Below are 223,481 nucleotides of genomic sequence, written 5' to 3'. Positions count from 1 at the left end.
CCTGCAGGTGGAGATCCAGGCCGAACGCAGCGCGGACCCGAATTACGAGGTCAACAAGCTGGACCACCGGCGCAGCGTGGGCCTGGCGAATTTTGTCGATCAGGTGCTGGCCGGCGGCACCACCAACGACTACTACCTGACCGCCAACAACGAGATGCTGGCGCGGCCCGAATTCGCGCCCATCCTGGCCGACATCGGCAGCCTGCCGGCCTTCTGCGACCCCTCGCAGCTGGCGCGCCGCGCCTCGTTCTGGTTCGGCCCGGCGGGCACGGTCACGCCGCTGCACCACGACACGCTCATGCTGTGCCACACGCAGATCGTGGGGCGCAAGCGCTGGCGCTTCATCTCACCCTTGCAGACGCCGCTGCTCTACAACCACTTCGAGGTCTACAGCCCGATCGATCTGGACCGGCCGGACCTCGCGCGTTATCCGCTGTTCAGCCAGGCCACGGTGCTCGAGGTGATCGTCGAGCCGGGCGAGACGGTGTTCCTGCCCCTGGGCTGGTGGCACCAGGTGACGGCGCTGGACGTGAGCCTGTCGTTCTCGTTCTCCAACCTGGCCCTGCCCAACCATTACAGCTTCCAGAACCCCACCATCACCAACTGGTGAGGGGTGGGGCTGCCGCCGTTCAGGACAGCACCAGCATGCCCGCGGTCGGGTTCTGCAGCAGGGCGTCGAGCGCCTCGATGGGCAGGGGCTTGGCGAACAGGTGGCCCTGGAACTGGTCGCAGCCCTGGTAGGCCAGGAAGTCGCGCTGTTCCTGCGTTTCCACGCCTTCGGCCACCACCTGCAGGCTCAGGCTTTGTGCCAGCGCGATGATGGCGCGCGAGATCGCGGCGTCGTTCGGGTCGGTGAGCACGTCGGCCACGAAGCCCTTGTCGATCTTGAGCTGGTCCAGCGGCAGGCGCTTGAGCACCGAGAGCGAGGAATAGCCGACGCCGAAGTCGTCGAGCGAGAGCGTCACGCCCAAGGCCTTGAGCATGCCCATCTTGTCGATGGTGATCTCCATGCGGTCGGCCAGCAGGCTTTCGGTGAGCTCGAGCTTGAGCTTGTGCGGTCGGATGCCGGTGCGTGTGATCGCGGCCATCACCATGTCCACGAAATCGGGATGGCGGAACTGGCGCACGCTCACGTTGACCGCGATGCTCAGGTTGGCGGTCTGCGCCCGGTCGGCCCAGGCCGCGAGCTGCTCGCAGGCCTTCTCCAGCACCCACTGGCCCAGCGGCAGGATCAGGCCGGTGTCTTCGGCCACGGGAATGAAATCGGCCGGGAACATCAGGCCGCGCTGCGGGTGCTGCCAGCGCACCAGGGCCTCCACGCCGGTGATCACGCCCACGCGGTCCACCTGCGGCTGGTAGTGCACGACGAATTGCTGCTCGCTCAGCGCCACGCGCAGGTCGGAGCTCACGGTGGCGTTGGCGCTCACCGTGGCCTGCATGTTGGGGTCGAAGAAGCACAGCGTGTTGCGGCCCAGCGACTTGGCCTGGTACATCGCCAGGTCGGCCTGCTTGAGCAGCTCGCCCACGTCGCTCTGCTGGCCGTTGAACGAGGTCACGCCGATGCTGGGGGTGGCGAAATGCTGGTGGCCGGTGAGCTGGAAGGGCTCTCGCAGCGTGTTGAGCACCTTCTCGGCCAGGGCGGTGGCCTTGAAGGCGGCGGCGTCCGGGTCGGTGCTCAGGTCGTCGACCATCACCACGAACTCGTCGCCGCCCAGGCGCGCGACCATGTCGGTCTTGCGCACGCTCTTGGTCAGGCGCGCGGCCACCTTCTGCAACAGCTGGTCGCCCATGTGGTGGCCCAGCGTGTCGTTGAGGATCTTGAAGTTGTCCAGGTCGATGAACATCAGCGCACCGTGCTGGCCCGAGCGCGCGCTCGCCGCCAGGGCCTGCTGCAGCCGGTCCAGCAGCAGCTGGCGGTTGGGCAGGTCGGTCAACGCGTCGTAGAACGCCAGGTGGCGGATCATGTCCTCGGCGGTCTTGCGCTGCGTGATGTCGCGGCCCACCGCCACCCAGTGCGTCACCTCTTCGGCGGTGGCCTGCACCGACACCACCTCGAGCTCCACCCAGAACATGGCGCCGTTCTTGCGGCGCACCATCAGTTCGGTGCGCGCCTGTTGCGTCTGCTGCAGGCCTTGCGCGAGTTCGCGCAGCTTGGGGATGGCCGGGTCGAGTTCGAGCAACATGCGCGGCGTCTGCCCCAGCACCTCGGCGCGGCTGTAGCCGGTGTGCTGCTCGAAGGCGTCGTTCACGAACACGATGCGCGGCTCCTGGTCGTCGCTGCCCGCGCCGGTCTCGGCGATCACCACGATGTCGTTGAGCCGGGACACGCTGGTCTCCAGCAGCATCAGCTGTTCCTGCGAGCGCCGCCGTTCGGTGACGTCGCGGAAGTAGACCGCCAGGCCTTCGGCGAACGGGTAGGCCCGAACCTCCAGCCATTTGCCCAGCGTGGGGAAGAAGTCTTCCAGCTCCACGCGGCGGTTGGTGTTGAGCGATTTCGTGAGCTGGTCTTTCAGGCGCTGCGAGAGGCCGGCGCTGAAACCTTGCCAGACCTCCAGCCCCAGCAGATCGGCGGTGGTCTTCTGCAGCAGCCGTTCGCTCTCCTGGTTGAGGTAGGTGAAGCAGCACTGCCGGTCCAGCGTGACGAAGGCTTCCGTGATGCTGGCCAGGGTGGTGGTCAGGCGCATCGCCAGGCGCAGCGTGTCCTGCTGGGCCTGCTTCTGCGCCGAGATGTCCTGGATCGCGCCCTGGATGCGCACGATCTGGCCGTTGGCGCGCCGCACGGCGGTGCCCACGGTGCGCACCCACTTGGGCGCGCCGCCTTCGACCATCACCTGGATCTCCTCGTCGAAGCCTTCGCCGTACTGCGCGCAGCGCTCCAGGCGCTGGCGGATGCCGTTGCGCCACTCGGGGGAGTAGCGCTGCACCATGTCCTCGAGGTTGCGCACCTGCCGGTGATCGGCCAGTCCGAGGATGGTGGCGAACTCGTCCGAGTGCACGACCTCGCGCGTGGAGAGCTGCAACGACCAGCTGCCCGCGCCGGCCGTGTGCTCGGTCAGGTTGAGCCGGCTTTCGCTTTCGCGCAGCACGTTGGCGTTGTACTGCTCGCTTTGTTCGCAGCGGCGCGCCAGCGCCAGCACATCGGCGGCGTGTTGCGACAGCAACTGCAGCAGGGGCGTGCCGATCGCCGGCTGTTCGCGCGGGCCGTGGTCGAGCAGCAGCAGGCCGGACTGTCCCACCGCATCGAACACCGGCAGCCAATGTCCGTGGCGCCAAGGGCTGGCGGTCTCGGGCAGCCAGCGCTCCACATCGGCGCGCTCGCGCAGCAGCGCGGTGCAGGCCTCCAGGGCCCTGGCCGCCTGATCCGGGTCGAGCCCGTGCGAGCCCAGAACTTCGGGCGGCGCATGGGACAGGTCCACCAGCAGCGCCGCGCCCGTGCCCGCGAGCTGCGTGGCGATCTGGGCCAGGCGATCGAGCTCACCGCGCTGGTGAGGCACGGTCCAGGCGCCGGTGCGCTCCATCGCGGTGTCGGCGACCAAAGGGGGGCGGTTGTCGGATCCAGGGCGCATGGCAAGGGGTTTCGGTGGTCGAGGGTGCAGCATACAGACCGTCTGTCATCTGCCGCACACATGGCGGGCGTAAGGTCGCCCCAGGCGTGTGAACTTCCGCACGACCTCCCCAAATGTGGGGAATTTTTGTAACATAAATGTTAGATTTTGTTGCTTATGTTCTAACATGGCCCCCATCGCCGATGCCAAGCCTCCGTTTTCACAACACTTTCGCGCCACCGCATCGCCACCACCGCCGATTTGAACTTTGAGGGAGTTGATTGTGAGCACACTCGCAGAACTCAGGCAATACAGCGACGTCTCCAGCCTGAAATCCGCACTGCACCAGCTGTGCAGTGAGTTCGGGCGCATCACGCGGCTCGACATCCTGACCGCCATGCACGAAGGCACCAAGCAGGCCATCTGCTTCCTGCGCATGGAGCGCCCCGAGCAGGAGCAGGTGCTGATGAAAAGCCTGGGCGTGGGCCGCTTCGGGGGTGAAGTCGTCTTCGTGCTGAACCTCAACGTGCCCGTGACGGCCGAGGACGGTCCTTCGTCCCAGTGGGCCGACTCCGACATCTATTGAAAGCACCCCCCGCGTCGCCTGCGGCGCCACCCCCCTGAAGGGGGGCGACACTTCGGGCCGGCACAGCCGGACCCTCGGTGTCTCTGGAAAGGGAGCTCCTCGCTCCGGCTCTTTTCCTGTCTCCCGATTGACCTCTGCGCGCCCTGGCGCCGCGCAGAATCGGCGCATGAATGCCTTGCGCTCTCCCCTGGCCGCTCAGATCGTTCAATGGCTGGTCGCCCCTGGTGACCCGGTGCGCCAGGGCGACGTGCTGGTGATCCTCGAAGCCATGAAGATGGAGCACGAGCTGCGTGCCGAAGCGCCTGGCCGTGTGCTGGAGCTGTTGTTCGCCCCGGGCGAGTCGGTGCAGCAGGGCGACGTCCTGTTGCGCACCGAGCCGGTCGCCCGCGCCGCCACCCCGCCCACCACCGCACCGCAGGAGACCGCCCAGGCCGGGCCGGCCGCGCTCAGGCCCGACCTGCAGCGCCTGCTCGACCGCCAGGCCCGCACGCTCGACGCGGCCCGGCCCGAGGCGGTGGCGCGCCGCCACGCCCTCGGCCAGCGCACCGCGCGCGAGAACATCGCCGACCTCTGCGACGAGGGCGGCTTCATCGAGTACGGCGCGCTGGCGGTGGCCGCGCAGCGCCAGCGCCGCAGCGAAGACGACCTGATCGCCCACACCCCGGCCGACGGCATGGTGACCGGCATCGGTTCCGTCAATGCCGCCCAACACGGCGCCGAGCGGTCGCGCACCGCGGTGATGGCCTACGACGCCACGGTGCTGGCGGGCACGCAGGGCATGCGCAACCACCAGAAGACCGATCGGCTGCTGGGCCTTGCGCTGGCGCAGCGCCTGCCGGTGGTGCTGTTCGCGGAAGGCGGTGGTGGCCGACCGGGCGACACCGACATGCCCATCGTCGCCGGCCTGCATGTGGGCACCTTCGCCGCGTTCGCGCGCCTCTCGGGCCAGGTGCCGGTGCTGGGCGTCGTCAGTGGCCGCTGTTTTGCGGGCAACGCCGCCTTGCTGGGCTGCTGCGACGTGGTGATCGCCACCCGGGGCAGCAACATCGGCATGGGTGGCCCGGCCATGGTGGAGGGGGCGGGCTGGGCGTGTTCCGGCCCGAGCAGATCGGCCCGAGCCCGGTGCAGCACGCCAATGGCGTGATCGACGTGCTGGTGGACGACGAAGCGCAGGCGGTGGCGGTGGCCCGCCAATACCTGTCGTTCTTCCAGGGCCCGGTCGACGGCGGACGCGCACCCGATGCCCGGGCCCTGCGCGACGTGGTGCCGGAGAACCGGCTGCGTGTGTACGACACCCAGGCGGCGATGGCAGGGCTGGTCGATGTCGGCAGCCTGCTGCCGCTGCGCACCGGCTTCGGCGTGGGCATCCACACCGCGCTGGCGCGCATCGAAGGGCGCGCGGTGGGCCTGATGGCCAACAACCCGCTGCATCTGGGCGGTGCGATCGACGCCGACGCCGCCGACAAGGCCGCGCGGTTCATGCAGCTGTGCAACGCACACGGCCTGCCCATCGTGAGCCTAGTCGATACGCCCGGCTTCATGGTCGGGCCGGACATCGAAGCGAGGGCGCAGGTGCGGCACGTCAGCCGCCTGTTCGTGATGGCGGCGGACCTGCGTGTGCCCTTCTTCAGCGTCGTGCTGCGCAAGGGCTACGGCCTGGGCGCCATGGGCATGACGGCCGGTGGGTTCCATTCGCCGGCCTTCACCGTGGCCTGGCCCACGGCCGAATTCGGCGCCATGGGGCTGGAAGGCGCCGTGCGCCTGGGCTATCGCAAGGAGCTCGAAGCGGAGCCGGAGGGGCCGCGGCGCGATGCCTTGTTCGACCGGCTGCTGGCGCAGCAGGTCGCCAATGGCTCGGCGGTGCAGATGGCGACCACGCTCGAGATCGATGCCGTGATCGACCCGGCGCTCACGCGCGACTGGCTGGTCAGGGGACTGGCGGGGGCGAAGGTGTCAGAGCCCCGCCCGGGGCGATTCATCGACACCTGGTGAGGCCCGAGGAGGGCCCCGGGTTCATCAGATCAGGTCGCCGAAACCGGTGGTGCGCACGCCCGCGCTGGGCAGTTGCGGCGCGGTCTGGTTGATGTTGATCCAGAACTCGCATACGTGCTTCATCGCGCTGAGGAACTGCGAGAACTCGGTGGGCTTGGCGATGTAGGCGTTGGTGCCCGCATCGTAGGCGCGCAGCAGGTCGCTCGGCTCGGTGGAGGAGGTCAGCACCACCACGGGGATGTGATGCAGGTTGTCCGAGCCCTTGATTTCCCGGAGCACGCCGATGCCATCCAGCAGGGGCATCTTCAGGTCCAGCAGCACCAGCATGGGGTTGCTGCCCGAGCGGTTGGTGAAACCGTTGCGGCGGTGCAGGTAGTCCAGGGCCTGCATGCCATCCGAGACGTGCGTCACCCGCCCGTCCAGCCCATGGCGCGCCAAGGCCAGCTTGGTCAGCTCGGCATCGTCGGGATTGTCTTCAACGAGAAGGATGGCGTCGGCGTTTTTGCTCATGGTTCCAGGGCGGCCGGCATGGAGTCGGGAGGAGACTCGAACCCATGGGCGCCTTCAAAAGGTAGCGAAAAATAGAACACACTGCCCTCTCCGAGCTGGCTTTCAGCCCAGATGGTGCCGCCGTGTCGCTCAATGATGCGCCGCGTCAGTGCCAGGCCGATGCCAGTGCCTTCAAACTCCGAGGCGCGATGCAGGCGTTGGAAAACGCCAAACAGCTTCTGGGCGTATTTTGTGTCAAAACCCACGCCATTGTCACGAACAAAGAAGGTATAGCCGACAACAGGGTCCATGCTCCAACCCACCTCGATGCGCGTTCTTTCACGCGGACGGGTGTATTTGTAGGCGTTGCCCAACAGGTTGGCCCAGACCTCGCGCAGCAGCAGGGCGTCGCCCTGCACCACGGGCAGGTCGGGCGCCACCACCCAGTCGACCACCCGGCCTTCGGTGTCGTGCCCGATCTGGCCGACCACCGCATCCACCAGCAGGGTGAAGTCCACCGCCGTGAGGTTCACGGCCGAACGCCCCAGGCGCGAGAACGCGAGCAGGCCGTCGATGAGCTGGCTCATGTGCCGGGCTGAATTGCCGATCGTGCTCAGGTAGCGGGCGCTCACCTCGTCGCATTGGCCACCGAGGTGTTCCTCCAGCAGGCTGACGAAACTGGAGATGTGGCGCAGGGGCGACCGCAGGTCGTGCGAGACCGAGTACGAGAACGACTCCAGGTCCTTGTTGGCGGCGAGCAGCTGCTCGGTGCGCTCGACCACCCGGTTCTCCAGCTCGTCGTTGATGTTGCGCATCAGGTCGTCGAGCCGCTTGGCGTCGGTCATGTCCCGGTTGACCTTGGCGAAGCCCTTGAGTTCGCCGCTGTCGTCGCGCAGGGCAATGAGCACCGAGTGCGACCAGTACTGCGAGCCGTCCTTGCGGGTGTGCCAGTTGTGCAGCTCGTGCTGCCCACGTGAGGCCGCCAGGCGCAGCATCTGCATGGCGCTGACCTTGCCATGGTCCGGGTTGACCGGATCGAACAGCACGCCGTAATGGCGGCCCAGCATCTGCGTGGGCGAATAGCCGTCCATGCGCTGGGCGCTGTCGGTCCAATCGGTGATGATGCCGTCGGCATCCATGAAGAAGATGCAGTAGTCGCGCAGGTTGTCCACCATGAGGCGGAAACGCTGTTCGCTCTCCAGCAGTTCCAGCGAGCGCTCGCTGATGCGTTGCTCCAGTTCCTCGTTGAGGTGGACGACGCGCTCTTCGATGCGTTTGCGGTCGGTGATGTCGATGATCTGCACGAACAGGCCCTGCACCTTGCCTTCGTCATTGAAGTCGGGCAGGTAGCTCGCGCTCACGAAGATCTGCTGGCCATCGATGGTGGGGCGCCAGGTCTCGAAGTGGTGGGGCTGGCCGGCCAGCGCCATCCGCATGCGAGGCTCGATGTCGGCCCAGACGTCGGGTTTCACGCATTCACCGATGTGCCGCCCGATGATGTACTGGGGGTCCATGCCATAGACGCGCAGGTGCTCGGCATTGGCGAACCGGAAATGCAGGCCCGCATCGAGGTAGGCGATCAGGCCAGGCACGTGGTCGGTGATGGTCTGAAGGAAGCGCTGGTTGTCGCGCAGCGCCATCTCGGCTGCCTTGCGCAGCGTGATGTCCACCACCGTGGTGTTGCTGCGCAGGAAGCGGCCGTCGGCATCGCGCACGGCGGACGACGAGAGCAGGGCGTGGAAGGTGCTGCCGTCGCGGCGGCGCATCTCGTACTCCACGGCCTCCAAGGCATCGTCCTTCAGGATCTTCTGCATGCGGTGCTCCAGCAGATCCGTGTGCCGCGGCGCCATCATGTCGCGGAAGGCCATCTTGCCCACCACCTCGTCGCGGCGGTAGCCCAGCCAGTCGAGCTCGGTGTCGTTGATGGACACGTAGATGCCGTTGACGTCGAGCGAGTGGTAGCCGCAGGGCGCGTTGTTGTAGAGGTCCTGCGATTGCCGCAGTGCGCTGTTGAGCTGGCCGTTGGCCTGGCGCACCAGGTCTTCCGACGCCTTGCGCTGGGAGAGGTCGATCATCTGGATGATGATCCCCTGCACCTGACCCGCATGCCAGTACGGCGTGTATTCGATGCCGGCGTAGAAGCTGCTGGCCATCGGGGAAAGCGCGCTTGCCCTCGAAGCGCTGGATTTCGCCGGACAGCGCGGCGGCCAGGTTCAGGCGCGAGGCCTCGAAATCCTGGGGCCGCGCGATCTGGCTCAGGTGCATGCCGATCAGCTGCTCGGTATCGCCCTGCACCCAGCGCGCGTAGCTGGCGTTGGCGAAGCGGCAGATCAGGTCGCGGTCGAAGAACGCCAGCTGCACCGGCACGCTGTTGGTGATGGCCTGCAGGAAATTGCGCTGTCCCGCGAGGGCGTTCTCGGCGCCCTTGCGTTCGGTGATGTCCACCAGGGTGTTGTTGGTGCGGACGAAACGGCCGTTTTCGTCGACGACCGCGGTGCTGCTGAGCAGGGCCAGGAAGGTGCTGCCGTCGCGGCGGCGGATCGGGAACTCGGCGGCCTCCAGTTTTTCGCCGCGCGTCATGCGCGCCAGGCGCTCGCCGACCAGGTGCTGGTGCTCGGGCGGCACGATGTCGTGGAAGCGCAGCTTGCCGACCACCTCGTCGCGCTCGTAGCCCAGCCAGTCCAGCGCGGTGCGGTTGATCAGCACGAACACGCCGTCGGCGTCCACCGAGTGGTAGCCGCAGGGCGCCTGGTTGTAGAGGGCCTGGGCATCGCGCAGGGCCTGGTGGATGCGCTCCTTGGCTTCGGCCAGTTCGTCGGTGCGTTGCCGCACGCGGGCTTCCAGCTCGACGTTGAAGCGCTGGATCTCTTCCTGCTGCTGGTGCAGCGCGGTGATGTCGCGCGAGACGGCCAGCACCATCACGGGCCGGTTCTGCGCATCGCAGATGGGGGTGACCACCGTGTCCCACCACTTGGGTGTGCCCTTGAAGGTGTTGCCGAACGCCACGAAGCGCGCGCTCTTGCCCTGGCGCGCGCTCTCCAGGGCTTCGCGCGAGAGCAAGGCCCCGTCGTCCGGCCACCAGGTGACCCATTCGCTGTTGCGCACCTGTTCGAAATCGTCCACCTCGACCAGGCGGCAGCCCTGGGCCGTCATCTGCACCACGCGGCCTTGCAGATCGAGCACCTTGGTGCAGTCGGGGCTGCTGGAGATGATCTGGCGGTTCAGCTCGTCCTTGATGCGCGCGTCGGCTTCCAGCGTGCGCATGGGCGTGATGTCCTGCATGAAACCGAGCTGGTTGACGACGGCGCCGTTGGCATCGCGCAAGGGTGCGTTGCGCACCAGCACATGGACCACCTCGTTGCCCGGGCGCACCAGGCGGAACTCCACGCTGAGCGTTTCGGCCTCGGAGATCGCCCGAAACCAGTGCTGCTGCACGCGTTCCAGGTCGTCGGGGTGCACGCGGCTGAACCAGCCGAAGTTGGGGAAGTCCTGCTTCTTCAGCGCGAAGATCGCCTGCAGCTGCTCGTCCACGTGGGTGAGCACGCCCGCGTGGTCGGTGCGAAAGACGCCGATGGGAAAGACGCTCGCCAGGGCCGAGAACAGCGCTTCGTATTCGATCTGCGCGGTGTGCGGAGCCCGGTCCAAGGCGGCCGCTTCCAGCGCGGTTTCCAGAGGCAGTGGCAGGTTGGCCTGGCGCTTCAGGTCGGTGCTGTCGGGCTGGCCGCTGAGCCGCTGCGCGTAGCTGCGGCGCAGGTGCTCGTTCTCCGCTCGCAGGGTTTCCAGCTCCAGAAGCAACGCACGCTCACGCTCCACAGCCGAGCGTTCGGTTCTGTGGCTGTCAACGCGTTTGTCCTCCGAGGGAAAAAGGGTGCTCATCCGGCACAACTGTACCCCAGGGCCCTCTTTCTCCAGCGTGATATTTGACAGCTAGAAACGCGGTAGCTCAGGGTGCGCCAAAGCCCCCGCGCGCACCAGCATCCGACCGTATTCAGCACAACGTTGCAGGGTCGGGATGACCTTGCCCGGATTCAGTAGCCCATTGGTATCAAAGGCCCGTTTGACGGCGAACATCTGGGCGTTTTCCTCGGCGGAGAACTGGACGCACATGCTGTTGAGCTTTTCCACGCCCACGCCATGTTCGCCGGTGACCGTGCCGCCCATGGCGACGCTGGTCTCCAGGATCTCGGCACCGAACAGTTCGCAGCGGTGCAACTGGTCGGCGTCGTTGGCGTCGAACAGGATCAGCGGGTGCAGGTTGCCGTCGCCCGCATGGAACACGTTGGCGCAGCGCAGCCCGTGCTTCTTCTCCATCTCGGCGATGGCCAGCAGGATGTCGGCCAGGCGCTTGCGCGGAATGGTCGAGTCCATGCACATGTAGTCCGGGCTGATGCGCCCGCTCGCCGGGAACGCGTTCTTGCGCCCGCTCCAGAAACGCAGGCGCTCGGCTTCGTCGCGGCTGACCGCGATGGCGGTGGCGCCGCATTGGCGCAGCACCGCGCTCATGCGGCCGATCTCTTCTTCCACCTCCTCCGGCGTGCCGTCGCTCTCGCACAGCAGGATGGCTTCAGCGCTCAGGTCGTAGCCCGCGTGCACGAAGTCCTCCACCGCCGCGGTCATGGGCTTGTCCATCATTTCGAGGCCGGCCGGGATGATGCCGGCCGCGATCACCGAGGCCACCGCGTCGCCGGCCTTTCGGATGTCGTCGAAGCTGGCCATGATGCAGCGCGCCAGCAGCGGCTTGGGCACCAGCCTGACCGTGACCTCGGTGGTGACGGCCAACATGCCTTCGCTGCCGATCACCAGGGGCAGCAGGTCCAGGCCGGGTGCGTCGAGCGCGTCGCCCCCGAAAGTGACGGGCTCACCCTCGACGGTGAAGCCGCGCACGGCCAGCACGTTGTGCAAGGTCAGGCCGTACTTGAGGCAGTGCACACCACCCGAGTTCTCCGCCACGTTGCCGCCGATGGTGCAGGCGATCTGGCTGCTGGGGTCGGGCGCGTAGTACAGGCCCTGCGGGGCGGCGGCTTCGGAGATCGCGAGGTTGCGCACGCCCGCCTGCACGACCGCGGTGCGCGAGCGCGGATCGATGCGCAGGATGCGGTTGAACTTGGCCAGCGACAGCGTGACGCCCAGCGCGTGCGGCATGGCACCGCCCGAGAGCCCCGTGCCCGCGCCGCGCGCCACCACCGGCACGCCCAGGCCGTGGCAGGCCTTGAGCACGGCAGCGACCTGGCCCTCGGTCTCGGGCAGCACCACCACCAGCGGGCGCTCGCGGTACGCGGTCAGGCCATCGCATTCGTAGGGCACCGTGTCCTCGGCCTGCCAGAGCAGTGCGTGCGCCGGCACCACGGCCTGCAGCGCGCGCACCACGTCGGCCTGCCGTTGCGCGCGTTGCAGGGAGGTGTTTTCGGCGGGGCGGGCGGGTGCGTTCATGTGGGGCCGGTGCGGGTCGGATCAAGGGCCGCTCCAGTCTAGGCCAAAGCTTGCGTGCCGGATTGAAGAAACTTGCAGCGCTTTGTGAACGCTTCGGCGGGCGGTGACGAAGGGCCCTTGAAATCGGCGGGCGGTGGCATCAAGTTGTGTTCACCGCAGGACGCCTGTCGCGCCCTGGAACCTCATCATCCATCAGGAGTTTCTTGCCATGAACAGCCTCATTGCCCGCCGTGGTTTTCTCGACGACTTCTTCAACGACGTCGCTCCCGCCTTCTACGTCAAGCCGCTGCACGGCGACGGCCTGCCGGCGCAGATCCGCGTCGATGTGAAAGAGACGCCCGAGGCCTACACCTTGCAGGCCGAAGTGCCCGGCGTGTCCAAGGACGACATCCACGTCAACGTCGACGGCAAGCTGGTGACCCTGCGCGCCGAGATCAAGCAGCAGGACAGCCAGACCGAGGGTGGCAAGCTGCTGCGCAGCGAACGCTACTACGGCGCCGTCTCGCGCAGCTTCCAGCTGCCGGTCGACGTGGACAACAGCGCCGCGAAAGCGAAGTACGAGAACGGTGTGCTGCAGCTCACGCTGCCGAAGAAGACCGCCGCCGCGGCCCAGCGCCTGGCGATCGAATAAACCCGCGATCCGCCGCCGGGCTCGTCAGTTCACGCTCTTCTTGAGCCACTCGGCGAACGCCGCGCATTCCCACCGCTCCATCGCACCGGCCTGCCAGCACAGGTAGTGCGCATGGGGCGATGGGATGTTGCGTGCCGAGATGCGTTCCAGCGAGCCGTTCTCGATCCAGGGCGCGCCCAGCTTGAGGCGCACCAGGGCGACGCCCAGGCCTTGAGCCGCGGCATCGCACATCAGCCCGATGTCGTTGAACGACGAACCCTCGACCGGCTCGGGCCAGTCGAGTTCGTGCGCCGCGAACCAGGTGCGCCAGGGTTCGAGCGGGCTGCGCAACAGGGCGGCGCGCTGCAGGTCTTCCACCGTGTCGAACGGGCCGTTCTCGCGGATGTAGGCGGGAGACGCCAGCGGCGTCACTTCGTCTTTGAGCAGGCAGATGTGCTCCACGTCGGCGTAGCGGCCGGTGCCGTAGCGCACCGTGAGGTCGGCGTCCTCGGCGACCACGTCCAGCAGCGGGATCGAGACCTGCAGCGTCAGGTCGATCTCCGGATAGGCCTCGGTGAACTGGCGCAGGCGCGGCATCAGGATCGAGCGCGCGAAAGTCGGTGTGACGGCCAGCTTGAGCTTGCGTTTTCCCGGCGCCGTGTTGCCGCCCGGAAAACGCTGCAGGATGCCCAGGCCTTCGCGCACGTGGGCCAGGTATTCGCTGCCCTCGGTGGTGAGCGAGAAATCGGCGCGGCCGAACAGCTTGGTGCCCAGGATCTGCTCCAGCTGGCGCACGCGGTGGCTCACCGCGCTGGGCGTCACGTTCAGTTCCTCCCCCGTCTGCGTCACGCTGCGCAGGCGCGCCAGCGCCTCGAAGGTCAGCAGGCACTGGATGGGAGGAATCCGGATGGTCATGGCGCCCCCACGCTCCACCGCTGACGCGTGGTCGCTGCCCCCCGAGGGGGCTGAGCGGCCTTGGGGCGGCCCTGCGGCATCGCGTTCACTTGAACACCACGGTCTTGTGGCCGTTGAGCAGCACGCGGTGTTCGCTGTGCCATTTCACGGCGCGCGCCAGCACCTGGCTTTCGGTGTCGCGGCCGCGCGCGGTGAGGTCTTCCACCGCGTCGGTGTGGTCCACCCGGGCCACGTCCTGCTCGATGATGGGGCCTTCGTCGAGGTCGGCCGTCACGTAGTGGGCGGTGGCCCCGATCAGCTTCACGCCCCGGTCGTGCGCCTGGTAGTAGGGCTTGGCGCCCTTGAAGCTGGGCAGGAAGCTGTGGTGGATGTTGATCGCCTTGCCCGAGAGTTCGCGGCACAGGTTGTTGCTGAGCACCTGCATGTAGCGCGCCAGCACCACCAGCTCGGCGCCTTCGTTCTGGATGATCTCCAGCTGCTTGGCCTCGGCCTGCGGCTTGGTGGCGGCGGTCACCGGGATGTGGTGGAAGGGCACGTTGTAGCTGGCCGCGAGCTGGTAGAAGTCGCGGTGGTTGCTGATGATGGCGCGGATGTCCAGCGGCAGCAGGCCGCTCTTCCAGCGGAACATCAGGTCGTTGAGGCAGTGGCCTTCCTTGCTGACGAAGATGACGGTGCGCACCGGCTCGGCCAGCGGGTGCAGGCTCCACTGCATGGCGAACGGTTCGGCGAACAGCTTCAGGTGCAGGCGCAGGTCGTCCTGGGTGAGCTGGCCGCAGGCGAACTGCACGCGCATGAAGAACAGGCCTGTGGCGTGGTCGTTGTACTGCGCGGCTTCTTCGATGTTGCCCCCGTGCTCCAGCAGGAAGCCGGAAACGGCGTGCACGATGCCCGGGCGGTCCGAGCAGGACAGGGTAAGAACGTAGGTGTGATTCATGGCGTGCGAATTGTCGCAGCAAGGCGCGGTGGGCCTGGCCGAACCCGGCGCAATGGAGCCCCTGGAGGCGGGAGGCGGTGACAAAATGCCGCTTCCCCGTCCTTTTGCCGCAGGAGACGCCCGCATGGCCTACAACGATTTCCGCATGGACAACCAGTGGTTGCCCTTCACGCCCAACCGCAGTTTCCAGAAAGACCCCCGGGTCTTCGTGGCGGCCGACGGCATGTATTTCACGACGCACGACGGCCGCCAGGTCATCGACGGCATTTCCAGCCTGTGGTGCGTGGGCGCCGGCCACAACCGCAAGCCGATCAACGAAGCCATCAAGCAGCAGCTGGACACGCTGGACTACAGCACCGCCTTCAGCGTCAGCAACGACAAGGCCTTTCGCGCCGCCGAGATGATCGCCGCCATGGCGCCGGGCGACCTGAACAAGGTGCTGTTCTGCAACTCCGGCAGCGAGGCCGCCGACACCTCGATGAAGGTGGCGCTGGCCTACCACCGCGCGCGCGGCGAAGGCCACCGCAACATCTTCATCGGCCGCGAGCGCGGTTACCACGGCGTGGGCTTTGGCGGCATGAGCGTGGGCGGCATCCCGGCCAACCGCAAGGTCTACGGCGCCGCCCTGCTGCCGCGCGTGGACCACCTGCGCTTCATCCACGACCCGGTCAAGCACGCCTACGTGCACAACACCGAACCGGTGTGGGACGAAGACCTGCTGCTGGAGCTGGAGAACCGCATCCTGCCGTTGCACGACCCCAGCAACGTGGCGGCCGTGATCGTCGAGCCCGTCGCCGGCAGCGCGGGCTGGTACGTGCCGCCGCAGGGGTACCTCAAGCGCCTGCGGGAGATCTGCGACAAGCACGGCATCCTGCTGATCTTCGACGAGGTGATCACCGGTTTCGGCCGCCTGGGCACGGCTTTCGCGTCGGACTACTACGGCGTGCAGCCCGACATGCTGAATTTCGCCAAGGCCGTGACCAACGGCGTGTTCCCGCTGGGCGGCGTGGTCTGCACCGACCGCATCTACGGCGCCATGATGGGCGCGCACGGCAGCGCGCCGGACCACGCCATCGAGTTCTTCCATGGCTACACCTACTCGGGCCATCCGGTGGCCTGCGCGGCGGCCATCGCCACGCTGGACCTGTTCCGCGAGGAAAACCTGTTCGCCCGCGCGGGCGAGATGGGGCCGGTGCTGGGCGACGCGATGCACAGCGCGCTCAAGGGCTTGCCCCACGTGATCGGCATCCGCAGCCTCGGGCTGGCGGCCGCCGTGGAGCTCACGCCGCAGCCGGGCCTGCCCGGCAAGCGCGCGTTCGACGTGTTCATGGACTGCTACCACCGGGGCGTGCTGGTGCGCAACGCGGGCGACAACCTGGTGTTCGCGCCGCCCTACATCGTCGATCGCGCGCAGATCGAGACCATGGTGGGCACGCTGGCCGACGCGATCAAAAGGCTGGGGTAACCCCCCTGCGCCGCTGGCGCGGCTTCCCCCCGGTGGGGGACGGCACCTGGGGCCGGCGGAGCCGGACCCTTGGTGCCCCTGGATTCAGCGCTTCATCTGTTGGCGCAGTTCGGCGCAGTGGTCGCGCGGGGGCAGCGCGGGGGTCTGCCACACCGCGTCGGCCGGCGGTGCGCTGGCGTCCTTGGAGGTGCCGGCCTGCGCCATCACCACCTTGTGGCCCACGGACGCGGGCAGGTGCAGGGGCACGCCGAGGTCTTCGCGCACATGGCCGTTGCCGGCCACCAGCAGCACCGTCTTGCCCGGGATGAGGGCCTGCGTGGCCGTCTGCGCCATCGACCGGTCGCGCGCGAGCTGGATGCGGGTCATGGGCGCGATCTGGCTCTCGGGCAGCAGGCCGCAATGGCTCTCGCGGATGCCGTCGCGCTGGCGCTGCAGCACGCTCTCGCTCACCAGGCCGTCCAGCTCGGCCTGGCCCATGGTGCCGCGCATCTGCGCGCGCGGCAGGTTGCCGCCGATCACGGGCACGCCGCTGCGCACGGCGGCCATCACCACCGGGCCGTACACCGGCCAGGGCCAGCCGCTCTGCTCGGTCCAGCCCAGGGCCTCGCGCACGCGCGCCTCGTCGGCGTCGCTGGGCAGGCCTTGCGTGCTGCGCCCCTGTTCGATCATTTCCATCACGACCGCGCCCAGCTGGTCGCGCCGGGCCAGGGCCAGCACCACGTCGCGCTGCAGGGCCTGGTGTTCGGCGGCGTCGTGTTGCTCGCCGAGCAGCAACACCGGCGCGGGCAGCACGCGGTCGAGCAGGGCCGGCACGGTGGTGGGTGGGCGGTGCGCGCAGGCCGCGAGCAAGGACAGGCCCAGGGCAATGGCGACAGCGGTTCGACAGGTCATGCGTGGATACTAAGCGCACCCGAGGCCCCTTCACCTTCCCTTTCCGCGTGTCCTTTCTGCCTGTCTGGCGGCCCGATTCGTGGCCGCGCGTCTGCCTCACCCTGACGATCGCCCTGGCCGCCGCCCTGCTGTGCCGCTGGCTGCGCACGCCCATCCCCTGGATGATCGGCCCGCTGCTGGCGACGGCGCTGGTGTCGGTGCTGGGCATGCGCACCGAGAGCTGGACGCCTTTGCGCAACAGCGGGCAGTGGGTGATCGGCACCGCGCTGGGCCTGTACTTCACGCCGGCCGTGGGCGCGCTCGTGGCCAGCCTCTGGTGGGCCATCGCGCTCGGCATCGCGTGGGCATTGGCCCTGGGTCTGGGTTTTGCAGCCTGGCTGCGCTGGCTGCACGCGGGGCATCTGGTGGCCTTGACGCCGGCGGAGCTGCGCTGCACCACCTATTTCGCTGGCGCGATCGGCGGCGCGTCCGAGATGACGCTGATCGCCGAGCGCCAGGGCGCGCGCACCGATCTGGTGGCGGCCGCGCACAGCCTGCGGGTGCTGCTGGTGACGGTCACCATCCCGTTTGCCCTGCAGTTCGGGGGCGTGAGCGGGCTCGACACCGGGGCGCAGGGCGTGCGGGACGTGCAAGCCCTGGGGCTGCTGGCGCTGGCCGGGCTCACGTTGCTGGGCGCGCTGGCGATGCAGCGCCTGGGCCGCGCCAACCCCTGGTTCATGGGCGCGCTGGTGGTCACCATGGTGGTGACCTTGAGCGGACACACCCTGTCGGCCATCCCGCAGAGCCTGTCGAACGCGGCGCAGCTGGTGATCGGTGTGAGCCTGGGCGTGCGTTTCACGCCCACTTTCGTGCACACGGCGCCGCGCTGGCTGGCGTCGGTGGCTTTCGCCACACTGGTGATGATGGGCCTGTGCGCCGGCTTCGGCTGGGTGCTGGCGCAGCTGACGGGTTTGCACCCGGTCACGCTGTTGCTGGGCACCGCGCCCGGCGGCATTGCCGAGATGGCCATCACCGCCAAGGTGCTGCAGCTGGGCGTGCCGGTGGTGACGGCGTTCCAGGTCTGCCGGCTGGTGGCGGTGCTGGTGCTGGCCGAGCCGCTGTACCGCTGGCGCCACGGCCCGACATGAAAAAGGCCGCTGGGGTGCAGCGGCCTTTTTTCAGAGGAAGCGCGTTCGTTCAGTGCATGACCACGGGCATCTGGGCCAGCGTGGCATAGCCCTCGAGCGTGTCTTCCACCTCTTCCTGGGACGGTGTGCTCTGCTGCCAGGCGGTGATCTGGAGCTGGAACATCTCGGCCCAGGAGCCGTCGAGGTACACCTCTTTGCCCGAGCGCTTGTCCACGATCTCGAAACCGTGGCGGGGAATCTGCGGGCCGTCGGCCACTTCGTTGTCGCCCTCGACGGGCGCATTGGCCAGGATGTGGACCACAGCGAAGGCATCCGAGTCGTAAAGCATGTGCATGACTGAAATCCTTGAATAGAAAAAATCTGCGTTCCTGACAACCTTATATCGGCAAATACGCGCCGATTTATAGGTCAGATGCAGCTTTACGTGGCGACGTTCCCCCGGACTTCAAGATGCGTGTCTTTTTTGGCACAGATGGGTGTTTGTCCTACAGGTGTTTGCCTTACGGCATCTGGCTGAGTTGCTGATCGGCCACATCGCCGTTCGACTGTTTCACCCGCAGGCGCACGGGCAGGTGGTGCAGGCTGGGCGCGAGCCACATTTCGACCGTGCTGTCGAATTCCTTGCGCGGCTGGCGCACCAGGTGGCGCACCTTGAATTCGCCCGCTGGCAGCGAAATCGTCGATTCTTCGCCCACGTCGAAGCGCCAGACGGGGGCGTCGCCCGTGCCGGCCACCTGCATGTCCACCGTCTGCCCGGTGGTGTAGGCCTGCGGGCGTGCCTGCAGCAGGCTGGCGAGCTGCAGGAACAGGCTCAGGCGGTCCTGCGCCCCCGGCTGCAGCGGTGCTTCGGGCGCGTTGCTGCTGAAGCGGATGCGCTGTTGCGCCGCATCGAAATGGGCGGCTTTCTCGCTGCGGCTCTTGTCGGCGAAGCGCTCGGGCATCAGGCCTTCGGGGCCGATGCGGCCGATGCTGGTCTGCGAGCGGCTGCCCAGCAGCAGCACGCGCATCTCCATGCGGGCCTCGTAGCGGCCGTCGGCCACGGCCCAGTCCAGCGTGCCCTGGGCCTTGTAGCCGATGCCCTTGACGTTGCCGGTCACGTCGTAGTGCAGGCGGGTGCTGGGCGGCGGCGTGGCGGGTGGCAGGGCGACGGGGGCGCTGGGTTTGCCGTCGGTTGCTGCCGACGGCGTGGTGCCGGTGGGCTCGCTGATTGGGGGTGTTTCGGGCGTGGCAGCAGGCGCCGCCACGGCTTCTGCCGGCGCTTCGGGTGCCGGCGCCGGAGGCTCGCTCACGGCCACTTCCTGCGAAGCGATGGCCGGCGTCTCAGCCGGCGCGAGGGCGACGGCCTCGGCGGGTTCGGGCGCTGCCTGGGCCACGGCGACGGGTTCGGGAACCGGGGCGGGGCGGGCCGTGGGCGCCGCCTTCGGAACGGGCTTGGGCCGGGGCGCGGGTTCGGGGCGCGGCGCGGGCGCCGGGGCGGCGGGCACGATCCAGCGCACGGTGCTCACTTGCACCGGCTGCGGGCGCGCTGCCGGGGTGGAGGCGGTGGCGGGCGGTTCGGCGTTCGCGGCGGATGCACTGGCGCCGGTGGCCGGGGGCGCTGGCGCCCGGGCGGTGTCGGGCAGTTGAAGCGTGATGCCGCCGGCGAGCAGGACCAGGTGCAGGCCCAGCACCAGCGCCACCAGCGCGGTGAGCACCGACCCGCGTGGCGAGGCAGAAGGTGACAAGGGCGTTTGGGTCACGGGCTGGAAGGGGCGGGGCGGTGCCCCAGGTCGGCGCTGAGCTGGCGAGCGCAGCGCAGCAGGGCGGTGGCGGTGGCGCCCTGCCAGTCGGTGTCCAGCGTTGCGCACGGAGCCGAGCACCACCAGGCCCAGCGCGAGCCGGCCCTGGGCGTCGAACACCGGGGCGCAGAAGCCGCCCACGCCGGGCAGCAGGCTGTGCACCACGCGCGCCAAGCCCCGGCGCCGGGTGTCTTCGAGCAGGGCCTGCACCTCCTGCGGCGACTGGGGCACGTCCACCAGGGGCAGATCGCCATGTTGCGGCAGCTTCTTCAGGCGCGCGAGTTCGTCGCGCACCATGGGGGCGATGCGCTGGGCGTCGCGGCCTTCACTGCCCATGAAGGCGGCAAAGCAGCGGCCGGTGGCCGAGGTCAGCAGCGGCATGACGTCGCCCAGGCGCAGGGTGACGGGCACCGTCTGAGGCGCCTCGATCCAGTGCACCATGGTGGGGCCCTGGTTGCCCCACACCGCGATGGCCAGGGTGTGGCCGGTCTCGGCCAGCAGGCCATCGATGCGTTCGCGCGCGAACTTCACGGCGTCGAGGCGCGCGAGGCTGGCCAGCCCGATGCGCAGCGCGGCGGGGCCGAGGTCGTAGCGCGTGCTCACCGGGTCCTGCACCACCAGGCCCATGCGCTGGAAGCTCACCAGGTAGCGATGGGCCTTGGCCGCGCTCATGCCAGCCGCGGCGGCCAGGTCGCGCAGCATCAGGGCACCGTCGGCCTGCGACAGGGCATCGAGCAGCTCGAAGCCCACTTCCACCGACTGGATGCCCGCGCGCAACGGTTCCGCGTCGTCACGGGTTTCGGTGTCGATGGCGGGGCGTTGGGCAACAGGCATGTGAATCAGGGTCACGAAGGTTGGACGGTCGGTCGGGCGGTGGGTTCCCCGGGCCGGTGGCGGGTCTTGCAGCGGTTCACGGGGCTTTCGTCTAGAATCCCGTATTTACGAATAGGTGAATCAATTTCACTATCCGTAATTCAAAGACATCCACCGAGTGTGCCACCGATCCGCCCCCAGGCGGACAATGTGCCCGCTTTGACCCCAACCTGACAGCAGGAGACTTGCATGAAACTCGCCACTTACAAAGACGGCTCGCGCGACGGACAACTGGTGGTGGTCTCCCGCGACCTGAGCACGGCGCATTATGCGACCGGCATCGCCCACAAGCTCCAGCAGGCGCTGGACGACTGGAACTTCATCAGCCCCCAGTTGCACGACCTGTACGTCACGCTCAACCAGGGCAAGGCGCGCCACGCCTTCCCGTTCGACCCCGCCCAGTGCATGGCCCCGCTGCCGCGCGCCTACCAGTGGGCCGACGGCTCGGCCTACATCAACCATGTGGAACTGGTGCGCGCCGCGCGCAACAGCGAAGTGCCGGCGTCGTTCTACACCGACCCGCTGATGTACCAGGGCGGCAGCGACGACTTCATCGGCCCCTGCGAAGACGTGGTGGTGGCCAGTGAAGACTTCGGCATCGACTTCGAGGCCGAGATCGCCGTCATCACCGGCGACGTGCCCATGAGCGCCACGCCCGAGCAGGCCTTGGAGGGCGTGCGCCTGCTGATGCTGGCCGAACGACGTGTCGCTGCGCAACCTGATCCCGGCCGAACTGGCCAAGGGCTTCGGTTTCTTCCAGAGCAAGCCGGCCACCGCGTTCAGCCCGGTGGCGGTCACGCCCGACGAGCTCGGCGACGCCTGGCAGGGTGGCCGCGTGCACCTGACCATGCAGTCGACCTGGAACGGCCGCAAGGTCGGCATGTGCGAGGCCGGCCCGGAGATGACCTTCCACTTCGGCCAGCTCGTGGCCCACATCACCAAGACGCGCAACGTGCGCGCCGGCTCCATCGTGGGCAGCGGCACGGTGAGCAACAAGGGCACGGACGTGGACGGCCGCAAGGACTGGCCCAAGGGCTACAGCTGCATCGCCGAGAAGCGCGCGATCGAGACCATCCTGGACGGCCAGCCCTCGACCGCCTTCATGAAGTTCGGCGACACCATCCGCATCGAGATGAAGGGCAAGGATGCCAGTCCGTGTTCGGCGCGATCGACCAGAAAATCGCGCCGCTGGCCTGAGGCCAGCGTTCAAACAGCGTAGACCTGCTCGATCGACGCGAAGCCCTTGACCTCGATCGGGTTGCCGAAGGGGTCGCAGAAGAACATCGTCCACTGCTCCCCGGGCTGCCCCTCGAAGCGCACCTGGGGTGGCAGCACGAAGTCCACGTCCGCGGCCTGCAGCCGCGCGGCCAGCGCTTGCCACTCCGGCAGCAGCAGCACCAGGCCGAAGTGCGGCATGGGCACCAGGTGCTCGCCCACGCGGCCGGTGCGCTGCGTCTTCAGCGGCTCGCCCAGGTGCAGCGAGATCTGGTGGCTGAAGAAATCGAAGTCCACCCAGGTGTCGGTGCTGCGGCCCTCGGCGCAGCCGAGCACGCCGCCGTAGAAGCGGCGCGCCGCGTCCAGGTCGGTGACGTTGAAGGCGAAATGGAACAGGCTGCGGGTGTGCAGCGCAGCGGTGGACGGGTTCATGGCCGCCAGCATAGACGCTGGCGCGCGGTCGAGCACAATGACCGACAGAACCCCAGCCCTTCAGGAGACCCGCATGAGCAGCCCCGTGGACTACAGCCGCTACCAGACCCTCGCCATCACCCGCCGCGGCCCCACCGTGGACGGCGTGCCTTCCGTGCTCGACATCCAGATGCGCGCCGACGGCCCGGGCGGCAACGGCAAGCTGCCCACCGCCGGCCACGATCGCCACTGGGAGCTCAGCGAGATCTGGCGCGACGTGGGGCGCGACGACAGCGTGCGCTGCGCCGTGTTGCGCGGCAGCGGCATGGGTTTTTCCGGCGGCGGCGACCTCGCGCTGGTGCAGGACATGGCGACCGACTTCGAGGTGCGCACGCGCGTTTGGAAGGAAGCGCGCGACCTGGTCTACAACGTCATCAACTGCGACAAGCCCATCGTCAGCGCCATGCACGGCCCGGCCGTGGGCGCGGGCCTGGTGGCCGGCCTGCTGGCCGACATCTCGATCGCGGCCAAGAGCGCCAAGATCGTCGACGGCCACACGCGCCTGGGCGTGGCGGCCGGTGACCACGCGGCCATCGTCTGGCCCCTGCTGTGCGGCCTGGCCAAGGCCAAGTACTACCTGATGTTGTGCGACCCCATCAGCGGCGAGGAGGCCGAGCGCATCGGCCTGGTCTCGCTCGCGGTGGAGGACGCGGCCCTGCTCGACAAGGCCTATGAAGTGGCCGACCGCCTTGCCAGTGGCAGCCAGACCGCGATCCGCTGGACCAAGTACTCGCTCAACAACTGGCTGCGCCAGGCCGGCCCCGCGTTCGACACCTCCCTGGCGCTCGAATTCATGGGTTTTGCCGGGCCCGATGTGCGCGAAGGTGTGGCATCCTTGCGTGAGCGCCGCGCACCCCGCTACGGCGTGGACGGCTGAGACAGACAAGACCTAGACGGCACGACAGGAGATCTCCATGAGCGACGCCCCCGGCAGCGGTTTCGGCAAATTCGTTCCCGGCTTCGAGTTCCTGCAGAACCTCGCGGGCCAGGCGGCCGGCGGGGTGGCGCAGGGCATCAGCCAGAACATCCCGCAGTTGCCCAACCTCGGCAGCTGGGTGGCGCCCACCTTCAACGTGGAAGACCTCGAGAAACGCATCGAGGAACTCAAGGCCGTGCACTTCTGGTTGGACCAGAACGCCAAGGCGCTGGGGGCCACCATCCAGGCGCTGGAGGTGCAGAAGATGACCTTGTCCACGCTCAAGACCATGAACTTCAGCATGGGCGATGTGCCAACGCGCTCAAGATCAAGGCCGCCGACACCCTGGCCGGCTTCACCGGTTCACCCGCCGCCGCGCCCACGCCGTTCGCCGGCCTGGAAGTGCCGCCGCGCACCTACGGCACCCCTGCCGAGCCCGAAGCCGCGCCTGCGCCGGCGCCGCGCAAGAAGAAGCCGGCCCGCAAGACGGCGGCCACCGCCGCGCCGGCCGCCGGTGGCGTGGTGGACCCGATGCAGTGGTGGGGCGCGCTGTCGCAGCAGTTCCAGCAGATCGCGAGCAACGCGATGAAAGACGCTGGCCAAGCAGACCGCGCTCGATACCACGCGGCAAGTCGCCAGCGGCCTGACCGACCAGGCCCTGAAGACCGCCACCGGCATGGCCGGCAAGGCCGCCCGGGGCGTGGGCCGCGCTGCCGCGCGGGCGGTGGCTCGGCCGGCCGCCAGCCCTTCTGCCCAGCGCCCTGCCGCGAAATCCGCCGCCAAGCCGGCCGCCAGGAAGGCCCCGGCCCGCAAGGCCGCCAGCCGACGTTGAACCTCCCACGCCGCCGTGTTCGCGGCGCGCCGCCTTTTTTCTCATGAAACTCTTTCCTTACGCCCACGCCACCCACCCGCAATGGCGGATGGCCGCCGCTCTCGTGCTCGCGCAACTGCGCGCGCAGATGGCGCTGCCCGAATACGCCAAGTCGCCCTGCCTGGGGCTGCTCTACATCACCGACCACTACGCCGACGAAGCCGAGGCCATCCTCAAGCACCTGAGTGCCGAGCTGTCGTCCGAGGCGATCGACTGGGCCGGCACCGTGGGCGTGGGCATCGCGGCCAACAACGTGGAGTATTTCGACGAGCCCGCGATGTGCGTGATGCTGTGCGATCTGCACCCGGGCCAGTACCGTGTGTTCAGCGGGGTGGCGCCACTCTCCACGAGTGGCCGGCCGGCGATCGCCGACCGTTTCGAGGCGCACACGGCGCTGGTGCATGCCGACGGCGGCACGCCCGAGCTGGCCGAACTCATTGCCGAAATGGCCGAGCGCACGCGCAGCGGCTACGTGTTCGGTGGGCTGGCGGCGAGCCGGCACCAGAGCGTGCAGTTTTCGCTCAGCAGCGCGGGCACCCTCGACGGCCAGGGCGCGGCCAGCGGGGTGTTCCATGGCGGCCTGAGCGGCGTGGCCTTCGGGGCGGACGTGGGCCTGGTCTCGCGCGTCACGCAGGGGGCGCAGCCGGTGGACCGCGAGCGCACGGTCACCGCGTCCGACGGCAACCTGGTGCTGATGCTCGACGACGAACCCGCGCTGGACGTGCTGCTGCGCGAGCGCGTGATCTCGCTGGAGCAACCCGAAGAAGCCATGCCGCGCCTGCGCGCCACGCTGGTGGGGCTCTCGCCGCCGCTGCCCGAGCACAGCGCGTCCTCAGCGCCCGCCCCGCGCGTGCGCGGCCAGTTCGGCACCGAGGTGCTGGTGCGCCACCTGATCGGCCTGGACCCGGGGCGGCGCGGCATCGCGATTGCCGACGTGGCGCCGGTGGGCACGCGCCTGGCCTTCTGCGAACGCAACGCCGAGGCCGCGCGCGCCGACCTCGTGCGCGTGTGCGCCGAGGTGCGTGAAGAGCTCGAACCCGAAGAGCTGGGCCTGTCGATGGCGACGGCGCTCTCGTCCACCGACGTGGAGGCCGGCCCGCATGCCGCGCGTCGCATCGCCGGGGCGGTGTACGTCAGCTGCTCGGGGCGCGGCGGGCCGCATTTCGGCAGCCCCAGCGCCGAGCTTCAGGTGGTGCGCCGCGCGCTCGGCGATGTGCCGCTGGTGGGTTTCTTCGCCGGTGGCGAGATCGCTCACCACAGCCTCTACGGTTACACCGGCGTGCTCACCGTGTTCACCATGCCCTGAGACGACCGGCCCAGGCCGATGCCGCGCGCCCGCGCGCGCCGCAGCAGGAAGAACACGATGCTGACGTTGAGCAGGTTGAAGCCGATGCCGTTGAGGAAGGCGGCCTGGTAGGAGCCGGTCAGGTCGAAGATCGCGCCCGACATCCAGCCGCCCAGCGCCATGCCCAGCAGCGTGGCCATCAGCACCGTGCCCACGCGCACGCCGGCCTGCATGGGCGCGAAGTGCTCGCGCACGATCAGGGCGTAGCTCGGCACGATGCCGCCCTGGAACAGGCCGAACAGGCCGGAGATCAGGTACAGCGGCACCAGGCCATCGAAGGGCAGGAACATCAGCAGCGCCACGCCCTGCAGCACCGAACCCAGCAGCAGCGTGCGCAGGCCGCCGATGCGGTCGGAGATCCAGCCGGAGATCAGCCGGCTCGCCACGCCCATGCCCAGCATCACCGAGAGCATCTCGGCGCCGCGCGCGGCGCCGAAACCCAGGTCGGTGCAGTAGGCCACGATGTGCACCTGCGGCATGGACATCGCCACGCAGCACGACACCCCGGCCACACACAGCAGGGCCTGCAGCGTGCCGGGCGACAGGCCGAGCGGCCGATCGCCTTGGGCGACGGTCGCGCTGGCGGGCGCAGCGACCGGCACCGGCGCTGCTTCAGGAGGCGGGCGCCGCCGCAGCACCAGGGCCAGCGGCAGCATGGTGAGCAGGCAGAACACGCCGATGAAGGTGTAGGCCTCGCGCCAGCCGCCGTGGTCGATGAAATGCTGCGTCACCGGCGGCCAGATCGCGCCAGCCACGTAGTTGCCGCTCATGCAGATCGCCAGCGCGATGCCGCGGCGCCGGTCGAACCAGCGTGAGGTGTCGGCCACCAGCGGCGCGAAGGTGGCCGAGGTGCCGAGCAGGCCGATGAGCAGGCCTTGCGCCAGGCTGAACTGCCAGAGCGTGGTGGCCGCACCGGCGGCGATGAAACCCAGGCCCAGGCCGACGGCGCCACCGAGCACCGGCACCATCACGCCGAAACGGTCGGACAGCTTGCCCATGAGGATGCCGCCGACGCCGAAGCCCACCATGGTGAGCGTGTAGGGCAGCGAGGCGGCGCCGCGATCCACCCCAAAGTCGGCCTGGATGCGAGGCAGCACCACGGTGACCGAGTACATGCCCACGCCGCCCAGCGTCATGAGCACGAGCGAGACGACCAGCCGCCACCACGCGTAGGGTGATTCGGTGGTCGTCGCGGGGCTCATGCGGCGCGGGGTGTCTGGCGGGCGCGGGCGCGCTCCAGCGTGCGCCGGGCTTCGTGCACCGGCATGCCGTACATGTCGGCGAAGGCCTCCACCGTCTGCCCGCTGGCGTCGAAGGCGCGCAGCAGGGCTTCGTCGCGCGCGGCGCGGCTGGCCGCTTCGGCCAGGGCGTCGGCGGTGATGGCGTTGACGGTCTCGTCGCGCCCCATCACCAACGTGGCGTAGGCCTCACGGCCCAGGCCCGAGGCCTCGAAGGCCTGCACGATGCGCTGGCGCAGCTTGGGGACCAGGTCTTCCGGCGAGCGGCCCTGGCGGCGGCGGAAGACCTCGATCAGCGCATGGTGCACGTGCTCGGGCGCCAGGGGCTCCACCGGCTGGCCGGCGAGGTCGTGGCGCGGCTGGCCCGAGGCCACCACGGTCAGGTAGCGCGACGAGCGGGTGTGCAGGGCCAGCGCGGCCTTGAGTCCTTCGGCGTCCAGCACGCCTGGGTGGGCGTCGAGCAGGTCCTGGTAGATGCCGCGCTTGAGCGGCTTGAGCACCTCGCCGAAGAGGCCGGGCGCGAGCTGGGCCAACTGGTCGAGCACCGGGTGCTGGCGGGGTGGGCGCGCATCGGTGCGTGGGGCCTTGTTGCGCGGGGCGCCGCGGCGCGCCCGGGCCGGTTGGGCGGTCGCGGGCGCGTCGGGCGGGATGGTGGCTGTGTTCATGGCTGGGAGTGGGGCCGGCAGCGGGGCTGCGAAGTCCGACATCATGCCAGTGCCTGGGATGCGGGCCACCTTCGTCCATGCATGGGGCGCCGGAACGGTCCATGGCACGCCGGCCTTTTTGGATTTCGATAACCTTTTTGTTCATTTCATGCCGGAAAAGCATGGGTTTTGTAGAAAAACAGTGTTATAAATTTCCGCGCGCGGGTGTCTTGAACGGTCCACCAGAGACGGGCTCCGCGCAGCAAGTGCCGATGGGCACCTCATGCCGGCGATGGTCGGATCGCGCCGGATGGTGATGCCCCTTGGTTTCAATCCAACTTGATTCGGGAAAGACCTCGGCATGTTCGATGCATTCGACGAGGGTGGGGGGCTTGGTGCCACCCACCACAGGGGAGAGGGGTGGGGGAGGCCTGGGCGGCACGAGGCAGGCGCGCCCGAGGCCATGGGCGGTGCGGCCGGGCGCGGCGTCACGGGCATGGCGTTTCGGGACGTGCTGCAGCACGTGTACGTGCGTGAAGCCGAACGCGATGCGCACGAGCCCGCCGATCTGCGGCGGCTCAACGGGCGGCTCCTGTGCGTGCTGACCGCGTGCCACGAGGTGGACACGGCCCGGCGGCGGCTGATGGGCAGCCTGAACACCCAGCAGACCTTGAAAAGCCTGGCCCACCTCCTCACGGCAAGGGGGGACGCTGGGTTGGGCCCAGGGACGGAGCAGCGCAAGCTCACGGAAATGCTGGCGGACTTGCGATGCACGGTGGAGATGGCCACGGCGATGTGGGAGGCGGCGGGCCGGCACTTCACGCGGGTGACGCGCCTGTTGCCGGCCCAGTTGGACACGAATGGGACCAACTTCATCCCGGCGGCGCCTGCCGAGATTGACCGGCTGGCGCTCGAAGCGCAACGGCAAGGGGATGAGGCCATTTCGAAGACGCCGGATGGGCATCGCACCTCGGCGAGCGATCGTTTTGCCCTAGCCAGGGAGACCTACCTGCAGGCGGTCATGGATTGGGAGCTGGCGCAAGCCCGATGGGCGCGCGCCGGTCGCGTGCGCCAACTGGCCGAGCCCGGGTGTCACACCGGATCTCAAGGCGCGATGGCGTTCGCTCAGGCCGTGGCCGGCCAGGAATGGCAACGCAGCAACCTGCTCATGCGGGAGGCACATGCCTGCATGACGCGCCATGCCCTCTACGCCGTGGCCCTGCAGTTGCCCGCGCACTTCGGGGTGGGCTGAGGGGCCAGCGAAAGGCCCGCAGCGCCGAGGCGCGTGCGGGCCTGATCGTGAAACCTGGCGGGGCGGCGTCAGAACGGGATGTCGTCGTCCATGTCGTCAAAGCCGCTGGACTGGCGCGCGGGCGCGGCCGCCGGGGCCTGGCGCGGCGCGGGTGCCGGGGCTCGGGGGGCCGCGGCGGGGCGCGAGTAGCCGCCGCCACCACCGCCTTCTTCACCGCCGCCACCGCCCATGCCTTCGCGGCCGCCGAGCAGCTGCAGTTCGGTGGCGATGATGTCCACCGTGTTCTTCTCCACGCCGGACTGGTCGGTGTACTTGCCGTACTTGAGGCGGCCTTCGACGTAGATCGGGCGGCCTTTCTTCACGTACTCGCCGGCGATTTCGGCCAGGCGGTCGTAGAAGGTGACGCGGTGCCACTGGGTGTCTTCGATCATCTCGCCGCTGTTCTTGTCCTTGCGGCGGCTGGAGGTCGCCACGCTGACGTTCGCCACGGCCTGGCCGGATGGCAGGTAGCGGATTTCGGGATCGCGGCCGCAGTTGCCGACGAGGATGACTTTGTTGACGGATGCCATGGTGGTGATGTCCTGAAGAGAGGGCGGGCCCGGGCGCGGCCGGGACGCGGCCTGACATTGTGCCGCAAGTGCCGGCGCGCCGGCCCGTATCGGTCGATACACTGGCCCCCCATGAAAGGCGAACCGGACTTCCTGCAGAACCTGCGCGACGAAATGGGCGGGGGGCGTCAATGGCTGGACCGCGCGGTGGTGATCGTCTATGCCGTGCTGGCGGGCCTCGCGGTGGTGGCGTTCACCTTGCTGGCCGAGGGGGCCTATGCCTTGTACAGCGGCTTGCGCAGCGGCTGGTGGTGGGCGCCGCTGGTGTGGACGCCCGCGCTCACGGCGCTGGTGGTCTGGGCCATCCGCCGCTGGGCCCCCGGGGCGGCCGGCTCCGGTGTGCCGCAGGTGCTGACCGCGCTGGACCCGGCCACCCCCTTGCGCGAGCGCTCGCGCTTCGTCTCGCTGCGGCTGAGCCTGGTCAAGATGGTGGCGGTGTCCGGCGGTGTGCTGGCCGGGCTGTCGATCGGCCGTCAGGGCCCGTCGGTGCAGGTCGCCGCCGGGGTCATGCTGCACGCGCGCCGCTGGCTGTCGCCGAATTCGGGCATCACCCACCGCGAACTGCTGGTGGCTGGCGGCGCGGCCGGCATCGCCGCGGCCTTCAACACGCCGCTGGGCGGCATCGTGTTCGCCATCGAAGAGCTGTCCCGGCGCCTGCAGGACCGCAACAGCGGCCTGATGCTGGCGGCCATCGTGATCGCCGGCCTGGTGGCGGTCTCGGCGTTCGGCAACCTGTCGTACTTCGGGCGGGTGCGGGCCGAGGCCCTGTCGTGGAGCCTGTTCCTGCCTGGCGCGCTGGTGGCCGTGGGCTGCGGGCTGCTGGGCGGGTTGATGTCGCGCCTGATGCTGGCCTCGTTCATCGGCCTGCCTGACCGCTTCTGCGCCTACCGGCGCAAGCGCCCGGTCACCTTCGCGGCGATCTGCGGCTTCGCGGTGGCGGTGATCGCCGTGATCAGCGACGGCACGGCCGTGGGCGGGGGCCACGAACACACCAAGGTGATGCTGGAACAGGTCGGCACACCGGGCGCGTCGCACCAGCCGCTGGTGTTCACGGGCCTGAAGTTCGTGGCCTCGTGGCTGTCGTCGTGGGCGGGTGTGCCCGGCGGGCTGTTCGGGCCCAGCCTGTCGATCGGCGCCGGTGTGGGCGCGGACGTGGCCTGGCTGCTCGATTCTCCGCACGGCGCGGCCCTGATCGCGCTGGGCATGTGCGGTTTCCTGGCGGCCGTGACGCAGACCCCGATCACCGCCATGATCATCGTGATGGAGATGACCGATGGCCACAGCATGGTGCTCAGCCTGATGGCTTGCGCGCTGCTGGCCAGCCTGATCTCGCGCATGATCAGCCGGCCGCTCTACAGCACCATGTCGCAGCTGATGATGCGCTCGATGCGCGATGGTGTGGCGGCTGCGCCGCCGCCGCCCGGCGAGGGTTCAGCGCCGGGCCGCTGAGGGCGGCGGCGCCTGCATCGGCCAGGCCACCACCAGCCACACCAGCATCGCCACGGCACAGACCGCGAACAGGCCTGGCGCGCCGTGCGCGCGCGCCAGCCAGCCGCCCACCGCGCCGCCGACGAAGAAGCCGACGGACTGCAGGGTGTTGTAGACGCCCAGCGCCGCCCCCCGGGCGTGCGCGGGCGCCAGTTTGGACACCAGACTGGGCTGGCTGGCTTCCAGCGTGTTGAAGCCGATGAAGAACACGAACAGCAGCCCGCCCAGGGTCCACAGGCCGGGTGAGGCGTCGGCCAGGGCCCACAACGCGAGCTGCACCGCGCCGATCAGGGCGATGGCGATCAGGAAGGCCGCGCGCAGCCGGCCCCGGCGCTCCATGGGAAAGAGCACGCCGCCCATCACCAGCAGGGACGCCACCACGGCGGGCAGGTAGACCTGGGCATGGTCCGCCTTGGGCAGGCCGGCGGCCACCAGCAGGGCCGGCACCGCCATCCACATCGCCAGCTGCACCGCGTGCAGCACGAACACGCCCAGGTTCAGGCGCAGCAGGCCCCGGTGGCGCAGCACCTCGGCCAGGCCGGCGCGCAACTGCTGCAGGTCGGAGGGCCGGTGTTCGCGCGGTTCGGGCGGTGCCACCCAGATCACCACGGCGATGGCCAGCAGCGCCAGCGCGCCGGTGAGGGCAAAGATGCCCGAGAGGCCGACCCAGGCCGCCAGCGCGGGCGCCAGCACCAGGGAGAGCGCGAACATCAGCGCGATGCTGGCCCCCACCATCGCCATGGCCTTGGTGCGCACGCTGTCGCGCGTGACGTCGGCCAGGAAGGCCGTCACGGCGGCGGAGATGGCGCCCGCGCCCTGCACCGCGCGGCCGATGGCCAGCCAGGTGAGGTCGGGCGCCCAGGCGGCGATGCCGCTGCCCAGGGCAAACAGCAGCAGGCCGGCCACGATCACGGGTTTGCGGCCGAAGCGGTCGGACGCCAGGCCCAGGGGAATCTGCAGAAAGGCCTGCGTCAGCCCGTACAGGCCCATGGCGAAGCCCACCCGGGCCGCGTCCTCGCCGCCGGGCAGGCGCGCGGCTTCCAGCGCGAACACCGGCAGCACGATGAACAGGCCCAACATGCGCAGCGCGAACACCAGGGCCAGGGAGGCGCTGGCGCGGCGCTCGGCGGGGGTCATGCGGGCGGCGTCGGGCGGCGTGGTGGCCGCGTTGGCGGGGGAGGGGCTCAGGGTGGACAAGGCAGCGGAGGCCGGCAGGGCGGGCAGGGGAGACAGGGGGACGGCGTATTGTCGGCGAAAGGCCGGCGCCCGCCGGGCGGAGGGGCGCAAAACCGCGTGGCGGCTTATCATGTCGGGTTGCCCTGAACCCCGCATCGCGCCTTGAACCAGAACCTTCCCCCGGACCTGAAATTGCCTGGATCGACCGGCGCCGACACCCCCGGGACGCCGCCGTCCGTGGGCGAGCCATCCCCCCGTTACCTGGGCGCCGCCCTGCGGCATGCCAGCGCGTTCCTGTCGGTGCGCGGTGCGCGCACGCACAACCTCAAGAACATCGACCTCGACATCCCCAAGCATGCTTTGGTGGTGATCACCGGGCTGTCGGGCTCGGGCAAGTCCAGCCTGGCGTTCGACACGCTCTATGCCGAGGGGCAGCGCCGCTACGTGGAGAGCCTGTCGGCCTATGCGCGGCAGTTCCTGCAACTGATGGACAAGCCCGACGTGGACCTGATCGAAGGCCTGTCGCCCGCCATCGCCATCGAGCAGAAGGCCACCAGCCACAACCCGCGCTCCACCGTGGGCACGGTGACCGAGATCCACGACTACCTGCGCCTGCTGTTCGCGCGCGCGGGCACGCCGCACTGCCCCGACCATGGCTTGCCGCTGACCTCGCAGAGCGTGGCGCAGATGGTGGACACGGTGCTCGCGCTGCCCGAGGGCACGCGCCTGATGATCCTGGCCCCGGTGGCGCGCGAGAAAAAAGGCGAGTTCACCGAGCTCTTCGCCGACATGCAGGCCCAGGGCTATGTGCGCTTCCGCGTCGACGGCGCGGTGCTGGAGGCCGAGGCGCTGCCGGCCTTGAAGAAAACCGAGAAGCACAACATCGACGTGGTGATCGACCGCATCAAGGTGCGCGTCGACGTTGAGGAAGAGGGCGTGAATCCCTTGCGCCAGCGCCTGGCCGAGAGTTTCGAGGCCGCGCTGCGCCTGGCCGACGGCCGGGCCATCGCGATGGAGATGGACGCGCCGGAAACCCCTGGCGCGGTGCCGCGCGAGCACGGTTTCTCGGCGCGCTTTGCCTGCCCGCTGTGCCACTACACCGTGGGCGAACTCGAGCCGCGCCTGTTCTCGTTCAACTCGCCCATGGGCGCCTGCCCGACCTGCGACGGCCTGGGCCACACCGAATTCTTCGACCCCGCGCGCGTGGTCGCCTTTCCCTCGCTGAGCCTGGCCAGCGGTGCCATCAAGGGTTGGGATCGGCGCAACGGTTATTACTTCGCCATGATCGAGAGCCTCGCGGCGCACTACAAGTTCGACGCCGAGGCGCCCTGGGAGAGCCTGCCCGACGCGGTGCAGCAGGTGCTGCTCTACGGCTCGGGCGAGGAAGAGGTGAAGTTCAGCTACGCGCTCGAATCCGGCGAGCGCGCGGGCAAGAAGATCAGCAAGAAGCACCCCTTCGAAGGCATCGTGCGCAACTTCGAGCGCCGCTACCGCGAGACCGACAGCGCCGCCGTGCGCGAGGAACTGGCGCGCTACCGCGCCGTGCAGCCCTGCCCGGAGTGCGGCGGTTCGCGCCTGCGCCGCGAGGCGCGCCACGTGTTCGTGGGCGAGGGTGAACAGAAGCAGCCCATCTACAAGATCAGCCACGTCACGCTGGGCGAGGCGCTGGCCTATTTCCAGCAACTGGAGCTGCACGGCGCCAAGGGCGACATCGCCGCGCGCGTGATCAACGAGATCCGCCAGCGCCTGAAATTCCTGAACGACGTGGGCCTGAACTACCTCAGCCTGGACCGCAGCGCCGACACGCTCTCGGGTGGCGAGGCCCAGCGCATCCGCCTGGCCAGCCAGATCGGCAGTGGCCTGACCGGCGTGATGTACGTGCTCGACGAGCCCAGCATCGGCCTGCACCAGCGCGACAACGACCGCCTCATCGCCACGCTGCAGCACCTGCGCGACCTCGGCAACACGGTGCTGGTGGTCGAGCACGACGAGGACATGATCCGCACCGCCGACCACGTGATCGACATGGGCCCGGGCGCGGGCGTGCACGGCGGGCGCGTGATGGCGCAAGGCACCTGCGAGCAGGTCATCGCCCGGCCGATTCGCTTACTGGTCAGTACCTCAGCGGCACGCGCCAGATCGCCGTGCCCGCGCGCCGCACCCCCTGGCTGCCGGTGGTGAAGAAGGGCGATGCCCCGAAGGCCGCGCCCGCCAAGCCGCGTTTCCCGCCCAGCCCGGCGGCCGAGCGCCGCGCCGCGCGCGAGGCCGCGCACCAGGCCACGCTGGGCGAGCTGCAGGAAATCCGCGTCGTCAACGCGCGCGGGCACAACCTCAAGGGCGCGAGCGTGGCGTTCCCGGTCGGCCTGCTGACCTGCGTCACCGGCGTCTCGGGCTCGGGCAAGTCCACCCTGGTCAACGACACGCTGTACGCGGCGGTGGCGCGCACGCTCTACCGATCGCACGACGAGCCGGCCGCGCACGACGCGATCGAAGGCATCGAACACTTCGACAAGGTCATCAACGTCGACCAGTCGCCCATCGGTCGCACGCCGCGCAGCAACCCGGCGACCTACACCGGCCTGTTCACCGGCATCCGCGAACTCATGGCCGAGATGCCCACCGCGCGCGAGCGCGGCTACGGCCCGGGCCGTTTCAGCTTCAACGTGGCCGGTGGGCGCTGCGAGGCCTGCCAGGGCGATGGCGTGGTCAAGGTGGAGATGCACTTCCTGCCCGACGTGTACGTGCCCTGCGAGGTCTGCCACGGCCAGCGCTACAACCGCGAGACGCTGGACGTGCAGTACAAGGGCCGCAACATCGCGCAGATCCTGGACATGACGGTGGAGCAGTCGCACGCCTTCTTCAGCGCCGTGCCCACGCTGCACCGCAAGCTGCAGACCCTGCTCGACGTGGGCCTGTCCTACATCCAGCTCGGTCAGAGCGCGACCACGCTCTCGGGAGGCGAGGCGCAGCGCGTCAAGCTCGCGCTGGAGCTCTCCAAGCGCGACACCGGCCGCACGCTCTACATCCTGGACGAACCCACCACCGGCCTGCACTTCGCCGACATCGAACTGCTGCTCAAGGTGCTGCACCAGCTGCGCGACGCGGGCAACACCATCGTGGTGATCGAACACAACCTCGACGTCATCAAGACCGCCGACTGGGTCATCGACATGGGGCCCGAAGGGGGCTCGGGCGGTGGCACGGTGGTGGCGCAGGGCACGCCCGAGACCATCGCGGCGCACCCCGACAGCCACACCGGGCGCTACCTGCGCCGCCTGCTGACGGTCTAGAGGCCTAGTTGTTGCGGTAGGCCAGGCCGACGGTGGCGCCGTAGGCGGTCTGGCGCCCCGCCAGCGGGCTGCGCGCGGCCGCGCCCTGCAGCTGCGACACGCCCACGCCGCCGTAGGCCACCCAGTGGCGGTTCAGCGCCGAGGTGATGCGCCAACCCAGCGAGACCGTGTCCCAGCCCGAGCCGATCGCGAACGCCGGCACACCCGTGGCGGCCGCCGGGGCCGGGTCCACGCCGTAGTGCGTCTGCCGGTAGGTGCCGTTGGCCAGCCCGCACCCAGCGACAGGTCCCAGTGGGTCTGCGAAGAAACGGGGTGGCGGTAGCTCAGGCCATGGTCCACACGCAGGCCGCCGGCGCGGCCCAGCAGGTCTTGCGAGGCCCGCACCGAGTAGGTCCAGCGCTGGCTCAGGGCCGCGTTGGCGCCGACGCGGCCGCGCAGCGTGGCGCGCACGTCGGGCAGGCCGCGGAAGACGGCGTCGTCGTCCCACGAGCGCCCCTCGTCGATCGACAGCGAGGTGCTCAGCGACCAGCGGTCGTTGCCGGCCAGCACCGTGCTCACGCCGGTGTCCACGCTCTGGCGGCCCTGGCTGAGCAGGGCGCTGGCGCCCGAGGTGGCGAAGCGGAAGCGCCCGAGTTGAAAGGCCCAGATCGGGCGCAGCCGCAGGCGCTGCTCGACATCGCTGCCGAGTTGCGGCGCGGACGACACCACGGCGGCGCCCACGAGGTAGTCGCGGCTGGCTTCCAGGGCCACGGTGTCGGTGGGAGGCGCTGCCGCGCCCGCCCCGGTGCGCAGCGCGGACAGCGTGGCCGCGGCAGCAAGGACAGGGCAGCGCATCGCGAGTTCAGAACCGGCCGAGGTCTTCGATCGCATCCACCACCATGCCCGTGCCCACGGCGATCATCAGGATGTCGGCCGCCACGCGCACGTACTTGTAGCCCGAGGGGGGCAGGCCGATCTGCACCGACACGCTGTTGGGCACGGGGTAGTACACGACGTCGCGCGGCAACGGATAGCCCATGCGCCACTTCTTCGCCTGGCCGGGGGGCATGCAGCCGTTGTGCTTCTTGGCCAGGCCCGGCGGGCATTTGCCGGCCTTGAACCGGGGCTCGTAGTAATCGTGGGCGATGCGGCGCTGGGGCTCACCGAAGTAGCCGCCGATCTGGATGTTCACCGACACGCTGGACGAGGGCGAGCGTGGCCCGTCGCGGCGGTCGTCCCGCCGGTCATCGCGGTGGTCGTCGCGGTGCTTCTCGTGCTTTTCATGCTTGTCGTGTTTGCCACCCTGCTTGCCGGCCCATTCGGGTTTTTCGGCCAGGGCCGGCAGGCTGCCCAGCAGCATCAGGCTCAGGAAGGCGATGGAGAGGCGCGTGCGCGGTGGGAGAGTCATGTCGTGGGCTTGTGGGGTGTTGTGTCGAACGACCGGGTCCGAGGGGGCGCGGCCTGTCGCGATTCTGGCGTGGCGCGTGGCCGTCGGCGTTACAAGGCGTAAGGCTGTGGCGGGCTCGCCGCGTGGCGCGGTAGATGAATTTCCCCGGTGCTGGCAGACTCGCCGCTCCCCCCGTGCCCCAACGACCCCATGCCCCAGGAAACCGAACTCAAGCTCGAACTGCACCCCGAGGACCTGCCGCGCCTGCTCGCGCACCCGCTGCTGAGCGGGCAGGCGCCGCGCCGCGAGCGCCTGTTCAACACCTATTTCGACACCTCCACCCTCACCCTGCGCGCGCAGCGCCTGGCGGTGCGCGAGCGCCGCGTGGGCCGCCGCACCCTGCTCACGGTGAAGACGGCGGGCACCTCGGTGGGGGGCCTGTCGCGCCGCGGCGAATGGGAGGCCGCTTGCCGCCCGGGCCGCTTCGACTTCGCGGCCCTGGTCGACGACGAGGCGCTGGCGCAGCAACTGCTGTGTGTGGCGTGGCAGCTGGTGCCGGTGTTCCGCACCGACTTCACGCGCCGCAGCTGGACCCTGTCGCACGGCGGCGCGGTGGTGGAGGTGGCGCTGGACCAGGGCGCCATCACCACCGGCAACGCCGAGGGCAACCACCGCCAGGCCATTCTGGAACTGGAGCTGGAGTTGCTCAGCGGCCCGGTCGATGCCTTGCTGGACCTGGCGCACACGCTGGCCCTGGGCCCGAGCGGGCAGGCCGCCCAGGGACTGCGCCTGCTGCCGGCCCAGCGCAGCAAGGCCGAGCGGGGCTATGCCCTCTTCACCGGCGAACGCCTGCGGCCCAGCAAGGCCGAGCCGCTCGCGCTGGATGCGCAGATGGCGCCGGTGCAGGCCTTCCAGGCCGCCGCGCTGAGCTGCCTGAGCCACCTGCAGGCCAACGAGGCCGGCGTGCGGCCGCCCGGGCCGGATGGCGCCGTGCCCGACCCCGAGTTCGTGCACCAGGCGCGGGTGGCCCTGCGGCGGCTGCGCACCGGCCTGCGCCTGTTCCGGGCCCACCTGCCACGCCGTTTCGTCGCGCACTGGGCGGCCGAGTGGAAAACCCTCGCGGGCCAGCTCGGCGACGCGCGCAACTGGGATGTGTTCGCCACCGAACGCCTGCCCGCGTGGCAACCCGAGGCCGTGCCGGGCGCCGCGATGGCGCCCGCCGAGCAGGCTTTGCTTGATTGGGTGCGGGACCAGCGCCAGGCGGCCCACCAGCGCGCGGCCGATGCTCTGGGTGGATGTGAGCACGCGCTTCGAATGCTGGCATTCACCCGGGCCGTGCTGGCTTTGCAGGCCCGTGGCGAAGCTCCGCAGAGCCTGCCCGACTGGGCGCGCGACACGCTGCGCCAGCGCCACATGGCGCTGCAAGCCGAAGCGCGCCGCGCGCGCCGGCTCGGACCGGAGGGGAGGCACGAACTGCGCATCGTCTTGAAGAAGCTGCGGTATGCGCAGGAATTCCTGGCCAGCGTGTTGCCGCCCAGGCGGCTGGAGCGCAGCACCGAGGCCCTGGCCGATGCGCAGGAGCTGCTGGGGCAGCTCAACGACCTGAGCACCGCGCAGGCCTTGCTGGCCACCGTGCCCGAAGGCCTGGCCGACGCCCTGGGTCGAGCGCTGGCAGGCGGCGCTGCGGGACCAGCTGGCATCGGGCCTGCAGGCCCTGCCGGCCATGGAGCGCGCGCTGGCGCGCACACCCACGCCCTGGGGTTGAGCCAGGGCTTCAGACCAGGGCGCTGGGGCGCGTTGCGCACGCGGTCGCGCCAGGCCTGCAGCGCGTGGAAGCCCTCGTCGGCGGGCTTGAAGCGCATCAGCCGCGCGAACTCGACGGTGCAGAACGCGGTGATGTCGGCGATGGTGAAGCGGTTGCCGGCCACCCAGGGCTGGCGCTGCAGCTCGGCGTTGAGCCAGGCGGCGGTCTCGCGGGCCTTGGCCACCTGCGAGTGGCCGAAATCGGGAAACTGCGGCTGCTCCAGCGGTGCCAGGCCCGGGTGCGTGTGGCGGATGGCGTTGGCCATGGGCAGCATGAAGTACCACTCCACGCGCCGGTCGGCCATCTCGATGAAGGCACGTTCCTCGGCGTTCTGCCCCATCAGGTTGGGCGTGGGGTAGCGGCCTTCCATCCAGGTGCAGATCGCGCGCGTCTCGGTGAGCACGCGCCCGTCGTCGAACTCCAGCGCGGGTACGCGCGCCAGCGGGCTCTTGGCGCGGTAGCCGCTGGTCTTGTGCTCCTGGGCGTTGAGGTCGATGTTGACCAGCTCCAGCCCGTTGATGTTCTTCTCGACCAGGAACATCAGCACCCGGCGCGGGTTGGGGGCGCGCGGCGACACGTACAGCTTCATGCACCACCCCCGCCCGCCTTCAGGCTCTGGCCGGTTTCCATCAGGCGCCGGGCGTCCTCGGCGAAGCGCTGCGCGCCCTGTTCCCCGTCGCGCTCCAGGTCCATGGTCGAGGCCGGCCGCTCGATGCCGCGCTGCACCGCCGGGCGCGCACGGATCGCGTCGCGCCAGCGCTTGAGGTGGGGCAGGTCGCCGATGTCCACCCCGGACCAGCGGTGGGTGCGCACCCAGGCCCAGTTGGCGATGTCGGCGATGGAGTAGTCGCCCGCGAGGTACTCGTGCTGCGCCAGGTGGCCGTCGAGCACGCGGAACAGGCGCTTGCATTCGCCCTGGTAGCGGTCGATCGCGGCCGGGATCTTCTCGGGAAAGTAGCGGAAGAACACATTGGCCTGGCCCATCATGGGTCCGATGCCGCCCATCTGGAACATCAGCCACTGCATCACGAGCGAGCGCCCCTTCATGTCCGACGGCATGAGTCGGCCGGTTTTTTCGGCCAGGTAGATCAGGCAGGCGCCGGACTCGAACACCGCGAAACCGCCGGCCTCGTGGTCCACGAGGGCCGGGATGCGGCCATTGGGGTTGATCTTCAGGTAGTCGGGCTGCCGCTGTTCGCCTTCGCTCAGCTTGAGCACCTTCAGCGTGTAGGGCAGGCCCAGCTCTTCGAGCGCGATGGACACCTTGTGCCCGTTGGGCGTGGCGGCGGTATAGAGGTCGATCATGCAGAGGCTCGCTGAAGAAGTCGGGCCATCTTAGGGGCACTTCACCGGAGGGCGGTGTCAGGTCGGGAACACCGCGGAACCGGCTTTGCCGGGCCGCAGGTGTTGCCCCTGAGGGGTGACGCGCCGCAGGCGCGGCGCGGGGGGAGCCCTCTAGAGCATAAAGCCCAGGTTGGTGGGGTAGTCGACGCTGTTGAAGTTGCCCAGGTTGGGCAGGATGCCGCTCATCTCGGCGCCCTGCACGCCGAACCAGGTGGCCAGGGTGCCGGCGTACTGGTCCACCGAGGTGCTGGGCAGCAGCCGGCCCTGGCCCACGTGCCACTGGTCGTTGGCGTCGGTGGTGGAGTTGCCCACGCTCACCGGTGGCGCCTTGCCGTAGAAGGCCTTGCCGCGCACCGCGCCGCCGACCAGGAAGTGGTGGCTGCCCCAGCCGTGGTCGGAGCCGTCGCCGTTGTAGCTGAGCGTGCGGCCGAAGTCGGACGCGGTGAAGGTGGTGACCTTGTCGGCCACGTTGAGCGCCGCCGTGGCGTTGTAGAACGCGGTGAGCGCCGAACTCACACGGTCCATCAGCGTGGCCTGGCCGCCGATGAGGTTGTCGTGCAGATCGAAGCCGCCGATGGAGACGAAGAACACCTGGCGCTGGTTGCCCAGCTGGGTGCGCGCGGCGATCAGGCGCGCCACCATCCTGAGCTGGTCGGCCAGGCCGTTGGCGGTGGGGAAGGCGTTGAACGGTGCGTCGGTGGCCGGGAAGGCGGCCAGCGCCGAGGTGAGCGCGCTTTCGGCGCCCACGGCGCGCGCGGTGACGAGGTTGTATTCGTTCTCCAGCACGTGGGTGCGGGTCTGCAGCGCCAGCGAGGTGATGGCCGCGCGCACCGCGGCCGAGTTGTAGACGTTGTTGTTGACCGCGCTGATCTTCACCGCGCCGTTGGTGCTGACCTGGTACGACAGCGCCTGGTCGCCGGAGAGGAACACCGTGTTGCCGGTGACCGAGACGCAGGTGAGCACGCGGTTGGTGTTGGCCGAGAGCGCCAGGTCGCCGATGTGGCCGCCCCAGCCGGTGGTGGCGCCTTCGGGCTGCGACGATTGCCAGACCGACTGCTGATCGTTGTGCGAGAACAGCTTGGGCGGCAGCGGGTAGGCCACGCGGTTGCTGCCGTGGTACTGCTGGCGCGTGACCGGCGCCACCAGCGGGCCGACGTTGAGCTGCACCGCCGCCACGCCGCTGTTGAACAGGCCGGCCAAGCCGGTCATGGCCGGGTGCAAGGCGTACTGCTTGCCACCGGGCAGGGCCACGGTGGGGTTGAGCACGGTGGGCGTGAGCGCGGCCTGCGCCAGGGCGATGCCGCCGGCCGTGCGGTTCGCGCCGCCGCCGCGGATGGCGCTGTACTGGTCGTAGCTGGCGGTGTCGTAGTTGACGACGGTGTTGGCGTAATCGTTGCCGCCGTTGAGGAACACGCAGACCAGGGCCTTGTAGTCGGTGGCGTTGAACGCCGCCGCGTCGGCCATGGCCGCGAGGTTGAGCGCGGTGGGCAGGGCCGCGCCGGTGAAGGCCAGCTGGCCGGCGCGGCGCAGGAAGGCGCGGCGGGTGTGCAGATCGGGCTGGATGAAGTGCATGTCGGGCCCCTTATTTCTGGATCAGGTATTCGGGACAGGCCATGACCATCAGGATGGCGGCCCAGATGCGACGGCGCTTGACGGTGTCGCTGCTGGCCGTGGTCACCGGCGTGGCGTTGAGCGCCGAGACCATGGTGGCGCGCGAGGCGCTGGAGACCTGGCCCGCGGCGAGCACCAGGCAGATGTGGTTCACCAGCGCCGTGGCATCGGCCACCAGCGCGAGTTCGCGGCTGTAGTTGGCCTGCACGTCGTAGGCGTAGTTGGTCCAGGCGGCCTGCGGCGCGCCGGGCTCGGGGCAGTTGATGCCGCGCTCGATCACGCCCTGCATGAAGTTCAGGTAACCGCCCACGGTGGACTCGTTGACCAGCTGGAACTCGGGCGCGGTGGCGCCCGCGGCCGAGAGCGCGGTGCCTGGTGGCACGTAGCCCGGCCGGAAGAAGTTGAACACCGAGGGCGAGCGCAGCGGGCTCTGGCCGAGCTGGGTGGCCGTGTTGTTCAGCTCGAAGATCTTCCAGCTGCCGGCCGCCGAGGTGACGCCGAAGGTGCGCGCCCACTGGATGAAGCGCAGCATGGGTTCGCGCAGCTTGCCGAAGGTGGTGCTTTGCAGCGAGGCCGGACCGCGCGCCTCGTCGTCGAGCAGGATCGCCACCCACACCGCCTTCAGGTCGCCACGCACGCCCGCACCGTTGTCGTTGAAGCGCGATGCGACGCGCGCCACGTAGGCCGGGCTGGGGTGGCTGGTCACCAGGCGCTGGATCATCTGGCGCGCGAAGAAGGGGCCGGCATTCGGGTGGTTGAACAGGGTGTCCAGCGCCATCCGCAGGGCGGTGGGTCCCGGTGTGTTGGCCGGCACCGTGGTGCCCAGGAAGCGGGCTTCCAGGTTGGAGTGCCGGTTGGCGTTGAACGACATGCGCTTGCCCGCGAAGGCCTTCGACTCGATGGTGTAGTTGTCCACCGGATGGCGCACGCCGTCGGAGGTGTCGAAGTTGTAGCCGGTGAACACGCGCGCCAGGCCGGTCACGTCGGCCTGGGTGTAGCTCTCCAGCGGCACGCCGCCGCTGGTCTTGGGCGTGCCGTCGAGGTTGAGTTCGACCACGCCGATGGTGAAGAGCTGCATCACCTCGCGCGCGTAGTTCTCGTCGGGCACGCGGCCGGTGCTGGCGTTCTCTTTCTGGTTGCCCTTGGTATTGAGGAAGTAGCCCATCGCAGGGTGCAGCGTGACGTCTTCCAGCAGCTCGCGGTAGTTGCCGAAGGCGTTGCGCGCCAGCGTGTCCCACCAGCTCGCGTAGGCGTGCGAGCGCCAGGTGAACTCGGCCGAGGCGAGCGAGGCCACGAAGAATTCCGAGAGCGCCAGCGCGGCGCGCTTGCGCATCATGTCCGGCCCGCTCAGGAGCTGGTTCCAGATCATGAAGTCGGCCGGGTAGTAGGTGAAGAAGTAGTTGTTGGCGTCCACCGCGCCATAGCCCCGGGCCTCCAGCCAGTTCCAGCCGGTGATGCCCTGGTAGCGCGCGAACTGGTTGGACAGCCATTGCGCGCAGCCCATGCCACGCAGCTCGGCCATCTCCGCCGGTGTGGAGGAAAACTGCGCCTGCTGAAGGAAACGCGCGGCCTCGGCGTCGTTCGTGGGGTTGATGTGGCTGTAGCCGGCGATGGGAAAGTCGATCACGCCCACCGCCGGTGCCGCGTCGGCGGTGCCGCCGCCACCACCACCGCCGCCACAAGCCGCGAGCAGCGCGGCCGCCGCCAGCGGCGTGAGCGCGTGCCGGGATGCTGGCGTGGGGTTCTCCGGCGAAGAACCTGGTTCTTGGTGTGCGTCGGCCGCGCTCGCATCGGCCGCTTGTTCAGGCGCTTCTTCGATGTCCATCATGACGATCCCTCCTCGGTTCGACGAGCGCGAGTGTAGGGAGGCGCCTTCAGCGGAAAAGGCCGAATTTCAAGTCGTTACAAGTGGGTGTGGCGCGTTCGCGGCACCCGCCCGACGGCGCTACCGCCGGGGTTTGCCCGGCGGCCATCCGTCGAAATTCAGGTGCGCGCGGCGCGCAGTTCGTCTCGTGTTTTCTGCGCCACCCGACGCGCCGCGTCCGCGAAGTCCGCACCGGCCGACGCATACAGAATGGCGCGCGACGAGTTCACGATGATGGGACCGGTGGTCTCATCGCCCTGGGTGCGCAGGCCAGCCTTCACGGTGCGCACGGCATCGCCGCCCTGCGCGCCCACGCCGGGAATCAGCAACGGCAGCGTGGGCGCGATCTCGCGCACGCGCTCGATCTCGGCGGGGTAGGTGGCGCCCACCACGAGGCCGAGCTGGCCGTTGAGGTTCCATGGTCCTTGCGCGAGGCGCGCCACGTGTTCGTACAGGCGCGGTTCGCCGTCGATGGAAGCGAAGCGCTGGTTCTGCAGGTCGTCGCCACCGGGGTTGGAGGTGCGGCAGAGCAGGAACGCGCCCTTGCCGTGGTACTGCAGGTAAGGCTGCACCGAGTCGAAGCCCATGAAGGGCGAGAGCGTGACCGCGTCGGCGCCGTAGCGCTCGAAGGCCTCGATGGCGTACTGCTCGGCGGTGCTGCCGATGTCGCCGCGCTTGGCGTCCAGGATCACCGGCACCTGCGGCGCCACGCGGCGCATGTGCGCCATCAGCCGCTCCAGCTGCTCTTCCGCGCGGTGCGCCGCGAAGTAGGCGATCTGCGGCTTGAAGGCGATCGCCGTGTCGGCCGTGGCCTCGACGATGGCGGCGCAGAAGTCGTAGATGCGGGAGGCGTCGTTCTTCAGGTGCGCGGGGAAACGGGCGGGATCGGGGTCCAGGCCCACGCACAGCAGGGAACGGTTCTGGCGCTCGGCGGTGCGCAGCATGTCGAGAAAGGTCATGGGCCGATTTTAGTTGGCCGCCTGCCGCGAGGTCTTGGCGGTCCCGCGACGGACACCGCCCCCCCGCGCCGCCTAAGATCACGCCCATGCACGCCCTGTCCCGACAACAACTCGTCCTGCTCGTCCTGCTCACCCTCGTCTGGGGCGTCAACTGGCCCATCATGAAGTTCGGTGTGACGGGTTTTCCACCCCTGACCTTCCGCACCATCTGCATGTGGATCGGGTTGCCGGTGCTGGGCCTGTTCCTGTGGTGGCGGCGCGTGCCCTTCCGCATCCCGCGCGAGCACTGGCGGGAGCTGGCGGTGCTCACGGTGTTCAACATGCTGTTCTGGCACACGCTGGCGATCCTGGCGATCCAGACGCTGTCGAGCGGGCGCGCCGCGATCCTGGGTTACACCATGCCGGTGTTCTCGGCGCTGGTGGGCAGCTGGTGGTTCGGCCAGCGGCTGGCGGGCCGGGCCTGGGGCGGCGTGGCGGCGGCGGCGCTGGGCGTGCTGCTGCTGCTGTGGCACGAACTCACGCAGCTCTCGGGCAAGCCGCTGGGTGTGGTGATGATGCTGGTGGCCGCCGCCACCTGGGCGGTGGGCACGCAGATGATGCGCCGCACGACGATTCCGACGCCCACGCTGACCATCTCGTTCTGGCTCACGGCGCTCACCACGGTGTGGATGACCGTGTTGTCGCTGACCTTCGAGCGCTCGGCCTGGGTCTGGCCCACGCCGGGCATCTGGTGGGCCATCGTCTTCAACGCGCTGGGCGTGTTCGCCTTCGCCCAGGTGGCCTGGCTCTCGCTCGCGCGCGACCTGCCGCCCATCGCCTCCACGCTGTCGGTGATGTTCATCCCCGTGCTGGGCGTCTTCACCGGCGCGTGGTGGCTTGGCGAGGTGCTGCATTGGCAGGACTGGGCCGCCGTCGCGCTGGTGATGGTGGCGATCGCGTCGGTGTTGTGGCCCTCACGCTCCGCCGCTGCGCGGGTCGCTGCCCCCCGAGGGGACTGATCCGGCTTGGGGCGGCCCGGCACCGGATCGCGTGGCCTTCCTCAGGCGTTGTCCAGCGTGTGCATCGCCAGGCACAGGTCGGCCCAGGCCTTGCCCTTGTCGCCGGGGGTGCGCAGCAGGTAGGCCGGGTGGTAGGTCACGATCACCGGCACGCCTTCGTAGCGGTGCACCCGGCCGCGCAGGCGGCCGATGGGTTCGGTGGTCTTGAGCAGCGACTGCACCGCGAAGCGCCCCACGGCCACGATGACCTTGGGCTTGACCAGCGTCACCTGGCGCACCAGATAGGGCTCGCAGCGCGCCACTTCCTCGGGCTGCGGGTTGCGGTTGGCGGGCGGTCGGCACTTGAGCACGTTGGCGATGTAGGCGCCTTGCACCCCCTCGCCCTGGCGGCTGCGGCCCACCGCGCGCAGCATGTTGTCGAGCAGCTGGCCGGCCGCGCCCACGAAGGGTTCACCCTGCAGGTCTTCGTTTTCACCGGGCGCTTCGCCCACGATCATCCAGTCGGTCTGCACGTCGCCGACGCCGAACACGGTGTTCTTTCGGCCCTTGCACAGGCCACAGGCCTGGCAGTTGGCCACGGTCTCGCGCAGCTCGGACCAGTCCATGCGGTCCACGTGGCTGGGGCGGGCGGGAGGGGCTTCGGCGGGCGCGAGCGGCGCGCTGCTCGGGGCTGGGGTTGGCACCGGGCGCGAAGGCGCGGTGACCGGTGGCGCCGCGACCTTGGGCGTCCCGGCGGCGGCCTGGGGTGCCTCCACCACGGGGGCCGCCACGGCCGGCGGCACCGGCCTGGGCGCCCAGACGCGCACGCCCATCTCGGCCAGCATGGCGCGCTGGCGCGCATCGAGCAGCGGAACAAAGGAGGTGTCGAGCACGTCGTCGCTCATCGGGTGCCCCGCGCCGCCATCAGGTTCAGGCTCATGACGATGGCGTCTTCCCGGCGCAGGTGGCCGTCCGGGTAGTAGCCCTTGCGCAGGCCGACCTGCGAGAAACCGTAGCGCTCGTACAGGCGGCGCGCCGCTTCGTTGCTCTGGCGCACCTCCAGCCAGAGCCACTGGGCCTGCTGGCCGCGCGACCACAGCACCAGCGCGTCGAGCATGAAGCGCGCCCAACCCTGGCGCTGGTGGGCCGGCGCCACGGTGATGTTGAGCAGGTGCACCTCGTCCACGCCCGGCATCGCCACGAGGTAACCCAGCAGCACGCGGCCGTCGGCGCGCACGGCCTGCGCCTGTTCACCTGGCAGCGCCTCGCCCAGCAGCAACACCGCCGGGTAGCCGGCCTGCAGCGAATCGTGGAAATGCTTGCGCGACCAGGGGTGGGCGTAGGCCGTGACTTCCACCGCCCGCACGGCGTCCAGGTCGGCCTCGGTCATGGGCTCGAAGGCGATGCGGCGTTCGCGGGTGGCCGGGGGGCGCACGGTGTCCGGCAGTGCGCAGCACCGCCTGCGGGGGCTGGGTGGCGCCGGGGGTCATGGCCCGCAGCAGGGCGTTCACGGTGGTGTCCATCGTGAGCCTCAGGGCGTGACGGCCGCCAAGGCCGCTCTCAGGCGTTCGCGCTCGTCGGTGGTCTGGGCCACCTTGTCGCGCACGTACAGCGGCAGGGCATCGCGCGCGGCCACCGCCGCGCCCGCGGCCAGCAGGCCGGGCGCCAGGCGCAGCAGCGCGGCGGCCGTGGGCAGGGACGGCAGGCGGGTGCCTGGCAGTTCGGCCAGGGCGCTGGCATAGCTGTCGAACACGTTGCCCGCGAGCAGGGTGGCGCCATCGGCCTGAAGGTGTGCGCCCAGGTCGGCCGGCGCGCACAGGCGGGCCGGCGCCAGCGGTGACAGCCCTGCCGGCGCGCAGGCGTAGGTGCGCACGTACAGCTCGCCCATGCGGGCGTCGAGCAGGGCGGCGATGCGCTTGGGCGGGGTCTGGCCGGCGTGCTGGTGGTTCCAGCGGGCCTCTTCGGCCAGGGCGAGGAGGGTGTCGACCGGCAGCACCGGCAGGCCCCGCGGGCGGGCCGCATCCTGCGCTCCGTAGGCCAGGCCCTGGGCCACAGCACAGGCGGTGCGCAGGCCGGTGAACGAGCCCGGCCCCCGGCCGAACACCACGGCGTCCAGGCTGTTCAGGGCCCAGCCCGAGGCATCGAGCAGCTGTTTCACCAGCGGCAGCAGGGTGGTGGACGCCATCGCGCCGCCCGGGCCGCTGTGCTGCCACAGCGGGCCGTCGGGCGCGCCGCTGCCCAGGGCGACCGAGAGGGTGTCGGTGCTGGTTTCAAGGGCGAGCAGGCGCGAGGCGGAAGGCATCCCGGGATTATCGGGCACCGGGTGCCCCCGCTTCCGGGGTGGGGGCGCGCCGCCGGCCATCCACCGCAACGGCCATTCACACAGCCGTGGCCGGTTCTTCCCCCGGTGCCGTTTCATAATGAAACACCATGTTCGATATCGACTTCCTCCGCCGTGTGACCGCCTTGCGCCCGGTGCGCGGGCTGGTGCTGAGCCTGCTGGCCGGCCTGGCGCTGCCCGCGTGCGCCCAGATGGCGGGCCGGAGCGACCCCCTGCCGCCCGCGGTGCTGGGGGCCATGAGCCGGGCCCAGGTGCCGGCCAGCGCGCTGTCGGCGCTGGTGATCTCGGTCGATCCCGACGCCCATGAGCGCCTGCGCCACCGCGCCAGCACCCCGGTGAACCCGGCCTCGGTGATGAAGCTGGTGACGACCTACGCCGCCATCGACCTGCTGGGCAGCGATTTCACCTGGAACACCCGCTTCTACACCGACGGCACGGTCGAGAACGGCGTGCTGCGCGGCAACCTGTACGTGCGCGGGGGCGGCGATCCCAAGTTCGTGCTCGAACGCATCCAGGAGGCCTACCTGGCCCTGCAGGCCAAGGGCGTGCGCGTGATCCTGGGCGACATGGTGCTCGATCACAGCGCGTTCGAGCTGCCCGCGATCGACCCCGGCGCCTTCGACGGCGAGGCCCTGCGGCCCTACAACGCCACGCCCGACGCGCTGCTGGTCAACTTCAAGTCGGTCATCCTGACCTTCCAGCCCGATCTGGCCAACGGCGTGGCCCGCGTGGTCAGCGAGCCGCCCATGGCCGGCCTGGCGGTCGACGCCTCCGTGCCGCTCTCGCGCGGCACCGCCTGCGGGGACTGGCGCGGCACCGTGCAGGCCCGCTTCGACGACCCGAACAGCATCCGCTTCGAGGGCCGCTACCCGCAGGTCTGCGGCGAACTCAAGTGGCCCGTGGCCTACCAGCAGCCCGCGAGCTACGCCGCGCGCGCGATGGAAGGTCTGTGGCGCGCCAGCGGCGGCTCCATCACCGGCCAGGTGCGCGACGGCACCATGCCGGCCGAGGTGCAGTTGCTGCACGAGGCGCGCTCGCTGCCCCTGTCCGAGGTCATCGTGGACGTGAACCAGTGGAGCAACAACGTGATGGCGCAGCAGGTGTTCCTCACGCTGGGCCAGCTGGCGCCGCCGCAGACGGCCACGCCCGTGCTGGCCATGGTGGCCCCGGGTTCGGCCGCCGCCCGGCTGGTGCCCTCACGCCCGGCGCGCTTCGAATACTCGCGCGAGGTCGTGACCGACTGGTGGAAACGCACCTTCGGCCCCCGCATGCCGGGGCCGGTGCTCGACAACGGCTCGGGCCTCTCGCGCGAGGAGCGCATCACGCCCGAGGCGCTGGCGGGCCTGCTGCGCCACGCCGCGCGCCACCCGCAGGGCGTGCAGTTCGTGCAGTCGCTTTCGATCGCAGGCGTCAGCGGCACCGCGGCGCGGCTGGCGCGCGGTGGCCAGAGCGCCGCGCGCGGCAACGCCTGGGTCAAGACCGGCACGCTGCGCGACGTCACCGGCATCGCCGGCTACGTCAACGCGGCCAATGGCGCGCGTTATGTGGTGGTCGGTTTCATCAACCACCCGAATGCACCGGCTGCGCGACCGGCGCTGGATGCCTTGCTGGAGTGGACGGCGTCGTTGCCGGACTGAACCCCGCGTTCACCGCGCCGGAGCGCGACCCGCATCGGATGAAGCAGCCCCGTCCAGGGGCATCAAGGGTCCGGCTCCGCCGGCCCGAGATGCCGTCCCCCCTCGAAGCGCCGAAGGCGCGCCACAGAGGGGGGAAGCCGCAAAGCGGCGCAGGGGGTTGTTCCTCCTCATGCCGCGGCGCGCCTCAGCCGGTCGCGCACGCCGTCCCAGGCTGGGTCTTCCGGTGGCGTTTCCACCCAGATGAGGCGCACGCCGGTGGCGTCCAGCTCGCGCAACACGGCAAAGAGTTCCTGGGCGGCGGCGGCCGCGTCGTCCGGCATGCGCCGGCGCGGCACGCTTCGCGCGGGCTCCACGGGGCTGCGCGCGTAGAGCGCGATGTGCTTCGCGTCGTTGCCCAGCACCTGGAAGGCCGAGCGCAGCTGATGCGCGTCCATCAGCCGCACCTTGGCGCGCGGCGCGTAGTGCGATTCCAGCGTGCCCGAGGCGCGCGGCGCGGCCTCGTCGCGCTCGCGCAGGGGCTGGCCGCAGGCCGCTTCAAGTTGCGCGACGGTGATCATGCCGGGGCGCAGCAGCACGGGGTGGCCGCGCGTGCAGTCGACGATGGTGGATTCGATGCCCACCGGGCAGGCGCCGCCGTCGAGGATCAGCAATTCGTCTTCCGCCAGGCTGGCGAACTCCTCGGCCACGTGCGCGGCGGTGGTGGGGCTCACGCGGCCGAAGCGGTTGGCGCTGGGCGCCGCCACGCCGCTCACGCCGCGCGCGGCGGCCGCGCTCAGCAGGGCCTGGGCCACGGGGTGGGCCGGGCAGCGCAGGCCGACCGAGTCCTGCCCGCCGGCGGCGACCGCAGCCACGCCCTCGCGGCGCGGCAGGATCAGCGTGAGCGGGCCGGGCCAGAAGGCGTGCATGAGCGCGGCGGCAAAGGCGGGGACTTCGCGCGCGTAGTGGTCCACGCCGGCGCGCCAGCCGTGCGCGCCCGGGCCGGGCGCGAGGTGCACGATCAGCGGGTGGTCGGCCGGGCGGCCCTTGGCCTCGAAGATGCGGTGCACCGCCGTGGCGTTGTCGGCATCGGCCGCGAGGCCGTAGACGGTTTCGGTGGGCATGCCCACCAGCGAGCCGTCGGCCAGGCGCTGCGCCGCGCGCTCGATGGCGGCGGGGTCTTGCGCGGACAGCAGCGGCGGTGGCATGGCGCGCCTCAGGCGCCGAGCGCGGGCAGGCCGAGCAGCGCCAGCACCTGCGCGGTGGTCTCGCGCACCTGGGCCACGCTGGCGCCGGTGATGTTGAGGTGGCCCATCTTGCGGCCCGGGCGGGCGCCCAGCTTGCCGTAGAGGTGCAGGTGGGTGCCGGGCAGGGCCAGCACCGCGCCCCAGGGCGGCGACACGGGTGTCCTGCTGGCTTGCGCGCGCACGGCATTGGGCGCGAACCAGAGATCGCCCAGCAGGTTGACCATGATGGCCGGGCTGTGCTGGCGCGGCGTGGGCAGCGGCAGGCCGGCAAGCGCGCGCACCTGGGCTTCGAACTGCGACAGGTCGCAGGCGTTCTGCGTGTAGTGGCCGCTGTTGTGCGGGCGCGGCGCCATTTCGTTGACCACAAGGTCGAGCGCGCCATCGGCGTTCTGCACCACGAAGTACTCGACGCACAGCACGCCCACGTACTGCAGGTGGTTCGCGATGGCCACCGTGCTGGCCTGCGCGCGCTGTGCCAGGGTGGGATCGAGCGCGCCGTCGAAGACCTCGGTGAGGGCGAGGATGCCGTCGTGGTGCGTGTTCTTCTGCACCGGGAAGCTCACGACCTGGCCGTCGGCGCCGCGCGCCACGATCACCGAGCATTCGGCGCGCAGCTGGAGCAGCTTCTCCAGCACGCAGGGCACCTTGTCCAGGTCGTCCCAGGCGGCGGCGAGTTCCTCGCGCGTGGACACGCGCACCTGGCCCTTGCCGTCGTAGCCCATGCGCGCGGTCTTCAGGATGCCGGGCAGCAGATCGGCCGGCACGGCCTTGAGCGAGGCGTCGGTGGTGATGACGGCGTGCGGCGCCGGTGCCACGCCGCTGATGGGCGCGCAGTGCTCGAAGTGGGCCTTCTCCTTCACGCGGTCCTGCGCCACGGCCACGCAGGCGGCGGACGGGGCGACCGGCCGCTGGGCCGCGAGCGTGAGCAGGGCGTGCGCCGGCACGTTCTCGAATTCGGTGGTGATGGCGTCGCAGCGCTGCATCAGCTGGGCCAGGCCCTGCTCGTCGTCGTAGGCGGTCTTGATGTGGTGGTGGCTGACCAGGCCGGCGGGGCTGGCCGGATCGGGGTCGAGCACCACGGTGAAATAGCCCATGGCCTGCGCCGCCTGCACGAACATGCGGCCGAGCTGGCCGCCACCCATCACGCCCAGCGTGGTCTGCTGGCCGCTGTGCACGGAAGGGTTGCCGGGGAGAAGGGTCTTGAGGCTCATGCGGGCAGGGTCATCGCGCGGGCGGCGGCGGTCTGTTGGGCGCGGAAGGTGTCGAGCTTGTGGCGCAGCTCGGGGTCGTGGCTGGCCAGCAGGGCCACGGCGAACAGCGCCGCGTTGGCCGCGCCGGCCGCGCCGATGGCGAAGGTTGCGCACGGGAATGCCCTTGGGCATCTGCACGATGCTGTGCAGCGAGTCCACGCCACTGAGGTGTTTGCTGGCCACCGGCACGCCGAGCACCGGCACCACGGTCTTGGCCGCCAGCATGCCCGGCAGGTGCGCCGCGCCGCCGGCCCCGGCGATGATCGCCTTGAGCCCGCGCCCGGCGGCCGCCTCGGCGTAGGTGAACATGTCGTCGGGCATGCGGTGCGCCGAGACCACGCGCGCCTCGTGCGCGATGCCGAAGTCCTGCAGGATCTGCACGGCGTGCTGCATGGTGTCCCAGTCGCTGCTGGAGCCCATGAGCACACCCACTTGGATGGAGTTCATGACGGTGCCTCTGGCCGGTGCGCCCCCCGCGGGGGGCTGGAGCGGTCGCGCGCATGGCAGGGCATGGCGTCTCCGGTAAAGTGTGGATTTTACGTTTGCCCAGGCCGCTCCCATGATCAACGTCACCGTCGCCAACTTTGAAGCCGAGGTCATCGAGGCTTCGATGCACACCCCCGTGCTGGTGGATTTCTGGGCCCCGTGGTGCGGCCCCTGCAAGGTGATCGGCCCGCTGCTGGAGAAGCTGGAGGCCGATTACGCCGGCCGCTTCAAGCTGGTCAAGATCGATTCCGACCAGGAGCAGCAGCTCGCCGCCGCCTTCGGCATCCGCAGCATTCCCACCTGCGTGCTGCTCATGAACGGTCAGCCGGTCGATGGTTTCATGGGCGCGATGCCCGAGGGCCAGATCAAGGCCTTCCTCGACAAGCACCTGCCCCCCGGCGGCGACGAAGCCGAGGCCGAGGCGGTGGAGCCCGATGCGCAGGACGCGCTCGCCCAGGGCGATCTGGACGGCGCGCTGGAGAAGATGCGCGAGGCGGTGCAGGCGGCACCGGACAACGACGACGCGCGCTTCGACCTCGTGAAGCTGCTGCTGGAGATGGGGCAGGACGACGACGCCAAGGTGGCGTTCGCCCCGGTGATCGCCAAGGCCGCGGGCGTGCGCCGGCTCGACTCGCTGCAGCGCTGGATGGCCGCGCGCGATGCGCAGGCCGAGGTGGCCGACCCCGATGCCCGCGCGGCGGAGCTGCAGGCCGCCATCGCCGCCAACAAGCGCGACTTCGAATCGCGCTTCGCGCTCGCGCAACTGCTCATGGCCTACGGCCAGTGGACGGCGGCCATGGACGAACTGCTGGAGATCCTGATGCGCGACAAGGCCTGGAAAGAGGAGCTGGCGCGCAAGACCTTCATCGCCATCCTCGACGTGATCGACCCACCCAAGCCCAAGGTGGCCGAAGGCCAGGTGCCGCCGGAAGACCCGACGGTGGCGACCTACCGCCGCCGCCTCTCCAGCGTGGTTCTCAGCTGATCAGTTCATGAGGCGCGTGAGCGCCTCCTGGTATTTGGCGGCGGTCTTCTCGATCACCTCGCGCGGCAGGCGCGGCGCGGGCGGGGTCTTGTCCCAGGGCTTGCCGCTGACCTGCGCGGTCTCCAGCCAGTCGCGCAGGAACTGCTTGTCGTAGCTGGGCGGGTTCTGGCCCACCACGTAGCTCTCGGCCGGCCAGTAGCGCGAGCTGTCGGGCGTGAGCACCTCGTCCATGAGCACCAGCTTGCCGGCCTTGTCCAGGCCGAACTCGAACTTGGTGTCGGCAATGATGATGCCCTTCTTCAGCGCGATCGCCGCGGCCGCCTTGTAGAGCGCGATCGACACGTCGCGAATCTGCGCGGCGAGTTCGGGGCCGATCATCTCGACCGTGCGCTCGAAGGTGATGTTCTCGTCGTGCTCGCCCATGGCCGCCTTGGCCGCGGGCGTGTAGATGGGCTCGGGCAATTGCGAGGCGTTCTGCAGGCCCTCGGGCAGCTTCACGCCGCAGACCGAGCGGCTTTCCTGGTACTCCTTCCAGCCGCTGCCGGCCAGGTAGCCGCGCACCACGGCTTCCACCGGGATCGGCTTGAGGCGCTGCACCAGCATCGAGCGGCCGGTGACCTGCGGCACCTCGGCGGGCGAGACCACGCTCTCGGGTGCGTCGCCGGTGAGGTGGATCGGGCAGATGTTCAAACCCTTGGGGCCGAGCTGGTCGAACCAGAACAGCGAGAGCCGGGTGAGCAGCTCGCCCTTGCCGGGGATCGGTTCGCCCATGATCACGTCGAACGCGCTGATGCGGTCGCTCGCCACCATCAGAATGCGGTCGTCGCCCACGGCGTAGTTGTCGCGCACCTTGCCGCGCGCCAGCAGGGGCAGGGAGGTCAGGGCCGAGGTGTGCAAGGCAGAGGTCATGATCGGATCGGAAAAAAGCAGGACAAGAAAAAAGCCCGTTGAACAGCCAACGGGCTTTGAACCATTCCGGGAGATTATCGCAAGTTGGCGGCGGGATGGGGCCGAAAGTCGAGTCCGCCGGTGCGGCGCCTATTTGGCGGCGAGCCCCAGGCGCTCGATCAGGGTCTTGTCCTTGGCGTAGGTCTCGGCCGCCCACTTGCGGTAGTCGTCGCCGCTGCGGTACCACATGGCCTGGTTGAGCTGGCCCAGCACCTCGATGTGCCTGGGGTCCTCCATGGCCTTCTTGAACGCATCGTGCAGCACCTTGGTGACGGCCGGGTCCATGCCCTTGGGGCCGGCCAGGCCATAGGGCGAGGTGGACACCACGCCGTAGCCGAGCTCCTGCGCGGTGGGCACCTCGGGCCAGCGCTGGGTGCGCTGTTCGCCGAAGGTGACCAGCAGGCGCATCTGGCCGCCGTCCACGTACTTGTCCCAGCCGCTGGCGTCGCTCTGCGCCATCACATGGCCGCCGAGCAGGGCGGCCTGCAGGTCGGCGTTGCCCTTGAAGGGCACGTGCGTGAGCTGCACCTTGGCGTTGCCGGCCAGCTCTTCCATCAGCAGGTGCGGGCTGCTGCCGGTGCCGGTGGAGCCGTAGTTGATGGCGCCGGGCTGCTTGCGCGCGGCCTCGATGTAGTCCTTGAAGGTCTTGTAGGGCGAGTCGGCCTTGACGGTGAGGCCGAAGGTGTAGCCCGAGACGCCGATGATGTAGGTGAAGTCGGTCAGCGGGTCCCAGTTGGTCTTCTGCATGTGCGGCATGCGCAGCAGGCCGAGCGGGAACTGGGCGATGGTGTAGCCATCGGGCTTGGCGGTTTGCGCCATGGTGCTGGGGCCCAGGGTGCCGCCGGCACCGGGGCGGTTCTCGATCACGATGGGCTGGCCCAGGTGTTTGCTGGCGATCTCGGCGAGCGCACGCAGGTGGCGGTCGGTCGAGCCGCCGGCGGGCCAGGGAATGATCATGGTCACGGGGCGGTTCGGGTACGCGGGCGATTGCGCCTGCGCGAGGCCGAACGGGGCCAGGCCCGCGCTGGCGGCGCTGGCCAGCAGCAGCGCGCGGCGGCGCTTCGAGGGGGGTGATGAGGGGTGTTGCATGCCTTGTCTCCTTCTGTGGTGATGCCGGGTGGGCGGTTGCTCAGGAGGGATGGGGTGTCTGTGCGTCGCGCGCGGCCTGCTGCGCCTGCAGTTCGCGCCACATCACCTTGCCGCTGCCCGAGCGGGGCAGCGTTTCCACGAATTCCACGATGCGCGGGCTCTTGTAGGCGGCCATGTGGCCGTGCGCCCAGTCGATCACGTCCTGTTCGCTGACCTGGCCCCGCTGTCCAGGCCGCAGCACCACCAGGGCCTTGACGGTCTCGCCGCGGCGCGCGTCGCGCACGCCGATCACGCAGGCTTCCTGGATCGCCGGGTGGTGGTACATGAGCGCCTCCACCTCGGCCGGCCAGACCTTGAAGCCGCTCGCGTTGATCATGCGTTTGAGCCGGTCGGTCATGAAAAAGTAGCCTTCTTCGTCGACGTGGCCGAGGTCGCCGGTGCGCAGGAAGCGCTGGCCGTCGATCTCGATGAAGGCCTCGCTGGTGGCCTGCGGGTTGCGCCAGTAGCCCTGCATGAGCTGCGGCCCGTGCACCACGATCTCGCCGGTCTCGCCGGCGGGGCGTTCGGTCAGGGTGTCGGGGTCGAGCACGCGCGCGTCCACGTCGAACACCGGCAGGCCCAGGCACTGGGGCTTGGGCCGGTGCGTGGGGTTGATGTGGGTGGCGGCCATGGTCTCGGACATGCCGTAGCCCTCGATGTAGTCCTGCCCGGTGAGCGCCTTGAGGCGCGCGGCCACCGCGTCGGGCATGGCCGCGCCGCCGCCGCGCACGCAGGCCAGGCTGGCCAGGTCGAACTGGTCGAGCTGCGGGTGCGCGAGGAAGTCGATCACCATGGTGGAGATCGCCTGCCACATCGTGACGCGGTAGCGCTGCATGCAGATCGCGGCGACCTCGCGGTCCCAGCGCGAGAGCACCACCAGGGTCGCGCCCGCGTACAGCGGGCCGTTCAGGCTGCCGGAGAGGCCGGTGACGTGGAAGAAGGGCAGCACCGAGAGACAGACCGCGTCCTGCGAGGTGCCGAACCAGCGCACGCCGCCGACCAGCGTGCTCATCACGCTGCGGTGGGTGTGCATGCAGCCCTTGGGCAGGCCGGTGGTGCCCGAGGTGTAGGGCATGGCGCAGAGGTCGTCGGGCCCGGTGGTCAGCGGCCCGGGCGCGCGGGCGGCGGCCACCATGTCGGCCCAGGCCACGAGGCCGGGGCCTTCGATGGGTGAGCGCGGCGCGACCACGAAGTCGGGCACGCGCAGTTCGGTGGGCACGCGCAGGTGGTCGCTGTAGGTGGCGACCACGAGGTGGCGCAGGCCTTCGCCCTCGGCCTCGGTGGTGAGCAGCGGTCGCAGCTGCGGCAACAGGTCCTGCGCCACGAAGGCCGCCTGCGCGCCGCTGTCGCTGAGGCAATGGCGCAGCTCTTCCTCGCGGTTCATCGGGTTCACCGGCACCACCACCGCGTTGGCGCGCAGGATGCCGTAGAAGGCCAGGGCCCATTGCGGGCTGTTCTGCATGCACAGCAGCACGCGGTCGCCCGGCTTCACGCCGCACACCTGTTGCAGGTGCCCGGCGATGTGCTCGGCCTCGCGCAGGAAGCGCGCGTAGCTCAGCGGCGTGTCGTAGAAGACGATGAAGGGCTTGTCGGGAAACCGCGTGGCCGAGACCTCGAGGTTGTAGAAGAGGTTGGTCTGCGGCAGCGTGAGTTGCCGGGGCAGGCCGGGCGGCCAGTGGGCCGTTTGCGAGGGCATGGTGTTTGATTCCGCTTGGCGGAAAACAAGAAGATGAAGATCAATATACGGTCCACGCCTTGGCCGTGTAAATGCCATTCAGGGAAACCGAGCATCCGGCATCCGACGAAAGAGCCTCAGAATTCCGATGCGCGGAATACGGGAGGTGCCGTATTCCGATCTGCAGAAAAAGGAGACATCCCATGGGGCGCCAGCGCCACACGCCAGCGACCCCGCTGGCCGACATCGATCCCGCCGAGGACCGCCGTTTCGTCACCGCCCTGGCGCGCGGGCTCACGGTGCTGCGCAGCTTCGGCCCGTCGGACCGCTGGCTCGCGCACCAGGAACTCGCGCGCCGCACCGGGTTGCCGCAGGCTACCGTCTCGCGCCTCACGTTCACGCTGACCAGCCTGGGCTACCTGCGGCACCGCGCGGCCACTGGCGAGTACGCGCTGAGCCCGGCGGTGCTCTCGCTGGGCTTCAGCGTGTTGTCCAACTTCCAGGTCGGGCGCATCGCGCGGCCGTTCATGGAGACGTTGGCCGAGCACACCCAGGCCGCGATCTCCTTGGGTGTGCGGCATGGCACCTCGGTGGTCTATGTAGCGCACTGCCGCAGCACGGCGCGCCTCATCCTCGGGCTGGACGTGGGCACGCGCCTGCCGTTCGCCGAGACCGCGATGGGGCGTGCGATCTGGTGCGCCACACCACCGGGCATGCGGGCGCTGATCGCCGGCCGGCTGCAGGCGGAAAACGCGGCGCTGTGGCCGGTGCGCGAAGCCGGGCTGCGGCGCGCCGAGGCCGACCACGCCGAGCGCGGCTGCGTGACGTCGGAATCCGAATGGGAGAGCGAGATCGCCGCGATCGGCGTGGGCATCGACCTGGGCGACGGCCGCGAGCCGCTGGCGCTCACCGTGGGCGGGCCGGCCTCGCGCCTGCAGGGGGCCTTGCTGCACGAGAACTTCGGGCCTGCGCTGGTGCGCTCGGGCCGCGAGATCGTGGCGGCCATCCAGGCCGCTGCATGGGAGGATTGAGCGCCATGAAAAACGCCACCGGCGGTGGTGGCGTTTTCGAGGGAGCGGTGGACGCTCAGTTCACGAGCTGGGCGAGTTCGCCCTTGGCGTACTTCGCCGCGACGACCTGCAGGCTCTCGCCCTTGATCTTGCTGCCCTGGCCTTCGCAGCCGAACTCCAGGTAACGGGCCTTGCAGACCTGCTTGGCGGCTTCGCGCGCGGGCTTGAGCCACTCGCGGGCGTCGAACTTGTCGGGGTTCTCGGCCAGGAACTTGCGCACCGCGCCGGTCATCGCCAGGCGGATGTCGGTGTCGATGTTGATCTTGCGCACGCCGTGCTTGATGGCTTCCTGGATCTCCTCGACCGGCACGCCGTAGGTCTCCTTCATCTTGCCGCCGTACTGGTTGATGATGGCCAGCAGCTCGGCCGGCACGGACGAGGAACCGTGCATCACCAGGTGGGTGTTGGGAATGCGCTTGTGGATTTCCTTCACGCGGCTGATCGCCAGGATGTCGCCGGTGGGCTTGCGGCTGAACTTGTAGGCGCCGTGGCTGGTGCCGATGGCGATGGCCAGGGCGTCGAGCTGGGTGGCCTTGACGAAGACGGCGGCTTCCTCGGGGTCGGTCAGCATCTGGCTGTGGTCCAGCTTGCCTTCGGCGCCGATGCCGTCTTCCTCGCCGGCTTCGCCGGTTTCCAGGTTGCCCAGGCAGCCGAGCTCACCTTCCACGGTGACGCCGACCTTGTGCGCCATGTCCACCACCTTGCGGGTCACGTCCACGTTGTAGTCGAACGAGGCCGGGGTCTTGCCGTCTTCCATCAGCGAACCGTCCATCATCACCGAGCCGAAGCCCAGGTTGATCGCGCCTTCGCAGATCTTGGGCGAGGTGCCGTGGTCCTGGTGCATCACCAGGGGGATGTGCGGGTAGGCCTCCATCGCGGCCTGGATCAGGTGCTTGATGAAGGGCTCGCCGGCGTATTTGCGGGCGCCGGCGCTGGCTTGCAGGATCACCGGCGCGCCGACTTCGTCGGCGGCGGCCATCACGGCCTGCACCTGTTCGAGGTTGTTGACGTTGAAAGCCGGAATGCCGTAGCCGTTGGCGGCGGCGTGGTCGAGCAGTTCGCGCATGGAAACGAGCGCCATGAGATTCCCCTTAATCAGTTGGTAACCGTGGTGTAACCCGGCATTTTAACTTTCGACCTGTTGGCCGGAGGTGACGGACTTGTGTCATTTCACACGCCCTTAATGTGCGCCGGCCAGACTGGGTCGAACTTTCCACCCTGCCATGACCCAACTCGACACCCTGCTTTTCCTCTGGATCAACGCCACGGCCGACACGCCGGCCTGGCTGCTCGCGCTGGCGCGCTGGGTGTCCACCGACCTGCCCGCCCTGGCGGTGCTGGGCCTGGTGCCCCTGCTGCTGTTCGGTCCAACCGGGCGCCGGCAGTTCCTCGGCATGTGCCTGGCGATGGTGCTGGCCTGGCTGGCGGTGCGCGGCATCCGCGAAACGGTGCACGTGGCCCGGCCCTTCGAACTGGGCCTGGGCGGGCAGTGGCTCGAACATGCGGCGACGGCGAGTTTTCCCAGCTTTCATGCGGCGGTGGCGGGCGCCTGGGCCCTGGCGCTCACGCTGTTCGCACCGTCGCGCCCACGCCGCTGGCTGGCCGTGGCGGGCGGGGTGGCGCTGGCCATCGCCTGGAGCCGGGTGTTCCTGGGCCTGCACTTCGTGTCGGACATCGCCGTGGGCCTGCTGCTGGGGGCGGCATGCGCGGTGACGGCCCGGCAGGGCTTCGCGTGGCTGGCGCGGTGCCGCGCCGCCTGGCCGGTCAGGCCGGTGGCCGGTTCAGGAAACCGCTGACGCGATCCAGCACCGGCGCCAGTCCGCGCAGCGGGCGTGCCATCGCACCGATCAACGTCGTGTGGTTGACGCGGTCCAACAGCTCGACGTCCACCGGCGTGCCTCGCCTTTCCAGCGCCCGAGCCATGGCGAGCGTGTTGCGCTGCGGGTTCACCAGGGTGTCTTTCCGGGCGGCCAGCAGGAGCACGCGCCGGGGCGTGGCATGGCCCGCGTTGGCGTGGAACAGGGGCTGCGAGTCGGCCGGCGTGTGGGGCCATTCGAAGGCCACCTGCACCTGGGGATTGCCGATGGGCAGGAAATCGTAGGGCCCGGCCAGGCCCACCCAGCCGGCCAACTGGCGCGGGGCCAGGTCCACGCGCGCCAGCCAGCGAGGGTCGAGCGCCAGCATGGCCGCGTTGTAGGCGCCCGCGCTGTGGCCCACCACGAAGACGTGTTCGCGCGAGGCGCCGAACGACGCCGCGTGGTCGGCGGCCCAGCGCACCGCGTCGGCGCCGTCCTCCAGGAACACCGGGTAGCGCACATCGGGGCTCAGACGGTAGTCGGCCACCACGGTGACGATGCCGCGCGAGGCCAGGGCCTCGCCGACGAACCGGTAGTCCGCCCGGTCGCCGCTGCTCCAACTGCCGCCATAGAAGAACACGGCGAGGGGCGCGGCGGTGATGGCAGGGGCGGGGATGTACACGTCGGCCCGTTGGCGCGCGTGGCTGCCGTAGGCCTGGTCGCGCAGCACCGTGTGCGTGTCGCTGCTGACGGTGGCATTGATGAGGCGCAGCGGCGAGCAAGCCTGCAGCCACGGCAGCAGCGCGAGCGTTGCCAGCAGGCGACGGCGTGGCGTGGGGATCGGTGAATGGGTGGTCATTCGGGTTTTACGCGGCCGGGCGGTGGGTGGATTCAAGGCGAATCGAAACCTTTCGTCACAAAACACGGGGAACTGCGGCCCCGCCAAGGCGAACCCTCTTAAGGATCACTTTGCCATTCCGGAACAACAAGAAAGGACTCGCCATGCCCTGCCGCCCCCTGATCGCGACACTGACCGCCGTCTCGGCCCTGCTCGCGCCAGCGCTCTCGCAGGCCCAGGTCACGCTCAAACCCGATCGCCAATGGCGCTACCTGCTGACCGCCGGCGCCAACATCTCCTCGGGCAACAACAACGCCGGCACGCTCAACCTCGCGGCCGAGGGCGCGCGCGAGACCGACGACGACAAGTGGACCTGGGCCGCCAAGGCCGACCGCGCGCGCAGTTCGGGCGTGGACACCACCGAGCGCTACGGCCTGCGCACCCAGTACAACCGCGACTTCTCGGTGGACTGGTTCGGCTTCGGTTCGGGCGAGCTGCTGCGCGACCGGCTGGCCAACATCTCCAGCCGGACCTCGGTTGCGCAGTGGTGTGGGCCGGCACGTGTGGCAGGAGGAGCGGGGCTTCTTCGACGTGTCGGTCGGTCTGGGCTACACCTACGACCGCTACATCCGGTCCACCGACATCGCTGGCGCCATGCGCGACCGGTACGGCCGCCTGGAGCTGGTGCTGGCGGAGGAGTCCAGCCACAAGCTCACCGAGACCACCAGCCTGCGCCAGAAGTTCTCGCTGTACCCGGACTTGCGGGATTCGGGCAAATACCGCGCCGTGCTGGACACGGGCCTCACGGTCGCGATGACACAGACGCTCAACCTGTCGGCGGGGCTGAGCTACCGCTACGACAGCGACCCCGGGACCAACCTCAAGAAGGCCGACACGATGTTCGTGACCGGCGTCTCGCTTCGGTTTGACTGAGTAGGCGCTGCCTTTGCGCAGGGCACACGAGGATCCGGCTTTGCCGGTCCCAGGGTGCGCCCCCCTTGAGGGGGACGCGCGCAGCGCGGCGGGGGGGCTCGCTTAAGCCGCGCGGCAGATCTTGAGCGTGTTGGTGCCGCCGGGCTGGCCCATGGGTTCGCCCACGGTGATGGCGTAGACATCGCCGGTCTGCACGATGCCGCGCTTCTTCAGGTGCGCCTCGGCGTCCAGCAGCGCGGAGTCGCGATCGGTGCTGTTGTCCATGAGCAGCGGTCGCACATTGCGATAGAGCGTCATGCGGCGTTGGGTCGAGAGGTTGGGCGTCATGGCGTAGATCGGCATGCGCACGTTGTGCCGGCTCATCCACAGCGCGGTGGAGCCCGAGTCGGTCAGCGCCACGATGGCCTTGGCACCCAGGTGGTGGGCGGTGAACAGCGCGCCCATGGCGATGGACTGGTCGATGCGCTTGAAGGTCTTGCCCTGGAAGTCGGCAGACAGTTCGCGGTACTCGGCCTTTTCGGCTTCCGAGCAGATGTCGGCCATCTCCATCACGGTTTCCAGCGGGAAGCGGCCGGCGGCGGTCTCGGCGCTGAGCATCACCGCATCGGTGCCGTCGAGCACCGCGTTGGCCACGTCGCTCACCTCGGCGCGCGTGGGCACCGGGTTGACGATCATGCTCTCCATCATCTGCGTGGCGGTGATGACCACCTTGTCCATTTCGCGCGCAAGGCGGATCATGTGCTTCTGCAGGCCGGGCACCGCCGCGTTGCCCACTTCCACCGCGAGGTCGCCGCGCGCGACCATGATGCCGTCGGACACCTTGAGGATCGCGGCCAGTTCGGGGATCGCCTCGGCGCGTTCGATCTTGGCGATCAGCGCCGGTTTGTGGGCCAGGGCGGCGCCAGCCACATTGCAGAGCTGGCGGGCCAGTTCCATGTCGGTCGCGTTCTTGGGGAAACTCACCGCCACGTAGTCGGCCTTCAGGCCCATGGCGGTCTTGATGTCGTCCATGTCCTTGGCGGTCAGCGCGGGGGCGGTCAGGCCGCCGCCCTGCTTGTTGATGCCCTTGTTGTTGGACAGCTCGCCGCCGAGCTTGACGGTGGTGTGCACCGCCGGGCCGACCACCTTGTTGATGGTGAGCACGATCAGGCCGTCGTTGAGCAGCAGGGTGTCGCCGGCCTTCACGTCGCGCGGCAGCTCCTTGTAGTCCAGGCCCACGCCCTCGATGTCGCCGGGTTCGGTGCGCGAGGCATCGAGCACGAAGGGCATGCCCGGCTCCAGCATGACCTTGCCCTGGGCGAACTTGCCGACGCGGATCTTGGGCCCCTGCAGGTCGGCCATGATGCCGACCTCGCGGCCCGCGCGCTGGGCCGCCGCGCGCACCAGTTCGGCGCGGTCGATGTGGTCCTGGGCGGTGCCGTGCGAGAAGTTGAGCCGGACCACGTTGACACCGGCGCGGATCATCCGCTCCAGCAGGTCGGGGTCGCTGGAGGCAGGACCCAGGGTGGCAACGATCTTGGTGGCGCGCATGGACATGATGGAAGCTGTCTCCAGAAGGGGCCGCGAGGCCGGTTTGTAATTTGGTTTCAATTATCCGTGAAACCAGTTACACGCTGGTTACAGGCCGCCGCCTGTCGCTTTTGTAGGACACGTCCGACACCCCAAGCCGCCGTTGTCCGGTGGGGCGGCGGGCCAGCCGTCCCTACAGTGGAACCACGCGCGAAGGATGCCCTCTGGAACGCCGAAGCCATTCACGGAGGACCTCATGCACATGCCCGCACCTGCCATCGTGGGTTACCTCGCGACCCTGGTGATCGCCGTGTCGGCGGCAGCGGTCCATCCCTGGTTCGACGTCGAGGCCCATTTCGTGCGGGCCGTGGCGGGCATGAACACCGCCGTCTCGGCCCTGGCCACCACGCTCACGCCTTGAGCCGGGCGGCTCTCAGCGCCCGGCGCTGGCGAACACGTTGACCGCCGTGGCGCAGCACGATCAGATTGAACGCGAACGACAGCAGGGCGTGCACCAGCGTGAGGTGCCGCATGCCGCGGCTGCGGATGCTCACGTCGGACACCTGAGAAGTCATGCCGATCACCGCGCTGTAGTACAGCAGGTCGAGGTAGTCCGGGTCCTTGCCGTCGGGAAAGCCGAGCCCCCGGTCCGGCGTGTCTGCACTGCCCTGGCTGCGGTAATACACCCGCGCGTAGTGCAGCGTGAACACGCCCTGGATCAGCAGCCAGGCCCCGGCCAGCGACAAGGCCATGAGCCCGAGGCTGGACGCGCGCTGCCAGCCTTGCAGCGCCTGTGTGGCCTGTACGTTCATCGCCACCGCCACGAGGCTCGCGCAAGCCGCGGCGGTGACCAGCACGAACAGCATCGCGGCACCCGGGTCTTCGCGTTGCGCGCGCTGCTGGGTGGCGGTTGCGTCCAGCCGCGCGGCGAGGTGCCAGACCAGACCCACGTAGGTGGCGCAGTACACGATCCAGGCCATGAGCCAGGGGGCGGGGCCGGGGAGGGAGGCCCAGGTGGCGCTGGCGGCGCCCACGAGCACCGCCGGCAGCAAGGCCACCGCCTGCCGCTCCCAGGCCGTGAGGTGGGTCAGCCGGTGCGGCAGCGGGTGGGTGGGCCGTGAGCGGGACATGGGCCGGCGGGCAGGGCGGCGCGTTCAGGCCGGATCTGCGGCGGGGGTGTCCACGGTCTTCGCCGGCAGCTCGGCCTCGACCAGGGTGCCCTGGCGCGGCTCGCTGTGGACGTGCAGCTGGCCGCTGTGCGACTCCACCCGCACCCGCATGCCCAGCAGGCCGTGGTGGCCCGCCGGCACGCTGTCGATGTCGAATCCCTGGCCGTCGTCGCGCACCGAGACGCGCACCGTGCTGTCCTCCTGGGCCAGTCCCACCCACACGCGGTGGGCCCGCGCGTACTTCTGGACGTTGGTCAGGGACTCCTGCACCAGCCGGTACACGGTGAGTTCCGCGTCCTTGCCGAGTTCGACCGGCGAGAGGTGCATCTCCACCTCGATGCCCATGCGGCCGGCCGCGTCCTGGCAGAGCATTTCCAGCGCGGGGATCAGGCCCAGCTGGTCCAGCGAGGACGGCCGCAGGTGTTCGATGATGCGCCGCTTCACGGCAATGCCCTCGGTCAGGCGCTGTTCGATGCTGGCCAGGCGCTCCAGCGCCGGGGGCGGCAGGGCGGGCACGCGGCGCAGGCGCGCGATGTCGAGCTTCATCGCGGTGAGCAGGCCGCCCATCTCGTCGTGCAGCTCGCGCGCCACCCGCCCGCGCTCGTCTTCCCGGGCGTTGACGTGGTGGCCGGCCAGGTTGCGCAGTGCGGTGGTGCGCAAGGCCACCTGCGTGCGCCAGCCGCTGGTGTTCCTCGGACTGGCGCCGGTCGTTGTCGCGCAACTGGCGCATGAACAGGATCAGCGCCACCCAGGCCACCAGCACCAGCAGGTGGATCGCCAGCCGGTTGATCATCATCGCGTCGTAGAGCGATACCCGCGCCGTCTTCTGGATCGCGGCGGCGCGTTCGAGCACGAATTCGAACTCCTGGCGCAGTTCGGCATAACGCAGGCGGCCCTGGTCGCTCACGGCGAGTGTCTGGGCATCCATGCGCCGGCCCTGCTCAGTCATGCTCACCCACTGGTTCAAGGTGGCCGTGCGCTCCTCGATCCGCTTGCGCACGTTCACCACCGACACGGTGCGCTTGGGGTCCAGCTCTTCCAGCCGCTTGAACGCATCCTGCTGAACCCCCTCCATCTCGTTGATGGCCTCGCGGTAGTTGCTCAGGTCGGCCTGCTGGGCGCTGAGCATGAAGGCGCGCACCGCGACCTCGGCGTCGGTGAGGGCCTGCAGGGTGCGGGCGGCCTGCTGGCGCGCATCGCTCAGCGTGATGCCCTGCATCAGCGTCGAACGCGAATGCTGGTAGCTGGCTTCGTTGACCACCAGCATGATCAGCGCCAGCGCCAGGATGATGGGCATCCCGAAGCGGTTGCGCGCCACACGTTCGATGGAGGACTTGATCATCATCCCGAGGTTGTAGCACGTGGGGCACCGGGCGGGGCCGGATCGCGCTGGCGCAAGGGCAGGCGCGCCATGACGCGGGTGCCCGAGCCCGGCACGGAGTGCACGCTGAACTGCCCGCCGAGCGACTCGATGCGGTGGCGCAGGTTCCTCAGTCCACTGGCCGAGGTGGTGCCCTGGCGGTCGGCAAAGCCCAGTCCGTTGTCCTGCACCTCCACCACCGCGTGGATGCCTTCCTGGGCCAGGCGCAGCGAAACGATCGTGGCGCTGGCGTGCCGCTCCACATTGGACAGCGCGCCCTGCACCACCGCGAACAGCGCCTGTTCGGACGGCACGTCCAGCGTCACGGGCATGAAGGCGAGGTCGATGGTCATGCCCGTCTGCTGCTCGAACTCGGTGGCGCGGTGCTCGATCGCGGCCTGCAGGCCCAGGTTGTGCAGGGCCGATGGCATCAGCTCTTCCATCATGCGCCGCTTCATCCCGATGCCTTCGTCCAGCGAGGAGCTCAGGTGCCGCAGCCGCTCGGTCACCTCCGGGTCGGTGGTGTGCAGCGAGTGGCGCAACCGCGTGAGGTCGAGCTTGGCGGTGGTGAGCAGGGCGCCCAGGTCGTCGTGCAGCGCGCGCGCCAGGCCGCTGCGCTCGCCGTCGCGCATCTCCTGCAGGCCGAGGTTGAGCTGCGCGAGTTCTTCCGTGCGCAGCCGCACCTGGCTCTCCAGCGAATCGCGCTCCATCTGCAGATGGCGGGCATGTTCGATCTGGCTGGTCTGCAGGGCGGCGTTCTTGCGCAGGAAGAACACGTAGGCCAGCAGACTCAACAGCGTCAGAACGTACACGCCGATGTGGCCCACCGCCAGCGTGCGGTAGATGGCCGCGCGCTCGATGCCCAGGCGGCGCTCTTCCGTGACCATCAGCACGTCGGCCACCCGGCGCACCCCTTCCATCTTCTCGCGGCCGATGTCGGTGAGCATCAGCCCGTGCCAGGCGGCGTGGGAGCCGGCGTTGTACAGGGCGATGGTCTCGGTGACCTCCGAGGTTTTTTCGCGCGCGCGCTCCTGCAGGCTGTCCACCAGGCGCAGCAGATCGGGGTCGCTGCGGTAGTGCTCGCGCAAGCGACTGATGGCATGCGCGATGTCGGTTTCGGCGGCCTGGTAGGGGTCGAGGTACTGGGGTCGGCCGGTGAGCAGGTAGCCGCGCTGGGCGGTTTCCATGTCCAGCAGGCGGCGCATCACGGTCTGGATGGCGTTGCGCGCGGTGTCGCGCGCGCCCAGGCTGGCCAGGGAGTCCAGGGCACGCTGGTAGGTCCACTCCGCCCCGGCCAACACCCCCAGCGCCAGCAACACCGCCAGCGCGATCGCCAGCGGGGTTCGCCAGGGTGCGCGGCGCCCAGGGATGGGAGGGGGGGAGGGCATTGGAGGGGCGGGCCGGACCTACTGAAGACCGCCGGGCGCGGTGGCCGAGCCGTCGGAAATGCGTTCGCAATAGGCGATCAAGTCGTCCAGTTCGCACGACTTGTCGAACACCCGGTCCGCCCCCAGCAGCGCGCAGCGCTTGCGGATATCGGGTGTGGCGTAGTTGGTGAGCACCACCCGGCGCGCCGGCACATTCGACTCCTGGGCGGCTTTCAGCACACCCAGGCCCGAGCCGGTGACCAGGAAGATGTCGATGATCATGAGGTCGAACCGATCACCCTGTTGCAGCCAGTGCACGGCCGTCTCTTCGTCGCTGGCGTGCCCGACCACTTCCACATTGGCCAGCTCTTCCAGCGTGGACACCAGGTTCTCATAGATGACCTTGTTGTCCTCGACGATGTAGGTTCTGAGCGGCGACATGGGGCAGGCGGGCGTGAGCGTTCCAAGGATATCCGGTGCGGGCGAATGGCATCCAGGATGCCTTCACGCACAAACGCGGCCATCTTGCCGCGCCTGTGCGTTCCCGCGCCTTCACGGCCGCTGATTTTCGTGTAGGCGGAATCCTACACGCGGCGGCCGTCGCTCGCGGTCAGCGGACCGCGATGTCGTTCTTGACGGATTTCACCCCGTTGACTTCACGCGCCAGGCGCTCGGCCGCGCTCTTTTCACCGGCGGACTTGGCAAAGCCCGAGAGCTGCACCGTGCCGTTGAGGGTCTCCACATGGATGGAGGTGGCGGCCACGACCGGATCCTTGGCGTAGGCGGCCTTCACCCGGGTGGTGATGGTGGCGTCGTCGACGTAGGCGCCGACGGTCTGTTGATCGCGGGCCACGGCACAGCCGGTGATCTGAACGACGGCGGTGGCGGCGGCAATGGCCAGCAGGGTGTGTGACAGTTTCATGGGATTCTCCTCGGGGTTGGGTTCTTGGAGCGACCGGCGAGCCCCTGTGGACGGGGCCCGCCGGTGGCGGTGGTGGTCATTTGAAATTCAGAGAGAGAGAGATGGGTCTGGGGGCTGGTCAGCCCTTGGCCTCGACGGTCAGGCGGTTTTCCACCTTCACCACGCCTTCGACGGCAGCGGCCAGGACGGTCGCGCGATCTCGGGCGGCGGGGTCGGGTGCGGTGCCCTTGAGTTCCACGTGGCCATTTGGTGGTGTCCACGTTGATCTTGAGCGCACTCAGTTGCGAGTCGCCGGCCAGGGCGGCATTCACCTTGGCGGTGATGGCCACGTCGGCGGCGCCCATGGCGATCTTGTCGGCGGCTTCGTTGCCGGCGGCCTTCACGTCCTGAGCGGCGTTGTTGGCATCGGCGCGCAGTTCAGCGCCCGCTGCCTGGGTTTGCTCCACCGTGCTGTCCATGCGCTGGCCCACGGTTTCGTCTTCCTTCTCGCCACAGGCCACGATCAGGCTGGTGCGCATGGCGGCGGCCGCGAGGGCCGCGAGTCGGGTGTTGCGTTTCATGATGTTGTCCTTTCAGATCGCCGGTCAGGCCGACGAAGGTGAATGAAGCAAATTCGCAGGTCAGTGCGGCTTGCGGTCGTTGGGGTTTTCGAACCAGTCGTCGCTGACGCGGCGTTCCCAGTCCGCCACCTGGCGTTCGGCTTCGTCCTTGCGCAGCGCCGTAGCGCTCCTGGATCTTGCCGGTGAGCTGTTCACGGCGGCCGGCCACGACGTCGAAATCGTCGTCGGTGAGCTTGCCCCACTGCTCGACCATCTTTCCCTTGACTTGTTTCCAGTTGCCTTCGATGCGATCCCAGTTCATGGCGACTCCTTGTGGTTGGGTTGCAGGTACCGGTCAGAAGACCGTGGAGTCACTGTAGGAAATCCGCCGGCTGCCGGATGTCGGGCGGCGGGCCGAGCGTGTGTAGGACATGGCCGATGCGCGGGGCGGGGTTGTAGGAGCCGTCTGACTGCCCCCGGGGAGCCGGCCTGTTAAATTGCTTGCGGCCCCCACAAAAGAGCATCAAGGACACCATGATCAAAGTCGGAATCGTTGACGACCACGCCATCGTGCGGTCGGGCCTGCGCCAGTTCCTGAGCGAACACGTGGACCTGAAAGTGACGGGCGAGGCCAACAACGGTCGTGAGGCCCTCGAACTCGTGCGCGGCGGCGAGGTGGACGTGCTGCTGATGGACATCTCCATGCCCGACCACAGCGGCGTGGACGCGCTGCAGGCCATCAAGGCGCGTTTTCCGGATCTGCCGGTGCTCATTCTCAGCGGCTTTCCCGAAGCGCAGTACGCGACCACGTTGCTGCGCTACGGCGCCAGCGGCTACCTGAACAAGGACTGCGCGCCCGACGACATCGTCACCGCCATCCGCACCGTGGCGCGCGGCCGGCGCTACATCAGCCCGGCCGTGGCCGAGCTGCTGGCCGACAACGCCGCGGGCGATGCCGAGCGCCCGCCGCACGAGCTGCTGTCCGAGCGCGAGCTGCAGGTGTTCCTGCGCCTGGCCAAGGGCGAGACCATCGGCAACATGGCCGAGTCCATGTTCCTGAGCATCAAGACCGTGAGCACCTACCGCACGCGGGTGCTCGAAAAGCTCAAGCTCACGAGCAACAGCGACCTCACCTACTACGCGCTGAAGAACGGCCTGATCCAGTAGGCGGCGTGCGCGCGAAGTGTCGGTGCCGTCCTACGAGACAACGGCGCTCGGGCTTGCAGCTTTCGAGCACCGGTGTCCCTACAGTGAAGGCATCACAACGGTGGTCGTTGTGAACCCACCAAAAGGCCGGACCACCGGCCTCACACAGGAGCCCACCATGCTGCACTACGCCGTGGTTTTCTTTGTCATCGCCCTGATTGCCGCTGTGCTGGGCTTCGGCGGCATCGCCGCCAGCGCGGCCGGCATCGCCAAGCTGCTTTTCGTGGTCTTCCTGGTCATGGCCCTGGTCTCGATCGTGGTCGGCCTGATCCGCAAGCGCTGACGAGCCATTCCGCTCGCTTCACCGCGACGAGGGCCCGACCGGTGTCTGCCGGTCGGGCCCTCGTTTTTTGGCGTCAGCGTTCGTTGCTCACCCGCCAGACCACATTGCCCGCGTCGTCGGCCACGAGCAAGCCGCCGCGCCGGTCGATCGCCACGCCCACCGGCCGGCCCTGGGCCTTGCCATCCGCATTCAGGAAGCCGGTCAGCACATCGACCGGCATGCCGGCGGGGCGGCCCGCCTGAAAGGGCACGAAGATCACCTTGTAGCCGCTGTGCGGCTGGCGGTTCCACGAGCCGTGCTGGCCGATGAACATGCCCTCGCCCACGAACGGCGCGGGCAAGGCGCTGCCACGGGACGAGGCCAGGCCGAGCGACGCGGTGTGCGGGCCCAGCGCATAGTCGGGTGCGATCGCCGTGCGCCACCAGCGCGGGTTGCGGCGGCTGCACGCGCGCGTCCACATGCTGGCCATGGTAGCTGTAGGGCCAGCCGTAGAAGCCGCCGTCGCGCACCGAGGTGAGGTAGTCGGGCACCAGGTCGCTGCCGAGCTCGTCGCGCTCGTTCACCACCGTCCACAGCGTGCGGCCCGAGGCGTCCCAGGCCATGCCCACGGGGTTGCGCAGGCCGGTGGCGAAGAGGCGGTGCGCGCCCGTGGCAGCATCCACCTGCCAGATCGCGGCGCGGCCTTCTTCGGCGGCCATGCCGCGCTCGCCCACGTTGCTGTTGGAGCCCACGCTCACGTAGAGCCGCTGCCCGTCGGGGCTGGCGATCAGGCCCTTGGTCCAGTGGTGGTTGATGCCGGCCGGCAGGGCCACCAGCGGGGTGCCGGGCGCGCCGATGGTGGTGTCGCCCGTGCGGTATGGAAAGCCGAGCACCGCGTCGGCGTTCGCCACGAACAGGCGCTCGCCCACCAGGGCCATGCCGAAGGGTGAGTGCAGTCCGCTGAGCAGCACCGAGCGGAACTCGGCCACGCCGTCGCCGTCGGCATCGCGCAGCAAGGTGATGCGGTTCGCGCTGGGCACGGCCGCGCCCGCGCGCTTCATGAACAGGCCGGTGACCCAGGCCTTGAAACCGCCCCCCGCTGCCTTCCGGCTTGGGGGGCGCGGCGGACTCGGCCACCAGCACGTCGCCGTTGGGCAGCACCAGCAGCCAGCGCGGGTGCGCCAGGTCGCGCGCGAAGGCCGTCACGCGCGTGCCCAGCGCGGGGGTGGGCGCCGCACCACTGGGCCAGCCGACGACGGGCGCCACGTTCACCGTGGGGATCAGGGTCTTGTTCGGTGCCGGCAGGACCGGGTTCGGGCCCGTGCCCTCGGCCACGCTGTGGCGGGCCGATTCGGCGCAGGCGCCGAGCGCCAGCAGCGCGGTCAGGCCCACGGCGGTGCGGGCGCGCCAGTTCGGCGGAGGAAGCAGGTGGGGCCGGGGCATGGGGTTCTTCGTGGCGGGTGGGTTTCCACGGTAGGACCTGTGCCCGGCCCGGTCTGTTCGCCAGCGCACGCGCCGTGCTCAGCGCGCGCGGGCGTCCTCCCGCCAGAGCGGGCGCAAGGCCCACAGCCCCAGCGCGGGCCCGACCGCCAGCCAGGGCAGCAGCGCGCCCAGCGGCACGTGTTCGGCCAGGGACACGAACAGCAGGATGCTCGCGATGGAGATCGCGAAGCCGATGCTGTTGGTGAGCGTGAGCACGCTGCCCACGGCCTGCGGTGGTGCATTGCGAGCGGTCAGCGTGGAGAACTGCGGCGAGTCGCCCGAAACGGTGATGCCCCAGAGCAGCAGCCAGCCGATGAACAGCGGGGTCGGCGCGCCCAGGGCCCAGGGCGCGGCGAGGCAGCAGGCGCCGCTGAGCGCGAGTTGCGTGCCCGCCACCCGCGCGCTGCCCCAGCGCGGCGCGAGCCAGCCCCCGCCCGCGCAGCCGATGGCGCCCGCGCCCAGCACGAGGAACGCGGTCCAGGAAAGCCCCGTGCCCTCGAAGCGCGTGCGCCAGCACCAGCGGCACCATCACCCACATGGTGTAGAGCTCCCACATGTGGCCGAAGTAACCGAGCACCGAGCTGCGCACGCGCGCATCCGTCCACAGCGTCGCCAGGGCGCGCCATTGCAGCGTGGTCACGCGCTGGGCTGCGCCGGGCGGGTCGCTGGTGCCGAAGAACAGCAGCAGGCCGCCCGCGGCGGCCAGCGCCGCCACGCCCAGCATGAGCGTGGGCCAGGGCAGGGCGCCGCTGAGCGCGCGCAGCGCGTGCGCGCTGGCCGAGCCCAGTACCAGCGCCCCGATGAGCAGGCCCAGCGCACCGCCCAGGCCGCGCGTGTACCACTGCGCCGCGATCTTCATGCCCACCGGGTAGATCCCGGCCAGGAAAAAACCGGTGGCGAAGCGCCAGGCCAGCAAGGCGGTGTGGTCGCGAACCATCCACCAGGCCCCCACGGTGCAGGCCGCACCGGCCAGCGAGCACACCAGGAACACGAGGCGCGGCGCGAACCGATCGGCGATGGCCAGCAGCGCGAACACCAGCGTGCCGGCGATGAAGCCGAACTGCAGCGCCGAGGTGAGTGTGCCCACCGCGCTGGTGGGCCAGCCCAGCTCGCGCTGCAGGTCGGGCATGACGGCGTTGACCGCGAACCAGAGCGAGGTGCCCAGGAACTGGGCCAGCACCAGCACGGGCAGGATGTGGCGGGGCACGGAGGTGTTCATGCCGGCCTCAGCGCCGCAGCTGTGTGAAAGCCTCGAACTCCCAGCTGCGCATCGCCAGCACCAGCGTGTAGCCCTCGCGGTCCTTCTCGCTGAGCTTCTGGTCGGTCTGGTGCTGTTGCGCGAAGTCCTGCGCGACGCGCTGCAGGCGCTCCAGGAAGGCCGGCGCCAGCGTGCGGCTGACCGAGCCGTGCACCAGCATCACGCCTTCGCCGCTGCCGTCGAAGCCGCCGGCGAAATAGTCCAGCAGCGCGTGCTCGCGGAAGTAGTTCATCACCGGGCCATGAGGGCGCCAGCGGAAGGTCTTGGCCAGCTTGAGGCGGTAGCGGTTGAGCGGGCGCAGCTCGATGATGCCGATGCGGTCGAGCTGCACCAGGTACTTCACGCACTCGGCCTCGCTCAGCCGGTACTGCGCGGTCATCTGCTCCAGCGTCCACTGGCTGAGCACGCAGATGGCGACGAGCAGCAGCTTCTTGTCGGCCACCACCGCGCGTTCCTGGTCCTGCGACATCTCGCGCAGCAGGGGCTGGGTGTCGGCCACGCGCCGCGACAGCTCCGCGAAATCCAGCTTCAGGGCGCGGCAGATCTCGTCCACGCGCGAGAGCGACATGTCGCCGCCGGCCAGCATGCGCTTGACGCTGGACTCCGCCATGCCGATGGCCTGCGCCAGGTCGGCGTAGGTCATCTGCGCGGCCTTCAGTTCCTTCTTGAGCGCGAGAACGAGGTCGGCGGTGGTGCTCATGGGGTGTCCGGTATCGAGATGCGGTACTTGGGGTTTGGTCTGGATCGACTGTATCGGAAGACGATGCCCGATGGGGTGGGGAGCATGACACTGCGCCGTGCGGCAGAATCCGCCGCACAAGCCCAACAGGAGGAGATGCACATGAGCCCATCCACCGCCACGTCCGCCGTGGCCCATCCGTCTCACGCCCCGGCCCACGAAGGCGGCCAGTTCGCGCTGCTGGGCCAGCGCCGCTTTGCGCCGTTTTTCTGGACGCAGTTCCTCGGCGCGGCGAACGACAACCTGTTCAAGTTCGCCTTCACCGTGCTGGTGACCTACCAGCTGCAGGTGGCCTGGCTGCCCCCCACCCTGGCCGGGCTGGTGATCGGCGCCCTGTTCATCCTGCCTTTCCTGCTGTTCTCGGCCACCAGCGGCCAGCTCGCCGACAAGTACGACAAGAAGACGCTGATCGTCTTCGTGAAGCGGCTGGAGGTGCTCATCATGGCCCTGGCCGCGTGGGCCTTCTTCAGCACGAACATCGTGCTGCTGCTGGCCTGCACCTTCCTCATGGGTCTGCATTCCACGCTGTTCGGCCCGGTGAAGTTCGCCTACCTGCCGCACCACCTGGGCGAGCGCGAGCTCACCGGCGGCAACGGCATGGTGGAGATGGGCACCTTCGTGGCGCATCCTGCTGGGCAACCTGGCCGGCGGCCTGATCATCGCCGTGCCCGAGATCGGCGCGCACCATGTGGGCTTCAGCTGCGTGGCGCTGGCCGTGCTCGGCCGGGTGACGGCGCATTACGTGCCCGCCACGCCCGCCACCGACCCGGGCCTGAAGATCAACTGGAACCCCTTCACCGAGACCTGGCGCAACCTGAAACTCGCGCACGGCAACACGGTGGTGTTCCGCTCGGTGCTGGGCATCAGCTGGATGTGGTTCTTCGGCGCGGTCTTCCTGAGCCAGTTCCCCAGCTTCGCCAAGGAGGTGCTGCACGGCAACGAGCAGGTGGCCTCGCTGCTGCTCATCGTGTTCTCGGTCGGCATCGGCACCGGCTCGCTGCTGTGCGAGGTGCTCTCGCGCCGGCACGTGGAAATCGGCCTCGTGCCGCTGGGCGCCATCGGCATGAGCGTGTTCGCCATCGACCTGTACTTCGCCTCGCGCGGCCTGCCGCCGGTGGCCAGCCAGGGCGTGGCCGAGTTCATGGCGGTGTCGGGCCACTGGCGCGTGCTGGCCGACCTGACCCTGCTCAGCCTGTTCGCCGGCTTGTACAGCGTGCCCATGTACGCGCTGATCCAGATGCGCAGCCAGCCCACGCACCGCGCGCGCATCATCGCGGCCAACAACATCCTCAACGCGCTCTTCATGATCGCCAGCGCGCTCATCGCGGGCGCCCTGCTCGGCGCGGGTTTCACGATCCCGCAGATGTTCCTGCTGGTGGGCCTGGCCAATGCGGTGGTGGCGTTCTACATCTTCATGCTGGTGCCCGAGTACCTGCTGCGTTTCGTGGCCTGGGTGGCCTCGCGCTGCGTGTACCGCTTCAAGGTCACGGGCGACGCGCACATCCCCACCGACGGCGCGGCCGTGATCGTCTGCAACCACGTGAGCTTTGTCGACGCGGTGCTGCTCATGGCCGCGAGCCCGCGCCCGATCCGCTTCCTGATGGACCACCGCATCTTCCGCGTGCCGGTGCTGGGCGCGCTGTTCCGGCTGGCCAAGGCGATTCCGATCGCGCCGCAGAAGGAAGACGCGGCGGCCTACGAGGCCGCGTTCGACGCCGCCGCCGCCGTGCTGCGCGAGGGCGAGCTGCTGGCCATCTTCCCCGAAGGCGGCATCACGGCCGACGGTCAGCTGCAGCCGTTCAAGGGTGGCGTGATGAAGATCCTCGAACGCGCCGAGGCCGATGGCCTGCAGGTGCCGGTGATCCCGATGGCGCTGACCAACCTCTGGGGTTCCTTCTTCAGTAGGGTCGAGGTGCGCCACGGCGAGAAGACCGCCATGGTCCGTCCGTTCCGGCGCGGCCTGTTCAACCGCGTCGGGCTGAACGTGGGCGAACCGATGCCGTCTTCGGCCGTGACGCCCGAGGCCTTGCAGGCGCGCGTCGCCCAGCTGCTGCACTGATGGCTGATCGGGTATCGCAAATCGATACCCGATCAGCCATTTTTCGATACAGGTCGAGTTTCCCGGGTCTTTCGAGGCGCGCCAGCGGCACCATCGCGGCTCCTCAACAACCCCAAGGGTTTTCACATGGCCTCGAACCGTTCTTCCCTCATCGTGATGCGCGACACCCGTGCCTGGCAACTGCAGGTGTGGGTCTCGTTCGGTGTCGCCGTCTTCCTGTGCGCCACCGGCCTGGCCTGGCTGCCGGGGCAGTCGCTGGACCGCGCGTTCATGGTGATGGGCTACGTGTTCTGTCTCTCGACCGTGTTCGTGTTGTCCAAGGCGGTGCGCGATGGCCAGAAGGCCGCGCTCAGTGGCGAGGCCGAAACGCCGATGTGGCGCATCGTGGTCTGGGGCGGTTTTGCCGTCGCCATGGGCCTGACCGGCTGGGGCCTGATGCGCATGGAGATCAACGACACCTACCGCGCCTACCTGGGCGTGAGCTGGCTCTACCTCGTCACCTCGGCGTTCACGCTGGCCAAGACCCTGCGCGACCGCCACGAGGCCGACCTGAGCGAGGCCCAGATTCGCGGCCGTCAGCAGGCGATGCAGGAACGCGCCGCCGGCACCGCCGAATGAACCGACCCACCCCTTCTTTTCTTTTTCAGCCGGAGTCTTCCATGAACACGTTCAAACTGAAATCGATGTCGCTGCTCGCCAGCGTCTGCCTGGCCTTGTCCCTGCGCCAGCGCCCCGGCCCGGGCGCAGAGCGAGGCCTCGGCCGCGTTGTCCCTGTTGCCCGTGGCGTCCGTCGTCGTCACCGCCTCGGCGGGCGCGGCGGCCGTCAGCGTGCTGCCGGTGGCCTTCTCCACCGCCGGTGCGGTGCTGGTGGTGAAAACGGTGGAGAGCACCGCGCGCGGCACGGTCTATGTGCTGGAACGCGCTTCCGACGGCGCCCGCGCCAGCGTGGAGGTCGCCGGGCGCGCGGCCTCGGGTGTGGTGGTCGGCGTGGGCACCGTCGTGGCGGTCAGCGTGATCGGCACCGGCGTGCTGCTCTCGGCGGCGGGCGAGGTGCTGGCCTTCATCCCCAACGAGCTGGGCCGCGCCCTGCTGCACAACGAACGGGTGACGCAATGAAGGCCGCGCTGCGTTTCGCTTGCGGATGCGCTGCCGCGTTGATGTTCACGGCGGTGGCCCACGCCGGCCGATCCTGCGAACAGAAGCCGCTCACCGCGCACACCATCGAGCAGGGCATGGCGCTGGCGCAGAGGACCGCGCAGGCGCTGGACGCCGAGCACGCCCGCAGCGGCGCGCGCGTGGTGGTGCTGGGCCGCGCCGGGCAGGACCTGAGCAAGTACCAGCTGCGCTACTCGCACCTGGGCTGGGCCTACAAGACGGCGCAAGGGCCCTGGCGCGTGCTGCACAAGCTCAACCAGTGCGGCACCGCCACCGGCGACCTGTACCGCCAGGGCCTGGGCGAGTTTTTCCTGGACGACCTGTGGCGCCAGGAAGCCGCGTGGGTGGTGCCGGCCCCGGCCCTGCAGGCGCCGCTGTTCGAGCTGTTGAACGACCCCCGGCGCTCGGTGGCCCTGCACGCGCGGCCCTACAACCTGGTGAGCTACGCCTGGGGCCAGCGTTACCAGCAGTCCAACCAGTGGGCGATCGAAACCCTCGCGATGGCGGCCGAAAGCGGTGTCGGCACGCGCGAACAGGCCCAGGCCTGGCTGCGTTTCAAGGGCTACCAGCCGACCACGCTCAAGCTGGGCGCGTTCACGCGGCTCGGCGCGCGCGCCGGCACGGCCAACGTGGCCTTCGACGACCACCCGAACGAGAAGCGGTTTGCCGACCGCATCGAGACCGTGACGGTGGATTCGGTGTTCGAATGGCTCTCTCGCAGCGGCATGGCGTCCGCGCCGCAGGCGCTGGCGTTGTAAAACGGTGCAACTTTCTGGAGGACTGAACATGGGCAAGGCATTGCGTTGGTCGGAGAAGTGGTTCCACCGAGGCCTCTGGCTGGTGGCCTTCGTGTTCGCGTGGTTCCTGGTGGGGCTGGGCAGCACCATCGTGGGCGACCTGCCGCAGGTCGAGCAGCAGCGCACGCTCGACGACTTTCTGGACCCGCAGCGTGCGCCGCAGGTTCGGCAGGTCATCGAGACCGCGCAACGCAGGGCGCGCGAGGCCCAGGACGCGCTCGATCAGGCGCAGCTTCAGCACCAGGCCGCGCAGGCCAACCACCGCGCGGCACGCGACACCTTCGGCAACTGGTTGAATACCCGCCAGGCCACGCAGCGGCCCGAGCAGGACCCGGAACTGATCGAGCGCACGCGGCAGCTCGACGGTTACCGCCAGGCCGAGCGCGAGGCGCTTGCGGCGGTGGAGTCACAACGTCAGGCAGCGCTTGACGCGCGGCAGGTGCAGCAGCGCGCCCAGGATGAACTGCAGCAGATGCAGGAAGACGCGCGCCAGTCCTACGAATCGGCCCAGCGCGCGCAGGAGCTGCGCGTGTTCCTCTACCGGCTGGCGCTCACGCTGCCCCTGCTGGTGGTGGCGGGCTGGCTGTTCGCGAAGCAGCGCAAGAGCACCTACTGGCCCTTCGTCTGGGGCTTCATCTTCTTCGCGCTGTTCGCGTTTTTCGTCGAGCTCGTGCCTTACCTGCCGAGCTACGGCGGTTATGTGCGCTACATCGTGGGCATCGTGCTCACGGTGATTGGGGGGGCGCTACGCGATCCAGGCGCTGCAGCGTTACCTCGAGCGCCAGCAGCAGACCGAGGCGCTGCCCGATCGGCAGCGCCGCCAGGAGCTGGACTACGACCTCGCGCAGACCCGCCTGGCCAAGGGCGTGTGCCCGGGCTGCGAGCGCGCGGTGGACCTGAAGGACCCGAAGAACGACTTCTGCCCGCACTGTGGCATGGGCCTGCACAACCACTGCACGGCCTGCCAGGCGCGCAAGAGCGCGTTCGCGCGGTACTGCTACTCGTGTGGTGAACCGGCGGCGAAGGTCGAGAGCTAGACCCCGCGCGCGCGATCGGTCTTGAACTTCGCCTGGAAGGCGCTGAAGGTGCCGGCGTCCAGCGCCTCGCGCACCTCGCGCATGAGGTTCAGGTAGTAGTGCAGGTTGTGGATGGTGGTCAGCATGGGGCCGAGCATTTCGCCGCAGCGGTCCAGGTGGTGCAGGTAGGCGCGGCTGAAGCCGTCGCGCCCGCCGTCGGCCCAGCTCACGCCGCTTTTCCCGGCGCAGGCGTGGCAGGTGCAGGTGGCGTCCAGCGGCTGGTGGTCGGTCTTGTGGCGCGCGTTGCGGATCTTCAGGTCGCCAAAGCGCGTGAACAGCGTGCCGTTGCGCGCGTTGCGCGTGGGCATGACGCAGTCGAACATGTCCACGCCGTCGGCCACGCCCTGCACCAGGTCTTCGGGCGTGCCCACGCCCATGAGGTAACGCGGCTTGTGCGCTGGCAGTCGGTGCGGCGTGTGCGCCATGATCTGCAGCATCTGTTCCTTGGGCTCGCCCACGCTCACGCCGCCGATGGCGTAACCAGGGAAGTCCATCTCGACCAGTGCGTCCAGCGACTCCTGGCGCAGGTGCTCGAACATGCCGCCCTGCACGATGCCGAACAGCGCGTTGGGGTTCTCCAGCCGCGCGAATTCGTCCTGCGAGCGCTTGGCCCAGCGCAGGCTCATCTCCATGCTCTTGCGCGCCTCGGCCTCGGTGGTGAGGTGGCCGTTGGTCTCGTAGGGCGTGCACTCGTCGAGCTGCATCACGATGTCGCTGTTCAGCCCGGTCTGGATCTGCATGCTGACCTCGGGCGACATGAACAGCTTGTCGCCGTTGACCGGCGAGGCGAAGGTCACGCCTTCTTCGGTGATCTTGCGCATCGCGCCGAGCGACCAGACCTGGAAGCCGCCCGAGTCGGTGAGGATGGGTTTGTGCCATTGCTCGAAGGCGTGCAGGCCGCCGAAGCTTTGCATCACCTCGCGGCCCGGGCGCATCCAGAGGTGGAAGGTGTTGCCCAGGATGATCTGCGCGCCCATGTCGTGCAGGCTTTGTGGCATCACGCCCTTGACGGTGCCGTAGGTGCCCACGGGCATGAAGATGGGGGTCTGCACCACGCCGTGGTTGAGCGTGAGGCGGCCGCGGCGCGCGTGGCTGTTCGGGTCGGTGGTGAGCAGGTCGAACTGGAGCATGGTGGGTCTCTTGGGGGACGGGTGTTCAGGGTGGGCTGGGCGCGATCACGATCACGCTGCGGTTGCGGTCTTCGACGATCCACAGGCGGCCCTCGGCGTCGAGGGTGATGCCGGCGGGGGTGCCCAGCGGGCGCACGCCCACCTGGGCGTGCCAGCCGCTCACCAGGTCTTCGCGCGCACCGCCGGGGCGGCCGTGTTCGTCGAGCCGCCAGGCCACGACGCGGTGGCCGCCCGTGCGGTAGCCATGCCAGACGGCGAGCAGGCGACCGGCGAACGGACCGGTGGTGAGGGTCTGGGGCGCGCTGAGCAGTTGCAGCGGGGCCACGTGCGCCGGCCAGGCCGCGTGGGCCGCCGTGTGCGTGGCGCAGCGTGCCCGGCCTTCGTAGCCGCGCGCCGGCACGGCCTTGCCGCGCGCATCGCTCACGCAGTAGGGCCAGCCGTAGGACGCGCCTTCTTTCAGTTCGTTGAGTTCCTCGGCGGGCAGTGCCGCGTCGGTGTAGTCCACCGAGTTCTCGGCCTGCCACAGGCGCACCGTGCCGTCGCGCGCGCTCGTGCTGGCCAGGCCGAGCGAGTTGCGCAGGCCGGTGGCCAGGGGCTGGAAGCTCTGCAGCGCGAAGTCCGCGCCGCCGAAGCGGGCCACGTAGACCGCGGCGCGCGGCTGCGGGCCGGTGAGTTCGGGGCAGGGTTGAGGCTGCTGCTGGTCGTCGCCCCGGCAGGCGTCGGTGACCGAGCCCAGGTTGACCAGCAGGCGGCCATCGGGCGTGAAGGCCAGTTCCTTGAGCGGGTGCGCGCCGCCGGTGGGCAGGCCGGTGATCACGTCCTGCCGCTGCAGCGCCTCGCCCACCGGCGTGCGCCACACGGTGCCGGCTTCGCCGATGTAGACGCGGCCGTCCGGCCCCAGGGCCAGGCCGTGCGGGCGGTCCAGGCCGCTGGCGAGCACGCGCACGCGCCCGGCCTCGCCGCGCGCGAGGTCGGTGCGCAGCTCCAGCAGGCGGCCTCGGCGCGGCTCCCAGTTGCCCATGTCGATGATCCAGAACCGGTGCGGCGCCACGGCCAGCAGGCGGCGCGGCATGCGCAGGCCATCGCGCGCATCGGCCACCAGGCCCGCGCACCAGCCATCGGGCACCTTCAACGCGATGCCCGGGTGGCCGTCGCAGCGGCCCTTGGCCGCGTACAGGGGCTGGGCGGCCGGCGCGGCGGGGGGCAGCAGCAGGGCGAGCAGGGCCAGGAGGAGGGGGCGCATGGTGGGTGCCTCAGGCGCGGCGCAGCAGCATGGCGTCGCCATAGCTGAAGAAGCGGTAGCGCCCGGCGATGGCGTGGTCGTACAGCGCGCGGATGCGGTCGTAGCCGGCGAAGGCGCTCACCAGCATCATCAGCGTGGACTGCGGCAGGTGGAAGTTGGTCACCATCAGGTCCACCACGCGGAAGCCGAAGCCCGGGGTGATGAAGATGTTGGTGTCGCCCTGGGTCTCGCCCGAGCGCGCCCAGCTCTCCAGCGTGCGCACGGTGGTGGTGCCGACCGCCACCACGCGGCCGCCGCGCGCGCGGCAGTCGGCGATGGCTTGCAGCGTCTCTGGGGGAATGGCGTAGCGCTCGTGGTGCATCACGTGGTCTTCGATGCGCCCGGCCTTCATGGGCGCGAAGGTGCCCGCGCCCACGTGCAGGGTGACGCTGGCGCGGCGCACACCGCGCGCGTCGAGCGCGGCCAGCACGGCCTCGTCGAAGTGCAGGGCGGCGGTGGGCGCGGCCACCGCGCCCGGCACGCGCGCGAACACCGTCTGGTAGCGGCGCTCGTCGTCGGCCTCGTCGGCGTGGGTGATGTAAGGCGGCAGGGGCACGTGGCCGTGGCGCGCCATCAGGTCGTAGGGCGTGTCACCGGCCAGGCCGTGCAGGCGGAAACGGAACAGCTGGCCCTGCTCGTCGGGCCAGCGACCGAGAAAGACCGCGTCGAACCCGCCGCCCTTCAGGCCGCCGGCCATGTGCAGGCGGCCGCCGGGCTGGGGCTTCTTGCTCACGCGCAGGTGGGCCACCACCTCGTGCGCCGTGCCGTCGCTGGCCTCGTGGGGCAGCAGCACGCGCTCGATCAGCATTTCCAGCTGGCCGCCGCTGGCCTTCTGGCCGAAAGAGGCGCGCCTTGACGACCTGGGTGTCGTTGAACACCAGCAGGTCGCCGTCGTTCAACAGGGCGGGCAGCTCGCGGAACACGCGGTCCACCGGCGCGGAGCCGGTGCCGTCGAGCAGGCGCGAGGCGCTGCGCTCGGGGGCGGGGTGCTGGGCGATCAGCTCGGGGGGGAGGTGGAAGTCGAAGTCGGCGACGGTGAAGGGGCGCGCGACGGTGTCGGGGAAAGAAGAAGCGGTCATGCTGCTTGAGGGCCGAACAAGGCCCGTGCCAAGTGAAAAGGAGGGGTTGGGAACCGGGCAGAATTGTCCCATGCCCGACGCCACCCCTGCCCGCAAGCCCCTGTCTGCCCCTCAGAAGGCCTTGCACAAGCTCGGGTTGGTGCGCGACATCGACCTGGCCCTGCACCTGCCCCTGCGCTACGAGGACGAGACCCGCATCGTGAGCCTGCGCGGCGCGCGCGACGGCCAGCTGGCGCAGATCGAGGGCACGGTGACGAACAGCGAGATCAGTTTTCGCCCGCGCCGCCAGCTGCTGGTGACGCTGGACGACGGCACCGACACCTGCACGCTGCGCTTCTTCACCTTCTACCCGGCGCACCAGAAGACGCTGGCGGTGGGTGAGCGGGTGCGCGTGCGCGGCGAACTGCGCGGCGGCTTCCTGGGCTGGACCATGGTGCACCCGGCGTTCCACGCGGCCGGTGGCGAGCTGCCCGACGCGCTCACCCCCGTCTACCCCACCAGCGCGCAGCTGCCGCAGGCCTACCTGCGCAAGGCCGTGGCCAGCGGCCTCAAGCGCGCCGACCTGAGCGAGACCTTGCCGCCCGCGCTGCTGGGCGGTCTGCAGGCCGTGGTGCGCGGCACCTGGACGCTGCGCGACGCGCTGCAGTACCTGCACCACCCGGGGCCGGACGTGTCGCTCGACGCGCTGGAAGACCGCAGCCACCCGGCCTGGCAGCGCCTCAAGGCCGAGGAATTGCTGGCGCAGCAGCTCTCGCAGTTCACGGCCAAGCAGGAGCGCGCCGCCTTGCGCGCGCCGGCCCTGCGTGCCGCGCCGGGCGGGCTGCACGAGCAGCTGCTGGGCGCGCTGCCGTTCGCGCTCACCGCCGCGCAGCGCCTCGTGGGCGAGGAGATCGCGCGCGACCTGCTGCGCCAGGTGCCCATGCACCGCCTGCTGCAGGGCGACGTGGGTTCGGGCAAGACGGTGGTGGCCGCGCTGGCCGCCGCCATCGCCATCGACGCGGGCTGGCAGTGCGCGCTGATGGCGCCGACCGAGATCCTGGCCGAGCAGCACTTCGCCAAGCTCATCGGCTGGCTGGAGCCCTTGCTCGCGCCGCAGGGCAAGCGCGTGGCCTGGCTCACCGGCAGCCAGAAGAAAAAGCAGCGCGGCGAGATGCTGGCCCTGATCGCCAGCGGCGAGGCCGCGCTGGTGGTGGGCACGCACGCCGTCATCCAGGACCAGGTGGTGTTCAAGCACCTCGCGCTGGCCATCATCGACGAGCAGCACCGCTTCGGCGTGGCGCAGCGACTGGCGCTGCGCAGCAAGGTGGGCGTGGCGGAAGACGGCACCGAGCAGGAGCCGCACCTGCTGATGATGACGGCCACACCGATTCCGCGCACGCTCGCGATGAGCTATTACGCCGACCTCGACGTGTCGACCATCGACGAACTGCCGCCCGGGCGCACGCCCATCGTCACCAAGGTGGTGGCCGACAGTCGCCGCGCCGAGGTGATCGAGCGCATCCGCGGCCAGCTCGGGCAGGGCCGGCAGGTCTACTGGGTCTGTCCGCTGATCGAGGAGAGCGAGGCGATCGACCTCTCGAACGCCACAGCCACGCACGCCGAGCTGTCGCAGGCCCTGCCCGGCGTGCTGGTCGGCCTGTTGCATTCGCGCATGCCGGTGGCCGAGAAGAAGGCCGTGATGTCGCTGTTCACCGGTGGGCAGATGGGCGTGCTGGTTTCCACCACCGTGATCGAAGTCGGGGTGGACGTGCCCAACGCCTCGCTGATGGTGATCGAACACGCCGAGCGCTTCGGCCTGTCGCAACTGCACCAGCTGCGTGGGCGCGTGGGGCGCGGCGCGGCGGCCTCGGCCTGTGTGCTGATGTACACGCCGCCCGATGGCGGGCGCCTGGGCGAGACCGCGCGCGAGCGCCTGAAGGCCATGGCCGACACCAGCGACGGCTTCGAGATCGCGCGCCGCGACCTGGAGATCCGGGGCCCGGGCGAGTTCCTCGGCGCGCGCCAGTCGGGTGCGCCGCTGTTGCGCTTTGCCGATCTGGCGACCGACACCCACCTGCTCGACTGGGCGCGCGAGGCCGCGCCGGTGATGCTCACCCAGTACCCGGCGGCGGCGGAAAAACACATCGCGCGCTGGCTCGGCGGCAAGGCCGAGTACCTGAAAGCCTGAGTGAATGGCTGAGGCGCCCTGCACGCCGCGGGCCACGGGCGCAAAATAGCACCCCATGACGCTCACCGAACTCAAGTACATCGTGGCCGTGGCGAGGGAGAAGCACTTTGGCAAGGCCGCCGAGGCCTGCTATGTGTCGCAGCCCACGCTGTCGGTGGCGCATCAAGAAGCTGGAAGAGGAACTCGAGCTCAAGATCTTCGAGCGCAACGCCACCGAGATCGCGGTGACGCCGCTGGGCGAGGAGATCGTGCGCCAGGCGCAGACCGTGCTGGAGCAGGCCGCCGCCATCAAGGAGATCGCCAAGCGCGGCAAGGACCCGCTGGCCGGGCCGCTGCGGCTGGGCGTGATCTACACCATCGGCCCCTACCTGCTGCCCGACCTGGTGCGCCACGTCATCGACCGCACGCCGCAGATGCCGCTGATGCTGCAGGAGAACTTCACCGTCAAGCTGCTGGAACAGCTGCGCCTGGGCGAGATCGACTGCGCCATCCTGGCCGAGCCCTTTCCCGACACCAACCTCGCCATCGCGCCGCTGTACGACGAGCCCTTCCTGGCCGCCGTGCCGCACACCCATCCGCTGGCGAAGCAGGAGCACATCACCAACGAAGAGCTCAAGCGCGAGACCATGCTGCTGCTGGGCACGGGCCACTGCTTCCGCGACCACGTGCTGGAGGTCTGCCCCGAGTTCGCGCGCTTCTCGAACGACGCCGAAGGCATCCGCAAGAGCTTCGAAGGTTCCTCGCTGGAGACGATCAAACACATGGTCGCCGCCGGCATGGGCGTGACGCTGGTGCCGCGCCTGTCGGTGCCGTCCTCGGCGCTGGACGGCGCGAGCGCGCCGGGCCAGGACTTCGGCGATTCGTCCTACGTGCGTTACCTGCCGTTCCAGGGCGAGGCGCCCACGCGGCGCGTGGTGCTGGCCTGGCGGCGCAGCTTCACGCGCTACGAGGCCATCGCCGAACTGCGCAACGCCATCTACGCCTGCGAGCTGCCGGGCGTCAAACGCCTGTCCTAGTTTTTCCTTTCCATTCACCATCCCAAGGAGCACACCATCGCCAAACCCCCGAGGCACCGTCACCGCCCCCGCGATCAACATCGGCATCGGCGAGAAGGACCGCGCCGCCATCGCCAAGGGCCTGTCGCAGCTGCTGGCCGACACCTACACGCTGTACCTGACCACGCACAACTTCCACTGGAACGTGACCGGTCCGATGTTCACGTCGTTGCACACCATGTTCATGACGCAGTACACCGAGCTGTGGAACGCGGTCGATCCGGTGGCCGAGCGCATCCGCTCGCTGGGTCACGCGGCGCCGGGCAGCTACGCGCAGTTCGGCAAGCTCAGTTCGGTGCCCGATGTGCCGGCCACGCCGCCCAAGGCGCTGGAGATGGTGCGCATCCTGGTGCAGGGCCACGAGGCGGTGGCGCGCACCGCGCGCCAGCTGTTCCCCGTGGTGGAAAAGGCGGGCGACGAGCCCACCGCCGACCTGCTGACGCAGCGCCTGACGGTGCACGAGCAGACCGCCTGGATGCTGCGTTCGCTGCTCGAGGAGTGATTCGCCTGCCATGGTTGCCGCCACCTCGCCCGCGCCGTCGCGCCTGTCGCTGTACCTCGACCTGATCCGCTGGAACCGGCCCGCGGGCTGGCTGCTGCTGCTCTGGCCTTCGCTGGCCGCGCTGTGGGTGGCCGCGGGCGGTTTCCCGGGCTGGCACCTGCTGGCGGTGTTCGTGCTGGGCACCATCCTCATGCGCAGTGCGGGCTGCTGTGTGAACGACGTGGCCGACCGCGACTTCGACAAGCACGTCAAGCGCACCGCGCAGCGCCCGGTCACCTCGGGCAAGGTCTCGACGCGTGAGGCGCTTGCGGTGGGCGCGGTGCTGGCGCTGGCGGCCTTCGGGCTGGTGCTCACGACCAACACGCTCACGGTGCTGATGTCGTTCGCCGCGCTGGCGATCACGTTGATCTACCCCTATGCCAAGCGCTATGTGTCCATGCCGCAGGCGGTGCTGGGTGTGGCTTTCAGCTTCGGCGTGCCGATGGCGTTCGCGGCGGTGCAGTCGCAGGTGCCGCTGCTGGCCTGGGTGCTGATGGTGGGCAACCTGTTCTGGGTGCTGGCCTACGACACCGAGTACGCGATGGTGGACCGCGACGACGACCTGCGCATCGGCATGAAGACCTCGGCGATCACGCTGGGCCGGGCGGACGTGCCCGCTGTCACGGGTTTCTACCTGATGTTCCTGGCGATCTGGACGGCCGCGCTCTGGGCGGTGGTGAATCCCTGGGTCTGGGGCGCCATGCTGGTGGTGGCGCTGGCCCAGGTGGTCTGGCACTTCACCTTGATCAAGGAGCGCACGCGCGAGGGCTGCTTCAAGGCCTTCCGGCTCAACCACTGGCTGGGCTTCACGGTGTTCGTGGGGGTGGTGCTCGGGTTGCTTTGAGTTTCGATCGTTGGACCTCGCGTGCCGGTGGGCGTGATGTGCTCTGCTCCGCGGCTGTCCCCCGGCGGCTGGTGCCGCCTCCTCCTTTACGCCGCTGCGCAGAACACATCACACCCACCGGCGCAGGAGCGGCTTTCTCGTTTGTGACACCCGCTCGCGGATGCGGCGTGCTCTGCGCAGCGGCGTAAAGGGGGAGGCCGGCGCAGCCGGCCGGAGGACAGCCGCGGAGCAGAGTGCGCCGCGTCCGCGAGCAGCGAGAGAAACAACGTAGCGTTTACTTCCCGAACTCGCGACCAAGCTCCTCGGCGCGTGTCTGTGCCGCGAACAGCGCCTCCTCGAACTTCGTCTTCACGCCGGCGGCATCCAGAGACGTGAGCGCGGCGTAGGTCGTGCCCCCCTTCGACGTCACGCGCTCGCGCAGCGTCTGCGGCGGGTCGTCCGAGCGCTGGGCCAGCGTGGCCGCGCCGACGAAGGTGCCCACCGCGAGCTGGTAGGCCACCTCGGGCGGCAGGCCCATGCGGGCACCCGCGTCGCGCATGGCTTCGAGGAAATAGAACACGTAGGCCGGACCCGAGCCCGAGAGCGCGGTCACGGCGTCCAGCTGGGCCTCCTCGGCCACCCACACCAGGTCGCCAGTGGTCTTCACCACGGCCTCCACCAGCGCGCGGTCGGCGTCGCTGGCGCCCGCGCGGGCGAACAGGCCGGTCATGCCCAGACCGACCAGGGCCGGGGTGTTGGGCATGGCGCGCACGATGCGCTGCGTCTGCAACCAGCCGGCCATGCTCTCGCTGGTGATGCCGGCGGCCACGCTCAGGTGCAACGCCTCCTTCAGGTGCGGCGCGCTGGCCAGCGCGGCTTCCTTGAAGGTCTGCGGCTTCACGGCCCAGACCACCAGGCCCGAGGGCTGGAGCGCGGGGCCGGCCGCCGGCAGCACGCTGACGCCGGGAAACTGCTGCGCCAGCTTCGCGCGCTGTTCGTCCCAAGGCTCGACGATCTGCAAGGCGCTGGCGGGATGGCCCTGGCGGACCAGGCCGCCGACGATGGCGCTGGCAATGTTGCCGCCGCCGATGAAGGTGATGGTGGGGTGGGTGGAGGTGTTGCTCATCGCGCCATTGTCGCGCGTCGCATCAGGGCGCGACGGTCTGGCGCACGGCGTGTTCCCACTGCGCCATCTTCTCGGCCGCGCGCTCGCGCGAGAGCGTGGGGTGGAAGGTGCGTTCGGCGCGCCATTGTTTCGAGAGTTCGTCCAGCCCACCGTAGATGCCGCTGTGCAGGCCGGCCAGGTAGGCCGCGCCGAGCGCGGTGGTTTCGATCACCGCCGGCCGCACCACCGGAATGCCTAGCAGGTCGGCCTGGATCTGCATCAGCAAATTGTTCGCGCAGGCGCCTCCGTCCACGCGCAGTTCGCTCACCGGCACACCGCCGGCGGCCAGCGCGTCGCGGCTCATGGCGTCGAGCAGGGCCGCGCTCTGGAAGGCGATGCTCTCCAGCGCGGCGCGCGCGATGTGGGCCATGGTGGTGCCGCGCGTGAGGCCGGTGATGCTGCCGCGCGCCTCGGGTTGCCAGTAGGGCGCGCCCAGGCCGGTGAAGGCGGGCACCAGCACCACGCCGCCCGCGTCGGGCACGCTCTCGGCGAGCGACTGCACTTCGCTGCTGGAGGGGATCGCCTTCAGGCCGTCGCGCAGCCACTGCACCACGGCGCCGCCGATGAACACGCTGCCCTCCAGCGCGTACTGCTGTGGCCCGGGTGGTTGGGCGGTGGCGGTGGTGATGAGACCGTTCTCGCTGACCTGGAAACGTTCGCCGGTGTGCATCAGCATGAAGCAGCCGGTGCCGTAGGTGTTCTTGGCGATGCCGGCGGTGAAGCAGGCCTGGCCGAAGAGCGCGCTCTGCTGGTCGCCGGCCACGCCGCCGATCTCCAGCGGCGCGCCCAGCCACTCGGCCTTCATGCGGCCGAAGTGCGCGCTGGAGGGCAGGGCCTCGGGCATCAGGCGCTTCGGGATGTCGAGCAGGGCCAGCAGCTCGTCGTCCCACTCGCGCGTATGCACGTTGAAGAGCATGGTGCGCGAGGCATTGCTCACGTCGGTCACGTGGCGTTCGCCGCCGGTGAGCTGCCAGATCAGCCAGCTGTCCACGGTGCCGAAGGCGAGCTCGCCGCGCTCGGCCTGCTCGCGCGCCCCGGGCACGTGGTCCAGGATCCACTTGAGCTTGGTGCCGGAGAAGTAGGCGTCGATGCGCAGGCCGGTCTTCTGCAGCACGGTGTCGCTCGCGCCGCGCTCGCGCAATTCGGCGCAGGTGTTCTCGGCGCGACGGTCCTGCCAGACGATGGCGTTGTACACCGGCTCGCCGGTCTGGCGGTTCCACACCAGTGTGGTCTCGCGCTGGTTGGTGATGCCCACGGCCTGGATCTGGTCGGCGCGCAGCTTCGCCTGCTTCAAGGCCTCGCGCGCGGTCTCCAGCTGCGTCTGCCAGAGGTCGCGCGGGTCGTGCTCCACCCAGCCCGGCTGCGGGTAGATCTGGCGGAACTCGCGCTGCGCCATGGTGACCACGCGGCCCTGGCGGTCGAACACGATGCTGCGCGAGCTGGAGGTGCCCTGGTCGAGGGCGAGCAGGTAGGTCATGGCGTCTTCCGGGAGAACAGTGTTGGTCAGGCGTTGTCGGTGCCGATGCCGGCGCGCACGCACTCGACGTTGGCCTGGGCGAGCAGCTCGTCGAACGGTGGCGGCGGCGCCACGTCGGTGAAGACCACGTCGATGTCGTCCAGCCGCGCGAGCTCGACCATGGCGGGGCGGTTGAACTTGCTGTGGTCGGCGGCCAGCCAGACCTCGCGCGACTGCTCGACGATGGCGCGCGCCACCTTCACTTCGCGGTAGTCGAAGTCGCGCAGCGTGCCGTCGGCCTCGATGCCGCTGATGCCGATCAAGCCGATGTCGACCCGGAACTGGCGCATGAAGTCCACCGTGGCCTCGCCCACGATGCCCTGATCGGCGCCGCGCACCAGGCCGCCGGCCACGATCACCTCGCAGTCGGGGTTGGTGCTCATGAGCGAGGCGATGTGCAGGTTGTTGGTGATCACGCGCAACCCCCGGTGGTGCTGCAGCTCGCGCGCCACGGCCTCGATGGTGGTGCCGATGTTCATGATCAGCGAGCAGCCGTTGGGCACGCGCCGGGCCACGGCGCGGGCGATGCGCGTCTTGGCGTCCGCCTGCATGGCCTGGCGCTGGCGGTAGGCGATGTTCTCGGTGGTCGAACCCGGTTGCCGCACCCCGCCGTGAAAACGCGACAGCAGGCCGGCCTCGGCCAGGCGCTGCACGTCGCGGCGCACGGTCTGCAGCGTGACGCCGAAGCGCTCGGCCAGGGCTTCGATGGTCTGGGGACCGTGGGCGCGCACTTCGTCGAGCAGCTGGGTGTGGCGGGGGTTGAGGTTCATCGGGGCGGGCGGTCGTGGGTGAAAAGGCCACCCGAACATAACGGAATTCTTTTGGGCCCTCCTCAGGGTAAGTACCGAATAAAAAGGAACATAAACGAACAACATAATCGGCAAAACGAATCGCCACCTGCTTTCGGGTGTGCGCTTTTTCACACTGGGACTCGAATGCAGCTGTCACTGGAGCACGTGGGCAAGACCGTCGGGCCAACGGCCCACCTCTATCCCCTGAGCCTGAACCTGGCCCCGCGGGAGGTGACGGTGTTGCTGGGCGCGACCCAGGCCGGCAAGACCAGCCTGATGCGCGTGATGGCCGGGCTGGACACGGCCACCATCGGCCGGGTGCTGGCCGACGGGGTGGACGTGACGCGGGTGCCGGTGCGCCAGCGCAACGTGGCCATGGTCTACCAGCAGTTCGTCAACTACCCCTCCATGACAGTGGCGCAGAACATCGCCTCGCCCATGCGCCTGCGCGGCGAGCGCGGCGTGGACCAGCGCGTGCGCGAGCTGGCCGCGCGCCTGCACATCGAACCCTTCCTCGACCGCCTGCCGGCCGAGCTCTCGGGCGGCCAGCAGCAGCGCGTGGCGCTGGCGCGGGCCCTGGCGAAGCAGGCGCCGCTGATGCTGTTCGACGAACCCCTGGTGAACCTGGACTACAAGCTGCGCGAGGAACTGCGCGAGGAGCTCACCCACCTGTTCGCCACCAGCGACTCCACCGTGGTCTACGCCACCACCGAGCCGGGCGAGGCCCTGCTGCTCGGGGGCCACACGGCGGTGATGGACGCGGGTGAGCTGCTGCAGTACGGCCCCACGGCCGAGGTGTTTCATGCGCCCAGGAGCATTCGCGTGGCGCGCGCCTTCAGCGACCCGCCGATGAACCTGATGGCCGCCGAGGCGGTCGCGGGCGGTGTGCGCGTGGCCGGTGGCGAGGTCTGGCCCCTGGCCTTGCCGGCCGACGCGCCCGCGCGGCTCACGCTCGGCCTGCGCGCCGGTGGCCTGCGGGTGGTGCAGCGGCCCGGCGACGTGGCGGTGCCCGGGCGCGTGGAGCTGGCCGAGATCGCGGGGTCGGACACGTTTGTGCACGTGCACACGGCCGTGGGCGAGCTGGTGGCCCAGCTCACCGGCGTGCATGACTGCCCGCTGGGCGATCCCATCACGCTGTACCTGCGGCCCGATCAGCTGTTCGTCTTCGATGCCGAGGGCCCGCTGGTGCAGGCCCCGGCGCGCGCGGGGAGGGCGGGCTGATGGCACGCATCGAACTCGACCTGGCGCACGCCTACCGGCCCCATCCCAAGGCGGACGAGGATTACGCGCTGCTGCCGCTGCAGATGACTTTCGAGGACGGCGGCGCCTACGCGCTGCTCGGCCCCTCCGGTTGTGGCAAGACCACCATGCTCAACATCATCTCGGGCCTGCTCGCGCCGTCGCAAGGCACGGTGCGCTTCAACGGCGTGGACGTGACGCGCCAGAGCCCGCAGCAACGCAACATCGCCCAGGTGTTCCAGTTCCCGGTGATCTACGACACCATGACCGTGGCGCAGAACCTCGCGTTCCCCTTGCGCAACCGCAAGGTGCCCGAGCCCGAGATCAAAGACCGCGTGGGCCGCATCGCGGAGATGCTGGAGATGAGCCACCAACTCGACCAGCGCGCGGCCGGCCTGTCCGCCGACCAGAAGCAGAAGATCTCGCTGGGCCGGGGCCTGGTGCGCTCGGACGTGTCGGCCGTGCTGTTCGACGAGCCGTTGACCGTGATCGACCCGCACCTGAAATGGCAGCTGCGGCGCAAGCTCAAGCAGATCCATCACGAACTCAAGCTCACGCTGATCTACGTGACGCACGACCAGGTGGAGGCGCTGACCTTCGCCGACGAGGTGGTGGTGATGACGCGCGGTCGGGCGGTGCAGGTGGGCGCGGCGGCGGCGCTGTTCGAGCGGCCGGCGCACACCTTCGTGGGCCACTTCATCGGCTCGCCCGGCATGAACTTCCTGCCCGCGACCAGCGTGCGCGGCGGTGTGGTGGTGCTGGAGCACCCGCTGGCGCTCACCAACGGCCAGGTGCTGCCCGAAGGGCCGGTCAAGCTTGGCATCCGCCCCGAGTACCTGGCGATCGGCCAAGCGGGCGAGCCCGACACGCTGCCCGCGACGGTGACGCGCGTGCAGGACATCGGCACCTACGTGATGGTGACCTGCGAGGCGGGCGAACACCGCCTCAAGTGCCGGCTGGCGCCCGAAGCCAGCGCGCCCGGGGTGGGCGAGACCGTGCACCTGCGCGTGCTCGGGCGGCATACCTGCTTTTACAAGGACGAGGTGCTGGTGGCATGAGCAATACAACCAAACCCGTGAACCAGAAGGCCTGGTGGCTGGTGCTGCCGGTGATCCTCTGCGTGGCCTTCTCGGCCGTGCTGCCGCTGATGACGGTGGTGAACTACTCGGTGCAGGACGTGCTTTCGCCCGACCGCCGCGTGTTCGTGGGCACCGAATGGTTCGCCGCCGTGATGCGCGATGAAGAGCTGCACCTGGCGCTGTGGCGGCAGATCCAGTTCTCGCTGGCGGTGCTGCTGGTGGAGATCCCGCTGGGCATCGCGCTGGCGCTGTCCATGCCGGCGCAGGGCTGGAAGTCCTCGGCCGTGCTGGTGCTGGTGGCGCTGTCGCTGCTGATCCCGTGGAACGTGGTCGGCACCATCTGGCAGATCTTCGGCCGCGCCGACATCGGCCTCATGGGCTACTTCCTGCAGTGGGCCGGCATGGACTACAGCTACACCGGCAACCCGGTGCACGCCTGGTGGACGGTGCTGATCATGGACGTGTGGCACTGGACACCGCTGGTCGCGCTGCTGGCCTTCGCGGGCCTGCGCAGCATCCCCGACGCCTACTACCAGGCCGCCAGCATCGACGGCGCGAGCAAGTGGGCCGTGTTCCGCTACATCCAGCTGCCCAAGATGCGCGGCGTGCTGATGATCGCGGTGCTGCTGCGCTTCATGGACAGCTTCATGATCTACACCGAGCCCTTCGTGCTCACCGGCGGCGGCCCCGGCAACGCCACCACCTTCCTCTCGCAGTACCTCACCACCAAGGCGGTCGGCCAGTTCGACCTCGGCCCGGCGGCGGCGTTCTCGCTGATCTATTTCCTCATCATCCTGCTGTTCTGCTTCGTGCTCTACAACTGGATGCAGAGCCTGGGCACGTCGGAGAAGGAGCAGGGTCATGGATAAGCGCCGTTTCAGGAAGAGGACGCTCTTCCTCATCGCCTACCTGGTCTTCGCGCTCCTGCCCATCTACTGGATGGTCAACATGAGCTTCAAGACCAACCAGGAAATCCTCTCGTCCTTCACCCTGTGGCCGGCCGAGTTCACCTGGGCCAACTACCGGACCATCTTCACCGACCCGTCCTGGTACTCGGGCTACATCAACAGCCTGATCTACGTCGGCATCAACACCGTGATCTCGCTCACCGTGGCGCTGCCGGCGGCCTACGCGTTCTCGCGCTACCGCTTCCTGGGCGACAAGCACGTGTTCTTCTGGCTGCTCACCAACCGCATGACGCCGCCGGCCGTGTTCCTGCTGCCCTTCTTCCAGCTCTACACCACGCTGGGCCTGATGGACACGCACATCGCCGTGGCCATGGCGCACCTGCTGTTCAACGTGCCGCTGGCGGTGTGGATCCTGGAAGGCTTCATGAGCGGCATCCCGCGCGAGATCGACGAGACGGCCTACATCGACGGCTACAGCTTCCCGCGCTTCTTCTTCACCATCTTCCTGCCGCTGATCAAGGCCGGCGTGGGGGTGGCGGCGTTCTTCTGCTTCATGTTCAGCTGGGTCGAGCTGCTGCTGGCGCGCACGCTCACCAGCGTGAACGCCAAGCCCATCGTGGCGACGATGACGCGCACCGTGAGCGCCAGCGGCATGGACTGGGCCACGCTGGCCGCGGCCGGCGTGCTCACCATCGTGCCGGGCGCCATCGTCATCTGGTTTGTGCGGCACTACATCGCGAAGGGCTTCGCGATGGGCCGCGTCTGAGGAGCTTCACCATGTTTCAGTGGATGGTCTGGACCACACCCGTGGCCGTGTTCTTCACCTGCATCGCGCTCATGCTCGCCGGCATGACGCTGTGGGAAGTCAAGGCGCCCACCGTCGAGCGCAAGGGCTTCCTGCCCATGGTCACCTCGCGCGGCGACCGCCTGTTCATCGGCCTGCTCGGCGCGGCCTACATCAACCTGGCCTTCATCGGCCTGGCGGGCTGGTTCGCCCAGTGGTTCTCGCTGGAGCAGGAGCCCAGCATCTGGATCGCCTTCGTGCTCTCCATGGGCTGGCTGCTGCTGGTGATGCGCAAGGGCTGAGCGAGCCGGTTTTCTTTGTGGATTCGGCCCAATGCTTCCCCGGGGCCGAGATCTCTCACACACCGGGGAAGCACACCGCTAGAGGAGACGACATGAAATTGCGACACACCACCCTGGCCCTGGCCGCGTTGCTGGCCGATGGGTGCCTTGCCCGCGTGGGCCGACGAGGCCGCCGCCAAGAAGTGGATCGACAGCGAGTTCCAGCCCTCCACCCTCACCAAGGCCCAGCAGGCGGCCGAGATGAAGTGGTTCATCGACGCGGCCGCCAAGCTCAAGGCCAAAGGCGTGAAAGAGATTTCGGTGGTGTCCGAGACCATCACCACGCACGAGTACGAGAGCAAGACGCTGGCCAAGGCCTTCGCCGAGATCACCGGCATCACCGTCAAGCACGACCTGATCCAGGAAGGCGACGTGGTCGAGAAGCTGCAGACCTCCATGCAGTCGGGCAAATCGATCTACGACGGCTGGATCAGCGACTCCGACCTGATCGGCACGCACTACCGCTACGGCAAGATGATGAACCTGACCGACTACATGGCCGGCAAGGGCAAGGAGTACACCAACCCCGGCCTGGACATCAAGGACTTCATCGGCACCAGCTTCACCACCGCGCCCGACAAGAAGCTCTACCAGCTGCCCGACCAGCAGTTCGCCAACCTCTACTGGTTCCGCGCCGACCTGTTCGCGCGCCAGGACCTGAAGGACAAGTTCAAGGCCAAGTACGGCTACGACCTGGGTGTGCCGCTGAACTGGAGCGCCTACGAAGACATCGCCGAGTTCTTCACCAACGACGTCAAGACCATCGACGGCAAGCCGATCTACGGCCACATGGACTACGGCAAGAAGGACCCGTCGCTGGGCTGGCGCTTCACCGACGCCTGGCTGTCCATGGCCGGCACCGCCGACATCGGCATCCCCAACGGCAAGCCGGTGGACGAATGGGGCATCCGCGCCTCGGCCGATGGCTGCAACCCGCAGGGCGCGAGCGTCTCGCGCGGTGGCGCCACCAACTCGCCGGCCGCTGTTTACGCCCTCACCAAGTACATCGACTGGATGAAGAAGTACGCGCCCAAGGAAGCCACCGGCATGACCTTCGGCGAAGCCGGGCCGGTGCCCGCGCAGGGCCAGATCGCGCAACAGATCTTCTGGTACACCGCCTTCACCGCCGACATGACCAAGCCCGGCCTGCCGGTGGTGAATGCCGACGGCACGCCCAAGTGGCGCATGGCGCCCGGCCCGAACGGCCCCTACTGGAAGCAGGGCATGCAGAACGGCTACCAGGACGTGGGCTCCTGGTCGTTCTTCAACGGCCACGACGAGAACAAGACCGCGGCGGCCTGGCTGTACGCGCAGTTCGTGACCGCCAAGACCACCTCGCTGAAGAAGACCATCGTGGGCCTGACCCCGATCCGCGAGAGCGACATCCAGAGCAAGGCCATGACCGACCTCGCGCCCAAGCTGGGCGGCCTGGTCGAGTTCTACCGCAGCCCGGCCCGCGTGGCCTGGACGCCCACCGGCACCAACGTGCCCGACTACCCCAAGCTCGCGCAGCTCTGGTGGCAGAACGTGGCCCAGGCCGTGACCGGCGAGAAGACGCCCCAGGCCGCGATGGACAACCTGGCCGAGCAGATGGACCAGGTCATGAGCCGCCTGGAGCGCGCCGGCATGGAGCGCTGCGCGCCCAAGCTCAACCCCAAGGGCGATCCCAACAAGTACCTGAGCGACAAGGCCGCGCCCTGGAAGAAGCTGGCCAATGAAAAGCCCAAGGGAGAGACCATCGCCTACGACCAGCTGCTCAACGCATGGAAGAATGGCAAGGTCCGCTGATGTGATGCATCGGCTTTTGTAGCAACCGTCCTCCGTGCCGCCTGGTGCGGAGGACCATTCACTCTCCCATGAAACGCGCAGAACTGCTTGAATCGCTGTCCCGCCATGGCGTGTACGACCTGGCCGTGATCGGTGGCGGGGCCACGGGCCTGGGGGTGGCGCTCGATGCGGCGCTGCGCGGTTTCTCCGTGGTGCTGCTGGAGTCGCACGACTTCGCGGGTGGCACCTCCTCGCGATCCACCAAGCTGCTGCACGGTGGTGTGCGTTACCTCGCGCAGGGCAACCTGGCCCTGGTGCGCGAAGCCCTGGCCGAGCGCGCCACGGTGCTGCGCATCGCGCCGCACCTGGCGCAGCCGTTGCCCTTTGTCATGCCGTCCTACCGCTGGTGGCAGACGCCTTTTTACGGCCTCGGCCTCAAGCTGTACGACCTGCTGGCCGGCGGCGCGGGCCTGGGGCGCACCGAATTCCTCAACCGGGAACAGGCGCTGCAGGCCCTGCCTGGCGTCAAGCCCAGCGGCCTGCGGGGTGGCGTGAAGTACTGGGACGGCCAGTTCGACGACGCCCGTCTGGCGCTCGCGCTGGCGCGCAGCGCCGAAGCCGCGGGCGCCCGTGTGCTGAACTACGCCGAGGTCACGGCGGTGCGCCAGGTCCAGGGCGCCGATCAGCCGATGTCGGTGCTGGACGTGACCGACCGGCGCGGCGGTGCCACTTTCCCGTTGCAGGCCCGCTGCGTGGTCAACGCCACGGGTGTCTGGGTCGACGCTCTGCGTGACCGCACCCAGCCGGCGGTGAACCAGGGCGGGGCGCCCTCGCACATGGTCAGTCCCAGCCAGGGCGTGCATGTGGTGGTGGACCGCGACTTCCTGCCCGGCGGCCACGCCCTGCTGGTGCCCAAGACCCGCGATGGCCGGGTGCTGTTCGCCGTGCCCTGGCTGGGCAAGCTGGTGCTGGGCACGACCGACACCCCCCGCCGCGACCTGCCGCGCGAACCGGACGCCTTCGCCGAAGAACTGGAATTCATCCTCAGCGAAGCCAGCCAGGCGCTGAGCCGGCCGGTGCGCCGCGCGGACATCCGAAGCCTCTGGGTCGGCCTGCGGCCCCTGGTGGCGGCGCCCGAGGCGGCCGCGGGCGGCACCAAGGTGTTGTCGCGCGAACACACCATCGTGGTGGATGCCAATGGCCTGGTCACCGTCACCGGCGGCAAATGGACCACCTACCGCGCCATGGCCGAGGACGTGCTGGAGCGCTGCTTCGCCAGCCGCCTGCTGCCGCACCGCGCCGGTGGTCAGAGCGCCGGCCACGTGCTGCTGGGCGCCGGGGCCACCGCCAGCCCGGTCACGCCGCTGTATGCGCCACCCGGTCTTCACTTATATGGGACCGAAGCCCCGCAGGTGGGGGCCTGCCCGGGGCAGGCGAACCTGCTGGGTGCCGGATTGACCGAGGCCATGGTGCGCTATGCCGCCCGCTTCGAGTACGCCCAGACCGTGGAGGATGTGCTGGCCCGGCGCTGGCGCGTCCTGTTCCTGGATGCCGCCGAGGCCGCCCGCCTGGCGCCCGCCGTGGCGGCGATCCTGGCCGAAGAGCTGTCCGGCGACCCGGAACTGGCGGCTTTCCAGGCCCTGTGCGCCCGGTATCTGCCGGTTTCTGCATCCCCAGTTGACGCGCCGGCCGCATCCATGCCATAATTCGCGGCTTCGCTTGAAAAGGCGAAGAGCTATCTGCCCACCGAAGGGGGTGAGCCGGGTGCAATGCCCGGCAAGCCTTCAACGACGGGCCCAAGACTGATCACTCCCGGCCGTGGTGGCTGGGGGGATTCAAGTTGGGACTTAAATCAAATGATTCAAACGCAATCTCGACTCGATGTTGCTGACAACACGGGCGCGAAGTCCGTGATGTGCATCAAGGTGCTCGGCGGCTCCAAGCGTCGTTACGCCAGTGTGGGCGACGTCATCAAAGTCAGCATCAAGGAAGCAGCGCCCCGTGGCCGCGTCAAAAAAGGCGAGGTTTACAACGCTGTGGTGGTCCGCACCGCCAAGGGCATCCGTCGTCAGGACGGCGCCCTGATCAAATTCGACGGCAACGCAGCAGTGTTGCTCAACGCCAAGCTGGAGCCCATCGGCACCCGCATCTTCGGACCGGTCACGCGCGAACTGCGCACCGAGAAGTTCATGAAGATCGTGTCGCTGGCGCCCGAGGTTCTCTGAGGACTCATCATGAACAAGATTCGTAGTGGCGATGAAGTCATCGTGATTGCCGGTCGCGACAAGGGCAAGCGCGGCAAGGTGCTGCAGCGCAGCGACGACAGCCGCCTGGTTGTCGAAGGCGTGAACCTCGTCAAGAAGCATGCCAAGCCGAACCCCATGAAGGGCATCACCGGCGGCATCATCGAAAAGACCATGCCCATCCACCAGTCCAACGTCGCCATCTTCAATGGCGCCACCGGCAAGGCGGATCGCGTGGGCATCAAGCTCCTGGCCGACGGCAAGAAAGTGCGCGTCTTCAAGTCCAGCGGCGAAGAAATCAAGGTGGCATGACCATGGCACGTTTGCAAGAAGTTTTCCGCGACACCATCGCCCCGGACCTCATGAAGAAGTTCGGCTACAAGTCGACGATGGAAGTGCCGCGCATCACCAAGATCACGCTCAACATGGGTGTGAGCGAGGCCGTGGCCGACAAGAAGGTCATGGACAACGCCGTCGGCGACCTGACCAAGATCGCTGGCCAGAAGCCGGTCGTGACCAAGGCCCGCAAGGCCATCGCGGGTTTCAAGATCCGTGAACAGCAGGCCATTGGCTGCATGGTCACCCTGCGTGGCGCGCGCATGTACGAATTCCTGGACCGTTTCGTCACCGTGGCGCTGCCCCGCGTGCGCGACTTCCGTGGCATCTCCGGCCGTTCGTTCGACGGCCGCGGCAACTACAACGTCGGCGTCAAGGAACAGATCATTTTCCCTGAGATCGAGTACGACAAGGTCGATGCCTTGCGCGGTCTCAACATCAGCATCACGACGACCGCCAAGAACGACGAAGAGTGCAAGGCTCTTCTGGCCGGTTTCCGTTTCCCGTTCAAGAACTGAGGTGGCGCGTGGCTAAACAAGCACTACTCCAACGTGAACTCAAGCGCGAGAAGCTCGCCGCCAAGTTCGCCAAGAAATACACCGAACTCAAGGCGACGTCCAACGACGCCAAGAAGAGCGAAGAAGAACGCGATGCAGCCCGCCTGGCGCTGCAGAAGCTGCCCCGCAACGCGAACCCGACCCGTCAGCGCAACCGCTGCGAGATCACCGGTCGTCCGCGTGGCACCTTCGCCCACTTCGGCCTGGCCCGTGCCAAGGTCCGTGAAATGGCGTTTGCCGGTGAAATCCCCGGCATCACCAAAGCCAGCTGGTAAGCATTAGGAGAACCACAAATGAGCATGAGTGATCCTATTGCTGACATGTTGACCCGCATCCGCAACGCACAGATGGTCGAGAAGGCCGTTGTGACGATGCCGGCTTCCAAGGTCAAGGCCGCGATCGCCCAGGTCCTGAAGGACGAGGGTTACATCGACGGGTTCCAGGTCAAGAGCACCGACGGCAAGAACGAACTTGAGATCGCTCTCAAGTACTACGCCGGTCGTCCCGTGATCGAGCGCATCGAGCGCGTGAGCCGTCCCGGCCTGCGCGTCTACCGTGGCCGCAACGCCATCCCCCAGGTTCAGAACGGTCTGGGCGTGGCGATCGTCACCACGCCGCAAGGCGTGATGACCGACCGCAAGGCACGCGCTACCGGTGTCGGTGGCGAAGTCCTGTGTTACGTCGCCTGATGCGGGCATTGAGGAGAAATTAATGTCACGTATTGGAAAACTGCCGGTCACCGTCCCAGCCGGGGTGGAAGTCGCCGTCAAGGACAACCAGATCAATGTCAAGGGTGCCCTGGGTGCCCTGGCGCTGACGCTGAACACGCTGGTCAAGGTTGAGAACAAGGCCGGCACGCTGACCTTCGTCCCCGTGGACGAATCGCGCGAAGCCAATGCCATGTCCGGCACCATGCGCCAGCTGGTCAACAACATGGTCAATGGTGTGAGCAAGGGCTTCGAGAAGAAGCTGACGCTGCTGGGCGTGGGCTACAAGGCCCAGGCACAGGGTGCCAAGCTCAACCTGACGGTTGGCTACTCCCACCCCGTGGTGATGGACATGCCCGCCGGCATCAAGGTGGAAACCCCGACGCCGACCGAAATCCTGATCAAGGGTTCCGACCGCCAGCGCGTGGGCCAGATCGCTTCCGAGGTGCGAGCCGTTCGCCCCCCCGAGCCTTACAAGGGCAAGGGCATCCGTTATGCGGATGAAAAGGTCGTGATCAAGGAAACCAAGAAGAAATAAGGACCAGGATCATGTTGACCAAAAAAGAGCAACGTCTCCGCCGCGCCCGCCAAACGCGCATCCGCATTGCGCAACAAGGCGCCGTGCGCCTGAGCGTGAACCGCACCAACCTGCACATCTACGCCAGCGTCATCTCCGACGACGGCGGCCGCGTGCTGGCTGCTGCATCGACCGCCGAAGCCGAAGTGCGTGCCCAGATCGGTGGCGCTGGCAAGGGTGGCAACACCGCTGCCGCTGCCTTGGTGGGCAAGCGCATCGCCGAAAAGGCGAAGGCCGCCGGCATCGAGAAGGTGGCGTTTGACCGTTCCGGTTTTGCTTACCACGGCCGGGTGAAAGCCCTGGCAGACGCGGCTCGTGAAGCCGGTCTGCAGTTCTGATCAAACGGAATACACAAAATGGCTAAATTTACGGCAAACATCAACAAAGAAGCGAACGAAGACGGTCTGCGCGAGAAGATGATCGCGATCAACCGCGTGACCAAGGTGGTCAAGGGCGGTCGCATTCTCGGTTTCGCAGCGCTGACCGTGGTCGGTGATGGCGATGGCCGCGTGGGCATGGGCAAGGGCAAGGCGCGTGAAGTGCCGGTGGCCGTGCAGAAGGCCATGGAACAGGCCCGTCGCAACATGATCAAGGTGTCGCTCAAGAACGGCTCGCTGCACCACAGCGTGCACGGCGAGCACGGCGCTTCCAACGTCATGATGCTGCCGGCTTCCAAGGGTACCGGCATCATCGCTGGCGGCCCGATGCGCGCGGTGTTCGAAGTGTTGGGCATCACCGATGTCGTGGCCAAGAGCCATGGCTCGAGCAACCCCTACAACCTGGTGCGCGCCACGCTGGACGCACTGAAGAATTCGACGACCCCTGCCGACGTGGCTGCCAAGCGTGGCAAGTCCGTCGAAGAGATCCTGGGTTGATTGGAGCGATCATGACCACTCAAAACACCGTCAAGGTTCAACTGGTGCGCAGCCCCATTGGAACCAAGCAATCCCACCGCGACACCGTCCGTGGCCTGGGCCTGCGCAAGCTCAACAGCGTCAGCGAGCTGCAGGACACGCCCGCCGTGCGCGGCATGATCAACAAGATCAGCTACCTGGTCAAAATCGTCTGATCGGAGTCACTGACATGCAACTCAATACCATCAAGCCTTCCGAAGGCGCCAAGCATGCCAAGCGCCGTGTCGGCCGCGGCATCGGTTCGGGCCTGGGCAAAACGGCAGGTCGTGCGCAGCAAGGGCCAGAAGTCCCGTTCGGGTGGCTACCACAAGGTCGGTTTCGAAGGCGGTCAGATGCCGCTGCAGCGCCGTCTGCCCAAGCGCGGCTTCAAGTCGGCGCAACTGCAGTTCAACGCTGAAGTCACGCTGGCCGACCTCAACGCCCTCGACGTGAGCGAGGTCGATGTGCTCGTGCTCAAGCAGGCTGGCCTGGTGCCTCACCTGGCCAAGCGCGTCAAGGTGATCAAGACCGGCGAGATCACGCGTGCCGTGACCCTCAAGGACATCGCCGCGACCGCGGGTGCCAAGCAGGCCATCGAAGCCGCTGGCGGCTCCCTGGCGGCCTGATCGGACTCGAACGGAAGATTCCTGTGGCAACTGGATCCACGTCCCTGGCCAAAACCGGAAAGTTCGGCGACCTGCGTCGCCGGCTGGTGTTCCTGTTGCTGGCGCTGGTGGTCTACCGCATCGGTGCACACATTCCTGTGCCCGGCATCGACCCCGCGCAACTGGCGCAATTGTTCCAGGGGCAGCAGGGCGGCATTCTGAGCCTGTTCAACATGTTCTCGGGCGGTGCGCTCTCGCGCTTCACCGTGTTCGCGTTGGGGATCATGCCGTACATCTCGGCCTCGATCATCATGCAGCTCATGACCTACGTGGTGCCCACGTTCGAGCAGCTGAAGAAAGAGGGCGAGGCCGGACGCCGCAAGATCACGCAGTACACGCGCTACGGCACGCTGGCCCTGGCCATTTTCCAAGCCATGGGCATTGCCCTGGCCCTGGAAGGTTCGCCTGGTCTGGTGATCGATCCTGGCATGGGCTTCCGCCTGACGGCCGTGGTCAGCCTGGTGGCCGGCACCATGTTCCTGATGTGGCTGGGTGAGCAGATCACCGAGCGCGGTCTGGGCAACGGCATCTCGATCCTGATCTTCGCGGGTATCGCGGCCGGTTTGCCGAGCGCCATTGGTGGTCTGCTGGAGCTGGTGCGCACCGGTGCCATGAACATCCTGGTGTCGATCTTCATCATCGCGCTGGTGATCCTGGTCACCTACTTCGTGGTGTTCGTGGAACGCGGCCAGCGCAAGATCCTGGTGAACTACGCACGCCGTCAGGTGGGCAACAAGGTGTACGGAGGCCAGTCCTCGCACCTGCCGCTCAAGCTGAACATGGCTGGCGTGATTCCGCCGATCTTCGCGTCGTCCATCATCCTGCTGCCCACCACGGTGGTGAGCTGGGTGAGCACCGGTGACTCGACCCGCTGGTTGCGCGACATCGCGGCGGCGCTGTCACCCGGTCAACCGATCTACGTGGCGCTGTACGCCGCGGCCATCGTTTTCTTCTGCTTCTTCTACACCGCACTGGTGTTCAACAGCCGCGAGACGGCCGACAACCTGAAGAAGAGTGGCGCGTTCATTCCAGGCATCCGCCCGGGTGACCAGACCGCCCGCTACATCGACAAAATTTTGTTGAGGCTGACACTGGCTGGCGCTGTGTACATCACCGCCGTGTGTCTGCTGCCCGAGTTCCTGATCCTGAAGTACAACGTGCCGTTCTATTTCGGCGGCACCTCCCTGTTGATCATCGTGGTGGTCACCATGGACTTCATGGCCCAGGTTCAGAATTACATGATGTCGCAGCAATACGAATCGCTGCTCAAGAAGGCCAGTTTCAAAACCTCCCCTTGAACTTCGCTTATGGCCAAGGACGATGTGATCGAGATGCAGGGTGAGGTGATTGAAAACCTCCCCAACGCGACCTTCAGGGTCAAGCTCGAAAACGGTCATGTGGTGCTGGGGCATATCAGCGGCAAGATGCGGATGCATTACATCCGGATCCTGCCGGGGGACAAGGTCAAGGTAGAGCTCACGCCCTACGACCTCACCCGAGCGCGAATCGTGTTCCGCTCGAAGTGAATGGTCAGTTGTTGAATGTTTTAGGAATATCTAGGAGAAGACTATGAGAGTTTCGGCTTCGGTCAAGAAAATGTGCCGCAACTGTAAGATCATCAAACGGCATGGCGTCGTGCGAGTCATTTGCACCGATCCGCGTCACAAGCAGCGTCAAGGCTGACCGGTTAGTTAAGAGGACCCAACATGGCTCGTATTGCAGGCATCAACATTCCGCCGCACAAGCACGCCGAAATCGGCTTGACGGCAATCTTCGGCATTGGCCGCACCCGCGCTCGCAAGATCTGCGAAGCCTGCGGCATCGACTACGCCAAGAAGATCAAGGATCTGAGCGACGCGGAACTCGAAAAAGTGCGCGACCAGGTCGGTACGTTCACGATCGAGGGTGACCTGCGTCGTGAAACCACGATGAACATCAAGCGTTTGATGGACATCGGTTGCTACCGTGGCTTCCGCCACCGCCGTGGTCTGCCGCTGCGTGGTCAGCGCACCAAGACCAACGCCCGTACGCGCAAGGGTCCCCGCAAGGCCGCCCAGTCGCTGAAAAAATAAACGGTTAGAAGGACCCTCATGGCAAGTCTCCCTCCAGCAGCGCATCCGCCCGCGTTCGCAAGAAAGTCCGCAAGAACGTTGCCGACGGCATTGCACACGTGCACGCCTCGTTCAACAACACGATCATCACCATCACCGACCGCCAGGGCAACGCACTGTCCTGGGCTTCGTCGGGGTCGCCAGGGCTTCAAGGGCTCGCGCAAATCCACGCCTTTCGCTGCCCAGGTGGCTTCGGAAGTGGCTGGCCGCGCCGCCATTGAACAAGGCATCAAGAACCTGGACGTCGAGATCAAGGGCCCCGGCCCTGGCCGCGAATCCTCGGTGCGCGCCCTCGGCGCCCTGGGCATCCGCATCAACTCGATCTCCGACGTGACCCCGGTGCCGCACAACGGCTGCCGCCCGCAGAAGCGCCGCCGCATCTGAGGCACGACCGCGCTGATCGCGGTATAATTGAAGGCTTTTTTCGAGCGCCACCGCAGTCGCCTGCGGTGGCATTTTTGCTAAGCCCACCGCCATCTCCCCTGAGGGATGGCTCCCGCAACAACCGGTTGCGGCAGTGAAACCAAGGAAACCAACGTGGCACGTTACCTCGGCCCCAAGGCCAAACTTTCCCGCCGTGAAGGCGCCGACCTGTTGCTCAAGAGCGCCCGCCGCTCGATCAGCGACAAGGCCAAGTTCGACTCCAAGCCCGGCCAGCACGGCCGCACCTCGGGCCAGCGCACCTCCGATTTCGGCGTGCAGCTGCGCGAGAAGCAGAAGGTCAAGCGCACCTATGGCGTGCTGGAGCGCCAGTTCCGCCGCTACTTCGCCGAAGCCGATCGCCGCCGTGGCAACACCGGCGCGAACCTGTTGTTCCTGCTCGAAGCGCGCCTGGACAACGTGGTGTTCCGCATGGGCTTTGCCTCCACCCGCGCCGAAGCCCGCCAGATCGTGTCGCACAAGGCGATCACGGTGAACGGCCAGTCGGTCAACATCCCGTCGTACTCGGTGAAGGCCGGTGACGTGATCGCGGTGCGCGAGAAGTCGAAGAAACAAGGCCGCGTCATCGAAGCCCTCGAGTTGCGCCAAGCAGATTGGCTTCCCGGCTTGGGTCGATGTGTCGACCGACAAGGTCGAAGGCGTGTTCAAGAAGTCGCCCGACCGCGATGAGTTCGGCTCTGACATCAACGAATCGCTGATCGTCGAACTGTATTCCCGTTAATTCCGTTCCCGGCCGGCATCCTCGTGGTGCGGTCGGGCCATGCTCCGTCTGCCTTATCGGTGTAACGAGCCGAGGGTCCTGAAGGAAGTTTGAATGCTGAACAATCTGCTGAAGCCCAAGACCATCAACGTCGAGCAAGTCTCGACCAATCGCGCCAAAGTCACGCTCGAGCCCTTCGAGCGTGGTTATGGCCAGCACGCTGGGCAACGCCCTGCGCCGGGTTCTGCTGTCGTCCATGACCGGCCACGCGCCGACCGAAGTCACCATCGCGGGTGTCGTGCACGAGTACTCGTCGATCGACGGCGTGCAGGAAGATGTTGTCAACATGCTCTTGAACCTCAAGGGCGTGGTGTTCAAGCTGCACAACCGCGACGAAGTCACGCTGAGTCTGCGCAAGGATGGTGAAGGTGTCGTGACGGCTGCCGACATCCAGACGCCGCACGACGTCGAGATTGTCAACCCCGGGCACGTGATTGCCACCCTGTCTGCCGGCGCCAAGCTGGACATGCAGATCAAGGTGGAAAAGGGCCGTGGCTATGTGCCGGGCAGCCTGCGCCGCAACGACGACCAGACGCGTTCGATCGGCCGCATCGTGCTCGACGCCTCGTTCTCGCCCGTCAAGCGCGTGAGCTACACGGTGGAAAGCGCCCGCGTCGAGCAGCGCACCGACCTGGACAAGCTGGTGCTCGAGATCGAGACCAATGGCTCCATCGGTCCGGAAGAAGCGGTTCGCGCCTCGGCCAAGATCCTGGTCGAACAGCTCGCGGTGTTCGCGCAGCTCGAAGGCGTGGAGCTCTCGGCGTTCGATGCCCCGGCACAGCGCAGCTCGCAGCAATTCGACCCGATCCTGCTGCGTCCTGTGGACGAGCTGGAACTGACCGTGCGCTCGGCCAACTGCCTCAAGGCCGAGAACATCTATTACATCGGTGATCTGATCCAGCGCACCGAGAACGAGCTGCTCAAGACCCCCAACCTGGGTCGCAAGTCGCTCAACGAAATCAAGGAAGTGCTTGCCTCGCGCGGCCTGACCTTGGGCATGAAGCTTGAAAACTGGCCGCCTGCCGGCCTGGACAAGCACTAAAGACCGCAGCGTCTGGCAAGGAGGCCAGACCCGGACCAACTCCCAGTACCTGATACGGCTGGGGGCAAAACACTGAAAGGATGAAAAAATGCGTCACGGACACGGACTTCGCAAACTCAACCGCACCAGCGAGCACCGCCTCGCCATGCTGCGCAACATGATGAATTCGCTGCTCACGCACGAAGCCATCAAGACCACGGTGCCCAAGGCCAAAGAGCTGCGCCGCGTGGTCGAGCCCATGATCACCCTGGCCAAGGAACCCACGCTGCGCCAACCGCCGCCTGGCGTTCGACCGCCTGCGCGACCGCGATGTGGTCGTGAAGCTGTTCAACGAACTGGGCCCGCGCTTCAAGGCCCGTCCCGGTGGCTACACCCGCATCCTGAAGATGGGTTTCCGCGTGGGCGACAACGCGCCGATGGCACTGGTCGAACTGGTGGATCGTGCAGAAGATGCCGCCCCGGCGGCCGACGCTGACAAAGCGTGATAGAATACAAGGCTTGACGCGGAGTGGAGCAGCCTGGTAGCTCGTTGGGCTCATAACCCAAAGGTCGCAAGTTCAAATCTTGCCTCCGCAACCAAAAAACCAAGCGTTTGCTTGTCATTGAAGCCCACGGTAACGTGGGCTTTTTTGTTTCTGTCGAGGCTTTGAGCGAAGTCGGTGGCACCGCACGGTGCGCCCCGACTTCCATGGTCAACGCACAGACGAAGCGTGATCGTTGCCCGCGCGCCAGCCTCGCAGCAGGAGCGCGTTGCTCACCACGCTCACGCTGCTGAGCGCCATGGCCGCACCCGCCACCACCGGATTGAGCAAACCCGCCGCGGCCAGCGGGATGCCGATGACGTTGTACGCGAAGGCCCAGAACAGGTTCTGGCGGATCTTGCGGTAGGTGCGGCGCGAGATGTCGATCGCATCGGCCACCAGCGCCGGGTCGCCGCGCATGAGCGTGATGCCGGCCGCGTGCATGCGCACGTCGGTGCCGGTGGACATGGCGATGCCCACATCGGCTGCCGCCAGGGCCGGCGCATCGTTGATGCCGTCGCCGACCATCGCACCGACCGGCCGCCGGCCTTGAGCCGGTTCACGATCGCTGCCTTGTCCGCCGGCAGCACCTCGGCCTCGATGTGGTCGATGCCCAGCGCACCGCCCACCGCCGCCGCGCTGCCCCGGTTGTCGCCCGTGAGCATCACCGTGCGCACGCCCATGGCCTGAAGGCTCTTCACCGCGGTGATGGCGCTGACCTTGGGGGCATCGCCAAACGCCAGCAGGCCCACCAGCACCGGCGACTCCGTCACGTCGGCCAGCCAGGACACCGTGCGGCCCTCTTCCTGGAGTTGCTGCGAGGGCCCGGCCAGCGCGGTGGTGTCCACGCCGAGCTCCTGCATGTAACGCGGGCTGCCCAGGCGCAGTGCGCGGCCCTGCACCTCGGCCGACATGCCGCGCCCGGGCACGGCACTCACCTTGGCGGCCGAGAGCGTGGGCACGCCGGCCGCTTTCGCGGCGTCCATCACGGCGCGCGCCAGCGGGTGTTCGCTGCCGGCCTGGATGGCCGCGCTCCACGACAGCAGCGCCGCCTCATGGCCGGCTGCCGGCAGGGCCGACACCAGCTGCGGCTTGCCTTCGGTCAGCGTGCCGGTCTTGTCGAAGGCCACCGTGTCGATGCGGTGCGCCACCTCCAGTGCCTCGGCGTCCTTGATCAGGATGCCGTGGCGCGCGGCCACCCCGGTGCCGGCCATGATGGCGGTGGGCGTGGCGCAGACCCAGCGCACAAGGACAGGCGATCACCAGCACCGCCACCGCGTTCAGGATGGCTTGCTCCCACTGGCCCGTCGCCAGGCCCCAGCCCAGCAGGGTGATCGTGGCGATCACCAGCACCACCGGCACGAAGACCGCGCTCACGCGGTCCACGATGCGCTGGATCGGGGCCTTCTTCGCCTGGGCCGATTCGACCATGCGCACGATCCGCGAGAGCGTGGACTCGGCGCCCACGGCCGTGGTCTCCACCAGCAACAGGCCCTCGGCATTGACCGCGCCACCGGTGACCTTGTCGCCCGCGTGTTTGGCGACCGGCAGGCTCTCGCCGGTGATCAGCGATTCGTCCACCTGGCTGGAACCAATGGTGACGATCCCGTCCACCGGGATGCGTTCACCCGGGCGGATGACCACGATGTCCCCGAGTTTCACGCGCGCCATGGGCACGTCCACATCGCCGTAAGGCATGCGCACCCGCGCCACGTCGGGCTTGAGGGCGTTGAGGGCCGCGATGGCGGCGGTGGTCTGGCGCTTGGCGCGGGCCTCTCAGCCACTTGCCCAGCAACACCAGCGTGATGATCACGGCCGAAGCTTCGAAGTACAGGTGTGGGGTGCCGTGCTCGGCGTGCTTGAACAGCAGGTACAGGCTCAAACCATAGCCCGCGCTGGTGCCCAGGGCGACCAGCAGGTCCATGTTGCCGGCACCGGCGCGCACGGCCTTCCAGCCCGCCTTGTAGAAGCGCGCGCCCAGCCAGAACTGCACGGGCGTGGCGCAGCGCGAGTTGCAGCCAGCCATTGATCATCCAGTCGGCGCCGAACAGCATGCCGACCATGGGCAGCACCAGGGGCAACGAGAGCGCGGCGGCCAGCGCCACGGGCCACCAGGGTTCGCCTGGGCGGGCCGCGGGTGGTGCGGCGGCGCCTTCCTCGAACGGTGTGGCGTGGTAGCCGGCCGCGTCCACCGCGGCGACCAGGGCATTGGGTGACGTCCCCACCGCTCTCACGGTGGCCCGTTCGGTGGCCAGGTTGACTTCGGCGGCCTGCACGCCGGGCACCGCCTTCAGGGCTTTTTCGACGCGGCCCACGCACGAAGCGCAGGTCATGCCTTCAATCGTCAATTCAAAGGTTTCAGCGCCCATGCTGTACCCGGCTTTTTGCACCGCAGCCGCCAGGCTGGCGCCCGTGGTGGTGGCGGTGGCGTTCACGGTGGCCCGTTCGGTGGCCAGGTTGACGCTGACTTCGCTGACGCCGGCAACGGCCTTCAAGGCCTTCTCCACGCGGGTCACGCACGAGGCGCAGGTCATGCCTTCGATGGGAAATTGGTGCTCGGTGAGCGCAAGGGTGGTGGTGTTCAAGGGGGTCTCCGGTAGGTTGAGACCTCGGATGCTCAGCCTTGACACGGTGGTCAGGTCAACCACCGGCGCCACTTGACCTTGCCTCCGTGGCAATGCCCAGAGTGCGGATTCCCTCAACTTTCACGGAGTCTTCCATGCACGAGTTCCACCTCCCCGAAATGACCTGCGGCCACTGCGCCTCCAAGGTGAGCATCGCCCTCAAGCGCCTCGACGCGGCCTGTGACATCCAGCTCGATCTGCCGCAGCGCAAGGTCCAGGTGCGCAGCGACGAAGACCGCGCCGCGCTGATCGACGCCCTCAGCGAAGCCGGCTACCCACCGGCCTGACGACCGTTCGTCAAGGCCCTCGGTGGGGGCCTTGACCTTCCCACGGTGTCAAGCTGCATCCTCCCTTCATTCCACATTCCATTCCCCACCCGACCTCACGGAACACACCATGACCCCCTTGATGAACATTGGCGAAGCGGCCGCCGCGGCCGGCGTGTCGGCCAAGATGGTCCGCCATTACGAACAGATCGGCCTGCTGCCCGCGGCCGAGCGCAGCGAATCGGGTTACCGCCTGTACGGTGAGCGCGAGGTCTCGGTGCTGCGGTTCATCCGGCAGTCGCGCCGGCTGGGTTTTTCGGTGGCGCAGATCGCCGAGCTCATCGGCCTGTGGAGCGATTCGCGGCGAAGCAGCCGCGAGGTCAAGGCCGTGGCCCAACGTCACCTGGCCGACCTGGAAGAAAAGCGGCACGAGATCGAGCAGATGATGGACGGGCTGTCGGTGCTGGTGCAGGCTTGCCATGGCAACGACCAGCCCCATTGCGCCATTCTCGACAAGCTCTCGCTGCACAGCCCGGCCCAGCACCAGCCAGAGCACAAGCCCCAACTCCGGAAGGGGCGCCTGCCGCGCGACGAGGCCGCCGGCGAACGTTCTTCCAGCCCCATCGACCTCATGGCCTGGATGCGCGGTGTCCAGGTGCACCAGGCCGGCCAGCCCGAGCGCTGAGCACAGGACCAACACCAGGGATTCGAATTTTCAGGAGGAACCGACATGGACCAGCACGCACATCACCACCATCACCACCACCCCGCGGCGCCCGCGCCCGCGCCGCAAGGCAAGCCGGGCACGGTCTACACCTGCCCCATGCACCCGGAGATCCGGCAGGACCACCCGGGCAACTGCCCTAAGTGCGGCATGTCGCTGGAACCCGTCCTGCCCGAACTGGACGACGACGAGAACCCGGAGCTGGTGGATTTCCAGCGGCGGTTCTGGTGGACCTTGCCCCTCACGGTGGTGGTCGCCGTGCTGGCGATGTTCGGCCACAACCTCGGCTGGTTCGACATCGCCGCGCAGAGCTGGATCGAACTGGTGCTGAGCATCCCGATCGTGCTGTGGGCCGGCTGGCCGTTCTTCGTGCGCGGCGCGCAGTCGGTGATGAACCGCAGCCCCAACATGTGGACGCTGATCGCGCTGGGCACCGGCGCGGCGTTCGTCTACAGCGTGGTGGCCACGGTGGCGCCGCAGGTGTTCCCCGACTCCTTTGTGTCGATGGGGCGCGTCGCGGTCTACTTTGAGGCGGCGGCGGTGATCATCTCGCTGACCCTGCTGGGCCAGCTGCTGGAACTCAAGGCGCGGTCACAGACCTCGGCCGCCATCCGCGCGCTGCTGGGCCTGGCGCCCAAGACCGCGCGGCGCATCACGGCCGAAGGGCAGGAGGAAGACGTGCCGCTGGCCCACGTGCACGTGGGCGACCTGTTGCGCGTGCGCCCCGGCGAGAAGGTGCCCACCGACGGCACCGTGGTCGAGGGCCGCAGCTCGGTCGATGAATCCATGCTCACCGGCGAGCCCTTGCCGGTGAGCAAGCAGGCCGGCGACAAGCTGATCGGCGCCACGCTCAACACCAGCGGTGCCCTGGTGATGCGCTCCGAGCACGTGGGCTCGGACACCGTGCTCTCGCAGATCGTGCAGATGGTCGCCCTGGCTCAGCGCTCGCGCGCGCCCATGCAGCGCATGGCGGACCAGGTGGCGGGCTACTTCGTGATGGGCGTCGTGGCGGCGGCGCTGCTCACCTTCTTCGGCTGGGGCCTGTTCGGCCCCGAGCCGAGCTGGGTCTATGCCCTCATCAATGCGGTGGCCGTGCTCATCATTGCCTGCCCCTGTGCGCTGGGCCTGGCCACGCCCATGTCCATCATGGTGGCGACCGGGCGCGGCGCCACCCACGGGGTGCTGTTCCGCGACGCCGCCGCCATCGAGAACCTGCGCAAGGTGGACACGTTGATCGTCGACAAGACCGGCACCCTCACGGAAGGCCGCCCGAGCTTCGAACGCGCCGTGGGCCATGGCGGCTTCTCCGAGGACGAGGTGCTGCGCCTCGCCGCCAGCCTGGACCAGGGCAGCGAACACCCGCTGGCCCACGCCATCGTGGCCGCCGCGAAACAACAGGGCCTGGTGCTGGACAAGCCCGAGCAGTTCGACTCCGAGTCCGGCATCGGGGTGCGGGGTGTGGTGGGCGGCAAGGGCCTGGCCCTGGGCAACACCGCGCTGATGCAACAGCTGGGCGTGGACGCCTCGCCCCTGGCCGCCGAGGCCGAAGCGCTGCGCGCGCAGGGCGCCAGCGTCATGCACCTGGCGGTGGACCAGGCGCTGGCTGGCCTGCTGGCCGTGTCCGACCCGGTCAAGGCCACCACGGCGGATGCGCTGAAGTCGCTGCGTCGGGCGAATGTGCGCGTGATCATGGCCACGGGCGACGGGCTGACCACCGCGCGCGCGGTGGGACAGCGCCTGGGCATCGATGAGATCCACGGCGAAGTGAAACCCGCCGACAAGCTCCAGCTGGTGGAGCAGCTCCAGGCGCAAGGCCGCGTGGTCGGCGATGGCCGGCGACGGCTTCAACGACGCGCCGGCCCTGGCCCGCGCCGATGTGGGCATCGCCATGGGCACGGGCACCGACGTGGCGATGAACAGCGCCCAGCTCACCCTGGTCAAGGGTGACCTGCGCGGCATCGCCACGGCCCGCTCGCTCTCGGTCGCGACCGTCGCCAACATGAAGCAGAACCTGGCGTTCGCCTTCCTCTACAACGCCCTGGGCATTCCGCTGGCCGCGGGCCTGCTGTACCCGTTCACGGGCTGGTTGCTGTCGCCCATGATCGCCGCGCTGGCCATGAGCCTGAGCTCGGCCTCGGTGATCGGCAACGCCTTGCGGCTGCGCGGCGCGGCGATCCGCGAGGAGTGACCTTGCTTCCGCACCCGGCCTCTTGAGCCCGCGGGTCTTCAGGAGGCCTTGCGCCTGGGCGCAGGTGGGGGCTCGAGCATGTCGCTGGCCAGCAGCTCCCAGCGCGAGAACAGGCGCGGGAAGTGCGCCGCTTCCCCGCTCATCAGCTTGCGCACGCTCAAGCCACGCGCCATGGCGAAAGTCAGGAAGATGACGTCCTCGGCCTGTGCGGCCGGATGCCCTGCCTCGACGAAAACCTCCAGCCAGGCCCGCTCCACCGAGATGCGGTACTGGCGCAGCAACCGTTTGACCTCCACGCCCAGCGGTTGATCGCCGCCGACCATCATCAGATCGAGCGCGACGTAAAAGTCCTCGCCCAGGAAGAAGTCCTCGCTGTCCTCGATCAGCGCCTGCATCAGCCGGGTCGGCTTGGTGCGCGCGCGCGCGATGCGTTCGAGCGCCTTGCGCTGGCTCTCGATCAGTGTCGCCTCCAGGGCCTGCAGCACCAGCGCATCCTTCGACGGAAAGTGATGCGTCTGCGCACCGCGCGAGACGCCGGACACCTTGGCGGCTTCGGCGATGCGAAAGCCCGCATAGCGCTTCTGCCTGAGCAGCGCGATGGCGCCCTTGACGAGCTTCTGCTGCGTCAGTTGCGTGCGCTCGGCCTGTGTGCGCCGGTGCCGCGGCGACGGGGTGGAGGAGGGCGTGTCGGGAGTGCTCATGGAAGGAAGAAATAAACACGTCTGTTTGGAAGGTGACCCCCGTCGGGCCCATTACCGCTTCCTGATCGAGGCATTCTATCGAGGTATTTCCGCGTTTTCCCTAGTCGGATCGGGGTGCTTCAGGCCGCTTGTCCACGTATGATACAAACCATCCTGACTGTTTCTTTGTTGTTATGACCAGCCCTTCGACATCGCCGGTCCTGTGGTCCGAGTCGGCGTTTTCCCTGCCGATGTGCAACCTCGCGCGCTTCGACCTCATCTCGGTCCGGCTCGCGGTGGACTGCGTCAACGGCGGCAGCCTGACCGCGGCGGCGCAGGGCGCGCACCTGGCGCTGGCCGCGGCCAGCCGGCGCATCCGCGAACTCGAAGGCGCGTTTGGCGAGCCGCTGTTCGAGCGACATGCCAAGGGCCTGTCGGCCACCGAAGCGGGCCGTGTGTTCGCGCGCCACGGCATGGCGCTGTTGCAGACGCTGGACCTGCTGCGCTCCGAGCTGGCCGATCGGCGTTCGGGCATCACGCGGCACATCCGCCTGTGCGCGAGCACCGCCGCCATCACCCAGTTCCTGCCCACACCGCTGGCGGCGTACGGCCGGCTGCGGCCGCACGTGCGCGTGGACCTGGAGGAGCAGGTTTCGGAGGCGGTGGTCGCCGCCCTGCGCCAGGGCCGGGCCGACGTGGGCATCCTGGTCGAGGGGCCGAACGTCGATGGCCTGCAGGTGCTGCCCTTCCGGCGGGACGAGCTGGTGCTGCTGCTGCCCGCCCACCACCGCCTGGCTCATGACGCGGGGCCCATCGCCTTCGCCGACGTGCTGGACGAGGACCTGATCGGCCTGAACACCGGTGCGGCCATCCTGCTCAAGCAGCAGCAGACCGCGCTCGGAGCGGGCAAGCCGCTGCGCCTGCGCATGCAGGTACGCAGCTTCGACGCCGCCTGCCACCTGGTGGCGTCGGGCCTGGGCATCGCGGTGCTGCCGCAGGGCGCGACCGAGCCCATGGTGCGCGCGATGCCGTTGCGCGTCCGACCGCTGGCCGATCCGTGGGCCCAGCGCCAGATGCTGATCGCCTGCGCGCCGCGCGAGGACGATGCCGACCTCGCGGATTTCGTCGAGCACCTGGCGGCCGCTTCGCGGAATGCGAAGACCGAAGGGGCCATTCGCAAATGGACAGTGTGAGGGTGCGCGGACACACTGCCGACGCCATGAACCACACAGCTTCTTTCCCCCACGGCGAGCCGATCGCCGACGCGGCCGATGCCCCTGCCGGCGGCGCGCTCGCCGGCCTCAAGGTGCTCGAGCTCGGGCAGATCATCGCCGGCCCCTTCGCCGCCAAGACCCTGGCCGACTTCGGCGCCGAGGTGGTGAAGGTCGAGCCCACCGGCGCGGGCGATCCGCTGCGCAAGTGGCGCCTGCTCAAGGACGGCACCTCGGTGTGGTGGCAGGTGCAGTCGCGCAACAAGCGCTCGCTCGCGCTGGACCTGCGCTCGCCCGAAGGCCAGGCCATCGTGCGCGAACTCGCGGCCGCGGCCGATGTGCTGATCGAGAACTTCCGCCCTGGCGTGCTGGAGGCCTGGGGCCTGGACCCGGTCCAGCTGCTGGCGCGCAACCCGCGCCTGATCGTGGCCCGCGTGAGCGGCTACGGCCAGAGCGGCCCGTACAAGGACAAGCCGGGCTTCGGTGTGATCGGCGAGGCCATGGGCGGCCTGCGCCACCTGACGGCCGAGCCGGGCCGCGTGCCGGTGCGCGTGGGCGTGAGCATCGGCGACACGCTGGCTGCCCTGCACGCGGTGGTGGGCGTCCTCATGGCCTTGCACGAACGCGCCCGCAGCGGCCAGGGCCAGGTGGTGGATGTGGCGCTCTACGAGGCGGTGTTCAACTGCATGGAAAGCCTGCTGCCCGAATACAGCCTGTTCAACGAAGTCCGCCAGCCGGCTGGCAGCGCTCTGCCGGGCATCGCGCCCAGCAACGCCTACCTCTGCGCCGATGGTGGTCATGTGCTGATCGCCGGCAATGGGGACAGCATCTTCCGCCGCCTGATGGCCGTCATCGGCCGCCCCGACCTGGCGGAGGACGCCACGCTGGCCGACAACGCCGGGCGCGTGGCCCGGGCGCCGGAACTCGACGCCGCCATCGGCACGTGGACCGCGCGACTGACCCGGGCCGAGGCGCTGGCCGCGCTGGACGCGGCGCAGGTACCGGCCGGCCACGTCTACACCGTGGCCGACATCACGGACGACCCGCACTACCGCGCGCGCGGCATGATCGAGACGCTGCGCATGGACGACGGCACCCGCATCGACGTGCCCGGCATCGTGCCCAAGCTCCTGCGCACGCCGGGCGGCCATCGCCGCAACGCGCCGCGCCACGGCCAGGACACCGAAGCAGTGCTGAGCGAATTGGGCATGAACGCGCAGCGCATCGAGGCCCTGTGCCGCGCCGGTGTGGTCCAGCGGGAGGAGGGCGCATGACTGCGTTGCCCTCGCGGGTGCATTTCAACGAGGTCGTCGCGCGCGATGGCCTGCAGAACGAAGCCCGCTTCGTGCCCACGGCCGACAAGATCGCGCTCGTCGATGCGCTGAGCGACTGCGGCTTCGCGCGCATCGAGGTGACCGCCTTCGTCTCGCCCAAGGCGATCCCGCCGCTGGCCGATGCGCAGGAGGTCATGCAAGGCATCCGCCGCCAGACTGGCGTGTGCTACGCCGTGCTGGTGCCCAACGCCAGGGGCGCGGCGCGCGCACTGGAAGCGCGCGCCGATGCGCTCAACTTCGTGATGTCGGCCTCGGAGTCGCACAACCAGAGCAACCTGCGCATGCCACGCGAACGCAGCCTGGCCGCGCTGGCCGAGGTGCTGGCGGTGACCGCCGGGCAGGCCGAGGTGCAGGTGTCGATCTCCACCGCCTTCGGCTGCCCCATGGAAGGCGCGGTCGATGCGCAGGAGGTGCTGCGCCTGGCCGCGCGCATCGCCGGGTTGGGTGCGGGCGCGGTGCGCGCGCTCACCCTGTGCGACACCACCGGCATGGCGCATCCCGCGCAGGTGACGCAGCTGGTGGCCCTGCTGCGCGCGCGGCTGCCGCAACTGGCGCTGACGCTGCATTTCCACGACACCCGTGGCATGGCGCTGGCGAACATGCTGGCCGGCCTGCAGGCCGGTGTGACGCGCTTCGACGCCGCGCTCGGCGGGCTGGGTGGCTGCCCCTACGCGCCCGGCGCCAGTGGCAACGCGTGCACGGAAGACGCGGTCCACATGTTCGCGGCCATGGGGCTGGACACCGGCGTGGACCTCGCGCGGCTGCTGCCCGTCTCGCGCCGCCTGCCCGAGCTGGTCGGCCACGCGATCCACAGTCAGGTGGCGCGTGCCGGCCCTCTCCACACCCGCCACCCCGCACCCGCCCATCTCGCATGACAAGGACTTTTCCATGAATTCCTCTCTCTTGGCACCGGCCGCCCCCCGCGAGCAGGCCGCGCCGTTCGACCTGTTCCAGCTCCCAACGGCGTATTACGAAGATCCCTACCCGTACTTCCGCGCCTTGCGCGACGAGACGCCGGTGCATGCCAACAGCGATGGTTCTGTGCTGGTGACGCGCTACGCCGACGTGAAGGCCGTCTGGCGCGACCTCTCGGGCGTGGTCAGCCGCGACGCGGCCTACCGCGAGAAGTTCGGCGAAGGCCCGCTGCTGGAGCACCACACCACCAGCATGCTGTTCCGCGATCCGCCCGACCACGACCGCCTGCGTGACATCGTCAATCCTTTTTTCACGCCCACGGGCATCGAGCGGCTGCGCCAGAGCGTGCGCGAGATCGTGGACCAGCTGCTCGACGAACTCGATGGGCGCGGCGAAATCGACTACGTGGCCGACTTCGCCTCGCAGATTCCGGTGCAGGTGATCTGCGACATCTTTGGCGTGCCGCGCTCGGACGGTCCGCGCATCCGCGACCTCGGGGCCCAGGTGCTGTTCCCGCTCAACCCGCGCGTGACACCACAGGCCATCGCCGACGGCCACCAGGCCGCCGCCGGCTTCAAGGCCTACCTGCTGGAGCACATCAACGCCTGGCGCGCGCGGCCGGTGGAAGAGACGCCGAGCAACGTCATCAGCGCGCTCGTCAAGGCCGAGAAGAGCGGGCAGTCCATCAGCGAAAACGAGATGGTGCACATGTGCATCCTGCTGCTCAACGGCGGCCACGAGACCACCACCAACCTGATTGGCCTGTCCACGTTGGCGCTGCTGCGCAACCGCGACCAGTTCGAACGCATGGCCGGCGACGAGGTCATCGTCGGCACCGGCATCGAAGAATGCCTGCGCTACACCAGCCCGCTGCAGCTGCAGGGCCGGCGCACCACGCGCGAGATCGAGCTGCCCTCGGGCGCGCGCATCGCCGCCGGTGTCGAAGTGGTCATCGCGCAGGCCTCCGCCAACCGGGACGAGCGCGTGTTCACCGAGCCGGAGCGCTTCGACCTCGGCCGCCGTCCCAACCCGCACCTGGCGTTCGGTGCCGGCATCCACGTCTGCCTGGGCCGGCCGCTGGCGCGGCTGGAAGCGGCGATCGCGTTGCCGGCGATCACGCGGCGCTTCCCGAAGATGGACCTGCGCGCCGGCCTGGCTTTCAACCCCAATGCGCGCTTTCGCGGCATCCGCCGCATGCCGGTGGCCCTGTCATGAGCGCTCCGGTGGTCGTGGTGGGGGCCGGGCAGGCGGCCTGCCAGTTCGTGGCATCGCTGCGGCAGGGCGGGCATCAAGGTCCCTTGGTGGTGCTGGGGCAGGAAGCGTCGCCGCCGTACCAGCGCCCGCCGCTGAGCAAGGCCTTCCTGCGCGATGGCGACGCATCGGCACTGTTGCTGCGCCCCCTGTCGTTCTTCGACACCGCGCGCTGCGAGCTGCGCCTGGACACACGCGTGCAAGGCATCGATGTCCAGGCGGCCGAGGTGTTGCTGGCCGACGGCGAACGCCTGCCCTATGCCGCGCTGGTGCTGGGCACCGGCGCGCGCGCGCGGCGCCTGCCAGGGCTGGCCGCGGATGCACCGCGCGTGCACGTGCTGCGCTCGCTGGCCCATGCGCAGGCGCTGCGCGCCGGCCTGGGCGGCTGCCGCCGGCTGGCCGTCGTGGGAGGTGGCTACGTCGGGTTGGAGGTTGCTGCCGCGGCCCGGGCACAAGGCATCGACGTGACGGTGTTCGAGGCCGCGCTGCGCGTGATGCAGCGTTCGGTGGGCGAGGCCACGTCGCGGCGTGTGCAGCGCGTCCACGAGGACCAGGGTGTGCGCTTGCGCCTGGGCGTGTCGCTCGACGGCGTGCGGGCTTCGGAGGAGGGCGTGTGGCTGGCATCCGGCGGCCAGACCGAGGCCTTCGACGCGCTGGTGGTGGGCATCGGGGCGTTGCCGCGCATCGAGTTGGCGCAGGCCGCGGGCATCGAGTGTGCTCGGGGCATCGTGGTGGACGAGCAGGGCCGGACCAGCGCGAGCGGTGTGTTCGCGATCGGCGACTGCACCGAGTCGCGCGACGGTGCGCGGCCACGGCTGGAGTCCGTGCAAGGCGCGATCGACCAGGCCAAGGCGGCGGCCGCCGCAATCGCCGGCCGCGCGCCGCCACCGCCCGCCGTGCCCTGGTTCTGGTCGGACCAGTACACGCACCGGCTCCAGGTCGCGGGCCTGCCCCAGGGGCACGACGCCGTGGTGCTGCGCCAGGGCGCGGGCGAGCGCGCGGTGGCGCAGTCCGTGTGGTACCTGCGTGGCGACCGCGTGCTGTGCGTCGAGGCGCTCGATGCGGCCGGCGATTTCATGGCCGGCCGCGCGCTCATCCGCACCGGCACGCCGGTGAACCCGGCGCAACTGGCCGATCCCTTGTTTCCGCTGCAACCCGCGTCCGCGTCCGCGTCGGCGCTCGTGGCGGCACCCGTGTGATGTTTTCAGGAACCGCTTTTCATGATCCACATTGAATTTCAGACCGCCGATGGCGAACAGCTGCGTTGCCAGGGCGACGAAGGCGCCTCGGTGATGGAGGTCGCCGTGGCGCACAACGTGCCCGGCATCGACGCCGACTGCGGCGGCGCCTGCGCCTGCGCCACCTGCCACGTGTACGTGGATGCCGAGGGCATGGCCCGGCTGCCTCCGCGCGGCGAGCAGGAGCTCAAGATGCTCGCCTTCGCCGTGGGCGTGGAGGACGGCAGCCGCCTGGCCTGCCAGCTGGCCGTCAGCCGGGCCATCGACGGGCTGGTGCTGCGCGTGCCGGCTTCGCAGTACTGAGCGAGTGCACTTCTTTTTTCGCAACGATTCAAGGTTCCCTCATGAAACTCTGTCGATACGACGACGACCGCCTGGGCGTGGTGCGCGAGCAGACGCTGTACGACGTGACGGCCGCACTCGATGTGCTGCCGCAGGTGCGCTACCCACTGCCGCGCGTGGACCCGCTGATCGCCCATCTCGCGCAGGTGCGCGAAGCGATCGAGCGCCTGCTCCCCACCGCGAAGGCGCGCCCGCTGGCGGGCGCGCGCCTGCTCAGCCCGGTGGCGCGACCCCGGCAAGATCGTGGCCGCACCCGTCAACTACGCCAGACACCTCGACGAGGCGCGCGCCCAGGCCGACATCCACCACCACCAGCAGGTGAAGGAGATCCGCCAGATCGGCCTGTTCCTCAAGGCCACCAGCTCCGTGGTCGGGCCCCATGAGGGCGTGGCGCTGCAGCACCTGGATCGGCGCAACGACCACGAGGCGGAGCTGGCGGTGGTCATCGGCAAGGCCGGGCGCAACATCACTCGCGCGCAGGCGCTGTCTCATGTGGCCGGTTACGCGGTGGGTCTGGACATGACAGCGCGTGGCCCCGAGGAGCGCAGCCTGCGCAAGTCGGTGGACAGCTTCACCGTGCTCGGGCCCTGGCTGGTCACCGCCGATGAAATCGCCGACCCGTCAAACATCGATTTCTGGCTCACCGTCAACGGCGAACCCCGCCAGTCGGCCAACACCCGCGACATGGTGCTGGACATCGGCACACTGATCGAGTTCGCGTCTTCGTTCTACACGCTGCACCCGGGCGACGTGCTGCTCACCGGCACGCCCGAGGGCGTCGGCCCGGTGCTGCCCGGCGACCGCATCGATTGTGCTTTCGACGGCGTGGGGCAGATCAGCGTGCAGGTGCGCGCCGCCCAGCCGCAGCCGGAGTGCGTGGCATGACGGCCGCCGTGGTGCGGGGCGTGGCCCCATCGGCCCAGGCCGACCGCGCGGCCTTCTACGGCCGCATCGATGCGGGGCATTGCGCGCCCCTGTGGGAGGTGCTGCACGGCGTGGTGACCCGCACGCCCAAGACGCCCTGCCTGCCCCACCTGTGGTCGTGGGACACGGTGTGGCCCTGGCTGCAGGAGAGCGGGCGCCTGATCACCGCGCGCGAAGCCGAGCGCCGCGTCATCGTGCTGGAAAACCCCGGCCTGCGCGGGCAGACGCGTGTCACGCACAGCCTCTATGCGGGCCTGCAACTGATCCTGCCCGGCGAAGTCGCGCCCTCGCACCGGCATTCGCAATCGGCGCTGCGCTTCATCCTGCAGGGCGATGGCGCCTACACCACGGTCGACGGCGAGCGCGTCACCATGCACGTGGGTGATTTCGTCATCACGCCCTCCTGGACCTTCCACGACCATGGCAACCTCTCCAGCGAGCCCATGGTCTGGCTCGACGGGCTGGACCTGCCCATCGTCGAGTTGCTCGACGCCCAGTTCCGCGAGGACGGGGCGCAGGAGACCCAGGTGCCGCACGCCCACGCGGGCAGCAACCTCGCGCGTTTCGGCCAGACGCTCAAGCCGGTCGAGCACGTGAGCCGCTCGCGCACCTCGCCGCTGTTCTGGTACCCCTACGACCGCACGCGCGAGGCGCTGCACACGCTCGCGCGCGCCGAAGACCCGCACGCCTGCTGGGGCCACAAGTTGCAGTACACCAACCCATTGACCGGCGGCTGGGCCATGCCCACCATCGGCACCTTCATGCAGCTGCTGCCCGGCGGTTTTCGCGGTGCCGCCTACCGCGCCACCGATTCCACGGTCTACGCGGTCGTCGATGGCCGGGGGCGTTGCACCGTGGGCGATCACGAGATGGCCTTCGGGCCGCGCGACGTGTTCGTGTGCCCTTCGTGGATGCCGTACCAGCTGGAGGCCGACGAAGACACCGTGCTGTTCAGCTATTCCGATCGGCCCGTCCAGCAGGCGCTGGACCTGTGGCGCGAATCCTTCCCCACCTAGGGCCCGCCCATGCAAGCCTCCACCTTTCCGAATCTCTCCGCCAACGTCGACGTGGTCGTCGTCGGCTCCGGCATCGCGGGCCTGACGGCCGCCGTCGTGGCGCGCGCGCTGGGCCGCCGTGTGCTGTTGCTGGAAAAAACCGCCCAGGTGGGCGGCACCAGCGCCACCTCCGGCGGCGCGGCCTGGCTGCCTGGCAACCGCCACGTGCCGGCCGAAACCGACCCCGAGGCGCCCATGACCTACCTCGCCCACCTCGTGGGCGAGCGCATGGATGCCGCGCAGGTGCGCGCCTGGCTGGAAGGCGGCATCGAGGCGGTCGACTTCCTCGAACAGCACAGCAGCGTGCGCTTTCGCCTCTACGGCGGCGCCGACTACCGCACCGACGTGCCCGGCGCCGGCATCAAGGGGCGCACGGTCTACCCCGAGCCCTTCGATGACCGCCAACTCGGCAAGGCCTACAAGCTCATCAAGAACCCGCTGCCCGCCATCACCGTGTTCCACGGCATGCAGACCGACAGCCGCGACCTCGCGCAGCTGAGCGCGGCGCTGCAGTCGCCCGGCGCCTTCCTCTACAGCGCCCGGCGGCTGTTCAAGCACTACTCGGACCTTTTGCTGTACGGCCGCTCCACGCGCCGCCAGCGCGGCAACGCGCTGATCGGCATGCTGCTGAAGTCGGCGCTGGACAGTGGCGTGGACCTGCGCGTGAACGCGCCGTTCATCCGGCTGATCCAGGACGCAGGCCGCGTGAGCGGCGTGGTCTTCGAGGAGAACGGTGTGCGTCAGGAAGTGCGCGCCGGCGCGGTGGTGCTGGCCTCGGGTGGGTTTTCGGGCGATCCGGTGATGCGCGCGGCACACACCGCCTACGCCGCCGAGCACATCGGCCTGCCGCCCGAGAGCAACGTGGGCGACGGCCTGCGCCGCGCCATGGACGTGGGTGGGCGCATGGCCCAGGGCAATGTGTCGGACTACTGCCGCGCACCGGTCTCCGTGCTGCGCCGCAAGAACGGCGAGGTGGTCAAGCACCCGCACTTCCGGCTGGACCGCTGCAAGCCGGGCGCCATCGTGGTGGACGCCCACGGCCGGCGCTTCGTCAACGAGGCTTGCTCGTACCACGACTTCGTGATGGCCATGCACGCGGCCGGCGCGGTGCCGGCCTACCTGATCGGCGACCAACGATTTCTGCGCAAGTACGGCATAGGCCTGGTGCGGCCGTTCCCGTTTCCCTACCGCTCCTTCGTCCGCGAGGGCTACCTCGTGCAGGCGCCCACGCTGGCCGCGCTGGCCGAAAAATTGGGCATCGACGCCGCCGGCCTGCAGGCCTCGGTCGAGCGGCTCAACGGCTATGCGCGCACTGGCGTCGACCTCGAGTTCCGCAAGGGTGCGGACATCTACAGCCGGGGCGACGGCGATCCGGCGCACGGCCCCAACCCCTGCCTGGGCGAGATCGCGCAGGGGCCGTTCTACGCGGTGCGCCTCTACCCGGGGGACAGCAGCACGACCTGCGGCCTGGTCACCGACACGCACGCCCGCGTGCTGGATGCCGACAACGCACCGATCCCTGGCCTGTACGCCTGCGGCGTGGACATGAACAACCCCAGCCTGGGCACGCACCCTGCCGCGGGCTGCAACCTCGGGCCGGCCATCGCCTTCGCCTACCGGGCCGCGCGCCACATCGTGGACTCGGCGGGCACACCGTCGGCTGCTTCGCAGAACGCGAAGCCCGCGCGGGCCAAAAGCGAATGGACCGGGGCAGGGGCCGCCGCCACACTCGATTGAACGCCATCCCCGCTGTTCACCCCACTTCCAGAACACGAACCATGCGCCTCCACCTGCCCACCCTCCTGCTGGCCGCCGTGCTGCCCCTGACGGCCCTGGCGAATGACTTTCCCACGCGTGTCATCAAATTCGTCGTGCCCCACGGCACCGGCGGCGGCACCGACCTGGTGGCGCGCGTGCTGGCCCAGAAGATGTCGCCTTCCCTGGGCCAGCCCATCGTGGTCGAGAACCGGCCCGGCGCGGGCACGCAGACCGGTGCCGAGTACGTGGCTTCCTCGCCGCCCGATGGGCACACCATCATGCTGTCGTCGTCCTCGGTGCTGACCATCCCCTACCTGCGCAAGACGCGCTTCGAGCTGCCGCGCGACTTCACGCCCATCGGCCAGGTGGGGCTGGGCACCTTCGCGCTGGTCGTCAACCCCAGGCTGCCGTTCCGCACCCTGGCCGAGTTCATCGAAGCCGCCAAGGCGAACCCGGGCAAGTACACCTACGGCTCCGCCGGCATGGGCTCGGCCGGGCACCTGGCGCTGGAACTGCTCAAGAGCAAGACCGGCATCGAGCTCGTGCACGTGCCCTACAAGAGCAGCGGCGACATCGCCCAGGCCCTGCTGAGCGGGCAGATCGACGTGTCGATCGACATCCTCACGATCCAGAAGGCGCTGATCGACACCCAGAAGGTGAGGGCGCTGGCGACCACCGGGCTCGCGCGCGACCCCAACCTGCCGCAGCTGCCCACCTTCAACGAGACCGGCGTGGTGCCCGGCGGTTACCACATGACCTACTGGTACGGGCTCTTCGTCCCGGTGCGCACACCCGCGGCCGTGGTGCAGCGCCTGCAGCGCGAGTTCACCACCGCGATGAAGGACCCCGAGATCCTGCAGCGCGTGAAGGACTTCGTGCTGCTGCCTTCCGAACTGGGCCCCGCGCAGTTCAAGGACAACGTGGCGACCGAGGCCGCCATGTGGAAGAAGCTGATCGAAAGCAACGACATCCGCGGCGACTGACACCCGCGGCGTCAGCGAACGGGCAGCCAGACCCGACCCGACGACCACCCCCCAGGAGACCGACATGAGAAGAACATTCCTTCGCGGCGTGATGCACGCCCTCGCCCTCGCCGGCATCGCGGCCGTCGCCCCCACGACCCTGGCCGCCGACTACCCGGAACGCGTGGTCCGCCTCGTGGTGCCGCAAGGCCCGGGCGGCGGCACCGACCTCGTGGCCCGGCTGATCGCGCAACGCCTGGCGACACCGCTGGGCCAGGCCGTGATCGTGGAAAACAAACCCGGCGGCGGCACGCAGCTGGGCACGGAATTCGTCGCCGCCGCGCCCGCCGACGGCCACACCGTGCTGCTCACCGCCTCGCCCGTGGTGCTGCTGCCCTACCTGCGCAAGACCCGCTTCGATTTCCTGCGCGACTTCGTGCCCATCGGCCAGGTGGGCGTGGGCAACTTCGCGCTGGTGGTCAACCCGAAGCTGCCGTTCCGTACCGCGCCCGAATTCCTGGCCGCCGTGCGGGCCAACCCCGGCAAGTACACCTTTGGGTCGGCCGGTGTGGGTTCGGCCGGCCACCTGGCGCTGGAGCTGCTCAAGGCCCGCGCCGGGCTGGAGATGGTGCACGTGCCCTACAAGAGCAGTGGCGAGGTTGCGCAGGGCGTGGCCAGCGGCCAGATCGACAGCTCGATCGACAACCTCACCACGCAGAAGGTGCAGATCGCTGCGCAGACCGTGCGTGGCCTGCGCCACCACCGGCCTGGCGCGCGATCCCGGCCTGCCCGAGCTGCCCACGCTGCAGGAACTCAACCTGATTCCCGGCGGCTACACCATGACCTACTGGTACGGCATGTTCGTGCCCACGCGCACGCCCGCGCCCGTGGTCGCGCGGCTGCGCAGCGAGTTCGCGGCCATGATGGCCGAGCCGAAGATGCAGGAGCAGATCCGCGGCATGAGCCTGGTGCCCTCCGCCTTCAAGGCCGAGGAATTCGGCACCCACCTCGCGGCGGAGGCGGCCATGTGGAAGGGCATCATCAGCGCAGCTCGGATTGAAATGCCTTGAGAGGCGGCGGGTGAGGTAGGCTTCATGGATGAATCAGTCCAGCTTCGAATTTGACCTGCCGGGCCCGTTGGAGCCCCTGCCCGTGCCCGCCGCCCCCTCTGTCTCGCGTGCCAGACGGGCCAAGCCGGCCCCCTGCGCCCCGCTCCCGCCCACACTTACCCTGGAGGAGATGGCGCAACGCCTGGAGCGGAACCCCGACTTCCGCGTCCTGCGCCGCCTCGTGCCCGTCACGGACTACGGCCCCGCGCAGGCCGGGCAGGCCGCGTCGGGCAGCCGGCGCGTGCTGGTGCTCGACACCGAGACCACCGGCCTGTCGCACCAGGCCGACAAGATCATCGAACTGGCGATGCTGCTGGTGGACGTGGACCTCGCCTCGGGCCTGCCGTTCGGGCCGGTGACGCTGTTCGAAGGCTTTGAAGACCCGGGCATGCCGATCCCGGCCGTGGCCCAGCAGGTGACCGGCATCAGCGACGACATGGTGGCCGGGCACCGGCTGGACGATGCGCAGGTCGAGGCCCTGGTGGCCCAAGCCGATCTCATCGTGGCGCACAACGCCGGCTTCGACCGCCCTTTCGTGGAAGCGCGCTTCCCCGGCTTCGCGGCCAAGGCCTGGGCCTGCTCCTTCGCGGACATCGACTGGAAGGCCGCGGGCGCCGAGTCGGCCAAGCTCAGCGCGCTGGCGCAGAACCACGGCTGGTTCTACGACGCCCACCGCGCCCAGGTGGATTGCCACGCCTTGCTGCAGGTGCTCTCGCGGCCCGTGGGCCCGCAGGGCCCGGCCACCGGCCTGAACCGGCTGATCTCGGTGGCGGCCCAGGCCAGCTTCAAGCTGCGCGCCACCGGCTCGCCGTTCGAGTCCAAGGACCTGCTCAAGGCCCGGGGCTACCGGTGGGACGGCGATGCCAAGGTCTGGTACTGCACCCTGGCCGACCAGGAACGCCTGGACGCCGAACTCGAATGGCTCAAGGCCGAGGTCTATGGCCGGCGCCAGGCGCGCGTGGAGATCGAGGCCCTGGACGGCCTGGTGCGCTACTCGGCCAGACCGGGCGTGGTGTCGCAAAGAGGGCTGTAAGAACCCCTTTCCCGGGCGCAGCGGCCCTGGCTTTGTCCTTTACAGTGGCCCCACCATGTCCCAAGCCGACGACGACAGCCTCTCGCCCATCGCTCCCCTGCGTCTGCCGGTGTTCCGCATGTTGTGGACCACCTGGCTCATGGCGAGACATCTGCATGTGGATGAGCGAGGTGGCGGCGGCCTGGATGATGACCTCGCTGACCACCAAGCCGCTGTGGGTGGCGCTGGTGCAGACGGCCGCCACCTTGCCCGTGTTCCTGCTCGGCCTGCCCAGCGGGGCGCTGGCCGACAACCTGGACCGCAAGCGCTACTTCCTCTTCACCCAGCTGTGGGTGGCGGCGGTGCGCACCCTGCTGAGCGTGGTCATCTTCCTCGACGTGATGACGCCCCCGCTGCTGCTGGTGCTGATCTTCGCCAACGGCATCGGCATGGCGATGCGCTGGCCGGTCTTCTCGGCCATCGTGCCCGAGCTCGTGCCCCGCTCGCAGCTGCCGGCGGCGCTCGGGCTCAATGGCGTGTCGATGAACGCCTCGCGCATCATCGGCCCGCTGGTCGCCGGCGCGCTGATCGCCAGCGCCGGCAGCGCCTGGGTCTTCCTGTTCAACGCGCTGCTGTCGATCGGGGCGGCCATCATCATCAGCCGCTGGAAGCGCGAGCACACCCCCAACCCGCTGGGCCGCGAGCGCCTGGGCTCGGCGATGCGCGTGGGCCTGCAGTACGTGGCGCAGTCCTACCTGCTCAAGGGCGTGCTGCTGCGCATCTCGATCTTCTTCTTCCACTCCACCGCGCTGATGGCCCTGCTGGCCCTGATCGCGCGCGGCATGCAGGACGGCGGCGCCGGCACCTTCACCCTGCTGCTGGCGGCCATGGGCGCGGGCGCCATCACCTCCACCGCTTTCCTGCCGCGCCTGCGCCGCCGCTACTCGCGCGACGGTCTGGTGCTGCGCGGCGCCGCGGTGCAGGCCACGGCGATGGCCGTCATGGCCGTGACCCACCAGCTCTGGATCGCCGTGCCCGCGATGTTCCTCGGCGGCGCGGCCTGGATCACCGTGGCCAACACGCTCAGCGTGTCGATCCAGATGGGCCTGCCCGACTGGGTGCGCGCGCGCGGCATGTCGATCTACCAGATGTCCATCATGGGCGGCAGCGCGGCGGGCGCGGCGCTCTGGGGCCAGGTCGCCACCTGGACCAGCGTGCCCGTCTGCCTGGGCATCGCCGCCGTCAGCGGCATCAGCGCCATGGCGGCCGTCAACCGCTGGATGCCCGACGCCGGGCTGGAAGACGACCTCACCCCCAAGCGCATCTTCCCCGCCCCGTCGACCCCCGAGCCGCCGGGGCATGGCCATGTGATGGTCAGCATCGAGTACCGCGTCGACCCCGCGCGCGCGGCGGAATTCCGGTTGCTGATGCTCAACGAAAGCCGGCGCGGCCGGCTGCGCCACGGCGCCCTGTCCTGGGAGCTGCTGCACGACATCAACGACCCGGGCCGCTTCGTCGAGGTCATCGTCGACGAGTCGTGGACGGACCACCTGCGCCGCTTCGACCGCGTCACCGCCGCCGATGTCGCGCTGCGCGACCGCAAGCTCGCCTTTCACCTTGGCGACGAACCGCCGCGCGTCACCCGCTGCCTGATGGAAACCACCGTCTGAACGGCGGCGCGCAGGCCGTTCAGCGCTCGATCGGCCGCTCGGCCTCGGTCAGTTCACGGCGCGCCTCGTCCAGCTTGGCCTGGCGCTCGGCCAGCTTCTTCGGGTCGCCTTTCTGCTGGGCCTCGCGCAGGCTCTTCTCGCGCTCGGCCACCTTCTTCTGCGCCTGTCTGATCTCGGCGCTGCGCTCTTTCTCCAGCGATGCGTCGGTGCAGTTGGCCTGGTTGGCGCGCAAGGCCTTCTTCAGCCCGGCCACTTCCTGCTTGCGGCCGTGCTCGGTGGCGTTGGCCAGCTGGGCCTCGATGTTGCGGCGCTTGGCCTGGCAGGCGGAAGAGGGCTCGTTGGCCAGCGTCGGCGCGGCGAACACCAGCAGGGCAGAGGCGCAGCACAGGGCGGCGATGGCTTTCATGGGCGGTTCCTTCCTGAGGGGATGAAGCGGCCATCATAGGCCCGCGCGCTATGGGCCGGCGCCGGCCTTCTGCGAGAGATCGCGCGCGGCCTCCAGCAGCCATTGCGCGATGCGCCTGACCTGCGCGTCGTCCACGCGCGCGCTCGGGCCGTACACCGCGAGCGAGCCCACCACCTTGGCGCCGGCCGAGAAAAACGGCGCGGCGATCGCCACCGCGCCCCGGATCAGCTCGTCGCGGCTGATCGCATAGCCGGCCTCGCGGATGCGCACCAGCTCGTCCAGGTAGGCCTTCTGGCGCGCCTTCGGGATGCGGCCCTCGATGTAGTGCAGCGCATCGGGCGCGAACGCGAGAATGGCGCGCCCGCTCGCGCCCAGGATCACCTTCTCGCTGTGGCCCACGCCGCGCTTGAAGCTCAGCGGCTGCGCGCTCGGCATCTCCGCCACACACACCCGCTCCTCGCCGTGGTGCACCAGCAGCGCCACCGTCTCGCCCGTCTGTTCCCACAGGCGCCGCATCATGGGCTGCGACAGCGTCGCCAGGTCCAGGCCCGAGGTCCACATGTGCGCCAGGTGCGCCACCGACGGGCCGAGCTGGAAACGCTGCGGCTCGCCCACGGACACGATGAAACCGCGCAGCTCCAGCGTGCGCAGCAGCCGGTACAGCGTGGGGCGGCTCAGGTCCACGCGCTTGAGCAGCTCGCTCGCGCTCAGCTGCCGGTCGCCCGCGCGAAAGGCCATCAGGATGTCCAGCGCGCGGTCCACGGCGCGCACGCCTTCGTTGCTCTTGTCGATGCTCATCGCCATCTCCCGGGTGTTGGAGCCCGCATTGTATGAAATGCGTCCGCCTGATGGACAGTCGGCTCATTTTCTTTGACATGGATCAAGTGGGATTTCTAGAATGGACACCTGTCTCACCTGACGTACAAGCAACCCACCCCACGGAGTCCCCCCAGTGAACAAGGAAATGTCTGAAACGCTCACCCGCGTCGGTCCCGGCACCCGCATGGGCAACCTCATGCGCCGCTACTGGGTGCCCGCGCTGGCATCGAGCGAAATCCCCGAGGCCGACGGGCCGCAGGTGCGCGTGCAGCTGCTCGGCGAGAAGCTGCTGGCCTTTCGCAACACCGACGGCAAGGCCTGCCTGATCGGCGAGTTCTGCTCGCACCGCGGCGTCTCGCTCTACTTCGGCCGCAACGAGGAAAACGGCATCCGCTGCGCGTACCACGGTGTGAAGTTCGACGGCGATGGACAGTGCGTGGACGTGCCTTCCGCGCCGCAGGCCTGCGCGCGCATGCACATCAAGGGCTATCCCTGCGTCGAGCGCGGCGGCATCGTCTGGACCTACATGGGCCCGGCCGACCAGCAGCCCGCGCCGCCCGAGCTGGAGTGGTGCACGCTGCCGCCCGAACACGTGTTCGTCTCCAAGCGCCTGCAATACAGCAACTGGCTGCAGGCCATGGAAGGCGGCATCGACACCGCCCACGTGTCCTACGTGCACCGCTTCGAGGTCGACACCGACCCCATGCACCAGGGCGTCAAGGCGCTGGACTACATCAAGGCCGACGGCAACGTGAAGTTCGAGATCGAGCAGACGCCCTTCGGCCTGAGCCTGTTCGGCCGCCGCAACGGCGAGCCCGATTCCTATTACTGGCGCATCACGCAGTGGCTGTTCCCCTGGTTCACGCTCATCGCGCCGTTCGGCGACCACGCGCTGGGTGCGCATGTGTGGGTGCCGATCGACGACCACAACTGCTGGGCCTGGAGCATCAACTGGCAACCCGGCCAGCCGCTCACCGAGGAAGAGCGCACCGCGATGCAGGAGGGCAAGGGCATCCACGTCGAGTACGAGGCGCCGGGCAGCTTCATCCCCAAGCAGAACCGCGACAACGACTACGGCATGGACCGCGTGGCCCAGCGCGAAGACCGCTCCTACAGCGGCGTCTTCGGCTTCTCCGCGCAGGACTACTCGCTGCAGGAAAGCATGGGCACCATCCAGGACCACGAGGCCGAGAAACTGCTGCCCACCGACAAGGCCATCGTGATGGCGCGCCGCATGCTGCACGAAGCCGCGCTCGGCCTGGAGCAGGGCCAGACGCCGCCCGCGCTCGACGCCAGCGCACAGCACGTGCGCCCCGCCGGCGTGCTGCTGCCCAAGGAGCAGGACCCGGTGGCCTGGGCGCGCGAGGAACTCGCCGACGCCACGAAGAAACCGGTCTTCAGCCTCTGAGCGGCTTCCCCTTTTCCCCCACGACAGACCAACACAGGAGACACCCATGAAGTCCCATCTCAAACTCGCGGCCGCCGTCGCGCTCGCGGCCTGCGCGGCCACCTCGGCCTGGGCGCAAGGCGCCGACTGGCGCCCGAGCAAGCCGGTGCGCATCATCGTGCCCATCGTCGGCAGCACCAACGACGTGCTCGCGCGCCTGATCGGCCCCGAGCTGCAGAAGGCGTTCGGCCAGCCCTTCGTGGTCGAGAACAAGCCCGGCGCGGGCGGCAACATCGGCGCCTATGAAGTGGCGCGCTCCGCGCCCGATGGGCACACGCTGCTGATCGGCTACAACGGTCCGCTGGCGATCAACGTCACGCTGTTCGACAAGATGCCCTACGACCCGGTGAAGGACCTGGCCCCGATCACGCTCGCGGTGAAGGCTCCGCAATACCTGGCGGTGAACCCCGCCTCCGGTTTCACCGACGTCAAGGACTTCATCGCCAAGGCCAAGGCCAACCCGACGAAATACACCTACGGCTCGATCGCCATGGGCAGCGCCTCGCACCTCACCATGGAAATGATGAAGTCGGCGGCGGGCTTCCACATGACGCACGTGCCCTACCGGGGCGCGGGCCCGGCCGTCACCGACCTGATCGCGGGCAACATCCAGGCCGGCTTCTTCGTGCCGGGCAACGTGCAGGGCTTCGTGAAGGAAGGCCGCCTCAAGCTGCTGGCCTCCACCGGCCCCAAGCGCTTTCCCAGCACGCCCGATGTGCCCACGCTCGCCGAGTCCGGCCTGAAGGACTTCGAGGCCACCTCGTGGATCGGCCTGCTCGCACCCGCCGGCACGCCACCGGCCATCATCAACCGCTACAACGAAGAGATGGTGCGCATCCTGAACTCGCCCGAGATCCAGAAGCGCCTGCACGAGATGGAGTTCGACATCATCGCGGGCTCGCCCAAGCAGTTCAGCGACTGGATCGGCACCGAGATCGTGCGCTGGGGCAAGGTCATCAAGGCCACCGGCGCCAAGGCGGAGTGAGCGACCCATGAGCGAACCCCAACGCGAACCCCGTCTGGCGGGCAAGACCGCGCTGATCACCGGCGGGGGCGCCGGCATCGGCGCCGCCGCGGCCCGGCTGTTCTGCCGCGAAGGCGCGGCCGTGCTGCTGGTGGACGCCGACGCCCAGGCCCTGGCGCGCACCCAGGAAAGCATCCTGCAGGCCATGCCGCAAGCGCGCGTGAGCACCGTTGCCGCCAACGTGGCCGACGAGGCCGCCGCGAAAGCGGCGGTGGCGCAGTGCACCGGGCAATGGGGTGGGCTCGACATCCTGGTCAACAACGCGGCCATGCGCAACTACACCGCCGCCGCCAACGCCACGGCCGCCGAATGGCAGGCCATGGTGGGCGTGAACCTGGTGGGCATGTCCAACTACTGCGGCGCGGCCCTGCCGGCCCTGCGGCACAGCGGCGCGGGCGCCATCGTCAACGTCTCGTCCTGCTACGCCGTGACCGGGCGCAAGGGCATGGCGCTGTACGACGCGACCAAGGCGGCCCAGCTCGCGTTCACGCGCAGCCTGGCCTTCGAGGAAGCGCCGCACGGCGTGCGCGCCAACGCGGTCTGCCCCGGTTCCACACTGACCGACTTCCACGTCGGCCGCGCGCAGGGCGCGGGCAAGAGCGTCGAGCAGCTCAAGACCGAGCGCAAGGACAGCTCGCTGATCGGCCGCTGGGCCTCGCCCGAAGAAATCGCCTGGCCCATCGTGTGGCTGGCCTCGGGCGAAGCGTCCTTCATCACCGGCACCACGTTGATGGTCGACGGTGGTCTGCACATCATGTGAGTGGTGACTGGCATGTCGTCTCCCACCTTGCAGGCCCTGGTCCACAACCTCCGGCACGAGGCCACGGGCATCGTCAGCGTCGAGCTGCGTCCCGTGGCGCCGTGCACCGCCTTCCCCGTGGTGGAGGCCGGTGCCCACATCGACCTGCACCTGGGCAATGGCCTGGTGCGCAGCTACTCGCTCACCAACCCGGGCGAGAGCCACCGCTGCGTGGTCGCCGTGCTCAACGACCGGCACAGCCGGGGCGGCTCGCGCTACGTGCACGAGCAGCTGCGCGTGGGCCAGGTCATCGCCATCGGTGCGCCGCGCAACCACTTCCGGCTGCAGGAAGACGCGCCGCGCAGCGTGCTGCTGGCCGGCGGCATCGGCGTCACACCGGTGTTCGCCATGCTCCAGCGCCTGGCCGAACTGCAGCGCCCGGCCTGGCTCATCTACTGCGCGCGCAGCCGCAAGGAAGCGGCCTTCGTGGCCGACATCGAGGCCCTGGTGCGGGCGCACCCCGCGCTGTCGCTGCGCTGCCACTTCGACGACGAACACGGCGGGCCACCCGACCTCGTGCAACTGCTCGACGGCCACGCCAAGGACACCCACTTCTACGCCTGCGGCCCCGCGCCCATGCTCGACGCCTACGAACGCGCCTGCGCGCAACTGGGCCAGGCGAACGTGCACCTGGAACGCTTCGCCGCCGGCGCGCCCGTGGCCGACACCACGGCCGCGGTGGGCTACAGCGTGGAACTGCGCAAGTCCGGCAAGACCGTGCAGGTCGCGCCCGGCGTGGTGCTGCTCGACGCCTTGCTCGACGCCGGCGTGACCCTGGACCACAGCTGCCGCGAAGGCGTGTGCGGCGCCTGCGAGACCAAGGTCATCTCGGGCGACGTGGAGCACCACGACCTCATCCTCACCCAGCAGGAGCGCGCGGCCAACAAGTCCATGATGGTCTGCGTCTCGCGCTGCCGCTCGGGCCGCCTCGTGCTCGACGCCTGAGCCCACCCCACCCGCCGCGCGGCCCTTGCGCGGCTCTTTTTTCGGCGGTAATATAACAACGTTACTGAAACGTACCGTTGATACATGAACCCTCCCCCATCGAGTTCCACCGGCCCCTGGGCGTCCAGCGTGCGCGACATGAAGCGCCTGGCGATCCTCGCCGCCGCGAGCGAGGTGTTTGGCGAAGAGGGCCTGCAGGGCGCCACCATGCGCCAGATCGCGCAGCGCGCCGGCTGCACCACCGGCGCCATCTACCCGCTGTTCGCGAGCAAGGAGCTGATCTACGCCGAGCTGCTCGCCACCTCGCTGGCCGACCTGCACGCCCACGTGTCCGCCGCCGCCAGCGGCGCGGGCGCGGGCCTGCCGCACGAGCGCGCCGCCAAGGCCTTTCTCGACCACTACCTCGCGCGCCCCTACGAGGTGAACCTCGGCCTCTACGCCTTCAACGGCCTGAAGAAACTCGGCGTCGGCAAGGAACACGACCTCGCGCTCAACAAGGCGCTGATGGACACCCTGGTGCTGCTCTCGCCGCACGCCCGGCGCAGCCGCCACAGCCCGCCCGACGCCGAGGCCATGGCCACCTTCGCGCAGCTCATCGGCACGCTGGTGCTGCACCAGGCCGGGCGCCTGCAATTCGCCAAGCTTTCCCCCAGGCAGCTCATCGAGCATTCATTGACCACCCGCCGGCGCGCCGCCGGACAGCAGGAGACATGACACATGGCAGTGCGAACCGAAAAGAACGGCCCGGTCTGGACCATCGTCCACAGCCGGTTTGACGAAGCGCGCAACGCGATGGACCCCGAGAGCGCCGATGCCCTCGTGGCCGCGCTGCAGGCCTTCGACAAGGACTCAAGCGCCTCCGTGGCCGTGCTCTGGGGCGAGGGCGGCGCCTTCTGCGCCGGCTGGGACCTGAAGTACGCCAGCACCCTGAACGACCGCGAGAAGTTCGACGCCGACATCTCGCGCGGCCTGGCCTTCCCCATGGGCGCCAACGACGCGCCGCGCGGCCCGCTCGGGCCCACGCGGCTCGAACTCTCCAAACCCGTCATCGCCGCCGTGGAAGGCCCGGCCGTCGCCGGCGGCATGGAGCTCGCGCTGTGGTGCGACATCCGCGTCATGGCCGACACCGCCTACTTCGGCGTCTACTGCCGGCGCTGGGGCATCCCCCTGCTGGACGGCGGCTCCGTGCGCCTGCCCCGGCTCGTGGGCCAGGGCCGCGCGATGGAAATCATCCTCACCGGCCGCAAGGTGCCGGCCACCGAAGCGCTGGCCATCGGCATGTGCGAGAAGGTGGTGGGCGAGGGCGGTGCGCGCGCGGCCGCCGAGGCCATGGCGCAGGAGATCGCGCGCTTCCCGCAGGCCGCTGTGCGCGCCGACCGCCGCACCGTGCACGAAACCTACGGCCTGCCCCTGCGCGAAGCCATGCGCCGTGAATGGCACAACGGCGTGGAGGCGCACTGGGAGCAGGGCGCCGACGGCGCGGGCCGCTTCGCCGCCGGCCTGGGCCGCAGCGGCGATTTCAAGACGATCTAGAAGCACCCCCCTGCGCCGCTGCGCGGCTTCCCCCTTCCGTGGCGCGCCTTCGGCGCTTCGAGGGGGGACGGCATCTTGGGCCGGCGAAGCCGGACCCTCGATGCCTCTGGTGGGCGTTGCTTCAGGCGCCCTGCGGCGCGGGCTGGGCCGAGGCCGGCAGGCCGAAGATCTTGTCGAACGCCAGGTTGAACACGAAGGTGTAGACCAGGAAGAACACGATCAGGCCCAGGTCCAGCACGAAGGCCTGCCAGAGCGAGATGTCCAGCCACCAGGCGAACAGCGGCACCAGCGTGATCACCAGGCCCCCTTCGAAACCGATGGCGTGCGCCACGCGGCGCAGCACACTGCGCCCGCGCCTGGCTTGGCGCGCCTCCCAGCGCTCGAACAAGGTGTTGTAGACCAGGTTCCAGATCACCGCGATGGCCGAGGCGGCAATGGCCGCCACGCTCGCGTGGCCCATGTTGGCGCCCGACAGCAGGGCCAGGCCCGTGGTGGACATGGTGATGGCGATGATCTCGTAGAGGGTGATGTAGACGACTTTGCGTTTGATGCCTTGCATGGCGGAACTCCGATTTCCCTGGCCTCCGGGCCGGTGTGGCTGAGGCAATGAGCGCATGGTAAGTCGGCTTGGCTGACGATAAAAGTCAGATACTTTCAGAAAATCTGATAAGTTAGCCGCCATGGCCTTTTCCAGCGACAACGTGCGCGTCTTCCTCGCGGTGCTCGACGCCGGCTCGTTTTCGGCCGCCGCGCGTCAGCTCGGGCGCGTGCCCTCGGCCGTGAGCATGACCATTGCCCACCTGGAAGCCGAGCTCGATCTCGTGTTGTTCGACCGCAGCGCGCGCGAACCCAGACCCACCGACGTGGCGCGCGCGCTGGAGCCGCAGGCCCGGCAGCTCGCCAGCCAGCTGCGCCAGCTGCAGGCGCACGCCGAAGGCCTGCACCAGGGGCTGGAGCGCCAGCTCACCATCGCCATCGCGCCCGAGCTGCTGTCCGCACCCTGGAGCCAGCCGCTGGCCGTGCTGGCGCACCGAGTTCCCCGCGCTCATCGTCGAAGTGCTGTCCGCCCCGCAGGCCGATGCGCTGCGCATGCTGCACGCGGGCGACGCGCAGCTCGCGCTCGTGTTCGAGCGCCCGGGCACCGATGAGCGCGAAGGCTTTCAGGAACTGGGTCAGGAAATCCTGGTGGCGGTGATTTCACCTTCTCACCCCGAGGTGCGGGCGCGCCAGGGCCAGCTGCAGCTGAACGACCTGATCGACATCCGCCAGATCGCCGTGGTCAGCCGCGACCCGCGCGGGCGCGACCCCCGCCTGCTGCTCTCGCGCCACATCTGGCGCACCGACAGCCACCTCGCCACGCTCAGCCTGGTGCAGGCCGGCCTGGGCTGGGCCTACCTGCCGCGCAGCCTCATCGCGCCCATGGTGGCGGCCGGCACGCTGACGGAAATCCGCTTCAACAACATCAGCAACCAGCTGCGCGTGTGGGTGGACGTGGTGTGGCACACCGACCGGCCCATGGGCCTCGGTGCCAAGCGCTTCATCGAGTTGATGCGGCAGGCCGCGACGAGCGGAGCGGCCTGAGCCGGGCGCTCAGACCAGCGCGTTGACCTGCGTGCCCAGCGAGCCGCCGCTGGCCAGCGGCAGGGCGGCCGGCAAGGCGTTGAGCATCGCCATGGCGCTGGACGACTGGATGTCCTGCGCCTTCTTCAGCACCTGGATCTGCACTTCGCTGGTGACCTGATCGCGCTTCATGTCGGCGACGGCGTGAACAAGGGCGGCGGGAGAAACGTCCATGGGGCTTCCAAGCGGGGAGAAAAGATGCCTCTTGTATCGGCCGCTCCCGGGTGAACTTGACCGGCCTGCGGGCCGTTCAGCCCGCGCGGAACTCCCCCGGCGCCACGCCATAGCGCTGCTTGAAGCGCCGGTAGAAGGTCGACACCTCGCCAAAGCCCGCCGCGAAACCGATCTCGGCCGTGCCCAGGTGGCGCGACGCCGGGTCGCGCAACAGCGCGTGCGCGCGCGTCAGCCGGGCGCGCGTGAGGTATTCGTGAAAACTGCCGTCCGACAGCGCGAACAGCTGGTGCAGCGTGCGCAGCGACACGCCGAACGCCCGCGCCACGCGCTCGGGCGTCAAGTCCATCTCGCTCGAGCGCTGCTCCACCTGCTGCTGCACGCGCAGCAACAGCGCGCGCCGCCGCGCCAGCCGCGTGGGCTCGTGCTGATCGGGACCCGCACCCACCGCACCCGCCACCAGCGCGCACAGCGTGCCCAGGGCCATGTCCCGGCTCGTGGCGGAAAGCCCCGCGTGGTGCCGCAACAGGCCGTCGAGCCAGTTCGCGATCAGCTCGCGCTCGGTGTGCGCGCGGTCGATGTGGTGCATGGGCAGCCGCTCACCCGAGCGCAGCGCCAGCAAGGGGTGCAGCCGCGCGCGCTCGATGCGCCAGAGGCGGAAATCGAACACCCCGTCGGTGCCGGTGCGAAAGGCCAGGTTGGGGTCGGCGATCACGATGTCGCCGGCCTCGGCCACACAGCGCTGGCCCTGCTGCTCGAACCACGCGCGGCCCTGCCGCTGCAGGTACACGTAGTAGGTGTCGCCCGGGCACTCATCGATGTCCTGTTCACGGCGCTGCACCAGGTGGCCGTCGCAGACGATGTCGGTCACGTCCAGCGCGCCCAGGTGGCGCCGCGCGATCGCGCCATGGAAGGGTGGGCGCGGGTGCACCGCCGGCTGGCGCTGCGGCGTCAGCGCGTACACGTGCTCGCAACACGCCTCGCGCCATTCGTCGAAGCGCGTGGCGGCCGGCACGCTGTCGGTGGACCACTCCGTGAGCATGGTGGAACTGCCTCCTGATTGGGACGGCTGCCAGTATCCAGCGTTTTGATCAAAACGAACAATATCGCGGGAATATGAACAGAAGCGAATCGATTGAGCGGCTTGTGCTCAGGAAGCCGGGCACGGCCCGGGCAGGCTATGCCAGCGGCGTGGCCTGCAGGCCGCCCACGACAAAGCGCACCAGGTACTTCGCGGCATCTTCAATCGGTGGGGCGGTGAACTCCGCACCCAGCAGCGTCAGGATCCGGTCGTGGGCGTTGTGGGCGTAGAAGAAGGCGCCAAAGAGAAACACCATGCGCCAGTAGAACTCCTTGTCGTCGAGGTGCGTGCAACGCCGATGCAGCTCCTGCATGAAGTCCTTGGCGAACCCGTCCACGATCGATCCCATCGCTTCCCGCACGTCGGGGGATGGGTCGGCCAGCATGCGGCCATAGAAGCTCCGGAACGCGTCGCGCTGCTCCGCGGCGGCGCCCGCCACACGCAGCGACGGCTCCATGGCGGCCAGCAGCAGGTCCTCGATGGGGGCGTTCGTCTCCACGGCGGACGAGAGCCGGGCCATGCGCTCCGCCATGATGGGCCCGAGGCGGCGCTCCAGCACGGCGCGACACAGCGCCTGCTTGGAACCCCAGTAGTAATGGAACATGCCTAGGTTGACCCCGGCGGCTTCCGCGATCTGGCGAATGCTCGTCCCGCCATAGCCCTGGGCCGCGAACAGCTGCTCCGCCGCGTCCAGGATCAGCGCCTGCGTGTTGGGGCGTTCTGATTCGCCCACGGCCTCGGCGCGTGGGCGCCTGCCAGTCGGACTCAACTTTTTCGTTGCGCAGTGTGCTCTCCCGCGCCCGCCGTCGAGCGCTCAAATCGGTTCGGCCATTGTGCCTGTTGACATGAAGTCATACGTGCGTATAAACTCAAATTACACGGACGTATAAACATGAAACTCATCGACCTCAGCACCTTGTTGGATCCCCAGGACCGAGACCTTCTGCCGCCCGCGCTCAGTGCAGCGGCCGGCGTTGTCGCTCCCCGGATCGAATACCAGCGCCCCCACGAAGCCGAAGGCAAGGACCGCTTCTGCGCGTTTTTCGGCTGCACCCACGAAGACCTCCCGGACGGGGAGGGCTGGGGATCGGAAGTCCTGACCGACATGTCCTCGCACTGTGGCACGCACGTGGACGCGCCGATGCACAGCGGCTCCCGCTGCGCGGGCCAACCGGCCCGGACGATCGATCAGATTGCCCTGGACGAGCTCTATTGCCCGGGCGTCGTGCTCGACTTGCGCGCCATGGTCGAGCCTTGTGGCGCGATCACCCCCGCCATGCTGAACGAGGCCCTGGGCGTGGCCGGCGTGGGCGACATCGCCGGCCACGCGGTGCTGCTGCGCACGGGGCAGGAGCGCTTCCGGATCGGGGAGCCGGGTTTTTTCCAGTACCCGGGCATGACGCGCGAAAGCACGCTCCATCTCACCGGCCTGGGCGCCAAGGTGCTGGGCACCGACGCCGTGGGTTGGGATCGGCCGTTTCCCACGATGGCGGCCGATTTCCACCGCACCGGCGACCGCCGGTATCTGTGGGACGCGCACAAGGCCATCACGGAGTGCGAAGCCTTCATCGTCCAGCAGCTCTGCAACCTGGAAGCGCTGCCGGCCAGCGGTTTCCACGTCGGCTTCTTTCCGATCAAGCTGGCGCGCACCAGCGCGGCACCGGCCCGCGCCGTCGCCTTCCTTCCCGACCTCCTGAAGACGCCATGAAACTCGTCACCTACCGATCCGCGCCCACGCAGCCGCCCCGGCTCGGCGTTCTCCAGGGCGATGGCGCCCTCCTGTGCCTGACCAGCCGGCATGCGGGCGACGCCCGCTTTTCGTCCATGGCCGCCCTGATCGCGGCAGGCGAAGACGCGCTCGCGCAGGCGCGCCGGGATGCCGAGGCCCACCGCCCCGGGCATCCGAACGAAGTGCCACCCGGTGGTTATGGGTTGTTGACCCCGCTCGAACGCCCACCCCTGATGCGCGACTGGGGCACGATGACGGCGCACCCGAAATTCTTCCTGGCAATGCGCGCGCGCCAACGCGCGCAGGCCAGCCCGGATCCCGCGGCGGCCCTGGAAGCGGCGCGCCAGGAAGGCCAGCTGGATCTGCCCGCCAACTGGTTCAGCGTGCCGCGCTTCTACACCGCCAACCCCTTGAACCTGGCCGGGCCCGGCCAGGCCATCGAATGGCCCGCCTTCGCGCAGAAACTCGACTACGAGCTGGAACTCGCCATCGTTCTGGGGCGCACGGGCAGGGACATTCCCCAGCACCGGGCGCGCGATTTCATCCTGGGCGTGACCCTGTTCAACGACTTCACGGCCCGCGACGTGCAGGCGGCCGAAGGCCAGCCCGCGGGCAAGAGCAAGGACTTCGATGGCGCCTACGCGCTGGGCCCTTGCATCGTCACGCTGGACGAGCTGCCCGACCTGTACCAGCTGCGCGTGACCTCGCGGCTCAACGGGGAGACGCAGACCGTGGACAGCACGGCCAGCATGGAAATCGGCTTCGAGGACCTGATCGCCTACGCCAGCCGGTCCTGCACCTTGCACGCCGGGGAGGTGTTCGCCTCGGGCACCTTCGCGCGGGGTTGTGGCGTGGAGACCGGCCGGCTGCTGCAGCCCGGGGACCGCATCGAGCTGGAGGCCGAGCACATCGGCATTCTGGAGAACACCATCGTCGCGTCCGGCGCTGCCCTGAAAGGCGGAGCATGAACTCTGCCGTCTACATCGTGGGCGTCGGCATGACACCGACCGGCAAGTTCGCCGATGCCACGCTGCACCAGCTCACCGCCACGGCGGTGCGCGCGGCGCTGGCGGATGCCGGGGCCACCGGGGCGCAGGTGCAGATGGCGTACTTTTCCAACGTGGCGGCCTCCTACCTGCAAGGCCAGCACATGGTGGCCGGCCAGGTCGTGCTGCGCGAACTCGGCATCGCCGGGGTGCCCATCGTCAACGTCGAGAACGCCTGTGCCAGCGCCTCGACGGCCTTCTGGCTGGCGTGCCAGAGCGTGTGCAGCGGCAGCGCCGACATGGCGCTCGCGGTGGGGGCCGAGAAGCTGTACGACGCGAACAAGTCCAAGTCCTTCGAGATCTTCGGCGGCGGCTTCGATGTGACCCGCCAGGGCGAGCTGCTGGCCTACCTGGAGCGCCTGAAAGGCGCGGCCGGCGCGCCGGCCGACCCGGCGGCTTCTTCGCCGCAGCGAAGTGTCTTCATGGACATCTACGCGGCGCTGGCCGTGAACCACATGCAGCGCCACGGCCTGACGCAACGCCAGCTGGCGGCCGTGGCGGCCAAGAACCACGCGCACTCGGTGCACAACCCGCTCGCGCAATACCGCGATGCGTGGTCCATCGACGAGGTGCTGGCCGCCCGTGCCATCGCCGACCCCCTGACGCTGCCGATGTGCGCGCCGATCGGGGACGGGGCCGCGGCCGTGCTCGTCTGCAACGCGGCGGGACTGCGGCGCCTGTCCGGCGTGGCACCCGTCGATGTGCTGGCTTGCCAACTGGTGAGCGGTCTTCCCCGCCACGACGACGACGTGGACCTCGCCATCACGCGCCGGGCCGCCCTGGCCGCCTACGAAGGCGCGGGCATCGGGCCCGAGGACGTGGACGTGGCCGAGGTCCACGATGCCACCGCGTTCGGCGAAATCCTCCAGACCGAGGCGCTGGGTTTCTGTGCCCGCGGCGAAGGGGGCGTGTTTGCCGAATCCGGCGCGACGGCGCTCGGCGGATCGCTGCCCATCAATGTCTCGGGTGGACTCGAATCCAAGGGCCATCCGATCGGCGCCACCGGTCTGATGCAGATCGCCGAGCTGACGCAGCAGCTGCGCGGGCAGGCGGGCCCGCGACAGGTCGCGGGTGCGCGCGTGGCCCTCGCGGAGAACGGTGGCGGATTCATCGAGAACGAGGAGGCCGTCGCTTGCGTCACCCTCCTTGGCGCCGGCCGCCAGAGACGAGCTTGAACACCCCAAGGAGCCCTGACATGAAACGAACCCCCATCCCCCGCCGCCACGCGCTGGCGTGCCTGGCCAGCCTCGCGGTGGCATCGCCCCTGTGGGCACAAACCCCCTGGCCCAGCAAACCCATCCGGCTGGTGGTGCCCGCCAGCCCGGGCAGCGGCCCGGACGTCATGGCGCGCCTGATCGGCGATCGGCTGGCACGGCGCCTGGGCCAACCCATCGTGGTCGAACCGACCCCGGGCGCCTCCGGCATCCTGGGGGCCGACAAGGCCCTGAACGCGCCACCGGACGGCTACACCTTTCTGTTCGGATTCAACCAGCTGATGACCATGAATCCGCACATCTACGCCAAGCTCCCCTACGACCCGGTGCGCGGCATCGCGCCGGTGAGCCTGATCTCCAAGGGGGGCTATGTGCTGCTCGCCAGCCCGTCGGTGCCTTTCGATGACGTGGCGGGCATGATCAAACATGCGCGGGCCCATCCCGGCGCCCTGGTCTATGCGTCCTTCGGCAATGGCAGCGCGCCCCACCTGGGCATGGAGCTGCTCAAGCAGCGCGCCGACATCGATCTGCTGCACGTGCCCTACCGCACCAGCGCGGCGGCCAACACCGACCTCATGGCCAACCAGATCCACGTCAAGATCGAAACGCAGTCCTCGGCCGTTCCGCTGGTGCGCAGTGGCAAGGTGAAGGCCCTGGCGGTCACCACGGGCACCCGCATGAGCGCGCTGCCGGAAGTTCCCACCCTGAAGGAGACGGTGCCCGGTTTTGAGCTCACCGGCTGGAACGCCGTCTGGGCCCCCGCGGGCACACCGGCGAATGCGGTGGACCAGATGTCCCGCGCCATCCAGGCCACGCTGCAGGAACCCGAACTGCGCAAGCGGCTCGGTGACATGGGCATCGATCCCCAGGGCTCGATGCCCGGCGAGCTCGACCAGTTGACCGTCCAGGAATCCGCGCAGTGGGGCAAGCTGATCCGGGAAAAAGGCATCAAGGCGGATTGAGCATGGCACCCGCGACCCCGCACACGATCGCCGATCTGGTGGAAGCCTTGGCGCGCGAGCGCGGCGACGATCTGGCCCTGACCTTCGTCGACCACGCCGCGGCGAAGGAGGAGGAAGGCACCCAGCGCCGAACCTATGCGCAGCTGTGGCGGGCCGCCACACGCCTTGCCACCGGCCTGAGCCAGCAAGGTTTTCGCCCCGGTGAACGGGTGGCCCTTCTCATCGCCAACCACCCGGAATTCGTGGAGATGCTGGTCGCCAGCGGCCTCACCGGGCTCACGCTGGTGCCCATGGACCCTCGCACGCCCCCCGAGCGGCTGGCCTACATGCTGACCAAGACGCGCTGTTCGCTGCTGATCGCGGAGCCCGAAGCGCTGCAGGGAGCGCTGGCGGTGCGTGGCGCCTGCCCCGACCTGCGTTTGATGGCGGTGCTCGGCCACCCCGGCGTGCCCCTGGTCGCGGGCGTGGTGCCTTACGACAGCCTGCCCGCCGCCACCGCGTCGCCCGCGCTTGCCGCCCTTCGGCGCCCCGCCGACGAGGACATGCAGATCCTCTTCACCTCGGGCACCACCGGGAACCCCAAGGGCATCGTGTACAGCCACCGCAAGTTCACCGACACGGCCCGCATGGCCGCCACGGCCTTCGGGTACGGCCCGGGCGACAGGCTGTACTCCGGACTCTCGCTGACCCACGCCAACGCTCAGCTGGTGACCCTGGGCGCGGCCCTGGTCCGCGGGCTGCCCGTGGTCTTCTCGCGGCGGTTCAGCAAGCGCCGGATGTGGCGCACGGTGCGTGAACACCGCTGCACCAGCCTGACCTTGCTCGGTGGCATGACCACCGCCATCTACTGCGACCCCGCGACGCCGGCCGATCGCGACCACCAGGTGCGCCTGGTGGTGTCCGCCGGCATGCCGGCGGCCATCTGGAACGACTTCGAACACCGCTTCGGCGTGAGCCTGCTGGAGTTCTACGGCACCGCCGAGGGCGGCCTGACGATGAAGCCCGCCGGGGTCGGGCCCATCGGCAGCATCGGCCAGCCGCCACCTTCACTGAGCACGCGCATCGTGGACGGCGCGGGGCAGGACGTGGCACCCGGCGAGCGGGGCCAACTGCTGATCCGCTCCTCGGACGGCACGCCTTTCCAGGTGTCCTATGTGGACGACCCCGACGCGTCCGAAGCCAAGTGCCGCGGTGGCTGGCTGTGGACGGGCGACGTGGTGCACGCCGATGCGCAGGGCTGGCTGTTCTTCGACTTTCGCCTGGGTCACGGCATCCGCCGCAATGGCGACTTCATCGACGCCGCGGCCATTGAAAAGGCGCTGGCCGAAACCGCGCTGGTGGACGACGTCTTCGTGTTCGGTGTGCCTGCCGCGTCCCGCGTTCCCGGCGAATCGGATGTGGTGGCGGCGGTCGTCTTCAAGCCGGGAGCGCCTGTCCAGCGGGAACCCGCTGTCGCGGCGCTCCACGCCGCCTTGACCCGGCCCGTGGTCCTGCAGCAGGTCCTGCCCTTGGATGCCATTCCCAAGACCGCCTCGGAGAAACCCCTGGCCCGCGTGCTGTGCCAGCTCCTGGTGGACCGACCGGATCAGGCCCTGGATTGGCCGGCATCGACGCCGTTGAACACATGAGCACGGCCTGAATGAGCTTTTCGCGCGCGCATTGCCAAGCCTTGGCGCGCGGTTTGCGAAGACAGCTGGCCTGAGTCTGCGCAAGATGGCGGTGTGTGCCTTGACGCTTCCTCCCCTTCGCGCTGCTGCGACACCCCGCCACCCACCACGGTCCTGATCGCCGACGACCACGCGCTGGTGCGCGACGGCATGCGCGGCCTCGTGGCCGGCCTGCTCGGCGAGGTGGTCTGCCTGGAGGTGGGCGATGGCGACGCGCTGATGCGCGCGGCCCAGGCGCACCCGGCGGCCGGGCTGGCCCTGGTGGACCTGAACATGCCCGGCATGGAGCGCGGTTTTCGCCTGGCCGAACTCGCGCACCGCCACCCGGGCCTGCCGCTGGTGGTGATCTCGGCGCTCACGTCGCCCGACGTGGTGCGGCGCACGCTGGAGATTCCCAGCGTTCACGCCTTCGTGCCCAAGAGCGCGCCCTCGGCGCAGATCATGGCCGCGATCGGCGCGGCGCTGCAGGGCCGAAAGCTGCCTTTCGCGCACCGCGCCCCCGAAGCGCGGCGGCCCGAGGTGGTGCTCACGCCGCGCATGGAAGAGGTGCGCCAGCTGCTGCGCCAGGGCATGAGCAACAAACTCATTGCGCGCACGCTGGGCATCAGCGAGGGCACGGTGAAGAACCACATGAGCGAGATCTTCAAGGCGCTGCAGGTGTCCAACCGCACGCAGGCGGCGCAGCTCGACGCCGACCGCCTGTGAAGCCCGCTCGGGCCGGGCTCAGCGCGCCGACAGGAAGTCGCCCGCTTCGAGCAGCACCAGCTCGTTGTCGTCTGCCTTGTTGGGGTCGCGGCTGCTGGAGAACGGCAGGTTGTTGTCGTTGCCCACCACGATGTGCCGCGCATCGACGATGTCCACGTTCTCGATGGTGAAGAACGGGAAGGTGAGCACGCCGTTGTTCAGCGGCTTGCGGGCCAGCTGGTTCGGGTCGGCGATGTTCATCAGGTCGATGTAGCCGATCTTGCGCAGGGGGCCGCCCACGTGGGCTTCGTTCAGCTCCACCTTGTAGACCCGCTTGAACTTGGCCAGGTCGTGGAAACAATCGGCGCGCTTCGTGGCTTCCGGGCAGGCCTTGTCGGCCGTGCCTTCGCCGTTGTCGCGCTCGATGATCAGGCCTTCGGTGGGGCTGATCATGTTGAAGTCGCCGATGGCGTGGTGGTTGGCCTCCAGCACGTACTTCCAGTGGCGACCGGTCCACTTCTCCGTCTTCACGTCGAACTCCAGCACGCGCAGGTACTGCCTGCCGTCGATGGCTTCCGGCGCCTTGGTGGCCTCGTCCCACACGGCACCCTCCAGCAGGGGGTAGAGCTTGCTGCCGTCGGGCGATGAGGCCATGCCCTCGAAGCCCTTGGAACGGCGCACCTGGAACTTGACCTCGCCGCCCTGCGCACCGGGCGTCTTCACCGCCGGGTGGTCGGGCGAAACCACGGTCTTGCCATCCACCTGGGTTTCGTACACCGCCTTCACGCGGCCCTTCATGTCGGCCTTGATCAGGTAGGGGCCGAATTCGTCGCCGATCCAGAAGTGGCCGTCCGCGATCTGGAAGCTCTCGGTGTCGAGGTCCGAGCCCGTCAGGTAACGTTGTGCCGTGCCCTCGTGCACGATGCGGAACGGCACCTTCTTGTCGGGGTCGTGCAGGAACACGGTGCCCAGGCGCTTGAACTGCCCGCTCTTGAAGTCCACCCGGTAGTGGTTGAGGAACAGCATGAAGTCGGGCGAGTTGGCCTTGGCGCCGGCGCCGTTGTCCGTCAGCAGCCAGTAGCTGCCGTCGGCCATGCGCTTGATGCCTGAGTGGCCCTGAACAGGCTGGCCCTTGAAGGGCAGCGACACCCCCGTGGGCCGGCCGGCGGACAGGCCTTCCACGCTGCCGATGGCCTCGACGCGGCGGTCGGTGGTGAACTTGCCGCTGACGCGCAGGTCGGCCGGCGCGTCCTTGGGCGCGGCGATCAGGGTCTGCGCTGGCAGCAAGGCGTGCCCGCGAGGGTGGCCGGGTAAGCGGTCTGGGCCTGGGCGGACAGGCTCAGGCTGGCGACGGCCAGGGCGAGCAGGGCAGGGGGGTGCAGCTTCATGAGAGGGTGCCTTCGTTGGGGTCAATGGACGCGGATCGGGGCCGAGCTTGCCGCCCTGCCATGACAGCGGTGCGACCTTTTGATGACGGGGCGTTGACGGCCTCGCACGCCATGCCAGGCGTTGGCGCGCGCATTGCGAAGACAGGCGGCCCGCCGGTGCGCAAGATGCCGGCATGCACCGGGACGCCCTTTCCCCCCGCGCGCGCCGGGACGATCAGCCCGACCCCGAGGACAGCGCCCACACGGTGGCCTCGCTCTGGGCCTTGCGCGCCTGCGAGCTGCTGTGCGCGCTCATGTTCGCCACCGCCCTGCCCTGGCAGCAGCCGGCCGCGTGGTTCTCCGTCATCGCGGGCATGGGCCTGCTGCGCTGGTGGCACGTCAACCGCCCGGCGTTCCGCGCCCTGCCCAAGGCGCGCCGCCAGCGCGCGTACCGCCTCTACATGTGGGTGCTGATGGCCTTCGTGGGCAGCGCCTGCTGGTTCCTCTACGTGCCCGACAACGTGCCCATGCTCGCGGTGCTCATGAGCTACCTGCTGGGCAATGCCACGCTGATCGCGGTGCGCCTCACCGGCGATGTCGTGCGCACCACCATCGCGCTGTGCCTGGCGGTGCTGCCGACCTCGGTGCGCCTGATCGTCGACGGCCTGGGCGGCCACACGCTGCTGGTTCTGATGGGCATCGGCGGCATCCTCATGACCATCACCATGGTGTTCCTCTCGCGCGCGCAGGAGATCGGCGTGATGCGCCAGGTGGAGCAGCGGCGCCGCGCCGAGGCGGCGGCCGACACGATCGCGGCGCTGGGGCTGGCGAAGTCGCGCTTCTTCGCGGCGGTGAGCCACGACCTGCGCCAGCCGGTGCACGCCATCGGCCTGTACCTCGCGCCGCTGGTGAGCCTGGCCGAGCGCGCGCAGGACCGCGCGGCCCTGCGCGCCATCGACGGCATCGGCCAGTCGTGGCGCGCGCTGGACGACCTGCTGTCGCAGGTGCTGGACCTCACGCGCATGGACTCGGGCGTGGTGCAGGCCGAGCTGCGGCCCACCGAACTCGCGCCGCTGGTGGCGAGCCTGGTGCGCCAGCACAGCGCCGTGGCCGAGGCGGCGGGCGTGCGCCTCGTCGCGCTGGTGCGCCCCGAGGCCTTCGCACTGGCCGATGGGCTGATGCTGGTGCGCGTGCTCTCCAACCTGATGGACAACGCCATCAAGTTCTCGCCCGCCGGCGCCACCGTGCTGGTGGCGCTGCGCCGGGGTGACGGTGGGTGTTGGCGGCTGCAGGTGCGCGACGCGGGCCTGGGCATCGCGCCCGAGGCGCAGGCGCGCATCTTCGAAGAGTTCGTGCAGATGCACAACGAGGCGCGCGACCGCCGCCAGGGCCTGGGCCTGGGGCTGGCGATCGCGCGGCGGCTCGCGCTGCTGATGAACGGCGACATCGCGGTGCGCTCGGCGCTGGGGCAAGGCAGCTGCATGACGGTGAGCCTGCCGCGCGCCGAACCACCACCCGAGGCCGCGCCGGCGCCGGCGCACGAAGCGCATTCGATGCCGGGCGCGCTGCTGCCCCTGCCCGAGCACGCCGTGCCCTCGCCCGCGTTCGCGGTGGAGCGCGTGCTGCTGGTGGAAGACGACTCGCTGGTGGCCGGCGCCACGCGCGACCAGCTCGTGGGCTGGGGCCTGCAGGTGCTGCACGTGGAGACGGCGGCCGAGGCGCTGGCGCAGGCGGCGTATGGCGACGTGCGCATCTGCGACGTGCGGCTGCCGCACGCGGCCTCGGGCCTGGACCTCGCGCTGACTCTGCGCGAGCGGGGCCAGCGCGTGCTGCTCATCAGCGGCGAGACGCACGCGGCCTTGCGCGAATCGGCCGCGCGGCACCGCCTGCCGCTGCTGATCAAACCGGTGTCGAGCGCGCAGCTGCTCGCGGCCTTGCAAGGGCTGTAGGCGCGTGCCCATGTCCTTCGGGGCATGACCAATTTCACGTGGTTGCGAACGGGGTGCGTCGGTAGATTCAAAACCCTGCCACGCCGCCCGTGTGGCGGGCCCGACCGAAGGAACCCCCATGAGACACCAGTTCTCGCCCGATCTCGAATCGCCCCACGCGGCCCCCGCCGTGGTGCCGAGCCCACGCCCGCCGCGTCTGGGCCGTTTTGCCGAAACGCGCGGCACGCCCTCGCTGCGCCGCGCCTACGGCTGGCTGTGCCGCTGCGCGCCCGCCGTGGCCGCGCGCCTGGCCTACCGCCAGCTCGCCACGCCGCCGCGCGCGGCGCTCGGCAAGTGGCCGCTGGCGGTGCGCGAGCAGACGCGCCCGCGCCGCCTGCCGTGCGGCGCGGGTGAGCTCGCGGTGTACGAGTGGGGGCAGGGGCCGGCGGTGCTGCTGGTGCATGGCTGGGGCTCGAACGCCATGCACCTGGGTCGCATGGTGGGCCCGCTGTTGAACGCGGGCTTTCGCGTGGTGGCCTTCGATGCGCCGGCGCATGGGCGCTCGTCGGGCCACCGCACCGACATGGTGGAGTTCGCCAACGCCGTGGCGGCCGTGGCGCGCCACGCCGGTCCGCTGCACGCCGTCATCGGCCATTCCTTCGGCGCCGCGATGGCGATGTTCGCCGCGCGCGACTGGGGCGTGCGCACCTCGCGGCTGGTGCTCATCAGCTCCTTCAACCACTGCAACTGGTTCGTCGAGATGTTCGCGCGGCACATCGGCCTCACGCCCGAGGTGCTGGGGCGCGTGCGCGAGCTCTTCGTGCAGCGCTACGGCGGCCGGCTCGACTGGGGCCGCATGTCGGTGCTGGAGATGGCGCGCCAGGCCGGCCTGCCCGCGCTGCTGGTGCACGACGAGACCGACGAAGAGATTCCGTTCGAGCACGGGCTCTCGCTCGCTGCCGCGATGCCCTGCACGCAGTTCAAGGCCACGCACGGCCTGGGGCACCACCGCGTGGCGCGCAACCCCGAGGTGATCCGCCGCGTGGTGGATTTCCTCGCGCACTGAGGAGGTGGCGATGCAGAACCCGTCTTTCTCCTCGTTCCCCCATCGGCTGGCCCTGGTGCTGGGCAGCGGCGGTGTGCGCAGCATCGCGGCGCTGGGCATCGCCGAGCGCCTGGCGCGCGAGGGCATCCGGCCCGATCTGGTGGTGGGCTGCAGCTCGGGCGCGCTGTTCGGCGCGCAGGTGGCACAGGGTATGCACGGCGAAGAGGCCGTGCGCCTGGCCACCACGCTGTGGTCGGCCGAGCTCACGCAGCAGCGCCGCTGGCGCGCCTACCTGCAGCTCATCGCGCCCAGGCTCGCGGGCTTTGGCGAGGGCTTCGCGCTGCGCGACGACCGCCTCATCGCCGAGCGCATCGGCAACGCCTTCGGCGACACGCGCCTGGAGCACCTGCCCACGCCGCTGCGCGTGGCCGCCACCGACGCCGCCACCGGCCAGGCCGTGGTGCTCACGCAAGGCCGCCTGGTGGACGCGCTGCGCGCCAGCATGGCGGTGCCCATCCTGTTCCCCAGTGTTGGCCATCGGCGGGCGGCGCCTGGTCGATGGCGTGCTCTCCGACCCGCTGCCCCTGGCGGCGGCGGCCGATGCGCGCGTCGTGCTCTCGCTCGGTTTCTTCGGCGGCCTGCCGCGCCGGGTGGACCGCGTCTCGCGCCTGGTGGCGCAGACCAGCACCACGCTCATCAACAACCTGATGCAGGCGCGCACCGAGGCCGCGCAGGCCCGGGGGCAGAAGCTGATCGGCCTGGAGCTGGACCTGGAGCGCCCGGTCAGCCTGTGGGAGACCGCCGCCATGCCGGCCCTGTTCGAGGCCGGCTGGCGCGCGGCCGAGGCGCGGCTGCTCGACATCGTGGCCGCGCTGGAGGCCGCGCAGGCACCCGAGCGCGAGCTGACCTTCATTGAATGAACCCCTCCCCATGGAACTCAGACGCATGACCCACACCACCGTCCACACCGAGCGCTACGCCCACTGCATCGCCGCCTCGCGCCGCGTGCGCTGGGACATCGAGCACGACGTGATCCGCGCCCGCCGGCTCGACTTCGGCAAACCCTTCCTGCCCGACGGGCTCTCGCGCATCAGCCGGCTCGATTTCCTGAAACCCGCCGAGCAGCTGCGGCTGAGCCAGGTGCAGGGCCGCACCTACGCCAACATGTTCGGCCTGGTCGAGCGCTTCATCGGCATCCAGATGCTCTCGTGCAGCCGCCACCACTGGTTCGGCGACCAGGTCGCGCTGGAGGCGCTGGTGCGCTTCACCGACGAGGAACTCAAGCACCAGGAGCTGTTCCGCCGCGTCGAGCGCCTGGCCGCGGCGGGCATGGCCGAAGGCTACGAGTTCCTGCCCACCGCGAACGCCGTGGCCTCGCAGGTGCTGGAGGCGTCCACCTGGGCGGTGCTCGCGCTCACCTGCCACATCGAACTGTTCACCCAGGTGCACTACCGCCAGAGCATCCAGCCCATGGAAGACATCGCCGGGCTCTACAAGGACGTGTTCCTCTTCCACTGGAAGGAGGAGTCGCAGCACGCCATCCTCGACGAGCTGGAGTGGGAGCGCGAACATGGGCGCCTCACGCCGCGCGAGCGCGACGTGGCGGTGGACGACCTGATCGGCCTGCTGGGCGCGATCGACGGCATCCTGCGGCAACAGGCCACCGCCGACGCGCGTTATTTCACCGACACCAACCCGCGCCGCTTCGCGCCGGGACAAGACGCCCGCCTCGCCGCCGGCCTGCTGGGCGCCTACCGCTGGCAGTACATCGGCTCGGGCCTGCAGTCGCCGCGCTTTCGGCAACTGCTGGTGGCCATGACCACGACGCCCCAGCAGCAGCGCATCCAGGCGGCGCTGGCGCCGCTGTTGTCCTGAACCGTTCACAAGGAGTCATTGATGTCACGCAGATTTCTTCTCCACGCCGCCCTCCTGCTGGCGGCGGCTGGTCCGGCCGTTGCGCAACCCATGGGTATCGAGCGGGCCCACCACGCCCACTACATCGCCGAGTACGAGCGCTCGCTCGCGCTCTACGAGCAACTGGCCGCGCTGGGCGATGCCGAAGCCGCCGAGCGCGCGGGCTTCATGCTGATGCAGGGACCGGCGGCCTACGGCCCGCGCGTGCCGCGCGACGTGGCGCGCGCCACGGCCTGGCTGGAGCAGGCCGCTCGCGCCGGGCGGCCGCACGCGGTCTTCCTGCTCGGGCTGAGCGCCGGCACGGACTGAGCGGCGCACCCGGCATGCGCTGGGTGGATGCGGCCCATGCGCCGCGCGCGCTTGTCGGGCACGCGGCCCGGTTCCGATACTCGGCGCATGAATCAGAACCTGTTGCTGGATGTGGTGGTCAGCGCCGTGTCGCGGGAGACCGACGAGGTCTCCTGTTTTGAACTGAGCCGGACGGACGGGCCTTTGCCCCCGTTCGAGGCCGGCGCGCACATCGACGTGCACACCGCCGTGGGCCCGCGACAGTACTCGCTGTGCAACCTGCATGAGGCGAACGGTCCCTATGTGGTGGGCGTGAAGCGCGAGGCGGGTGGCCGGGGCGGCTCGCGCTGGATGCACGACACGCTCAAGGTGGGCACCCGCCTGGTGATCGGCGCACCCCGCAACAACTTCCGGCTGGTGCCCGAGGCGGTCCACCATTGCCTGCTGGCGGGGGGCATCGGCATCACGCCCCTGGTGGCGATGGCGCACGAACTCGGCCGCCGGGGCCACTCTTTCAACCTGGTCTGTTTCGCGCGCAGCCGTGCCCACGCGGCCTTTCGGGGCCGACTGCAGGCGGCGCCCTGGGCCGCCCAGGTGCGCTTCCACTTCGATGACACGCCTTCGCATCGGGTGGATCTGTCGGCCTTCTGCGCGCACCAACCGGAGGGCACGCACTTCTACGTGTGCGGCCCGGCGGGCTTCATGGCCGCGACCCGGCAGGCCACCAGCCGATGCCCCGGCGCGCAGCTGCACGAAGAGCGCTTCGCGGCCGAACCGGCGGCGAACCCGACGGGGCTCGACCGCTACACCGTGGCGCTGGCGCGCAGCGGCCGCAGCGTGCGGGTGGAGGCGGGGCAGACCCTGCTGCAGGCGCTGCGGGGCGCGGGGCTGAACCCGCTCACCTCCTGCGAGGCCGGGGTGTGCGGCAGCTGCGTGACGCCCTACCTCGAAGGCCAGCCCGTGCATGGCGACGCCTTCCTCAGCGCGCACGAGCGGCAGCACCAGCTGGCGCTCTGCTGCGCCGGTTCGCTCGGCGAGCGCCTCGTGCTCGACCTCTAACCCGCGCCCTTGAGGTCGAGCATCACCTGTTCCTTGAACCAGATGTGGTCCCGGTGGTGGTGCGTGCGCTCGTGCCAGTAGAGGTAGACGTCGTAGGGCGGCAGCTCGATCGGCACCTCCACGGTGGCGAGCGCGAAGCGCTCGCAGAAGCGCTGGGCCAGTGACTCGGGCATCAGGGCCACCATGCCGGTCTTTTCGATCAGGTACGGCACGGAGAGGTAACTCGGTGTCGTGAGCCGGATGTGGCGCGCCAGCCCGAGTTGGGACAGGGCCTTGTCGACCGCATCGCCAAACGCGTGCACCGTGGGTTTGATCACGACGTGGTCGAGCGCGGCGAAGGCCTCGGGGCTGAGCGTCTGCCCGACGGCGGCATGCCCATTGGCCGCGATGCAGGCCACGCGGTCGCGGAAGATCACGCGGTGGCGCAGGTCCTCCACCGCGGGCGGCAGCATGCCCACGCAGAAGTCGGCTTCGCCGCTCTCCAGCACCTGGTTGAGGTTGCGCGGATGCACCGGGTGGCAGACCGAGACCGAGATGCCGGGGTAGTTCTGCGCCAGGCGCGTGACCAGGGGGTCCATGAACACGCATTCCAGGTAGTCCGTGGCGACCACCCGGAAGTTGCGGCGCGCCGTCTCGGGGTCGAACGCGATGGCCTGCCCGAGCAGCTGGTCCATCTCGTGGAGGATGCGCAGCGCGAACTCGCGCAGCTGCATGGCCTTGGCGGTCGGCACAAGCCCGACCTGGGCTTTCACCAGGATCGGGTCCGAGGTCAGTTGCCGCAACTGGCTCATGGCCCGGCTCATGGCCGGCTGGCTGATGTCCAGCGCATCGGCGGCGCGCGTCACCTGCGAGTGATCGACCAGCGCGACCAGGCACCGAAGCAGGTAGAAGTTCAGCGACAGATCATCTTTTTGGCGCATGGTTTTCATACACAGTCCGCATGGACTGGGGGTTGGCACATCGGGATACTAGTTCAACCTTGGCGCGGTGGCGCAAGGCACGAGAGTCCAGGGACATTCCAGGCAACACCGGTTCGAAGAGGCCGGTCACCCACGAGGAGCAACAGGTTTGGACACCGCAGTTTTGAACGCCTTGAACACCGCGAGGGCCGAGCTGCCCCGGTGCGATGGCAAGGGCCTCTACCACCGGGGCGCGCCGATCATCCAGGTCGACAACGTCAGCAAGCGCTATGCCAATGGCACGGTGGCCCTGGAACGGGCCCGGCTGGAGATCTGGAGCGGCGACTTCGTCACCCTGATCGGTCCCTCGGGATGCGGCAAGAGCACGCTGCTGCGCATCCTCTCGGGCCTGGGCGCGGTCACCGAGGGCTCGATCCAGTGGTGGGGCGAGACCACCCCGGTGCTGGAGCGGCCCGACCAGAAGCTGGCCTTCGTCTTCCAGGACCCCACGCTGATGCCCTGGGCCCGCGTGTTCGAGAACGTGGCCCTGCCGCTGGAACTCAAGGGCACGCTGGACCGCGCCACGATCCAGCGCAAGGTGGAAGAGGTGCTGAACTTGGTGGGCCTGGGCGCCTTCCAGCAGGCCTACCCGAGGGAGCTCTCAGGCGGCATGCAGATGCGCGTGTCGATCGCGCGCGCCCTGGTCACCGAGCCCAACCTGATGCTGATGGACGAACCCTTCGGCGCGCTGGACGAGATGACGCGCAACAAGCTCAACGACGACCTGATGCGCATCCAGCACGAGCGCAAGCTCACGGTGGTGTTCGTCACGCACAGCCTGCACGAGGCGGTTTACCTGTCGTCGCGCGTGGTGGTGATGGCGGCCCGGCCCGGGCGCGTGATCGCCGAGGTGGGCATCGACGCGCCCTTCCCCCGGGGCACGGCCTTCCGCCTGTCGGCGGAGTACCTGCAGTACATGACCCGCCTGAGCGCCGCGCTGGACGCGGCCAGCCGGGGCGAGGAGATCGCACCATGAAGAGCCCGGACATTTCCCGCAACGCCGCGCGCCAGGTGAATTGGGGCTCGAGCAAGCTGCCGGTGCTGCGCGGTCGGCGTGGGCCTGCTGGCCGTGTGGCAGCTGGTGGTGGTGGCCCTGTCGCTGCCGGTGTACGTGCTGCCGGGGCCGCTCGACGTGCTCAAGGCCCTGTACGCGGATTCGGACCTGCTCTTCACCGGCCTGCTGTTCACGCTCAAGGTCACGGTGCTGGCCTTCGCGGTGGCGGTGCTGCTGGGCGTGGCGATCTCGTTCCTGCTGTCGCAGAGCCGCCTGCTGGAACAGAGCGTCATGCCCTACATGGTGATCCTGCAGGTGACGCCCATCGTGGCGATCGCCCCGCTGATCATCATCTGGGTCAGCAACACCTTCGTGGCCCTGGTGACGATCGCCAGCATCACGGCGCTGTTTCCCATCGTGTCCAACATGACGCTGGGCCTGCGCTCGGTGGCGCCCAACCTGCAGAGCCTGTTCCGGATCTACCGCGCCTCGAACTGGCAGACCCTGACCCGGCTCAAGCTCAAGGCCGCGCTGCCGTACTTCTTTGCCGGCGCGCGCATCAGCAGCGGCCTGGCGCTGATCGGTGCCGTGGTGGCCGAGTTCGTGGCCGGCACCGGCGGCACGCAGTCGGGGCTGGCCTACATCATTCTCGAATCGGGCGTGCAGTTGAAGGTGCCGCGCATGTTCGCCTCGCTGTTCCTGATCTCGCTCACCGGCATCGTGCTGTTCGCGCTGATGGTTTTTATCTCGAACCGCGTGCTCGGCGCGTGGCACGAGAGCACCGTCAAGACCGAGCACTGAGTTTCACCCGTTCCGTTTTCGCCCCACCCCCCACAAGGAGTTCTCCCCATGAATGTCCGATCGGTTCTTGGTTCGGCGCGCGGCGCCCTGGCCGCCTGTCTCGTGTCGCTGACCGCCGTGGCGCTCCCCGCCCAGGCGCAGGCCCCGCGCGAGGTCAACGTGGCGCTGAGTTTCTACGCCTCCGCCGAACACGGCGGCTACTACGCGGCGCTGGCCGAAGGCATCTACGAAAAACACGGCCTGAACGTCAAGGTCACGCAGGTCGGCCCGCAGGGCAACAACATGCAGCTGATGGTCTCGGGCCGCATGGACTTCGTCAACGGCTGGAGCATGCGCGCCCTCAACGCGGTGCGCGAGGACATTCCCCTGGTGTCGGTGGCCGCCGTGTTCCAGCGCGACCCGCAGTGCCTGGTGCATCACCAGGGGGCGTACGCCAAGCTGGAGAACATGAAGGGCGCGCCGATCCGCGTAGCCCAGCTCGCGCGCGGCAGCTTCTGGCCCTGGCTGAAGGCCCGCTACGGTTTCGACGACAGCCAGCTGCGCCCCTTCGACATGAGCTACGCCGCCTTGCTGCAGGACCCCAAGATGGTGCAGCAGGGGTACATCACCAACGACGGCTTCCAGTTCAAGCGCCAGAACCTCGCCATGGACTGCATGCTGCTGGCGGACTACGGATGGTCCACCTACATGTACACCATCGACACCACCCAACGGCTCATCAAGGAAAACCCCAAGCTCGTGGGCGACTTCGTCAAAGCCACGGTGGAAGGATGGCGCGCCTTTTTCAAGGACCCCGCGCCGGCCTCTCGCCTGATCAAGGCGAACAACCCGCAGATGACCGACGAACAGATCGCCTACGCCATGGCGCAGATGAAGCAGTACGGCCTGGTCGAGTCGGGCGACGCCGCGGGCGGCCGGATCGGCGCCATGAGCGATGCCCGCTGGACGGCCTTCTACCAGGAGATGGTGGCCGCCAAGGCGCTGCCCCCCGGACTCGACCCGCGCAAGGCCTACGACCTGCAATTCGTCAAGCAGCTGTATCCCCAATAACCGAAAGAGACACGCCCATGCTGATCACCCAACAACCCATGTTCCGCCACTTCTGGTACCCCGTCATGCCCACGCACCTGCTGGACGCCGGCCACCCCAAGGCCTTCCGGCTGCTGGGCGAAGACATCGTGCTCTGGAAAGTCGGCGAAGGGCGCTACGCCTCGATGGAAGACCGCTGCTGCCACCGCACCGCCAAGCTCTCGATGGGTTGGCTGGAGGACGACCGCATCGTCTGCGGCTACCACGGCTGGGCCTACGACTGCACGGGGCAATGCGTGTCCATGCCGCAGAGCCCCGAGGCCCAGAAGATCCCCTACAAGGTGAAGAGCCACCTGACGGACGTGCGCTACGGCTACGTGTGGGTCTGCCTGGAGCCCGATCCGATCAACACCATCCCGGTGCTGGAAGAAGACGGCGCGCCGGGCTTCCGCCTGATCCACGAGTTCTACGAACCCTGCCGCGCCACCGGCCTGCGCCTGATGGAAAACTTCTTCGACTTCTCGCACACGAGCTTCGTGCACAAGGGCACCTTCGGCAACCTGGTGGACGCCAAGCCGCGCAAGACCGAGATCGAGGAAACCGAGCACGGTCTGGTGCTGCGTGGCGATGTGCCGGTGCTCAACGCCGACGAACACATCCAGCGCGTCGTGCGCGACAGCGGGCTGGAGTCGGTGCGGCACATGGTGAGCAAGTGGTACATGCCCTTCATGCGCAAGTCGCAGATCAACTACCCCAACGGCCTGATCCATTCGCTGGTGACCTCGGCCACGCCCATCGACGACGAGCGCTCCATGTTGTGCCAGTGGATCTACCGCAACGACACGGAGGCCGAAGTCAGCGCGGCCGACTGCATCGAGATGGACCGCCGCATCACCAACGAGGACATCCTGATCCTCGAAGGGCTGGACCCGGACGTGCCGCTGGCACCCGCCAACGCCGAGGAGGCCCACATGTACACCGACCGGCCGGGCCTGGCGATGCGCCGGCGCCTGCTGAAGATGATGGAGGCGCGCGGCGAGAAGGAAGTGCGCACGCCGCGCAACCTGGCGCGTTTCGGCATCCGTGTCGAAACCGCCTCGGCGTGAAGGGCGTTGCCATGGCCGACACCTTCGCCGCCACCGTGCCCTCCCGCTTCTGGGCCGACCTGACCAGCGAGGCCTTCTCGCGCCTGGACCGGGCCAGCGTGATCGCCGTGCTGCCCGTGGGCGCGATCGAGCAGCACGGCCCGCACCTGCCGATGTCGGTGGACACGGCCACCGTCAACGCCATGGTGGCGGCCACGCTGCCGCACCTGGGCGCGGAGCTGCCGGTGCTGTTCCTGCCCACGCAGCCCATCGGCAAGAGCAACGAGCACTCGCGCTACCCGGGCACGCTGACCCTGTCCGCGCAGACGCTGATCACCCTGTGGAGCGAGATCGGCGCCTGCGTGGCCGCTGCCGGCGTGCGCAAGCTGGTGCTGTTCAACAGCCATGGCGGGCAGGAGTCCATCATGGACATCGTGGCCCGCGACCTGCGCGAGCGCTTCGACATGCTGGTGGTGTGCGTGAACTGGTACCAGCTGGGTCTGCCCGATGGGCTGATCGGCGACGACGAGATGCGCCACGGCATTCACGCGGGTGAACTGGAGAGTTCCATCCTGCTGCAGATCCACCCCGAGTTCGTGCGCATGGACCGGGCCAAGGACTTCGCCAGCACCGACCGCGCCCTCAGTGGTGGCTCGCGCTACCTGTCCTATGTGGAGGGCAAGGCCCGCGTGGCCTGGCAGACGCAGGACCTGAACCCGCAGGGCGCCTGCGGCAATGCGATGCTGGCCACGGCCGAGAAGGGGCGCGCCACGTTGGACTTCGTGGGCGGCCAGTTCGCCCAGGTGCTCGAAGACGTGCACCGCGTGCCCCTGGCCTCGCTGGACAGCGCCACGGCGTGGTAGCCGGGGCGGCGGCCTTCCCGGCGGGCGACTGCTGGCTGGCGCGCGCGCGCGTGCCCGAGCCGCTGCTCGACGCCGCGGCGCGCGAGGCCTTCGCGCCGGCCGCACCGGGCCTGCGCACGGTCTGCCTGCGCCTGCGGGGCGGCCGCATCGATGCGCTGGCGCCGGCCGTGGCGGACGACGGCCTGCCGGTGGTGGACCTCGCCGACGGCATCGTGAACTCAGGCTGGGTGGACCTGCACACCCACCTGGACAAGAGCCACACCGCGACCCGCATTGGCGGCCACCACCACACGCTGCGCGAAGCCGTGGCCGCATCCGGTGAAGACCGAGCGCGCTGGACGGCCGGGGACATCCGGCGCCGCATGGAATTCTCCTTGCGCACCGCCCACGCGCACGGCACGCGAGCCATGCGCACGCACATCGACTGGGTGAGCGCGGCCACGCCACCGGCCTGGGCCGTGGGCCAGGCCTTGCGCGGGGCATGGTCGGACCGCATGGAACTGCAACTGGCCTCGCTCTCGCCGCTGGCCCTGTTCGCCGACACCGGCGCGGGCGCCGCCGTGGCGGCGGTGGTGGCCGAACAAGGCGGCGTGCTGGGCGCCTCGGTGCACCCCATGCCGGGCCAGCGCGGCCTGCTCGAACGCGTGTTCGACCTGGCCGTGGCGCACGGCCTGGACCTGGACTTCCACGCGGACGAACACCTGCAGAACGACATCGAAGGCCTGCGCGGCATCGCCCGCCTGACCGCGCGCCATGGCTGGCAGGGGCGGGTGACGGTGGGACATGCCTGCGCCCTTTCGGTGGCGCCGGCCGACGAAGGCCACGCCGTGCTGCGAGCGCTGGCCGAGGCCGGCGTCGGACTGATCGGCCTGCCGCTGGCCAACCTGCAGCTGCAGGACGGTGGCGAGGGCCGCACGCCGCGCCTGCGCGGCATCGCGCCGCTGCGGGAGGCGCGGGCCCTGGGCGTGGCGGTCAGCCTGGCCTCCGACAACGTGCAGGACGCCTTCGTGCCCTTCGCCGATTTCGACCTGCTGCAGGTGCTGGCACTGGGTTCGCTCGCGGCCCACCTGGACGACCCGCTCGCGAGCTGGATTCACAGTATCACCACCACGCCCGCCGCCGCGATGGGGCTGGCCTGGGATGGCCGGCTGCGCATGGGTGCCCCCGCCGACCTCGTGCTGCTGGCGGGCCGCAACAGCGCCGAAGCCTGCGGCCGGCCGCAGCGCCGCGTGCTGCACCGAGGCCGCCTGCTCGACGCTGGCCTGCCGGATTTCCGATCGCTCGACGCACCCGGGCCCACGAACTGAGCCGCTTGGTGCGAGGGCTTGGTCTTTTCTGAAGGGAGTTCGACGGCAGGAGTTTCTTCAGGTCGTGATGGGTGTACCAAAGCCCATTTCGCAAGCCTGCATCAACCACCAGCCCACCTGATCGTCTTCCATGGGCAAGCCCTGGGCGCTCAGGCTGGGCATGCGCTCACCCTGCGGCACGAAGGCCTGGCGCTTCCAGGTCTCGTTCAGCGTGGCTGTGCTCAGCACGCGGGCCATGGACTGCGCCTTGTCCAGTGCATAGGGTTGCCAGATGCCGCTGTGCGGGCACGGCTGGCCGCTGGCGCAGGTGGTGCGCGTGGCCGATGCGATGGCGCGCACGGTGCCGGCCTGGGCCAGCCAGTCTTTGGGCAGGACCTGGGGCACGGCCATGCCCATGAAGTTCCAGCGCACGAGGCGGTGCACCGCGTCCTCGTACGCCAGGGTGGTGCCCCGCAAGGCGATCTGAAGGCGCTCGTGCTCGCGAAAGCGCATGGGTGGCAGGTCGGCCAGCTCGCGGCGCAGATGGGTGGTGTAGGCATCGTCGTAGGCGTGGGCGGGCAGCACGCGGGGCTGCCAGTAGCCGGCCAACGGCGCGCGGGCCATGCCCGGGGGCCGGGTGTTGTCTTCCAGCGCGGTGGTGAAGCCGGCCAAGGATCTGCGGGCGAAACTGCTCAGGTGGGCGGGTACCTGCAGGGTGTGGCCGGGCGGGAGGTGGGCGCGGTCCTGGGGCGGGAGCCGGTGGGCCGAGGTGGTCACGGGCTGGGGCGCGAGGCGCACGCCCTTGGCCGCGTCGATCAGGCTCTCGGGATGGCCGTCCCACTGCGGCAACACGGCCGGGGGCAGGGGCAGAACCTTGTCGAGGTTGGGGAAACGCAGATCGGGGTTGTTCCACAACTCATCGGCGAGAACGCTGTACCGCTCGGACCTGGCTTTGTCGATGAAACGATTGACCAGCGGTTCGCCACTGGAAAACGCAACCGTCAAATGGATGGCCGCATCTTCACTTCCGAACTTGACAGCATCGTGCAGGATCTGGCGGGCTCGGGGGAAGTGAGCTGCGGATTCTTCACTTGGAGTGAGGTCGGGGTTTCGCCCATTCGCTGCTGCACGGTCCACCGTCGAACCCAACTCGAAAGCACCGACGCCATCGCCTTGGGCATACGCACATTCCAACATTTGAAGGGCGACTCGCTTGTTTCCCCACCATGCTCCACGAGGGTCATCTTTGGCTGCGTTCAAGGCTTTTCCAATCTTTGTCTGCGCCCTGGCGCTGCCCATGTCCGCGGCCAGTTCCCAGAACGCCCAGGCCCGGTCCACGCTGGACTTGACGCCGTAGCCCGTGTCGTGGAACACCCCCATCAGGTAAAAGCCCTCGGCCACGTTCTGGCGCATCAAAGCCTCCACCCGCTGCACCACTTCTTCGGGCTCCTGCGGTGGCACCGCGAAGCGCCCCTTCTCGCTGTCTTCCCCCTGCCCGGTCTGCGCGGTCTGAATCCACATGATGGCGGCCTTCCAGTGACCCTGGCTTGCTGCTTCATCCCACAGCTTCATGGCCCGAGGCCAGTTGCGTTCGTTGGGCCACAGGGCCGGGCTGGTCAAGCTCATGCCCTCTTCGAACCGCTCTTGTGCCTCGGCGCTCCAGACGGGAGCGCGGCGGGCCGCGTGCTCGCAGGCGAAGGCCTCGCGGTGCGGCTCAAAGGTCTTGAGGTTGATGTTGCGCGGCAGCACACCTTCTTCGCTCAACAGAGCAAGGTCAGACAACGCAGTGAAGGGCTCGCTGTAGGCTTTCATGGGGTGGCATCCGCTGAGGGCAAACAAAAGGAACAGGCAACTCTGAACCGCTAGGGTCCGAAGGATGGTGTGGGCTACGGTCATGTAGAGGTCTCAACCGACACGTTCAGTAGCGGTACGGTCGTCGTTGAACTCAACCAACAGACCCGAAAGCTCGACTCCATCTCTCAAGTTGCCAGCATTGGTCGATGCAAGCCGTTGCCACGTTTTGAAAGCCAACGCCATCTCTGCAGGACTTCCCTGTCCCCCGATCGCGTCTCTTTTTCCACCCGTCAACTGCCCCCAGACCCGCTGGCGCAGCGCGCGGTTGTGGGGGATGTGGTCGGTGGCGACATTGATCTCGCTGTCCGCGGCCATGCTGCGCTGGTTGAGGTTGGCGCTGCCCAGCGTCATGAAGCAGTCGTCGGCCAGCATGAGCTTGCTGTGGATGTAGATGTCGCGGTACTGGCCCAGACGGGCATTGCCACCCCGGTTCTGGCTCACCAGCCGCGCCACCAGCACCTTGAGCCCCAGGCTCTTGCCGTCCTGCATCAGCACGCCCTCCTTGTCCAGCGTGGGCTGGCGCACTTGCAACGCGCTGCGTGCGATGTCCGTGGCGCCGGGGGACACGCTGCGGTCGAACCAGCCGTCTTCGCTGCGCTCCTGCACCAGCCGGTGCTGGTGGGGCATGGATTGGGCCTGCCCCAGGCTCTTGAGCGTGTCGTAGGTGCGCGGCACCATGCCGTCGTTCTCGGGCGTGGGGATCACCACCATCAGGTGCAGGGGCGGCGCCTGCCGGCTCGTGGCCTTGGCCGCCTGCGTGCCCTGCATGAAGGCCTGGCGCTTGACCTTGAGGTGGCGCGCCCACTCTTCGTAGAAGAAGTACTGGTTCTCCAGGTAGAGGTAGTTGCGGGCCGAGGCGGTGGCCTGGAAGTAGGCCTGCTTGATGCTCTTGTCGAACGGCCACGCCCCTTGCACGTCGCGGCCACCTTCTTCGGGCTGGGTGCGCAGCACCTGCAGGCGCAGGCGCAGGCCCAACGGGGCGGCATCGGTCCTGGCGAGCGCGGCGGGCACCAGGGCGGGGTTCAGGTCCGCGCTGCGAACGGCCTGGTGACCCGCATTGCTGGCGCATCGCAGCTTGGGCAGCAGCGCCGCGCGGTTCCAGGCCTGGCTGAAGTTGCGGTACACATCGATCAATGCCGGGCCTTCGATGCGGCAGGCGTAGTCGCGCAAGGGCTTGCGGCTGATGGGCCGGGTTCGGGCCACCGCCTTGGACAGGGCGTCGCTGCGGCCTTCGTGGTCTTTTTCGCGCAAGGGGTCGTCGAAGCGGTGTTCGGCGCTGTCCCAGTAGTCGCTCACGCTGTTGAGGCCCATGATGAAACCCACGGCCTTGTGCCCGGGGCCCTGGCCCGCGCCTTTCCCGGCGTGGCCGTAGTCGATCAGGAGGGGTTTCTGGTGGTGCGTCGCCCAGTTCTCGATCAGTTCCTTTTCGTCGAAGTAGCCACCGAGCTGCCCACCGGCCGCGCTGGGCGGGTCGGCTTCGTTGCCGACGCTGGCCTTGACCTTGCCGGCCACACCGTCGCGGCAACGCACTTCGAGGTTCGGGATCATCCCTGCGGTGGCTTCGCGCCACCAGCGGGTGCAGTAGTCCTGCCGCTGCTCGGCCACGGACGGGGCCGGCTTGGGCGCAGGCGCGTGGGCGTAGCCCCCGATCCCGCTCGACATGCCGCTGGTCACGGCCCCCATTTCGTCGGAGGTGACGTTGATGACGCCACCTGACAGGGGTTCGTCGGGGTTGACGTAGCCGACCAGCGAGTTCTGCACGGCCGACCCGCTGGGGCTGTACCAGACGAGCAGGCGCACAAGCACGCCCTGCGCGGCCTTGCGCCGCAACAGTTCGCCGTAGGGTTCACCCATCGCCCAGGGGTGCATGGGGCGCGACTGCGCACGCACCAGGGCCATGCCAGGGTCGAACCCCCAGCACACGAGGTCGATGCTCTGGCGCGCCGCTTCGAGGTCGGCCGCGATCTGCCCAAAGCCTTCCTCTCCGCCGATGAAGGTCTGGAGGGTGTTGCCCGTGGTGATCGGGTGCGAAAGGCTTTTCTCCAGCAGCCATTGCTGCGTGCCCGTCGCCACCCGGCTATCCATCCCGATGTACACGGTTTGGGGACACGCGGTGTCCAGAAGGTCTGCGTCGGCCAACTGCTTCATGAGGCCCTCCTGATGTTGTCGTTGTGGATCGCGTCGCATGGTCCGCGACCCACAACGCTTCATCCAAGGCAGGACTTCACTGGATTGACACCCGCGGCGACTGGGTACCCTGTTTGAAGATGCATCTCATGGCTTCAAATTGGCAACTCGATGCAAACACTAGCTGGTTCGTTGAAAAAGCCAGTTTCTCCGCAGGGAGGCGCGCACCAACGCGCATGGCGACGGCGTGAGCGCGACGCAACACTCTGGTGCCTGGATGAGCCGGCGTTCAGTGCGTCGCCATCGCCAGCGCGAGCAGGTCGCCCTTGGCGATCTTGCCGGTGGGCGTCATGGGCAGCTCGTCGATGCCCACCACCTCCATCGGCGCGAGGTCGTAGGCCACCTCGGCCTGCACCGCCGCCTTGAGCCGCTGCAGGTCCGGTTCGGCGCCGGCCTGGCAGGTGATGAAGGCGCGTGGCCGCACGCCGCCATCACCGCCCTCGGCCGGCAGACCGATCAGCGCCGCCTGGCGAACGCCGGGCTGGCGGCAGAGGGCTTCTTCGACATCGCGCGGGAACCAGCTCACGCCGTTGACGTGCAGCAGCTCGGAACGCCGCCCGCGCATGGTGACGTGGCGATCGTGGTCGATCAGGCCGATGTCGCCGGTGCGCAGCAGGCCCTGGGCCGTCACCTCCTCCGTCTTGCCGGGCTTGCCCCAGTAGCCCCACATGAAGCCGCCACGCAGCACGATCTCGCCCAGCTGACCGGGCGGCAGGCGCTGGCGATCGGGGCCCATCATCCAGACCTCCTTGTCGGGCAGGGCAGGGCCCACGCGCATCAGCTTGCTGTCTTCCGGTTCGAGCTCGGGGTAGCCCAGCGCCATGAAGCCGCCGAGCTCGCTCTGGCCGAAGCTCTCCACCAGCGGCAGGCGCAGTTCGTCGCGCCAGGCGCGCTTGAGGGTCGGCGGCACCGGCCCGCCGCCCGACAGGCCCATGCGCAGGCGGCCGGGCGCGCGGCCGCGCAGGGCGCTTTCGGTGCGCAGCTCTTCCAGCAGCGTGGGGTTGCCCACCAGGATGCTGGCCTGCGCCTGTTCGAGCGCGTCCCAGCCGGCGGTCTGGGTCCAGAACCGCATGACGTGCACGGTCGCGCCGCGCGAGAGCGCGGGCAGCAGGTTGCCCACCAGCTGGTAGGAGCTGGACAGCGCGGTCGGGCCGAACGAGACGTCGTCCGCCCGCACGCGCAGGCGCTCGGCGATGCAGCGGCTGGCGCGCACCGTGGGTTCGTGGCTCAGGCAGGCGCCCTTGGGTTTGCCGGTGGTGCCCGAGGTGTAGGAGAGGTGGGCGATGGCGGTCTCGTCCTCGGGGTCGGGCGGCGCCGCGAAGGCCTGGGCCATCAGCTCGGGCAAAGCGTGGGCGCCCGGCTGCGCGCCGTCCATGCACACCAGGTGGTCGATGCCCGGCACCTGGGCCACGGCCGCGAGCACGGCGTCGCGCATGTCGTGCGTGTAGATGAGCACGCGCGGGCGGTGGTCGGCCAGGTAGTAGGCGAGGTCGTCCTTGAACTTGACGTTGACCAGCGCCGCGATCGCGCCGATGCGCCACGCGCCCAGCATCGGCCAGCAGGTAGTCCATGCCGTTGTGCGCGAACACCGTGACGCGGTCGCCTTGGCGCACGCCCAGGTGCGCGAGCGCGCCGGCCATGCGCTCCATCTGCGCGACGGCCTCGGCGTACGACAGGCGGGCCTGCCGATCCACCCAGACGAAGGCGGTCTTGTCGGGGTGGCGCATCGCGCCGTCGGTGATCAACTGATGCATCAGCATGGGGAAGGTCCTTTCTGTGGGGTGGAGGGGTGGGCGGTCTCTGCGGCGCTGGCTTCCTCGCAGCGCACGGTGACGTCCAGGCTCGCCAGGTCCTGCACGTATTCGAAGGACGCCTGCAGGCCGTCGATCCATTGCAGCGCGCTCGCGTGCGACCGGAAGACCATGGCGCCCTGGTAGACGATGGTGTTGCCCCGCCGTTGGCCCTGGCCCCGGCTGCGCGTGCTGACGGTGCCCGCGCCCAGGAAGAGCGCGCCGCGCCCTTGCCACTGGTAGTGGCCGTCGGGGCCGAGGTGGCCGATGAAGCTGCAGGCCGCGCTGCCCGGGCCCAGGCGGGCGGACGCGAGCGCGGCGCTGAAGCTGATCTCCATGCGCGGTCCATCGGGCGCGGGCCGCAGCACGCGCCGCGATTCGACGCGCCCCTGAAGCAACATGAACGGGGCGGTGGTCTCGGTGGGGGTGGGGGTGGCGGGCATGGGTGGCTGAAGAATGGGCACTGGCCGCCGAGTATGGGAACAGGGCCCTTTGCATTCCATGCCCGCGCCCGCATGACGCCGATCCGCTGAACGCATGGACCGAAGGACCGGGTGCTCGGGATACTGGGCCGCACCATGAACCCATCCTTGCCCAAACCCCGCCTGCTGATCGCACGCGCCGTTTTTCCCGAAGTGATTCAGCGCCTGGAGGCCTGTTTCGAGGTGGACAGCAACCAGGCCGACACCGTGCTGGACGCCACGCAGCTGGCCGGTCGGCTCGGGGACAAGCAGGCGCTGCTGTCCACGGCGGGCGATGTGATCGACGAGGCCTTGCTGGCGCGTTGCCCGTCGCTGCGCATCTGCGCCAACCTCGCGGTGGGCTTCGGCAACCTGGACCTGGCCGCGATGTCGGCGCGCGGCGTCGTGGCCACGCACACGCCGGGCGTGTTGACCGAGACCACGGCCGATTTCGGCTTCGCGCTGCTGATGGCGACCGCGCGGCGCCTGGGCGAGGGGGAGCGCTGCGTGCGCGAGGGTCAATGGACGAAGTGGTCCGTCGACTTCATGGCCGGGCAGGACATCCACGGCAGCACGCTCGGCGTCCTGGGCATGGGGCGCATCGGGCAGGGCGTGGCGCGCCGGGGCGCGCACGGCTTCGGCATGCGCGTGATCTACCACAGCCGCACGCGCCTGAGCGCGGCCGACGAGGCCGCGCTGCCGGCCTGCTTCGTCGGCATGGACGAGCTGCTGAGTGAGGCCGACCACCTGGTGCTGGCGCTGGCCCACAGCGCCGCCACGCACCACCTCATCGATGCCCGGGCGCTCGCGCGCATGAAGCCGGGCGCCACGCTGGTGAACATCGCGCGCGGCGGCGTGGTGGACGAGGCCGCGCTGGTCGAGGCCCTGCGCAGCGGCCGCATCGCCGCGGCCGGGCTGGACGTGTTCGAGCACGAGCCGGCGGTGCACCCGGGGCTGCTCTCGCTGCCCAACGTGGTGCTCACGCCGCACATGGCCAGCGCGAGCCGCGCGACCCGCCTGCGCATGGCCCACCTGGCGGCGGACAACCTGATCGGATTCTTCGAGACCGGCCGGGCGTTGACGCCCGTGCCGGCCCCCGCGCTCAGCGCGCCGGCCTGAGCAGCGCCGCCGTCGCCTGCCGCGCGATGTGCTCCGCGTCGACCTGGAAGAAGGCGCGCAGCGCGGCGCGCGTGTCGCTGCGGCCGAAGCCGTCGGTGCCCAGTGTGTGGAAAGCCCGGCCTTCAGGCACGAAGGCGCGCACGCTCTCGGGCACGGTGCGCACGTAATCGGTCGCGGCGATCACCGGGCCCGCGCTGTCGGCCAGCAGTTGCGTGAGGTGCGAGCGCTCGCCGCGCGCCACGCCGTCGCGCGCGAGCTCGCTCCAGCTGGTGATGCTGAACACGTGCACGCCGATGCCTTGCGCGGCCAGTTGCGCGGCGGCCTTAAGCACCTCGGTGAAGATCGCGCCCGAGCCCAGCAGGGTCACCTGCTGCGCCGCGTTGTCGGGCCCGAAACGGCCGAAGCGGTAGCCGCCCTGGAGCACGCCCTCGGCCGCGCCTTCGGGCAGGTCGGGCTGCGCGTAGTTCTCGTTCATCAGCGTGACGTAATAGAACACGTCCTGCTGCTCCACCAGCATCTCGCGCATGCCCGCGTCCAGGATGACGGCGAGTTCGCCCGCGAAGGCCGGGTCGTAGGCCTTGCAGTTGGGGATGGTGGCGGCCACGAGGTGGCTGCTGCCGTCCTGGTGCTGCAGGCCTTCGCCGCCCAGCGTGGTGCGCCCCGAGGTGGCGCCCAGCAGGAAGCCGCGCGAGCGCTGGTCGGCCGCGGCCCAGATCGCATCGCCCACGCGCTGGAAGCCGAACATGGAGTAGTAGATGTAGAAGGGCAGCATCGCCAGGCCGTGCACGCTGTAGCTGGTGGCCGCCGCCGTCCAGCTCGCGATGGCGCCGGCCTCGCTGATGCCCTCTTCCAGGATCTGCCCGTCCAGCGCCTCGCGGTAGCTCAGCACCGAGCCGATGTCTTCGGGCGCGTAGCGCTGGCCCACGCTGCTGTAGATGCCGACCTGCTTGAACAGGTTGGCCATGCCGAAGGTGCGTGCCTCGTCGGCCACGATGGGCACGATGCGCGGGCCGAGTTGCCCGTCTTTCAGCAGGCCGCCGAGCATGCGAACGAAGGCCATGGTGGTGCTCATCTCCTTGCCGTCGGCCTTGAGCGCGAAGGCGGCGTAGGCGTCGATCGCGGGCACGGGCACCACCTCGCAGGCGGTCTCGCGCCGGGGCATGGCACCGCCCAGGCGGGCGCGGTGCTCGCTCAGGTAGCGCATCTCGGCGCTGTCGTCGGCGGGCTTGAAGAAGGCCAGGCCCGTGGCCTGCTCGTCGCTCAGCGGCAGGTTGAAGCGGTTGCGGAATTCGATCAGGTCGGCGCCGTCGAACTTCTTCTGGCTGTGCGTGGTCATCTTGCCCTGGCCCGCGCTGCCCATGCCGTAGCCCTTCTTGGTCTGCGCCAGGATCACCGTGGGTTGGCCGGTGTGCGCGGCGGCGGCCGCGTAGGCGGCGTGGATCTTCACCAGGTCGTGGCCACCGCGCTTCAGGCGGTCGATCTGCTCGTCCGTCATGCCCTGCGCCAGGCGGGCCAGTTCCTCGTTCTGGCCGAAGAAGTTGTCGCGGTTGAAGCGGCCGTCCTTGGCGGCGAAGGTCTGCATCTGGCCGTCCACCGTGTGGGCGAAGGCGCGCACCAGCGCGCCGGTGACGTCGCGCGCGAACAGGCCGTCCCAGTCGCTGCCCCACACCAGCTTGATCACGTTCCAGCCCGCGCCGGCGAAGAGTTTTTCCAGCTCGTCGATGATGCGGCCGTTGCCGCGCACCGGGCCGTCCAGGCGCTGCAGGTTGCAGTTGACCACCCACACCAGGTTGTCGAGCTTCTCGCGCGCGGCCAGGGTGAGCGCGCTCATGCTCTCGGGCTCGTCCATCTCGCCGTCACCGAACACGCCCCACACCTTGCGGCCCGCGCAGTCCTGCAGGTTTCGGTGCGTGAGGTAGCGCATGAAGCGCGCGTGGTAGATCGAGCTGATCGGACCGATGCCCATGGAGCCGGTGGGGAACTGCCAGAAGTCGGGCATGAGCCAGGGGTGCGGGTAGCTCGAGAGGCCGCGCGCGCCGCTGGCCGGTGCGGTGATCTCCTGGCGGTAGTGCAGCAGGTCGGCTTCGCTGAGCCGGCCTTCCAGGAAGGCGCGCGCGTACACCCCGGGCGCGCTGTGCGGCTGGAAGAACACCAGGTCGCCGCCGTGTTGTTCGCCGCGCGCATGGAAGAAGTGGTTGAAGCCGGTCTCGAACAGGTCGGCCGCGCTCGCGTAGCTGGCGATGTGCCCCCCGAGTTCGCCGTACGCCTGGTTCGCGCGCACCACCATGGCCAGCGCGTTCCAGCGCATCAGCGAGGCCAGGCGCTCCTCGACCGCGAGGTCGCCGGGGAAGGCGGGCTGGTCTTCCACCGCGATGGTGTTCACATACGGCGTGTTCAGCTCGGGCTGCCAGCCGATGCGCTGCTGGCGCGCCAGGCGCGCGAGTTCGTCGAGGATCTGCCGCGCGCGCGCCGGCCCCTGGCTGGCCGCCAGCGAGAGCAGGGCATCGCGCCATTCGAGGGTCTCTTGTGGGTCCGGATCGGTAGAGAGGGACTCGCTGAAATGCAGCTGCTTCGAAACGTCGTTCATGGTGGGTTCTCCTGGATCAGGCACTGTAGGCGCGCCCCGCTGGCAGTTGGTGTCGATCGGATGCACGGCCACGTGGTCGGTAGGCATAAAATGCTTCGATCATGAAGACAGACGGCACAAACCACTTCGATGCCACCGATCTGAAGATTCTGGAAGAGCTTCAGAACGACGCCAGCCTGTCCAACGTCGAGCTGGCGCGGCGCGTGCACCTCTCGCCATCGCCCTGCCTGGCGCGGGTGCGGGCGCTGGAGGCGCGTGGGCTGATCCGCCAGTACGTGGCGCTGCTGGACGCGAAGCAACTCGGGCTGCACCTCAACGTGTTCATCTCCATCAGCCTCAAGCAGCAGAGCCGCGAGGCGCTGGAGGAATTCGAGGCGCGCATCGGCATCCGCGACGAGGTGATGGAGTGTTACCTGATGACGGGCGACGCCGACTACCTGCTGCGCGTGGCCGTGCCCGACATGCCGGCGCTGGAGCGCTTCATCCTGGAGCAGCTCTCGCCGATCGCCCAGGTGGAGAAGATCCGCTCGAGCTTCGCGCTCAAGCAGGTGCGCTACAAGACCGCGCTGCCCCTGGCCGGTTGAGCGGTCGGCCCATGTTCAGCCTGAGGCACATCGAGGTTTTCCACGCCATCATGCGCGGCGGCACGGTCACGGCCGCCGCGCGCATGTTGAACGTGACGCAGCCGGCCGTGAGCGCGACGCTCAAGCACATGGAAAGCCGCATCGGCATGAAGTTGTTCGAGCGCGCCGGTGGCCGGCTGTTGCCCACGCCCGAAGCGCGGGCGCTGCTGCCCGATGTGGCGGGCATCTATGGCCGCATGGACGCGATGGAGCGGCTCGCGCAGGACCTGGCGGGCGGGCGGCTGGGCACGCTGTCGATCGCGGCCTCCTCGCCGATTGCCAACGGGTACGGGGCCGCTGCCGTGGCGGCCTTCATCGCCGACAGCCCGGGTGCGCGCGTCACGCTGCAGTCCCTCGCTTCGCCTCTGGTGCTGGACCGCGTGGCCAGCGGCGAGGCCGAGCTGGGCGTGGCTTACGAACCGGTGCTGCACTCTGAAGTCGTGACCGAGGTGCTGGTGCACAACAGCGTGGCCTGCGTCATGCGCAGCGATCACCCGCTGGCGGCGCGGCCCGAGATCCACATCGAGGAACTGGCACCGCACGGCCTCATCACCTACCTGCCGCAGGCGGTGCTGCGCCCCTATGTGGACCGCGCCTTCAGCCAGGCCGGCGTCACGCCGGACATCCGCGTGCAGGTGGGGCTGTCGATCACCGGCATCGCGCTGGCGTACCACGGCGCGGGCATCGCGCTCGTCGAGCCGCAACTGCTGGCCTCGCTGCCCTTGCCAGGACTGGTGGCGCGGCCCCTGTTGCCCCGGCTCGAAGTGCGGACGCTGCTGCTGCGGCACAAGACGGCGCCTTCGTCGGTCCTGCTGGACAAGTTTCTGCCCCACCTGCGCAAGGCGGCGGCCCCGAACTGAGCCCAGGGGTCCCCCGGGCATAAAGCGGGCTTATGGCCTGGGCCCGATTGGTGATTGGCGCCCACGGCGGGTCCTTCATAGACTGCCCAGCCAGAACACCCGACCTGGACAGAGACCCACCATGAACACCCACCCGCCGGCGCAGGCCGGCCGATCCGTCTACCAACCCGAACAGGAAGGCCTGTACTTCCCCCAGCCGCCGCAATTCGCGACCTTCGCCGAGGAACGCCTGCACCGCAAGCAACGCCTGGCGGCGGTGTGCCGCGTGTTCGCCCGGTTCCGCTACGAATACGGTTTTGCCGGCCATGTGACGGTGCGCGATCCCGAGCACACGGACCTGTACTGGACGAATCCTTTCGCCATGGACTTCGGCCGTGTGCGCACGTCCGACCTGCTGCTGGTCGACCACGACGGCAAGGTGCTGGAAGGCCGCTGGGCGGTCAACCGGGCCGGCTTCGTGCTGCACGCCGCGATCCACGAGGCCAACCCGCACATCGTGGCCTCGTGCCATGCGCACACCACGAACGGCATGGCCTGGGCCGCGCTCGGCCGCAAGCTCGACCCGATCACGCAGACGGCCGCCAGCTTCCACAACGACCACGCGCTGATCGCCGAAGAGGCCGGTGCCGTGGTGGTGCAGCGCAGCGCCGGCGCGAGCGTGGCCGCGGCGTTCGGCGAGAACAAGATCGCCATTCACCAGAACCATGGCCTGTTCTCGGCCGGCCGCGACAGCGTGGACGAAGCCGCCTGGTGGTTCATCGCGGCGGAGCGGGCCTGCGAAATCCAGCTCAAGGCCGAAGCCACGGGCCATCCGCTGCAGCACATCGGCGCCGAGGCGGTGGCCCACTCGTCGACGCACCTGGGCACGCCCTTCATCGCGTGGCTGCATTTCCAGCCCATCTACGACGCCATCTGCCGCTCGGACCCGGACCTGTTCGACTGATCCTTTCCTTTTCCTCACAACACCGACGGAGACATTTTTCCCATGTTCAACACCTTCAAGCGCACCGCCGTGCTGGCGGCGATGCTGGCCTCGACCCTGACCACCGCCCACGCCGCCTGGCCCGACGACAAACCCATTGAAATCGTCGTCGGCTTCGCCGCTGGCGGCGAGACCGACATCATGGCGCGCGGCCTGGCGCCCTTCATCCAGAAGCACCTGGGCGGCAAGGCGAACCTGGTGGTCATCAACAAGGTGGGCGCCTCGGGCGAGATCGCCAACGCCTATGTGCAGCGGGCCGCCGGCGATGGCTACACCCTCGGCGTGGTCAATGTGCCGCCGCTGCTGTTCGTGCCGCTGACCAAGAAGGCGCAGTACGACCCGAAACAGCTCTCGCTGCTGGCCCGTGTGGTGAGCGACCCCACCTTCCTGGTGGCGCGCGCCAACAGCCCCTACACCTCGCTCACGCAGGTGGTGGCCGCGCTCAAGGACAAGCCCAACTCGCTGACCTTCGGCTACAACGGCGTGGGCACCAACGGCCACCTGGCGATGCTGCAGCTGCAACTGGCCACCGGCGTGAAACTCAACGACATTCCGTTCAACGGCTCCAGCCAGTCGAAGAACTCGCTGCTGGGTGCGCACACCGATTTCATGTTCACCAGCCTCACCGCGGTGCCCGCGCCCGAGAAGGAGGCCGTGCCGCTGCGCATCGTCTCGCAGTTCATGGAAACGCGCGCGCCGGCGATCAAGGACGTGCCCACGGCCAAGGAGCAGGGCATTGCCGTGGTGATGCCGTCCGACCGCGGGTTCGCCGCGCCCAAGGCCGTGCCGGCCGACATCCAGGCGCGGCTGCAACAGGCGATCGCGAGCAGCCTGAAAGATCCCGAATTCCTGAAGACCGCGTCGTCCTATGCGTCGGTGATCAGCTACCTGCCGGGCGCCGAGTGGCAGCGTTCGCTGGATGCCAGCCTGCCGATGCTGGAGGCGCTGGCGGCCAGGATGCCGAAGGAGTAAGGCGGGGCCTTTGAGCTCACAGCAGGGGCCGCGCGCTGCGCGCGGTGTCCTGCAGCACCGGCAGGATGCGCTTGACCGCGAGCTCGCTGGTCTCGTTGTTCATGGGCATGGTCACGCTCATCGCGCCCAGCAGCTCGTCGTTGTGGTCCCACAGCGGCACGGCGATGCCCCGGTAGTTCATCTCCAGCTGCTGTTCCGAAATCGCCCAGCCCTGTTGGCGCGCCTGCACCAGGTTCTGCTGCAGCTGCTGTTTGTCCAGCACGGTGTGCGAGGTGAAGGGGCGCAGCGTCTGCGCCGCGAGCCAGGGTTCCCAGAAGCCCGGCCCGAGCGCGGCCAGGATCACCATGCCGGCGGCCGTCAGGTGCGGCTGCACGCGCGAGCCCAGCATGTAGCCGGTGTTGAGGTGGCGCTGCGTGCCGCTGCGCGCGATGTAGACCAGCTCGTCGTGGTCCAGCACGGCGCTGTAGGCGACCTCGCCGGTGCCGGCGGTCACGCGCTGCAGGTAGGGCTGCACGGCGCGCGGCAGGCGCGCCGATTCCAGGTAGGCCTGGCCCAGGCGCATCACGCGCGGCGTGAGCCAGAACAGCTTGCCGTCGGTGGTCACGTGGCCGGTGTGCACCAGCGTGAGCAAATACCGGCGGGTGGCGGTGCGCGTCATGCCGCAGCGCTGCGCGGCCTGGCTGGCGGTCAGGCGCGAGTGTTCGGCGTCGAAGGCCTCGATCAGGTGCAGGCCCTTCTCCAGGCCGGCGATCCAGTCGCGGCGTTCCATGTCCTGGGGGGCGTTGTAGGGTGGTGGCGGCATGCGGTGGATTCTGCCGGCTGCGTTCAGGCGCTGGCCAGGCGCAGCGCCAGGAAGTCCACGAAGCAGCGGATGCGCGAGGCCAGCTCGGTGTTGCGGTAGTAGACCGCGTGCACCGGCTGGCGTTGCTCCAGCGTGTCGCGCATCAGCACCTGCACCAGGTCACCCCGGGCGCGGTCGGGCCCGGTCATGAAGTCGGACAGGCAGGCGATGCCCGCGCCCGCGAGCGCGAGCTGGCGCACCGTCTCGCCGCTGGAGGCGGCGATGGTGGGCGTGATCGCCAGGCCGTCGCCGTCGGGGTGGCGCAGCGGCCAGGTGTTGAGCACCTCGGGCTGGGTGAAGCCCAGCAGCGCGTGCCGCGCCAGGTCCTCCACCTTGGTCGGCCGGCCGGCCTTCTTCAGGTAGGCCGGGCTGGCGTACAGGCGCAGGCGGTACGAGGTGAGCGGCCTGGCGTGCAGCGTGGAGTCGCGCAGCGTGCCGATGCGCACCGCCACGTCGGCGCGGTGCTCGATCAGGTCGATGATGCTGTCGCCGCTGTGCAGCTCCAGCTCGATGTCGGGGTACTCGGCCAGGAAGTCGTTCACCAGCGGCACCAGCACGTGCAGGATGAAGGGTGAAGCCGCGTTCACGCGCAGCTTGCCGGCGGGTTTGAGGTGGCGGCAGGCCAGTTCGTCCTCGGCGGCCTCGACCGACTGCAGGATCTCGCGCGCCCGCGCGAGGAACAGCTGGCCTTCCTCGCTCAGCTCCAGGCGCCGCGTGGTGCGCCGCATCAGCGTGGTGTTGAGCTTCTGCTCCAGCCGGCTGAGCGCGCGGCTGATGCCCGAGCTGGTCTGGCCCAGCTGCTCGGCGGCGGCGCTGATGGAGCCCGTGTCCACCACGGTCCTGAAGGCGAGCAGTTCGTCGAGGGTGGTCTTCATTCTTGAATTTTCGGCACAAATGTTGTTCCAGGCAACCGCTTTTTCTCAAGAAAGAACCGGCCCACACTGCGAACCTTTCCAGCCCTTCGGAGTGGTTTCATGCCTTTAGCCTTGCTCGCGCTGACCATCAGCGCCTTCGCCATCGGGACGACCGAGTTCGTCATCGTCGGCCTCATCCCCACCATCGCGGCCGACCTCGGCGTGAGCCTGCCCTCGGCCGGCCTGCTGGTCAGCCTGTACGCGCTGGGCGTCGCCGTGGGCGCGCCGGTGCTCACCGCGCTCACCGGCAAGCTGCCGCGCAAGACGCTGCTGCTCTCGCTGATGGTGCTCTTCACCGTCGGCAACCTGCTGGCCTGGCTCTCGCCGGGCTACGAGACGCTGATCGCCGCGCGCGTCCTCACCGGCCTGGCGCACGGTGTGTTCTTCTCCATCGGTTCGACCATCGCCACCGGCCTGGTGCCCAAGGAGAAGGCGGCCAGCGCGATCGCCACCATGTTCAGCGGCCTCACCGTGGCGCTGGTCACCGGCGTGCCGCTGGGCACCTTCATCGGCCAGCACTTCGGCTGGCGCGCCACCTTCCTCGCGGTCGCCGCGCTGGGCATCGTGGCCATCGTCGGCAGCCTGCTGTTCGTGCCGCGCAAGCTCGCGCACAGCCAGCCCGCCTCGCTGCTGCAACAGCTGGCGGTGCTCAGGCAGCCGCGCCTGCTGCTGGTGTACGCGATGACGGCCGTGGGCTACGGCGGCACCTTCGTGGCCTTCACCTACCTCGCGCCCATGCTGCAGCAGGTCACCGGTTTCCAGGCCAGCGCGGTCGGCGGCGTGATGCTGGCCTACGGCCTGTCGGTGGCGGTGGGCAACCTCTGGGGCGGCAGGCTGGCCGACCGCAAGGGCCCCATCCCCGCGCTGAAGATCATCTTCTCGCTGCTCGCGCTGGTGCTGCTGGTGCTGACCTTCACCGTTTCCAACCCCTGGCTCATGGTGCTGACCGTGCTGGCCTGGGGCGCCGTGGCCTTCGGCAACGTGGCGGGTCTGCAGGTCTACGTGGTGCAGCAGGCCGAGCGCTTCGCGCCGCGCGCCATCGACGTGGCCTCGGGCCTGAACATCGCGGCCTTCAACCTCGGCATCGCGCTCGGCGCCTGGGGCGGTGGCTGGATCGTGGACGGCATCGGCCTGCGCCACACGCCCTGGATCGGCGCCCTGGTGGTGCTCGGCGCGTTCGGCCTGACCGTGTGGAGCGGCCGCCTCGACGCGCGCGACCCGGCACCGGCCCGCAGCGGCGGACGCACAGCGGCGTACGCTGGTCACTGACTCCCTTTTTTTGAAAGACACACCATGAACACCCCCATCCCTTCCTTCGGCCTCGGCACTTTCCGCCTGCAGGGCCAGGTCGTCATCGACGCCGTGCGCCAGGCACTGGAACTCGGCTACCGCCACATCGACACCGCGCAGATCTACGGCAACGAGGCCGAGGTCGGCCAGGCCATCGCCGAGAGTGGCGTGCCGCGCCGCGAGCTGTTCGTCACCACCAAGGTCTGGACCGAGCACCTGGCCGCCGAGAAGCTCGTGCCCAGCCTGCAGGAGAGCCTGCGCAAGCTGCGCCTGGACCAGGTGGACCTCACGCTGATCCACTGGCCCTCGCCCGCGGGCGCCGTGCCGCTGGCGGATTCGCTGCACGCGTTGCAGGCCGCGCAGGCCCAGGGCCTGACGGCGCACATCGGCGTCTCCAACTTCACCATCCCGCTGCTGCGCCAGGCGATCGACGTGGTGGGCGCGAAGGCCATCGCCACCAACCAGATCGAGCTGCACCCCTACCTGCAAAGCCCGAAACTCGTGGCCTTCGCGCGCGAGCAGGGCATCCACCTCACCTCGTACATGACGCTGGCCTACGGCAAGGTGCTGGGCGATGCCGTGGTCACCGAGCTGGCGCGCTCGCGCGGCTGGACACCGGCCCAGGTGGTGCTGGCCTGGGCGCTGCAGCGCGGCTTCGCGGTGATTCCTTCGTCCACGAAGCGCGAGAACCTGCAGGGCAACCTGCTCGCGCCCACGCTGCGCCTGAGCGACAGCGAGCTGGCGCGCATCGACGCGCTGGACCGGGGCGAGCGCCTGGTGAACCCCGACGGCCTGGCGCCGGTGTGGGACTGAGCGGCGGCGGCCCCTCAGGCCCGGGCCGCGCGGCGTGAGGCCTGTCGCGCCGCGCCCGGCGAGGTGCCGACCCAGCGCTTGAAGGCGCGGCTGAAGGCGGCCTCGGACTCGTAGCCGTGGCGGCTCGCCAGGTCGGCCAGCGGCGCGTCGTCCTCCTTGAGTTGCGCCAGCGCGAGATGCATGCGCCAGCGCGCGAGGTACTGCATGACCGGCTCGCCCACGCGCGCCGTGAAGCGGGCCGAGAGCGCGGAGCGCGACATCGCCACCTCCGAGGCCAGCGAGGCCACCGTCCAGGGCCGGGCGGGGTCGAGGTGGATGAGCGCGAGCGCGCGGCCGATCTGCTTGTCCTGCAGCGCGCCGATCCAGCCGGTCTGCGCGGCCGGGTCCTGCGCCATCCAGTTGCGGATGGCCTGGATCACCAGGATGTCCGCCAGCCGCGTGATGATGGTCTCGCCCCCAGGCAGCAGCGTTCGCGCCTCCGACATCATCAGCCGCAGGCTGTGCTGCATCCACTCGTGCTGCCCCGCGCTGGCGCTGTCGACGCAGAGCAGTTTCGGCAGCAGCTTCACGAGCCGCTCGGCCGCCGGGTGATCGAAGCGCACCACGCCGCAGACCATGCTGGTGGGCGCACCACCGTCGCCGTGGCGCAGAACTTCATAGCGCTCGCTGACGGTCTGGCGCGGCAGGTCGAACAGCGCGACGGTGGGCACGTCGGGGCCGCTGTAGAAGGCATGGCCCTGGCCGTGCGGCACCAGCGCGAACTCGCCGGCGCGCAGCAGCCGGGGCGCCACACCGGGCACCGCGATCCAGCATTCGCCGGCCGTCACGACGTGGAACATCAGGCAGTCGTCGAGCGCGGGCAAGGCCACCGACCACGGCGCCGTGACCTCGGAGCGGCAATAGAAGCTGCCGCTCATGCGCAGGAAATGCAGGGCCTCGCCGAGCGGGTCGATGGCGGGCCAGAGGTCTTTGGCTTTCATGCCGGGGAGTATCGGCCGGTGCGGTGCCATCGTCCAATGCACCTGGACGAATGGTCATGAAAGAGCGCTTCTGAATCATTGTTGATCCCACGTGGCCTGCGGACACTGGACGCCTGGCAAGCCGGCACATTCGTCGGCACCGATCCCAAGGAGATTCGACATGACCACCCCCTCACCCACCCTGGTGCTCGGCGGCCACGGCAAGACCGGCCGCCGCGTCGCGCAGCGCCTGAGCGCGCTCGGCCGGCCCTGGCGCATGGGCTCGCGCAGCGCCACGCCCCCGTTCAGCTGGGACGACCCCGCCACCTGGGCACCGGCCCTGCAAGGCGCGGGCTCGGTCTACCTCTCGTACTTCCCCGACCTCGCCGTGCCCGGCGCGGCGGACACGGTGGGCGCGTTCGCGCGGCTGGCCGTGCAGCGCGGCGTGCGCCGGGTGGTGCTGCTGTCCGGGCGCGGGGAAGAGGGCGCGGAACGGGCCGAGCAGGCGGTGCAGGCCTCGGGCGCCGACTGGACCGTGGTGCGCGCCACCTGGTTCAACCAGAACTTCAGCGAAGGCGGTTTCCTCGACGGCGTGCTCGCCGGTGAACTGGCGCTGCCGGTGGGCGACGTGGCCGAGCCCTTCGTGGACGCCGACGACATCGCCGACGTGGCCGTGGCCGCGCTGACGCAGGACGGCCATGGGGGGCAGGTCTACGAGCTGACCGGCCCGCGCCTGCTCACGTTCGCGCAGGCGGCCGAGGAAATCGCGCGCGCCATCGGCCGGCCGGTGCGCTGCACACCGATCCCGCTGGACGCCTTCACCGACGCGATGGCGGCGCAGGGCGAGCCGCCGGAGGTGGTGGAGCTGCTGCGCTACCTGTTCAACGACGTGCTGGACGGCCGCAACGCCCACTTGGCCGACGGCGTGCAGCGCGCCCTGGGCCGGGCACCGCGCGACTTCGCGGACTTCGCGCGGGACGCGGCGGCCCAGGGCGCCTGGTCGCCGCGCTGACGCGCCGCCCGGGCCGGGCACAGCGCGGTACCGAACAGACCCGCAGGGCCGCCACCGATGTAATGGCCCATCGTGCCTTCCGGCACCGGAGCACGCCTTGTTGGCCATCATCATTCCCGCGAACAACGAAGAAGAGGCCATCGGCGTCTGCCTGCGCTCGGTGTCGGCCGCCGCCGCCTGCCCGGGACTGGCGGGCGAGCAGGTGCTGACCATCGTGGTGCTGGATGCCTGCACCGACGGCACGGCGGCCATCGCCCACGAGGCCGGCGCGGTCACCACCTCGGTCGACGTGCGCAACGTCGGCATGGCCCGCGCGGCGGGCGCGCGCCTGGCCTTGGCCCTGGGCGCGCGCTGGCTCGCCTTCACCGATGCCGACACCACCGTGGCCCCCGAATGGCTGCACGAGCAGATGGCCCTGGACAGCGACGCGGTGTGCGGCACGGTGAGCGTGACCGACTGGGGCGTCTATGGCGATCCCATGCGCCGCCACTTCGATGCCACCTACACCGACGCCGATGGGCACCAGCACATCCATGGCGCCAACCTGGGCGTCAGCGCCGAGGCCTACCACCGGGCGGGAGGCTTCGAGCCGCTCGCCACCCGCGAGGATGTGGCCTTCGTGCTGGCGCTGCAAGCGGTGGGCGCGCGCATCGCGTGGTCGGCCGCGCCGCGCGTCGTGACCAGCGCGCGCAAGCTGTTCCGTGCGCCCGGCGGATTCGGTTCGACCCTGCTTGCCCTGGCCCAGGGTCGCCTGCCGATGTCCTCAGAGCGTGGGGCATGAGCCCTCCCGGCGCCCGCGCATGCCTGCGCGCGCGACTGAGCGGCGCGCTGGCCCGGCTGGACCCCGACGCCGGCCCGGCGCAGGGGCTGGCGGAACTGGTGCACCAGGGCCTGGACGAGGTGCCTTTGCCTGCCCAGGGCCGCACCTTGATGCGGTGGCAGCTGCTGTGTGCGGTCGCCGAGCATGACCTGTCGCTGGCCAAGCTCTATGAAGGGCACCTCGATGCCCTGGCCGTGCTGGCGGAGGTCGCACCCGGGACGCCGCGGCCGGTCGGCTCCACCTGGGGCATGTGGGCCTCGGAGGCGCCGGGCGGGCGCACCCGTTTCGAGGCCTGCGCAGCGGACGAAGTGCGTTTGAACGGCCGCAAGGCCTGGTGCTCCGGTGCCGCGCGGCTGAGCCACGGTGTGCTCACCGCCTGGTCCGCCGATGGCACGAAGCCACAACTGGTGCGCGTGGCGATGGCACAGCCGGGCGTGTGCGTGTCGGACGCCGCGTGGCAGGCGGTCGGCATGGCGGCCAGCGCCAGCGGGGACATCACGTTCCAGGACGCGGTGGGCCACTGCGTGGGCGACGCAGGCGCCTACCTGCAGCGCCCGGGTTTCTGGCAGGGCGGCGCGGGCATCGCCGCCTGCTGGCATGGCGGAGCCCTCGCGCTGGCGAACACCTTGCGCCGGGCGATTGCCGAAGCGCCTCCCGAACAGCGCAGCGCCTTCCGGATGGCCGCGTTGGGCCGGGTCGACGTGGCCTTGCAATCCACGGCCGCCTTGCTGCGCGAGGCTGCGAGGTGGATCGACGAGCACCCCGCGCGGGACGCCAGCGCGCTGGCCTTGCGCGTGCGGCTGTGCGCCGAGCGCAGCGCCACCCTGGTGCTGGACGAAGCGGGCCGCGCGCTGGGCGCCACGCCGTTCTGCCGTGACCGGCGCTTCGCGCGCATGGCGGCGGACCTGCCGGTCTACCTGCGCCAGAGCCACGCCGAACGCGACCTGGCCGCGCTGGGCGAGCGCACGGCCGCAGCGGAGGGCGCGCCATGGTCGCTGTAGAAACGCCTCGGCGGATCGAAGGCGAGGGCACCAGCGAACCCACCTGGCAACGCTGGCTGGCCGCCACGCCGTGCTCGGAGCTGTCGATGGCGCAGGCGCTCGCGCCGTCGCAGCGCCTCGTGGTGGTAGCGCCCCATCCCGACGACGAGGTGCTCGCCTGCGGTGCGCTGGTGGCGATGCATGCCGCGCGCGGGGGCGAGGTGGTGTTCGTCGCCGTGACCGACGGGGAGGCCAGCCACGCCGGGCTGTCCCCGCCGGGCCGCTGCGAGCTGGCGGCGCAGCGCCGCGCGGAGCGGCTGCGTGGCCTGGCGCGGCTGGGCATCGCGAAACCGCAGGTGCACATGCTGGCCCTGCCGGACGGCGACGTGCAGGCCCAAGGCGGCTTGCTGCGCGGCTGGTTGCTGTTCTTCCTGCGCCCTGGCGATGTGGTGATGAGCACCTGGGAAGGGGACGGCCATCCCGATCACGACAGCACCGGCCGCGTCACCCAGGGCGCGTGCCTGCGCGTGGGCTGTCGTTTCCTCGCGGCGCCGGTGTGGATGTGGCATTGGGCTGCCCCCGCCGACGCGCGCGTGCCCTGGCACCGCCTGCGCCGCCTGGCCCTGAGCACCGACGCCTGCGCGCGCAAGCAGGCGGCGCTGGCGGCCCACGTCACGCAGCTCACGCCGCGCAGCGCCAGCGTGGGCGCGGTGCTGGGCCCCCACCTGCTGGCGCGGGCGGCGTGGCGCCACGAGTACTTCTTCGTCTGACCATGCCCAACGTCCCGAGCCCGTGGCACTTCGACGAGCTGTTCCGGCAGAACGACGACCCCTGGGGTTTCCGATCGCGCTGGTACGAGGCGCGCAAGCGCGCGCTGACGGTGGCCTGCCTGCCCACGCGGCGCTACACCAGCGGGTACGAGCCGGGTTGCGCCAACGGTGAACTCTCGGCGCAACTGGCCGAACGCTGCGAGCGCTTGCGGGTGTCGGATGTGTCGGCCCGTGCGGTGGAGCTCGCCCGCGCCCGGCTGGCCGCGTTTCCCCACGTCGAGGTGGTGCGGGCGCACCTGCCGGCCGATTGGCCCGTGGGCCGGTTCGACCTGATCGCCATAAGCGAACTGGGCTACTTCGTGGACGTGGCCTCGCTCGATGCCATCGCCGGGCAGGCGCGCGAATCCCTGCTGCCCGGCGGCACGGTGCTGGCGTGTCACTGGCGCCGCCCCATCGATGGCTGCGCGCTGGACGGCGAGGCCGTGCACAAGCGGCTGGCGCGGGGCCTAGGGCTGCCCACGCTGTGCGAAGTGCGCGAGGCGGACTTCGTGCTGCACGTGTGGAGCAGCGACCCGCGCTCGGTCGCCGAGCGCGAAGGCTTCGACTGGTAGCGCCGGCCTCGTGGTGGATCAGAGGGCGCGGGGCTTGTCCGGCACCTGCGTCAGCAGATCGGCCAGTTCGTCCGCGTGTTCCTCTTCCACCTCGAGGATGGACTCGAACAGCCGGCGGGTGGTGGGGTCGTCCGCACCGACGAACTCGATCGCGTGGCGGTAGCTGTCGATGGCGATGCGCTCGGCCACCAGGTTCTCCCGGATCATGTCGCCCAGCGTGGCGCCTTCGACGTACTCGGCGTGGCTGCGCTTCGTCAGGGTGTCGGGCGAGAAGTCGGGCTCGCCGCCGAGCTGCACGATGCGCTCGGCCAGCTGGTCGGCATGGCCCTGTTCCTCGTTCGAATGGACCAGGAACTCGGCCGCAGTGGCTTGCGAGTGGATGCCGCTGGCCATGAAGTGGTGGCGCCGGTAGCGCAGCACGCACACCAGTTCGGTGGCCAGTGCCTCGTTGAGCAGGTCGATGACTTCCTGGCGGTTGGCGCTGTAGCCGGCGGTCACGGCGCCCTCTTCGATGTGCTGGCGCGCGGACTGGCGCAGTTCGGTGATGTCGAGGGGTTTCAGGGGCTGGTTCATGGTGTTCTCGGGTGGGGCGGAAGGGATTTTCTGCAGGCGGCATCTGGGCCGCCTCCAGCATGGATCGCCGGCCCGGCCGCGTCGGTGCTTTGGCGCACAGACCTGGCGTCTCGAACGCGTGTGCCTGCGGACGGTCTCCGTTCTGCGCCGTTGCGTGCCGCGTCGGGCTACCCGGCGCATGTCCAAGCTCATCAACGATGTGCTGGACTTCACCCGAGGGCGGCTGGGTCCGGCATGGGCATCCACATCGAACCCGTGGCCCACATCGAGTCCGCGCTTCGGGACGTGGTGGCGGAATTGCGGGATGCGCACCCGGCGTCCACCGTCGTCGAGCGGTACCACCTGTCCGGGTCCGTGGCGTGCGATGTCGGGCGTGTCCAGCAACTGCTGTCGAATCTGTTAGCAACGCGATCGTGCACGGCGGTGAGCCGTCGTCCGTCGAGGTCGCTGCAAACCTGGACCTGAACTGGTTCGAGATTTCGGAGCTCGTCGAAAGAGGCGGGCACCTGTTTCACGGCCAGGCTTCCAGCGATGCGGGAGGTCACGGCGATCGCGTGACCCTGGCAAGGCTCAATCCTGCGGCAGCAGCTTGCCCGCGATCGCCGCCGCCGCCGAGCGCGTCTCCACGCCGAGCTTCTCGAAAACGTGCTCCAGGTGCTTGTTCACCGTGCGGTGGCTCATGCCCAGGATGTCGGCGATGTCGCGGTTGGTCTTGCCCTTGGCCAGCCACGACAGCACCTCGGTCTCGCGCGGCGTGAGCGCGATGTCGCGCAGGCGCTGCGCGGCGTCGCTGTCGGGCGGCGTGAGCGTGAGCAGCAGCATGGCTTCGCCCAGGTTGCCCTGGCCCATGTGGCGCGCCAGCAGGCGGCCGTGGCGGCCGAGGTCGCGCGTCGTCTCGCGCTGGTTCAGCGAGGCGCCCAGCCATTCGCGCGCGCGCTGGCCGGCGGCGGCGTCCTGGCCGAAGGCCAGCGCCAGCCAGGCCGTGGCCTGGGGCGAGCGCCAGGCCAGGCGGCCCTGCGTGTCCAGCACCACCGTGCCCATGCCGGCCACGTCCACCGCTTCCTGCGCCAGGCGGGTCACGCGCGCGTTGCGCACGTGGGTGCGCAGGCGCGCCATCACCTCGGGAATGCGCAGCGGCTTGACCACGTAGTCCACCCCGCCGCTGGCGAAGCCGCGCAGGATCTGCTCGCTTTCGGACAGACCGGTCATGAAGACGATGGGCACGTGCGACCAGGCCGGCGTGGCCTTGAGCCGTTCGCACAGCGTGAAACCGTCCATGCCGGGCATCACCGCGTCGAGCAGCACGCCGTCGGGCACGGCGACCTCGAAGCGCTCCAGGGCTTCGTCGGCGTCGCGCGCGGCGAGCACCACGTAGCCCTCGGCGACCAGCGCGTCGCCCAGCATGCGAAGGGTGTCCACGGCGTCGTCCACCACCAGGATCACGGGGGGCGTGACCGACGGCGGCACAGGGGCCATGGGGTCAGGTGTCGATGTCATCTTCCGTCAGCTCCGCGGTGTCTCTGAGGTACTCGATCAGGGTCTGGAAATCGAAGCGGTCCGCGCAGGACTGCAGCAGCGCCAGCGTGGCGGCGTGCGCGGGTTCGGCGGTCTGGGCCTGCCACAGTCGCTGGCGCAGCGCGGCGGCCTGCCCCTGGCGGGCCAGGCGCTGCAGCTCCTCGCGCAGGTCTTCGGGCAGCGGCAGGCCGGTGACGCGGTGGCGCACGAAGCTCACCGGCGGGGTGGCCGGCGCCTGCTCGGTCACCCACTCCAGTGCCAGCGCGTGCTGGAGCGCGTCGAGCAGTTCCGACTCCATCATGGGCTTGGCGACGAAGCCCTGGCAGTCCAGCGCGGTCAGCTGCTCGGGCCGGTTGTCGAACAGGTTGGCCGAGACGAACACGATGGGCAGGCGGGAGGCGGGCAGCAGCTGGCGCACGGCGGCGGCGGTCTGCCAGCCATCGAGCCCGTCCATGGTGAGGTCCAGCAGCAGGCCGTGGGGCGCGTGCTGTTCGATGATCTCCAGGCATTCCTGGCCGCTCGCGGCCTCGCGCACCACGAAGCCCAGCGGCACCAGGATGCTGGCGAGCAGCTGGCGGTGCAGCGGCTGGTCGTCCACCACCAGCAGGGTGCGGCGCTCGCCGAGGTAGCCGGTGACCGCGCGCAGCGTGGAGGGGATGGGCAGCGGGTGTTTCGGGTCCGAGGGGATGGGCGGCAGGTACAGGCGCAGCGAGAAGGTGCTGCCGTGGCCCGGGCGGCTTTTGAGCAGCAGCTCGCCGCCCATCATGTCGGTGAGCAGGTGCGTGATGGTCAGGCCCAGGCCGGTGCCGGTGTCCAGCGCGCGCCGCCCGGCGCTGCCGCGCTCGAAGGGCAGGAAGATGCGCTTCTGGTCCTGCGCGGCGATGCCGATGCCGGTGTCGATCACGTCGATGCGCGCCACCTGCTGGCGGAAGTCCAGCCGCAGCGTGACCTCGCCCTGGTCGGTGAAGCGCACCGCGTTGCTCAGCAGGTTGATCAGGATCTGGCGCAGGCGCTTGGCGTCGGCCCGCACCCAGGCCGGCAGCTCGCCTTCCTGTTGCACCACGAAGCGCAGGCCCTTGGCCTCGGCCTGCGGGCGCACCATGCGCTCCACGTCTTCCAGCAGCTGGCCCAGCGGCAGCGGCACCGGGTCGAGCTTGAGGCGGCCGGCCTCGATGCGCGCGAGGTCCAGCGAACCGTCGATCAGCGCGTGCATGTGCTGGCCGCTGCGCTGCATGGTGGCGATGGTCTCGCGCACCCAGACCGAGATCTCGTTGTTCTTCAGCAGGATCTGCGCATAGCCCAGGATGCTGGTGAGCGGCGTGCGCAGCTCGTGCGTCATGCCGGCCACGTAGCGCGTCTTGGCCTGGCTGGCGGTCTCGGCGCGGTCGCGCGCGGACTGCAGCTCGGCGTCGGTGCGCTGGTGGGCGTCGATCTCCCGCATCAGCAGCTGCGTCTGCCGCTCGGACTCGTCCTGCGCCATGCGCCGGCTGTCGGTGGTCAGCACCACCCACCACGAACACACCGCCGCCAGCAGCACCAGGAAGGCGTAGATCTTGAGCAAGGGCGATTGCAGGGCCTCGGCCGGCGCGTGCAGGCTCTCCTGCAGGTAGACCATGCCGATCAGGAAGGCCATGACCGCGCTCAGCGACAACCAGACCGCGAGGAACTGGCCGGCGCGGAAGTTGACCCGCACCATCGCGCCCTGCGGCAGCACGGCGGTGAGGGCGGCGCGCACCTGATCGATGGCGCGCGAGTTGGTCTTGCAGCGGTCGTGGCAGCGCGATTCGAGCGAGCAGCACAGCGAGCAGATGGGCGCCTGGTAGGCCGGGCAGCTGGCCATGTCTTCCGACTCGAACTGGTTCTCGCACACCGAGCAGCGCACCGCCTCGCCGGGCGCCCAGCCGCCCGAGGGCGTGCGCGCCAGGTAGTACCTGCCCTGGGTGGCCCAGGCGATCAGGGGCGAGAGCAGCAGCGCCAGGCCGAGCGCGATGAAGGGCGAGAAGGCCGCCGCGACTTCGCCCATCACGCCCGCGTAGGCCAGGCTGCGCCACCAGCGCCGCGATGATCATGGAACCCATGCCCACCGGGTTGAAGTCGTACAGGTAGGCGCGCCGAAACTCGATGCCCTTGGGGCTCAGGCCCAAGGGCTTGTTGATGATGAGGTCGGCCACCAGCGCGCCGACCCAGGCGATCGCCACGTTGCTGTAGACGCCCAGCACCTTCTCGATGCCGGCGAACACGCCCAGCAGCATCAGCAGCGTGGCGATGCAGACGTTGAACACCAGCCAGACCACGCGGCCGGGGTGGCTGTGCGTGACGCGCGCGAAGAAGTTGGACCAGGCCAGCGAGCCGGCGTAGGCGTTCGTCACGTTGATCTTGACCTGCGCCAGGATCACGAACACCACCGTCATCGCCACCGCCAGCCCGGGGTGGCCCACGGCCTCGGTGAAGCCGGCCAGGAACATCTGCGTGGGCTCGGTGGTGCGCTCGGGGTTCACCTCGAACTGCATGGCGGCGAACGCGAGGAAGGCGCCGCCCACCATCTTGAGCATGCCCATGACGATCCAGCCCGGGCCCGGGATCAGCACCGCGGCCCACCAGCGCCAGCGGTTCTCGCGCTTGCGCTCGGGCATGAAGCGCAGGAAATCCACCTGCTCGCCGATCTGCACCACCAGCGAGAAGATGACGGCCGCCGCCGCGCCGAACATCAGCGGGTGGAACTCGCTGCTGCCCGAGCGGATGCCGGTGAGGCTGGTGAAGTCGCGGTACAGCTGGGGTTGCGAGAGCCCGATCCACACGAAGGGCAGCACCAGCAGGAACAGGTAGAGCGGCTGCGTCCAGGCCTGCAGCTTGGAGATGAGGGTGATGCCCCGGATCACCAGCGGAATGATGACCACCGCCGAGATCAGGTAACACCAGGCCAGCGGCCAGTCGGTCGCCATCTGCAGGGCCAGCGCCATGATCACCGCCTCGATGGCGAAGAAGATGAAGGTGAACACCGCGTAGATCAGCGAGGTGATGGTCGAGCCCAGGTAGCCGAAGCCGGCGCCCCGGGTGAGCAGGTCCATGTCCAGCCCGTACCGCGCGGCGCAGTAGGCGATGGGCAGGCTGGTGAAGAAGATCACCAGCCCCACCACCAGGATGGCCCACATGGCGTTGGCGAAGCCGTAGTTCACCGCGATCGCGCCGCCGATGGCCTCCAGCGCCAGGAAGGACAGCGAGCCGAAGGCGGTGTTCGCCACCCGCCACTCGCTCCATTTGCGGAAGCTGCGCGGCGTGTAGCGCAGGGCGTAGTCCTCCATGGTCTCGTCGGCCACCCACGAGTTGTATTCCCGGCGGAACCGGAAGATTTTCTGCGTGGCGACGGGGTGGGCGGGCTCGGGCGAGGGCATGCCCGGGACGCTAGCAAGAACCGGCCCTACCCACCAGACGGGGCCTCTACGTTATTTGACGTATGGGCCGGATCAAGGGCTTTCCCTAGTCTTCACCCCAGTCGGCACACCGCCGGTTCCACCGCCCCAAACGTCCCAGGAGTCCTCCATGAAGCACCCTTCCGATCCGAATGCCCAGCCGTCCGAATGCCTCGAAACCCCGGAAGCCAGCCGCCGCCGCGTGCTGCAGCTGCTGGGCGTCGCCGGCCTGGCCGGCCTGCCGGCCTGGAGCTTCGGCCAGCCCACCGCCTCGGTGAACACCACCAAGCTGGCCGTGACCGACACCGAAGTCACCGTGGGCCAGCTGCATTCGTCCACCGGCACCATGGCGATCTCGGAAACGGGCTCCATCCAGGCCGAGCAGCTCGCCATCGACGAGATCAACGCCATGGGCGGCATCCTGGGCCGCAAGATCAAGGTGATCAAGGAAGACGGCGCCTCCGACTGGCCGACCTTCGCCGAAAAGTCCAAGAAGCTGCTGATCAACGACCGCTGCGCCGCCGTGTTCGGCTGCTGGACCTCGGCCTCGCGCAAGGCCGTGCTGCCGGTGTTCGAGAAGGAAAACGGCCTGCTGTACTACCCCACCTTCTACGAAGGCCTGGAGCAGTCCAAGAACGTGATCTACACCGGCCAGGAAGCCACGCAGCAGATCCTCTACAGCCTGGACTGGGCGCAGAAGGAGAAGAAGGCCAAGACCTTCTTCCTGATCGGCTCCGACTACATCTGGCCGCGCACCTCGATGAAGATCGCGCGCAAGCACATCGAGAACTTCCAGAAGGGCAAGGTCGTCGGCGAGGAGTACTACCCGCTGGGCAGCACCAACTTCGGCTCGCTGATGAACAAGATCAAGCTGCAGAAGCCCGACTGCATCTTCTGCGCGGTGGTGGGCGGCTCCAACGTGGCCTTCTACAAGGCGCTCAAGGCCGCCGGCATCACCGGCGACAAGCAGCTGCTGGTCACGCTCTCGGTGACCGAGGACGAAATGACCGGCGTGGGCGGCGAGAACTTCGCGGGCTTCTACTCGTCGATGAAGTACTTCCAGTCGCTGGACAACGCGAACAACAAGAAGTTCGTGGCCGCCTTCAAGGCCAAGTACGGCAAGGACGCGGTGATCGGCGACGTGACCCAGGCGGGTTACCTCGGCCCCTGGCTGTGGAAGGCCGCGGTCGAGAAGGCCAAGAGCTTCGACGTGGACAAGGTGGTGGCCGCCTCGCGCACCGGCATCGAGCTCACCACGGCGCCCGAGGGCTACGTGAAGCTCGACCCGAACCACCACCTGTGGAGCAAGTCGCGCATCGCCATGGGCATGCCGGACGCGACCTTCAAGGTGGTGGCGGAGTCACCCGAGCTGATCAAACCCGATCCGTTCCCCAAAGGCTACCAGTGAGCTGACCCACCCTGCCGCGGCGCACCCACGCCGCGGCCGCCTCCCTTCTTGCCCTGGAGTCTTCAACATGAGTTTCAACGACCTGCTCAACATCGGCCTGATGCAGGGCTTCGCCGGCCTGAGCCTGTTCGCGGTGCTGCTGCTCATGGGCCTGGGCCTGGCCATCATCTTCGGGCAGATGGGCGTGATCAACATGGCGCATGGCGAGTTCATGACCATTGGCGCCTACACCGTCTTCCTGGGCTCGACGCTGGCCAATGCGATCAGCCCCGGCGCGGTGGCGGCGTACTTTCCGTTCGCCATCGTGGCCGCCTTCTTCTTCGCCTTCATCGCGGGCTGGCTGGTGGAGTGGGCGCTGATCCGCCACCTGTACAAGCGCCCGCTGGACACGCTGCTGGCGACCTGGGGCATCAGCCTGGCGCTGCAGCAGTGCTTCCGCACCTTCATCGGCCCCAAGGAAGTGAGCCCCACGCTGCCCGACTGGCTGCTGGGTTCCTGGGCGCCGGCCGAGGGGCTGGACATCCCCATCAACGGCATGTTCGTGCTGGCCCTGGCCATCGTGGTCACCGCCGGCGTGCTGATCGCGCTGCACAAGAGCCGCTGGGGCCTGCGGGTGCGCGCCACGGTGAGCAACCGCGTGATGGCCAACGCCATCGGCATCGACACCAGGAAGACCGACCGACTGACCTTCGCCATCGGCTGCGGCATCGCCGGCGTGGCCGGCGCGGCCTTCACCACCATCGGCTCCACCGGACCGACCTCGGGCTCGCTCTACATCGTCGACGCCTTCCTGGTCGTCACTTTCGGCGGCGCGGCCAGCCTGCTGGGCACCGTGGTCTCGGCCTTCGGCATCGCCCAGACGCAGTCGATCACCGAGTTCTTCATGGCCGGCTCCATGGCCAAGATGCTCACGCTGTCGCTGATCGTCGTGATCCTGATGCTGCGGCCTCAGGGTCTGTTCGCATCCAAGGTGCGTCGTTGATTTCTTTGTCTCCCGGAGTCCGTCATGAACGCCCTGAAAGCCTGGATCACCCGCTACCAGCTCGCCAGCCTGGTCCTGCTCACCGTGCTGCTCGCGGTGGTGCTGCCGCTCAGCCTCGACATCTTCCGCCTCAACCTGGTCGGCAAGTACCTCACCTACGCCTTCGTGGCCATCGGCCTGGTGATGTTGTGGGGCTATGGTGGCGTGCTCAGCCTGGGGCAGGGCGTGTTCTTCGGCCTCGGCGGCTACGCCATGGCGATGTTCCTCAAGCTGGAGGCCTCCGACCCTGAAGCGACGAAGATCCAGTCCACCCCCGGCATCCCGGACTTCATGGACTGGAACCAGCTCACCGAGCTGCCCTCGTTCTGGGTGCCGTTCAAGAGCTTTCCGTTCGCGCTGGCCGCCGTCATCGTGGTGCCCACGCTGCTGGCCTGGCTCGTCAGCTTCGCCATGTTCAAGCGGCGCGTGGGCGGGGTGTACTTCGCCATCATCACGCAGGCCGTGGCGCTGATCCTCACGGTGCTCATCATCGGCCAGCAGGGCTACACCGGCGGCGTCAACGGCATGACCGACCTCAAGACCCTGCTGGGCTGGGACACGCGCACCGACAGCGCCAAATACATCCTGTACTACGTCTGCGTGGGCCTGCTGGTGCTGTCCATCGTGGTCTGCCGCTGGATCCAGACCAGCAAGCTCGGCACCCTGCTGCTGGCCATGCGCGACAAGGAAGACCGCGTGCGCTTCTCGGGCTACGACGTGGCCGACTTCCGCATCTTCGTGTTCTGCCTGGCGGCCGCGCTGTCGGGCATCGGTGGCGCGCTGTTCACGCTGCAGGTGGGCTTCATGTCGCCCAGCTTCGTGGGCATCGTGCCCTCGATCGAGATGGTGATCTACGCCGCCGTGGGCGGGCGCATGAGCCTGGTGGGCGCGGTGTACGGCGCGCTGCTGGTCAACGCCGGCAAGACCTTCTTCTCGGAAAGCTTCCCCGACCTCTGGCTGTTCCTGATGGCGGGCCTTTTCATCGGCGTGACCATGGCCTTCCCCATGGGCCTGGCCGGCTTGTGGGAAAGCAGGATCGTGCCGTGGTGGAAGTCGCGCCAGGCCGCGCTGCGCGAGGCCTCGGCCGCGCGGCCCCAGCCGCCTTCGCCGCCCCCTCATGCACCGATGCGCCAACCCAAGGCCGAGGTGAAGTTGCCCGACGGCACCCGAAGCCAAGGCGTCTGAGCCCACGGAGAACCTCATGAGCAACACCGACTTCGCCCTCTCCGTGGAAGACCTGACGGTTTCCTTCGACGGCTTCAAGGCCATCGACGCCCTCACGCTCTACGTCGACAAGAACGAGCTGCGCGTGATCATCGGCCCCAACGGCGCGGGCAAGACCACGCTGCTGGACCTGATCTGCGGCAAGACCAAGGCCAGCGCGGGCAGCATCAAGTTCAAGAACGAGGAAATCATCCGGGTGCCCGAGCACAAGCGGGTGCGCAAGGGCATCGGGCGCAAGTTCCAGACGCCGTCGATCTACGAGAACCTCTCGGTGTTCCAGAACCTGGAGGTGTCCTTTCCCTCGGGGCGTTCGGTCTGGGGGGCGCTGGCCTTCACCGCCACCGAGGAGATCCAGGCCCGCGTGAAGGCGGTGGCCGAGGACATCGGCCTGGGCGACAAGCTGGAGACCGAAGCCGGCCTGCTCTCGCACGGGCAGAAGCAGTGGCTGGAGATCGGCATGCTGCTGATGCAGGAGCCCGAGCTGCTGATGCTGGACGAACCCATCGCCGGCATGAGCGCGCGCGAGCGCGACCTGACCGCCGAGCTGCTGCAGCGCATCTGCCAGAACCGCGCCGTGATCGTGATCGAGCACGACATGGACTTCGTCAAGAAGATCGCGCACAAGGTCACCGTCATGCACCAGGGAAAGATCCTGGCCGAAGGCCCGATGGACCAGGTGCAGGCCGACCCCAAGGTCATCGACGTGTACCTCGGCCACTGAAGGAGTCACCACCATGCTGAAAGTCAAGGACCTCGTCGTCGCCTATGGCCAGAGCCAGGCGCTGCACGGCATCTCGTTCGAAGGCCGCGAGAACGAAACCGTGGCCATCATGGGCCGCAACGGCATGGGCAAGACCACGCTGTTCAAGAGCCTGATCGGCGTGCTGCCGATCAAGAGCGGCCACATCTCGGTGGCCGGCCAGGAGGTCTCGCAGTTGGAGAGCTTCCAGCGCGTCGCCAAGGGCATCGCCTACGTGCCGCAGGGCCGCATGATCTTTCCCACGCTCACGGTGGAAGAGAACATCCAGACCGGCCTGGAGAACGCCAAGGACAAGACCATCCCCGAAGAGATCTACGCGCTATTCCCGGTGCTGTGGGACATGCGCCGGCGCAAGGGCGGCAACCTCTCGGGCGGCCAGCAGCAGCAGCTGGCGATCGCGCGCGCGCTCGTCACCGACCCCAAGGTGCTGCTGCTCGACGAGCCCACCGAAGGCATCCAGCCGTCCATCATCAAGGACATCGCCAAGGCGCTCAACGAGATCCGCAAGATGCGCAAGATCACCATCGTGGTCTCCGAGCAGGTGCTCTCGTTCGCCATGGACGTGGCCGACCGCCTGTTCGTCATCGAGGGCGGCCGCCTGGTGCACGAGACCGACCGCGCCGACACCGACCAGCAGCACATCAAGTCCTACCTCTCCGTCTGATTCCCCCCTTTCCCTTTCCCGTCCACCCCAGGAGCACAAGCCATGCCCGAGACCCTCATCAAAGTCGATCTGAACGCCCCCGCACCGTCCAACGAAATGGTGCACAACCGCTGGCACCCGGACATCCCGATGGCCTGCTGGGTCAACCCGGGCGACGACTTCGTGCTCGAGACCTACGACTGGACCGGCGGCTTCATCCAGAACAACGACAGCGCCGACGACGTGCGCGACATCGACCTCACCACGGTGCACTACCTCAGTGGCCCGGTGGGCGTGAAGGGCGCCAAGCCCGGCGATCTGCTGGTGGTCGAGCTACTCGACATCGGCGCCAAGGACGACAGCCTGTGGGGCTTCAACGGCTTCTTCAGCAAGAAGAACGGCGGCGGCTTCCTCACCGAGCATTTCCCGCAGGCGCAGAAATCGATCTGGGACTTCCACGGCATGTTCACCACCTCGCGCCACGTGCCGGGCGTGAAGTACGCCGGCCTGATCCACCCGGGGTTGATCGGCTGCCTGCCCGACCCCAAGATGCTGGAGACCTGGAACACGCGCGAGCAGGCGCTGATCGACTCCGACCCGGCCACCAGCGGCCTGGCCAACCCGCCTTTCGCCGGCACGGCGCACATGGGCAAGCTCACGGGCGAAGCCAAGGCCAAGGCGGCGGCCACCGGCGCGCGCACCGTGCCGCCGCGCGAACACGGCGGCAACTGCGACATCAAGGACCTCTCGCGCGGCTCCAAGGTGTTCTTCCCGGTCTACGTGGACGGCGCGGGCCTCTCGGTGGGCGACCTGCACTTCAGCCAGGGCGACGGCGAGATCACCTTCTGCGGCGCCATCGAGATGGCCGGCTGGGTGCACATGAAGGTGTCCATCATCAAGGACGGCATGGCCAAGTACGGCATCAAGAACCCGATCTTCAAGCCCAGCCCGATCACGCCGACCTACAACGACTACGTGATCTTCGAGGGCATCAGCGTGGACGAGAGCGGCAAGCAGTACTACCTGGACGTGAACGTGGCCTACCGCCAGGCCTGCCTGAACGCCATCGAGTACCTGAAGAAGTTCGGCTACTCGGGCGCGCAGGCCTACTCCATCCTGGGCACGGCGCCGGTGCAGGGCCACATCAGCGGCGTGGTGGACGTGCCCAACGCCTGCGCCACGCTGTGGCTGCCGACGCAGATCTTCGACTTCGACATCAACCCGAACGCGAGCGGCCCGATCAAGCACCTCGACGGCTCGGTGGTGATGCCGCTGTCGCCGGACCTCTGAGGCCCTCGCCATGCCGACCTACGACTACGACTGCCCGTCCTGCGGGGGCTTCGATGCGTTCCGCTCCTTGAGCGAGCGCAACGAGCCCGCCGCCTGCCCGGACTGCGGCACCGCTTCGGCACGCGTCTTCGTGAGCGCGCCGCGGCTGGCGCTCATGGACGGGGGCACGCGCACCGCCATCGGCATCAACGAGCGCGCGCGCCACGAACCCAAGACCTCGCGCGACTACCAGCGCCTCAAGCACCCGGCGAGCTGCGGCTGTTGCAGCTCGGGCCGCAGCAAGGCGACGGTGACGGCGCCGAACGGCGCGAAGGCCTTTCCGAGCAAGCGCCCCTGGATGATTTCCCATTGAGACCCCCTTCCTTCGTGGGCCGGCGCTGGTTCGTCGGCGGGTCGACGTTGTTTTTTTGCGTTGCACCGGTCATCGGCGCCCAGGGGGAGCGGCTCCGCTCATGTCCCCCGGTCTGGGCTTCGCCCAGCCCTCCTCCTTTACTTCGCTGCGCCGCTCCCCCTGGGCGCCGATGACCTCATTGGCACTCGGTCCGTTGGCGATCCAGCATCCCTTCTGGCGCATGGGCCTCAGGCGTTCTGCGCAGCGGGGTAAAGGAGGAGGCGGCACCAGCCGCCGGGGGACACCCGCGGAGCAGAGCGCCTGAGACCCATGCGCCTGCGAGGTAGTCGCTTGGATTCGCCAGCGTGAACCTGTCACCCTAAGGGTTTGTCGGGTGGTCTACCCCTGGGGGGTATTCTTGACAGCGTCACCGCCAGCGCCTTCAATGGGGCTTTCGTCCCTGGAGATGTTCATGCGCCTTGTTGTCCTGTGCTCTTTCGCCGTTGCCGCCCTGATGCCCATCGCGTCCTTTGCCGAGGGCCCGAGCTGCAACGCCGCCGCCGCCGAGAAGAAACTCGCCGGCGCGGCCAAGACCTCGTTCCTGAAGAAATGCACGCGCGACGCGGCGGCCAGCTGCGACATGGCGGCGGCCGAGAAGAAACTCGCGGGCGCCGCGAAGACCAGCTTCAACAAGAAATGCAACCGGGACGCCGTGGGCTGATGCCCCGGCCGCCGGCCGCGTTCAGAGGCTGGTGAGTTCGCCGTAGGCCCGCCGCGTGTAGGGGGAGACCGCCGCGAGCACCTGCCGGTACCCGGTCTTGTGGCTGCGCACCAGGCGCGTCGACGCGGTGCTGAACGAGCGGCAGAACCAGTGGCAGGTGTGCTGCATCAGGAACAGCTCGGCCAGGATGAGGTAGGCCTTGTCGCGCGGCGGCCGCTGGGCGTTGTTGTCGACCGCCTCGGTGATGGCGTACGCGTGGACCATGAAGGCCGCGCGCAGGTCGAACGTGGCGCGGTGACACCAGCGGTGCGCCCAGGGCAGGGCGAAGGGCAGCTTGCTCACGCGCGTGGCGGCCGCCTCGACATCGACGAAAAAGTGCACGAACCGGGTGAACTGCTTCGCGATGGAGCGCTCGGCCCCTTCCAGCACGCTCCAGATCTGTTCCCGGCGCTCGGGGTCTTGCTCCGCCAGGGCCCGCTCGTAACCTTCGGCGAGTTTTTCCAGCATGACGTCGATCTGGTACGGGCCCAGGTGCTTGCGCAGCAGCTCGATGCGTTTTTTCTGGTCCAGTGAATTGAGAAAAGCGAGGCCGGCGAAAAAGGCCAGCACCAGGGTCAGAATTTCCATGGCCGAAACGGGGTGTTGGAGAGGCCGCCAGTGTAGAGTCCCCAAACGGCGGCGGGAATGCGAGAATGATTTCCCCGTGACGCCCGCCTTTTGCCCTCCATGCCCCACCACCTTCCCCTGATCATTGCCGCCGCTGCCGGGTGGGCCGCCTGCCTGACAGGCGTCGCCTGGGTCGTTTCCGCCTGGCTTGGCCGCGCGCTCTCCATCGCCGAGACGGTGCTGCTCGGCGGCATGTTGGGCGTGGTGGTGGCGGTGATCGTGCAGGCGCGCCTGCAGCGCCAGCGCCGCAAGCTCGACGACATGCGCGACTCCGCGCTCTGGTGACGTGCCCGCGCCCGCGGCCGCGCCGGCCTCAGGGCGCGTCCACCCGCACCTGCAAGGACGAGTACCAGAGCGCCAGGTTGTCGATCTCGGCGTCCGTCAGCGGTTTGGCGATCACCGACATCACCTCGTTCGCGCGTTTGCCGCTGCGGTAGTTCCGCAGCTGTTCCGTGAGGTAGAACAGCGGCTGGCCCGCGAGGTGGGGCACGTTGGGCTGCATCGACAGGCCCACCGGGCCGTGGCACACCGCGCACGCGGTGGCCGCGCGGGCCTTGCCCGCCTCGAGGTCGGCGGCAGTGGCGGCAGCGCCCGCGCCGCCCACGACCATGAGCAGAAGTGCGATCCGCACCGAGTGAAACAGCCTCAGCCAGAGGCAGCGAGGGTCCGGCTGCGCCGGCCCAAGCTGCCGTCCCCCCTCGAAGCGCCGAAGGCGCGCCACGGAGGGGGGAAGCCGCGTCAGCGGCGCAGGGGGGTGTGCCATCAATTCGAGTACGTCACGCGGTAGATCGCGCCGACGTAGTCGTCCGAGATCAGCAGCGAGCCGTCCTTCATCGGCGCCACGTCCACCGGCCGGCCCTTGTAGACCCCGTTGGCGTCCAGCCAGCCTTCGGCGAAGACCTCGGCCTTGCCGGCGGTGCCATCGGCATTGACCGGCACGTAGTTGATCAGCGCGCCCGTGGCCTTGGTGCGGTTCCAGGAACCGTGGGCCGCCACGAACATGCCGCCCCGGTACTTGGTGGGGAACATGCCGCCGTTGTAGAACGCCATGCCCAGCTGCGCCTGGTGGGCCGGGAACTCCACCTGCGGGAACACCGCGTTGGCCGGCTCCTTCATGTCCTTGAGGTCGGGCGCGGCGGCCGAGCCGGCCACCTTGAACTTGCCGTTCCAGTAGGGATAACCGAAATGCTGGCCGGCGGCGGTGGAGCGGTTGAGCTCGCCAGGCGGCACCTCGTCGCCCAGCCCGTCGGTCTGGTTGTCGGTCCACCACACCGTCTTGTCCTTGGGGTTGATGTCCATGCCCACCGAGTTGCGCACGCCGCGCGCGAACACCTCGCGGCCGGAGCCGTCGAAGGGGTTCAGGCGCACGATGCCGCCGATGCCGACCTGCTCGTACAGCGCCACCTTGCCCGCCGGCTGCACGTTGTGCGGCTGGCCGAGCGTGATGTAGAGCTTGCCGTCGTCGCTCACGCGGCACACGCGCGCGCCGTGGTTGAAGGACTCCTCTTCCTCCGGGATCAGCTTGCCCTGGCCCACCACCTCGATCACCGCCACGTCGGGGCCTTCGTAGAAGAACTCGGCGGCCGGGAAGTTGAGCACGCGGTTGTGCTCGACCACGACGAGGAAGCCGTCCTTGGTCCAGCACACGCCATTGGGCACCTTGAAGTTGAGCGAAGGCGCGAAGGGTTTGACCTCGTCGGCCGTGCCGTCGCCGTTGCGGTCGGTCACGGCCCACACGCGGGTCTTGCGCGTGCCCACGAACAGCATGTTGGTGCTGGGCGCCACCGCCATGTGGCGCGCGTCGGGCACCACCGCGTACAGCTCGATCTTGAACCCCGGGGGCAGCTTCACGGACCGCAGGTTGGCGCGGATCGCCTCGGCATTGCGACCTTCCTGGGGCACGGGCGGAATGTTCAGGTCGACGCCCGAGACCTTCATCTGCTTGAGCGTGGGAGGTTGTCCTTGCCCGCCTGCGCCATCGCGCCCGTCGCCAACCCGCAGGCCAGCAATGCCATCCACAGTCGTGTGCTTTTCATGGGTCTCCTCCGAGGGGTGAATCCCGAAGGACCATCCTTCGGAACCGGCCATTCTGGAATCAAACCCGCGGCCGCACCCAGGAGTCCCCTGCGCTGTCGTTGTCTTGGTGCACTGCAGCGTGCACGCCGGCGCTCAGTCCGGCACCACCGCCGTGACTTCGATCTCCACCTTGGCGCGCGCTTCCATGAGCGCGCTCACCTCCACGCAGGTCATGGCCGGGAAGTGGCGGCCCATCACCTCGCGGTAGACCTCGCCGAGTTCGCGCAGGCGCGCGTTGTACTCCACCCGGTCGATCACGTACCAGGTCATGCGCACCATGTGCTGCGGCCCGGCCTCGGCGCAGGCGAGCACGTCGCGCACGTTGAGCAGGGTCTGGCGCGTCTGGGCGATGAAGTCGTCGCTCTCGAACACCTGGGCGGCGTTCCAGCCGATCTGGCCGCCCACGTAGACGTGGGTGCCGCGCGCGGCGATGCCGTTGGCGTAGCCCTTGGGTGCTGCCCAGCCGGGCGGTTGCAGGTGTTTCATCATGTCGGTTGGCTTCGATGTTGTTGGGCTTGCTGGCGCAGCGCGAAGCGCTGCAGCTTGCCGGTTTCGGTGCGCGGGAGCTGGTTCACGAAGACCACCTCGCGCGGGTATTTGTAGGGCGCCATGTTCTGCTTCACGTGCTCCTGCAGCGCCTTGACCTGCGCCGCGTCGGCGGCTTCGCCGGGTTTGAGCACCACATAGGCCAGCACGATCTGGCCGCGCTCCTCGTCGGCCTTGCCGACCACGCCGCACTCGGCCACCGCCGGGTGCTGCAGCAGCGCGGCCTCCACCTCGGGGCCGGCCACGTTGTAGCCGGCGGTGATGATCATGTCGTCGGTGCGCGCCTGGTAGAAGAAGTAGCCGTCGGCGTCCTGGCGGAAGGCGTCGCCGGGGAAGTTCCAGCCATCGCGCACGTACTGGGTCTGGCGCGGTTCGTCGAGGTACTTGCAGCCGGTCGGGCCGATCACGGCGAGCTTGCCGACCTCGCCCATGGGCAGCGGCCGGCCTTCGTCGTCCACCACGCGCGCCTCGTAGCCCGGCACCACCTGGCCGATGGCGCCGCGGCGCACCGCCTCGGGCGGGGAGGAGATGAAGATGTGGAACATCTCGGTGGCGCCGATGCCGTCGAGCATCTCCAGCCCGCTGGCTTCCTTCCAGAGCTGGCGCGTGGCATCGGGCAGGCCCTCGCCCGCGCTCACGCTGATGCGCAGGCGGCCGATGCCGTGCTGGCGCGCGAACGCGGCCATCTGGCGGTAGAAGGTGGGCGCGGTGTAGCAGATGGTGGCGCCCACGCGGCCGATGAGCTGCACCATGGCCTCGGGCGTGTAGGGGATGGACGGGAAGTAGACTGAGGCGCCGGCCCACATGGGGAAGACCAGCAGACCGCCCAGGCCGAAGGTGAAGGCCAGCGGCGGCGAGCCCATGACGATGTCGTCCGGCGTGGCGCGCAGCACGTGGCGCGGCCAGGTCTCGCAGGCGGCGAGCACGTCGCGGTGGGTGTGCACGGCGGCCTTGGGCGTGCCGGTGGTGCCCGAGGTGAAGGCCAGCAGCGCGATGTCGGTGGCGGCGGTGGGGCAGGGCGTGCCGTGTTCGCACTGGCGCCGCGCCAGGGCTTCAAGCGAGTGCGGCGCTTCCCCTTCGGCCGTGTTGAAGGTCAGCAGCTTCATGCCGGCCATGGCGGGATCGGCCGCGAGCGCCGCCTTGAGCTCGTCCTGCAGTTTCACGTCGCACAGCGCCACCGAGGGCTGGGCCTTGGTGAGGATGGCGCCGAGCTCCTTCGCGCGCAGCAGCGGCATGGTGCGCCACCGCGATCAGGCCGGCCTGCACCGTGCCCAGCCAGGCCAGCGCCATCGCACCGAGTTGCCGCCGCGCAGCAGCACGCGGTTGCCGGGCACCAGGCCCAGCTCCACCGTGAGCGCGTTGGCGATGCGGTTCACCTCGAGCTGCGCCTGCGCGTAGGTCAGCGTGCGCTCCTCGCTGCGAAACAGCGGGCGGTCGCCATGGCCCGCCGCGATGGCGCGCTGGAACAGCGCGTGCACGGCGTTGACCTGCGCGGGCAGTTGCAGCTCGGGCCGGTCGAAGCGCAGTTCCGGCCACTGCGCCGGCGGGGGCAGGCGGTCGTGCACGAAGTGGTCGGGCTGGGCGGACGGGATGGCAATTTTCATCATTCACTCATTCCAGTGACGTCGGCGCGAAGTGCCTTGAACCAGAAATGCCGCGGAACCGGCTTTGCCGGGCCGCAGGCATTGCCCCCTTGAGGGGGTCGCGCGAAGCGCGGCGGGGGTGCTCATTTCAATGCGGCCTTGCCAAGGATCAACAGTTGAACCTCGCTCGCACCCTCGTAGATGCGCAGCGAACGGATGTCGCGGTACAGGCTCTCGACCTTCTGGCCCACCTGCACGCCGCGCCCGCCGAACATCTGCAGCGCCATGTCGATCACGCGCTGCGCGTTTTCGGTGGCGGTGAGCTTGGCGGTGGCCGCGGCCGTGGTGTAGGCCGGCGTGCCCGCGCCCTGCGTGGCGCTGCAGTCGCGCTGCCAGGCGGCGCGGTAGGTGAGCACGGCGGCGGCGTCGATGAGCGCGCTCATCTCGCCGAGCCGGGCCTGCGTGAGCTGGAAGTCGGCCAGGGTCTGGCCGAACATCTTGCGTTGCTTCGCGTGCGCGACGCTTTCGGCGAAGGCGCGCCGCGCCATGCCCAGCGCGGCGGCGGCGACCGAGGCGCGGAAGATGTCCAGCGTCTGCATGGCGAGCTTGAAGCCGCCGTGCAGCGGGCCGACCATGGCGTCGGGGCCGACGGCGCAGCCGCTGAAGCGCAGCGTCGCCAGCGGGTGCGGGGCCATCACGTGGAGGTGTTCGCTGCTGTCCAGGCCGGGTTGCCGGGCGTCGACGATGAAGGCGCTGATGCCGCGCGCGCCGGCCTCGGGGTCGGTCTTGGCGAAGACCACATAGAAGTCGGCCAGGTCGCCGTTGCTGATCCAGGTCTTGCTGCCGTCGAGCGCCCAGCCGCCCGCCGCCTGCGTGGCGCGCGTGGCCATGGCGGCCACGTCGGAGCCGGCGTCGGGTTCGCTGAGCGCGAAGGCGGCGATCTTCTGGCCGCTGGCGACCGCGCTCAGGTAGCGCGCCTTCTGGGCCGGGGTGCCGGCGAGCGTGATGGCGCCGCTGCCCAGGCCCTGCATGGCGAAAGCGAAGTCGGCCAGCGGGGAATGGAAGGCCAGGGTTTCGCGCAGGATCACCAGCGAGCGCGAGTCCAGCGAGGGCAGGGCGCCGCCGTGGGCCCCGGGCACGCAGTAGCGCAGCCAGCCGTCCTGGCCCAGGCGCACCACCCAGTCGCGGCAGGCGGCGCGGTCGTCGGTTTCATCGACACCCTGCAGCGCGGCCCAGTCGGCCAGGCGCGGCGCCATCTCGCGGTGGTGGGCGTCGAAGAAAGGCAGTTCCCACTGCGCTTGGGGTGGGCGCAGGCCGTGCGGGTGTTCGAAGGCGACCACGTCAATCTCCTTCGAAGACCGGGCGCTGCTTGGCCGCGAAGGCCTCGTAGGCGCGGCGGAAGTCCTGCGTCTGCATGCAGATGGCCTGGGCCTGGGCCTCGGCTTCGATCGCCTGGTCCAGCGTCATGGCCCACTCCTGGTGCAGCATGGTCTTGGTCATGCCGTGCGCGAAGGTGGGGCCTTGCGCGAGTTGCGCGGCGAGCTTGTGCGCGGCGGGCAGCAGGGCGGCGCTGTCGTGCAGCGCGTTGAAGAAACCCCAGGCGTGGCCTTCGGTGGCGCTCATGGCGCGGCCGGTGAACAGCAGCTCGCTGGCGCGGCCCTGGCCGATCATGCGCGGCAGCAGCGCGCAGGCGCCCATGTCGGCGCCCGCGAGGCCCACGCGGGTGAACAGGAAGGCGGTGTTCGTCTGCGGCGTGCCCAGGCGCAGGTCGGAGGCCAGCGCCATCATCGCGCCGGCACCGGCGCACACGCCGTCGATCGCGGCCACGATGGGCTGCGGGCAGGCGCGCATGGCGCTCACCAGCGCGCCGGTCATGCGCGTGAAGGCCAGCAGCTCGGGCATGCTCATCTTCGTGAGCGGGCCGATGATCTCGTGCACGTCGCCGCCCGAGCAGAAGTTGTCGCCCGCGCCGGTGAGCACCACGGCGCGCACGTCGGTGGCCTTCTGCAGGCCGAGGAACCAGTCGCGCAGCTCCGCGTAGGAGTCGAAGGTCAGCGGGTTCTTGCGCTCGGGCCGGTTGAGCGTGACGGTGGCGACGCCGTCGTCGCCCACGCGGAGCGCGAAGTGGGTGGGGGCGGGCGTGGCCTTGGGGCCGTACTGGCCGCGCATCGGGTTGTGGTCGGGGATGGGGTGTTTCATTCTTCGTCGATCCGCTGGTTGAGTTCGAGCTGGTGCTGTTTCACTTTGCCCAGCAGCTTGTGCAGGCTGTCCAGGTCGCGCGGGCTCAGGCCTTCGAAGGCTTCGACGATCCAGCTCTCGTGCTGCTGGGCCATCTCGACGAAGCTGGCGCGGCCGTGCGGCGTGAGGCGCACGCGGAAGGCGCGCCGGTCGCCGTCCACGCCCATGCGCTCCACCAGGCCTTCGTTGACGAGCTGGTCGGTGATGCCGGTGACGTTGCCGCCGGTGACCATGAGCCGGTGCGAGAGCTCCTTCATCTTCAGCCCGTCGGGGTGGCGTTCGAGCTGGGCCATGAGGTCGAAGCGCGGCAGCGTGGTGTCGAACTGCTCGCGCAGGCCGGCGCGCACGCGCTTCTCGATCAGTTGCGAGCAGGTCAGCAGCCGCAGCCACAGGCGCAGCTCGTGCGCGTGTTCGCTGTGGGCGCGGGCTTCGAGGTCGAGCGGTGAAGGAGGGGTCATGGTGTAGGGGCGTTGAGGGCTTGCTGGCGGGCGATCTCGCGGTAGAGCTGGTCGCGCCCGCTCTCGTAGGGGCGCGGCCATTCGATGGCGCGGGTCTGCAGCTTGGCGGCTTCGTGCAGCGTCCAGGCCGGGTCGGCCAGGTGCGGGCGCGCCACGGCGCAGAGGTCGGCGCGGCCGGCCGCGATGATGCTGTTGGCGTGGTCGGCTTCGGTGATCGCGCCCACCGCCATGGTGAGGATGCCGGCCTCGTTGCGCACGCGGTCGGCGAACGGCGTCTGGTACATGCGGCCGTACACCGGCTTGGCCGTGCGCGTGGTCTGGCCCGAGGACACGTCGATCAGGTCGCAGCCGGCGGCCTTGAAGAGGCGCGCGATCTCGACCGCGTCGTCGGGCGTGTTGCCGCCCGGCGCCCAGTCGTGCGCGGAGATGCGCACGCTGAACGGCTTGTCGGCCGGCCATGCCGCGCGCATGGCGGTGAACACCTCCAGCGGGTAGCGGCAGCGGTTGGCGAGCGAGCCGCCGTAGTCGTCGGTGCGCTGGTTGGTGAGGGGGGTGATGAAGCTGGACAGCAGGTAGCCGTGGGCCGCATGCAGTTCCAACCAGTCGAAGCCGGCCTCGGCCGCGCGCTGGGTGGAAGCGACGAAGGCCGCCGTCATGGCGTCCATGTCGGCGCGCGTCATGGCGCGCGGCACCTGGTTCTGTTCGCCATACGGCACGGCGCTGGCCGAGAGCAGCGGCCAGTTGCCGCTGGGCAGGGGCTCGTCGATCTGCTCCCAGCCGAGCTGGGTCGAGCCCTTGGCGCCGCTGTGGCCCAGTTGCAGGCCGATCTTGGCGCTGCTGTGGCCGTGCACGAAATCGACGATGCGTTTCAGGCCGGCCTGCTGCGCCTCGTTCCACAGGCCCGGGCAGCCGGGGGTGATGCGGCCTTCGGGCGTGGGGCTGGTCATCTCCACCATCACCAGCGCGGCGCCGCCCATGGCGCGCGCGCCCAGGTGCACCAGGTGGTAGTCGCCCACCACGCCGTCGACCGCGCTGTACTGCGCCATGGGCGAGACCACGATGCGGTTCTTCAGCGTGACGCCGCGCACCGTGAGCGGCAGCAGCATGGGCGGCGTGGGGTGTTTCTTCACCGGCACGCCGGGTTGGGCCTGGGTCTGCAGCCAGGCCTCATAGCCTTCGAGCCATTTCGCGTCGCGCAGGCGCAGGTTCTCGTGGCTGATGCGCTGGCTGCGCGTGAGCAGCGAGTAGGCGAACTGCTCGACCTCCATGCCGGTGTAGCGGTCCACGTTCTCGAACCACTCGGTGGAGTTGCGCGCGGCGTTCTGGATCTTGAGCACCTCCACGCTGCGGCGCGCCTCGTAGCCTTGCAGCACCTCGGCCACGTCGGCGTTCGCGTGGCGCGAGAACTCGTCGGCCAGGTCGATCGCGTCTTCCAGCGCGAGCTTGGTGCCGCTGCCGATGGAGAAATGCGCGGTGTGCGCGGCGTCGCCCATGAGCACGATGGGGGTCTTGCGGCCGCCGTGATCCGGCGCCGGGCCGCCCCAAGCCGGATCAGCCCCCTCGGGGGGCAGCGACCCGCGCAGCGGTGGAGCGTGGGGGCGAGCAATCTCTTGCCAGTGCACCCAGGTGTGGCAGATCACGCGCGGGAAGCGGATCCAGATCGCCGAGCCGCGCAGGTGCGAGGCGTTGCTGATGAGGGCGTGGCCGTCGAGGTAGGGGGCGAACAGCTTCTCGCAGAAGGCCACGCCGTCTTCCTGGCTCATCTGGTCGATGCCGTGCGCCTTCCAGACCTCCTCGGGCGTTTCCACGATGAAGGTGGAGGTCTCGCCGTCGAACTTGTAGGCGTGCGCCTGGAACCAGCCGTGTTCGGTCTGCACGAAGGCGAAGGTGAAGGCGTCGAAGGTCTTCTTGGTGCCGAGCCAGACGAAGCGGCATTGCCGGGTGTCGATGTCGGGCTGGAAGGTGTCGGCGTAGCGCGTGCGGATGCGGCTGTTGAGGCCGTCGCTGGCGATCACCAGGTCGGCCTCGTATTGCGCCGCGAGCGCCTGGTCGTCGGTCACGTCGGTCTCGAACACCAGGTTCACGCCCAGCGCCAGGCAACGCTCCTGCAGGATGTTGAGCAGCTTCTTGCGGCCGATGCCGCAGAAGCCGTGGCCGCCGGACCGCACGCGGCCGCCCTTGAAGAAGACCTCGATGTCGTCCCAGTGGTTGAAGGCTTCACCGATCAGCGCGGCCGATTCGGGGTCGGCCTCGCGCAGGTTGCCCAGGGTCTGGTCCGACAGCACCACGCCCCAGCCGAAGGTGTCGAACGGCCGGTTGCGCTCGACCACCGTGACGGTGAGCGAGGGGTCGCGCCGCTTCATGAGCAGAGCGAAGTACAGGCCCGCCGGGCCGCCACCGATGCACAGGATGCGCCGAAGCGCTGGAACGGATGTTTTCATGCCTAATTAGTTTAGGTTTAAAATATACAACTCCAATCGGGTAAACCCGTAGCCCATTCGGCTGCGGCGACGCCCCGGGCCATGCGTCCTACATCCGTCGGGACGTCCTTCCTACAAATCCCCTGGTTTTCCATGGCGTGTAGGTGCAAGAATGGCCTTACCTCACCACCCCCGGAGGCACTCATGTCTGTGTATCGATTCAAGTCCCGCGAAACGGGCGACCTCGTCATGCTGCAGCAGCACGGCCAACGCATGCTGGAGATCCTGGGCAAGCGTCTGTCGGGCCCGGGCATCATCCAGCCCGGCGAAATGGACGCGGCCGTGCAGAAGATCCGGGCCGCCGTGGCGGCGGACGACGCGGCCCGTCAGAAGCAGAAAGAGAAAGCGGAAGCGGAAGGCCAACACGACGACGCGCAGGTCGACCCGGTGAGCCTGCGCATGCGCGCCGCACCTTTCATCGAGATGCTGGAGCGCTGCGAGAAGGCGAACGTCGAGATCGTCTGGGGAGTGTGAGGAGAAACACCCCCCTGCGCCGCTGCGCGGCTTCCCCCCTCCGTGGCGCGCCTTCGGCGCTTCGAGGGGGACGGCATCTCGGGCCGGCGCAGCCGGACCCTTGATGCCTCTGGAGGGTGCACTTCTTTCGTTGCGGGCCGCGCCGCTGCGCGGGTTCTTCAGTCCACGCGGGCGCCGGAGGCCTTGACCACGGCGGCCCACTTGGTGGTCTCGGCGTCGATCAGGCGCGCGAATTCGGCCGGCGTGTTGCCGCTGGGGATGGCGCCCTGGGCCACCAGGCGCTCTTTCACCGCCGGCAGGTTCAGGGCCTTGGCGGTCTCCTGCTGCAGCCGGTTCACCACCTCGGTCGGCGTGCCGGTGGGCGCGAGCAGGCCGAACCACGAGCTGGCTTCGAACCCGGGCAGGTTGCCGGCCTCGGCCACCGTGGGCACGTCGGGCAGGGCCGATGAGCGCACCGCGCTGGTCACCGCGAAGGCCTTGAGGTTGCCGGCCTGGATGTGCGGCATCGCCGAGGGCAGGTTGTCGAACATCACGTCGATCGAGCCCGCCAGCAGATCGGTCAGCGCCGGTCCGGAGCCGCGGTAGGGAATGTGCGTCATGAAGATGCCGGTGCGCGACTTGAACAGCTCGCCCGCCAGGTGGATGGAGGTGCCGTTGCCGCTGGAGGCCATGTTCAGCCGGCCGGGGTGTGCCTTGGCGTACTTCACGAAGTCGGCCACGCTAGTGATGCCCAGGGCCTGCGCCCGCTTGGTGCCCATCACCATCACGTTGGGTACGCCGGCCACCAGGGTGATGGGCGCGAAGTCCTTCTGCGGGTCGTAGGGCAGCTTGTCGTAGAGCGACTTGTTGATGCCGTGCGTGCCCACCGTGCCCATGAGCAGGGTGTAGCCGTCGCCCGGCGACTTGGCGACCACCTCGGCGCCGATGTTGCCGCCGGCGCCGGCGCGGTTTTCCACCACGAAGGACTGCCCCAGGGTCTTGCTCAGCTCGGGCGCCAGCACACGGGCCAGGATGTCGGTGGTGCCACCGGGCGCGAACGGCACGACGATGCGCACCGGTTTGCTCGGCCAGGCGGCCTGCGCCCAGCCAAGGCCTGGCAGGCCCAGGGCGGCGGTGGCGGCGGCCAGGGTCCGCAGGTGGTGGCGGCGCGAGGCGGAAAACGGCTTGTCGTCCATGCGATGTCTCCTTGGGTGGCAAAAAGAAAAGCCGCCCGAGGGCGGCTTGCATGGAGCCGCCCTTTCGGGCGTGCGGCACGAAATCAGTCGGCGTACTGGCCGGCGCCGTCGATGGCGGCCTTGAGCTTGGCGATTTCGCTGGCCACGAAGGCCTTGTGGCCGGCCGGCGTGACGCGGTTGTCGGTCACCACGATGGCGCCCAGGTCGATCTGGCTCTTGATGAAAGCCGGGTCCTTCAGGGCCACCTGCAGGGCTTCGTTGAGCTTCTTGGTCACATCGGGCGGCGTGCCCTTGGGGGCGTACAGGCCGTGCCAGATGGTCAGGTTGAAGTCCTTGAGGCCCATTTCCTGCAGCGAGGGGTAGTCCTTGAGCAGCTTGTGGTTGTCCAGGCGCTTGGCGGTGGTGACCGCGAAGGCCTTCACGCGGCCGGCTTCGATCTGCGAGGTGGTGTTGGTGGTCTGGTCGCACATCACATCGACGTTGCCGCCGATGAGGTCGTTCATGGCCGGCGCGGTGCCGCCATAGGGGATGGTGGTCAGCGACTTGTCGAGCTTCATGGCCGACTGCCACATCAGGCCGCAGATGTGCGACGCGGAACCCAGGCCGGCGTGGGCCAGGTTGAGCTTGCCGCCGTTGGCGCGGATGTAGGCCTCGAAGTCGCGGTAGGTGTTGGCGTTGAGCTTGTTGCTGCCCAGCAGGGTCATGGGCACGTCGTTGATCGCGCCCAGGTACTCGAAGTCTTCGAGCGGCTTGAAGGTCTGCTTGCGGTACAGGCTGGTGGTGGCGGCCATGCCGATGTGCCAGACCAGCAGGGTGTAGCCGTCCGGCGCGGCCCGGGCCACCTTGGTGGCACCGATGGTGCCGCCGGCGCCGGCGGCGTTTTCCACCACGATGTTGGCGCCGCCCAGGGGCTTGCGCATGGCTTCGGCGAGGCGGCGTGCCACCAGGTCCGTCGGGCCGCCCGCGGCGAAGGGCACCACGAAGGAGATGGGCTTGTTGGGGAAGCCCTGCGCGAAGGCGCCTGACGAAATGCTTGCAGCCAAGGCCGCCAGGGCGAGGATCTTCTTCATACGATGCTCCTTGAGAGGTTGATTACCGGGCGATCGTAGCCCCGCCATCCCTTGTCCGTATCGCGGAAATTACTTAGCTCCGGGCCGGGGAAAACCCTCGTTGGCGCACTTTTGGCGTCAGTTTGGCGTCAGTTCCGCGATGGTTGCGGGGCTTTTCCTACTGGTAGCTGCGCGCGTCCTCGATCACCTTGCCGTCGTTGGGCAGGGAGCCTGGCTGGACGAGCTCGACCTGGGCGCGCAGCTTGGTGACCTCGCGCACGGCGGCCTCGATCTGCTGCCGCAGGCCGCTGTCGGCCTCGCTGGCCTCCACGCGCAGGCACATCTGGTCGTTCGCCATCTCGCCGCTGACCACCAGGCGGGCCTTCTTCACCTGCGGGAAGCGCCGCGCGATGTCGGCCACCTGGGCTGGGTGCACGAACATGCCGCGCACCTTGGTGGTCTGGTCGGCGCGGCCCATCCAGCCCTTGATGCGCGGCGCGGTGCGCCCGGTCGGGCAGGCGCCGGGCAGGATGGCCGAGAGGTCGCCGGTGCCGAAGCGGATCAGCGGGTAGGCCGGGTTGAGGGTGGTGACCACCAGCTCGCCCACCTCGCCCTCGGGCACGGGTTCTCCGGTGCCCGGGCGCACGATCTCGACGATCACGCCCTCGTCCACCACCAGGCCCTCGCGCGCGCTCGTCTCGTAGGCCACCAGGCCCAGGTCGGCGGTGGCGTAGCTCTGGTAGACCGCCACACCGCGCTCGGCGAACCAGTCGCGCAGGCTGGGCGGCAATGCCTCGCCGCCCACCACGGCCTTGCGCATGCTGCCGATGTCGATGCCCTCGGCCTGGGCCTTCTCCACCAGGATGCGCAGGAAGCTGGGCGTGCCGGTGTAGGCCTCGGGCTGGAGTTCGGTGATGGCCTGCAGCTGCTGTTCGGTCTGGCCGGTGCCGGCGGGGAAGACCGAGCAGCCCACGGCGTGGGCGCCGGACTCCAGGATGAAGGCGCCCGGGGTCATGTGGTAGCTGAAGGCGTTGTGCACCAGCTCGCCGGCGCGGAAGCCCGCCGCGTAGAGGCAGCGCCCGGCGCGCCAGTAGTCGCGCGTGGCGCCCTCGGGTTCGTAGATCGGGCCGGGCGAGGCGTAGACGCGCGCCATGGCCGGGCCGCGGCGCAGCGTGGAGAAACCGCCGAAGGGGTCGCTGGCGCGCGAGGCCTTCTGGCGTTCGAGCAGCTCGGTCTTGCGCGTGACGGGCAGGCGCGCCAGGGCCGCGCGGCTGTTCACCGCCTGCGCGTCCACGCCGCGCAGGATCTCGGCGAAGGCGGTGCTGTGCCGCTGGGCGTGCGCCACCTGGGTGGCCAGCTCGCCCATCTGCTCGCGCTCGCGTTGCTCGGGCGATCGGGTTTCCAGGGCGTCGAAGAATTCAGGCTGTGCCATGGCTGCGATGTGTGAAGGTGAAGTGACTGAAACCAGGATGCCGCGGAACCGGCTTTGCCGGGCCGCAGGCGTCGCCCCTGAGGGGTGACGCGCCGGCGGCGCGGCGCGGGGGGAGCCGATTTATGCCAGCCAGCGCTTTCTGCGCTTGTAGCTCTTGATGTCCTTGAAGGACTTGCGCTCGCCCCCGCCCATGCCGAGGTAGAACTCCTTGACGTCCTCGTTGTTGCGCAGCTCGCTGGCCACGCCGTCCATCACGATGCGCCCGCTCTCCATGATGTAGCCGTAGTCGGCGTACTTCAGCGCCATGTTGGTGTTCTGCTCGGCCAGCAGGAAGGTGACCTTCTCCTTCTGGTTGAGGTCCTTGACGATCTCGAAGACCTCTTCGACGATCTGCGGGGCCAGGCCCATGGAGGGTTCGTCGAGCAGCATCACGCTGGGGTTGGTCATGAGGGCGCGGCCGATGGCGCACATCTGCTGCTCGCCGCCCGAGGTGTAGGCGGCCTGGCTGGTGCGCCGGGTCTTCAGGCGCGGGAAGTAGGTGTAGACCTTCTCCAGGTTGGCCGCGACCTCGGCCTTGCTCTTGCGGGTGTAGGAGCCGGTCATGAGGTTCTCCTCGATGGTGAGGTGGGCGAAGCAGTGGCGCCCCTCCATGACCTGGACCACGCCGCGCTGCACGAGGTCGGCGGGCGAGAGGTTCTCGATGCGCTCGCCGCGCAGCTCGATGCTGCCCTTGGTGACCTCGCCGCGCTCGCCCTTGAGCAGGTTGGAGATGGCGCGCAGCGTGGTGGTCTTGCCCGCGCCGTTGCCGCCCAGGATGGCCGCGATCTGGCCCTGGGGCACCTGCAGCGAGACGCCCTTGAGCACCAGGATGACGTGGTTGTAGATGACCTCGATGCCGTTGACGTTGAGAACGGTGTTGGGCGTGTTCATGGAGATTCCGATTCCTTGGGGACCATTTGCCAGGGCGGCGCGCCACCCTGGCAGATGGCGGCTGGAAAAACCAGCCGCGAGAGAACCGCCGCGCGCGCAGCGCGGCGGGGGTGCTTAACTCTGGCAGTCGGCCGGGGTGCGGGCCGTCAGCTTCTTCTCGGCCGCGTACTTCGCGGCCGTGGTCTTCACCATGGGCTTGATGATCTGCTGGTCGGCCTCGATCCAGTCGGAGGTGAAGGTCCACTTGGTGCCGTCCCAGGTGTGGATGCGCGCAGCGCCCGCGCCCACGTGGTCGGCGCACGAGGTGCTGATGGGGCCGCGCAGCACGCCCTTGAAGCCCAGCGCGTCCAGCTTGGCCTGCGTCAGGTTCAGGTTTTCCAGGCCCCAGCGCACCTGCTCGCCCGTCATGACTTTGCCCTTGCCGAAGCGCTCCTGCGCGGCGCGGATGCCTTCGATGCCCACGGCGGCGCTGACCACGCCACGCAGGTACAGGGTTTCACCGACCTCGTCGCGCGGGCCGGTGCCCTGGCCCTTGTCGTGCAGCTTGGCCAGGATCTCCTTGATGATGGGGGCGTTCTTGTCGGTGCCGTGCTGCAGCGTGACGCCGTTGTAGCCCTTGGCGCCCTGGCCCACGTCCTTCACGTCGGGCTCGGCACTGGACCACCACACGCCGTACATCTTCTCGCGCGGGTAGCCGGTGGCCTGGGCTTCCTTCAGGGCGGTGGAGTTCATCACGCCCCAGCCCCAGAGCAGGGTGTAGTCGGGGCGCGACTGGCGGATCTGCAGCCAGGTGGCTTTCTGTTCCACGCCGGGCGCGGCCACGGGCAGCAGCTGCAGTTCGAAGCCGTGCATCTTGCTGCGCTCCTGCAGCAGCGGGATCGGTTCCTTGCCGAACGGCGAGTCGTGGTACACGAGGGCGATCTTCTTGCCCTTGAGTTTGTCGAGGCCGCCTTCCTTCTGCGCGATGGCCTGGACGATCACGTCGGCCGCCACCCAGTAGGTGCCCAGCAGCGGGAAGTTCCACTTGAAGATGGTGCCGTCGGCGCTCTCGCTGCGGCCATAGCCGGTGGTGATCAGCGGGATCTTGTCGACCGAGGCTTTTTCCGTCAGCGCGAAGGTCGCGCCAGTGGCCCAGGGGTGGATCAGCGCGGCGCCGCCGTTCTTGCCCTTGAGGCGTTCATAACATTCCACGCTGCGCGCCGTGTCGTACATGGTTTCGCACTCTTCCACCAGCAGCTTGACGCCGTTGATGCCGCCGCGCGCGTTGACCAGCTTGTAGTAGTCGACGATGCCGTTGGCGGTGGGCGTGCCGTTGGGCGCGTAGGCGCCGGTGCGGTACGACAGCACGGGCAGGTACTGCTCCTTGGCCTGGGCCAGTGCGGCGGTCGACACCAGCGACGCGGCGCCCGCGAGCGCCACCGTGGCGGCCACAACGATCTTGCGAAGTTTCATAGTTGTCTCCATGTCATGAAAGGTTGAAACACACACTCAGTAAACGCTCAAACACCACGAAAAACATCGGTACTTGCGAGCAACCTGCCGCTCAGTGCGGGAAGGGCCACAGGCGCAGCTTCTGTTTGCCGATGGACCACAGCCGCGCCAGCCCATGGGGCTCGACGATCAGGAACCACACGATCAACCCACCGAAGATCATCAGCTCGGCGTGCGAGACCGCGGTGGTGGAAATGGAGAAGCCGAACAGGCCGGCCACGAAGGGCAGGAACTGGCTCAGGGCGATGGGCAGCACGACGATGAAGGCCGCGCCGAAGAAGCTGCCCATGATGGAACCCAGGCCGCCGATGATCACCATGAACAGCAGGCGGAAGGAGTAGTCCACGGAGAACGCCGAGGGCTCCCACGCGCCGAGGTAGACGAAGGCCCAGAGCGCGCCGGCCACGCCGATGATGAAGCTGCTCACCGCGAAGGCGCTGAGCTTGGCGTACATCGGGCGGATGCCGATCACGGCGGCGGCCACGTCCATGTCGCGGATCGCCATCCACTCGCGGCCGATGGCGCTGCGCACCAGGTTCTTGGCCAGCAGCGCGATGACCGCCAGCACCGCCAGGCAGAACAGGTACTTGCTTGCGGCGCTCTCCAGCGGCAGGCCGAAGACCTGCAGGTTGGACACCGCCACCGAGCCCGAGGGCGTGTCCAGCGTGAACCACTTGATGCGCAGGAACATCCAGTCGGCGAAGAACTGCGCGGCCAGCGTGGCGCACCGCGAGGTACAGACCGCGCACGCGCAGGCTGGGCAGGCCGAACAGGATGCCGAACAGCGTGGCGCACAGCCCACCCAGGATCAGCGCCGGGACCAGCGGCATGCCGGGCACGCGCACGAAGAAGTTGTAGGCGCCATAGGCCCCCACGGCCATGAAGGCACCCGAGCCCAGCGAGATCTGGCCGCAGTAGCCCACCAGGATGTTCACGCCCACGGCGGCGAGCGAGAAGATCAGGAAGGGGATCAGGATGGCGCGCATCAGGTAGTCGCTGGCGAGCATGGGCACGGCGACGAAGGCCAGCGCGATCAGGGCCAGGATGAACCAGCGGTCCTGCGCGATCGGGAAGATCTGCTGGTCGGCGCGGTAGGTGGTCTTGAATTGACCGTTTTCACGATAGAACATGGCGGGCTTTCTCTTTTTTGTTCTGGGTCACACGCGATCGATGATCTTTTCGCCGAACAGGCCCTGGGGCCGGAACAGCAGGAACACCAGCGCCAGCACATAGGCGAACCAGATCTCGATGCCGCCGCCCACGAACGGCCCGAGGTAGACCTCGGAGAGCTTCTCGCCCACGCCGATGATCAAGCCGCCGATGATGGCGCCGGGCACGGAGGTGAGGCCGCCCAGGATCACCACCGGCAGCGCGCGCAGCGCGATGGTGGTGAGCGAGAACTGCACGCCCAGCTTGGAGCCCCAGATCATCCCGGCCACCAGCGCCACGAGGCCGGCCACGCACCAGACGATGACCCAGATGCGGTTGAGCGGGATGCCGATGGATTGCGCGGCCTGGTGGTCGTCGGCCACGGCGCGCAGGGCCCGGCCGGTGGCCGTCTTCTGGAAGAACAGGCTGAGCGCGATCACCATCGCGGCGGCGATGGCCGCGGCGATGACGTCTTCCTGGTTGAGCAGCAGGCCGCCCTGGAACACCGAGTCCAGCACGAACACCGGGTCCTTGGGCATGCCGATGTCGATCTTGTAGATGTTGCTGCCGAACAGGCTCTGGCCCAGGCCGTCGATGAAGTAGGTGATGCCCAGCGTGGCCATCAGCAGCGTGGCGGCCTCCTGGTTCACCAGGTGGCGCAGCACCAGCCGCTCGATCAGCCAGGCCATGGCGAACATCAGCGCGCCCGCCGCCACGAAGGCCGCGGCGTTGGCCACCCACTTGTTCTCGACGCCGGTCCACAGGGGGATCCACTCGGAGAAGCGGGCCATGGCCAGGGCGGCGAAGAGCACCATGGCGCCCTGGGCGAAGTTGAAGACGCCCGAGGCCTTGAAGATCAGCACGAAGCCCAGCGCGACCAGGGAATACAGCATGCCCACCATCAGGCCGCCGAAGAGAGTCTCAAGAAAAAATGCCATGGTGTCGTTCTCGTTCAGTGACTCGTGCCGAGGTAGGCGCTGATGACCTCCTCGTTGCGGCGGACTTCCTCGGGGGTGCCGTCGCCGATCTTCTTGCCGTAGTCCAGCACCACCACGCGGTCGGAGATGTCCATCACCACGCCCATGTCGTGTTCGATCAGCACGATGGTGGTGCCGAACTCGTCGTTCACGTCCAGGATGAAGCGGCTCATGTCCTGCTTCTCCTCCAGGTTCATGCCCGCCATCGGCTCGTCCAGCAGCAGCACCTGCGGCTCCATGGCCAGCGCTCGGCCCAGGTCCACGCGCTTCTGCAGCCCGTAGGGCAGCTGCCCCACCGGCGTCTTGCGGTAGGCCTGGATCTCCAGGAAGTCGATGATGTGTTCGACGAACTCGCGGTGCGCTTCTTCTTCCTTCTGCGCCCCTCCGATGCCGAAGGGGTTGCGGAAGGCCTGCGCGAGCAGCCCGCTCCTGATGCGCAGGTTGCGCCCGGTCATGAGGTTGTCGATCACGCTCATGCCCTTGAAGAGGGCCAGGTTCTGGAAGGTGCGCGCGATGCCCATCTCGGCCACCTGGCGGCTGTTCATGTGCCTGAAGGTGCGGCCCCGGAAGCTGATCGAGCCCTCCTGGGGCTGGTACACCCCGTTGATGCAGTTGAGCATGGAGCTCTTGCCCGCGCCGTTGGGCCCGATGATGGCGCGCACCTCGTGCTCGCGCACGTCAAAGCTGATGTCGGTCAGCGCCTTGACGCCGCCAAAGCGCAGGCTGATGTTCTGGACGTTGAGGACGACGTCGCCGATCTTCTTCTGTGTCATGTTGGGGTCTGGCTCAATCAGGCTGCGGCCTTGACGGGGGTGAAGGTCTTGGCGTCGCTCAGCTTGAGCGTGGCGCTGACCGAGCCGGTGCGCCCGTCCTCGAACTTCACCTGCGTCTGGATGTACTGCTCGGCCTTGCCGCCGTACAGCGCCTCGACCAGCACGCCGTACTTCTCGGCGATGAAGCCGCGGCGCACCTTGTTGGTGCGGGTGAGCTCGCCGTCGTCGGCGTCCAGCTCCTTGTGCAGCACCAGGAAGCGGCTGATCTGGCTGCCCGCGAGCAGCTCGTCGCGGCTGAGGTCGGCGTTGACCTTCTCCACGCACTCGCGGATCAGCTCGTACACCTCGGGCTTCTGCGCCAGGTCGGTGTAGCCCGCGTAGGGCAGGTTGCGCCGCTCGGCCCAGTTGCCCACCGCCTCGAAGTCGATGTTGACCATCACGCAGACCCGCTCGCGCTGATCGCCGTAGGCCACGGCCTCCTTGATGTGGGAGAAGAACTTGAGCTTGTTCTCCACGTACTTGGGCGCGAACATGGCGCCGTCGTGCGCGCCGCCCTTCAGGCGCCCCACGTCCTTGACGCGGTCGATGATCTTCAGGTGCCCCGAGGCGTCGATGAAGCCCGCGTCGCTGGTGTGGTACCAGCCGTCGGCGGTGAGCACCTCGGCCGTGGCGGCCTCGTTCTTGTAGTAGCCCTTGAGCAGACCGGGGGACTTGACCAGGATCTCGCCGGTCTCGGAGAGCTTGATCTCCACGCCCTCGCAGGGCACGCCCACGGTGTCGGCGCGGGCCTCGTGGTCGGGCTGCAGGCAGACGAACACGGCCGTCTCGGTGGAGCCGTAGAGCTGCTTCATGTTGATGCCGATGGAGCGGTAGAAGCTGAAGAGGTCGGGCCCGATGGCTTCGCCCGCGGTGTAGGCCACGCGCACGCGGCTCATGCCCAGGTTGTTGCGCAGCGGGCCGTAGACCAGCCAGTCGCCCAGGCGGTACTTGATCGAGTCGAGCAGGCCGATGGGTTTGCCGTCCATGCGGTCCGGGCCCACGCGGCGGGCCAGCGCCATGAAGCGGTGGAACATGCCGCGCTTGATCGCGCCGGCGTCTTCCATGCGGATCATCACGCTGGTGAGCAGGCCTTCGAAGATGCGCGGCGGCGCGAAGTAGTAGGTCGGGCCGACTTCCTTGAGGTCGATCGTGACCGTGGAGGCCGACTCCGGGCAGTTCACCACGTAGCCGGCCACCAGCCACTGCGCGTAGCTGAAGATGTTCTGCCCGATCCAGGCCGGGGGCAGGTAGGCCAGGATCTCGTCTTCGCGGGTGAGCTTGTCGAACCTGGCGCCCACGGTGGCGCGGTTGATGAGGGTCTGGTGGGTGTGCACCACGCCCTTGGGGTTGCCGGTGGTGCCGCTGGTGAAGAACATGGCGGCCACGTCCTCGGTGCGGCCCAGCTCCACCTGTTCGCGAAACAGCTGGGGGTGGGCCTTGGCGTGGGCCTGGCCGGCTTCGATGAGCGAGGCCATGCTGCGCAGGCCGGGCTGGTCGTAGTTGCGCAGGCCGCGCGGGTCGTCGTAGTAGAGGTGGCTGAGCTGCGGGCAGCGCTCGCGGATCTCCAGCATCTTGTCGACCTGCTCCTGGTCTTCCACCACGCAGAAGCGCACCTCGGCGTTGTTGATCGGGAAGACGCACTCGGCGGCCACCGCGTCCTGGTACAGCGGGATCGGGATCGCGCCCAGCGACTGCGCGGCCAGCATCGTGGCGTACAGGCGCGGGCGGTTGGCGCCGATGACCACCATGTGCTCGCCGCGCTGCAGGCCCGCCTGGTGCAGCCCGCAGGCCAGGCGCTCCACCAGCTCGGCCATGCCGGCCCACGTCGTCGTCTGCCAGATGCCGTATTCCTTCTCGCGCATCGCCGCACCCTCCGGGTGGCTTTGCGCGTGGCCCAGCAGCAGCCGGGGGAACGTGTGTTGCATGCGTGTCTCCTGAGGCCGGTGCCGTGGCGCCGGTGCTTGAAATGTCCCGGTTGAGACATTTCGTTCTGCTGCGCATGGTAGGCCTTCGTTTGACGTTATGTTGTCGGTTCGACGACAATCTGGGGTCAACCCTCCTAGGACTTTCCCTAGACCATTCCCACCCATGAGCGCCTTGACCTCCCGCCGTTCCGGCACCGTTCTGCGCGACCGCGCGCGCCCGCCCACTCAGGAGGAACTGGCCGAGATTCCCTGGCTGAAAAGCCTCACGCCCACCGAGCGCGAGCGCGCCGTGGCCGCGCTGGTGGTGGGCGATGCCGAGGCGGGCGACCACATCTGCCGCTTCGGCCGCCCGGTCACCTACTGGTTCGGCCTGGTCGACGGCCTGCTCAAGATGAGCAACGACGATTCGCAGGGCCCGGTGATCACCTTCACCGGCGTGGCGCCGGGGGGCTGGTTCGGCGAAGGCACGGTGCTCAAGCACGAGCAGTACCGCTACAACATCCTCGCCTTGCGCCGCAGCCGCGTGGCCGGCCTGCCGGTGGAGACCTTCGACTGGCTGCTGGACCACTCGATCGGCTTCAACCGCTTCGTGATGCACCAGCTCAACGAGCGCCTGGGCCAGTTCATCGCGGCGCGCGAGATCGACCGCCTCAACAGCCCCGACCTGCGCGTGGCGCGCAACCTGGCCTCGCTGTTCCACCCGCTGCTCTCGCCCAACGTGGGCGGTGTGCTGCGCATCACCCAGCAGGAGCTGGCCTACCTGGTAGGCCTCTCGCGCCAGCGCGTCAACGAGGCGCTGACCACGCTGGCGGCCAAGGGCTGGATCCGCGTGGAATACGGGGGCCTGCGCGTGCTCGATCTGGTGGCCTTGCGCTCCGGCACATTGGATGAGGGATGATCCCCCCATGACGACCGACAAACCCGCCGCCCGCACGCTCAAGCTGAAACCGGGCGCTGCCAGCAAGACCCCCTCCGATCCCTACGCCCCGCGCCGCGCCCCGGTGCGCCCGCCCGGCCCGGCGCGCGCCAAGAGCGTGTCGGCTTCGGCGCCCAAGCCGCCGCGCGAACCTTCGCCCGGGTACGGCGCCCCACGCGGTGGCCCCGAAGGGCCGCGCAGCGAGCGCCCGGCCCCGCGCCGCGCCGAGGCCCCCCGGGCCGCCGCCGAGCGAGCGCCGCGCGGTCCCGCACCCGCGCCGCGCCCGCCGGCCCACCGGCCCGACCTCGCGCGGGTCGGCAACGTGCGCGGTGAAGTGCGCCTCAACAAGCGCATGGCCGACCTCGGCCTGTGCTCGCGCCGCGAGGCCGACGAATGGATCGCGCGCGGCTGGGTGACGGTCAATCGCCAGCCCGCGGTGATGGGCCAGCCGGTGCCGCCCGATGCGCAGGTCGAGGTCGCGCCGCAGGCGCGCCACCAGCAGAGCGGGCAGGTCACCATCCTGCTGCACAAGCCGGTGGGCTATGTGAGCGGCCAGCCCGAGGACGGCCACGAGGCCGCGGCCACGCTGATCGGCGCGCCCAGCCAGTGGCGCGGCGACGCGCGCATGCCCGGCGACGGCCGGCGTTTCGCGCCCGAACACACGCGCGGCCTGGCACCGGCCGGGCGGCTCGACATCGACTCCACCGGCCTGCTCGTGCTCACGCAGGACGGCCGCGTGGCGCGCACCCTGATCGGCGAGAGCAGCGGCGTGGAAAAGGAATACCTGGTGCGCGTGCACTTCGCGCCCAACGGCCCGCAAGGCGCGGGCGTGGTGGCGCAGGACGTGCAGGCCGTCTTTCCGCCCGCGCAGCTCGCCCTGCTGCGCCACGGCCTGAGCCTGGACGGCCAGGCCCTGCGGCCCGCGCAGGTGGACTGGCAGAACCCCGAGCAGCTGCGTTTCGTGCTCACCGAGGGCAAGAAGCGCCAGATCCGGCGCATGTGCGAGCAGGTGGGCCTGCACGTGGTGGGCTTGAAGCGCATCCGCATCGGGCGGGTGCTGCTGGGCAACCTGCCGGTGGGGCAGTGGCGCTTTCTCGGGGCCGACGAGCGCTTCTGAGCGGCATGCACGCGAAAGTCCTGCGCTATTTCATCGAGGTGGTGCGCGCGGGCTCGATCCGCAAGGCCGCCGAGCAGCTGCATGTGGTGCCCACGGCGGTGAACCGCCAGATCCTCAACCTGGAGGAGGAGCTGGGCGCGCCGCTGTTCGAGCGCATCCACAACAAGCTCAAGCTCACGCCCATCGGCGAGATCGTGCTGGCCCATGCGCGCGCCACCCTGCGCGATTTCGACGCGGTGCGCCAGCACATCGAGGCGGTGCGCGGCCTGCGACAGGGCGAGGCCTCGCTGCGCCACCACCACCGGCCTGGCCGGCGCCTTTCTGCCCGGCATCGTGCAGCGCTGCCGCGCGGCGCACCCGGGCATCCACCTCAAGCTGCTGGACCTGCCCATCGCCGGGGTGCTGCGCGCCGTGGCCGAGGGCGACGCCGAACTCGCGCTGGCCTACGACGTGCCCGAGACCACCGGCCTGCGCACCCTGTTCGCGAGCGAATGGCCGCTGGGCGCGGTGGTGCCGCCGGGCCACGCGCTGGCCGATCGCGCCACCACCACCCTGGCCGACTGCCTGGGTTTTCCGCTCATCCTGCCGGCCGCCCCGATGTCGCTGCGCCCCATCCTCGACGGCGCCTTCGGCCGCTCCGCCGTGAGCGTGTCGCCGGTGATCGAAACCACCTCCACCGCCCTGATGCGCCAGCTGGCCGCGCAGGGCGTGGGCATCACCCTGCTCAACCGCCTCGACGTGGCCGACGACGTGCGCGCCGGCCGGCTGCGGTTCGTGCCGCTGCGCGACGCGGGCCTGCGGCCCCAGAGCCTGGCGCTGGTGACGCGCGCGGGCTCGGCGCTGAGCGCGGCGGCCGAGCTGCTGGCGCGGCACGTCACCGACGGTCTGGAGAGCGCGCTGGTCGGGCCCTGACGAAGCGGGGGTCGGGGTGTGCACTTTTCGTGCACACCTGGGGTGATTTATTGACTTTGCGCCCGCGCGAGCGGGCTCCTGAGACTGCGCCCGCTGGCCGATGCGCCGCCTTGTGCGCGAGCCGGCAGAAAGGCCCCAGATGCTTCCCGATACCAAGACGACCGGCGCCGGAGACAAACCCGAGAGCGACGCGGTCCACCAGAAAATTCCCCTCCCCCGCTGCGCGGCCCTGGGCCTGCAGCACGTCCTCGTGATGTACGCCGGCACCGTCGCGGTGCCGCTCATCGTCGGCGGCGCGTTGGGCCTGTCGAAGGCGGACATCGCCTTCCTCATCAACGCCGACCTGCTGGTCGCCGGCATCGCCACGCTGATCCAGGCGCTGGGCCTGTGGGGCTTCGGCATCCGCATGCCGGTGATGATGGGCGTGACCTTCGCCGCCGTCGGGCCGATGATCGCCATCGGCCTGGACCCCTCGCTGGGCCTGCAGGCGATCTACGGCGCCACCATCGTGGCCGGCCTCTTCGGCATGCTGGTCGCGCCGCTCATGGGGCGGCTGCTGGGCGTGTTTCCGCCGCTGGTCACCGGCACGGTCATCACGCTGATCGGCGTCTCGCTCATGGGCGTGGCGATCAACTGGGCCGCGGGCGGGCAGCCCACGGTCACGCGCATGGTCGACGGCGTGGCGCACGCCGTGCGCAAACCCCGACTACGGCGACCCGGCCAAGCTCGCGATCGCGGCGCTGGTGCTGCTGGTGGTGCTGGGCATCACGCGCTTCGCCAAGGGCGTGTGGGCCAACATCTCGATCCTGCTCGGCGTGATGGCCGGCGTGGTGGTGTCGCTGGCGCTGGGCTACATGAACTTCGACGGCCTGTCGGACGCCAGCTGGGTGGCGGTGACCACGCCGCTGCACTTCGGCCTGCCGCGCTTCGAGTTCACGGCCATCCTCTCGATGTGCATCGTGATGCTGATCACCCTGGTCGAATCGACCGGCATGTTCCTGGCGCTCAGCGAGATCACCGGCCGCCGCATGACGCCGCAGCTGCTCACGCGCGGCCTGCGCGCCGATGGCCTGGGCACGTTGATCGGTGGCGTGTTCAACACCTTTCCCTACACCTCGTTCTCGCAGAACGTCGGGCTCGTCACCGTGACCGGCGTGCGCTCGCGTTACGTGGCGGCGATGGCGGGTGGCTTCCTGATCCTGCTGGCGCTGTTCCCCAAGGTGGCGCACATCGTGGCTTCGGTGCCCGCCTTCGTGCTGGGCGGCGCGGGCATCGTGATGTTCGGCATGGTGGCGGCCACGGGCGTGCGCATCCTGGGCGCCATCGACTACGGCAAGGAGCGCCACGCGCTCTACGTGATCGCGATCTCCATCGGCCTGGGGCTCATCCCCACGCTGTCACCGAACTTCTTCCAGCACCTGCCGGCCTGGACGCACCCCTTCACGCACAGCGGTATCGTGCTGGGGACCTGCGCGGCCATGGTGCTCAACCTTTTCTACCACGGCGTGGTGTCCAAGGAGCGCTCGTTCCTGCTGGCCGCGCGCACTTCACACGGAACGGAATGACATGAACCTTGTTGCCCAGGCAGCCGCCGCCCCCCTGATCCTTCGCCACGCCGACGTGGTGGTCACCATGGACGCCCAGCGGCGCGAGATCGCCGACGGGGCGGTGGTGGTGAACGGGCCGGCGATCGAGTGGGTCGGGCCCACGGCCGAGTTGCCGGCGCCCTGGCGCGAGGCGATCGCCAGCGGCGGCGCCGAAGCCATCGACCTGCAGGGCCACGTGCTGATGCCCGGGCTGGTGAACACCCACCACCACATGTACCAGAGCCTCACGCGCGTGGTGCCCGAGGCGCAGGACGCCGAGCTGTTCGGCTGGCTCAACAACCTCTACCTGCTGTGGGCCCGGCTCACGCCCGAGATGGTGCGCGTGTCCACGCAGACGGCCATGGCCGAGCTGATGCTCTCGGGCTGCACCACCACCAGCGACCACCTCTACCTGTTCCCCAACGGCTCGCGGCTGGACGATTCCATCGAGGCCGCCGACGCCATGGGCATGCGCTTCCACGCCGCGCGCGGCAGCATGAGCGTGGGCCGCAGCGCCGGCGGCCTGCCGCCCGACTCGGTGGTGGAGAGCGAGGCGGCGATCCTGGCCGACAGCGAGCGCCTGATCGGCCGCTGGCACGACGCCTCGCGCCACAGCATGCGGCGCATCGTGCTCGCGCCGTGTTCGCCGTTCTCGGTCTCGCGCGACCTGATGCGCGAATCGGCCGTGCTCGCGCGCTCGCACGGCGTGTCGCTGCACACGCACCTGGCGGAGAACGACAACGACGTCGCCTACTCGCGCGAGAAATTCGGCATGACGCCGGCCGAGTACGCCGAGGACCTGGGCTGGGTCGGCCGCGACGTGTGGCATGCGCACTGCGTCAAGCTCGACCCGGCGGGCATCGCGCTGTTCGGCCGCACCGGCACCGGCGTGGCGCACTGCCCGTGTTCCAACATGCGCCTGGGCTCGGGCATCGCCCCGGTGGGAGCGATGCGCCGCGCGGGCGTGCCGGTGGGCCTGGGCGTGGACGGCAGCGCCTCCAACGACGGCGCCCACATGCTGGGCGAGGTGCGCCAGGCGATGCTGCTGCAGCGCGTGGGCTTCGGCCCCGCCGCGCTCACCGCGCGCGAGGCGCTGGAGATCGCCACCCTGGGCGGCGCGCGCGTGCTGGGCCGCGACGACATCGGCGCGCTGGTGCCCGGCCTCTCGGCCGACCTGGTGGCCTTCGACTTGCGTGGCGTGGCGCACGCCGGTGCCGGCCACGACCCGGTGGCCGCGCTGGTGTTCTGCCAGAGCGCGGACGTGGCGCTGAGCGTGATCAACGGCCGCGTGCGGGTGCGCGACGGCCGCCTGGTGGGCATGGAACTCGACCCCCTGCTGGCGCGCCACCGCGCGCTGGCGCGCGCCCTCTACGAATCGGCCCGGCACCCGCACACCGCCTGAGAGGGCAGGGCGGCGGCGCGCATCCTGTCACACACACCCGCACCTTCCGGGGCCACAATGGCCCATGACCCCGCTCAAGCCCACCCGCGAGGCGCTGCTGCGCCACGTGCGCCCGGCCGACCTGAAGGCCGCGGTGCAACTCGTCACGCAGGCCACCACCGGCGCGATCGGCGTGGCCGAGGGCGTGCACCAGGCGGTGCGCAACCGCCTGGGCCTGCCCGCCGGCCTCGAGCCGGGCCGCACCGGCGGCCTGACCGGCCAGATCTACCAGGGCATTCGCGGCGTCACGCAGCTGGTGGGCCATGGGCTGGACAGCGCGCTGCGCAGCCTTGCTGCCCATGGTGGACGACCCCACGCGCCACCCCGAGCCCTCGCCCGGCCGCGAGGCCGTGCTGGCCGCGCTCAACGGCGTGCTGGGCGACCGCCTGCTGGAAACCGGCAACCCGCTGGCCCAGGCCATGGAACTGCGCCACGCGGGCCGGCGCCTGCCGCTGGAGAACCGGCCGCTGCTGCATCAGCGGCTGGGGCCGGCCACGCCGCACCTGATCGTGCTGCTGCACGGCCTGTGCATGAACGACACGCAATGGCAACGCAACGGCCACGACCACGGCGCCTTCCTCGCGCAGGCCCTGGGCGCCACGCCGGTCTACCTGCGCTACAACAGCGGCCTGCACACCTCCACCAACGGCCGCGAATTCGCGCGCCAGCTGGAAGTGCTGGTGGCGCAGTGCCAGTGCCGCTGGCCTCCATCACCCTCATCGGCCACAGCATGGGCGGGCTGGTGGCGCGCGCCGCCTGCGAAGAGGGCCGGCAGGCCGACCACCGCTGGCGCCCGCTGCTCCAGCACCTGGTGTTCCTGGGCACGCCCCACCAGGGCGCGCCGCTGGAGCGCGCCGGCCATGGGGTGGACGTGC

184 protein-coding genes, 1 tRNA gene and 40 pseudogenes (2 of these 225 running past the window's edge) are annotated in these 223,481 nt (G+C 69.1%); 132 read left to right on the top strand and 93 right to left on the bottom strand.

The window, feature by feature from the left end:
• Positions 1 to 610 carry the 3' portion of a cupin-like domain-containing protein gene (locus tag ACFJI0_RS20815; protein WP_382322163.1) on the top strand. The gene continues 449 nt to the left of window position 1, outside the view, so the window shows 610 of its 1,059 coding nt (coding positions 450-1,059); its start codon lies off the left edge, out of view; the stop codon is at positions 608 to 610.
• 19 nt (positions 611 to 629) lie between these two features.
• Here ACFJI0_RS20815 and ACFJI0_RS20810 read toward each other — a convergent pair whose 3' ends face one another.
• Positions 630 to 3,566 carry an EAL domain-containing protein gene (locus ACFJI0_RS20810; protein ID WP_382322162.1) on the bottom strand — a complete coding sequence of 979 codons (2,937 nt, stop codon included), beginning with the start codon at positions 3,564 to 3,566 and terminating at the stop codon, positions 630 to 632.
• 262 nt (positions 3,567 to 3,828) lie between these two features.
• Between ACFJI0_RS20810 and ACFJI0_RS20805 the strand changes: the two genes are divergently transcribed.
• Positions 3,829 to 4,131, top strand: a complete 303-nt coding sequence (locus ACFJI0_RS20805) for an RNA-binding protein (RefSeq protein ID WP_291121781.1) — start codon at positions 3,829 to 3,831, stop codon at positions 4,129 to 4,131.
• Positions 4,132 to 4,306: 175 nt separating this feature from the next.
• Positions 4,307 to 6,123: pseudogene (locus tag ACFJI0_RS20800) on the top strand (carboxyl transferase domain-containing protein).
• Between the two features lie 24 nt (positions 6,124 to 6,147).
• On the opposite strand, the gene ACFJI0_RS20795 reads toward ACFJI0_RS20800, so the two are convergent.
• The 4 genes and pseudogenes from ACFJI0_RS20795 to ACFJI0_RS20780 all read right to left on the bottom strand — a co-directional run bounded on the left by ACFJI0_RS20795 (position 6,148) and on the right by ACFJI0_RS20780 (position 12,042).
• Complete coding sequence (locus tag ACFJI0_RS20795) at positions 6,148 to 6,633, bottom strand: response regulator (RefSeq protein WP_291112066.1); 486 nt, start codon at positions 6,631 to 6,633, stop codon at positions 6,148 to 6,150.
• Complete coding sequence (locus ACFJI0_RS20790; RefSeq protein ID WP_382322161.1) at positions 6,630 to 8,687, bottom strand: PAS domain S-box protein; 2,058 nt, start codon at positions 8,685 to 8,687, stop codon at positions 6,630 to 6,632. The genes ACFJI0_RS20795 and ACFJI0_RS20790 overlap by 4 nt, the downstream gene beginning before the upstream one ends.
• A gap of 88 nt (positions 8,688 to 8,775) precedes the next feature.
• A pseudogene (locus tag ACFJI0_RS20785) lies at positions 8,776 to 10,488 on the bottom strand (PAS domain-containing protein); the annotation flags it as partial.
• 51 nt (positions 10,489 to 10,539) lie between these two features.
• On the bottom strand, positions 10,540 to 12,042 hold the full coding sequence (locus ACFJI0_RS20780; protein ID WP_382322160.1) for an FAD-linked oxidase C-terminal domain-containing protein: 1,503 nt from the start codon (positions 12,040 to 12,042) through the stop codon (positions 10,540 to 10,542).
• Between the two features lie 208 nt (positions 12,043 to 12,250).
• On the opposite strand from ACFJI0_RS20780, the gene ACFJI0_RS20775 reads away from it, so the two are divergent.
• Positions 12,251 to 12,673 carry an Hsp20/alpha crystallin family protein gene (locus tag ACFJI0_RS20775; protein ID WP_382322159.1) on the top strand — a complete coding sequence of 141 codons (423 nt, stop codon included), beginning with the start codon at positions 12,251 to 12,253 and terminating at the stop codon, positions 12,671 to 12,673.
• Positions 12,674 to 12,697: 24 nt separating this feature from the next.
• On the opposite strand, the gene ACFJI0_RS20770 is transcribed toward ACFJI0_RS20775, so the two are convergent.
• A complete protein-coding gene (locus tag ACFJI0_RS20770; protein WP_382322158.1) occupies positions 12,698 to 13,567 on the bottom strand; it encodes a LysR substrate-binding domain-containing protein in 870 nt (289 codons plus the stop codon).
• An 85-nt stretch (positions 13,568 to 13,652) separates the two neighbouring features.
• The gene (gene purU, locus ACFJI0_RS20765) at positions 13,653 to 14,501 is read right to left on the bottom strand and encodes a formyltetrahydrofolate deformylase (RefSeq protein WP_382322157.1); all 849 of its coding nucleotides are present in this window, start codon (positions 14,499 to 14,501) and stop codon (positions 13,653 to 13,655) included.
• Between the two features lie 124 nt (positions 14,502 to 14,625).
• On the opposite strand from purU, the gene ACFJI0_RS20760 reads away from it, so the two are divergent.
• Complete coding sequence (locus ACFJI0_RS20760) at positions 14,626 to 15,966, top strand: aminotransferase class III-fold pyridoxal phosphate-dependent enzyme (protein WP_382322156.1); 1,341 nt, start codon at positions 14,626 to 14,628, stop codon at positions 15,964 to 15,966.
• A gap of 84 nt (positions 15,967 to 16,050) precedes the next feature.
• Here ACFJI0_RS20760 and ACFJI0_RS20755 read toward each other — a convergent pair whose 3' ends face one another.
• Positions 16,051 to 16,857, bottom strand: a complete 807-nt coding sequence (locus ACFJI0_RS20755) for a ChaN family lipoprotein (RefSeq protein ID WP_382322155.1) — start codon at positions 16,855 to 16,857, stop codon at positions 16,051 to 16,053.
• Between the two features lie 56 nt (positions 16,858 to 16,913).
• Between ACFJI0_RS20755 and ACFJI0_RS20750 the strand changes: the two genes are divergently transcribed.
• Entirely contained in the window at positions 16,914 to 17,984 is a 1,071-nt protein-coding gene (locus tag ACFJI0_RS20750) for an AbrB family transcriptional regulator (protein WP_382325761.1), read from the top strand.
• A 49-nt stretch (positions 17,985 to 18,033) separates the two neighbouring features.
• On the opposite strand, the gene ACFJI0_RS20745 is transcribed toward ACFJI0_RS20750, so the two are convergent.
• From ACFJI0_RS20745 to ACFJI0_RS20735, 3 genes and pseudogenes are all read right to left on the bottom strand, one after another.
• On the bottom strand, positions 18,034 to 18,318 hold the full coding sequence (locus ACFJI0_RS20745; protein WP_382153555.1) for a DUF3567 domain-containing protein: 285 nt from the start codon (positions 18,316 to 18,318) through the stop codon (positions 18,034 to 18,036).
• Between the two features lie 166 nt (positions 18,319 to 18,484).
• Positions 18,485 to 19,150, bottom strand: a pseudogene (locus tag ACFJI0_RS20740) (DUF3108 domain-containing protein); the annotation flags it as partial.
• A 569-nt stretch (positions 19,151 to 19,719) separates the two neighbouring features.
• Positions 19,720 to 20,596: pseudogene (locus ACFJI0_RS20735) on the bottom strand (IclR family transcriptional regulator).
• A gap of 228 nt (positions 20,597 to 20,824) precedes the next feature.
• Between ACFJI0_RS20735 and ACFJI0_RS20730 the strand changes: the two are divergent.
• A pseudogene (locus ACFJI0_RS20730) lies at positions 20,825 to 21,832 on the top strand (fumarylacetoacetate hydrolase family protein).
• A 9-nt stretch (positions 21,833 to 21,841) separates the two neighbouring features.
• Here the strand turns inward: ACFJI0_RS20730 and ACFJI0_RS20725 are convergent.
• Positions 21,842 to 22,282, bottom strand: a complete 441-nt coding sequence (locus ACFJI0_RS20725) for a VOC family protein (protein WP_382322154.1) — start codon at positions 22,280 to 22,282, stop codon at positions 21,842 to 21,844.
• Between the two features lie 85 nt (positions 22,283 to 22,367).
• Between ACFJI0_RS20725 and ACFJI0_RS20720 the strand changes: the two genes are divergently transcribed.
• The 3 genes from ACFJI0_RS20720 to ACFJI0_RS20710 all read left to right on the top strand — a co-directional run bounded on the left by ACFJI0_RS20720 (position 22,368) and on the right by ACFJI0_RS20710 (position 25,414).
• A complete protein-coding gene (locus ACFJI0_RS20720; protein ID WP_382325759.1) occupies positions 22,368 to 23,198 on the top strand; it encodes an enoyl-CoA hydratase/isomerase family protein in 831 nt (276 codons plus the stop codon).
• A 37-nt stretch (positions 23,199 to 23,235) separates the two neighbouring features.
• On the top strand, positions 23,236 to 23,826 hold the full coding sequence (locus ACFJI0_RS20715) for a PhaM family polyhydroxyalkanoate granule multifunctional regulatory protein (RefSeq protein ID WP_382322153.1): 591 nt from the start codon (positions 23,236 to 23,238) through the stop codon (positions 23,824 to 23,826).
• A 286-nt stretch (positions 23,827 to 24,112) separates the two neighbouring features.
• Positions 24,113 to 25,414, top strand: coding sequence for an FIST C-terminal domain-containing protein (locus ACFJI0_RS20710; protein WP_382322152.1), 1,302 nt, complete (start codon positions 24,113 to 24,115; stop codon positions 25,412 to 25,414).
• On the opposite strand, the gene ACFJI0_RS20705 is transcribed toward ACFJI0_RS20710, so the two are convergent.
• Both ACFJI0_RS20705 and ACFJI0_RS20700 read right to left on the bottom strand, forming a co-directional pair.
• Positions 25,378 to 26,655: an MFS transporter gene (locus ACFJI0_RS20705; protein ID WP_382322151.1), complete on the bottom strand. Its 1,278-nt coding sequence runs from the start codon at positions 26,653 to 26,655 to the stop codon at positions 25,378 to 25,380. The two genes, ACFJI0_RS20710 and ACFJI0_RS20705, sit on opposite strands and share 37 nt — an antisense overlap.
• On the bottom strand, positions 26,652 to 27,356 hold the full coding sequence (locus ACFJI0_RS20700) for a ProQ/FinO family protein (RefSeq protein WP_382322150.1): 705 nt from the start codon (positions 27,354 to 27,356) through the stop codon (positions 26,652 to 26,654). The genes ACFJI0_RS20705 and ACFJI0_RS20700 overlap by 4 nt, the downstream gene beginning before the upstream one ends.
• A 340-nt stretch (positions 27,357 to 27,696) precedes the next feature.
• Here ACFJI0_RS20700 and ACFJI0_RS20695 point away from each other — a divergent pair, with 340 nt between their 5' ends.
• Complete coding sequence (locus ACFJI0_RS20695) at positions 27,697 to 28,587, top strand: hypothetical protein (protein WP_382322149.1); 891 nt, start codon at positions 27,697 to 27,699, stop codon at positions 28,585 to 28,587.
• 68 nt (positions 28,588 to 28,655) lie between these two features.
• Here the strand turns inward: ACFJI0_RS20695 and ssb are convergent, their stop codons facing one another.
• The gene (ssb, locus tag ACFJI0_RS20690; protein ID WP_291112021.1) at positions 28,656 to 29,156 is read right to left on the bottom strand and encodes a single-stranded DNA-binding protein; all 501 of its coding nucleotides are present in this window, start codon (positions 29,154 to 29,156) and stop codon (positions 28,656 to 28,658) included.
• A 111-nt stretch (positions 29,157 to 29,267) separates the two neighbouring features.
• On the opposite strand from ssb, the gene ACFJI0_RS20685 reads away from it, so the two are divergent.
• Positions 29,268 to 30,644, top strand: coding sequence for a chloride channel protein (locus ACFJI0_RS20685; RefSeq protein WP_382322148.1), 1,377 nt, complete (start codon positions 29,268 to 29,270; stop codon positions 30,642 to 30,644).
• Here ACFJI0_RS20685 and ACFJI0_RS20680 read toward each other — a convergent pair.
• Entirely contained in the window at positions 30,627 to 31,820 is a 1,194-nt protein-coding gene (locus tag ACFJI0_RS20680; protein WP_382325757.1) for an MFS transporter, read from the bottom strand. The two genes, ACFJI0_RS20685 and ACFJI0_RS20680, sit on opposite strands and share 18 nt — an antisense overlap.
• A 276-nt stretch (positions 31,821 to 32,096) precedes the next feature.
• Here ACFJI0_RS20680 and uvrA point away from each other — a divergent pair.
• A pseudogene (gene uvrA, locus ACFJI0_RS20675) lies at positions 32,097 to 35,149 on the top strand (excinuclease ABC subunit UvrA).
• Positions 35,150 to 35,153: 4 nt separating this feature from the next.
• Here uvrA and ACFJI0_RS20670 read toward each other — a convergent pair.
• Positions 35,154 to 35,983, bottom strand: a pseudogene (locus tag ACFJI0_RS20670) (MipA/OmpV family protein).
• 7 nt (positions 35,984 to 35,990) lie between these two features.
• Positions 35,991 to 36,536 (bottom strand): hypothetical protein, encoded by a 546-nt coding sequence (locus tag ACFJI0_RS20665; protein ID WP_382322147.1) that lies wholly within the window; start codon positions 36,534 to 36,536, stop codon positions 35,991 to 35,993.
• A gap of 189 nt (positions 36,537 to 36,725) precedes the next feature.
• Between ACFJI0_RS20665 and ACFJI0_RS20660 the strand changes: the two are divergent.
• Positions 36,726 to 38,132: pseudogene (locus ACFJI0_RS20660) on the top strand (CHAD domain-containing protein); the annotation flags it as partial.
• 200 nt (positions 38,133 to 38,332) lie between these two features.
• On the opposite strand, the pseudogene ACFJI0_RS20655 reads toward ACFJI0_RS20660, so the two are convergent.
• From ACFJI0_RS20655 to pyrF, 5 genes and pseudogenes are all read right to left on the bottom strand, one after another.
• Positions 38,333 to 38,908 (bottom strand): annotated as a pseudogene (locus ACFJI0_RS20655) (glutathione S-transferase family protein); the annotation flags it as partial.
• Positions 38,905 to 39,624 (bottom strand): glutathione S-transferase family protein, encoded by a 720-nt coding sequence (locus ACFJI0_RS20650; RefSeq protein ID WP_382153601.1) that lies wholly within the window; start codon positions 39,622 to 39,624, stop codon positions 38,905 to 38,907. The gene ACFJI0_RS20650 and the pseudogene ACFJI0_RS20655, both read right to left, overlap by 4 nt.
• 150 nt (positions 39,625 to 39,774) lie before the next feature.
• Positions 39,775 to 41,235: a DUF1501 domain-containing protein gene (locus ACFJI0_RS20645; protein ID WP_382322146.1), complete on the bottom strand. Its 1,461-nt coding sequence runs from the start codon at positions 41,233 to 41,235 to the stop codon at positions 39,775 to 39,777.
• A 10-nt stretch (positions 41,236 to 41,245) separates the two neighbouring features.
• Positions 41,246 to 43,102 (bottom strand): DUF1800 family protein, encoded by a 1,857-nt coding sequence (locus ACFJI0_RS20640; RefSeq protein WP_382322145.1) that lies wholly within the window; start codon positions 43,100 to 43,102, stop codon positions 41,246 to 41,248.
• A 155-nt stretch (positions 43,103 to 43,257) separates the two neighbouring features.
• The gene (gene pyrF / locus ACFJI0_RS20635) at positions 43,258 to 44,097 is read right to left on the bottom strand and encodes an orotidine-5'-phosphate decarboxylase (protein WP_382322144.1); all 840 of its coding nucleotides are present in this window, start codon (positions 44,095 to 44,097) and stop codon (positions 43,258 to 43,260) included.
• Between the two features lie 86 nt (positions 44,098 to 44,183).
• On the opposite strand from pyrF, the gene ACFJI0_RS20630 reads away from it, so the two are divergent.
• Entirely contained in the window at positions 44,184 to 45,095 is a 912-nt protein-coding gene (locus ACFJI0_RS20630; protein ID WP_382322143.1) for a DMT family transporter, read from the top strand.
• A 41-nt stretch (positions 45,096 to 45,136) separates the two neighbouring features.
• Here the strand turns inward: ACFJI0_RS20630 and ACFJI0_RS20625 are convergent, their stop codons facing one another.
• From ACFJI0_RS20625 to tsaB, 3 genes are all read right to left on the bottom strand, one after another.
• The gene (locus ACFJI0_RS20625; protein WP_382322142.1) at positions 45,137 to 45,979 is read right to left on the bottom strand and encodes a uracil-DNA glycosylase family protein; all 843 of its coding nucleotides are present in this window, start codon (positions 45,977 to 45,979) and stop codon (positions 45,137 to 45,139) included.
• On the bottom strand, positions 45,976 to 46,464 hold the full coding sequence (gene rimI / locus ACFJI0_RS20620) for a ribosomal protein S18-alanine N-acetyltransferase (protein ID WP_382325755.1): 489 nt from the start codon (positions 46,462 to 46,464) through the stop codon (positions 45,976 to 45,978). Before rimI ends, ACFJI0_RS20625 begins: the two co-directional genes overlap by 4 nt.
• Before the next feature lie 141 nt (positions 46,465 to 46,605).
• Complete coding sequence (gene tsaB / locus ACFJI0_RS20615) at positions 46,606 to 47,376, bottom strand: tRNA (adenosine(37)-N6)-threonylcarbamoyltransferase complex dimerization subunit type 1 TsaB (RefSeq protein WP_382322141.1); 771 nt, start codon at positions 47,374 to 47,376, stop codon at positions 46,606 to 46,608.
• Positions 47,377 to 47,504: 128 nt separating this feature from the next.
• Between tsaB and dacB the strand changes: the two genes are divergently transcribed.
• Positions 47,505 to 49,052, top strand: a complete 1,548-nt coding sequence (gene dacB / locus ACFJI0_RS20610; RefSeq protein ID WP_382322140.1) for a D-alanyl-D-alanine carboxypeptidase/D-alanyl-D-alanine-endopeptidase — start codon at positions 47,505 to 47,507, stop codon at positions 49,050 to 49,052.
• Positions 49,053 to 49,219: 167 nt separating this feature from the next.
• Here dacB and ACFJI0_RS20605 read toward each other — a convergent pair whose 3' ends face one another.
• The 3 genes and pseudogenes from ACFJI0_RS20605 to purE all read right to left on the bottom strand — a co-directional run bounded on the left by ACFJI0_RS20605 (position 49,220) and on the right by purE (position 51,972).
• A complete protein-coding gene (locus ACFJI0_RS20605; protein ID WP_382322139.1) occupies positions 49,220 to 50,236 on the bottom strand; it encodes an L-threonylcarbamoyladenylate synthase in 1,017 nt (338 codons plus the stop codon).
• 8 nt (positions 50,237 to 50,244) lie between these two features.
• On the bottom strand, positions 50,245 to 51,486 hold the full coding sequence (locus tag ACFJI0_RS20600; RefSeq protein ID WP_382322138.1) for a 5-(carboxyamino)imidazole ribonucleotide synthase: 1,242 nt from the start codon (positions 51,484 to 51,486) through the stop codon (positions 50,245 to 50,247).
• A pseudogene (purE, locus tag ACFJI0_RS20595) lies at positions 51,483 to 51,972 on the bottom strand (5-(carboxyamino)imidazole ribonucleotide mutase). Before purE ends, ACFJI0_RS20600 begins: the two are co-directional and overlap by 4 nt.
• Before the next feature lie 112 nt (positions 51,973 to 52,084).
• Between purE and trxA the strand changes: the two are divergent.
• On the top strand, positions 52,085 to 52,996 hold the full coding sequence (trxA, locus tag ACFJI0_RS20590; RefSeq protein WP_382322137.1) for a thioredoxin: 912 nt from the start codon (positions 52,085 to 52,087) through the stop codon (positions 52,994 to 52,996).
• Here the strand turns inward: trxA and ACFJI0_RS20585 are convergent, their stop codons facing one another.
• The 3 genes from ACFJI0_RS20585 to ACFJI0_RS20575 form a co-directional block, all read right to left on the bottom strand.
• A complete protein-coding gene (locus tag ACFJI0_RS20585) occupies positions 52,997 to 53,905 on the bottom strand; it encodes a phosphoribosylaminoimidazolesuccinocarboxamide synthase (protein ID WP_382153627.1) in 909 nt (302 codons plus the stop codon).
• Between the two features lie 129 nt (positions 53,906 to 54,034).
• Entirely contained in the window at positions 54,035 to 55,033 is a 999-nt protein-coding gene (locus tag ACFJI0_RS20580; protein ID WP_382322136.1) for a tripartite tricarboxylate transporter substrate binding protein, read from the bottom strand.
• A gap of 40 nt (positions 55,034 to 55,073) precedes the next feature.
• Entirely contained in the window at positions 55,074 to 56,768 is a 1,695-nt protein-coding gene (locus ACFJI0_RS20575; protein ID WP_382322135.1) for a long-chain fatty acid--CoA ligase, read from the bottom strand.
• Positions 56,769 to 56,950: 182 nt separating this feature from the next.
• Between ACFJI0_RS20575 and ACFJI0_RS20570 the strand changes: the two genes are divergently transcribed.
• Positions 56,951 to 57,778: an IclR family transcriptional regulator gene (locus tag ACFJI0_RS20570; RefSeq protein ID WP_382322134.1), complete on the top strand. Its 828-nt coding sequence runs from the start codon at positions 56,951 to 56,953 to the stop codon at positions 57,776 to 57,778.
• 55 nt (positions 57,779 to 57,833) lie between these two features.
• Here the strand turns inward: ACFJI0_RS20570 and fba are convergent, their stop codons facing one another.
• On the bottom strand, positions 57,834 to 58,898 hold the full coding sequence (gene fba, locus ACFJI0_RS20565) for a class II fructose-bisphosphate aldolase (protein WP_382153638.1): 1,065 nt from the start codon (positions 58,896 to 58,898) through the stop codon (positions 57,834 to 57,836).
• Positions 58,899 to 59,040: 142 nt separating this feature from the next.
• Between fba and ACFJI0_RS20560 the strand changes: the two genes are divergently transcribed.
• Entirely contained in the window at positions 59,041 to 59,613 is a 573-nt protein-coding gene (locus ACFJI0_RS20560; protein WP_382322133.1) for a phosphatase PAP2 family protein, read from the top strand.
• Here ACFJI0_RS20560 and ACFJI0_RS20555 read toward each other — a convergent pair.
• Entirely contained in the window at positions 59,582 to 60,472 is an 891-nt protein-coding gene (locus tag ACFJI0_RS20555) for an alpha/beta hydrolase (protein ID WP_382322132.1), read from the bottom strand. The two genes, ACFJI0_RS20560 and ACFJI0_RS20555, sit on opposite strands and share 32 nt — an antisense overlap.
• A gap of 143 nt (positions 60,473 to 60,615) precedes the next feature.
• On the opposite strand from ACFJI0_RS20555, the pseudogene ACFJI0_RS20550 reads away from it, so the two are divergent.
• A pseudogene (locus ACFJI0_RS20550) lies at positions 60,616 to 60,978 on the top strand (DUF481 domain-containing protein); the annotation flags it as partial.
• Between the two features lie 22 nt (positions 60,979 to 61,000).
• Positions 61,001 to 61,384, top strand: coding sequence for a DUF481 domain-containing protein (locus ACFJI0_RS20545; protein WP_382322131.1), 384 nt, complete (start codon positions 61,001 to 61,003; stop codon positions 61,382 to 61,384).
• Between the two features lie 102 nt (positions 61,385 to 61,486).
• On the opposite strand, the gene pyk is transcribed toward ACFJI0_RS20545, so the two are convergent.
• Positions 61,487 to 62,920 carry a pyruvate kinase gene (pyk, locus tag ACFJI0_RS20540; protein ID WP_382322130.1) on the bottom strand — a complete coding sequence of 478 codons (1,434 nt, stop codon included), beginning with the start codon at positions 62,918 to 62,920 and terminating at the stop codon, positions 61,487 to 61,489.
• Between the two features lie 229 nt (positions 62,921 to 63,149).
• Between pyk and ACFJI0_RS20535 the strand changes: the two genes are divergently transcribed.
• The gene (locus tag ACFJI0_RS20535; RefSeq protein WP_291111955.1) at positions 63,150 to 63,314 is read left to right on the top strand and encodes a hypothetical protein; all 165 of its coding nucleotides are present in this window, start codon (positions 63,150 to 63,152) and stop codon (positions 63,312 to 63,314) included.
• Here ACFJI0_RS20535 and ACFJI0_RS20530 read toward each other — a convergent pair.
• The 7 genes and pseudogenes from ACFJI0_RS20530 to ACFJI0_RS20500 all read right to left on the bottom strand — a co-directional run bounded on the left by ACFJI0_RS20530 (position 63,304) and on the right by ACFJI0_RS20500 (position 67,949).
• Positions 63,304 to 64,023, bottom strand: a complete 720-nt coding sequence (locus ACFJI0_RS20530; RefSeq protein ID WP_382322129.1) for a DUF1345 domain-containing protein — start codon at positions 64,021 to 64,023, stop codon at positions 63,304 to 63,306. The two genes, ACFJI0_RS20535 and ACFJI0_RS20530, sit on opposite strands and share 11 nt — an antisense overlap.
• A gap of 24 nt (positions 64,024 to 64,047) precedes the next feature.
• The gene (locus ACFJI0_RS20525) at positions 64,048 to 64,722 is read right to left on the bottom strand and encodes a sensor histidine kinase (RefSeq protein WP_382322128.1); all 675 of its coding nucleotides are present in this window, start codon (positions 64,720 to 64,722) and stop codon (positions 64,048 to 64,050) included.
• A 208-nt stretch (positions 64,723 to 64,930) separates the two neighbouring features.
• Positions 64,931 to 65,281: pseudogene (locus ACFJI0_RS20520) on the bottom strand (CHASE3 domain-containing protein); the annotation flags it as partial.
• 122 nt (positions 65,282 to 65,403) lie between these two features.
• Positions 65,404 to 66,810, bottom strand: a complete 1,407-nt coding sequence (locus tag ACFJI0_RS20515; protein WP_382322127.1) for a CHASE3 domain-containing protein — start codon at positions 66,808 to 66,810, stop codon at positions 65,404 to 65,406.
• Positions 66,811 to 66,828: 18 nt separating this feature from the next.
• Positions 66,829 to 67,230, bottom strand: a complete 402-nt coding sequence (locus ACFJI0_RS20510) for a response regulator transcription factor (RefSeq protein WP_382322126.1) — start codon at positions 67,228 to 67,230, stop codon at positions 66,829 to 66,831.
• A 169-nt stretch (positions 67,231 to 67,399) separates the two neighbouring features.
• A complete protein-coding gene (locus ACFJI0_RS20505) occupies positions 67,400 to 67,711 on the bottom strand; it encodes a BON domain-containing protein (RefSeq protein WP_382153665.1) in 312 nt (103 codons plus the stop codon).
• Between the two features lie 118 nt (positions 67,712 to 67,829).
• Positions 67,830 to 67,949 (bottom strand): BON domain-containing protein, encoded by a 120-nt coding sequence (locus ACFJI0_RS20500; protein ID WP_382322125.1) that lies wholly within the window; start codon positions 67,947 to 67,949, stop codon positions 67,830 to 67,832.
• Between ACFJI0_RS20500 and ACFJI0_RS20495 the strand changes: the two genes are divergently transcribed.
• Complete coding sequence (locus tag ACFJI0_RS20495; RefSeq protein ID WP_382322124.1) at positions 67,939 to 68,313, top strand: hypothetical protein; 375 nt, start codon at positions 67,939 to 67,941, stop codon at positions 68,311 to 68,313. The genes ACFJI0_RS20500 and ACFJI0_RS20495 overlap by 11 nt on opposite strands.
• An 18-nt stretch (positions 68,314 to 68,331) precedes the next feature.
• On the opposite strand, the pseudogene ACFJI0_RS20490 reads toward ACFJI0_RS20495, so the two are convergent.
• A pseudogene (locus ACFJI0_RS20490) lies at positions 68,332 to 68,572 on the bottom strand (CsbD family protein).
• Positions 68,573 to 68,784: 212 nt separating this feature from the next.
• On the opposite strand from ACFJI0_RS20490, the gene ACFJI0_RS20485 reads away from it, so the two are divergent.
• Both ACFJI0_RS20485 and ACFJI0_RS20480 read left to right on the top strand, forming a co-directional pair.
• Positions 68,785 to 69,417 (top strand): response regulator transcription factor, encoded by a 633-nt coding sequence (locus tag ACFJI0_RS20485; protein WP_291111933.1) that lies wholly within the window; start codon positions 68,785 to 68,787, stop codon positions 69,415 to 69,417.
• A 157-nt stretch (positions 69,418 to 69,574) separates the two neighbouring features.
• Entirely contained in the window at positions 69,575 to 69,739 is a 165-nt protein-coding gene (locus ACFJI0_RS20480; protein ID WP_382153673.1) for a DUF1328 domain-containing protein, read from the top strand.
• 73 nt (positions 69,740 to 69,812) lie between these two features.
• Here ACFJI0_RS20480 and ACFJI0_RS20475 read toward each other — a convergent pair.
• From ACFJI0_RS20475 to ACFJI0_RS20460, 4 genes and pseudogenes are all read right to left on the bottom strand, one after another.
• Positions 69,813 to 71,161 (bottom strand): annotated as a pseudogene (locus ACFJI0_RS20475) (PQQ-dependent sugar dehydrogenase).
• 78 nt (positions 71,162 to 71,239) lie between these two features.
• A complete protein-coding gene (locus ACFJI0_RS20470) occupies positions 71,240 to 71,665 on the bottom strand; it encodes a hypothetical protein (protein WP_382322123.1) in 426 nt (141 codons plus the stop codon).
• A 109-nt stretch (positions 71,666 to 71,774) separates the two neighbouring features.
• Positions 71,775 to 72,329: pseudogene (locus tag ACFJI0_RS20465) on the bottom strand (MFS transporter); the annotation flags it as partial.
• 97 nt (positions 72,330 to 72,426) lie between these two features.
• A complete protein-coding gene (locus tag ACFJI0_RS20460; RefSeq protein ID WP_382322122.1) occupies positions 72,427 to 73,158 on the bottom strand; it encodes a helix-turn-helix domain-containing protein in 732 nt (243 codons plus the stop codon).
• A gap of 141 nt (positions 73,159 to 73,299) precedes the next feature.
• Between ACFJI0_RS20460 and ACFJI0_RS20455 the strand changes: the two are divergent.
• From ACFJI0_RS20455 to ACFJI0_RS20435, 5 genes and pseudogenes are all read left to right on the top strand, one after another.
• Positions 73,300 to 75,256, top strand: a pseudogene (locus tag ACFJI0_RS20455) (MFS transporter).
• A 126-nt stretch (positions 75,257 to 75,382) separates the two neighbouring features.
• A complete protein-coding gene (locus tag ACFJI0_RS20450) occupies positions 75,383 to 75,874 on the top strand; it encodes a YiaA/YiaB family inner membrane protein (RefSeq protein ID WP_382322121.1) in 492 nt (163 codons plus the stop codon).
• 105 nt (positions 75,875 to 75,979) lie between these two features.
• Positions 75,980 to 76,372 (top strand): annotated as a pseudogene (locus ACFJI0_RS20445) (hypothetical protein); the annotation flags it as partial.
• Complete coding sequence (locus ACFJI0_RS20440) at positions 76,369 to 77,169, top strand: DUF2145 domain-containing protein (RefSeq protein ID WP_382322120.1); 801 nt, start codon at positions 76,369 to 76,371, stop codon at positions 77,167 to 77,169. The pseudogene ACFJI0_RS20445 and the gene ACFJI0_RS20440, both read left to right, overlap by 4 nt.
• A 28-nt stretch (positions 77,170 to 77,197) precedes the next feature.
• Positions 77,198 to 78,245 (top strand): annotated as a pseudogene (locus ACFJI0_RS20435) (serine endopeptidase).
• Here ACFJI0_RS20435 and tgt read toward each other — a convergent pair.
• From tgt to queA, 3 genes and pseudogenes are all read right to left on the bottom strand, one after another.
• A complete protein-coding gene (gene tgt, locus ACFJI0_RS20430; RefSeq protein ID WP_382322119.1) occupies positions 78,242 to 79,414 on the bottom strand; it encodes a tRNA guanosine(34) transglycosylase Tgt in 1,173 nt (390 codons plus the stop codon). The pseudogene ACFJI0_RS20435 and the gene tgt overlap by 4 nt on opposite strands.
• A gap of 25 nt (positions 79,415 to 79,439) precedes the next feature.
• Complete coding sequence (locus ACFJI0_RS20425; protein ID WP_382322118.1) at positions 79,440 to 80,657, bottom strand: PQQ-dependent sugar dehydrogenase; 1,218 nt, start codon at positions 80,655 to 80,657, stop codon at positions 79,440 to 79,442.
• A gap of 10 nt (positions 80,658 to 80,667) precedes the next feature.
• Positions 80,668 to 81,775 (bottom strand): annotated as a pseudogene (gene queA / locus ACFJI0_RS20420) (tRNA preQ1(34) S-adenosylmethionine ribosyltransferase-isomerase QueA).
• Between the two features lie 70 nt (positions 81,776 to 81,845).
• Between queA and recG the strand changes: the two are divergent.
• The 4 genes and pseudogenes from recG to ubiA all read left to right on the top strand — a co-directional run bounded on the left by recG (position 81,846) and on the right by ubiA (position 86,382).
• Positions 81,846 to 83,942 (top strand): ATP-dependent DNA helicase RecG, encoded by a 2,097-nt coding sequence (recG, locus tag ACFJI0_RS20415; protein WP_382322117.1) that lies wholly within the window; start codon positions 81,846 to 81,848, stop codon positions 83,940 to 83,942.
• 55 nt (positions 83,943 to 83,997) lie between these two features.
• Positions 83,998 to 84,958: pseudogene (locus ACFJI0_RS20410) on the top strand (LysR substrate-binding domain-containing protein).
• Positions 84,959 to 84,977: 19 nt separating this feature from the next.
• Positions 84,978 to 85,499 carry a Dps family protein gene (locus ACFJI0_RS20405; RefSeq protein WP_382325753.1) on the top strand — a complete coding sequence of 174 codons (522 nt, stop codon included), beginning with the start codon at positions 84,978 to 84,980 and terminating at the stop codon, positions 85,497 to 85,499.
• A 10-nt stretch (positions 85,500 to 85,509) separates the two neighbouring features.
• A complete protein-coding gene (gene ubiA, locus ACFJI0_RS20400) occupies positions 85,510 to 86,382 on the top strand; it encodes a 4-hydroxybenzoate octaprenyltransferase (protein WP_382322116.1) in 873 nt (290 codons plus the stop codon).
• A 274-nt stretch (positions 86,383 to 86,656) separates the two neighbouring features.
• On the opposite strand, the gene proC is transcribed toward ubiA, so the two are convergent.
• Genes proC through ACFJI0_RS20385 form a run of 3 tightly spaced genes read right to left on the bottom strand, consistent with a single transcriptional unit; the run spans position 86,657 to position 89,812 of the window.
• Complete coding sequence (proC, locus tag ACFJI0_RS20395) at positions 86,657 to 87,487, bottom strand: pyrroline-5-carboxylate reductase (RefSeq protein WP_382322115.1); 831 nt, start codon at positions 87,485 to 87,487, stop codon at positions 86,657 to 86,659.
• A 22-nt stretch (positions 87,488 to 87,509) separates the two neighbouring features.
• Positions 87,510 to 89,003 (bottom strand): glycerol kinase GlpK, encoded by a 1,494-nt coding sequence (glpK, locus tag ACFJI0_RS20390; protein ID WP_382322114.1) that lies wholly within the window; start codon positions 89,001 to 89,003, stop codon positions 87,510 to 87,512.
• 26 nt (positions 89,004 to 89,029) lie between these two features.
• Entirely contained in the window at positions 89,030 to 89,812 is a 783-nt protein-coding gene (locus ACFJI0_RS20385; RefSeq protein ID WP_382153716.1) for a DeoR/GlpR family DNA-binding transcription regulator, read from the bottom strand.
• Between the two features lie 165 nt (positions 89,813 to 89,977).
• Here ACFJI0_RS20385 and ACFJI0_RS20380 point away from each other — a divergent pair, with 165 nt between their 5' ends.
• From ACFJI0_RS20380 to ACFJI0_RS20255, 26 genes and pseudogenes are all read left to right on the top strand, one after another.
• On the top strand, positions 89,978 to 91,054 hold the full coding sequence (locus tag ACFJI0_RS20380; RefSeq protein WP_382322113.1) for an ABC transporter ATP-binding protein: 1,077 nt from the start codon (positions 89,978 to 89,980) through the stop codon (positions 91,052 to 91,054).
• Entirely contained in the window at positions 91,054 to 92,130 is a 1,077-nt protein-coding gene (locus ACFJI0_RS20375) for an ABC transporter ATP-binding protein (RefSeq protein ID WP_382322112.1), read from the top strand. The genes ACFJI0_RS20380 and ACFJI0_RS20375 overlap by 1 nt, the downstream gene beginning before the upstream one ends.
• Positions 92,127 to 93,020 carry a carbohydrate ABC transporter permease gene (locus ACFJI0_RS20370; protein WP_382153722.1) on the top strand — a complete coding sequence of 298 codons (894 nt, stop codon included), beginning with the start codon at positions 92,127 to 92,129 and terminating at the stop codon, positions 93,018 to 93,020. Before ACFJI0_RS20375 ends, ACFJI0_RS20370 begins: the two co-directional genes overlap by 4 nt.
• Positions 93,013 to 93,825: a carbohydrate ABC transporter permease gene (locus tag ACFJI0_RS20365; protein ID WP_382322111.1), complete on the top strand. Its 813-nt coding sequence runs from the start codon at positions 93,013 to 93,015 to the stop codon at positions 93,823 to 93,825. The genes ACFJI0_RS20370 and ACFJI0_RS20365 overlap by 8 nt, the downstream gene beginning before the upstream one ends.
• An 11-nt stretch (positions 93,826 to 93,836) precedes the next feature.
• Entirely contained in the window at positions 93,837 to 94,145 is a 309-nt protein-coding gene (locus ACFJI0_RS20360; RefSeq protein ID WP_382322110.1) for a DUF2160 domain-containing protein, read from the top strand.
• Between the two features lie 92 nt (positions 94,146 to 94,237).
• Positions 94,238 to 95,972 (top strand): annotated as a pseudogene (locus ACFJI0_RS20355) (ABC transporter substrate-binding protein).
• Positions 95,973 to 96,040: 68 nt separating this feature from the next.
• A complete protein-coding gene (locus ACFJI0_RS20350) occupies positions 96,041 to 97,657 on the top strand; it encodes an FAD-dependent oxidoreductase (RefSeq protein ID WP_382322109.1) in 1,617 nt (538 codons plus the stop codon).
• A gap of 150 nt (positions 97,658 to 97,807) precedes the next feature.
• Positions 97,808 to 98,176, top strand: coding sequence for a 50S ribosomal protein L14 (gene rplN / locus ACFJI0_RS20345; protein ID WP_009514936.1), 369 nt, complete (start codon positions 97,808 to 97,810; stop codon positions 98,174 to 98,176).
• A 9-nt stretch (positions 98,177 to 98,185) separates the two neighbouring features.
• Positions 98,186 to 98,506 (top strand): 50S ribosomal protein L24, encoded by a 321-nt coding sequence (rplX, locus tag ACFJI0_RS20340; protein WP_066267894.1) that lies wholly within the window; start codon positions 98,186 to 98,188, stop codon positions 98,504 to 98,506.
• A 2-nt stretch (positions 98,507 to 98,508) separates the two neighbouring features.
• The gene (gene rplE / locus ACFJI0_RS20335; protein ID WP_297396180.1) at positions 98,509 to 99,048 is read left to right on the top strand and encodes a 50S ribosomal protein L5; all 540 of its coding nucleotides are present in this window, start codon (positions 98,509 to 98,511) and stop codon (positions 99,046 to 99,048) included.
• Positions 99,049 to 99,056: 8 nt separating this feature from the next.
• Entirely contained in the window at positions 99,057 to 99,362 is a 306-nt protein-coding gene (gene rpsN / locus ACFJI0_RS20330) for a 30S ribosomal protein S14 (RefSeq protein WP_382153736.1), read from the top strand.
• 18 nt (positions 99,363 to 99,380) lie between these two features.
• On the top strand, positions 99,381 to 99,776 hold the full coding sequence (gene rpsH / locus ACFJI0_RS20325) for a 30S ribosomal protein S8 (protein WP_382153739.1): 396 nt from the start codon (positions 99,381 to 99,383) through the stop codon (positions 99,774 to 99,776).
• Between the two features lie 22 nt (positions 99,777 to 99,798).
• Positions 99,799 to 100,332 (top strand): 50S ribosomal protein L6, encoded by a 534-nt coding sequence (gene rplF / locus ACFJI0_RS20320; protein ID WP_382325751.1) that lies wholly within the window; start codon positions 99,799 to 99,801, stop codon positions 100,330 to 100,332.
• An 11-nt stretch (positions 100,333 to 100,343) separates the two neighbouring features.
• Positions 100,344 to 100,709 (top strand): 50S ribosomal protein L18, encoded by a 366-nt coding sequence (gene rplR, locus ACFJI0_RS20315; RefSeq protein WP_382153742.1) that lies wholly within the window; start codon positions 100,344 to 100,346, stop codon positions 100,707 to 100,709.
• 18 nt (positions 100,710 to 100,727) lie between these two features.
• Positions 100,728 to 101,246 (top strand): 30S ribosomal protein S5, encoded by a 519-nt coding sequence (gene rpsE, locus ACFJI0_RS20310; RefSeq protein ID WP_159589444.1) that lies wholly within the window; start codon positions 100,728 to 100,730, stop codon positions 101,244 to 101,246.
• Between the two features lie 11 nt (positions 101,247 to 101,257).
• Positions 101,258 to 101,440, top strand: a complete 183-nt coding sequence (gene rpmD / locus ACFJI0_RS20305; protein WP_159589446.1) for a 50S ribosomal protein L30 — start codon at positions 101,258 to 101,260, stop codon at positions 101,438 to 101,440.
• 14 nt (positions 101,441 to 101,454) lie between these two features.
• Positions 101,455 to 101,890: pseudogene (gene rplO / locus ACFJI0_RS20300) on the top strand (50S ribosomal protein L15).
• 23 nt (positions 101,891 to 101,913) lie between these two features.
• Complete coding sequence (secY, locus tag ACFJI0_RS20295; protein ID WP_297396159.1) at positions 101,914 to 103,227, top strand: preprotein translocase subunit SecY; 1,314 nt, start codon at positions 101,914 to 101,916, stop codon at positions 103,225 to 103,227.
• A 9-nt stretch (positions 103,228 to 103,236) separates the two neighbouring features.
• On the top strand, positions 103,237 to 103,455 hold the full coding sequence (infA, locus tag ACFJI0_RS20290; RefSeq protein WP_086118896.1) for a translation initiation factor IF-1: 219 nt from the start codon (positions 103,237 to 103,239) through the stop codon (positions 103,453 to 103,455).
• A gap of 43 nt (positions 103,456 to 103,498) precedes the next feature.
• The gene (gene rpmJ, locus ACFJI0_RS20285) at positions 103,499 to 103,612 is read left to right on the top strand and encodes a 50S ribosomal protein L36 (RefSeq protein ID WP_009514917.1); all 114 of its coding nucleotides are present in this window, start codon (positions 103,499 to 103,501) and stop codon (positions 103,610 to 103,612) included.
• 23 nt (positions 103,613 to 103,635) lie between these two features.
• The gene (gene rpsM / locus ACFJI0_RS20280; RefSeq protein ID WP_137917294.1) at positions 103,636 to 104,001 is read left to right on the top strand and encodes a 30S ribosomal protein S13; all 366 of its coding nucleotides are present in this window, start codon (positions 103,636 to 103,638) and stop codon (positions 103,999 to 104,001) included.
• A 32-nt stretch (positions 104,002 to 104,033) separates the two neighbouring features.
• Positions 104,034 to 104,424, top strand: a pseudogene (gene rpsK, locus ACFJI0_RS20275) (30S ribosomal protein S11); the annotation flags it as partial.
• A gap of 153 nt (positions 104,425 to 104,577) precedes the next feature.
• A pseudogene (gene rpsD, locus ACFJI0_RS20270) lies at positions 104,578 to 105,202 on the top strand (30S ribosomal protein S4).
• 93 nt (positions 105,203 to 105,295) lie between these two features.
• Positions 105,296 to 106,283: pseudogene (locus tag ACFJI0_RS20265) on the top strand (DNA-directed RNA polymerase subunit alpha).
• Positions 106,284 to 106,371: 88 nt separating this feature from the next.
• Positions 106,372 to 106,768, top strand: a pseudogene (gene rplQ, locus ACFJI0_RS20260) (50S ribosomal protein L17).
• A 17-nt stretch (positions 106,769 to 106,785) separates the two neighbouring features.
• A tRNA-Met gene (locus tag ACFJI0_RS20255) sits at positions 106,786 to 106,862 on the top strand.
• 113 nt (positions 106,863 to 106,975) lie between these two features.
• Here ACFJI0_RS20255 and ACFJI0_RS20250 read toward each other — a convergent pair.
• A pseudogene (locus ACFJI0_RS20250) lies at positions 106,976 to 109,338 on the bottom strand (heavy metal translocating P-type ATPase).
• A gap of 185 nt (positions 109,339 to 109,523) precedes the next feature.
• Between ACFJI0_RS20250 and ACFJI0_RS20245 the strand changes: the two are divergent.
• From ACFJI0_RS20245 to ACFJI0_RS20235, 3 genes and pseudogenes are all read left to right on the top strand, one after another.
• Complete coding sequence (locus tag ACFJI0_RS20245; RefSeq protein ID WP_382153745.1) at positions 109,524 to 109,715, top strand: heavy-metal-associated domain-containing protein; 192 nt, start codon at positions 109,524 to 109,526, stop codon at positions 109,713 to 109,715.
• A 109-nt stretch (positions 109,716 to 109,824) separates the two neighbouring features.
• A complete protein-coding gene (cueR, locus tag ACFJI0_RS20240) occupies positions 109,825 to 110,379 on the top strand; it encodes a Cu(I)-responsive transcriptional regulator (RefSeq protein WP_382322108.1) in 555 nt (184 codons plus the stop codon).
• A gap of 138 nt (positions 110,380 to 110,517) precedes the next feature.
• Positions 110,518 to 112,606, top strand: a pseudogene (locus ACFJI0_RS20235) (copper-transporting P-type ATPase).
• Between the two features lie 38 nt (positions 112,607 to 112,644).
• On the opposite strand, the gene ACFJI0_RS20230 reads toward ACFJI0_RS20235, so the two are convergent.
• A complete protein-coding gene (locus ACFJI0_RS20230) occupies positions 112,645 to 113,307 on the bottom strand; it encodes a TetR/AcrR family transcriptional regulator (RefSeq protein WP_382322107.1) in 663 nt (220 codons plus the stop codon).
• Positions 113,308 to 113,480: 173 nt separating this feature from the next.
• Between ACFJI0_RS20230 and ACFJI0_RS20225 the strand changes: the two genes are divergently transcribed.
• The 14 genes and pseudogenes from ACFJI0_RS20225 to ACFJI0_RS20160 all read left to right on the top strand — a co-directional run bounded on the left by ACFJI0_RS20225 (position 113,481) and on the right by ACFJI0_RS20160 (position 128,067).
• Positions 113,481 to 114,479, top strand: coding sequence for a LysR family transcriptional regulator (locus ACFJI0_RS20225; protein ID WP_382322106.1), 999 nt, complete (start codon positions 113,481 to 113,483; stop codon positions 114,477 to 114,479).
• Between the two features lie 26 nt (positions 114,480 to 114,505).
• The gene (locus ACFJI0_RS20220; RefSeq protein ID WP_382322105.1) at positions 114,506 to 115,771 is read left to right on the top strand and encodes a CaiB/BaiF CoA transferase family protein; all 1,266 of its coding nucleotides are present in this window, start codon (positions 114,506 to 114,508) and stop codon (positions 115,769 to 115,771) included.
• Entirely contained in the window at positions 115,768 to 116,706 is a 939-nt protein-coding gene (locus tag ACFJI0_RS20215) for a hydroxymethylglutaryl-CoA lyase (RefSeq protein WP_382322104.1), read from the top strand. The genes ACFJI0_RS20220 and ACFJI0_RS20215 overlap by 4 nt, the downstream gene beginning before the upstream one ends.
• Positions 116,707 to 116,719: 13 nt before the next feature.
• Positions 116,720 to 117,961, top strand: a complete 1,242-nt coding sequence (locus ACFJI0_RS20210) for a cytochrome P450 (RefSeq protein WP_382322103.1) — start codon at positions 116,720 to 116,722, stop codon at positions 117,959 to 117,961.
• A complete protein-coding gene (locus ACFJI0_RS20205) occupies positions 117,958 to 119,196 on the top strand; it encodes an NAD(P)/FAD-dependent oxidoreductase (RefSeq protein ID WP_382322102.1) in 1,239 nt (412 codons plus the stop codon). Before ACFJI0_RS20210 ends, ACFJI0_RS20205 begins: the two co-directional genes overlap by 4 nt.
• Positions 119,197 to 119,217: 21 nt before the next feature.
• On the top strand, positions 119,218 to 119,538 hold the full coding sequence (locus tag ACFJI0_RS20200) for a 2Fe-2S iron-sulfur cluster-binding protein (protein WP_382322101.1): 321 nt from the start codon (positions 119,218 to 119,220) through the stop codon (positions 119,536 to 119,538).
• A gap of 282 nt (positions 119,539 to 119,820) precedes the next feature.
• Positions 119,821 to 120,462, top strand: coding sequence for a fumarylacetoacetate hydrolase family protein (locus ACFJI0_RS20195; protein ID WP_382322100.1), 642 nt, complete (start codon positions 119,821 to 119,823; stop codon positions 120,460 to 120,462).
• Complete coding sequence (gene gtdA, locus ACFJI0_RS20190) at positions 120,459 to 121,517, top strand: gentisate 1,2-dioxygenase (protein WP_382322099.1); 1,059 nt, start codon at positions 120,459 to 120,461, stop codon at positions 121,515 to 121,517. The genes ACFJI0_RS20195 and gtdA overlap by 4 nt, the downstream gene beginning before the upstream one ends.
• Before the next feature lie 9 nt (positions 121,518 to 121,526).
• Positions 121,527 to 123,293, top strand: coding sequence for an FAD-dependent oxidoreductase (locus ACFJI0_RS20185; protein WP_382322098.1), 1,767 nt, complete (start codon positions 121,527 to 121,529; stop codon positions 123,291 to 123,293).
• A gap of 41 nt (positions 123,294 to 123,334) precedes the next feature.
• Positions 123,335 to 124,297: a Bug family tripartite tricarboxylate transporter substrate binding protein gene (locus ACFJI0_RS20180; protein WP_382322097.1), complete on the top strand. Its 963-nt coding sequence runs from the start codon at positions 123,335 to 123,337 to the stop codon at positions 124,295 to 124,297.
• Between the two features lie 64 nt (positions 124,298 to 124,361).
• A pseudogene (locus tag ACFJI0_RS20175) lies at positions 124,362 to 125,018 on the top strand (Bug family tripartite tricarboxylate transporter substrate binding protein); the annotation flags it as partial.
• Positions 124,927 to 125,346, top strand: a complete 420-nt coding sequence (locus ACFJI0_RS20170) for a tripartite tricarboxylate transporter substrate-binding protein (protein WP_382325749.1) — start codon at positions 124,927 to 124,929, stop codon at positions 125,344 to 125,346. The pseudogene ACFJI0_RS20175 and the gene ACFJI0_RS20170, both read left to right, overlap by 92 nt.
• A gap of 28 nt (positions 125,347 to 125,374) precedes the next feature.
• Positions 125,375 to 126,418, top strand: coding sequence for a 3'-5' exonuclease (locus tag ACFJI0_RS20165; protein ID WP_382322096.1), 1,044 nt, complete (start codon positions 125,375 to 125,377; stop codon positions 126,416 to 126,418).
• 55 nt (positions 126,419 to 126,473) lie between these two features.
• Positions 126,474 to 128,067, top strand: a pseudogene (locus ACFJI0_RS20160) (MFS transporter).
• A 19-nt stretch (positions 128,068 to 128,086) separates the two neighbouring features.
• On the opposite strand, the gene ACFJI0_RS20155 reads toward ACFJI0_RS20160, so the two are convergent.
• Positions 128,087 to 128,473 (bottom strand): DUF1090 domain-containing protein, encoded by a 387-nt coding sequence (locus tag ACFJI0_RS20155; RefSeq protein WP_382322095.1) that lies wholly within the window; start codon positions 128,471 to 128,473, stop codon positions 128,087 to 128,089.
• Positions 128,474 to 128,521: 48 nt separating this feature from the next.
• Positions 128,522 to 129,271, bottom strand: a complete 750-nt coding sequence (locus tag ACFJI0_RS20150; RefSeq protein WP_382153793.1) for an IclR family transcriptional regulator — start codon at positions 129,269 to 129,271, stop codon at positions 128,522 to 128,524.
• A 154-nt stretch (positions 129,272 to 129,425) separates the two neighbouring features.
• Between ACFJI0_RS20150 and ACFJI0_RS20145 the strand changes: the two genes are divergently transcribed.
• The 6 genes from ACFJI0_RS20145 to ACFJI0_RS20120 all read left to right on the top strand — a co-directional run bounded on the left by ACFJI0_RS20145 (position 129,426) and on the right by ACFJI0_RS20120 (position 135,040).
• Positions 129,426 to 130,700, top strand: a complete 1,275-nt coding sequence (locus ACFJI0_RS20145; protein WP_382322094.1) for a Rieske 2Fe-2S domain-containing protein — start codon at positions 129,426 to 129,428, stop codon at positions 130,698 to 130,700.
• A 46-nt stretch (positions 130,701 to 130,746) separates the two neighbouring features.
• A complete protein-coding gene (locus ACFJI0_RS20140) occupies positions 130,747 to 131,724 on the top strand; it encodes a Bug family tripartite tricarboxylate transporter substrate binding protein (protein ID WP_382322093.1) in 978 nt (325 codons plus the stop codon).
• Positions 131,725 to 131,731: 7 nt separating this feature from the next.
• Positions 131,732 to 132,523, top strand: a complete 792-nt coding sequence (locus tag ACFJI0_RS20135; protein WP_382322092.1) for an SDR family NAD(P)-dependent oxidoreductase — start codon at positions 131,732 to 131,734, stop codon at positions 132,521 to 132,523.
• A 12-nt stretch (positions 132,524 to 132,535) separates the two neighbouring features.
• Positions 132,536 to 133,507: a PDR/VanB family oxidoreductase gene (locus tag ACFJI0_RS20130; protein ID WP_382322091.1), complete on the top strand. Its 972-nt coding sequence runs from the start codon at positions 132,536 to 132,538 to the stop codon at positions 133,505 to 133,507.
• A gap of 84 nt (positions 133,508 to 133,591) precedes the next feature.
• On the top strand, positions 133,592 to 134,221 hold the full coding sequence (locus ACFJI0_RS20125) for a TetR/AcrR family transcriptional regulator (RefSeq protein WP_382322090.1): 630 nt from the start codon (positions 133,592 to 133,594) through the stop codon (positions 134,219 to 134,221).
• 3 nt (positions 134,222 to 134,224) lie between these two features.
• Positions 134,225 to 135,040: a crotonase/enoyl-CoA hydratase family protein gene (locus tag ACFJI0_RS20120; RefSeq protein ID WP_382322089.1), complete on the top strand. Its 816-nt coding sequence runs from the start codon at positions 134,225 to 134,227 to the stop codon at positions 135,038 to 135,040.
• A gap of 121 nt (positions 135,041 to 135,161) precedes the next feature.
• On the opposite strand, the gene ACFJI0_RS20115 is transcribed toward ACFJI0_RS20120, so the two are convergent.
• Positions 135,162 to 135,599, bottom strand: a complete 438-nt coding sequence (locus ACFJI0_RS20115; protein ID WP_382322088.1) for a PACE efflux transporter — start codon at positions 135,597 to 135,599, stop codon at positions 135,162 to 135,164.
• Positions 135,600 to 135,720: 121 nt separating this feature from the next.
• Between ACFJI0_RS20115 and ACFJI0_RS20110 the strand changes: the two are divergent.
• Positions 135,721 to 136,621 (top strand): annotated as a pseudogene (locus tag ACFJI0_RS20110) (LysR family transcriptional regulator).
• Positions 136,622 to 136,630: 9 nt separating this feature from the next.
• On the opposite strand, the gene ACFJI0_RS20105 reads toward ACFJI0_RS20110, so the two are convergent.
• From ACFJI0_RS20105 to ACFJI0_RS20095, 3 genes are all read right to left on the bottom strand, one after another.
• Positions 136,631 to 136,834 carry a putative motility protein gene (locus ACFJI0_RS20105; protein ID WP_291112721.1) on the bottom strand — a complete coding sequence of 68 codons (204 nt, stop codon included), beginning with the start codon at positions 136,832 to 136,834 and terminating at the stop codon, positions 136,631 to 136,633.
• Between the two features lie 76 nt (positions 136,835 to 136,910).
• On the bottom strand, positions 136,911 to 137,873 hold the full coding sequence (locus ACFJI0_RS20100; protein WP_382322087.1) for a helix-turn-helix domain-containing protein: 963 nt from the start codon (positions 137,871 to 137,873) through the stop codon (positions 136,911 to 136,913).
• Between the two features lie 136 nt (positions 137,874 to 138,009).
• Positions 138,010 to 138,645, bottom strand: coding sequence for a TetR/AcrR family transcriptional regulator (locus tag ACFJI0_RS20095; RefSeq protein ID WP_382322086.1), 636 nt, complete (start codon positions 138,643 to 138,645; stop codon positions 138,010 to 138,012).
• Between the two features lie 159 nt (positions 138,646 to 138,804).
• On the opposite strand from ACFJI0_RS20095, the gene ACFJI0_RS20090 reads away from it, so the two are divergent.
• From ACFJI0_RS20090 to ACFJI0_RS20065, 6 genes are all read left to right on the top strand, one after another.
• Entirely contained in the window at positions 138,805 to 139,620 is an 816-nt protein-coding gene (locus ACFJI0_RS20090; protein WP_382322085.1) for a cyclase family protein, read from the top strand.
• Complete coding sequence (locus ACFJI0_RS20085; protein ID WP_382322084.1) at positions 139,617 to 140,609, top strand: fumarylacetoacetate hydrolase family protein; 993 nt, start codon at positions 139,617 to 139,619, stop codon at positions 140,607 to 140,609. The genes ACFJI0_RS20090 and ACFJI0_RS20085 overlap by 4 nt, the downstream gene beginning before the upstream one ends.
• Positions 140,606 to 141,862 (top strand): thiolase family protein, encoded by a 1,257-nt coding sequence (locus tag ACFJI0_RS20080; RefSeq protein ID WP_382322083.1) that lies wholly within the window; start codon positions 140,606 to 140,608, stop codon positions 141,860 to 141,862. Before ACFJI0_RS20085 ends, ACFJI0_RS20080 begins: the two co-directional genes overlap by 4 nt.
• Positions 141,863 to 141,882: 20 nt before the next feature.
• A complete protein-coding gene (locus ACFJI0_RS20075) occupies positions 141,883 to 142,863 on the top strand; it encodes a Bug family tripartite tricarboxylate transporter substrate binding protein (RefSeq protein WP_382322082.1) in 981 nt (326 codons plus the stop codon).
• A gap of 2 nt (positions 142,864 to 142,865) precedes the next feature.
• Complete coding sequence (locus tag ACFJI0_RS20070) at positions 142,866 to 144,491, top strand: class I adenylate-forming enzyme family protein (RefSeq protein WP_382322081.1); 1,626 nt, start codon at positions 142,866 to 142,868, stop codon at positions 144,489 to 144,491.
• A 93-nt stretch (positions 144,492 to 144,584) separates the two neighbouring features.
• Positions 144,585 to 145,235, top strand: coding sequence for a response regulator transcription factor (locus tag ACFJI0_RS20065; protein WP_382153834.1), 651 nt, complete (start codon positions 144,585 to 144,587; stop codon positions 145,233 to 145,235).
• A gap of 18 nt (positions 145,236 to 145,253) precedes the next feature.
• Here ACFJI0_RS20065 and ACFJI0_RS20060 read toward each other — a convergent pair.
• Positions 145,254 to 146,602, bottom strand: a pseudogene (locus ACFJI0_RS20060) (esterase-like activity of phytase family protein).
• A 173-nt stretch (positions 146,603 to 146,775) separates the two neighbouring features.
• Here ACFJI0_RS20060 and ACFJI0_RS20055 point away from each other — a divergent pair.
• The 7 genes and pseudogenes from ACFJI0_RS20055 (at position 146,776) to ACFJI0_RS20025 (ending at position 152,815) form a co-directional block, all read left to right on the top strand.
• Positions 146,776 to 148,530, top strand: coding sequence for an ATP-binding protein (locus ACFJI0_RS20055; protein ID WP_382322080.1), 1,755 nt, complete (start codon positions 146,776 to 146,778; stop codon positions 148,528 to 148,530).
• A gap of 118 nt (positions 148,531 to 148,648) precedes the next feature.
• Entirely contained in the window at positions 148,649 to 149,575 is a 927-nt protein-coding gene (locus ACFJI0_RS20050) for an alpha/beta fold hydrolase (protein WP_382322079.1), read from the top strand.
• Positions 149,576 to 149,585: 10 nt separating this feature from the next.
• Positions 149,586 to 150,032 (top strand): annotated as a pseudogene (locus tag ACFJI0_RS20045) (patatin-like phospholipase family protein); the annotation flags it as partial.
• A gap of 49 nt (positions 150,033 to 150,081) precedes the next feature.
• Positions 150,082 to 150,474, top strand: a complete 393-nt coding sequence (locus tag ACFJI0_RS20040) for a hypothetical protein (RefSeq protein ID WP_382325906.1) — start codon at positions 150,082 to 150,084, stop codon at positions 150,472 to 150,474.
• Between the two features lie 25 nt (positions 150,475 to 150,499).
• Positions 150,500 to 151,429: a hypothetical protein gene (locus tag ACFJI0_RS20035; protein WP_382322078.1), complete on the top strand. Its 930-nt coding sequence runs from the start codon at positions 150,500 to 150,502 to the stop codon at positions 151,427 to 151,429.
• A gap of 21 nt (positions 151,430 to 151,450) precedes the next feature.
• Positions 151,451 to 151,777 carry a hypothetical protein gene (locus tag ACFJI0_RS20030; protein ID WP_382322077.1) on the top strand — a complete coding sequence of 109 codons (327 nt, stop codon included), beginning with the start codon at positions 151,451 to 151,453 and terminating at the stop codon, positions 151,775 to 151,777.
• Positions 151,778 to 151,864: 87 nt separating this feature from the next.
• On the top strand, positions 151,865 to 152,815 hold the full coding sequence (locus ACFJI0_RS20025) for a PDR/VanB family oxidoreductase (RefSeq protein ID WP_382322076.1): 951 nt from the start codon (positions 151,865 to 151,867) through the stop codon (positions 152,813 to 152,815).
• On the opposite strand, the gene ACFJI0_RS20020 is transcribed toward ACFJI0_RS20025, so the two are convergent.
• A complete protein-coding gene (locus tag ACFJI0_RS20020; RefSeq protein WP_382322075.1) occupies positions 152,812 to 153,735 on the bottom strand; it encodes a LysR family transcriptional regulator in 924 nt (307 codons plus the stop codon). The genes ACFJI0_RS20025 and ACFJI0_RS20020 overlap by 4 nt on opposite strands.
• A gap of 163 nt (positions 153,736 to 153,898) precedes the next feature.
• On the opposite strand from ACFJI0_RS20020, the gene ACFJI0_RS20015 reads away from it, so the two are divergent.
• The 6 genes from ACFJI0_RS20015 (at position 153,899) to ACFJI0_RS19990 (ending at position 159,853) form a co-directional block, all read left to right on the top strand.
• Positions 153,899 to 154,750 carry an ABC transporter ATP-binding protein gene (locus tag ACFJI0_RS20015; protein ID WP_382153860.1) on the top strand — a complete coding sequence of 284 codons (852 nt, stop codon included), beginning with the start codon at positions 153,899 to 153,901 and terminating at the stop codon, positions 154,748 to 154,750.
• A gap of 78 nt (positions 154,751 to 154,828) precedes the next feature.
• Complete coding sequence (locus tag ACFJI0_RS20010) at positions 154,829 to 155,569, top strand: ABC transporter permease (protein WP_382322074.1); 741 nt, start codon at positions 154,829 to 154,831, stop codon at positions 155,567 to 155,569.
• 48 nt (positions 155,570 to 155,617) lie between these two features.
• A complete protein-coding gene (locus ACFJI0_RS20005; RefSeq protein ID WP_382322073.1) occupies positions 155,618 to 156,619 on the top strand; it encodes an ABC transporter substrate-binding protein in 1,002 nt (333 codons plus the stop codon).
• Between the two features lie 17 nt (positions 156,620 to 156,636).
• Complete coding sequence (locus ACFJI0_RS20000; RefSeq protein WP_382322072.1) at positions 156,637 to 157,704, top strand: Rieske 2Fe-2S domain-containing protein; 1,068 nt, start codon at positions 156,637 to 156,639, stop codon at positions 157,702 to 157,704.
• Positions 157,705 to 157,715: 11 nt separating this feature from the next.
• A complete protein-coding gene (locus tag ACFJI0_RS19995; RefSeq protein WP_382322071.1) occupies positions 157,716 to 158,546 on the top strand; it encodes a creatininase family protein in 831 nt (276 codons plus the stop codon).
• The gene (locus tag ACFJI0_RS19990) at positions 158,540 to 159,853 is read left to right on the top strand and encodes an amidohydrolase family protein (RefSeq protein ID WP_382322070.1); all 1,314 of its coding nucleotides are present in this window, start codon (positions 158,540 to 158,542) and stop codon (positions 159,851 to 159,853) included. The genes ACFJI0_RS19995 and ACFJI0_RS19990 overlap by 7 nt, the downstream gene beginning before the upstream one ends.
• Before the next feature lie 57 nt (positions 159,854 to 159,910).
• Here the strand turns inward: ACFJI0_RS19990 and ACFJI0_RS19985 are convergent, their stop codons facing one another.
• The 5 genes and pseudogenes from ACFJI0_RS19985 to ACFJI0_RS19965 form a co-directional block, all read right to left on the bottom strand.
• Positions 159,911 to 161,596: a DUF6396 domain-containing protein gene (locus ACFJI0_RS19985; protein WP_382322069.1), complete on the bottom strand. Its 1,686-nt coding sequence runs from the start codon at positions 161,594 to 161,596 to the stop codon at positions 159,911 to 159,913.
• 141 nt (positions 161,597 to 161,737) lie between these two features.
• A complete protein-coding gene (locus ACFJI0_RS19980) occupies positions 161,738 to 163,834 on the bottom strand; it encodes a phospholipase D-like domain-containing protein (RefSeq protein ID WP_382322068.1) in 2,097 nt (698 codons plus the stop codon).
• Between the two features lie 268 nt (positions 163,835 to 164,102).
• Positions 164,103 to 165,425, bottom strand: a complete 1,323-nt coding sequence (locus ACFJI0_RS19975; RefSeq protein ID WP_382322067.1) for an AMP-binding protein — start codon at positions 165,423 to 165,425, stop codon at positions 164,103 to 164,105.
• Between the two features lie 13 nt (positions 165,426 to 165,438).
• Positions 165,439 to 165,600 (bottom strand): annotated as a pseudogene (locus tag ACFJI0_RS19970) (AMP-binding protein); the annotation flags it as partial.
• Between the two features lie 26 nt (positions 165,601 to 165,626).
• Positions 165,627 to 166,106: a hypothetical protein gene (locus ACFJI0_RS19965; protein ID WP_382322066.1), complete on the bottom strand. Its 480-nt coding sequence runs from the start codon at positions 166,104 to 166,106 to the stop codon at positions 165,627 to 165,629.
• Between the two features lie 147 nt (positions 166,107 to 166,253).
• On the opposite strand from ACFJI0_RS19965, the gene ACFJI0_RS19960 reads away from it, so the two are divergent.
• Positions 166,254 to 167,243, top strand: coding sequence for a 2-hydroxyacid dehydrogenase (locus tag ACFJI0_RS19960; protein WP_382325747.1), 990 nt, complete (start codon positions 166,254 to 166,256; stop codon positions 167,241 to 167,243).
• Here the strand turns inward: ACFJI0_RS19960 and mdeB are convergent.
• Complete coding sequence (mdeB, locus tag ACFJI0_RS19955; RefSeq protein WP_382322065.1) at positions 167,227 to 169,830, bottom strand: alpha-ketoglutarate dehydrogenase; 2,604 nt, start codon at positions 169,828 to 169,830, stop codon at positions 167,227 to 167,229. The genes ACFJI0_RS19960 and mdeB overlap by 17 nt on opposite strands.
• 101 nt (positions 169,831 to 169,931) lie before the next feature.
• Between mdeB and ACFJI0_RS19950 the strand changes: the two genes are divergently transcribed.
• From ACFJI0_RS19950 to ACFJI0_RS19935, 4 genes are all read left to right on the top strand, one after another.
• The gene (locus ACFJI0_RS19950) at positions 169,932 to 170,414 is read left to right on the top strand and encodes an Lrp/AsnC family transcriptional regulator (RefSeq protein WP_382322064.1); all 483 of its coding nucleotides are present in this window, start codon (positions 169,932 to 169,934) and stop codon (positions 170,412 to 170,414) included.
• A gap of 11 nt (positions 170,415 to 170,425) precedes the next feature.
• The gene (locus ACFJI0_RS19945; protein ID WP_382322063.1) at positions 170,426 to 171,313 is read left to right on the top strand and encodes a LysR family transcriptional regulator; all 888 of its coding nucleotides are present in this window, start codon (positions 170,426 to 170,428) and stop codon (positions 171,311 to 171,313) included.
• A gap of 121 nt (positions 171,314 to 171,434) precedes the next feature.
• Entirely contained in the window at positions 171,435 to 172,256 is an 822-nt protein-coding gene (locus ACFJI0_RS19940; protein WP_382322062.1) for a class II aldolase/adducin family protein, read from the top strand.
• Positions 172,257 to 172,298: 42 nt separating this feature from the next.
• Positions 172,299 to 173,267: a tripartite tricarboxylate transporter substrate binding protein gene (locus ACFJI0_RS19935; protein WP_382322061.1), complete on the top strand. Its 969-nt coding sequence runs from the start codon at positions 172,299 to 172,301 to the stop codon at positions 173,265 to 173,267.
• A gap of 16 nt (positions 173,268 to 173,283) precedes the next feature.
• Here ACFJI0_RS19935 and ACFJI0_RS19930 read toward each other — a convergent pair whose 3' ends face one another.
• Together ACFJI0_RS19930 and ACFJI0_RS19925 are read right to left on the bottom strand one after the other, a co-directional pair.
• Positions 173,284 to 174,069: an IclR family transcriptional regulator C-terminal domain-containing protein gene (locus ACFJI0_RS19930; RefSeq protein ID WP_382322060.1), complete on the bottom strand. Its 786-nt coding sequence runs from the start codon at positions 174,067 to 174,069 to the stop codon at positions 173,284 to 173,286.
• Positions 174,070 to 174,092: 23 nt separating this feature from the next.
• Complete coding sequence (locus tag ACFJI0_RS19925; RefSeq protein WP_382153902.1) at positions 174,093 to 174,983, bottom strand: LysR substrate-binding domain-containing protein; 891 nt, start codon at positions 174,981 to 174,983, stop codon at positions 174,093 to 174,095.
• Positions 174,984 to 175,082: 99 nt separating this feature from the next.
• Between ACFJI0_RS19925 and ACFJI0_RS19920 the strand changes: the two genes are divergently transcribed.
• Together ACFJI0_RS19920 and dkgB are read left to right on the top strand one after the other, a co-directional pair.
• A complete protein-coding gene (locus ACFJI0_RS19920) occupies positions 175,083 to 176,291 on the top strand; it encodes an MFS transporter (protein WP_382322059.1) in 1,209 nt (402 codons plus the stop codon).
• 24 nt (positions 176,292 to 176,315) lie between these two features.
• Complete coding sequence (gene dkgB, locus ACFJI0_RS19915) at positions 176,316 to 177,125, top strand: 2,5-didehydrogluconate reductase DkgB (protein ID WP_382322058.1); 810 nt, start codon at positions 176,316 to 176,318, stop codon at positions 177,123 to 177,125.
• Positions 177,126 to 177,139: 14 nt separating this feature from the next.
• On the opposite strand, the gene ACFJI0_RS19910 is transcribed toward dkgB, so the two are convergent.
• Positions 177,140 to 178,105, bottom strand: coding sequence for an AraC family transcriptional regulator (locus tag ACFJI0_RS19910; RefSeq protein ID WP_382322057.1), 966 nt, complete (start codon positions 178,103 to 178,105; stop codon positions 177,140 to 177,142).
• A 160-nt stretch (positions 178,106 to 178,265) separates the two neighbouring features.
• On the opposite strand from ACFJI0_RS19910, the gene ACFJI0_RS19905 reads away from it, so the two are divergent.
• From ACFJI0_RS19905 to ACFJI0_RS19885, 5 genes are all read left to right on the top strand, one after another.
• Positions 178,266 to 179,096 carry an NmrA family transcriptional regulator gene (locus tag ACFJI0_RS19905; protein WP_382322056.1) on the top strand — a complete coding sequence of 277 codons (831 nt, stop codon included), beginning with the start codon at positions 178,266 to 178,268 and terminating at the stop codon, positions 179,094 to 179,096.
• A gap of 97 nt (positions 179,097 to 179,193) precedes the next feature.
• Entirely contained in the window at positions 179,194 to 179,877 is a 684-nt protein-coding gene (locus tag ACFJI0_RS19900; RefSeq protein WP_382322055.1) for a glycosyltransferase, read from the top strand.
• Positions 179,874 to 180,917, top strand: a complete 1,044-nt coding sequence (locus ACFJI0_RS19895) for an acyl-CoA dehydrogenase (RefSeq protein WP_382322054.1) — start codon at positions 179,874 to 179,876, stop codon at positions 180,915 to 180,917. The genes ACFJI0_RS19900 and ACFJI0_RS19895 overlap by 4 nt, the downstream gene beginning before the upstream one ends.
• Positions 180,905 to 181,666 carry a PIG-L deacetylase family protein gene (locus ACFJI0_RS19890; RefSeq protein WP_382322052.1) on the top strand — a complete coding sequence of 254 codons (762 nt, stop codon included), beginning with the start codon at positions 180,905 to 180,907 and terminating at the stop codon, positions 181,664 to 181,666. Before ACFJI0_RS19895 ends, ACFJI0_RS19890 begins: the two co-directional genes overlap by 13 nt.
• 2 nt (positions 181,667 to 181,668) lie before the next feature.
• Positions 181,669 to 182,277, top strand: a complete 609-nt coding sequence (locus ACFJI0_RS19885; RefSeq protein WP_382322051.1) for a class I SAM-dependent methyltransferase — start codon at positions 181,669 to 181,671, stop codon at positions 182,275 to 182,277.
• Positions 182,278 to 182,295: 18 nt separating this feature from the next.
• On the opposite strand, the gene ACFJI0_RS19880 is transcribed toward ACFJI0_RS19885, so the two are convergent.
• Positions 182,296 to 182,850, bottom strand: coding sequence for a bacterioferritin (locus ACFJI0_RS19880; protein ID WP_382322050.1), 555 nt, complete (start codon positions 182,848 to 182,850; stop codon positions 182,296 to 182,298).
• A gap of 234 nt (positions 182,851 to 183,084) precedes the next feature.
• Between ACFJI0_RS19880 and ACFJI0_RS19875 the strand changes: the two genes are divergently transcribed.
• Positions 183,085 to 183,315: a hypothetical protein gene (locus ACFJI0_RS19875; RefSeq protein ID WP_382322048.1), complete on the top strand. Its 231-nt coding sequence runs from the start codon at positions 183,085 to 183,087 to the stop codon at positions 183,313 to 183,315.
• A gap of 105 nt (positions 183,316 to 183,420) precedes the next feature.
• On the opposite strand, the gene ACFJI0_RS19870 is transcribed toward ACFJI0_RS19875, so the two are convergent.
• Positions 183,421 to 184,326, bottom strand: a complete 906-nt coding sequence (locus ACFJI0_RS19870; RefSeq protein ID WP_382322047.1) for a response regulator — start codon at positions 184,324 to 184,326, stop codon at positions 183,421 to 183,423.
• Positions 184,327 to 184,330: 4 nt separating this feature from the next.
• Positions 184,331 to 187,757, bottom strand: a pseudogene (locus ACFJI0_RS19865) (ATP-binding protein).
• A gap of 148 nt (positions 187,758 to 187,905) precedes the next feature.
• Here ACFJI0_RS19865 and urtA point away from each other — a divergent pair.
• The 8 genes from urtA (at position 187,906) to ACFJI0_RS19825 (ending at position 195,173) form a co-directional block, all read left to right on the top strand.
• Entirely contained in the window at positions 187,906 to 189,183 is a 1,278-nt protein-coding gene (gene urtA / locus ACFJI0_RS19860; RefSeq protein ID WP_382322045.1) for an urea ABC transporter substrate-binding protein, read from the top strand.
• Positions 189,184 to 189,250: 67 nt separating this feature from the next.
• Positions 189,251 to 190,165, top strand: coding sequence for an urea ABC transporter permease subunit UrtB (gene urtB, locus ACFJI0_RS19855; RefSeq protein ID WP_382153929.1), 915 nt, complete (start codon positions 189,251 to 189,253; stop codon positions 190,163 to 190,165).
• 24 nt (positions 190,166 to 190,189) lie between these two features.
• Positions 190,190 to 191,389, top strand: a complete 1,200-nt coding sequence (gene urtC / locus ACFJI0_RS19850; RefSeq protein WP_382322043.1) for an urea ABC transporter permease subunit UrtC — start codon at positions 190,190 to 190,192, stop codon at positions 191,387 to 191,389.
• A 16-nt stretch (positions 191,390 to 191,405) separates the two neighbouring features.
• Entirely contained in the window at positions 191,406 to 192,149 is a 744-nt protein-coding gene (urtD, locus tag ACFJI0_RS19845; protein ID WP_382322041.1) for an urea ABC transporter ATP-binding protein UrtD, read from the top strand.
• A gap of 13 nt (positions 192,150 to 192,162) precedes the next feature.
• The gene (gene urtE / locus ACFJI0_RS19840; protein WP_382322040.1) at positions 192,163 to 192,852 is read left to right on the top strand and encodes an urea ABC transporter ATP-binding subunit UrtE; all 690 of its coding nucleotides are present in this window, start codon (positions 192,163 to 192,165) and stop codon (positions 192,850 to 192,852) included.
• Between the two features lie 42 nt (positions 192,853 to 192,894).
• Positions 192,895 to 194,121, top strand: a complete 1,227-nt coding sequence (gene fmdA / locus ACFJI0_RS19835; protein WP_382322038.1) for a formamidase — start codon at positions 192,895 to 192,897, stop codon at positions 194,119 to 194,121.
• A 10-nt stretch (positions 194,122 to 194,131) separates the two neighbouring features.
• Positions 194,132 to 194,473 (top strand): zinc ribbon domain-containing protein, encoded by a 342-nt coding sequence (locus tag ACFJI0_RS19830; RefSeq protein WP_382322036.1) that lies wholly within the window; start codon positions 194,132 to 194,134, stop codon positions 194,471 to 194,473.
• A 451-nt stretch (positions 194,474 to 194,924) separates the two neighbouring features.
• Positions 194,925 to 195,173, top strand: a complete 249-nt coding sequence (locus ACFJI0_RS19825; RefSeq protein WP_291120365.1) for a PsiF family protein — start codon at positions 194,925 to 194,927, stop codon at positions 195,171 to 195,173.
• Between the two features lie 21 nt (positions 195,174 to 195,194).
• On the opposite strand, the gene ACFJI0_RS19820 is transcribed toward ACFJI0_RS19825, so the two are convergent.
• Positions 195,195 to 195,800 carry a hypothetical protein gene (locus ACFJI0_RS19820; RefSeq protein WP_382322034.1) on the bottom strand — a complete coding sequence of 202 codons (606 nt, stop codon included), beginning with the start codon at positions 195,798 to 195,800 and terminating at the stop codon, positions 195,195 to 195,197.
• 99 nt (positions 195,801 to 195,899) lie between these two features.
• On the opposite strand from ACFJI0_RS19820, the gene ACFJI0_RS19815 reads away from it, so the two are divergent.
• Positions 195,900 to 196,124 carry a hypothetical protein gene (locus tag ACFJI0_RS19815; RefSeq protein WP_382153949.1) on the top strand — a complete coding sequence of 75 codons (225 nt, stop codon included), beginning with the start codon at positions 195,900 to 195,902 and terminating at the stop codon, positions 196,122 to 196,124.
• 28 nt (positions 196,125 to 196,152) lie between these two features.
• On the opposite strand, the gene ACFJI0_RS19810 is transcribed toward ACFJI0_RS19815, so the two are convergent.
• The 8 genes and pseudogenes from ACFJI0_RS19810 to ACFJI0_RS19775 all read right to left on the bottom strand — a co-directional run bounded on the left by ACFJI0_RS19810 (position 196,153) and on the right by ACFJI0_RS19775 (position 205,181).
• Positions 196,153 to 196,470, bottom strand: a complete 318-nt coding sequence (locus ACFJI0_RS19810) for a c-type cytochrome (protein WP_382322033.1) — start codon at positions 196,468 to 196,470, stop codon at positions 196,153 to 196,155.
• A 131-nt stretch (positions 196,471 to 196,601) separates the two neighbouring features.
• A pseudogene (locus ACFJI0_RS19805) lies at positions 196,602 to 197,818 on the bottom strand (PQQ-dependent sugar dehydrogenase).
• Between the two features lie 190 nt (positions 197,819 to 198,008).
• Entirely contained in the window at positions 198,009 to 198,404 is a 396-nt protein-coding gene (locus tag ACFJI0_RS19800; protein WP_382322031.1) for a RidA family protein, read from the bottom strand.
• A pseudogene (locus ACFJI0_RS19795) lies at positions 198,401 to 200,065 on the bottom strand (AMP-binding protein). The gene ACFJI0_RS19800 and the pseudogene ACFJI0_RS19795 overlap by 4 nt, the downstream one beginning before the upstream one ends.
• A 122-nt stretch (positions 200,066 to 200,187) precedes the next feature.
• Positions 200,188 to 201,300, bottom strand: a complete 1,113-nt coding sequence (locus ACFJI0_RS19790) for an acyl-CoA dehydrogenase family protein (RefSeq protein WP_382325745.1) — start codon at positions 201,298 to 201,300, stop codon at positions 200,188 to 200,190.
• An 85-nt stretch (positions 201,301 to 201,385) separates the two neighbouring features.
• Entirely contained in the window at positions 201,386 to 202,243 is an 858-nt protein-coding gene (locus tag ACFJI0_RS19785; RefSeq protein WP_382153964.1) for an enoyl-CoA hydratase family protein, read from the bottom strand.
• Positions 202,240 to 202,740 carry a MarR family winged helix-turn-helix transcriptional regulator gene (locus ACFJI0_RS19780; protein WP_382322030.1) on the bottom strand — a complete coding sequence of 167 codons (501 nt, stop codon included), beginning with the start codon at positions 202,738 to 202,740 and terminating at the stop codon, positions 202,240 to 202,242. The genes ACFJI0_RS19785 and ACFJI0_RS19780 overlap by 4 nt, the downstream gene beginning before the upstream one ends.
• Positions 202,737 to 205,181, bottom strand: a complete 2,445-nt coding sequence (locus tag ACFJI0_RS19775; protein WP_382322029.1) for a bifunctional salicylyl-CoA 5-hydroxylase/oxidoreductase — start codon at positions 205,179 to 205,181, stop codon at positions 202,737 to 202,739. Before ACFJI0_RS19775 ends, ACFJI0_RS19780 begins: the two co-directional genes overlap by 4 nt.
• Positions 205,182 to 205,364: 183 nt before the next feature.
• Between ACFJI0_RS19775 and ACFJI0_RS19770 the strand changes: the two genes are divergently transcribed.
• Positions 205,365 to 205,694, top strand: a complete 330-nt coding sequence (locus tag ACFJI0_RS19770) for a DUF1840 domain-containing protein (RefSeq protein ID WP_382322027.1) — start codon at positions 205,365 to 205,367, stop codon at positions 205,692 to 205,694.
• Between the two features lie 158 nt (positions 205,695 to 205,852).
• Here ACFJI0_RS19770 and ACFJI0_RS19765 read toward each other — a convergent pair whose 3' ends face one another.
• The 9 genes and pseudogenes from ACFJI0_RS19765 to ACFJI0_RS19725 form a co-directional block, all read right to left on the bottom strand.
• Positions 205,853 to 206,869 carry a Bug family tripartite tricarboxylate transporter substrate binding protein gene (locus ACFJI0_RS19765; protein ID WP_382322026.1) on the bottom strand — a complete coding sequence of 339 codons (1,017 nt, stop codon included), beginning with the start codon at positions 206,867 to 206,869 and terminating at the stop codon, positions 205,853 to 205,855.
• 83 nt (positions 206,870 to 206,952) lie between these two features.
• On the bottom strand, positions 206,953 to 207,939 hold the full coding sequence (locus ACFJI0_RS19760; protein WP_382322024.1) for a tripartite tricarboxylate transporter substrate-binding protein: 987 nt from the start codon (positions 207,937 to 207,939) through the stop codon (positions 206,953 to 206,955).
• Between the two features lie 157 nt (positions 207,940 to 208,096).
• Entirely contained in the window at positions 208,097 to 209,350 is a 1,254-nt protein-coding gene (locus ACFJI0_RS19755) for a phenylacetate--CoA ligase family protein (RefSeq protein ID WP_382322022.1), read from the bottom strand.
• A 120-nt stretch (positions 209,351 to 209,470) separates the two neighbouring features.
• Positions 209,471 to 210,280: an ABC transporter ATP-binding protein gene (locus ACFJI0_RS19750; RefSeq protein WP_382322021.1), complete on the bottom strand. Its 810-nt coding sequence runs from the start codon at positions 210,278 to 210,280 to the stop codon at positions 209,471 to 209,473.
• Between the two features lie 114 nt (positions 210,281 to 210,394).
• On the bottom strand, positions 210,395 to 211,732 hold the full coding sequence (locus ACFJI0_RS19745; RefSeq protein ID WP_382322020.1) for an ABC transporter substrate-binding protein: 1,338 nt from the start codon (positions 211,730 to 211,732) through the stop codon (positions 210,395 to 210,397).
• A gap of 91 nt (positions 211,733 to 211,823) precedes the next feature.
• A pseudogene (locus ACFJI0_RS19740) lies at positions 211,824 to 212,901 on the bottom strand (branched-chain amino acid ABC transporter permease).
• A 27-nt stretch (positions 212,902 to 212,928) separates the two neighbouring features.
• Positions 212,929 to 213,858 carry a branched-chain amino acid ABC transporter permease gene (locus ACFJI0_RS19735; RefSeq protein ID WP_382153993.1) on the bottom strand — a complete coding sequence of 310 codons (930 nt, stop codon included), beginning with the start codon at positions 213,856 to 213,858 and terminating at the stop codon, positions 212,929 to 212,931.
• Between the two features lie 14 nt (positions 213,859 to 213,872).
• Entirely contained in the window at positions 213,873 to 214,670 is a 798-nt protein-coding gene (locus ACFJI0_RS19730; RefSeq protein WP_382322018.1) for an ABC transporter ATP-binding protein, read from the bottom strand.
• 17 nt (positions 214,671 to 214,687) lie between these two features.
• Positions 214,688 to 216,634 carry an AMP-binding protein gene (locus ACFJI0_RS19725; protein WP_382322017.1) on the bottom strand — a complete coding sequence of 649 codons (1,947 nt, stop codon included), beginning with the start codon at positions 216,632 to 216,634 and terminating at the stop codon, positions 214,688 to 214,690.
• A 163-nt stretch (positions 216,635 to 216,797) separates the two neighbouring features.
• Here ACFJI0_RS19725 and ACFJI0_RS19720 point away from each other — a divergent pair, with 163 nt between their 5' ends.
• The 6 genes and pseudogenes from ACFJI0_RS19720 to ACFJI0_RS19695 form a co-directional block, all read left to right on the top strand.
• Positions 216,798 to 217,532, top strand: coding sequence for a Crp/Fnr family transcriptional regulator (locus ACFJI0_RS19720; RefSeq protein ID WP_382322015.1), 735 nt, complete (start codon positions 216,798 to 216,800; stop codon positions 217,530 to 217,532).
• A gap of 7 nt (positions 217,533 to 217,539) precedes the next feature.
• A complete protein-coding gene (locus ACFJI0_RS19715) occupies positions 217,540 to 218,667 on the top strand; it encodes a pseudouridine synthase (protein WP_382322013.1) in 1,128 nt (375 codons plus the stop codon).
• 5 nt (positions 218,668 to 218,672) lie between these two features.
• A pseudogene (locus ACFJI0_RS19710) lies at positions 218,673 to 219,579 on the top strand (LysR family transcriptional regulator).
• Positions 219,580 to 219,718: 139 nt separating this feature from the next.
• Positions 219,719 to 221,144: pseudogene (locus ACFJI0_RS19705) on the top strand (nucleobase:cation symporter-2 family protein).
• A gap of 1 nt (position 221,145) precedes the next feature.
• A complete protein-coding gene (locus ACFJI0_RS19700; RefSeq protein ID WP_382322011.1) occupies positions 221,146 to 222,567 on the top strand; it encodes an 8-oxoguanine deaminase in 1,422 nt (473 codons plus the stop codon).
• 64 nt (positions 222,568 to 222,631) lie between these two features.
• A protein-coding gene (locus ACFJI0_RS19695) for an alpha/beta hydrolase (RefSeq protein WP_382322009.1) crosses the window boundary here: on the top strand, positions 222,632 to 223,481 show its 5' portion. 416 nt of this gene lie beyond the right edge of the window; 850 of the gene's 1,266 nt are visible here — the first part of the coding sequence; the start codon lies at positions 222,632 to 222,634; its stop codon lies beyond the right edge, outside the window.

Source organism: Hydrogenophaga sp. UC242_53 (assembly GCF_042696965.1).
GTDB lineage: Bacteria > Pseudomonadota > Gammaproteobacteria > Burkholderiales > Burkholderiaceae_C > Hydrogenophaga.
Note: the sequence above shows the minus strand (reverse complement) of the source record. Positions and strands in the feature narration are given on the sequence as shown.

Coding starts and splice junctions, on each gene's coding strand:
- ACFJI0_RS20810 (WP_382322162.1), bottom strand. CDS start 3,566: ATGCGCCCTGGATCCGACAACCGCCCCCCTTTGGTCGCCGACACCGCG.
- ACFJI0_RS20795 (WP_291112066.1), bottom strand. CDS start 6,633: ATGAGCAAAAACGCCGACGCCATCCTTCTCGTTGAAGACAATCCCGAC.
- ACFJI0_RS20790 (WP_382322161.1), bottom strand. CDS start 8,687: ATGATCGACCTCTCCCAGCGCAAGGCGTCGGAAGACCTGGTGCGCCAG.
- ACFJI0_RS20780 (WP_382322160.1), bottom strand. CDS start 12,042: ATGAACGCACCCGCCCGCCCCGCCGAAAACACCTCCCTGCAACGCGCG.
- ACFJI0_RS20775 (WP_382322159.1), top strand. CDS start 12,251: ATGAACAGCCTCATTGCCCGCCGTGGTTTTCTCGACGACTTCTTCAAC.
- ACFJI0_RS20770 (WP_382322158.1), bottom strand. CDS start 13,567: ATGACCATCCGGATTCCTCCCATCCAGTGCCTGCTGACCTTCGAGGCG.
- purU (WP_382322157.1), bottom strand. CDS start 14,501: ATGAATCACACCTACGTTCTTACCCTGTCCTGCTCGGACCGCCCGGGC.
- ACFJI0_RS20760 (WP_382322156.1), top strand. CDS start 14,626: ATGGCCTACAACGATTTCCGCATGGACAACCAGTGGTTGCCCTTCACG.
- ACFJI0_RS20755 (WP_382322155.1), bottom strand. CDS start 16,857: ATGACCTGTCGAACCGCTGTCGCCATTGCCCTGGGCCTGTCCTTGCTC.
- ACFJI0_RS20745 (WP_382153555.1), bottom strand. CDS start 18,318: ATGCACATGCTTTACGACTCGGATGCCTTCGCTGTGGTCCACATCCTG.
- ACFJI0_RS20725 (WP_382322154.1), bottom strand. CDS start 22,282: ATGAACCCGTCCACCGCTGCGCTGCACACCCGCAGCCTGTTCCATTTC.
- ACFJI0_RS20715 (WP_382322153.1), top strand. CDS start 23,236: ATGAGCGACGCCCCCGGCAGCGGTTTCGGCAAATTCGTTCCCGGCTTC.
- ACFJI0_RS20710 (WP_382322152.1), top strand. CDS start 24,113: ATGAAACTCTTTCCTTACGCCCACGCCACCCACCCGCAATGGCGGATG.
- ACFJI0_RS20705 (WP_382322151.1), bottom strand. CDS start 26,655: ATGAGCCCCGCGACGACCACCGAATCACCCTACGCGTGGTGGCGGCTG.
- ACFJI0_RS20700 (WP_382322150.1), bottom strand. CDS start 27,356: ATGAACACAGCCACCATCCCGCCCGACGCGCCCGCGACCGCCCAACCG.
- ACFJI0_RS20695 (WP_382322149.1), top strand. CDS start 27,697: ATGTTCGATGCATTCGACGAGGGTGGGGGGCTTGGTGCCACCCACCAC.
- ssb (WP_291112021.1), bottom strand. CDS start 29,156: ATGGCATCCGTCAACAAAGTCATCCTCGTCGGCAACTGCGGCCGCGAT.
- ACFJI0_RS20685 (WP_382322148.1), top strand. CDS start 29,268: ATGAAAGGCGAACCGGACTTCCTGCAGAACCTGCGCGACGAAATGGGC.
- ACFJI0_RS20680 (WP_382325757.1), bottom strand. CDS start 31,820: ATGACCCCCGCCGAGCGCCGCGCCAGCGCCTCCCTGGCCCTGGTGTTC.
- ACFJI0_RS20665 (WP_382322147.1), bottom strand. CDS start 36,536: ATGACTCTCCCACCGCGCACGCGCCTCTCCATCGCCTTCCTGAGCCTG.
- ACFJI0_RS20650 (WP_382153601.1), bottom strand. CDS start 39,624: ATGATCGACCTCTATACCGCCGCCACGCCCAACGGGCACAAGGTGTCC.
- ACFJI0_RS20645 (WP_382322146.1), bottom strand. CDS start 41,235: ATGCACTTCATCCAGCCCGATCTGCACACCCGCCGCGCCTTCCTGCGC.
- ACFJI0_RS20640 (WP_382322145.1), bottom strand. CDS start 43,102: ATGATGGACATCGAAGAAGCGCCTGAACAAGCGGCCGATGCGAGCGCG.
- pyrF (WP_382322144.1), bottom strand. CDS start 44,097: ATGACCTTTCTCGACATGCTGCGCACCGCCGAGCGCCAGAACCGTTCC.
- ACFJI0_RS20630 (WP_382322143.1), top strand. CDS start 44,184: ATGCACGCCCTGTCCCGACAACAACTCGTCCTGCTCGTCCTGCTCACC.
- ACFJI0_RS20625 (WP_382322142.1), bottom strand. CDS start 45,979: ATGAGCGACGACGTGCTCGACACCTCCTTTGTTCCGCTGCTCGATGCG.
- rimI (WP_382325755.1), bottom strand. CDS start 46,464: ATGACCGAGGCCGACCTGGACGCCGTGCGGGCGGTGGAAGTCACGGCC.
- tsaB (WP_382322141.1), bottom strand. CDS start 47,376: ATGCCTTCCGCCTCGCGCCTGCTCGCCCTTGAAACCAGCACCGACACC.
- dacB (WP_382322140.1), top strand. CDS start 47,505: ATGTTCGATATCGACTTCCTCCGCCGTGTGACCGCCTTGCGCCCGGTG.
- ACFJI0_RS20605 (WP_382322139.1), bottom strand. CDS start 50,236: ATGCCACCGCCGCTGCTGTCCGCGCAAGACCCCGCCGCCATCGAGCGC.
- ACFJI0_RS20600 (WP_382322138.1), bottom strand. CDS start 51,486: ATGAGCCTCAAGACCCTTCTCCCCGGCAACCCTTCCGTGCACAGCGGC.
- trxA (WP_382322137.1), top strand. CDS start 52,085: ATGATCAACGTCACCGTCGCCAACTTTGAAGCCGAGGTCATCGAGGCT.
- ACFJI0_RS20585 (WP_382153627.1), bottom strand. CDS start 53,905: ATGACCTCTGCCTTGCACACCTCGGCCCTGACCTCCCTGCCCCTGCTG.
- ACFJI0_RS20580 (WP_382322136.1), bottom strand. CDS start 55,033: ATGCAACACCCCTCATCACCCCCCTCGAAGCGCCGCCGCGCGCTGCTG.
- ACFJI0_RS20575 (WP_382322135.1), bottom strand. CDS start 56,768: ATGCCCTCGCAAACGGCCCACTGGCCGCCCGGCCTGCCCCGGCAACTC.
- ACFJI0_RS20570 (WP_382322134.1), top strand. CDS start 56,951: ATGGGGCGCCAGCGCCACACGCCAGCGACCCCGCTGGCCGACATCGAT.
- fba (WP_382153638.1), bottom strand. CDS start 58,898: ATGGCGCTCGTTTCCATGCGCGAACTGCTCGACCACGCCGCCGCCAAC.
- ACFJI0_RS20560 (WP_382322133.1), top strand. CDS start 59,041: ATGACCCAACTCGACACCCTGCTTTTCCTCTGGATCAACGCCACGGCC.
- ACFJI0_RS20555 (WP_382322132.1), bottom strand. CDS start 60,472: ATGACCACCCATTCACCGATCCCCACGCCACGCCGTCGCCTGCTGGCA.
- pyk (WP_382322130.1), bottom strand. CDS start 62,920: ATGTCCATGCGCGCCACCAAGATCGTTGCCACCCTGGGTCCTGCCTCC.
- ACFJI0_RS20535 (WP_291111955.1), top strand. CDS start 63,150: ATGCACATGCCCGCACCTGCCATCGTGGGTTACCTCGCGACCCTGGTG.
- ACFJI0_RS20530 (WP_382322129.1), bottom strand. CDS start 64,023: ATGTCCCGCTCACGGCCCACCCACCCGCTGCCGCACCGGCTGACCCAC.
- ACFJI0_RS20515 (WP_382322127.1), bottom strand. CDS start 66,810: ATGCCCTCCCCCCCTCCCATCCCTGGGCGCCGCGCACCCTGGCGAACC.
- ACFJI0_RS20510 (WP_382322126.1), bottom strand. CDS start 67,230: ATGTCGCCGCTCAGAACCTACATCGTCGAGGACAACAAGGTCATCTAT.
- ACFJI0_RS20505 (WP_382153665.1), bottom strand. CDS start 67,711: ATGAAACTGTCACACACCCTGCTGGCCATTGCCGCCGCCACCGCCGTC.
- ACFJI0_RS20485 (WP_291111933.1), top strand. CDS start 68,785: ATGATCAAAGTCGGAATCGTTGACGACCACGCCATCGTGCGGTCGGGC.
- ACFJI0_RS20480 (WP_382153673.1), top strand. CDS start 69,575: ATGCTGCACTACGCCGTGGTTTTCTTTGTCATCGCCCTGATTGCCGCT.
- ACFJI0_RS20460 (WP_382322122.1), bottom strand. CDS start 73,158: ATGAGCACCACCGCCGACCTCGTTCTCGCGCTCAAGAAGGAACTGAAG.
- ACFJI0_RS20450 (WP_382322121.1), top strand. CDS start 75,383: ATGGCCTCGAACCGTTCTTCCCTCATCGTGATGCGCGACACCCGTGCC.
- ACFJI0_RS20440 (WP_382322120.1), top strand. CDS start 76,369: ATGAAGGCCGCGCTGCGTTTCGCTTGCGGATGCGCTGCCGCGTTGATG.
- tgt (WP_382322119.1), bottom strand. CDS start 79,414: ATGCTCCAGTTCGACCTGCTCACCACCGACCCGAACAGCCACGCGCGC.
- ACFJI0_RS20425 (WP_382322118.1), bottom strand. CDS start 80,657: ATGCGCCCCCTCCTCCTGGCCCTGCTCGCCCTGCTGCTGCCCCCCGCC.
- recG (WP_382322117.1), top strand. CDS start 81,846: ATGCCCGACGCCACCCCTGCCCGCAAGCCCCTGTCTGCCCCTCAGAAG.
- ubiA (WP_382322116.1), top strand. CDS start 85,510: ATGGTTGCCGCCACCTCGCCCGCGCCGTCGCGCCTGTCGCTGTACCTC.
- proC (WP_382322115.1), bottom strand. CDS start 87,487: ATGAGCAACACCTCCACCCACCCCACCATCACCTTCATCGGCGGCGGC.
- glpK (WP_382322114.1), bottom strand. CDS start 89,003: ATGACCTACCTGCTCGCCCTCGACCAGGGCACCTCCAGCTCGCGCAGC.
- ACFJI0_RS20385 (WP_382153716.1), bottom strand. CDS start 89,812: ATGAACCTCAACCCCCGCCACACCCAGCTGCTCGACGAAGTGCGCGCC.
- ACFJI0_RS20380 (WP_382322113.1), top strand. CDS start 89,978: ATGCAGCTGTCACTGGAGCACGTGGGCAAGACCGTCGGGCCAACGGCC.
- ACFJI0_RS20375 (WP_382322112.1), top strand. CDS start 91,054: ATGGCACGCATCGAACTCGACCTGGCGCACGCCTACCGGCCCCATCCC.
- ACFJI0_RS20370 (WP_382153722.1), top strand. CDS start 92,127: ATGAGCAATACAACCAAACCCGTGAACCAGAAGGCCTGGTGGCTGGTG.
- ACFJI0_RS20365 (WP_382322111.1), top strand. CDS start 93,013: ATGGATAAGCGCCGTTTCAGGAAGAGGACGCTCTTCCTCATCGCCTAC.
- ACFJI0_RS20360 (WP_382322110.1), top strand. CDS start 93,837: ATGTTTCAGTGGATGGTCTGGACCACACCCGTGGCCGTGTTCTTCACC.
- ACFJI0_RS20350 (WP_382322109.1), top strand. CDS start 96,041: ATGAAACGCGCAGAACTGCTTGAATCGCTGTCCCGCCATGGCGTGTAC.
- rplN (WP_009514936.1), top strand. CDS start 97,808: ATGATTCAAACGCAATCTCGACTCGATGTTGCTGACAACACGGGCGCG.
- rplX (WP_066267894.1), top strand. CDS start 98,186: ATGAACAAGATTCGTAGTGGCGATGAAGTCATCGTGATTGCCGGTCGC.
- rplE (WP_297396180.1), top strand. CDS start 98,509: ATGGCACGTTTGCAAGAAGTTTTCCGCGACACCATCGCCCCGGACCTC.
- rpsH (WP_382153739.1), top strand. CDS start 99,381: ATGAGCATGAGTGATCCTATTGCTGACATGTTGACCCGCATCCGCAAC.
- rplF (WP_382325751.1), top strand. CDS start 99,799: ATGTCACGTATTGGAAAACTGCCGGTCACCGTCCCAGCCGGGGTGGAA.
- rplR (WP_382153742.1), top strand. CDS start 100,344: ATGTTGACCAAAAAAGAGCAACGTCTCCGCCGCGCCCGCCAAACGCGC.
- rpsE (WP_159589444.1), top strand. CDS start 100,728: ATGGCTAAATTTACGGCAAACATCAACAAAGAAGCGAACGAAGACGGT.
- rpmD (WP_159589446.1), top strand. CDS start 101,258: ATGACCACTCAAAACACCGTCAAGGTTCAACTGGTGCGCAGCCCCATT.
- infA (WP_086118896.1), top strand. CDS start 103,237: ATGGCCAAGGACGATGTGATCGAGATGCAGGGTGAGGTGATTGAAAAC.
- rpmJ (WP_009514917.1), top strand. CDS start 103,499: ATGAGAGTTTCGGCTTCGGTCAAGAAAATGTGCCGCAACTGTAAGATC.
- rpsM (WP_137917294.1), top strand. CDS start 103,636: ATGGCTCGTATTGCAGGCATCAACATTCCGCCGCACAAGCACGCCGAA.
- ACFJI0_RS20245 (WP_382153745.1), top strand. CDS start 109,524: ATGCACGAGTTCCACCTCCCCGAAATGACCTGCGGCCACTGCGCCTCC.
- cueR (WP_382322108.1), top strand. CDS start 109,825: ATGACCCCCTTGATGAACATTGGCGAAGCGGCCGCCGCGGCCGGCGTG.
- ACFJI0_RS20230 (WP_382322107.1), bottom strand. CDS start 113,307: ATGAGCACTCCCGACACGCCCTCCTCCACCCCGTCGCCGCGGCACCGG.
- ACFJI0_RS20225 (WP_382322106.1), top strand. CDS start 113,481: ATGACCAGCCCTTCGACATCGCCGGTCCTGTGGTCCGAGTCGGCGTTT.
- ACFJI0_RS20220 (WP_382322105.1), top strand. CDS start 114,506: ATGAACCACACAGCTTCTTTCCCCCACGGCGAGCCGATCGCCGACGCG.
- ACFJI0_RS20215 (WP_382322104.1), top strand. CDS start 115,768: ATGACTGCGTTGCCCTCGCGGGTGCATTTCAACGAGGTCGTCGCGCGC.
- ACFJI0_RS20210 (WP_382322103.1), top strand. CDS start 116,720: ATGAATTCCTCTCTCTTGGCACCGGCCGCCCCCCGCGAGCAGGCCGCG.
- ACFJI0_RS20205 (WP_382322102.1), top strand. CDS start 117,958: ATGAGCGCTCCGGTGGTCGTGGTGGGGGCCGGGCAGGCGGCCTGCCAG.
- ACFJI0_RS20200 (WP_382322101.1), top strand. CDS start 119,218: ATGATCCACATTGAATTTCAGACCGCCGATGGCGAACAGCTGCGTTGC.
- gtdA (WP_382322099.1), top strand. CDS start 120,459: ATGACGGCCGCCGTGGTGCGGGGCGTGGCCCCATCGGCCCAGGCCGAC.
- ACFJI0_RS20185 (WP_382322098.1), top strand. CDS start 121,527: ATGCAAGCCTCCACCTTTCCGAATCTCTCCGCCAACGTCGACGTGGTC.
- ACFJI0_RS20180 (WP_382322097.1), top strand. CDS start 123,335: ATGCGCCTCCACCTGCCCACCCTCCTGCTGGCCGCCGTGCTGCCCCTG.
- ACFJI0_RS20165 (WP_382322096.1), top strand. CDS start 125,375: ATGAATCAGTCCAGCTTCGAATTTGACCTGCCGGGCCCGTTGGAGCCC.
- ACFJI0_RS20155 (WP_382322095.1), bottom strand. CDS start 128,473: ATGAAAGCCATCGCCGCCCTGTGCTGCGCCTCTGCCCTGCTGGTGTTC.
- ACFJI0_RS20150 (WP_382153793.1), bottom strand. CDS start 129,271: ATGAGCATCGACAAGAGCAACGAAGGCGTGCGCGCCGTGGACCGCGCG.
- ACFJI0_RS20140 (WP_382322093.1), top strand. CDS start 130,747: ATGAAGTCCCATCTCAAACTCGCGGCCGCCGTCGCGCTCGCGGCCTGC.
- ACFJI0_RS20135 (WP_382322092.1), top strand. CDS start 131,732: ATGAGCGAACCCCAACGCGAACCCCGTCTGGCGGGCAAGACCGCGCTG.
- ACFJI0_RS20130 (WP_382322091.1), top strand. CDS start 132,536: ATGTCGTCTCCCACCTTGCAGGCCCTGGTCCACAACCTCCGGCACGAG.
- ACFJI0_RS20125 (WP_382322090.1), top strand. CDS start 133,592: ATGAACCCTCCCCCATCGAGTTCCACCGGCCCCTGGGCGTCCAGCGTG.
- ACFJI0_RS20120 (WP_382322089.1), top strand. CDS start 134,225: ATGGCAGTGCGAACCGAAAAGAACGGCCCGGTCTGGACCATCGTCCAC.
- ACFJI0_RS20115 (WP_382322088.1), bottom strand. CDS start 135,599: ATGCAAGGCATCAAACGCAAAGTCGTCTACATCACCCTCTACGAGATC.
- ACFJI0_RS20105 (WP_291112721.1), bottom strand. CDS start 136,834: ATGGACGTTTCTCCCGCCGCCCTTGTTCACGCCGTCGCCGACATGAAG.
- ACFJI0_RS20100 (WP_382322087.1), bottom strand. CDS start 137,873: ATGCTCACGGAGTGGTCCACCGACAGCGTGCCGGCCGCCACGCGCTTC.
- ACFJI0_RS20090 (WP_382322085.1), top strand. CDS start 138,805: ATGAAACTCATCGACCTCAGCACCTTGTTGGATCCCCAGGACCGAGAC.
- ACFJI0_RS20085 (WP_382322084.1), top strand. CDS start 139,617: ATGAAACTCGTCACCTACCGATCCGCGCCCACGCAGCCGCCCCGGCTC.
- ACFJI0_RS20080 (WP_382322083.1), top strand. CDS start 140,606: ATGAACTCTGCCGTCTACATCGTGGGCGTCGGCATGACACCGACCGGC.
- ACFJI0_RS20075 (WP_382322082.1), top strand. CDS start 141,883: ATGAAACGAACCCCCATCCCCCGCCGCCACGCGCTGGCGTGCCTGGCC.
- ACFJI0_RS20070 (WP_382322081.1), top strand. CDS start 142,866: ATGGCACCCGCGACCCCGCACACGATCGCCGATCTGGTGGAAGCCTTG.
- ACFJI0_RS20055 (WP_382322080.1), top strand. CDS start 146,776: ATGCACCGGGACGCCCTTTCCCCCCGCGCGCGCCGGGACGATCAGCCC.
- ACFJI0_RS20050 (WP_382322079.1), top strand. CDS start 148,649: ATGAGACACCAGTTCTCGCCCGATCTCGAATCGCCCCACGCGGCCCCC.
- ACFJI0_RS20035 (WP_382322078.1), top strand. CDS start 150,500: ATGACCCACACCACCGTCCACACCGAGCGCTACGCCCACTGCATCGCC.
- ACFJI0_RS20030 (WP_382322077.1), top strand. CDS start 151,451: ATGTCACGCAGATTTCTTCTCCACGCCGCCCTCCTGCTGGCGGCGGCT.
- ACFJI0_RS20025 (WP_382322076.1), top strand. CDS start 151,865: ATGAATCAGAACCTGTTGCTGGATGTGGTGGTCAGCGCCGTGTCGCGG.
- ACFJI0_RS20020 (WP_382322075.1), bottom strand. CDS start 153,735: ATGCGCCAAAAAGATGATCTGTCGCTGAACTTCTACCTGCTTCGGTGC.
- ACFJI0_RS20005 (WP_382322073.1), top strand. CDS start 155,618: ATGAATGTCCGATCGGTTCTTGGTTCGGCGCGCGGCGCCCTGGCCGCC.
- ACFJI0_RS20000 (WP_382322072.1), top strand. CDS start 156,637: ATGCTGATCACCCAACAACCCATGTTCCGCCACTTCTGGTACCCCGTC.
- ACFJI0_RS19995 (WP_382322071.1), top strand. CDS start 157,716: ATGGCCGACACCTTCGCCGCCACCGTGCCCTCCCGCTTCTGGGCCGAC.
- ACFJI0_RS19980 (WP_382322068.1), bottom strand. CDS start 163,834: ATGAAGCAGTTGGCCGACGCAGACCTTCTGGACACCGCGTGTCCCCAA.
- ACFJI0_RS19975 (WP_382322067.1), bottom strand. CDS start 165,425: ATGCTGGGCGCGTGGCGCATCGGCGCGATCGCGGCGCTGGTCAACGTC.
- ACFJI0_RS19965 (WP_382322066.1), bottom strand. CDS start 166,106: ATGCCCGCCACCCCCACCCCCACCGAGACCACCGCCCCGTTCATGTTG.
- mdeB (WP_382322065.1), bottom strand. CDS start 169,830: ATGAACGACGTTTCGAAGCAGCTGCATTTCAGCGAGTCCCTCTCTACC.
- ACFJI0_RS19950 (WP_382322064.1), top strand. CDS start 169,932: ATGAAGACAGACGGCACAAACCACTTCGATGCCACCGATCTGAAGATT.
- ACFJI0_RS19945 (WP_382322063.1), top strand. CDS start 170,426: ATGTTCAGCCTGAGGCACATCGAGGTTTTCCACGCCATCATGCGCGGC.
- ACFJI0_RS19940 (WP_382322062.1), top strand. CDS start 171,435: ATGAACACCCACCCGCCGGCGCAGGCCGGCCGATCCGTCTACCAACCC.
- ACFJI0_RS19935 (WP_382322061.1), top strand. CDS start 172,299: ATGTTCAACACCTTCAAGCGCACCGCCGTGCTGGCGGCGATGCTGGCC.
- ACFJI0_RS19930 (WP_382322060.1), bottom strand. CDS start 174,069: ATGCCGCCACCACCCTACAACGCCCCCCAGGACATGGAACGCCGCGAC.
- ACFJI0_RS19925 (WP_382153902.1), bottom strand. CDS start 174,983: ATGAAGACCACCCTCGACGAACTGCTCGCCTTCAGGACCGTGGTGGAC.
- ACFJI0_RS19920 (WP_382322059.1), top strand. CDS start 175,083: ATGCCTTTAGCCTTGCTCGCGCTGACCATCAGCGCCTTCGCCATCGGG.
- dkgB (WP_382322058.1), top strand. CDS start 176,316: ATGAACACCCCCATCCCTTCCTTCGGCCTCGGCACTTTCCGCCTGCAG.
- ACFJI0_RS19910 (WP_382322057.1), bottom strand. CDS start 178,105: ATGAAAGCCAAAGACCTCTGGCCCGCCATCGACCCGCTCGGCGAGGCC.
- ACFJI0_RS19905 (WP_382322056.1), top strand. CDS start 178,266: ATGACCACCCCCTCACCCACCCTGGTGCTCGGCGGCCACGGCAAGACC.
- ACFJI0_RS19895 (WP_382322054.1), top strand. CDS start 179,874: ATGAGCCCTCCCGGCGCCCGCGCATGCCTGCGCGCGCGACTGAGCGGC.
- ACFJI0_RS19890 (WP_382322052.1), top strand. CDS start 180,905: ATGGTCGCTGTAGAAACGCCTCGGCGGATCGAAGGCGAGGGCACCAGC.
- ACFJI0_RS19885 (WP_382322051.1), top strand. CDS start 181,669: ATGCCCAACGTCCCGAGCCCGTGGCACTTCGACGAGCTGTTCCGGCAG.
- ACFJI0_RS19880 (WP_382322050.1), bottom strand. CDS start 182,850: ATGAACCAGCCCCTGAAACCCCTCGACATCACCGAACTGCGCCAGTCC.
- ACFJI0_RS19875 (WP_382322048.1), top strand. CDS start 183,085: ATGGGCATCCACATCGAACCCGTGGCCCACATCGAGTCCGCGCTTCGG.
- ACFJI0_RS19870 (WP_382322047.1), bottom strand. CDS start 184,326: ATGGCCCCTGTGCCGCCGTCGGTCACGCCCCCCGTGATCCTGGTGGTG.
- urtA (WP_382322045.1), top strand. CDS start 187,906: ATGAAGCACCCTTCCGATCCGAATGCCCAGCCGTCCGAATGCCTCGAA.
- urtB (WP_382153929.1), top strand. CDS start 189,251: ATGAGTTTCAACGACCTGCTCAACATCGGCCTGATGCAGGGCTTCGCC.
- urtC (WP_382322043.1), top strand. CDS start 190,190: ATGAACGCCCTGAAAGCCTGGATCACCCGCTACCAGCTCGCCAGCCTG.
- urtD (WP_382322041.1), top strand. CDS start 191,406: ATGAGCAACACCGACTTCGCCCTCTCCGTGGAAGACCTGACGGTTTCC.
- urtE (WP_382322040.1), top strand. CDS start 192,163: ATGCTGAAAGTCAAGGACCTCGTCGTCGCCTATGGCCAGAGCCAGGCG.
- fmdA (WP_382322038.1), top strand. CDS start 192,895: ATGCCCGAGACCCTCATCAAAGTCGATCTGAACGCCCCCGCACCGTCC.
- ACFJI0_RS19830 (WP_382322036.1), top strand. CDS start 194,132: ATGCCGACCTACGACTACGACTGCCCGTCCTGCGGGGGCTTCGATGCG.
- ACFJI0_RS19825 (WP_291120365.1), top strand. CDS start 194,925: ATGCGCCTTGTTGTCCTGTGCTCTTTCGCCGTTGCCGCCCTGATGCCC.
- ACFJI0_RS19820 (WP_382322034.1), bottom strand. CDS start 195,800: ATGGAAATTCTGACCCTGGTGCTGGCCTTTTTCGCCGGCCTCGCTTTT.
- ACFJI0_RS19815 (WP_382153949.1), top strand. CDS start 195,900: ATGCCCCACCACCTTCCCCTGATCATTGCCGCCGCTGCCGGGTGGGCC.
- ACFJI0_RS19800 (WP_382322031.1), bottom strand. CDS start 198,404: ATGATGAAACACCTGCAACCGCCCGGCTGGGCAGCACCCAAGGGCTAC.
- ACFJI0_RS19790 (WP_382325745.1), bottom strand. CDS start 201,300: ATGGCGCCGCGCCTGGCCGACTGGGCCGCGCTGCAGGGTGTCGATGAA.
- ACFJI0_RS19785 (WP_382153964.1), bottom strand. CDS start 202,243: ATGAAACACCCCATCCCCGACCACAACCCGATGCGCGGCCAGTACGGC.
- ACFJI0_RS19780 (WP_382322030.1), bottom strand. CDS start 202,740: ATGACCCCTCCTTCACCGCTCGACCTCGAAGCCCGCGCCCACAGCGAA.
- ACFJI0_RS19775 (WP_382322029.1), bottom strand. CDS start 205,181: ATGAAAACATCCGTTCCAGCGCTTCGGCGCATCCTGTGCATCGGTGGC.
- ACFJI0_RS19770 (WP_382322027.1), top strand. CDS start 205,365: ATGTCTGTGTATCGATTCAAGTCCCGCGAAACGGGCGACCTCGTCATG.
- ACFJI0_RS19765 (WP_382322026.1), bottom strand. CDS start 206,869: ATGGACGACAAGCCGTTTTCCGCCTCGCGCCGCCACCACCTGCGGACC.
- ACFJI0_RS19760 (WP_382322024.1), bottom strand. CDS start 207,939: ATGAAGAAGATCCTCGCCCTGGCGGCCTTGGCTGCAAGCATTTCGTCA.
- ACFJI0_RS19755 (WP_382322022.1), bottom strand. CDS start 209,350: ATGGCACAGCCTGAATTCTTCGACGCCCTGGAAACCCGATCGCCCGAG.
- ACFJI0_RS19750 (WP_382322021.1), bottom strand. CDS start 210,280: ATGAACACGCCCAACACCGTTCTCAACGTCAACGGCATCGAGGTCATC.
- ACFJI0_RS19745 (WP_382322020.1), bottom strand. CDS start 211,732: ATGAAACTTCGCAAGATCGTTGTGGCCGCCACGGTGGCGCTCGCGGGC.
- ACFJI0_RS19735 (WP_382153993.1), bottom strand. CDS start 213,858: ATGGCATTTTTTCTTGAGACTCTCTTCGGCGGCCTGATGGTGGGCATG.
- ACFJI0_RS19730 (WP_382322018.1), bottom strand. CDS start 214,670: ATGACACAGAAGAAGATCGGCGACGTCGTCCTCAACGTCCAGAACATC.
- ACFJI0_RS19725 (WP_382322017.1), bottom strand. CDS start 216,634: ATGCAACACACGTTCCCCCGGCTGCTGCTGGGCCACGCGCAAAGCCAC.
- ACFJI0_RS19720 (WP_382322015.1), top strand. CDS start 216,798: ATGAGCGCCTTGACCTCCCGCCGTTCCGGCACCGTTCTGCGCGACCGC.
- ACFJI0_RS19715 (WP_382322013.1), top strand. CDS start 217,540: ATGACGACCGACAAACCCGCCGCCCGCACGCTCAAGCTGAAACCGGGC.
- ACFJI0_RS19700 (WP_382322011.1), top strand. CDS start 221,146: ATGAACCTTGTTGCCCAGGCAGCCGCCGCCCCCCTGATCCTTCGCCAC.